The organism is Vulcanococcus sp. Clear-D1, assembly GCF_014654725.1.
Classification (GTDB): domain Bacteria; phylum Cyanobacteriota; class Cyanobacteriia; order PCC-6307; family Cyanobiaceae; genus Vulcanococcus.
In genome coordinates, this window is the sequence record NZ_JACVZV010000018.1 from 57,205 (window position 1) to 279,207 (window position 222,003).

The window sequence follows — 222,003 nt, forward strand, 5'->3', positions numbered from 1 at the left end:
GATGAGGAGCGCCTGATCGCCGCTTTGCAAGCGGCCTGCCGCTCCGGCGTGGGCGCCCAGGGCATCCTCGATCAGTTGTTCGCCCGCCTCGATCGTTTTGTTGGGCCTGATCGCCAGCTCGATGACGACGCTTCGATGGTGGTGCTGAAGGTGCGCGAGGAGGTGATGCTCCCCTCGCTGCCCCACTGAGCTTCGGCGTGCCCTGCCTGCCAAGCTGAACCTCAACTGATCGAGCCGGGCCCCGATGGCCGTTGAGTCGTCTTCCTCCACCTGGAGCCAGCGTTTCGAGGAGGGGTTGCATCCGGCGATTGAGCGCTTCAACGCCTCGATCGGCTTTGACATCACCCTGCTCCAGCAGGACCTGGACGGCTCAATTGCCCACGCCCGCATGCTTGGCAGCACCGGCGTGATCACGGCGGAGGAAGCCGAGCAGTTGGTGGTGGGCCTCGAGCAGGTGCGCAGCGAAGCCGCCGCCGGCCAGTTCAACCCCGGCCTCGACGACGAGGACGTGCACTTCGCCGTGGAGCGCCGCCTGATTGCGATCCTGGGCCCCCTCGGCAAAAAGCTGCACACCGGCCGCTCCCGCAACGACCAGGTGGGCACCGACCTGCGCTTGTGGCTGCGGGGTCAGATCGATGCCATCGATGGTGCGCTGGTGCGCTTCGAGCGGGCGCTGCTCGATCAGGCCGAGGCCCACGCCGAGGTGATGATCCCGGGCTACACGCACCTGCAGCGGGCCCAGCCCATCTGTCTGGCCCACCATCTGCTGGCCTACGTGGAGATGGCTGAGCGCGATCGGGCTCGCCTGCGGGACTTGCGCAAACGCGTGAACATTTGCCCCCTGGGTGCTGCCGCCCTGGCGGGCACACCGGTGCCGATTGATCGCCGCCACACCGCCGCGGCCCTCGGCTTCGACGATGTGTACGCCAACAGCCTCGATGCGGTGAGCGATCGGGATTTTGCTGTGGAATTCAGCGCCGCCGCCAGCCTGGTGATGGTGCACCTGAGCCGCCTCAGCGAAGAGGTGATCCTCTGGGCTAGCGAGGAGTTCGGCTTCGTGAAGCTCACCGACCGCTGCGCCACCGGCAGCAGCCTGATGCCTCAGAAGAAAAACCCCGATGTGCCCGAACTGGTGCGCGGCAAGTGCGGCCGTGTGTTCGGTCACCTGCAGGGGCTGCTGGTGATGATCAAGGGCCTGCCCCTTGCCTACAACAAAGACTTCCAGGAAGACAAGGAAGCGCTGTTCGACGCCGTGGCCACCACCCTGGCTTGCCTGGAGGCGATGGCGATCCTGTTTGAGGAGGGGCTGCAGTTCCGGCCCGAGCGCCTCGAGGCGGCCGTGGCCTCGGATTTCTCCAACGCCACCGATGTGGCCGATTACCTCGTGGCCAAGGGTGTGCCTTTCCGCGAGGCGTATCAGCTGGTGGGTGGTCTGGTGAAGGGCTGTCTGCAGGAGGGGATCTTGCTGCGGGATCTGCCTTTGGAGCGCTGGCAGCAGCTGCATCCTGCGTTTGAGGCGGATATTTATGAGGCGATTCATCCGCGCCAGGTGGTGGCGGCCCGCCGCAGTGAGGGCGGTACGGCGTTTGATCAGGTGCGTGTGCAGCTGGAGCGGACGCGGCTGCGGCTGACAGCCTCGGCGTGAAGGCCTCCGAACTGACAGAGCCGGCTTAGTCTTCGTGAGCTGAAGTTCTGCCTGATCGGCCCCCTCGGCCTGTGAGCATTTTTGTAGGAAACCTCCCCTTCCGCGCGGAACAGGAGGACGTGGCCGAGTTGTTCTCACCCTTCGGTGAGGTCACCAACTGTTTCCTGCCCCTCGAGCGCGATACCGGCCGCAAGCGTGGCTTCGCCTTCGTGGAGCTGGCCGATGAAGACAGTGAGTCCCGCGCCATCGACGCCCTCCAGGGCGCCGAGCTGATGGGCCGTCCGCTGCGTATCAACAAAGCTGAGCCCCGCAGCAATGGCGGCGGTGGTGATCGCGGCGGCTATGGAGGCGGCGGTGATCGGGGCCCTCGGCGCGGTGGCTACGGCGGCGGTGGTGATCGCGGCGGCTATGGCGGTGGCGGCGGTTACGGCGGAGGTGGTGGTTATGGCGGCGGTGGCCGCAGCGACTACGGCGATCGCTCCGGTGGTGGCGGTGAGCGTGGTTCCGGCGCCCGCGGCTGGGAGGACCGCAGCTATGGCGGTGGTGACCGCGGTGGCGATTCCTTCGGTGCTGGCCGCACCCGTCGCCGTCGCAGCAGTGGCGGCGACGACTGAAGCGATCCAGGGCGACGTCAGTTCGCTCGGCTTCGCGGTGCTTCGGGGTCTCCCGGTGCGGTGATCACACCCCAGGTAGTGCAGGGTCTGTACGGAACCTGGGGTTGGTTGCGCGTTGATGACGCAGGCACTGCTCCCGCCGGTCCGTCCCCTGGCGGGCATTCGTTAAAGCCCGCGCTCCTCCAGCTGCGCGGCGGCCCGCTCGAACACCTCCGGTCCCGCATCGCGGGCGCCAGCGGCCACGCCTAGGTCGCGGCGCCAGTGGCGAGCTCCGCTCACCCCTTCCACCACTTGCACTAAGTGCCGTGCGATCGCCCAGAGGCGGCCGCCGCCGCTCACCCAGCGCTCCGCGTAGGGGATCAGCCCTCGTACCACCGTGGAGGCGCTCGCGATCGGCTGGCTGTTGTCGTGGAACAGGTCGAGGTCCACGGTGGCCCAGCGCAGTGGGTGGTCGTAGGCGGCGCGGCCCACCATCACGCCATCCACCTGCTGTAGCTGTTCCTCGCAGCTGCTCAGATCCAACAGGCCGCCATTCAGTTCGATGGTGAGCTGGGGTCGCTCGTGCTTGAGCTGATGCACCAGCTCGTAGCGCAGGGGTGGGATCGTGCGGTTCTGCTTGGGGTCGAGGCCCTCCAGCCAGGCTTTGCGGGCATGCACGCTGAAGCGCTGGGCGCCGGCCGCGGCCACCGTGTCGATGAAGGTCAGCAGCTCCTCATAGGAATCGCGCTCATCGATACCGATGCGGTGTTTCACCGTGACGGGCAGGGGTGAGGCCGCGGCCATGGCGCCGATGCAGCGGGCCACGTGATCCGGTTCAGCCATCAGGCAGGCCCCGAAGCGCCCCTTCTGCACCTTCTCGCTGGGGCACCCCACGTTGAGATTGATCTCGTCGTAGCCGCGATCGGCGGCAATCCGTGCCGCCTCGGCCAACAGATGCGGGTCATCGCCGCCCACCTGCAGGGCGATCGGGTGCTCGATCGGGTCGAAATCGATCAGGCGCTCGCGCCGCTCGCTGTAGTGAAGCGCTTGGGCCACCACCATCTCGGTGTAGAGCAGGCTGCGCCGGGTGATCTGCCGCATCAGCACCCGGAAGTGCCGATCGGTGTAGTCCATCATCGGGGCCACACTGAAGCGGTAGGCCCCGTTCAGCAGCGAATCGGGCATCTCCCCATGCTCGCCTTTCACGCCGATGCCCACCTCCTCTGAGCACTGGTCGCTGGTGGTGGCCGGCGGTGGGCCAGCCGGGTTCATGGCGGCAATCGCCGCCGCGGAGGCTGGGCTGCAGCGGGTGCTGGTGCTCGAGAGCACCCCCGAGCCCCTGGGCAAGGTGCTGATCAGCGGCGGCGGCCGCTGCAACGTGACCCATGCCTGCTGGGATCCCAGGGAGCTGGTGGGCTCTTATCCCCGCGGTGGCAAGGCTCTGCGCGGCCCCTTCAGCCGCTTTGCCGCCGGCGATGCGGTGGCCTGGTTCGATGAGCACGGCCTGGAGCTGGTGGAAGAGCCCGATGGGCGGATGTTTCCCCGCGCCAACCGCTCCACCGCCGTGATCCAGTGCTTGCGCCGGGCGGCATCCGCGGCCGGGGTGGAGTTGCGCACCCACTGCGCGCTGCAGGCCGCACGGGTGCGCACCGATGGGGGCTTTGAGTTGGAGGTGCGACAGGGTTCGGACCCTGGATCTGTAGCCAGCGGAGCGCGAGCCAAGGCCCCAGCTGTGTTACTCACCGCCGATCGCCTGCTCCTCGCCACCGGTAGCCATCCCAGCGGCCGGCGCTTGGCGCAGAGCCTTGGTCACGGCCTGGTGCCGCCCGTGCCCTCGCTGTTCACCCTGGCCTTCAAGCCCAATCCGCTTGTTGCCCTGGCGGGGGTGGTGATGGATCCGGTGGATCTCGAGCTGGAGCTCGATCTCGATCTTGGTGCTGGCCCGCCGCCGCCGGGCATGGCCCATCGCTTTCGCCAGTCGGGCCCGCTGCTCATCACCCACTGGGGCCTGAGCGGCCCCGCCACCCTGCGGCTCACGGCCTTTGCGGCCCGCGCGCTGCACCACTGCGGTTACCGGGGCACGCTGCGGGTCGACTGGAGTGGCGGCCGCAGCCAGCCCCAGCTCGAGCAGCTGTTCGCCGACTGCCGCCGCGATCAGGCCCGGCGCCAGCTCAGCAATGCCCGCCCCTGGCCGGCGCTCAGCCGTCGCCTCTGGCAGCACTTACTGGATCAGCAGGGGGTGGAACCGGAGCGGCGCTGGGCGGATCTGGGCAAGCGCCAGCAGCAGGGGTTGATCGAGAACCTGCGGCGCAGCAGCTACGCCGTGGCGGGCCGCGGTCCCTTCGGCGAGGAGTTCGTCACCGCCGGTGGCGTACCCCTGGGCGAGGTGAACCTGGCCACCATGGAAAGCCGCCTCACTCCAGGGCTGTACCTGGCCGGTGAGCTGCTGGATGTGGATGGCATCACCGGCGGCTTCAACTTCCAGCACTGCTGGAGTTCCGGTTGGCTGGCGGGGCAGGCGATCGCTTTAAACTAGTTTGTGAACTAGGTTTGTAGGGGCGTGGAGAGCTCGATCGGCGCTTTTGAGGCCAAGGCCCAGCTCTCCCGGTTACTGAGGGCTGTGGAGCAGGGCGAGCACTTCACCATCACGGTGCGGGGCAGGCCTGTTGCTGATCTGGTGCCCCATCGCAGCCCATCGCGTGAGGGCGTGGCCGCGGCCATTGAGGCTCTGCAGGCTTTTCCGCGGATCCGTGGTGTTTCGGATGCAGATGTGACCAGCTTCGTGGCGGAGGGGCGCCGTTGACTCTGGTGATCGATGCCTCCATGGCCCTCGCATGGGTGTTCGAGCGCCAACAGGCCGCCGATGCCCAGCGAGCGAGTGAGCTTTTGGCTTGCTGTGGCCAGCAGGCCTGGTGGGTTCCGGGGCTCTGGCACCTTGAAGTGGCCAACGCCTTGTTGGTGGCTGAACGGCGTGGTGTGATCGCTCAAGACGCCAGCGATCTGTTCCTGGCCCGCCTAAGCAGGCTGCCGATCTGCACGGATGGCGATGCCGGGCCTGAGCAGCAACCCAGGCTGATCGCACTGGCGCGCGCCCATGGCCTCTCCAGCTACGACGCCACCTATCTCGATCTGGCCCATCGCTTCGGTGCTGCGCTCGCCAGCTTTGATCGCCAGCTCAATCAGGCCGCCGTTGCGATGGGCGTGCCCCTCTACTTGATCTGATCGAAGATCGAGAACATCGGCAGATACATCGCCAGCAGGATCGAGCCCACGATCCCGCCCACGATCACGATCATGGCTGGCTCGAGCATCGAGGTGAGCGCCTTCACGGCGGCTTCCACTTCGTCTTCGTAGAAGTCGGCCACCTTGGAGAGCATCGTGTCCATCTGTCCGGTTTCCTCGCCGATGGCGAGCATGCTCAGGGCCAGCTCGGGGAACACCTGTTTGCGGCCGAGGGCCACGCTCAGGGGGATGCCCTCCTGCACGTCCTGGCGGGAGGCCACGATCGCCTCGGCGATCACGGCGTTGCCCGCCGTTTCCTGAACAATCTCGAGCGAGAGCAGGATCGGCACCCCGGCCCGGGTGAGGGAGCTGAAGGTGCGGCAGAACTTGGCGGTGGCCGTTTTCTGGATCAGGTCGCCGAACAGGGGCAGTTGCAGCAGCAGGCCATCCACGCGCCGGCGCCCATCAGCCGTGGCGTAGTAGCGGCTGAACAGCCAGCCCCCCACCACCAGGGCCATCACCAGCAGCAGCGAGAACGAGGAGCGCAGCAGCTTGCTCAGGTCCACCATCAGCTGGGTGAACAGGGGCAGTTCGGCGCCGAGATCCTCAAAGATTCCCGCGAAGGTGGGGATCAGGAAGATCGTCATCCCCAGGAACACCAGCACGGCGATCACCAGCACCGCCACCGGGTAGCCCATTGCCCCTTTGATCTGGTTCTGGAGCTTGGCGTTGCCCTCCAGCAATTTCGCCAACCGCCGCAAGCTCTCGTCGAGCACGCCGCCCGCCTCGCCAGCTTCCACCATGGCGATGGTGAGCTTGTCGAACACCTTCGGCCAGCGCCGCAGCGCCGCCCCAAGGCTGCCGCCCTGATTCACATCGGTGCTCACCGCGGTGAGGGCCCGCTTGAACAGGGGCATGCGCTGCTGCCGCGCCATCAGATCGAGGCTGCGCACGATCGGTACCCCGGCATCCACCAGCGCCGCCAGCTTGTTGGCGAACAGCGCCTTCTCGCGGATGCCAGGCCGGGCCTCGAGCAGGCCGGAGAGATCGAGGCCGAACACGGTGGTGGCTGGGGTGCCAGAGCCAGCGGGGCTGCCTGGGGCTGCTGGGTTCCGGTTGGCCGGGCCACTGCGGGGGCGAGAGCTGTTGCTCTCCACCAGCTCAAGGGCGCTGGGCACGATCCCGCGCCGACGCAGGTCGCGGCGGGCGCTGGCGGCATCGGTGGCCTGCAGGCGCAGCTGGCGGGTCTGGCCGGCGCGGGTGGTGTACGTGGCGCTGAAGTTGGGCATAAGCGCGGCTCAGCTCAGCCGCTCTGGCCATCGAGCAGGCGGCCTAATTCCTCGGGTTTGCTGGCCTTGGCCATCGCCTCCTCGCGGCTTACGGCCCCCTGCACCACCAGGTTGGCCAGGGCCCGCTCCAGGGTCTGCATGCCCTGCTGGCCGCCGGTTTGGATCTGGGAATACAGCTGCGCTGTCTTGCCTTCGCGGATCAAGTTGGCGATGGCTGGCGTGTTGATCAGGATTTCCTGGGCCATCACCCGTCCGAACTGGCCCGGCTTGGGGTTGAGCCGTTTGCACAGTGTCTGCGAGAACACCCCCACCAGCGAGCTGCTCAGCTGCACGCGGATCTGGGTCTGCTGCTCGGCGGGGAACACATCCACCATGCGATCCACCGTCTGAGCGGCGGAGCTGGTGTGCAGGGTGCCGAACACCAAGTGACCGGTTTCCGCAGCGGTGATCGCCAGCTGAATCGTTTCCAGATCCCGCATTTCCCCCACCAGGATCACGTCCGGGTCTTCGCGTAGGGCTGCCCGCAGGGCCGCCCCGAAGCTGCGGGTGTCTTCCCCCAGCTGGCGCTGGTGGATCACGCTCTGCTCGTTGCGGTAGGTGAATTCGATCGGGTCCTCGATCGTGAGGATGTGCTCGGCGCGGCTGCGGTTGATGTGATCCAGCAGGGCCGCCAGGGTGGTGGTTTTGCCGGAGCCGGTGGGGCCAGTCACCAGGATCAGCCCCCGCGGCCGGCGGCTGGTTTCCTCCACCACAGGCGGCAGATCCAGGCTGGAGAGGCTGGGGATCGAACTGCCCAGGGCCCGAAGGCAGGCGGCATAGCTGCCCCGCTGCCGGTACACATTCACCCTGAAGCGCGACACGCCCTTGAGGCCATAGGCGCAGTCGAGCTCCCAGGTTTGCTCCAGCTGTTTGCGCTGGGCGTTGTTGATCATCGAGAAGATCAGGCGGTTGCACTGGTCTTCGCTGAGCTTCTCCTCGCGCATCGGCCGCAGCGCGCCGCTGAAGCGGCCGTAGGGGGGCTGGCCGGCTGCCAGGTGCAGATCGCTGCCGCCGCTCTCCACCAGCTCCTCCATCAGCTGCTCGATCTGGAGCTCCATGCCGCTGCTTCGCCCTGCCTGCCGTCAGTGTGGGTGCGGTGGATCGCGGCGGCAATGGCGCGGCTGCGGGATGGGCCCTTGCTTCAACTGAGCCCTCGTGGTGTGAGGCAGTAGGGGCACTCCAGCCACTCATCGCGCATGCCGGCGCCGCAGCCGCCGCAGGTGATCGTGTGCAGCGCCTTGGCCCTGCGCTCTGATTCCAGGCTGGAGTCGGTGAGGATCATGCGCTCGATCTCCTCGAGGGTGGTGTGGCCCTGGCGCACCAGATCGAGGCCGTAGCCGAGCAGGGTTTTCATGCCCGCCTCGATCGCCAGCTTGCGCAATCGATCGGTGCTGGCCTGTTGAGCGATGGCGGTGGCCAGGATTTCGTTGATGCGCAGCACCTCGTAGACCCCTACCCGGCCGCGATAGCCCAGGCCCTGGCAGGTGGGGCAGACCGTCTCGCCATCGCCCTGGTGGCGGCGGGCCTTGAAGAATGTGATCGCTTGTTCATTGCTGGCGAACAGCCCGAAGCGGCCCAGCTCCTGCTCGCTCGGGTGATACGGCTGCCGGCAGTCGGGGCAGACCCGCCGCACCAGCCGTTGCGACACGATCCCCATCAGCGAGGCGCTCACCATGAACGGCTCCACCCCCATCTCCGCCAGGCGGGCGATGGCGCTGGGCGCGTCGTTGCAGTGCAGGGTGGTGAGCACCAGGTGGCCGGTGAGGGCGGCCTCGATCGCGGTTTTGGCGGTTTCCTGGTCGCGGGTCTCACCCACCAGCAGCACGTCCGGGTCCTGGCGCATGAAGGCCCGCAGGGCCAGGGCGAAGTCGTAGCCCTTCTCCCGGTTCACCTGGGTCTGGGAGATGCCTTTGAGCGTGTATTCGATCGGGTCTTCGACCGTGGAGATGTTCACGCCCGGATCGTTGCGCTCCGCCAGCAGCGAATAGAGGGTGGTGCTTTTGCCCGAGCCGGTGGGCCCCGTTACCAGCAGCATCCCGAAGGGTTTGCCGCCCATCTCGCGCACGCTGGCTAGGGCCACCGGATCGGTGATCAGCTTGTCGAGGCCCAGGTGGGTGGCGCCGCTGTCGAGCAGGCGCATGCACACCTTCTCGCCGTAGCGGGTGGGCAGGGTGCTCACGCGTAGGTCGAACAACTTCCCCTGATAGCGGCGCCGGATGCGGCCGTCCTGGGGCAGGCGCCGCTCGGCGATGTCCAGGTCCGCCATGATCTTGAGGCGGGAGGTCACCGCGGGGGTGAGGTTCTTCGGCAGCTTGTCGAGCTGCTCGAGCACGCCGTCCTGGCGCAGGCGGATCAGCAGGCCGTCATCCTGGGGTTCTAGGTGGATGTCGCTAGCGCTGCGCTGCAGGGCCTGCACCAGGATCCGGTCCACCAAGCTCACCACTGGCGAGGCGTTGGAGGCGGAGAGACTCGACTCCACGTCGAGATCATCAAAGTCTTCGGCCGGTGCGGCCTCCAGCGTCTCTTCCAGTTGCAGGTCGTCCACGAGCGAGGCCGCTGCGGCCGGGCGGGCTGGCGCTGAGCTGGGGGTTGGCTTCGGTGTGGGCTCGGGAGCAGGTGGGCTGGCGGCGGCAGCAGCGGTTTCGAGCGCGGCCTCCAGCTCATCCGGCAGGGCCAGGCGCAGGCTGATCGGGATCGAGGCGGCCGCGGCGATCTTCTGCAGATGCTGGCGTTGCTCCGCACCCCAGTGGCTGGGGATCGCCAGGACCACTTCGCCGTTGCTGTGGGCCACCGGTAGGCAGCCCAGCTGGTGGCAGCGCTCCTGAGGTAAGGCTTGGGCCCATCGCCAGCGCTCTTCCCCAGCGGCTTGCAGCTCCTGGCGGGTCAGCACCGCCTCGCCCAGAAGCAGTTCCACCTCCAGCCGTTGCTGATCAGCGCTGGCCGCGGCCGGCACGGGCCTGGTGGGGGTCAGGGTCATCAGCGGCTGTGCACGGGAGGTGCGGGCTTCCGCCGCTTGTGGGGGGGAGCCCCTTCACACCAACATGTCTAGATCAGATCTCCGGTTCGGTCAGCATGAGCGGCGAAGCGACCCCCTTCCCCCAGGAATCCGCCGACACCCTCAACACCTCTGGTGACACCTCTGCTGAGGTGGCGGCGGATCAGGCCCCTGCAGCTGAGGCAGCGGCCGAGGCCCCTGCAGCTAGCGCTGATCCCGAGCAGCGGGTGCGTGACCTGGAGGCGGAGCTGGAAGCTCTGAAGGCCGAGCACGAAACGGTGCGCAGCCAATACATGCGCATCGCCGCCGACTTCGACAACTTCCGCAAGCGCCAGAGCCGCGATCAGGACGATCTGCGCGTGCAGATCGCCTGCAACACCCTGAGCGAAATCCTGCCGGTGGTGGACAACTTCGAGCGGGCCCGCCAACAGCTCGAACCCCAGGCCGAGGAGGCCCAGACCATCCACCGCAGCTACCAGGGCCTCTACAAGCAGCTGGTGGATGTGTTTAAGCAGCTGGGCGTGTCGCCGATGCGCGTGGAGGGCGAACCCTTCGATCCCAACCTGCATGAGGCCGTGCTGCGGGAGCCCAGCGATGAGCACATCGAAGATGTGGTGATCGCCGAGCTGCAGCGTGGCTACCACCTCAACGGCCGTGTGTTGCGTCACGCTCTGGTGAAGGTGTCGATGGGCCCTGGTCCCAGCGGCTCCGAGGCTGCCCCGGCTGAAAGCGCGCCCGCCGAGCACGAGGCCTGATCCATGGCCGACTACTACGACCTGCTGGGAGTCGCCCGCGATTCCGACGCCGATACCCTCAAGCGGGCCTACCGGCGTCTGGCGCGTCAGTACCACCCGGATATCAACAAAGAGCCAGGCGCCGAGGACAAGTTCAAAGAGATCGGCCGGGCCTATGAGGTGCTGAGCGATCCCCAGACCCGCGCCCGCTACGACCAGTTCGGTGAAGCGGGTTTGGGTGGCGGCGCCGGCATGCCCGACATGGGCGACATGGGTGGCTTCGCCGATCTGTTCGAAACCTTCTTCAGTGGTTTCGGCGGTGGTGGCATGGGCGGCCCCGGCGCCGGTGGTGCCCGCCGCCGCGGTCCGCGTCAGGGCGATGACCTGCGCTTCGACCTCACCGTGAGCTTCTGCGAAGCGGTGTTCGGCAAGGAAAAAGAAATCCAGATCCGCCACCTGGAAACCTGCAGCACCTGCAGCGGCTCCGGTGCCAAGAGCGGTAGCGGTCCCACCAGTTGCGGCACCTGCGGCGGTGCTGGCCAGGTGCGCCGTGCCACCCGCACCCCCTTCGGCAGCTTCACCCAGGTGGCCCCTTGCCCCACCTGCGAGGGCAGCGGTCAGGTGATTGCCGATCCCTGCAATGCCTGTGGCGGCCAGGGCGTGCAGCAGGTGCGCAAGAAGCTGCGCATCAACATCCCTGCCGGCGTGGACAGCGGCACCCGCCTGCGGGTGGCCAATGAAGGCAATGCCGGCCAGCGCGGCGGTCCGCCGGGGGATCTGTATGTGTTCCTTACGGTGCAATCGCATCCGCAGCTGCGGCGCGACGGCATCAACATCCACTCCGAGGTGGTGGTGAATTACCTCCAGGCGATTCTCGGCGACACGATCGAGGTGGAAACCGTGGATGGCGCCCAGCAGCTGGAGATTCCGGCTGGCACCCAGCCGGGTGCGGTGCTCACCCTCACCGGCAAGGGGGTGCCCAAGCTGGGCAATCCGGTAGCGCGCGGCAATCACCTGATCGCGATCAAGGTGCAGCTGCCCACCAAGCTCAACCGTGAGGAGAAGGAGTTGCTGGAGCAGTTGGCCGGCCACCACACCGCTAAGGGCCACAAGCACCCCCACAAGAGCGGCCTGTTTGGCGGCTTGTTCGGCTGAGCGGCTGGTGACCCCCGACCCCACAGCTGTTCTGGATCTGCGCGGCACCCCCTGCCCGCTCAACTTCATCCGCAGCAAGCTGGCGCTGGAGAAGCTCGAGCTCGGCGCCTGGCTGCAGGTGGAGCTCGATGCCGGTGAACCCGAGCAGATGGTGGCCTCCGGGTTGCGTGAGGCCGGCCATCGTGTTGAAGGCCAACCCGGGGAGGGCGGTGGCGTGCGCCTGCTGATCCAGCGCCTTGGCTGAGGCGGCGCGGGTGATGGCCCTGGAGGCCAACTTCTGCCGCGTGCAGCTCGATCAACCCGGTCCCGAGGGCATTGAGCACCTGCTCTGCGTGCGCCGCACCCGCCTGGGCAAAACAGGCCAGCAGATCTGCGTGGGCGATCGCGTTCAGATCGAAGGCATCGACTGGCCGGAGCGCCGCGGCGCCGTGGCGGCCCTGGAGCCGCGCAGCAGCCTGCTCGAACGGCCGGCGGTGGCCAACTGCAGCCGGGTGGTGGTGGCGGTGGCCCTGGAGCAGCCCCAGCTCGATCCCCTTCAGCTCACCCGCTTCCTGCTCACCGCTGAGCGCACAGGCGTGGCGGTGGAGCTGGTGCTCACCAAGGCCGATCTGCTCCCCGCCAGCGAGCAACTGGCCTGGCGCCAGCGTTTGCAGGCCTGGGGCTATGAGCCGCTGTTGGTGTCGTCGCAGCAGGGTGAGGGAATCGCTGCGCTGCGGGAGCGTCTCACTCGGCCTGGGATTGCGGTGCTTTGCGGTCCGTCCGGTGTGGGTAAGAGCAGCCTGATCAATGCCCTGGTGCCCGAACTGGCCCTGCGGGTGAGCGCTGTGTCGGGCCGGCTCCAGCGCGGGCGCCACACCACCCGGCATGTGGAGCTGTTCCCGCTTGCCCCAGGAGCGCTGTTGGCCGATACGCCAGGTTTCAACCGCCCGGATCTGCCGGCGGATCCGGTGGAGCTGGGGCCGCTCTTTCCCGAAATCCGTGAGCGGCTCTCGAGAGGCGTTTGCCGATTCAAAAATTGCCTGCACCAAGGGGATCCCGGCTGCGCCGTGGGCGCTGAGTGGGATCGCCATCCGCTCTACATCAGCTGCCTGGAGACTGTGCAGGCTCAGGCCTTGCGGGATCGTTCTCGCAGCGTTGAAGCGGCTGGCCTCAAGCAGCGCGGCAGTCGCCGCGAGCCGCTGCTGGATCAACGCTTGCGCCAGGTGTCGCGGCGCCGCCAGCGCCAGAACGAACCCGACGAGGCGGAGTGAGCCCCGGGCTCAGCCCAGGCCGGGCAAGTTGAGGTTGAGCCCACCGGTGAGCTCTTCCATGCGCTGCTTCATCGTGCCGGTGGAGAGCTCATAGGCCGCCTTGAGGGCATCGAGGGTGGCGGCTTCAGCGGCGGGAGCACCTTCGGCCAGCAGGGCGGGATCGAGGCGCACCTTCAGCGGTTGCTGGTTGCCGGAAAGCCACACGCTGGCGCGGCCGCAGCTGCTGGTGCCTTCGAGCTCCATCGCATCGAGCTCCTCCTGGAGCTTGGCGGCATCCTGTTGGATCTGCTGCGCCTTCTTGAAGGCCTCGGTGAGCTGGCCGAAGTTGGGAAGTCCGAAACCGGCCATCGCGGCGCCTGTGCTGTTGGGCGCAGGTTACGCGGTGCTGCGGGTGCCCTCAGGCCGCCAGGGCGATGCCCTCGAAGGGGCCCAACCGCTTCACTTCCGTGTGGAGGGTGATGCCGTGGGCGGCCTGGATGCGCTGCTGCACAGCGCTGATCAGTTGATCGATCTCTGCGGCGGTGGCGGCGCCCGTGTTCACGATGAAATTGGCGTGGATCGGCGACACCTGGGCCCCGCCGACGCTCAGGCCCTTCAAGCCCAGGGCCTCGATCAGTTGGCCCGCCTTGTTGGGTTCGGGGTTGCGGAACACGCTGCCGCAGCTGGGCTGCTGATACGGCTGGGTGCTGGTGCGGCTGTGCAGGTTGGTGCTGGTGCGCCGGCTGATCTCGGCTGGATCGTGGCCGGCCTGCAGCCGGAAGCGGGCCGAGAGCACCACCAGGGGTTCCTCCTGCAGGCGGCTGTGGCGGTAGGCGAAGTCGAGCTCGCCAGCGCGCAGTTCGAACGGCTGGTTGGGCCTCTCGGGCTCAATCACCGTGACGCTCTCTAGGACCTCCGCGGTGCAGCCCCCCTGGGCACCGGCGTTCATCACGGCGGCGCCGCCCACCGTGCCGGGGATGCCCACCGACCACTCCAGGCCGGAGAGGCCCGCCCGGGCGGCCCGGCGCGCCAGGCTTGGAATCGGTTCGCCGGCCTGGGCTTCGATCAGGCCGGTGCTGGGATCGAGGGCGGCGCCCTGTAGGCGGCGGTTGCAGAGGGTGAGGCCCTCCAGGCCCGCATCGCTCACCAGCAGGTTGGAGCCGGCGCCGATCACCAGCGCCGGCAGAGCTTCGGCCTGAGCCCAGGCGAGCAATGCCTGCAGCTGGAGAGCACTCTCCGGTTCAGCGAACCACTGGGCCGGACCGCCCACCCGCCAGGTGGTGTACTCCGCCAATTCCACGGAGCGGCGCAGGCCGAGTGGGGTGGGGGGAGTCATGCCGCTAACGGAAACGTGGCGAGGGGGTCTTCGCGGTTCTGCAGGCGCCCCCAAAGCCCATTCACATCGCCGGCGCCCATGGCCAGCACCAGATCGCCCGGCAGGCTGCGATGCGCAACCGCATCAGCCAGCTCATCAAGGCTGTCGGCCACCGTTACAGCCAGGTCGGGCCTGAGGCGCTGGATGGCGGCGGCCAGCGCATGGCTGGAGATGCCGGCGATCGGTGCTTCCCCGGCCGCGTACAGCGGGGCCAGCAACACCTCATCGGCCTGGCCCAGGGCCGCGGCGAACGGCTCCAGAAATTCAGCGGTGCGGCTGTAGCGATGGGGTTGGAACACCGCCAGCACCCGTTGGGGCGGCTCCGGCAGCGGGCTGCGGCCACTGCTCACCATCAGCCGGGCGGTGGCCAGGGTGGCGCCCACTTCGCTGGGGTGATGGGCGTAGTCATCCACAACTTGGCGCTCGGCCCAGGTGCCGCGGTAGTCGAAGCGGCGACCGGGGGCTTGCAGCCCCTCCACCGCCTGGCGCAGCTCCACAAACGACACCCCATGCAGCCGGCAGGCGGCCATGGCCGCGGTGGCGTTGCTGAGGTTGTGCAGCCCGGGCAGCGGCAGCGTGAAACGACCCACGCAGGTGCCCTGCTCGTAGAAGTCGGCCAGGGTGCTGTCACCGCTGAGCTCCACGGGAATGGCTGCGAAATCCACGCCGTCTGTGCTGCTGGTGGACCACCAGTGGCTGGCGTTGAACTGCTGGCTGAGGATCGGGCAGTCGCGGTTGGCCAGCAGTTGCTCGCAGCCGCGCCCGAAGCGCTGCAGCGTGGCGATCAGGGCAGCCAGATCGGCGTAGTGATCGGTGTGATCGAGCTCCAGGTTGGTGATGACCCCCAACCACGCCTGGAACTTCACCAGGGTTCCATCGGATTCATCGGCCTCGGCCACCAGCAGGGCGCCTTTGCCGTTGCGGCCGTTGCTGCCGAAGGCAGGCACCACACCGCCGATCACGGCAGTGGGGTCGTGATCGGTGGCGTGCAGCAGACTGGCGATCAGCGTGCTGGTGGTGGTTTTGCCGTGGCTGCCGGCCACGGCCACGGAGCTCTGGCTGGCGATCAGGGCGGCCAGCACATCTGAGCGGTGGGCGACCTCTAGCCCAGCCCGGCGGGCTTCCTGCAGTTCAGGGTTCGTGGCGGGTACCGCGGAGCTCACCACGACCAGCGGCTGGGTGGAGGTGCCGCTGCGGATCGCGGCGATGGTGGTGGCGCTCTGTTCGCGGAACACCCGCACACCGCGGCTGCGCAGGTCCTGCAGCACAGCGTTGTCGCGTGGGTCGGAACCACTCACTTGGTAGCCCCGATCCGCCAGGATTCCGGCGATGGCCGACATGCCGATGCCGCCGACTCCAATGAAATGGAGGGGTTGACGGCGATCGAGCTGTTGGGCCAAGGGCATCTCCAAGCCTTGGGAGACGGTAAGCCGGGAAGTTCCCCTTGTCTGCCCGGATCGGTGTGTTTGAGAGGGATTTGAGAGCCTCGATCCAGGCTCTGAAACCCATGTCCCCAGATGGGGACATCCCAATGATCTCTGTATGATCGGCGGCCAAATCCCCCTTGCTAGCGGGCTTCCCCGCTCGATGCCATGACCATCAAGGTTGCGATCAATGGATTCGGCCGTATCGGTCGCAACTTCATGCGTTGCTGGCTCAGCCGTGGAGCCAATACCGGCATTGAGCTGGTGGGCATCAACGGTTCAGGTGACACGTACACCAACGCTCACCTGCTCAAGTACGACTCGATGCTCGGCCCCCTGCGCAACGCAGAGGTGACCACCACCGACGACACCATCGTCGTCAACGGCAAGACGATCAAAACTTTCTACGACCGCAACCCCGCCAACCTCCCCTGGAAGGAGTGGGGCGTGGATCTGGTGATCGAGTCCACCGGCGTGTTCAACGACGACGTGGGCGCCAGCAAGCACTTCGAGGCCGGTGCCAAGAAGGTGATCCTCACCGCCCCCGGTAAGGGCGCCAAGGTGGGCACCTTCGTGGTGGGCGTGAACGCCGACCAGTACCGCCACGAAGACTGGGACATCCTGTCCAACGCCAGCTGCACCACCAACTGCATGGCGCCGATCGTGAAAACGATCGACCAGGCCTTCGGCATCGTGAAGGGCACGATGACCACCACCCACAGCTACACGGGTGACCAGCGCATCCTCGATGCCGCCCACCGCGACCTGCGCCGCGCCCGCGCCGCTGCCGTGAACATCGTTCCCACCAGCACCGGCGCCGCCAAGGCCGTGGCTCTGGTGTACCCCGAGGTGAAGGGCAAGCTCAGCGGCATCGCCCTGCGCGTCCCCACCCCCAACGTGTCGGTGTGCGACATGGTGTTCGAGACCGGTCGCGACACCACCGCTGAGGAAGTGAATGCCGTGCTGAAGGCCGCTTCTGAGAACGGCATGAAGGGGATCATCAAGTACTGCGATCTGCCCCTGGTCTCCAGCGACCACGCCGGTACCGACGAGAGCACCATCGTTGACGCCGATCTCACCCTGGTGATGGGCGGCAACATGGTGAAGATCGTCTGCTGGTACGACAACGAGTGGGGCTACAGCCAGCGCGTGGTCGACCTGGCCGAGATCGTGGCCAAGAACTGGAAGTGAGTTGGCGTTTGGCCCGGGGCTGAATGCCTTGGGCTGATCTGCTCTAGCCGCTCCTGCAAGGGCGGCTTTTTTTGTGCCTGGCCGGGCCGGCTGGTGCCGCTTCAGCGGAAATGGCTGAAACCGTGCGCCGCCGCTGCCAGCGGTTCGCCACTCTCCTGCCAGCACACCAGGCCTGGCTCCGCTTCCACGAGGCTGCCAATGCATCGGGCGCCAGGCAGTGCCTTGAGCAGCGCCTCGGCCCAGCTGGGCGGAAGCGCCAGCACCAGCTCGAAATCCTCGCCCCCGCCAAGGCACCAGCGCTCGCCGGGCTCCAGCTGAGCCAGTTCGGGGTCGATCGGCAGCTGGCTGCGCTCTAGCAGGGCTCCGCAGCCACTGGTGGCAGCAATCGCCCCCACGGCCGCCGCCAGACCATCGCTGCTATCGGTGCCCCCCACCCGCCAGGGCAACCCGCTGGGGCGGCTGCTGTGCAGGGCTGCCACCGCATCCAGCCGCGGCACGGGCCGGCGGTGGGCGCGGATCGCGCGCTCCTGCAGCGCCGGGCTCACCTGGGCAGCGTCCAGCTCATCCAGCAACAACGCCAGCCCCAAGCGGCTGAGGCCATGGGGACCGCTGCTCACCAGCCAGTCGCCCGGGGCCCCATCTCCCCGCCGGATCGCTGTGCCGTTGGCCACGCGCCCCAGGGCGGTGATCGAGAGCAGCCGCTCGGCGCCGCTGCTGCAGTCGCCCCCCAGGATGACGGCCCCGTGGGGCTCCAGTGCATCGCGTAGCCCCGCATACACCCCCTCGACCCAGTTCCAGGTCGTGTCGCCGGGGGCCACCAGGGCCACGGTGATCCCGGCCACGCCGGTGCAGCCCATCGCCGCCAGATCCGACAGGTTCGCCGCCGCGGCGCGCCAGCCCAGATCCCTAGGTCTGATGGTGGCGTCGCTGAAGTGCACGCCCTCCACCAGCACATCGGTGTTCACCACCATTTGCTGGCCGCTGCGCTCCTCCAACAGGGTGGCGTCGTCATTGAACTGGCCGGCTGGGGCGTAGGCGGCCAGGCGCCGCAGCAACTCCCATTCGCCCAGGTCGCGCAGCCGCACGGGATCAGGCGTGCGGTTGGAGGTTTTCGGCCCCTTCGATCACCGTCGCCTTCACGATCCCGTCTTCGATGCCGAGTTCTTCGAGCACATCAAAACCGTCCACCACATAGCCGAAGGCGCTGTAGCGGCCATCCACCAGGTTGAGACCCGCTGGGGTCAGTTCGGCTTCGTAGAGGAAGAAGAAGAACTGCGACGATCCATCGTTGAGGGCGTGGTCGGAATGGGCCCAGCCCAGGGTGCCGAGGGTGGCGAAGGGCAGCACCGGCTGCGCCGTGAACTGACCCAGATCTTCAAAGGTGGCGTTGTAGAAGGGCGCGGCTTCCCCGGGCACCTTGATCTCAAGCGGCACCGTGCGCTCAACCTTTGTTTTCGGGTCGATGTAGCCGGTTTCCGGACCCTTGGGATCGCCCGTCTGCAGGACGTAGAAGTCTTCGGCGCGGGTGAAGGGCAAGCCGTTATAGAAGCCCTTCTGCACCAGATCCACAAAGGCACCGGCCGTGAGCGGCGCGTTGTAGCCATCCACCACGGCGATGAGCGTGCCCTGGGTGGTTTCGATCTTCACCGTGGCCCGGCCGAGCAGGCGAGGAAGATCGGCGAATTCAGCGGGGATCTCGAAGGGGAAATCGCCCACCAGCAGGGCCTCCAGCTGGCCGATGGTGCTCAGAGCCGTGCGGCGGGCCTCCAGGAAGCTGTCGCGATCGCTCACCTCCGCCGCGGCGGCCACCGCTTGCAGCTGCGTCTCCAGCTGATCCAGCAGGGCGTTGCCCTGGGCTTGGTCGCCACTGGGCAGGCTCTTGAGAATGGCCTCGCGCTTGCTGCTCAGCAGCGTCTGGCTGCGGCGGGCCGTCGTGGTGAGGGCGCTCCAGCGTTTGGCGCGGAGGTCGTCGCTGGTGCTCTCCAGGCGATGCTGCAGCTCCTGCAGATCTGGAGCATTGATCGGCAGGGCGTTGCGCAGGATCGCGGTGGGGTCCTTCACGGCGTTGCCGGGGGGCAAAGCGGCGTGGGCCGGGGCGGCGCTGATGGGGCCCCAGAGGCCCAGAAGCACCACCAAGGCCAGGAGCCAGCGCTTGAGATCCATGCTGCAGCCTCGTTTCTGCCCGGACTCTGGCACAGCCGTACAATCCGGCCTGACCCGTTCTGCCGGAATGATCTCAAGCAACGACTTTCGCACCGGCACAACGATTGAGCTCGATGGCCAGGTCTGGCGCGTCGTTGAATTCCTGCATGTGAAGCCCGGTAAGGGCTCAGCGTTCGTGCGCACCAAGCTCAAGGCGGTGCAGAGCGGCAACGTGGTGGAAAAAACCTTCCGCGCCGGCGAAACCGTGCCCCAGGCGCAGCTGGAGAAGGCTGTGTTGCAGCACACCTACATGGAAGGCGACGACTACGTCTTCATGGATATGGCCTCCTACGAGGAAACCCGCCTGACCGCCAAGCAGATCGGCGATCAGCGCAAGTACCTCAAGGAAGGCATGGAGGTGAACGTTGTGTATTGGAACGGCAAGCCGCTTGAGGTGGAACTGCCCAACTCGGTGGTGTTGGAGATCACCGAAACCGACCCCGGCGTGAAGGGCGACACCGCCACCGGCGGCACCAAGCCCGCGATTGTGGAAACCGGCGCCCAGGTGATGGTGCCGCTGTTCCTGTCGATCGGCGAAAAGATCAAGATCGACACCCGCACCGACAGCTATCTCGGCCGCGAGAACTGAGCGCCATGCAACTCGATCACAACCAACTGCGGGAGCTGATCGCTCTGCTCGGCGAGAGCGATATCCAGGAGCTCAAACTCGAAGGCGACGACTTTCGCCTCGAGCTGCGGCGCAATCTGCCGGCCAGCCAGCCCCAGGTGGTGATGCAGGCCGCGCCTGCTGCCATGCCTGCCCCTGCGGCCGCTCCCGCCATGCCATCGGCGGCTCCGCCCGCCGCTCCCGCTGTCCGCGGCGACCTGGTGGAGATCACCGCGCCGATGGTGGCCACCTTCTATCGCGCTCCCTCCCCTGGTGATCCGGCCTTCGTGGAGCTCGGCGCCCGCATCAACGTTGGCCAGACCGTCTGCATCCTGGAGGCGATGAAGCTGATGAACGAGCTGGAGTCGGAAGTGAGTGGCGAGGTGGTGGAGATCCTTGTGGAAAACGGCACCCCCGTGGAGTTCGGCCAGGTGCTGATGCGCGTGAAGCCGGGCTAACCCAGCGCAAGTGCCGTGTCGAGGGCAGCCCGCATGCTTGCTGCCCTGGCAATGCCCCGCCCGGCGATGTTGAAGCCCGTGCCGTGATCGGGTGAGGTGCGCAGAAACGGCAGGCCGAGGCTTGTGTTCACGGCTTGATCAAAGGCCAGGATCTTCACCGGGATTAGGCCCTGATCGTGATACAAGGCGAGGTAGCCGTCCGCGGCTTGGGCCTCCTCACCTCGCCAGGCCAGGCCGGCCTCGAGCCAGCAGGTATCGGGCGGAAGCGGTCCGATCAGTGCAACCTGCGGATGCCGCTGCCGCCACTGCTCCAGGCTGGGGATGAGCCAGTCCAGCTCCTCGCGGCCCAGCTGCCCCGCTTCACCGGCATGGGGATTCAGGCCAGCCACCACCAGCCGTGGTTGCGGCTGGAAGCGTTGGCAGAAGGCCAGCAGCACATCCAGTTTGCGGCTGATGAGCGGGGCGCTCAGCTGCTGTGGCACAGCCGCCAGCGGGATATGGGTGGTGGCCAGCAGGGTATTGAGGCGCCAGCCGCTCAGGGGTGAGCGAGCGGTGAACAGCATCGAGGCCGCTGCCTCGCCGCACAGCTCCGCCAGGCGTTCGGTTTGCCCTGGATAGTGGTGGCCGGCGGCGTGCCAGGCGTGCTTGGCGATCGGTGCCGTCACCAAGGCGCTGCAGGAGCCCTTCTGCACCTGCTCCACAGCGGCGCTCAGCCAGTGAAAGCTGGCGTCGCCGCTGGCGGCGCCGGCTTGGCCCGGTGCCAGCGGTTGCTCCAAGGGGAGATCAAGCACCTCCAGCTCGGCGGGGTCGGCCAGGGGCGCCGAGCTGCATGCATTCAGCTGCTGGAAGGTGTGCTCCAGCCAGCGGCGGCAGCCCACCAGTAGAGGGGACGGTTGATCGGCAGGCCACTGCGCCAGGGCCTTGAGCGTCACTTCGGCGCCGATCCCAGCCGGATCCCCAAGGGAGACGGCCAGGCGAACCCGCTTAGCGTGCGTGGGGCTGGCTGAGTGGAGCATGCTGCGCTGGTTGTTGTTGCTGCTGATCGCCTTCGGCCTGGTGAAAGGGGTGGAGAGCGGTTGGGTTGAGCTGCACTGGAACCGGCTGCTTCACGATGTGGGCGTGCCGTTTGTGCCTGATCCGGACGCCCAGGCGGAACCCAACCCGCAAACCTGATTCCATCACGCCCGCTTCGCGCTGGGCGCTTGCTCCTCCGCAAGGCTGGCGGCAAATCCTTCCCGGTAGCTGGGGTAGCGCAGGCGGTAGCCGAGTTCGGTGCAGAGCAGCTGGTTGCGAACGCGGCGGTTGTCGGCCCAGAAGCTGAGGGCCATGGGGCTCATCTGCGGGGCGATCGCCTCGAAGCGCTGCACAGCCGGCAGTTTGCAGCCCAGCAGACGCGCGGCGTACCCCAGCGTTTCACTCGATGGGCAGGGGGCGTCATCGCTCACGTTGATCACGGCGGGCCTGCGCTGCTCCGGTTGATCCGTGGCATGCAGCAGGGCCCCCACGATGTCGTCCACATGGATGCGGCAGAACACCTGGCCGGGCTTGTGCACCAGCCGCGCCTGGCCGCTGCGCAGCTGCTCAAACGGACAGCGCCCCGGGCCGTAAATCGCCGGTAAACGGAAACTTTGCACCGGCAGACCGCTGCTCAGCCAGCGCTGCTCGCACTGCAGCCGGGCCTGGCTACGGGGCAGCGTGGGCTGGGTCGGGGAGCGCTCATCCACCCAGGCCCCCTGGCTGTCGCCATACACGCCGGTGGTGGAGAGGTAGCCCAGCCAGTGCAGGGGCTGATGGCGTAGGGGCTTCAGCAGGTGCTGCAGGGCCGCGTCAGAACCCGAGGCATCGGGGGGCAGGGTGATCAAGACATGGCTGAGCTGCTCCGGCAGGGGCGGGATCGCCTGGGCTTCGGCGTCGAAGTGCAGCCAGTGGAGTGCTGCAGCGTCCGGATCGATGGTCTGCTCAGGCTTGCTGCGGCGGTGCGTGAGCCATACCTGGGCGCCGCGGGCGGCGGCGGCGCGAGCGAAGCGCTTGCCGGTGTAGCCCCCGCCCACCACGAGCACCCTGGCCCCCGGGTTGACAGCACGGGAGGTCATGAGTACACCTGTATCACTGCTTGGATTCGGCGATGACCGCTTCCTGTTTCTCTACTCCCTTGCCGGTGGCCCATGCGCTGCCAGTGGCCCATGGGCGCGCCCGGGTGCGTGTCCGTGGCCTGTTGCTGCCCGCTGTGCTGGGCCTGGTGCTGGGTGCCGCCCTGCTGGCACCGGAGCAGCCGCGCGCTCAGGCGGAGATCTGCGAGCGCCACAACGGTGCGGCGGCTTGCCGGATCTGGTGAGCGCTGTGGCCAAGGCGGTTCAGGCCGCCTGCAGTTCCAGGCCTGAAGGGCCTGGGCTGGCCCACTGCAGCAGCCGCATCGCCAGGCGCAGGTCGCCGTCGGTCCAGGCTCGAATCGCCATGGCGCGGCGGGGGTCGTAGAACCGCTGGCGGCGGTACCACTCGAAGGCGTCGGCATCGCTTTTGCGGCCATTGCAGGCGAGGCAAGCCGGCACGCAGTTTTCGGTGGTGCTCAGTCCGCCACGGCTCTGCGGCAGCACGTGGTCGATCGATTCAGATGGATTGCCGCAGTAAATGCAGGTCTTGTGTGTAAAAGAGTGGAGATTTTGCCTCCAGCGTCGAACGCGAAGTTTGGGGCACAGATCTTCAAGGAAAACCGCATCCCTGGCGTGCATCCGCTTGGCTCGGTTGCAGAGAGTTTGCCTGCGGTGGCTGGGATGTCAATGTGTCGAGCGATGCAGTTTTGACGCTTGATCACGGTTCTTGCATCCAGCTGAGCGTTCTTTAGAATCAACATCGCTGCGCGACGATGGAACGATTCCGCGGAGCGAGTTCACGGCCCCGCAACGCCGCGTCGTCCCGTGCCTGCATCGTCACAAGCGCCGCCCCGTTGCCTGATCCGTCTGGGCGCTTCGGGTTGCATTGAGGTGCAGCTGCCTTTCGACGCCGTCACCCAGGCCCAGCTCAGGGCCGTGCGGCCGCGCGGGCAGTGGATGGCGCGGCGCGGCTGCTGGCAGTTTCCGCTGGAGGCCGCGGCGGTGCTGCGCCGCCAATTCGGTGGCCGCTTTGCCGTCGACCCGGCTTTGCAGCAGTGGTTGGCTTGGTTGGAGCAGCCCCTGCCGCCTCTGCCGCCCCATCGCACCCTCGTGCAGCGTGCGGATCTGCAGGCGCCGCTGCCGGATGGGCGTGTGTTGTTTGCCCATCAGCGCGCCGCGGCCCGTTGGTTGCTGGCGCGGCGGGGTGCCGTGCTGGCCGATGCCATGGGCCTGGGGAAAACGCTCACGGCCCTCGCGGCCGCGCGGGCGATGGTGCGTGCGGCCGACTGTCGCATCGTGGTGGTGGCGCCGGCCGGTCTGCATCGCCATTGGCAGCAGGAGGCCTCGGCGCTGCAACTGCAGCTGGAGCTGCTCAGCTGGGCGCGCTTGCCCGATGGATTGCCACCGGCCGGCACGGTGCTGATCGCCGACGAAGCCCACTACGCCCAGAACCTCCAGGCCCGCCGCACTCAGGCCTTTTTGCGCCTCAGTCGCCATCCGCGGGTGCGGGCGGTGTGGTTGCTCAGCGGTACGCCCATGAAGAACGGCCGGCCGGTGCAGCTGTTTCCGCTCCTGGCTGCCATTGGTCATCCCCTGGCTGCCGATCAACGCGCTTTTGAGGAGCGCTACTGCCAGGGCCATTGGCTGGAGCGAGGCGGCAAGCGTCAGTGGCAGGCCATGGGCGCCACCCATCTGGAGGAGCTGCAGCGCCTCACCCGGCCGCTGGTGCTGCATCGCCGCAAGCAGGATTGCCTGGATCTGCCGCCCAAGCAGCGGTTGCTGGTGCCGGTGGAGCTCAACGCGGCGGAAGGGCGCGGTTTTCAGCATCGCCTTCAGCTCAAGATCGACGACTACCGCCGCCGGGCTGAGGCAGGTCTGGTGCGACGCGATGCCGAAGTGTTGGCGGTGTTCACAGCACTGCGGCAGATCAGCGCTGAATACAAATTGCCGGCGGCCACGGCCCTGGTGCAGCGTCTCCTGGACCAAGGCGAAGCAGTGGTGCTGTTTAGCGCGTTTGTGGCCGCGGCCGAGCTGTTGCACAACCGGCTTGGCGGCCTGTTGCTCACGGGACGTCAGCCGCCAGCAGAACGGCAGACGATCGTGGATCGCTTTCAAGCTGGTGAGGCCCGCTTGCTGATCGCCAGCTTCGGGGTGGGCGGCCTGGGATTCACCCTGCACCGCGCCCGCCATGTGGTGTTGCTGGAGCGTCCTTGGACGCCGGGTGATGCGGAGCAGGCGGAAGATCGCTGCCACCGCATTGGCATGCAGGGCAGCCTGCAGTGTCACTGGTTGCAGTTGGGCGTGGCTGATCAGTTGGTGGATGATCTGATCGCCAGCAAAGCGGCTCGGATCGAGCAGCTGCTCAGCCGGCGGAGCCTGCCCGTAATGGTGCGCCAGCTGCTGGAGCGTTGGTGAGGGTGCGGCAGCTTCGAGCCCTGAGCTGAATTTCCTCCACCAGCAAGGGATCGGGTGACGCTGTTTTGGGCACTTGCTTGAGCAGCTTTTCGGCCGCCAGGCTGTCGCGGCAGGCGGCTTGGTTGTCGCCCGCCAGGCTGTGCAGCAGCGCCCGCTCGTTGCGGGGCTGCGGTTGCTGGGGGTGGGCCTCCACCACGCCATCGCAGCGGTTGAGCGCTTTTTTCAGGCGCTTGATCTCCACCTGCCTGAGGCAGTCGCCCAGGCCGGGCAGCGTGCTGCTGGGATCACTCGGGGCGCTCACGCAACCCCCCATCAGCGCCAGTGCCAGGGCTGCGGCGGAACCCAGGGCGGCCCGTTTAATAGGCGTAGCGCTCGCTGCGGGTTGCGCCGCCTTCGGTGCTGCTGTTGCCGCCGCTGGCGGCTTCGCGCTGCTGTTGTTGTTGCTCCTGAGCTGCGCTCGCATAGAGATCACCGAGATATTTGCCGCAGTCGGGGAAGGTGCCCGGGTTCTGAACCACAGCCTCTGTGATCATCACCGCGGCGTGCTCAGGCGAGGTCTTGAACAGGCTGGCGCTCTGGCGCCTGATCAGCGCGTAGGCGGCCAGCCAGCTCACTTCATGGTTGTTGCCCGAGTTGCGCATGAAGCAGTACACCTGCGCTCCCTTGCCGGCGGGGCCTGAAGGGTTCTCAGCGGCCCTGGCCGCCGGCAGAGCGCTCACGATCGCCGTGGTGAGGGCCAGGGCCGGCAGAACCCTGTCGAGCGTTGAGCGCAGCATGAACCGTGACGGGTAGTGGGGCCCAAGGTATCGGGCTCCTGTAAACCGATCCAGGGGCGCTCGCCGCTTCAGCCCGAGGGGGGTGGCGTGATGCCACTGGCCAGCAGCAGCCGCATCGCCACCGGCAGAACCAGCAGCACGGTGATCAGGCGTACGGCATGGAGCACCGCCACCGGCGCACCCACGCCGAACTCATCCCCGGCCAGGCTCATGCCGCTGATGCCGCCTGGGGCTGCCCCCAGCAGCGCCACCAGCGGATCTAGGCCCAATAAGCGGCTGCAGCAGAAGCCCACCAGCAACCCTGCCACCACCAGGGTGAGGGTGATCAAGATGGCCGGCTTCCACAACTGCCTCAGTTCGCTCAGGGCGGTGGCGGTGAGGCTGGTGCCGATCACCGTGCCGATTCCAATTTCAAGGGCGGTGCGGGTGCCAGGGGGCCAGCTGGCGGCCTCCAATCGGCCGCTGAGGCTCAGCAGGCCAGCGCCCAGCAGGGCGCCTGCCAAGGGCGCGGCGGGGATGCCCGTGCGCAGGGCCAGCAGTCCTCCACCCAGGCCGGCCACCAGATAGGCGAGCAGCTGCAGGGGTGAGCTCATGGCAGCCAGCTGCGGGAACAGGCCAAGTCTGCTGGCTGGCAGAAGGCTTGTGTGTTGAGATCGGATCTCCTGGACTGCGCAGCATGGCGGCTGAATCGGTGTCATTCCGGATCACACGATCCACGGAAGATCTGGCGCAAACCGTGTCGGCGCTGTCCCAGCGTCTGGTGAAGCTGGAGCAGCGTCTCGCCGCGCTGGAGCTGCAGCTGGATCGGGTTGCGGCTGAGCCTGAGCCGGATCCCGATGATCTGCTGCGCCTGGATCGGGTGGCCAGCTTGTTGGCCGATTGCCGCAGTTTGCTGGAGGAGGAACCCAGCGCCGCCCAGCACGAGGACGAGCATCCGCAGGCTGCCTGAGCAGTGACTTGGCAGCGGTGCCACAATGGAAAGAAAGCGAACCATGGCCTTCTCCAACAGCCATCGCACCGCTCCAGCTACCGCTTTAACCAGCTCCAACGGCAAGGCCGCTGGCTCACCGGCCTGCCAGAACCGCGGTTATGCCGAAGGTGGTCACCAGCTTGAAAAGCTGGAGTTTGCTCTGGCGGTGGCGATCACCCGCGGTGATCAACAACGGGTCGCCCAGCTGCGCGATCAGATCGATGCCCTCGGCGGCAACCGCGAAGAGCCCGGCACCTGATCGTTCAGGCCATCAAGCCTGCGCTCCATCACTGTTGTGATTCCGTGATCGGCATGGGCGTGTTGCTTGGATTTGCACCACGCCCGTTAACATCGATTCACGCCAAAGTCGACGCATGCAAGCGACACGTCAGGCTCCGGCACCTGCCGCTCGCCGCGAAGACCTTTTGAAAGAGGCGGGTCGGCACGCCGCTGCGGCTGAGCTGGCCGCAGCCTCAGGGGAGATTGAGACGGCAGCACGATTGATTCTTCAGTCACTCGATTGCGAGCGCCGGGCCGGTAGCGTTGGCCCACAGGTGCTGCAGCTGATCAAACCCCGCAACTGATTTCCATCGTTCGATTCGTCCTGCCCGAATCGATGCGGATTAGATCGACTTCGGACGACGATGGGTTGTTGTTGGCAAGCGGGTGACCGGGCTCGAACCGGCGACGTTCAGCTTGGGAAGCTTCTTGGCTAGTTGAGCAAACTGCCCGTGCTGCAGTGAGTCTCGTATTCCTTCAGGCTTGGATGTGAGAAGGTCTGTGAGAAGCTTCTGGCCTTCTCCCCTGCTGTGAGAGGGCGCAGGTTGGAGCCGGCGGAGGCAGGGCAAAGGGGCGCGGGCTGCTCTGCGAAGGACGTTCTCTTTATGCGAACCCAGCATTCCTTTGCCCAAGGCAATCCTTCGCCAAGTCCGCGAGGTAGAAGCAGGATCTGAAAGTTGAATCCAGCGTGGTCGAAAGATCGAAGGCATGGAATAACAAGCGTCGCGGCCCCTGTGGTTTCAGCAGTGCGTCCGGTCGGCGACGGCCGTCCTTCAGCGTGCCACGGCTGCACCGTGGCGTGCATCGGCCAGCCGCCTCCGCCCTCCGCTCCGGGGCCGGTGCGGGGGTGGCGGGCAGGGCCGCTCTCCCGCGGCTGCGGTGGCCGGGCGTTTGCCCGCGTTGATGGGGCTGGAATGAGGTCCTAAGCCCCCTCGCGCGGCTGCGCGGCCAGCTGGGCATTCAGTGCTGAATTTGGCGGACTTGCTTATCAGCCTCCAAGCTCGTCCCAGTATGGTCTCGCTTTGCGTAGATCCACTGCGCCGCAGCCTTTTTGGTCCCCTTGCAGTGCGTTTGTACTGGTAGAATAAAGGCTGCGCCAAAGGCCACGAGCCCATCGCCTGCGGCAATGAAATCTTCGGGCAACTTGCCCTGTTCGTTTGCTCTGTAGCCCATGAGCTTGTTCTCTGCTGCAGTGGCCCAGGCCGCTGCATTGCCGCTTCCCGGTCTCCTGCCGTCGCCGGTGCTGGCGCATCGCTCGGTTGTCATTGTCGCTGCCGGTGGCCGTGATCTCGTCTGGCCTCAAGAGCGCATCGCCTCCGCCCTGCTCCAGCGCAGCGGTGGTCGCGCCGTCCATCTGCTGGTGCATGGCGGTGCCCGTGGTGCCGATCAGGCCATCGGGCGTGCCGCCCATCAGCTCGGTTGGCGGGTCCAGGCCCTTGCCGCCGAGTGGCGCCGCTATGGCCGCTCCGCCGGCCCCATCCGCAATCGGCGTCTGCTGGAGCGGGCGCTGGTGGAGGCCCAGGCCCGCACCTCCCCAGCGTTCAGCGCCTCGGTGCTGGTGATCGCCTTCCCCGGTGGTGCGGGCACGGCCTCGCTGGTGCAGCAGGCCCGGCGCTGCTCAGTCCGTTCGCCGGTGCCGGTGGTGGTGATGGAAGTGCCGCCGCCGTTCTCGCCGGAGCCCTTCGCCGCCTGATCGGCATACGCCCCGCATCTTTCTCGTTCCCACCCTCATCCACGTCCTTATGTCTGTTCTCACCACCACCGCTCCTCTCCCTCCGGCCCTCCCCCAAGCAGCAGGCCCCGCCTGCTCGCTGCAGCGCGCCGGTTCCCTCTGGCAGCTGGGCATCGAGGCCCAGGAGCTCACCACTGCCATCGGCCAGCTGGCCCAGCAGCTGGAAGCCGACGACGAAGACGCCCGGTCCCAGGCGCTCGCCGAGCTGGAGGCCGCCCTGCTGGCCGAGGAGGGCAACAAGCAGGCCCTCGCAGCCAAGGCCGATGCCACTTGCTGGGTGATCGAGCACCTGCGCGGCCAGGCCACTTACCGCCAGCAGCAGGCCAAGCGACTCACCGAGCTGTCGCGTTCCGATGGCAGTCGGGCCGATGCCTTGGAGGAATCGCTGGTGCTGGTGCTCACTCGGCTGCAGCCCTCCGCCACCCGCTTCTCGTTCCCCAATCACGAGCTGCGCAGCACCCGCTCCACCGCCGTCGCCATCGAGAACGAGGCGCTCCTCGACCCCGAATGGCTCACGGTCAAGACCACCTTCCAGGCCGATAAGACCGCCATCAAGGCAGCGCTGAAGGCCGGCGAGCAGATCACCGGTGCCCAGCTCCTCTCCCGTCGCTCCTGGCGCATCTGCTGACGGCCACAGGCCGCCCGCAAGTGGGGTTCCGGTGCTGCAGCCGGGGCCCTCTCCTCCTCACACCATTGCTTCCATCGCCATGACCGTCGCCGCTCCTTCTGCCAACGGGGCCAGCACCACCAGCCGCCCCGCTCCTCCTCGACCAAGCCAGAGGCCGCCATCGGCCCTGGAGCTGATCCGCTCAACTGACCGCGCCGAGGCGCTCCCTCCAGCCGCGCCGGAAGCCACGTCGGCCGCCGTCCCGGTTCATCCCCCTGGCTTCTCCCCCGAGCAGCTCGCCGCCCTCTCCGCCCCGCTCGATCGGGCCAACGTCCGTCAGCGCGAGCAGGGACGCAGCCGCGTGAGCTATCTCGAGGGTTGGCAGGTGATCGCGGAAGCCAACCGCATCTTTGGCTTCGATGGCTGGCAGCGTCAGACCATCGCCGTCCGTTGCGTCGCCCAAGCCGAACGCATGATCGGCCGGGATCAGAAGCCCGGTTGGGGCGTCACCTACACCGCCCGCGTGCGCGTCACCGTTACCGCCGGAAGCCTGACGCCCCTGGTTCGGGAGGGCAGCGGCGCCGGCCACGGCATCGATGTGGACCTGGGCCAGGCCCATGAATCCGCCCTCAAGGAGGCCGAAACCGACGCCATGAAGCGGGCACTGATGACCTTTGGGAACCCGTTTGGCCTCGCCTTGTACGACAAGGCGCAGAGGCAGGTCAGCAGCGCAGCAGGTCAGGGAGAGGGAGCGCAGCGGCCAGGTGGGCAGCAGCCTTACGTGAGCCGGGCGGCGGCTGGCGCTCCCTCCCCCACCACTGCATCCCCGGCCCTGGTCGATCCCGGCCAGCAGGCCCTCGATGCCGACACGATCCAGCGCCTCCACAGCAGCCTGCGGGCCCTGCCCCGCCCTCGGCTGGAGAGCCTCACCCGGGCCTTCCGCAAGCGGTTCCAGGTGCCCGAGGAGGCGGTGACGATCGCCGATCGGATCAATCAGAAGTGCCACCACGACTGGATTGAGGCCTTCCTTGTGTCGCACCGAGATGTGCGCCAAGTCGAGCAGCAGTAGTGACCGGAAGCGCATGGATGGCCCCGTCACAGCTCCACCTGGAGTGGGGCCTCATCGCATCACCTGACCACCGTGAGCTCAGCGAATGCAGATCAAGGACTCGATCGAAAGCTGGGAGAGTTGCTCAGCTACGTGATGCTGGACTTCCTCACTCTGTTGACTCAGCGGCAGCACCTCCAGGCATGGACTCCCACAAGTCAGGTTGATCTCCTGGCCCTTCATCAACGGCAGAACCCTGGGATCCTCAAAGTTGGCGCTGGTGGCAAAGACCAGATGCCTGTCGTGGTCTGCATCAAAGACGTACCCCACGACGTACAACGTCCCGTCAGGACCGGTCGCGCTGGTCACCACCTCGTGGAGAAAAGCTCGGGTTGGTTGCACCGCCATCGCTGGTTGTCCTCTTCAAGCGAGGGGGCTGGTGCTGCACCACAGCCGCACCCTTGGGGATGCCGAGCGGTGCGCCGCGTCTTCACTCGATCGCTGTCCACAGAGCGAGGGGCGGAAGGAAATGGACTGGTCGGGCGGCGTGGAAGGCCCGGAATCACTAGCCATGGGCTGACTGCAGAGTCATGAACAAGGGCCCGCATGGGTAGAAGCAGAGGGCTCCAACTCCCCCCGGCCTTTCTCGTTCCGAAAGGCCGGCCCCGCGGACATCAAGGTCTAACACCGGGTTTTGGAGCCCAACACCACGGGTAGCGTCCAGCGCCTTTACGTCTTGCCACATTTGGTGGTCAGCCCTAGGATCGCCCCCTGGTGATCTGGCTCCGAGAGCTTCGCGGTTGGGCATCCCGAGAACCGCCACAACCTGCAGCCAAACCTGAAATTGAGAGCCCCTGCGCGGCAACGGTTCTCACTCGTTCTCAATAAGGGCTTGTGCCAGTCGAAAAACAGGCTGCCCGCATCGCCTTGCGCCTCGCTCAGGCCTGGGCGGACCCCGGCGTGACTCCGTTGCCCGGCCCCTTGCTAGTACGCTTGTACTTCTATGGAGTCGCTGATGGCGCTTCATCGTCCCCGCCCGATAGGGCCAGCCGATCGGATCGATCTCCCTACTGAGGAGTGGCCGTTCCTCGACCAGGAGGTGCTGGAGCAGGCACGGAGCCACAAGGTCTGCATGACTTGCCACTGGTTCCAGCACCAAGCGGGCGTGAACTGCATCCCGCTGCTCACCTGCCAGCTGCACCAGGGCTTGATCGCCCACGGGGAGCACCTCACCAGCTGCTGCCAAGGTTGGACCGACGACATGGCCCGCCAGGCGGGCAGGGCTCCGGACGTGGCTTGATCTGCCATGGACGACGAGGACACCGAAACCCGGCTGGGCCGGCTGGCCTGCATCGGTCCATCAGACGAGGTGCGTCAGGCAGGCGGCGGTCATGGTGGGCAGGCCACGGGGCTGGCGATCACGCCACCCGGCCTGCCCCGGCTTGCGCACCGCGCAAGGGCTGACGCGAGTCGCTTCGCTTCGCTGCGCGACCCTTGCGCGCCGCTGGCGGCGCCGGGGCTGAACGGCGGTGTCGTTCGCCAGCCCAGCCATGGCCGCCACTCCCCTGGTCCGCGCCTGCCCGATCCGCATCATCTCGGTGCACCTGCTCGATGCCGCCGGCCAGCTGCTGCGGGTGCTGTTCCTCGATCGCGAGGGGCACATCAGCGCCCTGCCGCACTACGTGCCCAGGGCCGAGGCCCTGATCCTGGCCTCCAATCAGCAGCGGGTGCTTGGGCCCCAGGCCAGGGTGCACGTGCTCTGAGGCGCCAGCGCCTCTCCCGGCTGGCACTGCCGGCCGGGATTTACCGAAACCCTGTCGGTTGGTTCCGTCTGGCGATCGGGATGGGTATAAACCGGGGGTCCCTCCCAGCCGATGCTCAACTACACCGCCGACTCCCATTGTGGCAACGGCCCCACCAGCGTCTGGGGCATCAGAGGGGGGTGCGCACGGGAAACCAGAGGTTGGTGAGCATGCCAATCCCTGATTTTAATGAGTATGGATTGCTAGATGATGGAATTTACGCGTGCACGATGAGAGAAGTGGAGGCGGCACTGGTATGGAATGAGCAACGCCGCAGGCTGACAGAGTCGCTGCAGGCTTTTATCAGAGACGAACTCCTGGATCGTTTCACGGCAATTCCGCCACTTGTGCTCGATGGCAGCTATGTCACTTCAGAAGAGAGCCCAGCAAATATCAACCTCGTGATTGAGTTGCAGGGCTTGCCAAGCGATCAGCAGTGGGAGGGGCAAATGCTGTACTTGCGCAATGTCGAACTCTTTGGTGCTTACAAGATTGACATGCGCCCCAGTCTAGAGAAGCTTGATCAGGACTTTGTGAGTTACTTCCGGTCTTGCGATCCAAGAAAAGCACTTGAAAAAGAGCTTGATTGCAAGATCAAGAAAGGGCTGCTGAGGTTGATGTTATGAGCGGCTGGATCGACATCGTCGAGGGCAAGGCCCGTATCATTCACCGCGAGCTCCTGGCAGCTCGGGAGCTGGCAGTGCGGCTTGGCAAGGATCCTGAGCTGATCAGCGCGCCGTATTTCGAGCTGCTCGCCAGGCTCTATCGGGACGAGTTCCCCTACGCATCACTGGCAGATCACGCCGATCTGGTCGCTCGATTTACGGGGCCAGGTGTGATGACCCACGAACCCCCCATTTCCCTTGTCACCGGTGCATTCTCGAAGCTGCGTACGCAGATTCAGAAGATCGCCAAATCGATCGCTGGTCTCAGCGAAGAGAAGCGTGTTCGCTGGCCGGCAGACCTGGATCCGTATCTCTCAGGGCTGGCCTATGGAAGCCTGGTCGTGGGAATGCGGGTCCCGAGGCCAGATGATGTTGGCGCTCAAGGTCAGCTGGTACTTGAGGGCGTGACCGATGGCCTCTATGAAGCCGTCCGTGAAGCAGTGTGCAGCCTTCCTCTGATTCCTCGGCTCATCAAGGATGAAGCCGTCAGTGAGGATGTTTATTCCCTGTTCCCGGACCCAGCTGTTCGTGACACCGTAATGGTGGCGGCCCAGAAGCTTGCACCCACCCCCAGGAGCAAGGCCATCACCGAGCTGTTCCTCAGTTGTCCGGGGGAAAGCAAGGTGGCGCCCGCGGCGCTCACCCGAGAGAGCGGCAAGATCCTGCAGCGATCCTTGGATCAGGCATCAGGACAGCGCTTCCGGGGAACTGATGCCTTCGAGGGGGTGGTGCGGGAGATCGACCTGGACGCCCTGCGCTTCGAGATCCGAGGAGCCCGGTATCAGCGCGGTATCCGCTGCATCTACGACGATCGGCACAAGGGGCAGGCGCGCGAGATCCTCGACTGCTCCGTCCGGGTCAGAGGTAGCTACGAGGCTGCGGCCGATGAACAGCCCAGGCTTGTGGCGGTGGAATCCATTGAGATCCTCAAGAGACCAGCGGAGCAGATGGACCTGTTGGGGCAGTGAGTCCTTCTCAGATGCTTGCCACTCTTTGAAGCTCAACTCAGCCCCACGTACACCGGCTGGAACCACTGCATCCACCGGCTCTGACGATTCTCGCCATACAGCATGGTGTGCCAATGGCCGCGGCGCTAGTGGGGCCTGCGGGAGTGCAGTCCAGCCGGAAGTCTTTGCTGATCAACACCAAACACTTGGTCCACCCATCTCTAACCCGATGGGTCCGGTCATCAACACGTGTCGGCTATTCCAATGAATTCCACCAAGCAATGGGCCGCTTGTCCTATCCAGTCACAGATCCAGGCCACTGTGAGAACCATGGACTTGCCGGATGTTTATGCAGGATTCGCATACTTGTTGCGCAGCGTGTTGCGGTTCACCTGCCTGCAGCGCAGGGGGATGACCAAGCCCTGTTGAAGGGTCAGGATGGGGCTCGACCCCCTCGAGCACCCTGGCTCGCCAGGGCCGTGCCGCCCACCCCATGAGCCCTCCCACCATCTACGAGCTCTGCCGGCCCCGGGCCGACGTGCTGGAAGGGCGCATCCGCGATGAAGACTTCGCTGCCGACCTGAGCCAGGTGCTGAAGGGCACGGCACCGGAGCTCTACAAGAACCCGGCCCTGTTCTTCGCGAACACCCACCCCACCAGGGGCCTGCGCGAGCTGTTCCTGGCAGTGGTGGACCGGCTCACCAGCGCCGGCAGCCAGCTGGGCAGCATCCTGCGGCTCGACACCAGCTACGGCGGCGGCAAGACGCACGCCTTGATCGGCCTGAACCACATCCTGACGGCCGCCGATCAGATCCCCAACCTGGCTGAGTTCATCGACCCAGCCCGGCTGCCAAGTCAGAAGGTCACCGTCGCGGCCTTCGACGGCGAGAACGCCGACCCGATGAACGGCCGGCGCATGGAGGGCAATGTGCTGGCCTTCACTCCCTGGGGGGAGCTGGCGGTGCAGCTGGCTGGCCCAGCGGGCTACGAGCGCATCCGCAATAGCGACCGGCTTGGAGCAGCTCCTCCTGGGGCGGAAACCCTGCGGGAGCTGATTGGCGAGCGGCCGGTGCTGATCCTGATCGATGAGCTCTCGATCTATCTGCGCAAGATCAAGGGCCCCGCTGCCGGTCAGGCGGCTGAGCAGCTCACTCCCTTCCTCACCGATCTGATCAAGGCGGTGAACTCCTCCCCCCAGGCGGTGCTGGTGTTCACCCTGGCCCTGGGCAAGGGCGGGCAGTCGGTGGACGCCTATGGAGAGGAAAACCAGCGAATCGATCGGATTTTTGCCGAACTGCAGTCGGTTACGGGCCGGCAGATCACGGCCCTCACGCCCACCAGCGAAGACGAAACGGTGCAGGTGCTGACCCGGCGTCTGTTCGAGTCGATCGACCGCAGCCGGGTGGAGGAGGTGGTGCAGTCCTACCAGGAGATCTGGAGCCGCACCGCCGAGGCCCTGCCGCCGGTGGGGCAAAGCGATGACCGGGCTGCCAATTTGCGCAAGGGGTATCCGCTCCATCCGGAGCTGATCGACACCCTCATGCAGAAGACCTCCACCCTGGAAAACTTCCAGCGGGTGCGGGGCATGCTGCGGCTGCTGGCGCAGACCGTTGGGCAGCTCTGGCGCGAGCAGCCACGGGGCGTCACGTCCGTCCATCTCCACCATGTGGATCCGGGCAACGAGCGGATTCGGCTGGAGCTTTCCACCAAGCTGGGGCTGCAAGCCTTCATTCCGGCGATCCGGGCGGATGTGTCCACCACACCGGAAGAAGGAGGCAAGGCCCTAGCCCAGAGGCTGGATGCCCAGGAATTCACAGGGATGGAGCCCTATGGCTCCATGGCAGCTCGCACGGTGCTGTTCCACTCCCTGGCCTTCAACGAACCGCTGAAGGGCCTCAGCCGCCTGGAGCTGAACTACAGCCTCTATGCCCCGGCTGTGGATCCGGCCTTTGTGGACAAGGCGGTGCGCCTCTTGCAGGAGGAGTCGGAGTATCTCGACGACAGCGGCACCAGCAAGCTGCGCTTCCTTACCGACGCCAACCTCAACCAGATGGTGAGGAAGCGGGAGGGGCAGTTCGATCTGGAGAGTGTGCGTGAGGAACTTAACCGTCGTATTGGCACGATCTTCGCCAAGCAACGGCTGGAGCCTGTGTTGTTCCCGTCCAGCCCGGCTGACATCCCCGACGACACGGATGGCCCTTACCTGGCGGTGATCCACTGGGAAGGCCACACCGTGGAGCAGGCGAACATCCACCTGCCGGAGCTGGTGGTGCGGCTGTTCAAGGAGAAGGGCGACAACGCCAATGTGCGCCTGAACCGGAACAACCTCGTGTTCGTCTGCGCCGATGCCCTGCAGGTGGACGACATGCTTCGCAAGGCCCGCACCTACCTGGCGCTGCAGCAGATGCAGCAGGGCGATCTATTCGCGAGCTTGCAGTCACACCAGCAGGATCAGGTCAAGGAGCGCTACGGCCAGGCGCAGCAGGGCTTCGCCCTGGCGGTGCAGCAGTGCTACCGGCACGTGTTCTATCCCGAGCGGGGTCAGTGGCCCGAGGTGCCCCTCACCCATGCCGCCATCACGGTCACCAGCGCCAGCAGTGAGCCGGGGGTGGGTCAGAAGCAGGTGGAGCGGGTGCTGCGGGAAGCCCGAGAGCTGGTGTTGGCGGAAGATGCGCCGCCGGCCCCGAACTACATGGCCGACAAGACACCGCTCAAGCGGCTGGGAGTGATGAGCACGCGGGATCTGCGCAACGAGTACTACCGCGATCCGGCCCTGCCGATCCTGCTTGGGGATGAGGTGCTCAAGAAGTGCCTGCGCATGGGACTGGATCAGGGCTTGTTTGTCTACAAGGAGGGCGATCGCCTCGAAGGCCAGGGCCTGCCGCCGGGAACGCTCTCCATCAGTGAGGACGGCAAGATCTACACGATGGAGAAGGCGCTGGAGTTGAGCGTCTGGCCGCCGAAGACCTCAGCTCCATCCGGTGAGGGTGGTGTGGATCAGCCAACCGTGTTTGGTGGTGAAGGTGGAACAACTCCGGTGGCTGGAGGAGGAGAGACGGGCACCGCTGTTCAGGTGGGATTTGGCTCCACCAGCCCCGGCAGTGGTGGCGGAGCGGGCGTTGCACCACCCCCAGGCCCTGGGGTGATCGAGCGGACCGACAACGTGAAGACAGCCCTCACCCAGCTGGCCCAGCAGGTGAGCAGCTCGGGCAAGGCGATCAAAAACCTCACCTGGCGCATGAACAGTGGCGACGGCTTCCTGCCGATGGCCCTGCTCAAGGCCGAGCCTGGCGCCACGGTGCGGGTCGAGATGATGGAGGGGGGCTGGAGCAGCGGCGACGGCAGCGCCGAATGGAGCTTCGACTTCAACGGCACGCCCGAGGAAGCCAGCCATCTGCGGGGCTTCATCGAGGGCCAGTGGCGGAGAGGCGGCGAAAAGTCGCTCGACATCACCTATCAGCTCCGCTACGAGCCACCCTTGCGCTGGGATGACGGCGGCGAGGGCTGGATCTCTCGCCTCACCCGGGCTGGCCTCAGCGCTCAGACCGCCACGATCCGGCTGGAGTTGACCGCTATTGGCGAGGAACAGCCATGACCCAGGCCATTGCTTCTGGCCGGCCGGCCTACGAACTGCGCAGCAAGCAGCGCGGCCCCAGCGATCTGCAGCTGGAGGTGTGGCAGGTGCCCAGCACCGCGACCCCCGAGCTGAAGGAGCCCCGCCGGGTGGCGGGCCTGGGCGGCCACAAGCTGCTTTTGGTGGAGGGTGCAGTACTGCGGCGCCTCAAGGCCGAGCAGGTGAGCCTCGGCAAGCTCAAAAAGGGCGAGGCTCGACGGGATGCCCTCTCGGAGGATCTGGCCCTGGCGATGGGGCTGCTGTTCAAGCTGCTGGCCCCGATGCGCAACGTGGCGGGGATCGAAAACTGCGCCCGTGGCATCGATGCCATGGCCCGTGAGGAGGCGGCCTACTGGCTGGGCATGGCCATGCACCGCAAGAACCCTCGGCGGGTGCTGGCGGCGCTGCGCCTGTTGCTGAGCGCAAGCTGATGACACTGCAAGCAATGAATAGCGCTGCTCCCTTACTAATTGATGCTGCGGCCAACGCAACTGATGCTATTAATCCGCAAGCGACCCCATTAGACCTCAAGGCCTACATCCCTTTGTTCTCATTCTTGGGGGCTGCGGCTGGCGGCATCATTGCAGCCCTCGCACAGACTCGGATCGCCAGGCTTAATGCGGATAACTCCAATACGTCTCGGCTTGCGGTCCGCAAAGAGGAAGTCATTTCGGAGGGAGTATTGGAGCTAATTAGGCTTGACCCATACAAGAAGCAGGATGGCGAGGCAAATCAGCTTGCATTGCGGGCCGCAAACTCAATCAAACTCTTTCTCGACAAAGAAGAAATAGCAGACAGAAAACTTGAGGGGGCGGTTGAACACCTGATCCACATTTATGCATGCGTGGTCAGCCCCAGCATGGACGAAGAACTTGTTGACAGGCTGATGATCCTGAAGAATCCAGACGTTGATGCCGAAAGCATGACAAGTCGACGGCTCGAGGAATTACTGGAGCTATTGCAGCAAGCTCGCTTAGAAGTTCTCTGGGCAGCAAGATCGTTAATCGCACAGGACAGGCTCAAGCTACGAGATCAGCTCTCAAGGAATTAATTCTCATGAAAGATACTGCCAAACGCCTGATCGAAGAGTGGCTGCCGATTGCCGACATCGGCATCGAGAGCGTGCGCGAACGGACCCCGATGACGCCTTTCCCGGCGCCCAACCGGCTGCATGTGTGGTGGGCACGACGGCCGCTGGTGGCCTCGCGGGCAGCTGTACTGGCCTCGCTGCTGCCGGCTGATGCCGATCGAGACATTTTCCGGCATGTGTTGGGGATTCAAGGGGATCCTGTCGCGGCAAAGAGGCGTATCGCCAAGGCGACCCGTGAAGGAGTCCGGCTTGGAGCTGATGCCTACGGCTACAGCCGAGCCTTCAGCTATTCACCAAGTGAAAGAGAACATATCTGGTTACGGGAAGAGATGCAAAAGCTGGGTATTCATCAGCCAACTGTGTTGGATCCAACAGCAGGTGGAGGTGCCATCCCCTTTGAAGCTCTGCGCCTTCGTTGCAGCACCTTCGCCAACGACATCAACCCAGTAGCGGTCTTGGTGGAGAAAGCCACCTTTGAGTGGCCGACGAAGTTTGGGCCTGGCCTGGTTGACGAGGTCAAGCGCCTGGGCAATCAGTTGGCCAGCCGAGTGAGGGAGAGGCTGGCCTGGACTTTCCCCCCAGAATCTGAAGCCGATTGCAGGCCTGACGGTTACCTCTGGGCCCGCACTATTCACTGCCCATACTGTGCGGGCAAGGTGCCTCTGTCGCCGAACTGGAAGCTGGCACCCGATGGCACTGGCGTAAAGGTGGTACCGCACCTAGGCGATGGCTCTGGTGACATCAGCCGTTATTGCAGCTTCGAGATCGTTGGCAGCATCCGCGAGCAGAGCGACGGCACCGTAAAGGGTGGTGATGCTACCTGCCCCTATCCCGACTGTGGCCGGGTGATTGATAGCGACCAGGTGAAGAAGCAAGCTCAGGCGGGCGGCATGGGCGAACAGCTCTTTGCGGTGGTCTACAAGCGCCGGCTACCTACCGAGTACACCAAGACCGGCAAGCCTAAAAAGGACAAGTGGGAGCGCGGCTACCGCCCCCCTAATCCAGTGGACGATAACAGCGCGGCGATCGAAGCCGCCATTGCGGAAAAGCTGCCGGAGTGGGAGGCGCTGGACCTGGTGCCGAATGAGAAGTTCCCTGAGGTCTGCAATGACGACCGCCCCATTCAGTACGGGATGCCGTTGTGGCGCGATCTGTTCTCGCCCCGGCAGCTGCTCTGTCATGGCACCAGCGTGGAGATCTTCCGCGAGTTGGTGAATGAGCAGATGGCAACGCCTGGTGGGTTGAGCGACGGCGGCCGTGCTGCTTTGGCGTATGTCGCATTGGCACTGGATAAGTTGCGCGACTACAACTCACGAATGACAAGGTGGATAAGCAATCGCGAGGTAATGGCAAACACCTTTGATAGGCATGACTTCGCCTTTAAGTGGTCTTACACAGAGATGGCATCAATGCTGGAGGGGCGTGGGTTCGACTGGGCTTTCTCCTTGGTTGTGAAGTGCATAGATGAGCTGATCGACCTGATCGGTGCTGGCAGTGCTCGTTTGGCTGATGCAGGGCCTTTGTTCGCGACCCCAGCTGCGACATCCACATCCGCACCAGTCCCATTACACATTTCCTGCGGCTCCGGCGACACCCTTGCACACATCTCCTCCGCCAGCGTGGATGCTGTTGTGATGGATCCGCCCTACTACGACAACGTGATGTACGCGGAGCTGAGCGATTTCTTCTATGTCTGGCTCAAGCGCACAGCTGGCCTGCTGTACCCAGAACTTTTCATGGCGCCGCTCACTGACAAGGAGAACGAGGCCGTCGCCAACCCTGCGCTGCACAAGGGTAAGAAGGGCGCCAAGGCTCTGGCTGGTCTCGACTATCAGCAGAAGATGGCCGAGATCTTCGCCGAGTGCCGTCGCGTCCTCAAGGACGACGGCGTGATGACGTTGATGTTCACCCACAAGGCCACCGGGGCATGGGATGCACTCACCAAGGGGTTGATCGATGCCGGCTTCGCCATCACGGCGTCCTGGCCCATCAACACCGAGGCGGAAGGATCACTTCACATCAAGGACAAGTCGGCCGCCAACAGCACGATTTTCCTGGTCTGCAGACCGCGCCCTGAGCAAAAGCCGGAAGACGGCGTGCAGTACTGGGAAGACCTCGAACCTCGGGTGAAGGCCGCTGTGCGCCAGCGCATCGAGCAGTTTCAGGCCGGCGGCATTCGCGGGGTTGATCTCTACCTTTCCTGTTTCGGGCCTGCCTTGGAGGAGTTCTCCCTTCACTGGCCGATCAAACGTGGTCAGCCCAAACCGATCGAAGAGAAAACAAGGAAGCGCGGTCGTGCTCAGCTCACCCTGGAGGAGCTTCTGGGAGAGGACGATCCCTACTCGGTCAGCCCTGAAGATGCTCTTGATGCAGCCCGACGCGAGGTGAAGGCATGGCGCATGGAAAAACTCACCTCTGGATCCCGCCGCGCCCAGCTAGATCCCCTCACGGAATGGTTTGTGCTCGCATGGGATGCCTTTGAGGCCCCTCAGTTCCCCTTCGATGAAGCCCTGCGCCTGGCTCGTGTTGTGGGTCTTGACCTCGACAAGGATGTTGTTGGCGTGCTGGCCGAGAAGAAGGCCAGTGATCTGATCCTCTGGGACAGCTCGACTCGCGCCACCAAGGGCAAGCTCGGCTCACCCGATGGAACGCGCTCCTGGATCGATGCCATTCACCACTGCGCCCACCGCGCCCGGAGCATTGACCTCAACTCTGCCAAGCAACTGCTCGACGACAATGGTCTGGCCAACAGCGCCGACTTCCTCACTGCCATGGAAGCCGTACTGGAAGTGCTGCCCCTCTCGGCCCGCTACACCGGCTTCGATCCGGTGAAGGCCGCTGCTCCAGCTGCGTCCGACTTCGAGGCCCTGGAGAACCTGCGTCGTCTGGCGCTCGCTGAGCAGGTGCCGGCACCCAAGCAGCTGGAGTTGGTGCTGGCGGACCTGGCTGAGGCATAAGCAGCCATGGCCGGCCTCGCCGATCACGCCTGGAAGGGGCGCTTCAGCAGCTCGATCGAGAGCCTGTTGGACGGGTTCTACAGGCCGGCCCTGATGGATGCCACCCGCTACTGGCGCATCACCGGCTACTTCACCAGCCGCTCTCTTCTCCAGGTACTCGAAGGCGTGGAGCACCTAGTGGCGGCCTCAGCCGATGGGATCGGGCATGGACAGATGCGCCTGATCACAGGCGTTTTCCTCAGCGAGGCAGACATCACCGCTCTGGCGGCTGGAGCCCCCGGTGAGACCGTTCTCGCCGATCACCTCTCGAAACACTTCCCCTTCAAGGGAGTCGAGCCCGGAGGCCAGGGTGCTGCAGCCCTAGGGGCCGAGCTCCTGGCCTGGCTTGTGGATCGTGGGCACCTGGAGATCCGCGTGGGGCTGCCCCTCATCGACGGGCTGATCGTCAACGACGGCGCGATCTTCCATGCCAAGGAAGGCGTGATCGAAGACAACCACGGGCAACGATTGGGCTTCAGCGGCAGCGTCAACGAAACGCCCAACGGCTGGACCAGCAACTTCGAAACCATCCAGACCTTCTGCTCCTGGAAGCCTGGTGGTGCCGAGGCCATTGATGATCTGGAGGCTGGCTTCCTACGGCTCTGGGAAAACCAAGACTCCGGCGCCCGCACCTTCACCCTGCCCGAGGCAATCCGCCAGCAATTGGCCATCTTCCAACCAACGGAAGGGGTGCCCCGTCGCCTCAAACCTTTCCTGAACGATCTGCCCGCGCCGGAGCCAGAGCCCGTCGTTGAGAGCGTCCCCGACATCGATGAACGGCGCCGCATCGTGTGGAGCTACGTGCTTCAGGCTGCCACCAGCGATCTGCCCGGGGCCGAACGGGTTGGTGAAGGCACCAGTGCCGTCACTCCCTGGCCACATCAACAGCGGGCCTTCCAGCGTCTCTGGCAGCAGTGGCCGCCCAGACTGCTGATCGCCGACGAGGTGGGCCTCGGCAAAACGGTGCAGGCCGGCCTGCTGCTGCGCCAAGCCTGGTTAAGCGGGCGTGCCCGCCGCATGTTGGTGATGGCACCCGCGTCGGTGCTCAAGCAGTGGCAGCGGGAACTGCGTGAGAAGTTCGGCCTCGACTGGCCCATCTACAGCGGCAAGTCGCTCGACTGGCAGCCCACCCGCTTCCGTCCGGCTGGGCTCTCCCAACCAGTGGACCGGAGCAGCTGGACCGCAGAGCCTTATGTGCTGGTCTCCAGCCACCTGATGAGGCGGCGCGATCGCCACAAGGATCTGCTGGAAGCCGAGCCTTACGACCTGGTGGTGCTCGATGAAGCCCACCACGCCCGCACCCGTCGAGAGAACAGCAGCAGCGGCGGTGAGCGCCTCCGCCCCAACACCCTGATGCAGCTCATGCAGCAGCTGCGCCAACGCACCAACGGTCTGCTGCTGCTCACCGCCACGCCCATGCAGGTGAGTGAGCTGGAGGTGTGGGACCTGCTCGCCCTGCTGGGCATGCCCCCCGAGTGGACCGAAGACGCCTTCGAGCGGTTCTTCGAGTGGGTGGAGAAGGAGAACCCGGATGAGGCCACCCTGTCGTACCTGGCCGGACTGTGGCGCAGCAGCGTGTCGGCCTTTGGCGAGGCACCGGGCAATGCCCTGCCGGAAGACCTGCGCAAGTCGCCACTGCGCAAACGCAAGGCCCTGCGGGCCCTCAACGACACCGATCCCCTCTCCCGCCGCAATCTCAGCATCGAGATCCGCCAGGCCTCCCTCGCACTAGCCAAACGTTGGACCCCGGTGCAGGGGCTGATCTCCCGCCACAGCCGCAACCTGCTGCGGGCCTACAAGCAGCAGGGATCGATGGATCTGGCCATCGGCACCCGCCATGTGGATGACCGCTTCCTGGAGAGCACGCCGCAGGAGCGGGCGCTGTACGACGCCGTGGAGGACTTCATCTCCACCCAGTACGCCCAGGCCTCTGGCCAGAAGAAATCGGCGGTGGGCTTCGTGATGACGATCTACCGCCGCCGCCTCGCCAGCAGCGTGGCCGCCCTGGTCTCCACACTGGAGAAACGACTAGCCGGCCAGCAGCAGCAGCTGGAGGAAGACGCTGCAGCCGCAGAAGACGACGACATCAGTGGAGAGCAAACCTTCGATCTGGAGGGCATGCAGATCGCCTTCCAGGAAGCCTCGCTCCAGGGTGAACTCGATGCCATCGGTGTGCTGCTCGATCAGGCCAGGCCTCTGGTAGGCCACGACAGCAAGGGGGCCGAGTTCCTCAAGGCCATCGAGGAGCTGCAGGCCCAGGGCTACAAGCAGGTGATCGTCTTCTCCCAGTACAGCGACACCGTCGATGCCCTCAAGGAGCTGCTGATCGGCGCAGGGCGCACCAGCCTGATGGCTTTCACCGGACGCGGCGGCGAGATCCTGCAGAGGGGTGGGGTCTGGAAGGCCCTGAACCGCGAGGCCACCAAACGGGGCTTCAAGGAAGGCAAGGCCGAGATCCTGCTCTGCACCGATGCGGCAGCCGAAGGCCTGAACTTCCAGTTCTGCGGTGCCCTGATCAACTACGACATGCCCTGGAACCCGATGCGGGTGGAGCAGCGCATTGGCCGCATCGACCGCATCGGCCAGACCCACGAGCAGATGCAGATCATCAACCTGCACCTCGATGGCACGGTGGAGGCTGATGTGTACCGGGCGCTGAAGGGTCGGATCGCGATGTTCGAGCAGGTGGTAGGCAAGCTGCAGCCGATTCTGGCCAAGGCATCAAGCTCCATCTCCCAGGCCACACTCGTCAGCCGTGATCAGCGGGAGAAGGCACGGGCATCTGCTGTGGCGGCTGTCGAACAGGAGCCCGAGATCAAGGGTCTGGACCTTGATGACGTCCTCCAGGACCTCGATGCCATCCGTGATGTGGTGAACACCCTGCAGCCCTCACCACTCACCTTGGCTGATCTGGAAGCCATCCTCAGACAACCGGCGTTGCTGCCACCCGGCTGCAGTGCCCGCTCAATTGGCGCCTACGACTTCGCCTGGACCCAGCCCGGTCTCGACAAGGAAATGCGCGTCACCTGCAACGCCTCCTACTTCGATGACAACAGCGATAGCTGTGAGCTGTGGGTGCCGGGAAGTCCGTTGTTCCCCATGGAACCAATACAGGACTTAGGCACTTCCAATTCCGCATGTATTTCAAGGCAGCAGTTCGATATAGCATTGAAATGACAAGCTATGTCAACACATTTCAAGAATTTTATGCTCGGCCGGCACATGCTTTTTGGCATTATTTTGCGGCCAACCAGATTGCAGTCGCACTGGCGTTCGCCAATACCCCTAACTCGACAAGAACAAAATGACTGGTATTCCTGACGATCACGCTACCACCAACAAGGCCTTTCCATTCACAGACAAGGCTTCAGGAGGCTTCGGAGACTGGAGAGACGAGTTTAATCGTCAGGAATTCTGCAACCAGGTTGGCAGCCTGCTTCTCGAGCATAGAAGCCCTGAAGGCATTGCAATTTCCATCGAAGGAGAATGGGGGTCCGGCAAGTCTTCGGCACTAGCCATGATTAAGGCCTTCTTAACCATACATAAGCAGGATCTATCTTCCAAATCCTCAGGATCTCTGACGAGAATAGCTAAATTTAAGCGGTGGCTTCGGAGACATAGGCGTAAGAGCCCTCTTGCGCATGAAGATTGCACTCCGATTCTCGCTGAATTCAATCCTTGGCTAGTTGGCGCTGCAGATCACATGATTCAAGCTTTCATGGCTCAAATTGCATCTGAGCTTGGTCAGGTCAACCAAAACGCCAAAGCAACTGAAGCCGCTCAGCGTCTTATCGCATACGCACAACTGCTAGAGCCGCTGAAATGGATTCCAGGAGCAGAGCCTTGGACCTCGATTGTAAGAGGAGTCGTTGATAAAACTGGGCAAGGAGTTAAAAAAGTCAGCGAACTTCACAAGCTCAATATTGGCAAGCAGAGAGACGCTCTAAAGAAAACACTGCTCGAGCTGGGTCGTAACATTATCATCTTTATCGATGATATCGACAGGCTGCCACCTGCTGAAGTATTTCAGATTGTGCGTGCTATTCAGGCCGTCTCAGATTTGCCACGTTGTTCCTTCGTCATTGCCCTAGACCCTTTCTATACAGAAAAAGCACTACAGACGGCTGCTAGCTTCGAGAGCCCTGGACAATATCTTGACAAGATTATTCAGCTCCGTCTTTTTCTTCCGCAAGTAAACAAGGCTGACTTGGAGTTATATTTTGAGAAACGGCTATGGCAGGCCATCACTCCTTTGCAGCAAGATCGCTTTCGTGACGAGCAAAAGCGCCTAAGCCAGATCTGGCAGTTGGGAGTGAAGCCACTCATTCAGACGCCAAGGGATGTTATCCGGATCATCAATCGGTTTCTGTATATAGAGCCAAAGTGTGGCACGGAGGTCTGCTGGGGTGATCTGTTGGGATTGCAAACGATTGCAATAGTTCTGCCGAATGTATTCAGGCACATCATGCAAAATCCAGGTGCTTACACAGGGATCGACATGGCCGACTCCTACCAGCGTGGCAGCCATCAAGAGCACGTCGACCAGTTTGCAGATGAGCGTGCAACTGTATTAAAATCCTTGCCAGACAAGACAAGAATTCAGACCCAGCGGCTGTTAGAAGATCTTTTTCCATTGTTGCGCAAATACTCTTATGACAAACTTGGTCAACAGGAATTTTCAAAGAACAGAAGGATTGCTGCCAATGACAGATTAAGAATAGCGCTCACCTATGATCTTCCCTCTGATGAAGTCTCGCAAGCTGACGTTCAGTCCTTTTGTTGTGATCCAGCAAGTAGAGACAATGTAATCAGGAGAGTTATTGCCAAGGATTTACTGGATCGCATTCTTGATCTTGCACTGCAAAAAATTGATTTATCTACGGTTCCCGACAAAAGAGAATTTGTGGTTTTCCTGGGAACAATTGTCGAAGATCAACAAATCAATGGTCGCTCTCAGGGATTCCGATCGCTGTTTTACATGTCCACAATTGATAAGATCATACGGCTTTCCGAAGTTGTGTTGGCGAGCTTGGGTGATGACGGTGATGAGCTGAGTGTTCTTAGCGACTTGGTCTCGAACCCTGCTATTCTTTCGTTGGCCACTCATCTACTGGCAAGGATCCTCGCCAAGCGTGAGGAAGGACTACAGCAGAGCGAGATCGCATCCACAAAGACTTTCATCCCAGCATCGGAGAATCCAGTCCTCAAAGAATGGTTTGATACAGCGGTCAACGTCCTTCGCAGCGAAGCCTTTGCGGAAATTGCCGATAAGTGGATTATAGTACGGATTCTTTTGTCACTACAGGAAGGCCGAGAGCAAATTCCAGACTTGCTTCTGCCTCATATCAATTCTGACCACCGCATCGATGCCATTGCTGATATCTTTATTAGCAACGAGACTGATTCGGCAGAGGGGACTACGGTTGCCTGCAAGAACGAATACTTGAGAGAGCTAGGCGATCCTGGCATCATTCGCGCGAGAGCAGATAGTCGCTTGAGCGATCCATTGGTTCAAGCAAACAAGAGACTTGTTGCGATATACAAGTCAATTGTGCAACAGCAGAAAATCTATGTTCAGAATGCGGAGCAAGAGCAAGAGTGGAGCGAATTGAGTAGCTAGACACTGGGGCGAGAAGTTTCAGCGGCCAAAGTTGCAGGTTGTTCGGCCTGAACTGAGTTACAGGCTTCGCTTTGAGGTCGGTACCGTAGGCCCTTCCATGCTCCGCGCCTCGGCAAGGGTTTCACCAGCCAGCCGGGTTGGACGTTGGGCTTCGCTGCGCTCCGCCATCGAGGCGGGGCTGGCCCTTGCCTTTCGGCGCGGTTGCAGGGCGGGTCCTGCGTCACCCCTCCAGTGGCTGCTGCCGAGTCCCACCGTGCCTCCCTGTCCTTCCCATCGGACAACGGCAAAACCGGCCCGATCGCTGTCTCCGGCACCAGCCGGCTCACTTGCCCTTCCTCTTGCCCATTGGCTGGCGATCAGGGCTGCTACGCCGAGGCTGGCTTCCATACCAGGCTGCACTGGGATCGGCTTAGCCACGGCGAGAGCGGCTCCCCGGCAGCGGCCTTCATCAAGCAGGTGCTGGCGCTGCCGGCCGGCATCCTCTTCCGCCATTGCGTCGCCGGTGATCAGTGGCCTGATCCAGCTGATCCTCTGCGCATCGATCACGGCCTGTTGCTCCAGCTGGCCAGAGCCACACGGCATCTGCGGGCGGCCTGGTCGTTCACCCACTTCCCGATGGGCCCCGCCAATCAGGCCACCATCCGGCTGGCAGCCGCCAAGGGGCTGGTGGTCAATGCCTCCACCGAGTCCCGCTCCACGGCGGCCGCGTTGGTGCGGCAGGGCATCCCGGCGGTCTGCGTGGTGCCGCCCGATGCGCCGGCGGTGAGCCGCCACGAGGGCGTGCGGTTCGTGGCCTGCCCCGCCAGCCGCAGCGGCCGCAAGGTGCAGTGCATCAGCTGCGGCGGCCGCTTTGGTCTTCCCCTCTGCGCCCAGGCCGATCGGCCGTTTGTGATCACCTTTCCCGCTCATGGCCCCCGGGCTGCTGCGGCGGCGGCCCACTGCAGATGAGCTAGCAGTGCCCTCTGGGTCTTGCTCCGGGCCTCTCCAGTCTGAGGCCCTCCTGACGTCGGGCCTCCGCTGGGATCGGGTCCCGTCGCTGCGCCGCACCCGGCGCCGATCGTCATGGCCACGCTCTCTGGCTTCCCGTCCGTTGCGGCCGCCTCGCCGTTCTGCAGCCCCGAGGAGGATCCGTTCCTGCTGCTGGAATCCACCCTGCGCTCGGTGCAGGAGATCCTGATCCGCCGGCGTGGGCTGCCGCTCCGGCGCACTTGGATCGAGCAGCCCTATCGCGAGGAGGAGATCACGCTGCTGGAGGAGAAGGTGCTGCCGGCAATGCAGAGCTGCCTGGAGCGCATCGGGGAGATCGATGCGGAGCTCGAGGCGCAGCAGGATGCCGAGATGGCCCGCATCGAAGCCGAGCGCGCGGCAGCGCTGCAGCTGGTGGTGGCCTGAGCCCAGCTTGGGGGCTCCAGCCCCCTGGCCCTCATGATGGCTCAGTCGGCTGCAAACACCAGGGTGGAGAGCGGCCACCAGCCGCCACCGCCCTCGTCGTAGGACAGCTCTACCATCGGATCAGCATTGAGGGATTCGGGCGCCAGGCTCAGCACACTGGCGCCGCTCTCTGGGCTGATCAGGTCACGCCAGCAGCGCGAGCCAATCGCCGGCAGGAGTGTCGTGGTGTCAGGCATGGGTTATGGGCTCACCATCACCCGGTTGCCAGCGCCGCTGTTGCTCACAGCCGCGAACTGTCTCCGCTGGGGAGACCAACAAAGCGAGCGCCAGCCCAGATCAGCCGGGGAGCTGCGCACCGTCCAGTTGAGACCATCGGCGCTGGTCATGATCCGGTTGCCGGTGCCGCTGCTGCTCACCGCCACCAACAGCTCCCGCTCCGGCGCCCAGCAGAGGGAGGTCCAGGCGTTATCGGCTGCTGAACTGCGGCTGCTCCAGCTGAGGCCATCCGGGGAGGTCATCACCCGGTTGCCCCGGCCGCTGCTACCCACCGCCACCAGCAAACCCAGCTCCGCCGCCCAGCAGAGCGCCGTCCAACTGTTGGCTGCGGCGGCTGTCCCCAGCGTCCAGTTGCGGCCATCGCTTGAGGTCATCACCCGCTGGCTCCCGCCGGTGCTGCTCACCGCCACGAACAGCCCCAGTTGACGCGCCCAGCAGATCGAGCGCCACTCCTGATCCGCGGCAGCCGGGCCGGCTATCCAGGTGAGGCCATCACTGCTGGTCATCACCCGGTTGCCCGTGCCACCGCTGGCTACGGCCACGAGCAGGCCCAGCTCGGGTGCCCAGCAGATCGAGGTCCAGTTGTTGTCGACCGGCGTCGCACGCAACGTCCAGCGGTGGCCATCCGGTGAGGTCATCACCCGCTGGCCCGTGCCGCTGTCGCTGACGGCCACGTACAGCCCCAGCTCGGCGGCCCAGCAGAGCGCCACCCAGTTCTGATCCGCCGCTGATGGTTGGGGGCTCCAGCGGATGCCATTGCTTGAGGTCATCACCCGGTTGCCGCTGCCGCTGTTGGCGACGCAGGCGTAGAGCTGCAACACCGGCGACCAGCAGATCGCCTGCCAGCTGTTGTCCGCCGCCGAGCGCACGGTCGACCAGAGCACACCGCTGATTCCCAGCACTGGCGGCGGGCTCAGGAGGTCTGCCATCGCCGCTGCCGGCAGCTGGTAGGTGCCGGCCTGGGGTCCGACGGGACGGGTGATCGCCAGCAGGTCGCCTGGTTGGAGGGTCATCAGCTGCGGCGCTCAGGGCAGGGCCGGCAGGGTGCTCAGGTCAAGCGGCATGTAGTCCCCCGCCGGCTGGGCGGTGGCCATCGCTGCCTGCAGCTGGGCTGCGTCCACCACCCGCCCCGGGGTGCCGTCCGCCAGCGCCAATGGGTCGGCCAGCTGCACCACGCCGGCAGCGGCGGTGGTTGCGGGCTCGACGCTCAGCAGCGGTTGGGCGGGATCGCTCTCATCAACGGCCAGCGGTGCGGCCACCTGGATGCGGATCACGCCGGCGCCATCGGGGCCCAGGGCAGCGTTGGCACTCCAGTTGCTGCCGTCAAACAGCAGCAGATCCCCCTGGGCGATGTCCGCTCCGGCGATGCCGCTCCAGCTGGCCATGGCGGGGCCGGAGCTGCTGGCGATGTACACATCCCCCGCCTCAGCCGCAGCCGGGGCCTCGGTGGTGGTGGGGTCGATCGCCCCCCTGTAGGTGAGCGCGCCAGGGATGGCGGCATGGAGGGTGCCGTCGGCATCCACCGAGAGGTTGGTGCCGGGCTTGATCGCACCGATCGCCGCCTCCGTGGCGGGGCTGAGCATGAACGCCTTGACCTCATCAGCCGTTGCCCGGTAGGGCGTGCTGCCGCGCTGCACCAGCAGCAGGTCGGTGGGCTGGGGCAGGGAGCGGCTCGTGGTGCGGCTCTCGGTGGTGGTGGCCATGGCGATCAGTTCAGAAGGGGGGAAGTAGGACGAGAGATCAGGCCGGCAGGGGGCTGAGCAGGCGCAGGTCCAGCGCGATCACCACCACCCCATCGCCGGCGGCGGCACTGAGCAGCGGCGCCAGCGCCTGCAGTGCCGTGACGCCGCCGGACGGCGGTGGTTCAGGGGTGCCGCCGTCCTGCAGCTGCGCCTGGCCCAGGAAGATCACCCCCTGCGGCCGGCTGTTGCTGCGGCACTGGGCGGTCAGCTCGGCCAGCACAGCCGGATCGGGAGTGGCCATCGGCGCCAGGGCAGTGCTGCTGAGCTGTTGCCAGCCCCCAGCCAGGAATGCGCTGGCTGGGACAGCGCTGGCTGCTGGGATCAGAGCAGGGCATCCCCCAGCTCCAGCGCGGCGAGATCCGCGGCATCGTTGATGCCCTCGTTGCTGACGCTGGCAGTGCCCGATGCACTGGCCTGGGCCTCCAGCGCCATCGCCTGCTCCACGAGTTCGGCCTTGGTCTGGCTGCCATCGAGCTCAACGCCGTAGACGGTGGAGCAGAACTCCATGATCTGGGCCTTGGTCATGGCCTGGAAGTCGGTGGGCTCAGAAGCCAACAGGGCCTCGCCACCATCGGTGGTGGTCTCCAACGGGTCGTCGGTAGGAGTGGGCTCATCTGGTGCTGGGGCGTGCTCGGTCGCTTGCGGTTGCTCGGGCTCGAGGTCCAGCGCATCCACCAGCTTTGGCTCCGGCGCGTTGTCCCCGGTGTCCACCGGGGCCGGCTCATCGCCACCACTGGTGCTGCTGAGCAACTGCCAGCCCAGGGCCTGCCAGCCGGCCAGGTGCACCGGCCAGATCGAGCGGGTCGCCCCGTCCTTGCCGATCAGCAGCTGGGTGGGCGGCAGCAGCGATGCATCGCCCACACCCGGATCCGGGCTGACGGTGAGCCGCTGCTCCGGGCCCGAGAGGCGAACGGGGGTGGAGGCGGGGTTGCTGCTGTCAAAGGGTTGCAGCAGCTCAAGCGGCAGGGCTTCAGCCCCTGCCGCCACGTTGAGGGTGTCGAGTGGGTTGCCCATGGCGCTCACCTCACAGCCCTTGGTTGGCGGTGAGCGCCACGGTCATCCCCACCGGCGTGGCGGGAGAGACCGTCGCCCGCGCCAGCCGCAGGCAGGGCGGGGTGATCAGCGCACTGTCAGCCGGGTCGATCAGCAGTGCGGCCCCGCTGATGATCGCCTCCACCTTGCCGCCGGCGGCGGGGATAGCGACGGCTGCGGCGGTGATCCAGCTGCCGGCGTTGCCATCGGCCAGTAGCGGCGCCAGCTCCAGGGTCACCGTCACCGCCTCGCTGTGGCCGGCGTGAGAGGCGACCAGCACAAAGGAGCTGGCGGCATCGAGATCGGTGCCGAGGTTGACGACATCACCGCTACTGCGAGTGTGTTCGTAGCAGTCGGTGGCCGAGTGGTTGATCCAGCCGACGAGCACCGTCTGGGCGTCGAGCAGCCGGGTGGCTTGAGAAGTCATCAGGGGTCTCCTGTGCGAAAGGGATGAATGGGTCTGGGTAGTCCTCCGGGGTGAGGCGTTACTCAGGGCAGCACCAGCGGCATGGGGGCGACGTTGTACAGGCGTGCGGCTGCCTTGCGGTTGCAGACGGCAAAGCCCACGTACCAATCGACCCGCGTGCGGAACACCGGTGCGTCATGCACCTCCCCGAAGTCCCGCACTGAGATCCCGTAGCGCCCCTCGAATGGGCCCTGCAGACCGCAGACCGCCGCGTCACCGAGCACGCAGCAGTAGATCGAAGTGGTGTCTCCGGGTTCGTCGTACCCGAGCACGGCGTTGCCCTCGGCGTCCTCCTCCACCAGCAGGATCTCGATCCCCTCGAAATAGTGGCGGCCGTCGATCACCTCATAGAGGTCGCCGCCGGCCTGACGGGAGGCAGTGCTGATCTGGCGGCGGGCCGCCTTGCTGGCGATCAGCACCTTGTCGCCGCCGTAGCCGATCACGCTGTCGCTCAGCGCCTCCAGCGCCAGCAGGTTGAGGGTGCTGCCGCCGTTGTCGATCGTCTGGTCCTCGCCGGGCACCAGGCGCTTGCTCAGCCCGTTGAACGCTCGCGGATCGAAGGTGTCGTCGCCGTTGATGATCGCCGCCTCCAGCGTCAGGCGCATCGAGCGCACTTTCATCTCGGTCTGGGCGGCGCGGGCCTCGGGGCCCTGCATGTCGACGATCGAGCGGTCCACATCCAGGTCGCCGCCGAACAGGTGCACGAACTCCGAATCGGAGTTGATGACGCCGTAGCTCTGGCGGTAGCCCTCGTTCACCGCCCGGAAGCCGACGCGGGGGAGTTTGGTTTCAGCCGGAAAGCTCAGCGAGCCCCCCACGAGGTTGCGGAAGGGCAGCCGGCGCAGCAGTTCCCCTTCTGCAAAGGTCTTGAGCACCGCCAGCTGCTCCGCGCGGCGGGCGTATTTCTGCGCCTCGATCAAGGTCAGGCCCAAGGGCACGCTCCCGGGGCCTCGCCCCAGTGACAACAGCAGCTGTTGCCAGGTGTCCCCACGCCCCAACCACCGAGGAGACAGAACCGTGGTGGCCCAGCTCCTGGTGGAGCGGCTACGCGCAGCCCTCCTCATGGTCCGGGCGGCCTCAAGGGCTGCGCGAGTCAGCCGGACTGGTGCGTTGGCTGCGCTGCGCTCCGCATTGCAGAAGGGGCTGCCCCTTGACCCCGCCCGGCCTGCTTCGGGGTCTTCGCTACGCCTGCCATGGCTTCAGCATCCCGGATCCGCGCCTTCCAGCTCCTGAGCTCCCGCACCCTGGAGTTCCTGTGCGAGGAGGCATCGGCCCACCGCCCGGCTCCTCTTGAGCGGCTGGAGCGCCTCTGCGCCGATCTGCTCTTCGATCGCCAGGTGGCCACGCCAGCTTCGGTGCCCGTCTGGTGCCCCGAGAGCGAGCTGCCCTTCTGAGGGCCCAGGCCCTTGGGCCCCTGGCCCCGGCTGCGGCCGGGGCTCTTCTTTTGCCCGCAGCCGGCGGCCCCAGGCCATCAATGGCAACAGGGCTCAGCAGCACCACGCCCATGGCCAGCCCCATGACCCCCGAGCGGTTCCAGGACCGCTTTGAAGCCTTCCGCGGTGAACCTCAGCAGGTCTCCGGCGTCTGGACCCTCCACGCCGCGATCGCTGCACTGCCCGGCAGCGAGGCCGTCCTCGATGAACAGGCCCCCTGGGCGCTCACCTTCAGCCAGAAACCCGCTGCGACCCCGGCACCAGCAGTCCCCAGCGGCGGCCTCGATCCCCGCGGCTCAGAGGAAGCCGGGATGGCGGGCCCGCAGCTGGCAGCTCCCGTCCAGCCCGGGGATTCCTACCTGCTGGTGAATGACCGAGACCAGGACATGGAGGCCTACGACCACACCGGGGCCTTCCTCTGGAAGATCCCCTGCCTGGCCCGTGGCCAGGGCGCCGACACCGATTGGAGCCACAACAGCACCGACACCCCGCCGGGGCTCTACAGGCTCGGCCAGCTCTACGCCGACTACGAGCAGAACCCCAACCCGCCCTGCTCCGATACCGCGATGGGCTACGGCTGGTATTCCTTCGACATGGAAGAGCTGGAGGGCCAGGAGGCCGCCCACGGCCGGGCCGGGATCATGCTCCACGGCGGCGGCTCGGCCTGTGGCTGGCCCGGCGCCTGGGCACCGCAGCAACCCCTGCACCCCACCCTCGGTTGCGTTCGCCTGCACAACGCCGATCTGCGCGACAAGGTGCTGCCCCTCTACCGGCAGGGCACCGTCTATGTGGGGGTGTTCCAGGAAAAAAAGTGACGACGGGGCTGGTGTTGCCACCGGCTGGGGCCTGATCGCGACGGAGGAGCGGCGATGCAAGCCAACCCAGCACCCCGACCGCCCAAGCCGCCGTTCGACTGCGAACGGTTTGTGTTCAAGATCCTGGCGGTGGTGATCGGCACCCAGCTGCTGATCTATTCCCTCGCCGCTGGGGTCTGCGGCCAGCGGGCGATGGAGGGCAGGCCGATCGGCCAGATCTGCCCCGGCACGTTGGAGCAGCTGCAGGGCGGCTTTGATTCCACCCTCAAACTGCTGCTGGCGCTGCTGGGTGGAGCAGCGCTGACGCGCATGGACCGGTAACGCCTGGGAGCGGGAGGGGGGCTTGCTCCGGGCCTCTCCAGTCTGAGGCCCTCCTGGCGTCGGGCCTCCGCTGGGATCGGTCCCGTCGCTGCGCCGCCCTGGCGCCGATCACCATGGCCACGCTCCCGTCTGGCGTTTCTGCCTTCTGCCGGCCAGAGGAGGATCCGTTCCTGCTGCTGGAGTCCTGCGGCAAGGCCATCGAATCCATCCTGCGGGGGCATGTCGGCCGCCCACTGCGCCGCACCTGGATCGAGCACCCCTACGGAGAAGAGGAGATCACCCTGCTGGAGGAGGAAGTGTTGCCGGCCATTCAGCAGTGTCTGCTGCGGGTGGAGGAGATCGATCAGGCGCTGCAGCTCGAGCAGGATCTGGAGATCCAAGCGGTCCAGCGGGCCATGGCTCCTGATCAGAGCGCGCTGCTGGCTGAGGCCGAAGCGGCTGCCGTGGGCAGCTGAGGTCCAGCAGGGGCTTCCTGTTGGGTTTGGCTACGCAGCCAGGTCCTGAAGGAGCCCCTTCTCCAGATCACGGCGGTGGTCCTCTGAACAGCCACGCAGCCTGTGCCGCTCCGCCTCTCGCGCCTGCTCGGGCTCCGCGGCGCCGGCCGCAGAACAGCAACGGGCCAAACGCCCGAGCTGCTGTGGCAGCAGGGCAGGCCACCAAACGGGCCAGGGCCCATCGCCAGGAACACTGGCCCGGAATGCCGCTGGGAGGGCAGGAGAAGCGCCGCTTGGCGGCAGGCCGCATCAGTCCTGACGGGGAGCGCTGGGCAGTCCTCGATCCAGGCGGGTAATGAGCAGCTCTGTCCTCGGGCGCGGTGAGCGTTCAGCACGGAGTTGCATCCATGCCCGTGGGGCGTGGCTGGCCGGGCGGAGCGAAACCCCTCCGCAGCCTGCCCCTGCGGCTTGCGCTGGCCAGGGCTGACGCGAGTCTCGCTGGGCTCGCCCCTGGCCAGCACTGCGCCTGCGGGGCGTCTGGTCGGTGTTCTCCGCTCCACCCCAGCCATGGCCACTCCCCAAGGCCCCGTCTGCGAAGTCCGCCTGCTTGTGGTTCACCGCTATCAGCCCGGAGTTCAGAAGCTCGGCACCACTCCCTGTGAGGTCGAGTTCTTTGGCCGCCGCGGCAAGCCCGTCAAGAAGATGCGGCTGATCCCTGCCGAGAAGGCGTTCGCCTTTGCCCGCAAGCTGCAGGGCACCCCCGGCTGCACCGTCTCGGTCTGCTGAGCCAGGGGGCTCAGGCCCGGCTGCCGGTTGGTGGCCGGGCCTTACAGCCAATGGCGGTAGGCACTCCGCTGCCGGCGGGCCCTGGCTTTGGAGCGAGCACTGCCGAACTGAGGACTGCTGCCGTCACGGCGACGGCGCACCCAGACGCCACGGCGAATGAGCTGGCTGTCCTGGGGATTGGCCCGACGGGCGGCCACGATCGCCCCATAGCCCCGTTTCTGCTGGCGTTGAGCACGGGACCGGGCCTGGCTGGCGCTGGCGGCCGGCACCACCGTGGCGGTGGATCGGTTGCGCCAGAACACCAGATACCAGGCCATCGCTCTACCGGCAGGGTGATCAGCGCCGCGGTGCAGCCGCCCTGGGCGTGGTGCCCTTGACGGCCTCCAGATAGAGCTCGGCCGTACTCAGGGTCTGCAGGTTCACCGCGCCGCCGTGCTCATGGCTCGTTTCAGGCACAGCAGCCGAATAGAGGCCGCTGCGCTGCTGGAACAGGAAGCTGTACACCGGGTGGCGGCGCAGCTCCTCCATGTAGTCGCCATCGCTCAGGGCCACCCCGTCGGCGGTGAGGGGCTGGCCCTTGCCGTCCACCGGCAGCAGCCGCTCGCGGCCATCCACATCCGCCAGCTGGAAGTGGCCGCCGCACAGCGTCACGAAAGTGTCAAAGAAGGTGCCCCGTTCGTCGCCACCCACGCGGCCCTCGGCCTCGGAGAACAGGCGCTCCATCAAGCGCTCCTTGCGCAGATTCTGCACCTGAGAGCGGGCCTCGTCCCGTTCCTTTTCAACGCTGCGCACGCGGCGCAGGTTGGCCTCGTTGAGCTGGCGCTCGCGCTCGCCCACCTGGCGCTCGAACTCCTCGCGCTTGCGTTCGGCGTCCTGCAGGCGGGCGTATTCGTCCGGGTTGATCTCCGAGAAGCGCGACAGCTGGGCACGGGCCTTGCGCAGTTCTTTCTCGAGCTGGTTGCTGCGGCGCCGTTCAGCCCGCAGGGGATCAGCATTGCTGGAAGCGGCTGCAGGGGGGTCGTCGTTGTCGCCGCTGGCGCTGCTCGAGTCCTGGGGAGGAACAGCATCAAAGCTGTCGTCACCTGTGCCGACGTCGTGGCCGCCGGCCTCGTCGTCGCCCTCATCGAGGGGGTCGAGTTCAGCAGCTAGTGGAGCTAAGGAACCAGCAGGTCCCTGGTTGGGTTGCTGCTGCTGCTGGCGGTAGGTCTGCCACGGAGCAGAAGAGGCCAGGGGAGCTGGAGCAGCGCCGCTGTTGGCGCCATAGGAATCAGAGGAGAAGAAGGAGGAGGACATCACCCATCACGGCTGTGGTGTTGCGGGCGCCCCGTCCGGGCTGCGCTCGCTTTCCCTGTTGCCAGCAGCCGATCCCACTGCTGGCTAGCAACGCCAGGGGGCGTGCCGGTCCGCGTCAAGATGGAAAGCCCTGGTGCCTGGGGCGTGGCAGATATCACCGCCGTTACTGGTGCCGGCCTGGCCGCAGGAGCCGCCGCCGCTGCAAAGGTCCGAAAGGGTCTGGATCGCACCACCAAAGTCCTGGCGGTGGCTGCCGGCACGGTTGCGGCTTCGCTCAGCGAGCTCAACAACTTCGGGGTTGACCCCCAGCTCATCAGCCGCATCACATCTGCGGCCTCCAATCACGGCGTGGCTGCAGCAGATCTGCTGGCCAAGCTGCCCGGGGAACTGGAGCACTACGGCACCGCAGCGGTTGATGGCTTCCTCAAGGGGGGCGATGCCCTCGGCAAGCACTGGTCCCACATCGAAAGCCGTTTCAACTCCCCCCACCTGGCCGCCGATGCGGCCAATGGCATCTGGGAGGACGGCTCGGTCAACATTAGCCGCGGCTCCAGCGACATGAGCTGGCTGGAGCGACTCCGGGCCAGCACGGACAACCACCTCGATGGACTGATCGCCGCAGCTCAGACCCCTGAGTTCTGGCACCGCACCCTCGGCAATGCCGTGGAGGCCAGTGCCTATTCAGCAGCGATCACCGCGGTGGATCAACTGCTGGTGCACCGCGACCTGTTGCTCAACGGCACAGCCGATGAACGCAAAGAGAGGCTCTTGCAGATCCTGCAGACCAGCGGCTTGATGGCTGCCGGAGCGCTGCCTGTCTCGGTGTTTCTGGCAGTGGCACTGATGCTCGTGCCTGGCCTGGCGGTGGTAATGGGTCCGCTGGGGGTGATCGGCAGTGCCGGACTCGGGTTGAGGCTGATCACCTCTGCCGTGCGTCATCCCAGCCAGCAGGAGCGGCAGGCGGTCCAGCAGTTGCAGGGCTTCCTGCAGGAGCTGGCCTATGCCCAGCAGCGCGATAGCGACGGCAATCTGACCATCACCGTGCAGGCCCAGCCGGCGAGCTGATCGGCTGAGACTTCTCGGGATCAGGATTGTGGCTCCCTTCCCCGGCCTTGGTGGCCGGGCTGTCATCGAGCGTCGGGCTGCTGATTGCATTGGCCGTGGCCAGGGCCAGCTGGTGGCACAGCTCCTCGACCGTGACTTCCATGCCTACGTGGAGCATCTGGACTTGGAGGCGGCTTGAGCCGCTGGGCTCTCCATCAGCCCGCCGGATCCGGCAGCTCATCCAGTACAGGCGCCGAGCGCCGGGCCGGCAGGTAGATCCACTCCCCCGTCGGCAGCGGCGTCGAGGGCATGTAGCCAGGCACCAGCAACTGCATCCCCGCCGGGATGGAAGTGGTGGAGCGGTAGACGGGCAGGAGCAGGGTGGTGCCAGCCGGCAGCGGTTCCTCGCTGGGCCAGCTGCTCAGCTCTGGGTTGAACTGGCGCAGCAGAGAGAGGCTGAGGTTCTGCTCGGCCGCCACGCTGCTGAGCGTGTCGCCTTCGGAGGTGATGTAGGTCTCGCTCTGCTGCAGCACCGGGTTGAGGCTGCGCAGCTTGCTTTCCGTGGTGCCATGCCGGCCAGCCAGCACCGCCAGGGAATCCCCCTCGAGGGCGGTGATCGTCTGGGTGCTCTCCAGCTGGGGGTTGATCCGCCGCAGGGTGGCCACGGTGGTGCCGTAGCGCTCGGCGATCAGGGTCAAGGTGTCGCCCTCCCGCAGCACCAGCACGATGTGGGGCCTGAGCACGAGCTGGATCGCTTCCCCCAGCAGCGGCTGCACCAACAGGCCGATGCCGCCTGGGCCGTAGTCCGCCCCGAAGTGCTGCACCAGGCAGCCCGCGAACTGGGCCCGGCCGCCGGATGGCAGACCGCCCTGGGGCGAGAGCTGGGCCAGGTCCCCCAGCCACATCACCCCCTGGCAGGGGGCCTGCACTGTGCCCAGCAGCATTGGATCCCAGGGCAGCGGCGCCTCCTCGCGGAAACCGGGGGTGGCCCAGGCCTGTTCAGCCGCCAGCCAATCAAAGGTGTTGCTGGTGCTCACCGGCAGGATCGCCGCCCGGCAGAGGTAGCCCCGCAGCCGCACATCGCCCGGGTCGGTGAGGGCGGTGTCGTTGTAGCCGCTGACGATGCCGCTCTGCTCGAGGAAGCAGTCGATCACGTGCCGGCGAATGGGCACCGGGCTGCGGCTCTCGGGCCGGTCCACCTCAAACAGGCAGAGGCGAGCGTTGGCGTAGGGCTGCAGGGCCAGCCACAAGGGCAGAGCCCCAGGGGGCGCAGCCGCGGGCTTGGCCTCCCGGCTGTCGGTCGTTGGGGCAGCTGCAGGCAGAGAGACCAACTGACCCCACAGCGGCGCAGCGCGGAGGGGATTGAGGCCCTGGTTCAGCGGCGACAGGGGCTGCTCCATCGCTCAGCCCCGCACCAGTGATCCCCGGAAGGGGTCGGGGTTGCACTGGCGCCAGTTCTGCAGCCGCGGCAGCAGCAACACCAGCTGGCCGATGTGCTGGCTGCGCTGCTTCCCCAGCACCACCGCCGGCGAGGGGCCCGCAGGATTCCACTCGCTCTCGGTTTCCTCCAGCAGCAGCTCTGTGGCGTACTCCACCACCGCCAACTTGCTCAGCGGCAGCGGGTTGGGCACCACGCCGCCGGCCACGCCCTTGCGCCTGCTGCGCACAGGGCTGTTCACCTCCGCCGGGGTCAGCGCCGCCAGCTGCTGATCCAGGCTCACGATTGCTTCCAGGTGGCCCTGGGCGGTGCACACCCCCGTGGGGTAGTGGGTCTGCAGCTGCGCCATCTCCCGGTTCAGGGCCGCCAGGGCAGCACTGGTCGCCGGGATAGCGAGGGCGATGCGCAGGGCCTCGGCGTCACCAGGGCGCCAGGTGCAGGTGGTTGGGGAGGTCTGGGTCATGCCCTCCCTTGCCAGCTCAACCCCCGATCTCCCCATTGGGCTCGCCCAGCCCCAGCCGTTGGCGCAGCTCCACGCCGTCGATCACCCCCCGCTCATGCAGCACCAGCCATTCCTGCACTGAGGGTTGGGGTTTTCGTGGCGGCTGGGGCGGCACCAGTGGGCAGATCTCCACGCTGCAGGCAGGTGCATCCGCCAGCTTTTCGCCGGTGAGGCGGGTCCACTGGCGTAGCAGGGTGCTGAGCATCGAGCTCTTCTGGCCCGCAAGCGACTGCAGCACCGCAAAGCTTTGGCCAGCAGTCAGGGAAATCTCCAGCTCTGTGCGGGCAGGGCCGTGGCCGCCGGCTGGGATCAGGGCGTCGCGGCGCATGGCTTCTTCCAGCTGCTGCAGATAGGCCCGGTGCTCCGCCAGCGAACGCGCCTCGATCTCGACCCACTGGAACTTGGCGCCCTCGGGCAGGTCCATGAAGGAGGAGGTCGAGAGCACCAGGCGCTGGGGCCGCTGGCCCTCTGCGGCGGCGGTGGCTGCACCCGAGCCGAGGGCCCCATCACTGCGGCGGAAGCCGTAGGCATCGACCAGCCCCGTGCGCACACCCACCGGCAGGGCGGTGCGGGAGAGGAGATCCTCGTATTCACTCCGGCAGCGGTAGTGATTGAGGTACTGGTGGGCCAGGCCCAGGTGGGGCAGATCGCCTTCGCCAAAGGCGGTGCCATCCACCGAGTACCAAAGGGCCGGCAGGTCAAAGCGCTGGGGCATCCGCTCCGGCTCCCCCACCGGCACCACGTCGTAGCCATCAACGCCGCCGGGGCTGGGGTTGGCCTGCCAGCTGCGCAGCACCAGGCCGTCATCGCTCACCGAGAGGCGGCGGTACAGCCAGGCCGCCGGATCCGGTACCAGGCCTCCGTGAGCGTCGATCACCACCGTGGGCACCGCTGCATTGCCAGTGGCGAATCGGGGCGGCAGCGCCTGCCGCAGCGGTTCCCGCCAGACGATCTCCACCGGCCCCGATGCCGGAGCGCCTGTGGCGCAATCGGTGGGCAGGCGCCAGTTGAGCAGGTCGCCACGGGGCACCAGCTGCAGACGGGGCAGGGATAGCCGGTCGCCCTTGGCGAGGGCCTCCAGCTGGTCCCCCTCTGAGGGCCAACGGTGCTGGGGCGGCAGTTGCAGGATCAGGCAGCCGCCATCGCGCAGGGTGAGCAGGTCGGCCAGGAACAGGAACACCCCCAGGTCGGTGCCCTGGCCGTCCACATCGGTCGCTACCCGGCTCAGGGAGTCGGGCAGCTCCTGCCAGGCCAGCCGTGACAGCATCCCCGCGTAGGTGCGCAGGGCATCGCGGTAGAAGCCGGTGGGGCGAGCTGCCTCGAGCCGCTTGAGGTAGCAGGTCTCGGGCTCCTCAATCCCGCGGGGCAGATACACCGGCCGGCGGCTGGTGCCGTCAGGAAGCTCCAGCAGGGTCCAGCAGTCGTAAACCAGCTGAAGGCGGTCACGTAGGCCGCTCAGGGTTGGGTGCTCTAGCCAGGGAGGCTTAACGGGAGCCTGAAAACCAATAGCGGGTGGGAGCGCGCAGAAGGAGGCTGGAGCTGGGCTGGGACGGAGGGATGTCGGCATTGCGAACTGGCGGGACTCCAGCTATTGCCGGAGTCAGGATTAGAGCGCCAAAAGCAAGGAACAGCTATACATCACGAAGGCAATACTTTTCTAGTAACCCCCTCTGCCGCTTCATGGCGGAGAAGCAGTTCTATGGGCGCTTCTGAGTTTGCGGATTACATCGAACACTTAAGGGGCTAGATTCAAGCCGTCCATGCGCTTGCATTCATCGGCGTTGCTACGACATGCCCTCCATGAGGGTAGAGCGTTCATGAAGAATTGAGGCATATGCTTCTTGCAATCCATTTGAATAAAAGAATCTCTCTGCTCGGTCTAGACAAGCAATGGCCTCTTGAAAGTCGCCTTGCGCAAGAAGTGAGCGGCACTTGATGATGTGAGGACAGGCACTAGGGCAATTGTTTGCGATAGCAATCTCGGACCATTTGCCAGCGTCTTCCTGGCGATGAGGCAGCAGCCAGTAGAGAATGCAAATCCATTCTAGAAACTTATGCTGAAAAGGTGGGCTTGCATCAGAGGAGTCAGCTATGTGCTCGGCTAGTTCATAGTCTTTGCCCTCGAGTGCGCAAGCCATGCATGTCGCAGCAAATATCTTGTAGTTGTTGGACAGTATACTGCTGTCATAGTCGGAGAGCTTCTTCGATATGAGCTCAAAACTATCTACGTACCAATCATAGGCTTTGCGAGGGCCAATGCTCACGCAAAGAGCACGATAGAATTCGTCAAGCCGATCAAATGTCAGCGAAGAAAGAGCTGAAAACTCTCCGATCGCAAACGAAGGCAAGCCCGCCGAGAGAAGAAGTCTGCAGTTCTTGAAACGGATATCGTTAATGTGTCCATTGTTCAATAATACATAATGCAGGGCGCTTGAGTCTGCTTTCTCTAGATCCTCGTTGTCATTCCTCCTCCCTGTTGGTATGGGCAGCTCACTAATAATTGCATCTTGAGCTTGAAGTAAGACTTGGGCAGCTTGTTCAAGTCGCTCAACATTGCTCAAGCCGTGGGATGCACTTGAGGAATGGTCGTCTTCAATTGCTGCCATGTTAGTTGTCAAGCATTCCAATTATGTGTGAGTAGAAAGTGTCAGCAATCCTCTCAAAATCATCTTCAATATCGGCAGGAGAAGGGCCCTCATCCATGAAGATCGCTAGGTTATCTAATTGTCTGTTCAGAATATCTCGCTTATGAATATCGATTTCATGAGCCGGAGGTTGCCAGAACGGGATGAGGAGTTTGACAAGCCTTAGTCGTTTTTCGGGGGGCATGCTCCACGCATCAATGAGGATCTCATACGCTCTTTTCCTGTCACGCTGTATCACCTTTTCGGGGTCATGGAAAAGCTTAGACTTAGTGCATGCATGCATGAAATGCTGAACAGTCCTAGATCTATATTCCGCTGAATATCGTGCCAGCATATCCCTCATGGCAAGAGATTGCCGGACTAGATATAGTAGTCCATCTGGCTCTGCCGCTGACTTGACTTGGTTTGCCGCAATAGATAGTTCATCTGTCCAGTCATCTGGACTTTCATTGTCTTCCGCGGCCAAGTATTGAGAACGCGGATAATTTTGTGCGTCGGCTGAGGGCGGAGTCTCGGCTGCAGTATCAGCCGTCAGACCCTTGTAATAAGATAATATCCCATGAAGGTTTAGCTCGTGAAGCTCAACGAGTCTTGGTTCATGGTTCCTGGCAGACTGGTATCCGATAATCTCTGACGCAAGTAGGCTTTGGATGTCGGCAAGCGAATACTGTTGAAAGGCATAGTTGTCATCGAGTTCTTGGAGAACACCAACGCCTAGCTTGATCGGTCGACCGATCTGCTCAAAATAAGGTATCCCTTGAAGGTTAAATGCACTAATCCGTCCGCACCACATTTGGAGATGAATATTCTCGTCCACGAGACGACATGAGGCAGTGATGTCTCTGTCTGCATAGTCCAGCGGAAAAAAACTCTTTATTCTTTTCCTAAGATCCATTCCTGGCATGCCGAGCGAAGCAGGAAGACCTGTAATCAACTGATAGTCGCACCACTTATTTCTGGTGATAATGGCTAAGTAGCATTTATGCATGATGCTTAACCCTCAAGGTCTCGGATCGTCACGATGCATTCGGGATTCATCGCCTCAAAGGTATGCATTCCTTTGAGAAACATTTCACAGCAATACTGCTGAGCTCGTAGCTCGTCTGCAATTTGTCCCTGTTGCTTTAGAATCTCTTGTAGGGCGGTCTCGTGTTCTTTGACCTGCTCGGTATGTCGACGTTCAGCTTCACCTCCAATTCCTTCGCCTACCCATTTGAAAAGAGAACCGGCGAAAGGAAGCTGAGAAAGTCCATCAAAGCCTCTTTTCATCCCAACACGAATTCCCCCTTCAAGATCAAGCTCTGGGCGCTTGCCCAGCTTGATCTCTGCCTCTCTGGCTCGTTTTAACTGCTCTTGCTCGGCGTAGATCTGCTGCTCAATATAAAGAGGTATCAACGATGTTAAAGGGAATTCAACATTGAAGGGCTCAGGGAACACTTCTTCTCGCTTATTCATGGTATCAGATTCCTCATCATACCAGGCAAAGTTTTCTCCGACTGAACTGACTGGATAAACACGAATAGACGCTTTGCGATCTCCTTTGATCATTGCCTCCTCAACCAATGGCCGAGCAAACTCACTGACCTCTCGTATTTTTGTAAACAGAAGGCGCTTGCAGTCCTGAAGGCTTAGCCCGGCCGACTGCAGTACATCCCATTTTGATATAACAAACTGCGTGGGCTTTGTTGCATCTTGCAGAAGAGGAGGGATAACTGTTGAGCCAAATCGTACGGCCCATCTCACTCCAGGCTTGCTGCCTTGATGCAGCTGAAGCAGTCTTAAGCCGTCTACCAGCACAAGATAGCCATCGGCGCTCCGAATCGCCTTCTGCACTTCTGCGTCAACGTCTGTGTAGCCCTCAAAATTACCTCCAGCGTAGTCAAGATAGTTGAATGTCAGGGCTTTGACTGTTTTGCCATCATTCTTCCTTACGCGACAATCAAAGCTCCAGGATGAAACGTTTGCAGTTCCGGGAGGCCACTCGGATTCAAAAGCAACCGTTTCGTAGATCTTGTTCAGGGTATTGATTTTGTCTTGTTGATCTGGCAAGGAAAGATAAAAATCAAGATTCCCTCTGGCAGGCACATTTAACTTTTTCCAAAGTGCCGCAAGATATACTGTTTTCCCCGAGCCTGAGGGGCCAATCATTAGAATATTAAAATCTGTCTTGGCTTTCTCGAGATTAGATTTGCCCATGGTCAAAGGGGTCCATACTCTTAGGTCCAAGCTAACATGGTAAACAGAGTTTGAGGTCTGGCCGTGGGTGACCATGAATCCATCCTTAAGGATTTCACTTCGTACGACGCTTATTCCTCGGCCTGCCGAGCGACTGGAATACTTCCGCTGACTTGGTTTGAGTTTTGCAGGGCAAAGGAAAATCGTCTTGCTGCAGCCTATACGTCAACCGCCGGTATAATATTTAATGCCGAGGACATCGAGAGGCATATTCCCGATCCATTGGAATTCGGAAGTCTATCGCCAAGCATTCGCTCTAAGTTCCATCTTGCAGGAACGCATGGTGCTTATAGGAATGGAGAGGAAGCGGCCGAAGTCTTTTATCAGGACACCCCTGAACCGATCATCAGATCTGGATCAGAGGTTCTTTTAGAGTCGTTCCTTGATGGGAAGCACTATTCGCATATCGTTCCGCATTCTGGGGGTGGCAGCTATGACCCTCAAAATATGATTTGGACGCCAGCCAATGAGAATCTGAGGCAGGGAGATACCCCCTTGACTCAATATCAAGCCGCATTGTATGAGATCAGAAATGATCAAGAGGCGATTGCTATGGCTCGGGATATTGACCGAATTGACCTCTTGGGTGACATAGAAACCATTGGTTCTGTTGTTGCCGCTTGTGCGGCTACAGGGAGCTTGAATGCTGTAACGCAAAGACTTGCTTATCTCTACGGTTTGGGCGGAGGCCAGGCAATTTCCGCCTTGCCCCAGATGGCTGAACTGATTGCAGCTGACATTACTTATGCCGCAGTAAACTCTTCAATCCGTGGTGCTTCTTCTGCTGGTGTGGCTGTGCTAACAGGGAATCCCATGCTTGGGGCGGCAATAGGTTTTGTTGTAGTGGATGGCCTCAGCCTTCTTGGAAAAGTTCTAAACCAACAAGTCACTTCTTCTGACGCTGGAGAATTCGCGGCGAAAGCGCTTGGCTCTGGTGCATTGGTGGCAACATGCGTCGCGTTACCGCCGATTGGAATCTCGCTGGCTGTTCTGAATGTTCTTGGGTCCTTCATGCGCGGTAGTGCGGCAGGGGCTGGCTGGATAAAAGCGGAAATCAATCGATAGCAAGTGTTCTGCTTTTGCCGGATCTCTGTCCTTGGCGATTGATCATTGGCATTTAATCAATCTGCAGGCTCACTATTCTTGCTGAGCAAGCCTCAAGTATGGTTTGCCACTGCTGCCTTGTTATTCTCAGGTGTTTCAGCATCGCGGCTAACGAGACGTCTGAACCAAGCATCCGGTGCCCCCGTGCGTGAATTTCCCGCCAGGTCGGCGGCACCTTGAGCAGGAACCCGTTGTCACGCAGGAAGTGTGTGATCTCCCCGTTGGCGTAGGTGCGGCCATAGGGCCGAAATGGGCCCCGTGAGGGGTCGTAGCGCCGGGCCGCTTTAATCAGCCCGATCATGGCGATCTGTAGCAGATCCTCCTTGGGGTGAACGGTGCGCCGAGCGAAGTTACCGGCGATTTTTTCGGCCAGATCCCTGTGCTCCAACGCCAGGGCATCGGCAGCGGCGTGTGGCCGCACCGGCCGTTCTCGCCGTGGCCTGCAGCGAGGAGGCTGCTGACACTGAGTTCTGGGCAGGTGAAGCACTGGAGCGTGGAGGTTGATCTCCAGCTGCTGCGCACGGGCATGGCACGCCGGCCGGCGGTAGCGCCGTTGCCGCAGCATTCGCTCCGCCCCAGCTGCATTGCCCACCAGCACCACCGTGAGCGGCAACACCAGCTGTACAGCAGAAGGAGTCAGCACGGCAGGGCGTGGGCTCTCCACTGCGGAAGGCTTGGGATGTTCCCGCACCGCGGACACCATCGGCCCGCTCACCGGCTCACCAGCAGCGGCGTCACCACCGGCTGGATGCCCTGAGCCTTCCAGTAGCGGCCCTCCAGCCAGAGGGCGCCGTGGCAGAAGGCATCCACCAGGTCCTTGCTTCCCTTCGGGAAGCGGATGGCTTCTTCCACCAGCGGCTGGGCGCGGTGGTGGAAGCGGATCTGACCCGCCTCCACCAGGGGTGCGACAGCATGGGCACGGGTTTCCTTGCTGCCCCGGGCGGTGATCGGCAGCATCCCCGGCACGCGGCGCCTGAGCGTCTGCAGCACGGCCGGGCCGTTGGCCGCGTCCTCGATCAGGACGGCATGGGGGCGCAGGCCCTGCTGCTCGAGGGCCTCCATGCAGCCCAGCAGGAAGCGGATCACCTCCGGCAGGCCAAAGCGGTGCCGGGCCGCCCACAGCACCTCGATCTCCAGCGCCGCCTGGGGCATGGGCCCCTGAGATTCACCCGATCGGGGGATGGCAGAGGGAGCCGGTGGTGCCAGCAGGCCCACCAGGCAGAAGCCGCAGTAGTCGCTCTCCGCCTCCCCCTTGAAGCTCAGGTCACACGAGAGGGCCAGCAGGGCGTAGTGACGCTGGCTGCCGTCCTCGCGGGGGAAGGGCGGCCGGATCCACTGCCGCAGGAAGATGGATCCAGACGCCGGGCTGGGCCGCTGCTGATACAGCGCCGCCCACCAGTAGGCACCGAGGCGAGCTCTGATCTTGAGCAGTTCCGGCAGGGGGAAGCGCTCTGGACACAGCGCTTCGCCCGCCTGTCGCCAATCGGGGATCAGGGTGCAGGTGGGCGGCAGCTTGGGGCGATCGGCCGGCTCTTCGGCGATCGCCGGCAGATCGAGCACGGTCCACTGCTGCGGGGCCTCCCCCAGCTCCTGCTCGTACAACCAGCCGATCACGTCCTGGTGGTCCCAGCGGGTGAGCACGACCACCTGGGCCGAGAGGTTCGGCTGCTCGGTGCCGTCAGGACCCAGCACCGTCGACGGTTCGGCGCGGGTGAGCCACACCGAGCGCAGCCAGTCGATCAGCTTCTGCCGCAGCGCAGGGGATGCTGCATCACCCGGGCCCTTGTAGGGGTCGTCGATGATTCCCAGGCTGTAGCCCTTTCCCGTGAACGGGCCATCCACACCAGCAGCGATGCAGCCACCCCGCTGCCGCGTCAGCCAGTTCCCCACGGCCGCCGAATCTCTGGCGAGCAGATGGCCCGTCACCCGGTAGAAGTGGCGGGCTTCTCTGGAGTGGGCGTAGGCCAGCTCAGCTGAGTACGAGGCGATCGCCGCAAACAGATGCGGGTAGCGCTGCAGGAAGTAGGCCGGAAACAGCTTGGAGACCAGGAGCGATTTCCCCAGGCGCGGCGGACAGGTGACGATCAACCGGCTCAGCTGGCCATCGGCCACCTGCTGGAGCAGGTCAATCAGCACCTCAGCCCAGCGGTGGAAGCCATAGCGGGGATAGGCCTCAGCGATGAAGCTCCGCAGGCTCAGCGGTTCCGCCTGGATTGGAGTGATGCTGGCCGGCAGGTGAAGCAGGCCGCCGTCGCCCCAGGGGTCCAGCTCAGGCAACAGCAGGCCGCCCCCCTCGTATGAGGAGGCTTCGGGTTGGAGAACCGTTGGCACTGCCGCTGTGGTCGTCACCGTTCTCATGCCCGGGGCTCCGGCGGCTTGATGGGGGCCCGCAGCAGCCCGCCGATCTCGGCGATCACCCGGAAGGCGCCGACGGCGGCATTGAACTGGCCCGCGTCCATCGCCCGCCGGGCGCAGTCGTTGAGGGCAAAGATCTGCTCGGCCTGGTGGCGGCGCCGGTCGGTGATCAGCTCCTCCACCATTCGCTCGCGGGCGAGGTTGAGGTAGCGGTTGACCGTCTGGGTGTTGTGGATTCCCCAGTTCTCACGAGCATTTTCAATGATCTGCACCAGAGGTAGGCGCTGAGCCACCCAGAGCTGTGCCTGAGCAATGCGCCGTTCCACCTCCAGCCGCGAGGGCCTGGGAGTGAGTTGAACCGCCACACCCTTGGGGCGACGCGGTGGATTGGCATGGCCGATTGGCCTGGCCGGATCAGTGGGCTGGTACAGCGGCTGGCCGTTGTCGTCCTCCGCGCTGGCCGCAGCGCGCAGCTCCTCCACTGGATCAGCGGGAGGCAGGGCGTGGGCACGCTGCGGCATCGGCTCAGAACGGCTGGTCCTGCGCCTTCGGGGGGCGGATGGTCCAGAAGGGCTTGCCGCGCTTCTCGGTGGCGCTGCCCTGCTGGATGGCGCTTTCCTTGGCGGACTTGAGCTGCTGCTCGATCTGCTGGACGGCCGCCGGGAACTCGTAGCTCAGACGGCCAAGGCTGTGGGAGAAGGCCCAGTCGTTGTGGGAGAAGGAGGGGTCCAGCTGGCCGGACGCCATCGCCGCGCTGAGGGCCTCCAGCAGCGGCTCAAGCTGCTGCTCCAGTTCCTTCTGCTGGGCCTTGATCGCGGTCAGCGCATCCAGCAGGCCATCGATGCCATCGACCGCTGGAGCAGTCGGTTCAACAGGAGCAGAAGCGGCAGCCATCACCAGGAACAGAGCATCGAGCAGGCCAGCAGGGCATAGCCCAGTGCTCAGCCCACTGTATGGGCTCTGTACTAAGAGCCGCAATCGCAAGGGCTGTTAGTTCCTAATGGCTCCGTCTGCTGATCAGAAGGGCCTGCGGGCCAGGCAGTAGCGGCTCCAGGCGGCGGCCCAGGCCGCCAGGCACTGCTCACGGCTGTAGAAGGTGCTGGTGAAGGCTTCTCCGGGTTTGCTCCAGATCGTCTGGCCCCGCTCGTAGTGGTTTCCCTGGGTGGCCTCCAGCACCATGTAGCCCCCGAGTTGGGCGGCGGTGGAATAGGGCCGGCCGTGGGCCGAGAGGGTTTTGAGGTCGTAGAGCACCCGCACCGGCTCACCATGGCGCTCGCTCAGCGCCGGTGAGACATAGGCGCCATCGAAGGCCCCGGCCACGTTGCGGGCCAGACAGCAGGTGAGCCGCTCGCTGGCGATCACCTCCACCTCCTCCCAGAGCGGCAGCTGCAAAAGCGGCAGGATCCAGTTCCGGTATGGGTGATGGCCCGGCAGTGTCTCGGCTTCCAGCAGGGCATCGCTGGCGCTTTTGCCCACCAGGAAGCGGGCCTGGCTGTAGTGCTCCAGGGCCGCATGCACCGTGGTCCCGCGCGGCTCCCAGATCGGTCGCTTGGCCTCGATCGCGCGCTTGGCGGTTTCGCTCAAGCCATGGGCCAGCACGCCGGTGATCGACACCGGAAACAGGTGATCGCCCAGCCAGTAGCGGTGGGCCGCCTCATCCCGCCAGAGGCCGGGGATGGGGTCCAGCCAGGTCGTCGTCAGCATGGCCGTTTCCCCTGCAACGGGCTGTGACGGCAGGCGTCACAGCCGAAATCCTGCGCCAGAGCAGGGGTTGAGCCGACCCTGTGACGCTGTAACCCTCTTTCTCTAAATAGAAGCATTAGCAAGCAGCAGTGTGTCCTGACGCAGGTGTGCATAGGTGTTGATGTGTGTGTGTGAGGGTGTCTATCCCCGCCGAAAAGCGTCACAGCGTTACAGCCGCTGTGATCGATTGCGCTGCAGTCGATCTGGGCATAACGGTGGGGTGTTGCGGGGTGTCATGGCTGTGACGCTGCGCCTCAGAGAACCGCCAGCGGGATCGCCACCGCCCGCGTGACCATGCCGGCGCCGCAGAAGCGCACCGGCCCGCGCCGCTGAGCACCGGCCAGGCGCAGCAACACCACCGCCCAGCCATGGGCCCAGGCCGACTCCCGCAGGATGTGGGCGATCGGTTCGGCCGTGTTGCTCACCAGCAGATGGGGCGGCTCCAGCCGCAATCCCTGGCGGGCCAGGGCTTGAGCAGCCAACTCCGCGCTGATCTCCAGGTCGTGAGCCTGGTGGGCAGCGAGCTCCACCAGCTCGCCGATGGTGCGGGTGACGCTGCGATCGGCGCACTCCACCCGCAGCGGGTGCTGGAGGATCGTCTGGATGCAGCGCTGCTCATCGCTGAGCTCGGTGCTCTGGCTGTAGCTCTCCCAGTCGTGGCAGGCGATGCACTGCTCGGCCTCCTCCTGGGTGGGGACCACATCGCTGAGCAGCGACCAGGCCCCGGCCATCAAGGTGCCGTACTGATCCCCCAGCCGCTGGGAGTCGAAGTGCCGGGCCGCTACCCGGGTGAACACCCCCTCGGCCTGGCGGATCATCGGGATCAAGCCCACGGTGCGGGCGATCAGCCGCCGGCCCAGCTCGCTGGAAATGTGGCGATCGAGGTCCCGATCCAGGGATACCCAGTGCATCTCCCGCTCACCCTTGGGCAGCTCGGCGGGGTTGCGCAGGGTGAGCTGGGCAAAGCGGCTGCGGTCCGCCCCCTGCTTGAGGGCGGTGGCAATCGAGCTGAGCAGGAACATCGAGCGCACCCGGTAGCGGCTCACCTCCCCGCTCGGGGAGCCCTTGAGCAGGGAGGCCCCGCTTTCGCTGCTGGCCACCCGCGCCAGCGACAGGATTCCCTGCATCCGCTGTTGATCCGGCCGCTCATTGCTCTCGGCCTCGTCGAACACCACCGGCACGGCGTCGGAGCAGATCGACTGGCGCAGCGCCGCTTCTGTTGTCGAGCCGCTCACCAGCAGCGCGAAGTCACCCAGCAGGGGGGTGATGTAGCGATCGAGGATCGCGCTCTTCCCCGAGCCCGCACCGCCGGTGAGCCACACATGGGGCCGCCAGCGCAGCGAACCGCAGATCGGGCCGAGCACCACCCAGCCCACCAGCAGGGTGCCCGAGGCGGGCACATCCCAGTGGAAGCGGTTGGCGATGCTCACGATCACCGCCGCCTCCTGTACCGACAGCGGTTCCACATCGCCCGGCCCATCGAGGCGCGGCATGCGCTGGTAGACGTAGCGCGAGCGAAAAGGCGTGGTGATCAGGTGCTCCCCCTCGGGGGTGACGAGCCGATCGCCCAGGTGCAGCAGGGGCCGGCTGTCATCCCACCAGGCCCCGCGGCCGCGGATGCGATCGGGGGTGAATAGCCCTGCGGCGATCGAGCGCTCGTAGAGGTCGCTGGCCGCCGCCGACCAGTTCACGCCGGTGCGGCTGGGGTAGAGGGTCTCCCAGTGGGCCAGGGGCGCCAGGGCCACCAGATGGGTGGCGGTGTGGGCTGAGCGGCTCAACCGCAGCACCTGCCCGGTGCGGCCGGAGCGGTAGTAGCTGGCTTCGCCGTCGTAGCCGAGGCACTGGAACGGCGCCCCGCCACCGCCACCTGCCGGTGACTCAGCGGAGGTGGGCTCCTGCCGATCAGCTTCTGCGTCCTGGTTCGAGGCCCCTTGTGCTGCCGGTAGGGGCTGCAGCCACTGCTGCAGCTGCTCGGCCGCTTCCGCTGGGCTCCAGTCGGCATCGGCCAGATCCCAGCCCTGCGGCAGATCGGGCGGTGGCTCCACCAGCTGCACACTGCAGCCCTGCTCGCGCAACAGAGAGGCCAGCCGTGGCATCGCCTTGCGGCCCGGTGCGTCGGCATCGGGCCAGAGCGTCACCGTCCGCCCCGCCAGCCCCAGTGGGGCCAGCGGTTGCCAGTCGGCCTTGCCGATCGCATTGGTGCCGTTGGCCCAGCTGATCACCACGTGATCGGGAAACAGCAGCGCAGCTGCATCGGCCGTGCCCTCCCCCTCCACCACCAACACCGGTGCGTCTGGGCGTTGGGCCAACCCCGGCAGGCCGTAGAGGGGTCGGGGGGCTGGCCACTCGCAGGAGAAGGGATCGCGGCGGCTGGGTCGGTGCCAGCCACCATCGAGCCAGACCCGATGCAGAAAGCCCTTGCGGCCGCTGCGGCCAGGGCAGAGCCGCTGGATCCAGAACAGCGGGTTCCCCGCCGCATCGCGGTAGCACCACTGGGCGATCGCACCCCGCTCCAGCTCTGGCGGCGCGGCGTCAGCAGGCGGCACCTCGGGTTGGCGCCAGGGCCGACTGGCGTGGCCGGGGAGTCCTGTGGCCGCAGGGGTGGCCGGTGGGGCAGGGAGCTTGCCGCCGGAACCGTTGCCGGTGCTCACCGGCTGGGGCCGATGCCGCTCGGTCCCGGCTGGATCCAGGCCCAGGTAGCGCTCCACTTCTTCGCAGGCCTGGCGGAAGCTCCAGCGGCGCACCCGCATCAGCAGGTCAATCCCGGTCCCCCCACCCCCCAGGTGGTCTTTGCCACCGCACTGGTTGCAGAACCAGGAGCCGTTCCCGTCCCGGTCGTCAAAGCGGTAGCGGTCCCGCCCGCCGCAGGCAGGGCAGGGCTGGTGGCGGTTGCTGAGCTGCTCGACAGGCAGTCCAGCAAGCGCCTTGAGGATTTCCTTCCAGCGGCCATTGGCCGCGGTCATCACGTCGGTTGCCATGGGTGTCGCTACGGATCAACGACGCTCAGCGGCTGCCGCCAACACAGGCCCAGGCAGGGCAAGGCCGGCCTGTTCTGCCGCGATCGCCGCGTCGATCACCTGGCGCAGCACCGCCGAGCGACTGAGGGTGCCATGCAAGCGGCGCTGGTCAAGCCAAGCCAGCTGCGCCTCGGTGATGGAGACGCTCAGAGGCGGCGCAAAGGAAGCCATGTATGCCTGGAGTTCTGAGCACAGCCTAAGCACACCCGGCAGGGCTTGATAAGTTGAACATTGCTGAGGCGTCTGACTCAGTGCAAAGCCTGTCGTCACGCCCATGGCCCCGATCGCTCTGCGCGACTACCAGCAGCGGCTGCTGGATGATCTCCGCGCTGCCCTCAAGGTTCACCAGCGGGTTTGCGCCGTCATGCCCACCGGTGCGGGCAAGGGTCAGACCATCGGCGCGATCGTTCAGGGCGCCGCCAGCAAGGGCCGGCGGGTGCTGGTGCTCGCCCACCGGGCCGAGCTGATCGAGCAGCTCACCGGCACCGTGCGGGCCTGGGGGCTGGAGCCCGATGTGATCGCTCCTGGCCACATGCTGCAGGGCCAGCAGGTCGCCGTGGGCTCGGTGCAGACCGTGGCCCGGCGGCTGGGGCAGCTGCCCCAGCCGGATCTGATCATTCAGGACGAGGCCCACCACCTGGTCGCCGGCAACGTCTGGGGCCGGATCATCGAGGCCTGGCCTTATGCCCACCTGATCGGCAAGACCGCTACCCCCGAACGCCTTGATGGCAAGGGGTTGGGCGTGGAGGCCGGCGGCTATTTCGAGGCCCTGGTGCTGGGGCCCTCAGCGGTCTGGCTGGTCGAACAGGGCTGGCTGGCCAGGCCCAAGGTGTTCTCCTGGCCAGGGGCCAGGAACAGCAAACTGCGACGTCGCATGGGCGAGTTCGACCTGGAGGAGGCGGCACGCGCCTTCGGGGAACGGGCCGCCATTGGTGATGCGGTGTCGCACTACCGACGCCGACTGCACCCGGGCACCGCCATCTGCTTTTGCTGCACGATCGAACACGCCGAGCAGATGGCCGGAGCCTTCCGCGCTGCGGGAATCCGGGCCGCGGCGGTGAGTGGCGGCACGCCGGCCGAGGAGCGCAAACGCCTGATCGCAGGACTGGGCACTGGGGAGGTGGAGGTGCTAACCAGCTGCATGATCATTTCTGAGGGCACCGACATCCCCTCGGTGGGCGGCGCGATCCTGATGCGCCCCACCGCTTCCCTGAGCCTCTATCTGCAGATGGTCGGCCGGGCCCTGCGTCCCGCACTTGGGAAGCAGGAAGCGGTGATCCTCGATCACGTCGGCAACGCCCATCGCCACGGCCTGCCCACCGATGAGCGCGAGTGGAAACTGGCCGGTCGGCGCCGGCGTGAGGGTGTCTCGATCCCGATCAAGGACTGCCCCGTCTGCTTCTGCAGCTGCTCCAGCGCGACACAGGTCTGCCCGGACTGCGGCCATCTGTTTCTGGCCGAGGAACGCGATGAGCAGCGCCGTCGGCTCCAGCAGGTTGAGGGTGAACTGGTGGAAGTCACGGGCGCAGCCCGCCACCGGCCTAAGCCCAACCAGCAGCAACGGTCGCGGCGCACGCACCCGGCCGCAGGCTGTCGCACCTTCGAGCAGCTGCTGCAACGCGAGCAGGATCGGGGCTACAAGCCAGGCTGGGCCAGGCACGTCTGGGCAGCCAGGCAAAAAGGTGGAGGAGCGAACCTCTAAGTGCAGCCGATTTCACCCCAGATGTAGAACGATCTACCTTGCGAGGGGTAAACGCAGCGGTCTTGCACCAGATTGGAGTCGCCGCCTACTGACCAACCCACTCCCCATTCCCACATGTAGAAGACCACACTCCCTACATCGGGGCAGGCGGAGAGGACTTGCTCTGTGTATTTCTTGGTGAGCTGTGGGCTGCTCGTGAGTGCCTGGTTTGCGTTGTGCGCCTGCTGAGTAGCCTGCAGCCCTCGCGACCACTGCGTGTTGAGGTTGAAGACGATCCGCTGCTGCTTCTCTGGTATGGGCGAGGCTGCAGCGGGACTTTCTGACGCTGGTGAATAGATCTGCACATCTTGCAGATCCCCGCCCAGCCTGTTTTCAATGTCGCTGTGTACTTGATGAATGGCATTGAGGCAGCGAGGGTCCTTGATGCTTTCGTAGGCGGAAGCTCTGCCGTTCGCAAAAGCTGATCTGCCGGCCAGGGACGCCATGGTCAAAGCAAGCGTGACAAAAGAGATGAGCGCTTTCATGGTGAGAAGTAGTACCCCCATTCGTATTGCATGACATTCGTGCCGTCCTCTCCAGGGACTAGGCGTGTATGCGGGCCATCTCCGAGGTCTACCCATCGAAAGGTGCGAGCCGTGCCATCAGGGAAAAAGCCAACTGGGACCCCGCCCTCATGCCAGTGATTGAAGCTCACCAGGCCAATGTCTGGACATGCTTCCAAGATCCGTGCGCCAAGAGCGGATAGGTAAACTGGAGAGGAGAGAAGGCCCTGGTAAAGCTTGCCGGAGTCCCCAGATAAATTGATGTCCAGCTGCTGCGGTCTTCCTGGAGGCGCACCGTAGTAATACTTGCGGATGGAGGTGCTATCCAGTGTGATTGTTGGATACACCATCCGCGCGATGCGAGTGCCGGCATTGGCTCGATAGGGAGAGAAGAAGCCTCTCGATCTGAGCTCGGATTGGACTGATGATTGTGCTTCTGTACAAGTCGCCGTTGTGCTCTTCAATCTGGTGAAGTGAAGTGACTGTGCGAGGGCGCTGCTACTCAAGCCCTGCAAGGTCTGCCAGGTCAGGATCAGGGCCGTCAGTGGACGGAAAAAGGTATGGCCAATCAATGGCGGGTGCATTTCCTTGGTGGCTGACGATGTCCTGCTTGGCATACGTAGGTATAGGCCGGAAGTCAATTTCAGTCAGGCCTGGCTGCCGCGACTGAAGGGCGGTGTGGCCTGGTAAGGCGCTCGCCAGGGTGGTCGCTGGCCCGAGTCTGGCAACAGGAGGCATGGCCTTCTCCCCCAGCGAACACGAGATCCAGCAGCGCATTCGCCTGGCCTGCGGCCGCGGGGCCGTGCGGCTCTGGCGCAACAACACCGGTGCCCTGGTCGACCAGCAGGGACGCTTCGTGCGCTTTGGGCTCTGCAAGGGCAGCAGCGACCTGATCGGCCTGCGCGCGCTGGAGATCACGCCCGAGCTGGTCGGCCAGCGGCTCGCCCAGTTCGTCGCCCTGGAGGTCAAGACAGCCCAGGGCGTGCTCAGCCCGGAGCAGCGGGCCTTCCTGCGCCTCGTGCAGGAGCTCGGAGGCGCGGCAGCGGTCTGCCGCTCCGTGGATGAAGCCGAGCAGCTGCTTGGCACCCCGAGGCAAGTACGGCTGGGACACTGATGGATCCGGCAGAACTGAAGCAGCAGCTGAGGCGTCTCACGCAGGCCCACCCGGACGAGCACCCCTACACCCTTGCTCTGAGATTGCAGGCAGAGACAGGGAAGGTGATCACTGGCCAACTTGCCAAGCAGATCCTGCAGAGGCTTGGACAGGCTCGGACCTGATATGCCAGGACGTGTCAGGACGTGACTAGGAGTGCCAAGTCTGCCGTATGGTTCGGGAAATCCCATTCAGGATCCTGAACGTGGCCATCACCTACGCGGAGCTGCTTGAGCGCCAGGAGGAGAACCGCGCAGCGTTCGGTCGGATGCTGCTGAACTGGCGAAGAACCAACGGCTGGACCCAATACACCGCCTGCAGCTGGGCGGAAGAGGCCGGCTTCGATGCGATCTCCTACGGCAACCTCTCGGTGATCGAGCAGGGCAAGGCCGGCGAGCTGCGCCAGAAGGCCTTCTGGCAGCTGGGCGAGCTGAACCGCCGCATCGCCGACAAGGACTGGGGCCCGGTCAAGAGCCAGGCGATCAAGGAGAAGCTCGAGAACGCCATTCCCCTGGGTGACAACGACTGCCCAACCTGGACGCCCCTGGAGCTCTGGGCCTGCTACTGCGGTCTAAGAGATGTGCCGGAAGCATTCCGCACCACCCCCGCGCCGACCGTTGGCCAGCGCAAGGCCACGGAGCTCTCGAGCAAGTGGCGCAACCAGATGCGCCGGGTTGTCGACGAATGCGGCCTCGAGCCCAGCGACGCCCTCAACTCCCTGGCGGTCGAGGCCAGCGAAGAGCATCGCAAGCGCTTCTATGCCGTGCTCACGGGCTTCGGCGACTACAAGCCGGAGGAGCTGGTCCCGTTGTGGATCGAGGGCGACCTCTACCTGCCCAAGCGCTGGCTGGACCAGTGGGAGGCGGCCAACAGGAAGGGCGCCAAGCCCAGCGGCCGCAAAGCCAAGAAGCCAGTCAAGGCCTGATGGCTAGGAATTAACAGTCGCTATGAGTGCGGCTTCCAGCAAAGAGCTCTAAGATCCGGACCAGCGGGCAACCGCCCGATTCGATCCGTCATGGCTTCACCCCCCAGGCCTCCAGGGGCCGGCATTGAGGCGCCGCCGGCCGTCCTGGCCCACGCCACCCCCGAGCAACAGCTCACCCATGCCCTGGCCAGCTTTCAGGCTGAGGTGTCCCCCATTGCCGCCGCCGATCTGGCGGAGGTGATGCACTCAGCCCGCCCTGCCTTCCGCGGCGGGATCGGCTGGTCCGCCCGCCTGCGCGAGCAGCAAGGCCGCTCCAGGCTTCAAGTCACGGTGATGCACGTCGCCGGGGCCGAGCTCTACAGCGAGTCCTGGGCCGATGAGGCCAGTGATCTGGCCGAAACCACCGGTCTGATGTTGGCCATGCTGCTGGGCATTCCTGTGTCCACTCAGGCTCGGGCTGTAGAGCCCTGTGTAGATGCAGAGGAGCAGGCGACTGGAAAGTCTGACGTGAATCCTCTGCCACAGATTTGTCCCGATCAGCGAGCCGAGGATCCGTCTCCTGAGGGGCCAGTCCCCCTGGCTGATTCCAGGGATGACGGCGCTCCTGCAGACGCTGATCCAGCTCTGGCTCCCCTCACCCCTGAGGAGGTCAGTGAGGTTCACCGCCGTGTGCTCGATCTGCCCCAGGCCACGCGCCGGGAGCTGACCACTGCGTTCCGCGAGCACTTCCAGGTGCCGCGCAATGCCCGCTCCATCGGTGATCGCATCACCCAACGGCAGCACAGCGACTTCATCGCGCTCTTCCTCGAAGAAGCGCAGGTCCAGGTGCAGGCAGAAGCTCCTGCGGAGCCAGGACCATGAGCGAGAGCCATCGCCCACGGCCGCCACGCCGCTACGGCGAGCAGCCCCGCTCTCAGGCTGGTCGCCATTTCATCCAGACCCAGGTGCGCACCGATGTGTACCTGCGGATCCGCGAGGTGATGGAGCGCCACAACATCTCCGCCAGCGGAGCGGTGCATCACCTGCTGCGCGAGCGCTTTGGCCTGCCGCCCCTTCCTCCATTCGATCAACACCAGATTTCCACCTATTCATCCCATGGCTAAAGACATCTTCCGTACGCCCCTCGCCGAAGTGCGTTGGGCTCACCTGATCACCCCGAGGCAACAGCTCGACAAGAGCAAACCCAAGGCCTGGACTGCCGATCTCCTGCTCGCCAACAGCGACGAGAAGGCCCAGTCCTTCCTGCTGGCGATGGAGGACCAGTTCATCGCCCTGCACGGCAGCCGCAAGCGCCGCGCCGAAAAGGGCTTCCCCTGGAAGCCCGACAAGGAGAAGCCCAGCGAGATCACGGTGGTGCGCTTCAAGGTGCCGCAGTTTCAGCGGCGCGACGGCTCTCTGTCTGAGGGCCCCCGCATCGTCGATGCCAAAAAGCAGCCCTGGGATGGGGCCGCCATCGGCAACGGCTCCAAGGTGGTCGTCGCCTTCGACATCTACGACTGGGACGGGGAGAATGGCTGCGGCATGACCTTCCAGCCTCGGGCCGTTCAGGTCGTGGAGTTCGTGCCCTACGAGCAGGTCGATCCCACCGACGGGTTTGAGGAGGTCGAGGGCTACACCACAACCGGCGCTGCTGCCGGTGATTGGAGCGCCGGCGCTGCCGACGACGAGGAGCTGTTCTGATGCCACTCGATCGTCAGGACCACAACGCCGGGGCCTGGAGGGGCAGGCACCTTCAGCGGCCCGGTCCCCAGCTGCCTGCGTTCTGCCGCACCCGCCGGCCCACCGTCATGGTCACGGCCTCCAGCCTGGCCGGCCTTCGCCTGCTGGTGTTCCTGGTGCTCCTCTTTCAGCTGAGCACCCTGCTGCTGGTGCTCGCCGGGCCCGTTCCGCCGCGGCCGGTGGCCAGCACAAGCACCGTCTTCCGCCCCGTTGCCGGCATTGACGCCGGTGAGGTTCCCCCCGTCACACCGCTTTCAGACCGATGAACAACGCGACGACGTCATCCCATCCAGCTGCACCTGTTGCCTCGATGAATCACCCCGCTCTGGTCTCCCGCTCCTGGAACGGCACGCCGATCTCTCGGCGCACCAGCGATGGCTACGTGAATGCCACGGCCATGTGCAAGGCCAACGGCAAGCGGTGGAAGGACTACCGAGAGTCCGACCGGTGCCAGCTCTATCTAGACGCGCTGGAAAGCGTGGCCGGAATTTCCGTCCACGCCCTTGTTGAGTCCCGCTCAGGCGGTGCCGGTGGCGGTGGCACCTGGGTCCATCCCCAGGTCGCGGTCGATCTGGCCCGCTGGATCAGCGCGCCGTTCGCGGTGTGGATGGACAGCTGGTTCCTGGAGAGCGTCCAGCAGGCTCAACTGGCTCCTGTGGAAACACCACCACCCCGGCTCAGGGAGGCCGAGGTGATCGCCCTGGTGGAACGCAGCATCAGCCTGTTCGAGCGGCTCGGCGGCCTGGATCAACGCGACGAGCTCCTGTTCAAGGACATCGTGCGCAGCAACGTCCTGACCGCAAGCTCGGGGCTGCTGCCCGGTGCCCCGACTGACGAGGAGCTCACCCTGGGAGACGCCTGGCTGGAGGTGTTCCAGCAAGCGCTTCCGCGCAACCAGTTCTGCGCAGCCGGCCGGCTCGTGGCCAGGGCGTACCGCGAAGAGTTCGGCGAAGAGCCCCCCTGCCGCCAACAGTTTGTTGATGGGGCCCCGCGCCAGGTCAAGAGCTACCGCCGCTCCTGGTTGATCAACACCCTCAAGCGCTGCCGCGCCCAACTGGCCGGGGGCTGATGGACACGCCGACAACGTCATCCCACCAGCGGGTCTGGGTCACGACGGCAGAAGCCTGCGCTGCCCTGGGGATGAGCCGCGAAACCCTCCGCCAGCTGCGGCTGCGAGGGGTGCTCACCCCGGGCAAGCACTACCGCCGCTGGGGCTGCACCCAGGGACGGGGGCCACTGCAGTGGCACCTGGAGAACGTGGAGGCCACCATCACCGGCTGGAGCCGGCGCCACCTGTAGCTATCGAGGTCCGATCAGGGAACCAGTGGCTGGCTGATCTCCTTGATCAGAGCGGCATTGAGCTTGTTCTCGCAGCCCAGCCAGACGATGGGATGGATCGAGCCCCCCTCCGCCTTCGCTGCGGCTCGCTCGCAGACCTGCCGGCGGCTGGTGCGCCATTGCTCCAGAAGGGCTGAGCTGCCCAGCAGTCGCTGCAGCGTGACGTCGTTCTGATTCCGCTGGCGCCATAGGCAGGCCACGATTTCCTGGGTGTTGCCGTCGCAGTCGGGCTGAAAGGGAAATCGCCGCAGCTGCTGCACGGATTGGTTCAGGCTGTCGTCCGCAGCCTGGGCGGACCCTGGAATCAGCACTGCTGAGATCACCAACGGAGCGAGCAGCAGGAGGGGCACGGAGCCGGACACCATCGAACCAGGCATGGACCTGAGCAGGCATAGGACGCACCAGCCCGACGCTCTTGCGGAAGCTGCGGTTGCTGCGATTATTTCGATTACGATTCGCGTGGCCTTCCCCTCCTCCTGTCCATGGCCGTCGCTCTCCCCGGCTCCATTGAGCCCGTGATCCCAACGGCTGAGGCGGCTGAGGCCGCAGGGGCGAGCTTGCGCGATCTCGCTGGCTTCCGTGCCAGCCATGGCCTACGTCAAGCCAGCCTCTCCCTCGATCTGGAGGGTGGCCAGCGCGCATCCGTTCCCATCCCGGCCGCGGTGCTGGAGTTGCTGCAGGGAATCCTGGTGCAGATGGCCCAGGGCAATGCCGTCACGCTGGTGCCGGTGCACGCCGAGCTGACCACCCAGCAGGCCGCTGATCTGCTGAACGTCTCGCGGCCCTTCCTGATCGAGCGCCTGACGCAAGGGGAGATCCCTTTCCGCAAGGTCGGCACCCATCGGCGCATCCGCCTAGCCGACTTGATGGCCTACAAGCACGCCATCGATCAGCAGCGTGCCGCGGCCCTCGATGAGTTGGCTGCCCAGGCCCAGGAGCTGGGGATGGGCTACTGAGGTGAATCGCTTCACCGTCGTCTACGACGCTTGCGTTCTCTATCCGGCTCCACTCCGCGATCTGCTGATGCGCCTGGCGCTCACGGATCTCTACCGGGCCCGCTGGAGCAACCAGATTCACGACGAGTGGATCAACGCTGTGCTGCGTAACCGGCCCGATCTCTCCAGAGCGCAGCTGGAGCGCACCCGCTCGCTGATGAATGCCCACGTGCGTGATGCGCTGGTGGATGGCCATCAGCCCCTGATTCCAGCCCTGGAATTACCAGATCCGGATGACCGCCATGTTCTGGCTGCCGCCATCAAGTGCGGAGCCGATCTGATCATCACCTTCAACCTGAATGACTTCCCGGATCACGCCCTGGCGAGCTATGGCCTTGGCGCCTGCCATCCCGATTCGTTTCTGGTGGATCAACTGAACCTGGATGCCGAACGGGTCTGCACGGCGATGCGGCAGCACCGGGCCAGTCTGAAGAACCCACCCAAGACAGTCGAGGAGTACCTGGTAACCCTGGAGGAACAAGGGTTGAGCAGGTTCTCGGAGGCCGTGCGGCACTACGCCGCTGAGCTCTGAACGCGAAGCCCCTGGCCCAGCCGTTGTTCCGCCTTGGCGAAGGCGTCATCCACCACGTCATCCCCGCACCAGCGGCTGTAGGCCGCCAGGTGGGTCTGGACGCTGTGCCCCATTGCCGCGGCCACCACCTTGGGTGGCAGGTCGCAGATCACGTGGGCCCGGTGCGCGTAGCCGTGCCGGCAGGAGTAGGGCACGAGCTTCTCGCCCTTGGCTTCGTACTCCTGCCGGAGTTTGTTCCAGAGGGTGCGTCGGTGCAGGTACTGCCTGATGTCGTTGCCGCAAAAGCCAGCACGCATCGGGGGGAGATCGTCAGGGCAGAACTGCTCGGCTAGCTTCCAGTCGACTGCCCAGTCATCGCAAGGCAGCAGCCGCAGGGCGCGAGGTTTGGTCTTACCGCGGGAGGCAACCTTTTCATAGGTGCACCACAGGCGCCCATCGCGTAACTGCAGGTGCTGGAGCTCCTCGGGGCGCAATCCATAGGCGGCCATCAGTTGGAAGGCCAGTCGCCAACGCGGGTCGGGCAAAGCCCGCACCAACGCCAGGATGTGGTCCACTTCCAGGGGGGTGGTGACCGCTTTCGCAGAGCGTGACCGCCCCACAAAGGGGCTCAGGTCGGTTGGTGGCTCCCAGCTGGCTGCCGGGAGCTGGCCCTGGGCCACCGCCCAGCGGAGCAGGGCCGAGGTGGCCTGCATCTGAATCTGCCGGGTCCGCCCACCGGGCTTGTCCGCCCAGTGCAGGGTGAGCCGATCCAGCAGCTGAGTGGCGCTTCGGGGTGGCTGACGGGTGGCGAAGGCTTCCAGAACCAGCTTCATGTGGTGCCGATGCACCCTGGTCCAGGTGGAGTCCTTGATTTCGCCGCTGCGGATTTTGTACTCGCGATAACGTTGAATCAGGGCATTCCAGTCTGTCTGCTGTTCAAGATTGGACCTTTGGGTGGCAGTGGATCCGTCATCTGATTCTTCTGTTGAAGTGAACGTGATCTTCTTTGCTGCCAGTTCGGGCTCTATTCCGCTGCTGAAATCGTCGTAGATCCTGCAAACGGCATCGCCAATCTTCTTGGCGTGGTCGAAGTGCCAGGGGATCGGAAGTTGTATCTGACGCCGCTTGCCGCCGCCCGCTTTGGCTGTGATGTTCAGCCGGGTGAGCCCTCGGTGCTCCGCCAGCGACCATCCCCTTGGACATCCCTTGCGGGACAAGGCGTGAGCCGCCTCCACGCGGATGGCGATCTCCCAGGGGGCTGCCTCAGACATGTGAGAAGGTCTGTGAGAAGGTCGCCCCTACAGCCTGGCACGGCCTGTCAGGTGTGGTCAGCCGCTGGCGGCCCTAAAGCCAGTGCCAGACTGGCTTTAGGAGGGATTTCTCAGGCCTGGACTAGAAGCGGGTGACCGGGCTCGAACCGGCGACGTTCAGCTTGGGAAGCTTCTTGGCTAGTTGAGCAAACTGCCCGTGCTGCAGTGAGTCTCGTATTCCTTCAGGCTTGGATGTGAGAAGGTCTGTGAGAAGCTTCTGGCCTTCTCCCCTGCTGTGAGAGGGCGCAGGTTGGAGCCGGCGGAGGCAGGGCAAAGGGGCGCGGGCTGCTCTGCGAAGGACGTTCTCTTTATGCGAACCCAGCATTCCTTTGCCCAAGGCAATCCTTCGCCAAGTCCGCGAGGTAGAAGCAGGATCTGAAAGTTGAATCCAGCGTGGTCGAAAGATCGAAGGCATGGAATAACAAGCGTCGCGGCCCCTGTGGTTTCAGCAGTGCGTCCGGTCGGCGACGGCCGTCCTTCAGCGTGCCACGGCTGCACCGTGGCGTGCATCGGCCAGCCGCCTCCGCCCTCCGCTCCGGGGCCGGTGCGGGGGTGGCGGGCAGGGCCGCTCTCCCGCGGCTGCGGTGGCCGGGCGTTTGCCCGCGTTGATGGGGCTGGAATGAGGTCCTAAGCCCCCTCGCGCGGCTGCGCGGCCAGCTGGGCATTCAGTGCTGAATTTGGCGGACTTGCTTATCAGCCTCCAAGCTCGTCCCAGTATGGTCTCGCTTTGCGTAGATCCACTGCGCCGCAGCCTTTTTGGTCCCCTTGCAGTGCGTTTGTACTGGTAGAATAAAGGCTGCGCCAAAGGCCACGAGCCCATCGCCTGCGGCAATGAAATCTTCGGGCAACTTGCCCTGTTCGTTTGCTCTGTAGCCCATGAGCTTGTTCTCTGCTGCAGTGGCCCAGGCCGCTGCATTGCCGCTTCCCGGTCTCCTGCCGTCGCCGGTGCTGGCGCATCGCTCGGTTGTCATTGTCGCTGCCGGTGGCCGTGATCTCGTCTGGCCTCAAGAGCGCATCGCCTCCGCCCTGCTCCAGCGCAGCGGTGGTCGCGCCGTCCATCTGCTGGTGCATGGCGGTGCCCGTGGTGCCGATCAGGCCATCGGGCGTGCCGCCCATCAGCTCGGTTGGCGGGTCCAGGCCCTTGCCGCCGAGTGGCGCCGCTATGGCCGCTCCGCCGGCCCCATCCGCAATCGGCGTCTGCTGGAGCGGGCGCTGGTGGAGGCCCAGGCCCGCACCTCCCCAGCGTTCAGCGCCTCGGTGCTGGTGATCGCCTTCCCCGGTGGTGCGGGCACGGCCTCGCTGGTGCAGCAGGCCCGGCGCTGCTCAGTCCGTTCGCCGGTGCCGGTGGTGGTGATGGAAGTGCCGCCGCCGTTCTCGCCGGAGCCCTTCGCCGCCTGATCGGCATACGCCCCGCATCTTTCTCGTTCCCACCCTCATCCACGTCCTTATGTCTGTTCTCACCACCACCGCTCCTCTCCCTCCGGCCCTCCCCCAAGCAGCAGGCCCCGCCTGCTCGCTGCAGCGCGCCGGTTCCCTCTGGCAGCTGGGCATCGAGGCCCAGGAGCTCACCACTGCCATCGGCCAGCTGGCCCAGCAGCTGGAAGCCGACGACGAAGACGCCCGGTCCCAGGCGCTCGCCGAGCTGGAGGCCGCCCTGCTGGCCGAGGAGGGCAACAAGCAGGCCCTCGCAGCCAAGGCCGATGCCACTTGCTGGGTGATCGAGCACCTGCGCGGCCAGGCCACTTACCGCCAGCAGCAGGCCAAGCGACTCACCGAGCTGTCGCGTTCCGATGGCAGTCGGGCCGATGCCTTGGAGGAATCGCTGGTGCTGGTGCTCACTCGGCTGCAGCCCTCCGCCACCCGCTTCTCGTTCCCCAATCACGAGCTGCGCAGCACCCGCTCCACCGCCGTCGCCATCGAGAACGAGGCGCTCCTCGACCCCGAATGGCTCACGGTCAAGACCACCTTCCAGGCCGATAAGACCGCCATCAAGGCAGCGCTGAAGGCCGGCGAGCAGATCACCGGTGCCCAGCTCCTCTCCCGTCGCTCCTGGCGCATCTGCTGACGGCCACAGGCCGCCCGCAAGTGGGGTTCCGGTGCTGCAGCCGGGGCCCTCTCCTCCTCACACCATTGCTTCCATCGCCATGACCGTCGCCGCTCCTTCTGCCAACGGGGCCAGCACCACCAGCCGCCCCGCTCCTCCTCGACCAAGCCAGAGGCCGCCATCGGCCCTGGAGCTGATCCGCTCAACTGACCGCGCCGAGGCGCTCCCTCCAGCCGCGCCGGAAGCCACGTCGGCCGCCGTCCCGGTTCATCCCCCTGGCTTCTCCCCCGAGCAGCTCGCCGCCCTCTCCGCCCCGCTCGATCGGGCCAACGTCCGTCAGCGCGAGCAGGGACGCAGCCGCGTGAGCTATCTCGAGGGTTGGCAGGTGATCGCGGAAGCCAACCGCATCTTTGGCTTCGATGGCTGGCAGCGTCAGACCATCGCCGTCCGTTGCGTCGCCCAAGCCGAACGCATGATCGGCCGGGATCAGAAGCCCGGTTGGGGCGTCACCTACACCGCCCGCGTGCGCGTCACCGTTACCGCCGGAAGCCTGACGCCCCTGGTTCGGGAGGGCAGCGGCGCCGGCCACGGCATCGATGTGGACCTGGGCCAGGCCCATGAATCCGCCCTCAAGGAGGCCGAAACCGACGCCATGAAGCGGGCACTGATGACCTTTGGGAACCCGTTTGGCCTCGCCTTGTACGACAAGGCGCAGAGGCAGGTCAGCAGCGCAGCAGGTCAGGGAGAGGGAGCGCAGCGGCCAGGTGGGCAGCAGCCTTACGTGAGCCGGGCGGCGGCTGGCGCTCCCTCCCCCACCACTGCATCCCCGGCCCTGGTCGATCCCGGCCAGCAGGCCCTCGATGCCGACACGATCCAGCGCCTCCACAGCAGCCTGCGGGCCCTGCCCCGCCCTCGGCTGGAGAGCCTCACCCGGGCCTTCCGCAAGCGGTTCCAGGTGCCCGAGGAGGCGGTGACGATCGCCGATCGGATCAATCAGAAGTGCCACCACGACTGGATTGAGGCCTTCCTTGTGTCGCACCGAGATGTGCGCCAAGTCGAGCAGCAGTAGTGACCGGAAGCGCATGGATGGCCCCGTCACAGCTCCACCTGGAGTGGGGCCTCATCGCATCACCTGACCACCGTGAGCTCAGCGAATGCAGATCAAGGACTCGATCGAAAGCTGGGAGAGTTGCTCAGCTACGTGATGCTGGACTTCCTCACTCTGTTGACTCAGCGGCAGCACCTCCAGGCATGGACTCCCACAAGTCAGGTTGATCTCCTGGCCCTTCATCAACGGCAGAACCCTGGGATCCTCAAAGTTGGCGCTGGTGGCAAAGACCAGATGCCTGTCGTGGTCTGCATCAAAGACGTACCCCACGACGTACAACGTCCCGTCAGGACCGGTCGCGCTGGTCACCACCTCGTGGAGAAAAGCTCGGGTTGGTTGCACCGCCATCGCTGGTTGTCCTCTTCAAGCGAGGGGGCTGGTGCTGCACCACAGCCGCACCCTTGGGGATGCCGAGCGGTGCGCCGCGTCTTCACTCGATCGCTGTCCACAGAGCGAGGGGCGGAAGGAAATGGACTGGTCGGGCGGCGTGGAAGGCCCGGAATCACTAGCCATGGGCTGACTGCAGAGTCATGAACAAGGGCCCGCATGGGTAGAAGCAGAGGGCTCCAACTCCCCCCGGCCTTTCTCGTTCCGAAAGGCCGGCCCCGCGGACATCAAGGTCTAACACCGGGTTTTGGAGCCCAACACCACGGGTAGCGTCCAGCGCCTTTACGTCTTGCCACATTTGGTGGTCAGCCCTAGGATCGCCCCCTGGTGATCTGGCTCCGAGAGCTTCGCGGTTGGGCATCCCGAGAACCGCCACAACCTGCAGCCAAACCTGAAATTGAGAGCCCCTGCGCGGCAACGGTTCTCACTCGTTCTCAATAAGGGCTTGTGCCAGTCGAAAAACAGGCTGCCCGCATCGCCTTGCGCCTCGCTCAGGCCTGGGCGGACCCCGGCGTGACTCCGTTGCCCGGCCCCTTGCTAGTACGCTTGTACTTCTATGGAGTCGCTGATGGCGCTTCATCGTCCCCGCCCGATAGGGCCAGCCGATCGGATCGATCTCCCTACTGAGGAGTGGCCGTTCCTCGACCAGGAGGTGCTGGAGCAGGCACGGAGCCACAAGGTCTGCATGACTTGCCACTGGTTCCAGCACCAAGCGGGCGTGAACTGCATCCCGCTGCTCACCTGCCAGCTGCACCAGGGCTTGATCGCCCACGGGGAGCACCTCACCAGCTGCTGCCAAGGTTGGACCGACGACATGGCCCGCCAGGCGGGCAGGGCTCCGGACGTGGCTTGATCTGCCATGGACGACGAGGACACCGAAACCCGGCTGGGCCGGCTGGCCTGCATCGGTCCATCAGACGAGGTGCGTCAGGCAGGCGGCGGTCATGGTGGGCAGGCCACGGGGCTGGCGATCACGCCACCCGGCCTGCCCCGGCTTGCGCACCGCGCAAGGGCTGACGCGAGTCGCTTCGCTTCGCTGCGCGACCCTTGCGCGCCGCTGGCGGCGCCGGGGCTGAACGGCGGTGTCGTTCGCCAGCCCAGCCATGGCCGCCACTCCCCTGGTCCGCGCCTGCCCGATCCGCATCATCTCGGTGCACCTGCTCGATGCCGCCGGCCAGCTGCTGCGGGTGCTGTTCCTCGATCGCGAGGGGCACATCAGCGCCCTGCCGCACTACGTGCCCAGGGCCGAGGCCCTGATCCTGGCCTCCAATCAGCAGCGGGTGCTTGGGCCCCAGGCCAGGGTGCACGTGCTCTGAGGCGCCAGCGCCTCTCCCGGCTGGCACTGCCGGCCGGGATTTACCGAAACCCTGTCGGTTGGTTCCGTCTGGCGATCGGGATGGGTATAAACCGGGGGTCCCTCCCAGCCGATGCTCAACTACACCGCCGACTCCCATTGTGGCAACGGCCCCACCAGCGTCTGGGGCATCAGAGGGGGGTGCGCACGGGAAACCAGAGGTTGGTGAGCATGCCAATCCCTGATTTTAATGAGTATGGATTGCTAGATGATGGAATTTACGCGTGCACGATGAGAGAAGTGGAGGCGGCACTGGTATGGAATGAGCAACGCCGCAGGCTGACAGAGTCGCTGCAGGCTTTTATCAGAGACGAACTCCTGGATCGTTTCACGGCAATTCCGCCACTTGTGCTCGATGGCAGCTATGTCACTTCAGAAGAGAGCCCAGCAAATATCAACCTCGTGATTGAGTTGCAGGGCTTGCCAAGCGATCAGCAGTGGGAGGGGCAAATGCTGTACTTGCGCAATGTCGAACTCTTTGGTGCTTACAAGATTGACATGCGCCCCAGTCTAGAGAAGCTTGATCAGGACTTTGTGAGTTACTTCCGGTCTTGCGATCCAAGAAAAGCACTTGAAAAAGAGCTTGATTGCAAGATCAAGAAAGGGCTGCTGAGGTTGATGTTATGAGCGGCTGGATCGACATCGTCGAGGGCAAGGCCCGTATCATTCACCGCGAGCTCCTGGCAGCTCGGGAGCTGGCAGTGCGGCTTGGCAAGGATCCTGAGCTGATCAGCGCGCCGTATTTCGAGCTGCTCGCCAGGCTCTATCGGGACGAGTTCCCCTACGCATCACTGGCAGATCACGCCGATCTGGTCGCTCGATTTACGGGGCCAGGTGTGATGACCCACGAACCCCCCATTTCCCTTGTCACCGGTGCATTCTCGAAGCTGCGTACGCAGATTCAGAAGATCGCCAAATCGATCGCTGGTCTCAGCGAAGAGAAGCGTGTTCGCTGGCCGGCAGACCTGGATCCGTATCTCTCAGGGCTGGCCTATGGAAGCCTGGTCGTGGGAATGCGGGTCCCGAGGCCAGATGATGTTGGCGCTCAAGGTCAGCTGGTACTTGAGGGCGTGACCGATGGCCTCTATGAAGCCGTCCGTGAAGCAGTGTGCAGCCTTCCTCTGATTCCTCGGCTCATCAAGGATGAAGCCGTCAGTGAGGATGTTTATTCCCTGTTCCCGGACCCAGCTGTTCGTGACACCGTAATGGTGGCGGCCCAGAAGCTTGCACCCACCCCCAGGAGCAAGGCCATCACCGAGCTGTTCCTCAGTTGTCCGGGGGAAAGCAAGGTGGCGCCCGCGGCGCTCACCCGAGAGAGCGGCAAGATCCTGCAGCGATCCTTGGATCAGGCATCAGGACAGCGCTTCCGGGGAACTGATGCCTTCGAGGGGGTGGTGCGGGAGATCGACCTGGACGCCCTGCGCTTCGAGATCCGAGGAGCCCGGTATCAGCGCGGTATCCGCTGCATCTACGACGATCGGCACAAGGGGCAGGCGCGCGAGATCCTCGACTGCTCCGTCCGGGTCAGAGGTAGCTACGAGGCTGCGGCCGATGAACAGCCCAGGCTTGTGGCGGTGGAATCCATTGAGATCCTCAAGAGACCAGCGGAGCAGATGGACCTGTTGGGGCAGTGAGTCCTTCTCAGATGCTTGCCACTCTTTGAAGCTCAACTCAGCCCCACGTACACCGGCTGGAACCACTGCATCCACCGGCTCTGACGATTCTCGCCATACAGCATGGTGTGCCAATGGCCGCGGCGCTAGTGGGGCCTGCGGGAGTGCAGTCCAGCCGGAAGTCTTTGCTGATCAACACCAAACACTTGGTCCACCCATCTCTAACCCGATGGGTCCGGTCATCAACACGTGTCGGCTATTCCAATGAATTCCACCAAGCAATGGGCCGCTTGTCCTATCCAGTCACAGATCCAGGCCACTGTGAGAACCATGGACTTGCCGGATGTTTATGCAGGATTCGCATACTTGTTGCGCAGCGTGTTGCGGTTCACCTGCCTGCAGCGCAGGGGGATGACCAAGCCCTGTTGAAGGGTCAGGATGGGGCTCGACCCCCTCGAGCACCCTGGCTCGCCAGGGCCGTGCCGCCCACCCCATGAGCCCTCCCACCATCTACGAGCTCTGCCGGCCCCGGGCCGACGTGCTGGAAGGGCGCATCCGCGATGAAGACTTCGCTGCCGACCTGAGCCAGGTGCTGAAGGGCACGGCACCGGAGCTCTACAAGAACCCGGCCCTGTTCTTCGCGAACACCCACCCCACCAGGGGCCTGCGCGAGCTGTTCCTGGCAGTGGTGGACCGGCTCACCAGCGCCGGCAGCCAGCTGGGCAGCATCCTGCGGCTCGACACCAGCTACGGCGGCGGCAAGACGCACGCCTTGATCGGCCTGAACCACATCCTGACGGCCGCCGATCAGATCCCCAACCTGGCTGAGTTCATCGACCCAGCCCGGCTGCCAAGTCAGAAGGTCACCGTCGCGGCCTTCGACGGCGAGAACGCCGACCCGATGAACGGCCGGCGCATGGAGGGCAATGTGCTGGCCTTCACTCCCTGGGGGGAGCTGGCGGTGCAGCTGGCTGGCCCAGCGGGCTACGAGCGCATCCGCAATAGCGACCGGCTTGGAGCAGCTCCTCCTGGGGCGGAAACCCTGCGGGAGCTGATTGGCGAGCGGCCGGTGCTGATCCTGATCGATGAGCTCTCGATCTATCTGCGCAAGATCAAGGGCCCCGCTGCCGGTCAGGCGGCTGAGCAGCTCACTCCCTTCCTCACCGATCTGATCAAGGCGGTGAACTCCTCCCCCCAGGCGGTGCTGGTGTTCACCCTGGCCCTGGGCAAGGGCGGGCAGTCGGTGGACGCCTATGGAGAGGAAAACCAGCGAATCGATCGGATTTTTGCCGAACTGCAGTCGGTTACGGGCCGGCAGATCACGGCCCTCACGCCCACCAGCGAAGACGAAACGGTGCAGGTGCTGACCCGGCGTCTGTTCGAGTCGATCGACCGCAGCCGGGTGGAGGAGGTGGTGCAGTCCTACCAGGAGATCTGGAGCCGCACCGCCGAGGCCCTGCCGCCGGTGGGGCAAAGCGATGACCGGGCTGCCAATTTGCGCAAGGGGTATCCGCTCCATCCGGAGCTGATCGACACCCTCATGCAGAAGACCTCCACCCTGGAAAACTTCCAGCGGGTGCGGGGCATGCTGCGGCTGCTGGCGCAGACCGTTGGGCAGCTCTGGCGCGAGCAGCCACGGGGCGTCACGTCCGTCCATCTCCACCATGTGGATCCGGGCAACGAGCGGATTCGGCTGGAGCTTTCCACCAAGCTGGGGCTGCAAGCCTTCATTCCGGCGATCCGGGCGGATGTGTCCACCACACCGGAAGAAGGAGGCAAGGCCCTAGCCCAGAGGCTGGATGCCCAGGAATTCACAGGGATGGAGCCCTATGGCTCCATGGCAGCTCGCACGGTGCTGTTCCACTCCCTGGCCTTCAACGAACCGCTGAAGGGCCTCAGCCGCCTGGAGCTGAACTACAGCCTCTATGCCCCGGCTGTGGATCCGGCCTTTGTGGACAAGGCGGTGCGCCTCTTGCAGGAGGAGTCGGAGTATCTCGACGACAGCGGCACCAGCAAGCTGCGCTTCCTTACCGACGCCAACCTCAACCAGATGGTGAGGAAGCGGGAGGGGCAGTTCGATCTGGAGAGTGTGCGTGAGGAACTTAACCGTCGTATTGGCACGATCTTCGCCAAGCAACGGCTGGAGCCTGTGTTGTTCCCGTCCAGCCCGGCTGACATCCCCGACGACACGGATGGCCCTTACCTGGCGGTGATCCACTGGGAAGGCCACACCGTGGAGCAGGCGAACATCCACCTGCCGGAGCTGGTGGTGCGGCTGTTCAAGGAGAAGGGCGACAACGCCAATGTGCGCCTGAACCGGAACAACCTCGTGTTCGTCTGCGCCGATGCCCTGCAGGTGGACGACATGCTTCGCAAGGCCCGCACCTACCTGGCGCTGCAGCAGATGCAGCAGGGCGATCTATTCGCGAGCTTGCAGTCACACCAGCAGGATCAGGTCAAGGAGCGCTACGGCCAGGCGCAGCAGGGCTTCGCCCTGGCGGTGCAGCAGTGCTACCGGCACGTGTTCTATCCCGAGCGGGGTCAGTGGCCCGAGGTGCCCCTCACCCATGCCGCCATCACGGTCACCAGCGCCAGCAGTGAGCCGGGGGTGGGTCAGAAGCAGGTGGAGCGGGTGCTGCGGGAAGCCCGAGAGCTGGTGTTGGCGGAAGATGCGCCGCCGGCCCCGAACTACATGGCCGACAAGACACCGCTCAAGCGGCTGGGAGTGATGAGCACGCGGGATCTGCGCAACGAGTACTACCGCGATCCGGCCCTGCCGATCCTGCTTGGGGATGAGGTGCTCAAGAAGTGCCTGCGCATGGGACTGGATCAGGGCTTGTTTGTCTACAAGGAGGGCGATCGCCTCGAAGGCCAGGGCCTGCCGCCGGGAACGCTCTCCATCAGTGAGGACGGCAAGATCTACACGATGGAGAAGGCGCTGGAGTTGAGCGTCTGGCCGCCGAAGACCTCAGCTCCATCCGGTGAGGGTGGTGTGGATCAGCCAACCGTGTTTGGTGGTGAAGGTGGAACAACTCCGGTGGCTGGAGGAGGAGAGACGGGCACCGCTGTTCAGGTGGGATTTGGCTCCACCAGCCCCGGCAGTGGTGGCGGAGCGGGCGTTGCACCACCCCCAGGCCCTGGGGTGATCGAGCGGACCGACAACGTGAAGACAGCCCTCACCCAGCTGGCCCAGCAGGTGAGCAGCTCGGGCAAGGCGATCAAAAACCTCACCTGGCGCATGAACAGTGGCGACGGCTTCCTGCCGATGGCCCTGCTCAAGGCCGAGCCTGGCGCCACGGTGCGGGTCGAGATGATGGAGGGGGGCTGGAGCAGCGGCGACGGCAGCGCCGAATGGAGCTTCGACTTCAACGGCACGCCCGAGGAAGCCAGCCATCTGCGGGGCTTCATCGAGGGCCAGTGGCGGAGAGGCGGCGAAAAGTCGCTCGACATCACCTATCAGCTCCGCTACGAGCCACCCTTGCGCTGGGATGACGGCGGCGAGGGCTGGATCTCTCGCCTCACCCGGGCTGGCCTCAGCGCTCAGACCGCCACGATCCGGCTGGAGTTGACCGCTATTGGCGAGGAACAGCCATGACCCAGGCCATTGCTTCTGGCCGGCCGGCCTACGAACTGCGCAGCAAGCAGCGCGGCCCCAGCGATCTGCAGCTGGAGGTGTGGCAGGTGCCCAGCACCGCGACCCCCGAGCTGAAGGAGCCCCGCCGGGTGGCGGGCCTGGGCGGCCACAAGCTGCTTTTGGTGGAGGGTGCAGTACTGCGGCGCCTCAAGGCCGAGCAGGTGAGCCTCGGCAAGCTCAAAAAGGGCGAGGCTCGACGGGATGCCCTCTCGGAGGATCTGGCCCTGGCGATGGGGCTGCTGTTCAAGCTGCTGGCCCCGATGCGCAACGTGGCGGGGATCGAAAACTGCGCCCGTGGCATCGATGCCATGGCCCGTGAGGAGGCGGCCTACTGGCTGGGCATGGCCATGCACCGCAAGAACCCTCGGCGGGTGCTGGCGGCGCTGCGCCTGTTGCTGAGCGCAAGCTGATGACACTGCAAGCAATGAATAGCGCTGCTCCCTTACTAATTGATGCTGCGGCCAACGCAACTGATGCTATTAATCCGCAAGCGACCCCATTAGACCTCAAGGCCTACATCCCTTTGTTCTCATTCTTGGGGGCTGCGGCTGGCGGCATCATTGCAGCCCTCGCACAGACTCGGATCGCCAGGCTTAATGCGGATAACTCCAATACGTCTCGGCTTGCGGTCCGCAAAGAGGAAGTCATTTCGGAGGGAGTATTGGAGCTAATTAGGCTTGACCCATACAAGAAGCAGGATGGCGAGGCAAATCAGCTTGCATTGCGGGCCGCAAACTCAATCAAACTCTTTCTCGACAAAGAAGAAATAGCAGACAGAAAACTTGAGGGGGCGGTTGAACACCTGATCCACATTTATGCATGCGTGGTCAGCCCCAGCATGGACGAAGAACTTGTTGACAGGCTGATGATCCTGAAGAATCCAGACGTTGATGCCGAAAGCATGACAAGTCGACGGCTCGAGGAATTACTGGAGCTATTGCAGCAAGCTCGCTTAGAAGTTCTCTGGGCAGCAAGATCGTTAATCGCACAGGACAGGCTCAAGCTACGAGATCAGCTCTCAAGGAATTAATTCTCATGAAAGATACTGCCAAACGCCTGATCGAAGAGTGGCTGCCGATTGCCGACATCGGCATCGAGAGCGTGCGCGAACGGACCCCGATGACGCCTTTCCCGGCGCCCAACCGGCTGCATGTGTGGTGGGCACGACGGCCGCTGGTGGCCTCGCGGGCAGCTGTACTGGCCTCGCTGCTGCCGGCTGATGCCGATCGAGACATTTTCCGGCATGTGTTGGGGATTCAAGGGGATCCTGTCGCGGCAAAGAGGCGTATCGCCAAGGCGACCCGTGAAGGAGTCCGGCTTGGAGCTGATGCCTACGGCTACAGCCGAGCCTTCAGCTATTCACCAAGTGAAAGAGAACATATCTGGTTACGGGAAGAGATGCAAAAGCTGGGTATTCATCAGCCAACTGTGTTGGATCCAACAGCAGGTGGAGGTGCCATCCCCTTTGAAGCTCTGCGCCTTCGTTGCAGCACCTTCGCCAACGACATCAACCCAGTAGCGGTCTTGGTGGAGAAAGCCACCTTTGAGTGGCCGACGAAGTTTGGGCCTGGCCTGGTTGACGAGGTCAAGCGCCTGGGCAATCAGTTGGCCAGCCGAGTGAGGGAGAGGCTGGCCTGGACTTTCCCCCCAGAATCTGAAGCCGATTGCAGGCCTGACGGTTACCTCTGGGCCCGCACTATTCACTGCCCATACTGTGCGGGCAAGGTGCCTCTGTCGCCGAACTGGAAGCTGGCACCCGATGGCACTGGCGTAAAGGTGGTACCGCACCTAGGCGATGGCTCTGGTGACATCAGCCGTTATTGCAGCTTCGAGATCGTTGGCAGCATCCGCGAGCAGAGCGACGGCACCGTAAAGGGTGGTGATGCTACCTGCCCCTATCCCGACTGTGGCCGGGTGATTGATAGCGACCAGGTGAAGAAGCAAGCTCAGGCGGGCGGCATGGGCGAACAGCTCTTTGCGGTGGTCTACAAGCGCCGGCTACCTACCGAGTACACCAAGACCGGCAAGCCTAAAAAGGACAAGTGGGAGCGCGGCTACCGCCCCCCTAATCCAGTGGACGATAACAGCGCGGCGATCGAAGCCGCCATTGCGGAAAAGCTGCCGGAGTGGGAGGCGCTGGACCTGGTGCCGAATGAGAAGTTCCCTGAGGTCTGCAATGACGACCGCCCCATTCAGTACGGGATGCCGTTGTGGCGCGATCTGTTCTCGCCCCGGCAGCTGCTCTGTCATGGCACCAGCGTGGAGATCTTCCGCGAGTTGGTGAATGAGCAGATGGCAACGCCTGGTGGGTTGAGCGACGGCGGCCGTGCTGCTTTGGCGTATGTCGCATTGGCACTGGATAAGTTGCGCGACTACAACTCACGAATGACAAGGTGGATAAGCAATCGCGAGGTAATGGCAAACACCTTTGATAGGCATGACTTCGCCTTTAAGTGGTCTTACACAGAGATGGCATCAATGCTGGAGGGGCGTGGGTTCGACTGGGCTTTCTCCTTGGTTGTGAAGTGCATAGATGAGCTGATCGACCTGATCGGTGCTGGCAGTGCTCGTTTGGCTGATGCAGGGCCTTTGTTCGCGACCCCAGCTGCGACATCCACATCCGCACCAGTCCCATTACACATTTCCTGCGGCTCCGGCGACACCCTTGCACACATCTCCTCCGCCAGCGTGGATGCTGTTGTGATGGATCCGCCCTACTACGACAACGTGATGTACGCGGAGCTGAGCGATTTCTTCTATGTCTGGCTCAAGCGCACAGCTGGCCTGCTGTACCCAGAACTTTTCATGGCGCCGCTCACTGACAAGGAGAACGAGGCCGTCGCCAACCCTGCGCTGCACAAGGGTAAGAAGGGCGCCAAGGCTCTGGCTGGTCTCGACTATCAGCAGAAGATGGCCGAGATCTTCGCCGAGTGCCGTCGCGTCCTCAAGGACGACGGCGTGATGACGTTGATGTTCACCCACAAGGCCACCGGGGCATGGGATGCACTCACCAAGGGGTTGATCGATGCCGGCTTCGCCATCACGGCGTCCTGGCCCATCAACACCGAGGCGGAAGGATCACTTCACATCAAGGACAAGTCGGCCGCCAACAGCACGATTTTCCTGGTCTGCAGACCGCGCCCTGAGCAAAAGCCGGAAGACGGCGTGCAGTACTGGGAAGACCTCGAACCTCGGGTGAAGGCCGCTGTGCGCCAGCGCATCGAGCAGTTTCAGGCCGGCGGCATTCGCGGGGTTGATCTCTACCTTTCCTGTTTCGGGCCTGCCTTGGAGGAGTTCTCCCTTCACTGGCCGATCAAACGTGGTCAGCCCAAACCGATCGAAGAGAAAACAAGGAAGCGCGGTCGTGCTCAGCTCACCCTGGAGGAGCTTCTGGGAGAGGACGATCCCTACTCGGTCAGCCCTGAAGATGCTCTTGATGCAGCCCGACGCGAGGTGAAGGCATGGCGCATGGAAAAACTCACCTCTGGATCCCGCCGCGCCCAGCTAGATCCCCTCACGGAATGGTTTGTGCTCGCATGGGATGCCTTTGAGGCCCCTCAGTTCCCCTTCGATGAAGCCCTGCGCCTGGCTCGTGTTGTGGGTCTTGACCTCGACAAGGATGTTGTTGGCGTGCTGGCCGAGAAGAAGGCCAGTGATCTGATCCTCTGGGACAGCTCGACTCGCGCCACCAAGGGCAAGCTCGGCTCACCCGATGGAACGCGCTCCTGGATCGATGCCATTCACCACTGCGCCCACCGCGCCCGGAGCATTGACCTCAACTCTGCCAAGCAACTGCTCGACGACAATGGTCTGGCCAACAGCGCCGACTTCCTCACTGCCATGGAAGCCGTACTGGAAGTGCTGCCCCTCTCGGCCCGCTACACCGGCTTCGATCCGGTGAAGGCCGCTGCTCCAGCTGCGTCCGACTTCGAGGCCCTGGAGAACCTGCGTCGTCTGGCGCTCGCTGAGCAGGTGCCGGCACCCAAGCAGCTGGAGTTGGTGCTGGCGGACCTGGCTGAGGCATAAGCAGCCATGGCCGGCCTCGCCGATCACGCCTGGAAGGGGCGCTTCAGCAGCTCGATCGAGAGCCTGTTGGACGGGTTCTACAGGCCGGCCCTGATGGATGCCACCCGCTACTGGCGCATCACCGGCTACTTCACCAGCCGCTCTCTTCTCCAGGTACTCGAAGGCGTGGAGCACCTAGTGGCGGCCTCAGCCGATGGGATCGGGCATGGACAGATGCGCCTGATCACAGGCGTTTTCCTCAGCGAGGCAGACATCACCGCTCTGGCGGCTGGAGCCCCCGGTGAGACCGTTCTCGCCGATCACCTCTCGAAACACTTCCCCTTCAAGGGAGTCGAGCCCGGAGGCCAGGGTGCTGCAGCCCTAGGGGCCGAGCTCCTGGCCTGGCTTGTGGATCGTGGGCACCTGGAGATCCGCGTGGGGCTGCCCCTCATCGACGGGCTGATCGTCAACGACGGCGCGATCTTCCATGCCAAGGAAGGCGTGATCGAAGACAACCACGGGCAACGATTGGGCTTCAGCGGCAGCGTCAACGAAACGCCCAACGGCTGGACCAGCAACTTCGAAACCATCCAGACCTTCTGCTCCTGGAAGCCTGGTGGTGCCGAGGCCATTGATGATCTGGAGGCTGGCTTCCTACGGCTCTGGGAAAACCAAGACTCCGGCGCCCGCACCTTCACCCTGCCCGAGGCAATCCGCCAGCAATTGGCCATCTTCCAACCAACGGAAGGGGTGCCCCGTCGCCTCAAACCTTTCCTGAACGATCTGCCCGCGCCGGAGCCAGAGCCCGTCGTTGAGAGCGTCCCCGACATCGATGAACGGCGCCGCATCGTGTGGAGCTACGTGCTTCAGGCTGCCACCAGCGATCTGCCCGGGGCCGAACGGGTTGGTGAAGGCACCAGTGCCGTCACTCCCTGGCCACATCAACAGCGGGCCTTCCAGCGTCTCTGGCAGCAGTGGCCGCCCAGACTGCTGATCGCCGACGAGGTGGGCCTCGGCAAAACGGTGCAGGCCGGCCTGCTGCTGCGCCAAGCCTGGTTAAGCGGGCGTGCCCGCCGCATGTTGGTGATGGCACCCGCGTCGGTGCTCAAGCAGTGGCAGCGGGAACTGCGTGAGAAGTTCGGCCTCGACTGGCCCATCTACAGCGGCAAGTCGCTCGACTGGCAGCCCACCCGCTTCCGTCCGGCTGGGCTCTCCCAACCAGTGGACCGGAGCAGCTGGACCGCAGAGCCTTATGTGCTGGTCTCCAGCCACCTGATGAGGCGGCGCGATCGCCACAAGGATCTGCTGGAAGCCGAGCCTTACGACCTGGTGGTGCTCGATGAAGCCCACCACGCCCGCACCCGTCGAGAGAACAGCAGCAGCGGCGGTGAGCGCCTCCGCCCCAACACCCTGATGCAGCTCATGCAGCAGCTGCGCCAACGCACCAACGGTCTGCTGCTGCTCACCGCCACGCCCATGCAGGTGAGTGAGCTGGAGGTGTGGGACCTGCTCGCCCTGCTGGGCATGCCCCCCGAGTGGACCGAAGACGCCTTCGAGCGGTTCTTCGAGTGGGTGGAGAAGGAGAACCCGGATGAGGCCACCCTGTCGTACCTGGCCGGACTGTGGCGCAGCAGCGTGTCGGCCTTTGGCGAGGCACCGGGCAATGCCCTGCCGGAAGACCTGCGCAAGTCGCCACTGCGCAAACGCAAGGCCCTGCGGGCCCTCAACGACACCGATCCCCTCTCCCGCCGCAATCTCAGCATCGAGATCCGCCAGGCCTCCCTCGCACTAGCCAAACGTTGGACCCCGGTGCAGGGGCTGATCTCCCGCCACAGCCGCAACCTGCTGCGGGCCTACAAGCAGCAGGGATCGATGGATCTGGCCATCGGCACCCGCCATGTGGATGACCGCTTCCTGGAGAGCACGCCGCAGGAGCGGGCGCTGTACGACGCCGTGGAGGACTTCATCTCCACCCAGTACGCCCAGGCCTCTGGCCAGAAGAAATCGGCGGTGGGCTTCGTGATGACGATCTACCGCCGCCGCCTCGCCAGCAGCGTGGCCGCCCTGGTCTCCACACTGGAGAAACGACTAGCCGGCCAGCAGCAGCAGCTGGAGGAAGACGCTGCAGCCGCAGAAGACGACGACATCAGTGGAGAGCAAACCTTCGATCTGGAGGGCATGCAGATCGCCTTCCAGGAAGCCTCGCTCCAGGGTGAACTCGATGCCATCGGTGTGCTGCTCGATCAGGCCAGGCCTCTGGTAGGCCACGACAGCAAGGGGGCCGAGTTCCTCAAGGCCATCGAGGAGCTGCAGGCCCAGGGCTACAAGCAGGTGATCGTCTTCTCCCAGTACAGCGACACCGTCGATGCCCTCAAGGAGCTGCTGATCGGCGCAGGGCGCACCAGCCTGATGGCTTTCACCGGACGCGGCGGCGAGATCCTGCAGAGGGGTGGGGTCTGGAAGGCCCTGAACCGCGAGGCCACCAAACGGGGCTTCAAGGAAGGCAAGGCCGAGATCCTGCTCTGCACCGATGCGGCAGCCGAAGGCCTGAACTTCCAGTTCTGCGGTGCCCTGATCAACTACGACATGCCCTGGAACCCGATGCGGGTGGAGCAGCGCATTGGCCGCATCGACCGCATCGGCCAGACCCACGAGCAGATGCAGATCATCAACCTGCACCTCGATGGCACGGTGGAGGCTGATGTGTACCGGGCGCTGAAGGGTCGGATCGCGATGTTCGAGCAGGTGGTAGGCAAGCTGCAGCCGATTCTGGCCAAGGCATCAAGCTCCATCTCCCAGGCCACACTCGTCAGCCGTGATCAGCGGGAGAAGGCACGGGCATCTGCTGTGGCGGCTGTCGAACAGGAGCCCGAGATCAAGGGTCTGGACCTTGATGACGTCCTCCAGGACCTCGATGCCATCCGTGATGTGGTGAACACCCTGCAGCCCTCACCACTCACCTTGGCTGATCTGGAAGCCATCCTCAGACAACCGGCGTTGCTGCCACCCGGCTGCAGTGCCCGCTCAATTGGCGCCTACGACTTCGCCTGGACCCAGCCCGGTCTCGACAAGGAAATGCGCGTCACCTGCAACGCCTCCTACTTCGATGACAACAGCGATAGCTGTGAGCTGTGGGTGCCGGGAAGTCCGTTGTTCCCCATGGAACCAATACAGGACTTAGGCACTTCCAATTCCGCATGTATTTCAAGGCAGCAGTTCGATATAGCATTGAAATGACAAGCTATGTCAACACATTTCAAGAATTTTATGCTCGGCCGGCACATGCTTTTTGGCATTATTTTGCGGCCAACCAGATTGCAGTCGCACTGGCGTTCGCCAATACCCCTAACTCGACAAGAACAAAATGACTGGTATTCCTGACGATCACGCTACCACCAACAAGGCCTTTCCATTCACAGACAAGGCTTCAGGAGGCTTCGGAGACTGGAGAGACGAGTTTAATCGTCAGGAATTCTGCAACCAGGTTGGCAGCCTGCTTCTCGAGCATAGAAGCCCTGAAGGCATTGCAATTTCCATCGAAGGAGAATGGGGGTCCGGCAAGTCTTCGGCACTAGCCATGATTAAGGCCTTCTTAACCATACATAAGCAGGATCTATCTTCCAAATCCTCAGGATCTCTGACGAGAATAGCTAAATTTAAGCGGTGGCTTCGGAGACATAGGCGTAAGAGCCCTCTTGCGCATGAAGATTGCACTCCGATTCTCGCTGAATTCAATCCTTGGCTAGTTGGCGCTGCAGATCACATGATTCAAGCTTTCATGGCTCAAATTGCATCTGAGCTTGGTCAGGTCAACCAAAACGCCAAAGCAACTGAAGCCGCTCAGCGTCTTATCGCATACGCACAACTGCTAGAGCCGCTGAAATGGATTCCAGGAGCAGAGCCTTGGACCTCGATTGTAAGAGGAGTCGTTGATAAAACTGGGCAAGGAGTTAAAAAAGTCAGCGAACTTCACAAGCTCAATATTGGCAAGCAGAGAGACGCTCTAAAGAAAACACTGCTCGAGCTGGGTCGTAACATTATCATCTTTATCGATGATATCGACAGGCTGCCACCTGCTGAAGTATTTCAGATTGTGCGTGCTATTCAGGCCGTCTCAGATTTGCCACGTTGTTCCTTCGTCATTGCCCTAGACCCTTTCTATACAGAAAAAGCACTACAGACGGCTGCTAGCTTCGAGAGCCCTGGACAATATCTTGACAAGATTATTCAGCTCCGTCTTTTTCTTCCGCAAGTAAACAAGGCTGACTTGGAGTTATATTTTGAGAAACGGCTATGGCAGGCCATCACTCCTTTGCAGCAAGATCGCTTTCGTGACGAGCAAAAGCGCCTAAGCCAGATCTGGCAGTTGGGAGTGAAGCCACTCATTCAGACGCCAAGGGATGTTATCCGGATCATCAATCGGTTTCTGTATATAGAGCCAAAGTGTGGCACGGAGGTCTGCTGGGGTGATCTGTTGGGATTGCAAACGATTGCAATAGTTCTGCCGAATGTATTCAGGCACATCATGCAAAATCCAGGTGCTTACACAGGGATCGACATGGCCGACTCCTACCAGCGTGGCAGCCATCAAGAGCACGTCGACCAGTTTGCAGATGAGCGTGCAACTGTATTAAAATCCTTGCCAGACAAGACAAGAATTCAGACCCAGCGGCTGTTAGAAGATCTTTTTCCATTGTTGCGCAAATACTCTTATGACAAACTTGGTCAACAGGAATTTTCAAAGAACAGAAGGATTGCTGCCAATGACAGATTAAGAATAGCGCTCACCTATGATCTTCCCTCTGATGAAGTCTCGCAAGCTGACGTTCAGTCCTTTTGTTGTGATCCAGCAAGTAGAGACAATGTAATCAGGAGAGTTATTGCCAAGGATTTACTGGATCGCATTCTTGATCTTGCACTGCAAAAAATTGATTTATCTACGGTTCCCGACAAAAGAGAATTTGTGGTTTTCCTGGGAACAATTGTCGAAGATCAACAAATCAATGGTCGCTCTCAGGGATTCCGATCGCTGTTTTACATGTCCACAATTGATAAGATCATACGGCTTTCCGAAGTTGTGTTGGCGAGCTTGGGTGATGACGGTGATGAGCTGAGTGTTCTTAGCGACTTGGTCTCGAACCCTGCTATTCTTTCGTTGGCCACTCATCTACTGGCAAGGATCCTCGCCAAGCGTGAGGAAGGACTACAGCAGAGCGAGATCGCATCCACAAAGACTTTCATCCCAGCATCGGAGAATCCAGTCCTCAAAGAATGGTTTGATACAGCGGTCAACGTCCTTCGCAGCGAAGCCTTTGCGGAAATTGCCGATAAGTGGATTATAGTACGGATTCTTTTGTCACTACAGGAAGGCCGAGAGCAAATTCCAGACTTGCTTCTGCCTCATATCAATTCTGACCACCGCATCGATGCCATTGCTGATATCTTTATTAGCAACGAGACTGATTCGGCAGAGGGGACTACGGTTGCCTGCAAGAACGAATACTTGAGAGAGCTAGGCGATCCTGGCATCATTCGCGCGAGAGCAGATAGTCGCTTGAGCGATCCATTGGTTCAAGCAAACAAGAGACTTGTTGCGATATACAAGTCAATTGTGCAACAGCAGAAAATCTATGTTCAGAATGCGGAGCAAGAGCAAGAGTGGAGCGAATTGAGTAGCTAGACACTGGGGCGAGAAGTTTCAGCGGCCAAAGTTGCAGGTTGTTCGGCCTGAACTGAGTTACAGGCTTCGCTTTGAGGTCGGTACCGTAGGCCCTTCCATGCTCCGCGCCTCGGCAAGGGTTTCACCAGCCAGCCGGGTTGGACGTTGGGCTTCGCTGCGCTCCGCCATCGAGGCGGGGCTGGCCCTTGCCTTTCGGCGCGGTTGCAGGGCGGGTCCTGCGTCACCCCTCCAGTGGCTGCTGCCGAGTCCCACCGTGCCTCCCTGTCCTTCCCATCGGACAACGGCAAAACCGGCCCGATCGCTGTCTCCGGCACCAGCCGGCTCACTTGCCCTTCCTCTTGCCCATTGGCTGGCGATCAGGGCTGCTACGCCGAGGCTGGCTTCCATACCAGGCTGCACTGGGATCGGCTTAGCCACGGCGAGAGCGGCTCCCCGGCAGCGGCCTTCATCAAGCAGGTGCTGGCGCTGCCGGCCGGCATCCTCTTCCGCCATTGCGTCGCCGGTGATCAGTGGCCTGATCCAGCTGATCCTCTGCGCATCGATCACGGCCTGTTGCTCCAGCTGGCCAGAGCCACACGGCATCTGCGGGCGGCCTGGTCGTTCACCCACTTCCCGATGGGCCCCGCCAATCAGGCCACCATCCGGCTGGCAGCCGCCAAGGGGCTGGTGGTCAATGCCTCCACCGAGTCCCGCTCCACGGCGGCCGCGTTGGTGCGGCAGGGCATCCCGGCGGTCTGCGTGGTGCCGCCCGATGCGCCGGCGGTGAGCCGCCACGAGGGCGTGCGGTTCGTGGCCTGCCCCGCCAGCCGCAGCGGCCGCAAGGTGCAGTGCATCAGCTGCGGCGGCCGCTTTGGTCTTCCCCTCTGCGCCCAGGCCGATCGGCCGTTTGTGATCACCTTTCCCGCTCATGGCCCCCGGGCTGCTGCGGCGGCGGCCCACTGCAGATGAGCTAGCAGTGCCCTCTGGGTCTTGCTCCGGGCCTCTCCAGTCTGAGGCCCTCCTGACGTCGGGCCTCCGCTGGGATCGGGTCCCGTCGCTGCGCCGCACCCGGCGCCGATCGTCATGGCCACGCTCTCTGGCTTCCCGTCCGTTGCGGCCGCCTCGCCGTTCTGCAGCCCCGAGGAGGATCCGTTCCTGCTGCTGGAATCCACCCTGCGCTCGGTGCAGGAGATCCTGATCCGCCGGCGTGGGCTGCCGCTCCGGCGCACTTGGATCGAGCAGCCCTATCGCGAGGAGGAGATCACGCTGCTGGAGGAGAAGGTGCTGCCGGCAATGCAGAGCTGCCTGGAGCGCATCGGGGAGATCGATGCGGAGCTCGAGGCGCAGCAGGATGCCGAGATGGCCCGCATCGAAGCCGAGCGCGCGGCAGCGCTGCAGCTGGTGGTGGCCTGAGCCCAGCTTGGGGGCTCCAGCCCCCTGGCCCTCATGATGGCTCAGTCGGCTGCAAACACCAGGGTGGAGAGCGGCCACCAGCCGCCACCGCCCTCGTCGTAGGACAGCTCTACCATCGGATCAGCATTGAGGGATTCGGGCGCCAGGCTCAGCACACTGGCGCCGCTCTCTGGGCTGATCAGGTCACGCCAGCAGCGCGAGCCAATCGCCGGCAGGAGTGTCGTGGTGTCAGGCATGGGTTATGGGCTCACCATCACCCGGTTGCCAGCGCCGCTGTTGCTCACAGCCGCGAACTGTCTCCGCTGGGGAGACCAACAAAGCGAGCGCCAGCCCAGATCAGCCGGGGAGCTGCGCACCGTCCAGTTGAGACCATCGGCGCTGGTCATGATCCGGTTGCCGGTGCCGCTGCTGCTCACCGCCACCAACAGCTCCCGCTCCGGCGCCCAGCAGAGGGAGGTCCAGGCGTTATCGGCTGCTGAACTGCGGCTGCTCCAGCTGAGGCCATCCGGGGAGGTCATCACCCGGTTGCCCCGGCCGCTGCTACCCACCGCCACCAGCAAACCCAGCTCCGCCGCCCAGCAGAGCGCCGTCCAACTGTTGGCTGCGGCGGCTGTCCCCAGCGTCCAGTTGCGGCCATCGCTTGAGGTCATCACCCGCTGGCTCCCGCCGGTGCTGCTCACCGCCACGAACAGCCCCAGTTGACGCGCCCAGCAGATCGAGCGCCACTCCTGATCCGCGGCAGCCGGGCCGGCTATCCAGGTGAGGCCATCACTGCTGGTCATCACCCGGTTGCCCGTGCCACCGCTGGCTACGGCCACGAGCAGGCCCAGCTCGGGTGCCCAGCAGATCGAGGTCCAGTTGTTGTCGACCGGCGTCGCACGCAACGTCCAGCGGTGGCCATCCGGTGAGGTCATCACCCGCTGGCCCGTGCCGCTGTCGCTGACGGCCACGTACAGCCCCAGCTCGGCGGCCCAGCAGAGCGCCACCCAGTTCTGATCCGCCGCTGATGGTTGGGGGCTCCAGCGGATGCCATTGCTTGAGGTCATCACCCGGTTGCCGCTGCCGCTGTTGGCGACGCAGGCGTAGAGCTGCAACACCGGCGACCAGCAGATCGCCTGCCAGCTGTTGTCCGCCGCCGAGCGCACGGTCGACCAGAGCACACCGCTGATTCCCAGCACTGGCGGCGGGCTCAGGAGGTCTGCCATCGCCGCTGCCGGCAGCTGGTAGGTGCCGGCCTGGGGTCCGACGGGACGGGTGATCGCCAGCAGGTCGCCTGGTTGGAGGGTCATCAGCTGCGGCGCTCAGGGCAGGGCCGGCAGGGTGCTCAGGTCAAGCGGCATGTAGTCCCCCGCCGGCTGGGCGGTGGCCATCGCTGCCTGCAGCTGGGCTGCGTCCACCACCCGCCCCGGGGTGCCGTCCGCCAGCGCCAATGGGTCGGCCAGCTGCACCACGCCGGCAGCGGCGGTGGTTGCGGGCTCGACGCTCAGCAGCGGTTGGGCGGGATCGCTCTCATCAACGGCCAGCGGTGCGGCCACCTGGATGCGGATCACGCCGGCGCCATCGGGGCCCAGGGCAGCGTTGGCACTCCAGTTGCTGCCGTCAAACAGCAGCAGATCCCCCTGGGCGATGTCCGCTCCGGCGATGCCGCTCCAGCTGGCCATGGCGGGGCCGGAGCTGCTGGCGATGTACACATCCCCCGCCTCAGCCGCAGCCGGGGCCTCGGTGGTGGTGGGGTCGATCGCCCCCCTGTAGGTGAGCGCGCCAGGGATGGCGGCATGGAGGGTGCCGTCGGCATCCACCGAGAGGTTGGTGCCGGGCTTGATCGCACCGATCGCCGCCTCCGTGGCGGGGCTGAGCATGAACGCCTTGACCTCATCAGCCGTTGCCCGGTAGGGCGTGCTGCCGCGCTGCACCAGCAGCAGGTCGGTGGGCTGGGGCAGGGAGCGGCTCGTGGTGCGGCTCTCGGTGGTGGTGGCCATGGCGATCAGTTCAGAAGGGGGGAAGTAGGACGAGAGATCAGGCCGGCAGGGGGCTGAGCAGGCGCAGGTCCAGCGCGATCACCACCACCCCATCGCCGGCGGCGGCACTGAGCAGCGGCGCCAGCGCCTGCAGTGCCGTGACGCCGCCGGACGGCGGTGGTTCAGGGGTGCCGCCGTCCTGCAGCTGCGCCTGGCCCAGGAAGATCACCCCCTGCGGCCGGCTGTTGCTGCGGCACTGGGCGGTCAGCTCGGCCAGCACAGCCGGATCGGGAGTGGCCATCGGCGCCAGGGCAGTGCTGCTGAGCTGTTGCCAGCCCCCAGCCAGGAATGCGCTGGCTGGGACAGCGCTGGCTGCTGGGATCAGAGCAGGGCATCCCCCAGCTCCAGCGCGGCGAGATCCGCGGCATCGTTGATGCCCTCGTTGCTGACGCTGGCAGTGCCCGATGCACTGGCCTGGGCCTCCAGCGCCATCGCCTGCTCCACGAGTTCGGCCTTGGTCTGGCTGCCATCGAGCTCAACGCCGTAGACGGTGGAGCAGAACTCCATGATCTGGGCCTTGGTCATGGCCTGGAAGTCGGTGGGCTCAGAAGCCAACAGGGCCTCGCCACCATCGGTGGTGGTCTCCAACGGGTCGTCGGTAGGAGTGGGCTCATCTGGTGCTGGGGCGTGCTCGGTCGCTTGCGGTTGCTCGGGCTCGAGGTCCAGCGCATCCACCAGCTTTGGCTCCGGCGCGTTGTCCCCGGTGTCCACCGGGGCCGGCTCATCGCCACCACTGGTGCTGCTGAGCAACTGCCAGCCCAGGGCCTGCCAGCCGGCCAGGTGCACCGGCCAGATCGAGCGGGTCGCCCCGTCCTTGCCGATCAGCAGCTGGGTGGGCGGCAGCAGCGATGCATCGCCCACACCCGGATCCGGGCTGACGGTGAGCCGCTGCTCCGGGCCCGAGAGGCGAACGGGGGTGGAGGCGGGGTTGCTGCTGTCAAAGGGTTGCAGCAGCTCAAGCGGCAGGGCTTCAGCCCCTGCCGCCACGTTGAGGGTGTCGAGTGGGTTGCCCATGGCGCTCACCTCACAGCCCTTGGTTGGCGGTGAGCGCCACGGTCATCCCCACCGGCGTGGCGGGAGAGACCGTCGCCCGCGCCAGCCGCAGGCAGGGCGGGGTGATCAGCGCACTGTCAGCCGGGTCGATCAGCAGTGCGGCCCCGCTGATGATCGCCTCCACCTTGCCGCCGGCGGCGGGGATAGCGACGGCTGCGGCGGTGATCCAGCTGCCGGCGTTGCCATCGGCCAGTAGCGGCGCCAGCTCCAGGGTCACCGTCACCGCCTCGCTGTGGCCGGCGTGAGAGGCGACCAGCACAAAGGAGCTGGCGGCATCGAGATCGGTGCCGAGGTTGACGACATCACCGCTACTGCGAGTGTGTTCGTAGCAGTCGGTGGCCGAGTGGTTGATCCAGCCGACGAGCACCGTCTGGGCGTCGAGCAGCCGGGTGGCTTGAGAAGTCATCAGGGGTCTCCTGTGCGAAAGGGATGAATGGGTCTGGGTAGTCCTCCGGGGTGAGGCGTTACTCAGGGCAGCACCAGCGGCATGGGGGCGACGTTGTACAGGCGTGCGGCTGCCTTGCGGTTGCAGACGGCAAAGCCCACGTACCAATCGACCCGCGTGCGGAACACCGGTGCGTCATGCACCTCCCCGAAGTCCCGCACTGAGATCCCGTAGCGCCCCTCGAATGGGCCCTGCAGACCGCAGACCGCCGCGTCACCGAGCACGCAGCAGTAGATCGAAGTGGTGTCTCCGGGTTCGTCGTACCCGAGCACGGCGTTGCCCTCGGCGTCCTCCTCCACCAGCAGGATCTCGATCCCCTCGAAATAGTGGCGGCCGTCGATCACCTCATAGAGGTCGCCGCCGGCCTGACGGGAGGCAGTGCTGATCTGGCGGCGGGCCGCCTTGCTGGCGATCAGCACCTTGTCGCCGCCGTAGCCGATCACGCTGTCGCTCAGCGCCTCCAGCGCCAGCAGGTTGAGGGTGCTGCCGCCGTTGTCGATCGTCTGGTCCTCGCCGGGCACCAGGCGCTTGCTCAGCCCGTTGAACGCTCGCGGATCGAAGGTGTCGTCGCCGTTGATGATCGCCGCCTCCAGCGTCAGGCGCATCGAGCGCACTTTCATCTCGGTCTGGGCGGCGCGGGCCTCGGGGCCCTGCATGTCGACGATCGAGCGGTCCACATCCAGGTCGCCGCCGAACAGGTGCACGAACTCCGAATCGGAGTTGATGACGCCGTAGCTCTGGCGGTAGCCCTCGTTCACCGCCCGGAAGCCGACGCGGGGGAGTTTGGTTTCAGCCGGAAAGCTCAGCGAGCCCCCCACGAGGTTGCGGAAGGGCAGCCGGCGCAGCAGTTCCCCTTCTGCAAAGGTCTTGAGCACCGCCAGCTGCTCCGCGCGGCGGGCGTATTTCTGCGCCTCGATCAAGGTCAGGCCCAAGGGCACGCTCCCGGGGCCTCGCCCCAGTGACAACAGCAGCTGTTGCCAGGTGTCCCCACGCCCCAACCACCGAGGAGACAGAACCGTGGTGGCCCAGCTCCTGGTGGAGCGGCTACGCGCAGCCCTCCTCATGGTCCGGGCGGCCTCAAGGGCTGCGCGAGTCAGCCGGACTGGTGCGTTGGCTGCGCTGCGCTCCGCATTGCAGAAGGGGCTGCCCCTTGACCCCGCCCGGCCTGCTTCGGGGTCTTCGCTACGCCTGCCATGGCTTCAGCATCCCGGATCCGCGCCTTCCAGCTCCTGAGCTCCCGCACCCTGGAGTTCCTGTGCGAGGAGGCATCGGCCCACCGCCCGGCTCCTCTTGAGCGGCTGGAGCGCCTCTGCGCCGATCTGCTCTTCGATCGCCAGGTGGCCACGCCAGCTTCGGTGCCCGTCTGGTGCCCCGAGAGCGAGCTGCCCTTCTGAGGGCCCAGGCCCTTGGGCCCCTGGCCCCGGCTGCGGCCGGGGCTCTTCTTTTGCCCGCAGCCGGCGGCCCCAGGCCATCAATGGCAACAGGGCTCAGCAGCACCACGCCCATGGCCAGCCCCATGACCCCCGAGCGGTTCCAGGACCGCTTTGAAGCCTTCCGCGGTGAACCTCAGCAGGTCTCCGGCGTCTGGACCCTCCACGCCGCGATCGCTGCACTGCCCGGCAGCGAGGCCGTCCTCGATGAACAGGCCCCCTGGGCGCTCACCTTCAGCCAGAAACCCGCTGCGACCCCGGCACCAGCAGTCCCCAGCGGCGGCCTCGATCCCCGCGGCTCAGAGGAAGCCGGGATGGCGGGCCCGCAGCTGGCAGCTCCCGTCCAGCCCGGGGATTCCTACCTGCTGGTGAATGACCGAGACCAGGACATGGAGGCCTACGACCACACCGGGGCCTTCCTCTGGAAGATCCCCTGCCTGGCCCGTGGCCAGGGCGCCGACACCGATTGGAGCCACAACAGCACCGACACCCCGCCGGGGCTCTACAGGCTCGGCCAGCTCTACGCCGACTACGAGCAGAACCCCAACCCGCCCTGCTCCGATACCGCGATGGGCTACGGCTGGTATTCCTTCGACATGGAAGAGCTGGAGGGCCAGGAGGCCGCCCACGGCCGGGCCGGGATCATGCTCCACGGCGGCGGCTCGGCCTGTGGCTGGCCCGGCGCCTGGGCACCGCAGCAACCCCTGCACCCCACCCTCGGTTGCGTTCGCCTGCACAACGCCGATCTGCGCGACAAGGTGCTGCCCCTCTACCGGCAGGGCACCGTCTATGTGGGGGTGTTCCAGGAAAAAAAGTGACGACGGGGCTGGTGTTGCCACCGGCTGGGGCCTGATCGCGACGGAGGAGCGGCGATGCAAGCCAACCCAGCACCCCGACCGCCCAAGCCGCCGTTCGACTGCGAACGGTTTGTGTTCAAGATCCTGGCGGTGGTGATCGGCACCCAGCTGCTGATCTATTCCCTCGCCGCTGGGGTCTGCGGCCAGCGGGCGATGGAGGGCAGGCCGATCGGCCAGATCTGCCCCGGCACGTTGGAGCAGCTGCAGGGCGGCTTTGATTCCACCCTCAAACTGCTGCTGGCGCTGCTGGGTGGAGCAGCGCTGACGCGCATGGACCGGTAACGCCTGGGAGCGGGAGGGGGGCTTGCTCCGGGCCTCTCCAGTCTGAGGCCCTCCTGGCGTCGGGCCTCCGCTGGGATCGGTCCCGTCGCTGCGCCGCCCTGGCGCCGATCACCATGGCCACGCTCCCGTCTGGCGTTTCTGCCTTCTGCCGGCCAGAGGAGGATCCGTTCCTGCTGCTGGAGTCCTGCGGCAAGGCCATCGAATCCATCCTGCGGGGGCATGTCGGCCGCCCACTGCGCCGCACCTGGATCGAGCACCCCTACGGAGAAGAGGAGATCACCCTGCTGGAGGAGGAAGTGTTGCCGGCCATTCAGCAGTGTCTGCTGCGGGTGGAGGAGATCGATCAGGCGCTGCAGCTCGAGCAGGATCTGGAGATCCAAGCGGTCCAGCGGGCCATGGCTCCTGATCAGAGCGCGCTGCTGGCTGAGGCCGAAGCGGCTGCCGTGGGCAGCTGAGGTCCAGCAGGGGCTTCCTGTTGGGTTTGGCTACGCAGCCAGGTCCTGAAGGAGCCCCTTCTCCAGATCACGGCGGTGGTCCTCTGAACAGCCACGCAGCCTGTGCCGCTCCGCCTCTCGCGCCTGCTCGGGCTCCGCGGCGCCGGCCGCAGAACAGCAACGGGCCAAACGCCCGAGCTGCTGTGGCAGCAGGGCAGGCCACCAAACGGGCCAGGGCCCATCGCCAGGAACACTGGCCCGGAATGCCGCTGGGAGGGCAGGAGAAGCGCCGCTTGGCGGCAGGCCGCATCAGTCCTGACGGGGAGCGCTGGGCAGTCCTCGATCCAGGCGGGTAATGAGCAGCTCTGTCCTCGGGCGCGGTGAGCGTTCAGCACGGAGTTGCATCCATGCCCGTGGGGCGTGGCTGGCCGGGCGGAGCGAAACCCCTCCGCAGCCTGCCCCTGCGGCTTGCGCTGGCCAGGGCTGACGCGAGTCTCGCTGGGCTCGCCCCTGGCCAGCACTGCGCCTGCGGGGCGTCTGGTCGGTGTTCTCCGCTCCACCCCAGCCATGGCCACTCCCCAAGGCCCCGTCTGCGAAGTCCGCCTGCTTGTGGTTCACCGCTATCAGCCCGGAGTTCAGAAGCTCGGCACCACTCCCTGTGAGGTCGAGTTCTTTGGCCGCCGCGGCAAGCCCGTCAAGAAGATGCGGCTGATCCCTGCCGAGAAGGCGTTCGCCTTTGCCCGCAAGCTGCAGGGCACCCCCGGCTGCACCGTCTCGGTCTGCTGAGCCAGGGGGCTCAGGCCCGGCTGCCGGTTGGTGGCCGGGCCTTACAGCCAATGGCGGTAGGCACTCCGCTGCCGGCGGGCCCTGGCTTTGGAGCGAGCACTGCCGAACTGAGGACTGCTGCCGTCACGGCGACGGCGCACCCAGACGCCACGGCGAATGAGCTGGCTGTCCTGGGGATTGGCCCGACGGGCGGCCACGATCGCCCCATAGCCCCGTTTCTGCTGGCGTTGAGCACGGGACCGGGCCTGGCTGGCGCTGGCGGCCGGCACCACCGTGGCGGTGGATCGGTTGCGCCAGAACACCAGATACCAGGCCATCGCTCTACCGGCAGGGTGATCAGCGCCGCGGTGCAGCCGCCCTGGGCGTGGTGCCCTTGACGGCCTCCAGATAGAGCTCGGCCGTACTCAGGGTCTGCAGGTTCACCGCGCCGCCGTGCTCATGGCTCGTTTCAGGCACAGCAGCCGAATAGAGGCCGCTGCGCTGCTGGAACAGGAAGCTGTACACCGGGTGGCGGCGCAGCTCCTCCATGTAGTCGCCATCGCTCAGGGCCACCCCGTCGGCGGTGAGGGGCTGGCCCTTGCCGTCCACCGGCAGCAGCCGCTCGCGGCCATCCACATCCGCCAGCTGGAAGTGGCCGCCGCACAGCGTCACGAAAGTGTCAAAGAAGGTGCCCCGTTCGTCGCCACCCACGCGGCCCTCGGCCTCGGAGAACAGGCGCTCCATCAAGCGCTCCTTGCGCAGATTCTGCACCTGAGAGCGGGCCTCGTCCCGTTCCTTTTCAACGCTGCGCACGCGGCGCAGGTTGGCCTCGTTGAGCTGGCGCTCGCGCTCGCCCACCTGGCGCTCGAACTCCTCGCGCTTGCGTTCGGCGTCCTGCAGGCGGGCGTATTCGTCCGGGTTGATCTCCGAGAAGCGCGACAGCTGGGCACGGGCCTTGCGCAGTTCTTTCTCGAGCTGGTTGCTGCGGCGCCGTTCAGCCCGCAGGGGATCAGCATTGCTGGAAGCGGCTGCAGGGGGGTCGTCGTTGTCGCCGCTGGCGCTGCTCGAGTCCTGGGGAGGAACAGCATCAAAGCTGTCGTCACCTGTGCCGACGTCGTGGCCGCCGGCCTCGTCGTCGCCCTCATCGAGGGGGTCGAGTTCAGCAGCTAGTGGAGCTAAGGAACCAGCAGGTCCCTGGTTGGGTTGCTGCTGCTGCTGGCGGTAGGTCTGCCACGGAGCAGAAGAGGCCAGGGGAGCTGGAGCAGCGCCGCTGTTGGCGCCATAGGAATCAGAGGAGAAGAAGGAGGAGGACATCACCCATCACGGCTGTGGTGTTGCGGGCGCCCCGTCCGGGCTGCGCTCGCTTTCCCTGTTGCCAGCAGCCGATCCCACTGCTGGCTAGCAACGCCAGGGGGCGTGCCGGTCCGCGTCAAGATGGAAAGCCCTGGTGCCTGGGGCGTGGCAGATATCACCGCCGTTACTGGTGCCGGCCTGGCCGCAGGAGCCGCCGCCGCTGCAAAGGTCCGAAAGGGTCTGGATCGCACCACCAAAGTCCTGGCGGTGGCTGCCGGCACGGTTGCGGCTTCGCTCAGCGAGCTCAACAACTTCGGGGTTGACCCCCAGCTCATCAGCCGCATCACATCTGCGGCCTCCAATCACGGCGTGGCTGCAGCAGATCTGCTGGCCAAGCTGCCCGGGGAACTGGAGCACTACGGCACCGCAGCGGTTGATGGCTTCCTCAAGGGGGGCGATGCCCTCGGCAAGCACTGGTCCCACATCGAAAGCCGTTTCAACTCCCCCCACCTGGCCGCCGATGCGGCCAATGGCATCTGGGAGGACGGCTCGGTCAACATTAGCCGCGGCTCCAGCGACATGAGCTGGCTGGAGCGACTCCGGGCCAGCACGGACAACCACCTCGATGGACTGATCGCCGCAGCTCAGACCCCTGAGTTCTGGCACCGCACCCTCGGCAATGCCGTGGAGGCCAGTGCCTATTCAGCAGCGATCACCGCGGTGGATCAACTGCTGGTGCACCGCGACCTGTTGCTCAACGGCACAGCCGATGAACGCAAAGAGAGGCTCTTGCAGATCCTGCAGACCAGCGGCTTGATGGCTGCCGGAGCGCTGCCTGTCTCGGTGTTTCTGGCAGTGGCACTGATGCTCGTGCCTGGCCTGGCGGTGGTAATGGGTCCGCTGGGGGTGATCGGCAGTGCCGGACTCGGGTTGAGGCTGATCACCTCTGCCGTGCGTCATCCCAGCCAGCAGGAGCGGCAGGCGGTCCAGCAGTTGCAGGGCTTCCTGCAGGAGCTGGCCTATGCCCAGCAGCGCGATAGCGACGGCAATCTGACCATCACCGTGCAGGCCCAGCCGGCGAGCTGATCGGCTGAGACTTCTCGGGATCAGGATTGTGGCTCCCTTCCCCGGCCTTGGTGGCCGGGCTGTCATCGAGCGTCGGGCTGCTGATTGCATTGGCCGTGGCCAGGGCCAGCTGGTGGCACAGCTCCTCGACCGTGACTTCCATGCCTACGTGGAGCATCTGGACTTGGAGGCGGCTTGAGCCGCTGGGCTCTCCATCAGCCCGCCGGATCCGGCAGCTCATCCAGTACAGGCGCCGAGCGCCGGGCCGGCAGGTAGATCCACTCCCCCGTCGGCAGCGGCGTCGAGGGCATGTAGCCAGGCACCAGCAACTGCATCCCCGCCGGGATGGAAGTGGTGGAGCGGTAGACGGGCAGGAGCAGGGTGGTGCCAGCCGGCAGCGGTTCCTCGCTGGGCCAGCTGCTCAGCTCTGGGTTGAACTGGCGCAGCAGAGAGAGGCTGAGGTTCTGCTCGGCCGCCACGCTGCTGAGCGTGTCGCCTTCGGAGGTGATGTAGGTCTCGCTCTGCTGCAGCACCGGGTTGAGGCTGCGCAGCTTGCTTTCCGTGGTGCCATGCCGGCCAGCCAGCACCGCCAGGGAATCCCCCTCGAGGGCGGTGATCGTCTGGGTGCTCTCCAGCTGGGGGTTGATCCGCCGCAGGGTGGCCACGGTGGTGCCGTAGCGCTCGGCGATCAGGGTCAAGGTGTCGCCCTCCCGCAGCACCAGCACGATGTGGGGCCTGAGCACGAGCTGGATCGCTTCCCCCAGCAGCGGCTGCACCAACAGGCCGATGCCGCCTGGGCCGTAGTCCGCCCCGAAGTGCTGCACCAGGCAGCCCGCGAACTGGGCCCGGCCGCCGGATGGCAGACCGCCCTGGGGCGAGAGCTGGGCCAGGTCCCCCAGCCACATCACCCCCTGGCAGGGGGCCTGCACTGTGCCCAGCAGCATTGGATCCCAGGGCAGCGGCGCCTCCTCGCGGAAACCGGGGGTGGCCCAGGCCTGTTCAGCCGCCAGCCAATCAAAGGTGTTGCTGGTGCTCACCGGCAGGATCGCCGCCCGGCAGAGGTAGCCCCGCAGCCGCACATCGCCCGGGTCGGTGAGGGCGGTGTCGTTGTAGCCGCTGACGATGCCGCTCTGCTCGAGGAAGCAGTCGATCACGTGCCGGCGAATGGGCACCGGGCTGCGGCTCTCGGGCCGGTCCACCTCAAACAGGCAGAGGCGAGCGTTGGCGTAGGGCTGCAGGGCCAGCCACAAGGGCAGAGCCCCAGGGGGCGCAGCCGCGGGCTTGGCCTCCCGGCTGTCGGTCGTTGGGGCAGCTGCAGGCAGAGAGACCAACTGACCCCACAGCGGCGCAGCGCGGAGGGGATTGAGGCCCTGGTTCAGCGGCGACAGGGGCTGCTCCATCGCTCAGCCCCGCACCAGTGATCCCCGGAAGGGGTCGGGGTTGCACTGGCGCCAGTTCTGCAGCCGCGGCAGCAGCAACACCAGCTGGCCGATGTGCTGGCTGCGCTGCTTCCCCAGCACCACCGCCGGCGAGGGGCCCGCAGGATTCCACTCGCTCTCGGTTTCCTCCAGCAGCAGCTCTGTGGCGTACTCCACCACCGCCAACTTGCTCAGCGGCAGCGGGTTGGGCACCACGCCGCCGGCCACGCCCTTGCGCCTGCTGCGCACAGGGCTGTTCACCTCCGCCGGGGTCAGCGCCGCCAGCTGCTGATCCAGGCTCACGATTGCTTCCAGGTGGCCCTGGGCGGTGCACACCCCCGTGGGGTAGTGGGTCTGCAGCTGCGCCATCTCCCGGTTCAGGGCCGCCAGGGCAGCACTGGTCGCCGGGATAGCGAGGGCGATGCGCAGGGCCTCGGCGTCACCAGGGCGCCAGGTGCAGGTGGTTGGGGAGGTCTGGGTCATGCCCTCCCTTGCCAGCTCAACCCCCGATCTCCCCATTGGGCTCGCCCAGCCCCAGCCGTTGGCGCAGCTCCACGCCGTCGATCACCCCCCGCTCATGCAGCACCAGCCATTCCTGCACTGAGGGTTGGGGTTTTCGTGGCGGCTGGGGCGGCACCAGTGGGCAGATCTCCACGCTGCAGGCAGGTGCATCCGCCAGCTTTTCGCCGGTGAGGCGGGTCCACTGGCGTAGCAGGGTGCTGAGCATCGAGCTCTTCTGGCCCGCAAGCGACTGCAGCACCGCAAAGCTTTGGCCAGCAGTCAGGGAAATCTCCAGCTCTGTGCGGGCAGGGCCGTGGCCGCCGGCTGGGATCAGGGCGTCGCGGCGCATGGCTTCTTCCAGCTGCTGCAGATAGGCCCGGTGCTCCGCCAGCGAACGCGCCTCGATCTCGACCCACTGGAACTTGGCGCCCTCGGGCAGGTCCATGAAGGAGGAGGTCGAGAGCACCAGGCGCTGGGGCCGCTGGCCCTCTGCGGCGGCGGTGGCTGCACCCGAGCCGAGGGCCCCATCACTGCGGCGGAAGCCGTAGGCATCGACCAGCCCCGTGCGCACACCCACCGGCAGGGCGGTGCGGGAGAGGAGATCCTCGTATTCACTCCGGCAGCGGTAGTGATTGAGGTACTGGTGGGCCAGGCCCAGGTGGGGCAGATCGCCTTCGCCAAAGGCGGTGCCATCCACCGAGTACCAAAGGGCCGGCAGGTCAAAGCGCTGGGGCATCCGCTCCGGCTCCCCCACCGGCACCACGTCGTAGCCATCAACGCCGCCGGGGCTGGGGTTGGCCTGCCAGCTGCGCAGCACCAGGCCGTCATCGCTCACCGAGAGGCGGCGGTACAGCCAGGCCGCCGGATCCGGTACCAGGCCTCCGTGAGCGTCGATCACCACCGTGGGCACCGCTGCATTGCCAGTGGCGAATCGGGGCGGCAGCGCCTGCCGCAGCGGTTCCCGCCAGACGATCTCCACCGGCCCCGATGCCGGAGCGCCTGTGGCGCAATCGGTGGGCAGGCGCCAGTTGAGCAGGTCGCCACGGGGCACCAGCTGCAGACGGGGCAGGGATAGCCGGTCGCCCTTGGCGAGGGCCTCCAGCTGGTCCCCCTCTGAGGGCCAACGGTGCTGGGGCGGCAGTTGCAGGATCAGGCAGCCGCCATCGCGCAGGGTGAGCAGGTCGGCCAGGAACAGGAACACCCCCAGGTCGGTGCCCTGGCCGTCCACATCGGTCGCTACCCGGCTCAGGGAGTCGGGCAGCTCCTGCCAGGCCAGCCGTGACAGCATCCCCGCGTAGGTGCGCAGGGCATCGCGGTAGAAGCCGGTGGGGCGAGCTGCCTCGAGCCGCTTGAGGTAGCAGGTCTCGGGCTCCTCAATCCCGCGGGGCAGATACACCGGCCGGCGGCTGGTGCCGTCAGGAAGCTCCAGCAGGGTCCAGCAGTCGTAAACCAGCTGAAGGCGGTCACGTAGGCCGCTCAGGGTTGGGTGCTCTAGCCAGGGAGGCTTAACGGGAGCCTGAAAACCAATAGCGGGTGGGAGCGCGCAGAAGGAGGCTGGAGCTGGGCTGGGACGGAGGGATGTCGGCATTGCGAACTGGCGGGACTCCAGCTATTGCCGGAGTCAGGATTAGAGCGCCAAAAGCAAGGAACAGCTATACATCACGAAGGCAATACTTTTCTAGTAACCCCCTCTGCCGCTTCATGGCGGAGAAGCAGTTCTATGGGCGCTTCTGAGTTTGCGGATTACATCGAACACTTAAGGGGCTAGATTCAAGCCGTCCATGCGCTTGCATTCATCGGCGTTGCTACGACATGCCCTCCATGAGGGTAGAGCGTTCATGAAGAATTGAGGCATATGCTTCTTGCAATCCATTTGAATAAAAGAATCTCTCTGCTCGGTCTAGACAAGCAATGGCCTCTTGAAAGTCGCCTTGCGCAAGAAGTGAGCGGCACTTGATGATGTGAGGACAGGCACTAGGGCAATTGTTTGCGATAGCAATCTCGGACCATTTGCCAGCGTCTTCCTGGCGATGAGGCAGCAGCCAGTAGAGAATGCAAATCCATTCTAGAAACTTATGCTGAAAAGGTGGGCTTGCATCAGAGGAGTCAGCTATGTGCTCGGCTAGTTCATAGTCTTTGCCCTCGAGTGCGCAAGCCATGCATGTCGCAGCAAATATCTTGTAGTTGTTGGACAGTATACTGCTGTCATAGTCGGAGAGCTTCTTCGATATGAGCTCAAAACTATCTACGTACCAATCATAGGCTTTGCGAGGGCCAATGCTCACGCAAAGAGCACGATAGAATTCGTCAAGCCGATCAAATGTCAGCGAAGAAAGAGCTGAAAACTCTCCGATCGCAAACGAAGGCAAGCCCGCCGAGAGAAGAAGTCTGCAGTTCTTGAAACGGATATCGTTAATGTGTCCATTGTTCAATAATACATAATGCAGGGCGCTTGAGTCTGCTTTCTCTAGATCCTCGTTGTCATTCCTCCTCCCTGTTGGTATGGGCAGCTCACTAATAATTGCATCTTGAGCTTGAAGTAAGACTTGGGCAGCTTGTTCAAGTCGCTCAACATTGCTCAAGCCGTGGGATGCACTTGAGGAATGGTCGTCTTCAATTGCTGCCATGTTAGTTGTCAAGCATTCCAATTATGTGTGAGTAGAAAGTGTCAGCAATCCTCTCAAAATCATCTTCAATATCGGCAGGAGAAGGGCCCTCATCCATGAAGATCGCTAGGTTATCTAATTGTCTGTTCAGAATATCTCGCTTATGAATATCGATTTCATGAGCCGGAGGTTGCCAGAACGGGATGAGGAGTTTGACAAGCCTTAGTCGTTTTTCGGGGGGCATGCTCCACGCATCAATGAGGATCTCATACGCTCTTTTCCTGTCACGCTGTATCACCTTTTCGGGGTCATGGAAAAGCTTAGACTTAGTGCATGCATGCATGAAATGCTGAACAGTCCTAGATCTATATTCCGCTGAATATCGTGCCAGCATATCCCTCATGGCAAGAGATTGCCGGACTAGATATAGTAGTCCATCTGGCTCTGCCGCTGACTTGACTTGGTTTGCCGCAATAGATAGTTCATCTGTCCAGTCATCTGGACTTTCATTGTCTTCCGCGGCCAAGTATTGAGAACGCGGATAATTTTGTGCGTCGGCTGAGGGCGGAGTCTCGGCTGCAGTATCAGCCGTCAGACCCTTGTAATAAGATAATATCCCATGAAGGTTTAGCTCGTGAAGCTCAACGAGTCTTGGTTCATGGTTCCTGGCAGACTGGTATCCGATAATCTCTGACGCAAGTAGGCTTTGGATGTCGGCAAGCGAATACTGTTGAAAGGCATAGTTGTCATCGAGTTCTTGGAGAACACCAACGCCTAGCTTGATCGGTCGACCGATCTGCTCAAAATAAGGTATCCCTTGAAGGTTAAATGCACTAATCCGTCCGCACCACATTTGGAGATGAATATTCTCGTCCACGAGACGACATGAGGCAGTGATGTCTCTGTCTGCATAGTCCAGCGGAAAAAAACTCTTTATTCTTTTCCTAAGATCCATTCCTGGCATGCCGAGCGAAGCAGGAAGACCTGTAATCAACTGATAGTCGCACCACTTATTTCTGGTGATAATGGCTAAGTAGCATTTATGCATGATGCTTAACCCTCAAGGTCTCGGATCGTCACGATGCATTCGGGATTCATCGCCTCAAAGGTATGCATTCCTTTGAGAAACATTTCACAGCAATACTGCTGAGCTCGTAGCTCGTCTGCAATTTGTCCCTGTTGCTTTAGAATCTCTTGTAGGGCGGTCTCGTGTTCTTTGACCTGCTCGGTATGTCGACGTTCAGCTTCACCTCCAATTCCTTCGCCTACCCATTTGAAAAGAGAACCGGCGAAAGGAAGCTGAGAAAGTCCATCAAAGCCTCTTTTCATCCCAACACGAATTCCCCCTTCAAGATCAAGCTCTGGGCGCTTGCCCAGCTTGATCTCTGCCTCTCTGGCTCGTTTTAACTGCTCTTGCTCGGCGTAGATCTGCTGCTCAATATAAAGAGGTATCAACGATGTTAAAGGGAATTCAACATTGAAGGGCTCAGGGAACACTTCTTCTCGCTTATTCATGGTATCAGATTCCTCATCATACCAGGCAAAGTTTTCTCCGACTGAACTGACTGGATAAACACGAATAGACGCTTTGCGATCTCCTTTGATCATTGCCTCCTCAACCAATGGCCGAGCAAACTCACTGACCTCTCGTATTTTTGTAAACAGAAGGCGCTTGCAGTCCTGAAGGCTTAGCCCGGCCGACTGCAGTACATCCCATTTTGATATAACAAACTGCGTGGGCTTTGTTGCATCTTGCAGAAGAGGAGGGATAACTGTTGAGCCAAATCGTACGGCCCATCTCACTCCAGGCTTGCTGCCTTGATGCAGCTGAAGCAGTCTTAAGCCGTCTACCAGCACAAGATAGCCATCGGCGCTCCGAATCGCCTTCTGCACTTCTGCGTCAACGTCTGTGTAGCCCTCAAAATTACCTCCAGCGTAGTCAAGATAGTTGAATGTCAGGGCTTTGACTGTTTTGCCATCATTCTTCCTTACGCGACAATCAAAGCTCCAGGATGAAACGTTTGCAGTTCCGGGAGGCCACTCGGATTCAAAAGCAACCGTTTCGTAGATCTTGTTCAGGGTATTGATTTTGTCTTGTTGATCTGGCAAGGAAAGATAAAAATCAAGATTCCCTCTGGCAGGCACATTTAACTTTTTCCAAAGTGCCGCAAGATATACTGTTTTCCCCGAGCCTGAGGGGCCAATCATTAGAATATTAAAATCTGTCTTGGCTTTCTCGAGATTAGATTTGCCCATGGTCAAAGGGGTCCATACTCTTAGGTCCAAGCTAACATGGTAAACAGAGTTTGAGGTCTGGCCGTGGGTGACCATGAATCCATCCTTAAGGATTTCACTTCGTACGACGCTTATTCCTCGGCCTGCCGAGCGACTGGAATACTTCCGCTGACTTGGTTTGAGTTTTGCAGGGCAAAGGAAAATCGTCTTGCTGCAGCCTATACGTCAACCGCCGGTATAATATTTAATGCCGAGGACATCGAGAGGCATATTCCCGATCCATTGGAATTCGGAAGTCTATCGCCAAGCATTCGCTCTAAGTTCCATCTTGCAGGAACGCATGGTGCTTATAGGAATGGAGAGGAAGCGGCCGAAGTCTTTTATCAGGACACCCCTGAACCGATCATCAGATCTGGATCAGAGGTTCTTTTAGAGTCGTTCCTTGATGGGAAGCACTATTCGCATATCGTTCCGCATTCTGGGGGTGGCAGCTATGACCCTCAAAATATGATTTGGACGCCAGCCAATGAGAATCTGAGGCAGGGAGATACCCCCTTGACTCAATATCAAGCCGCATTGTATGAGATCAGAAATGATCAAGAGGCGATTGCTATGGCTCGGGATATTGACCGAATTGACCTCTTGGGTGACATAGAAACCATTGGTTCTGTTGTTGCCGCTTGTGCGGCTACAGGGAGCTTGAATGCTGTAACGCAAAGACTTGCTTATCTCTACGGTTTGGGCGGAGGCCAGGCAATTTCCGCCTTGCCCCAGATGGCTGAACTGATTGCAGCTGACATTACTTATGCCGCAGTAAACTCTTCAATCCGTGGTGCTTCTTCTGCTGGTGTGGCTGTGCTAACAGGGAATCCCATGCTTGGGGCGGCAATAGGTTTTGTTGTAGTGGATGGCCTCAGCCTTCTTGGAAAAGTTCTAAACCAACAAGTCACTTCTTCTGACGCTGGAGAATTCGCGGCGAAAGCGCTTGGCTCTGGTGCATTGGTGGCAACATGCGTCGCGTTACCGCCGATTGGAATCTCGCTGGCTGTTCTGAATGTTCTTGGGTCCTTCATGCGCGGTAGTGCGGCAGGGGCTGGCTGGATAAAAGCGGAAATCAATCGATAGCAAGTGTTCTGCTTTTGCCGGATCTCTGTCCTTGGCGATTGATCATTGGCATTTAATCAATCTGCAGGCTCACTATTCTTGCTGAGCAAGCCTCAAGTATGGTTTGCCACTGCTGCCTTGTTATTCTCAGGTGTTTCAGCATCGCGGCTAACGAGACGTCTGAACCAAGCATCCGGTGCCCCCGTGCGTGAATTTCCCGCCAGGTCGGCGGCACCTTGAGCAGGAACCCGTTGTCACGCAGGAAGTGTGTGATCTCCCCGTTGGCGTAGGTGCGGCCATAGGGCCGAAATGGGCCCCGTGAGGGGTCGTAGCGCCGGGCCGCTTTAATCAGCCCGATCATGGCGATCTGTAGCAGATCCTCCTTGGGGTGAACGGTGCGCCGAGCGAAGTTACCGGCGATTTTTTCGGCCAGATCCCTGTGCTCCAACGCCAGGGCATCGGCAGCGGCGTGTGGCCGCACCGGCCGTTCTCGCCGTGGCCTGCAGCGAGGAGGCTGCTGACACTGAGTTCTGGGCAGGTGAAGCACTGGAGCGTGGAGGTTGATCTCCAGCTGCTGCGCACGGGCATGGCACGCCGGCCGGCGGTAGCGCCGTTGCCGCAGCATTCGCTCCGCCCCAGCTGCATTGCCCACCAGCACCACCGTGAGCGGCAACACCAGCTGTACAGCAGAAGGAGTCAGCACGGCAGGGCGTGGGCTCTCCACTGCGGAAGGCTTGGGATGTTCCCGCACCGCGGACACCATCGGCCCGCTCACCGGCTCACCAGCAGCGGCGTCACCACCGGCTGGATGCCCTGAGCCTTCCAGTAGCGGCCCTCCAGCCAGAGGGCGCCGTGGCAGAAGGCATCCACCAGGTCCTTGCTTCCCTTCGGGAAGCGGATGGCTTCTTCCACCAGCGGCTGGGCGCGGTGGTGGAAGCGGATCTGACCCGCCTCCACCAGGGGTGCGACAGCATGGGCACGGGTTTCCTTGCTGCCCCGGGCGGTGATCGGCAGCATCCCCGGCACGCGGCGCCTGAGCGTCTGCAGCACGGCCGGGCCGTTGGCCGCGTCCTCGATCAGGACGGCATGGGGGCGCAGGCCCTGCTGCTCGAGGGCCTCCATGCAGCCCAGCAGGAAGCGGATCACCTCCGGCAGGCCAAAGCGGTGCCGGGCCGCCCACAGCACCTCGATCTCCAGCGCCGCCTGGGGCATGGGCCCCTGAGATTCACCCGATCGGGGGATGGCAGAGGGAGCCGGTGGTGCCAGCAGGCCCACCAGGCAGAAGCCGCAGTAGTCGCTCTCCGCCTCCCCCTTGAAGCTCAGGTCACACGAGAGGGCCAGCAGGGCGTAGTGACGCTGGCTGCCGTCCTCGCGGGGGAAGGGCGGCCGGATCCACTGCCGCAGGAAGATGGATCCAGACGCCGGGCTGGGCCGCTGCTGATACAGCGCCGCCCACCAGTAGGCACCGAGGCGAGCTCTGATCTTGAGCAGTTCCGGCAGGGGGAAGCGCTCTGGACACAGCGCTTCGCCCGCCTGTCGCCAATCGGGGATCAGGGTGCAGGTGGGCGGCAGCTTGGGGCGATCGGCCGGCTCTTCGGCGATCGCCGGCAGATCGAGCACGGTCCACTGCTGCGGGGCCTCCCCCAGCTCCTGCTCGTACAACCAGCCGATCACGTCCTGGTGGTCCCAGCGGGTGAGCACGACCACCTGGGCCGAGAGGTTCGGCTGCTCGGTGCCGTCAGGACCCAGCACCGTCGACGGTTCGGCGCGGGTGAGCCACACCGAGCGCAGCCAGTCGATCAGCTTCTGCCGCAGCGCAGGGGATGCTGCATCACCCGGGCCCTTGTAGGGGTCGTCGATGATTCCCAGGCTGTAGCCCTTTCCCGTGAACGGGCCATCCACACCAGCAGCGATGCAGCCACCCCGCTGCCGCGTCAGCCAGTTCCCCACGGCCGCCGAATCTCTGGCGAGCAGATGGCCCGTCACCCGGTAGAAGTGGCGGGCTTCTCTGGAGTGGGCGTAGGCCAGCTCAGCTGAGTACGAGGCGATCGCCGCAAACAGATGCGGGTAGCGCTGCAGGAAGTAGGCCGGAAACAGCTTGGAGACCAGGAGCGATTTCCCCAGGCGCGGCGGACAGGTGACGATCAACCGGCTCAGCTGGCCATCGGCCACCTGCTGGAGCAGGTCAATCAGCACCTCAGCCCAGCGGTGGAAGCCATAGCGGGGATAGGCCTCAGCGATGAAGCTCCGCAGGCTCAGCGGTTCCGCCTGGATTGGAGTGATGCTGGCCGGCAGGTGAAGCAGGCCGCCGTCGCCCCAGGGGTCCAGCTCAGGCAACAGCAGGCCGCCCCCCTCGTATGAGGAGGCTTCGGGTTGGAGAACCGTTGGCACTGCCGCTGTGGTCGTCACCGTTCTCATGCCCGGGGCTCCGGCGGCTTGATGGGGGCCCGCAGCAGCCCGCCGATCTCGGCGATCACCCGGAAGGCGCCGACGGCGGCATTGAACTGGCCCGCGTCCATCGCCCGCCGGGCGCAGTCGTTGAGGGCAAAGATCTGCTCGGCCTGGTGGCGGCGCCGGTCGGTGATCAGCTCCTCCACCATTCGCTCGCGGGCGAGGTTGAGGTAGCGGTTGACCGTCTGGGTGTTGTGGATTCCCCAGTTCTCACGAGCATTTTCAATGATCTGCACCAGAGGTAGGCGCTGAGCCACCCAGAGCTGTGCCTGAGCAATGCGCCGTTCCACCTCCAGCCGCGAGGGCCTGGGAGTGAGTTGAACCGCCACACCCTTGGGGCGACGCGGTGGATTGGCATGGCCGATTGGCCTGGCCGGATCAGTGGGCTGGTACAGCGGCTGGCCGTTGTCGTCCTCCGCGCTGGCCGCAGCGCGCAGCTCCTCCACTGGATCAGCGGGAGGCAGGGCGTGGGCACGCTGCGGCATCGGCTCAGAACGGCTGGTCCTGCGCCTTCGGGGGGCGGATGGTCCAGAAGGGCTTGCCGCGCTTCTCGGTGGCGCTGCCCTGCTGGATGGCGCTTTCCTTGGCGGACTTGAGCTGCTGCTCGATCTGCTGGACGGCCGCCGGGAACTCGTAGCTCAGACGGCCAAGGCTGTGGGAGAAGGCCCAGTCGTTGTGGGAGAAGGAGGGGTCCAGCTGGCCGGACGCCATCGCCGCGCTGAGGGCCTCCAGCAGCGGCTCAAGCTGCTGCTCCAGTTCCTTCTGCTGGGCCTTGATCGCGGTCAGCGCATCCAGCAGGCCATCGATGCCATCGACCGCTGGAGCAGTCGGTTCAACAGGAGCAGAAGCGGCAGCCATCACCAGGAACAGAGCATCGAGCAGGCCAGCAGGGCATAGCCCAGTGCTCAGCCCACTGTATGGGCTCTGTACTAAGAGCCGCAATCGCAAGGGCTGTTAGTTCCTAATGGCTCCGTCTGCTGATCAGAAGGGCCTGCGGGCCAGGCAGTAGCGGCTCCAGGCGGCGGCCCAGGCCGCCAGGCACTGCTCACGGCTGTAGAAGGTGCTGGTGAAGGCTTCTCCGGGTTTGCTCCAGATCGTCTGGCCCCGCTCGTAGTGGTTTCCCTGGGTGGCCTCCAGCACCATGTAGCCCCCGAGTTGGGCGGCGGTGGAATAGGGCCGGCCGTGGGCCGAGAGGGTTTTGAGGTCGTAGAGCACCCGCACCGGCTCACCATGGCGCTCGCTCAGCGCCGGTGAGACATAGGCGCCATCGAAGGCCCCGGCCACGTTGCGGGCCAGACAGCAGGTGAGCCGCTCGCTGGCGATCACCTCCACCTCCTCCCAGAGCGGCAGCTGCAAAAGCGGCAGGATCCAGTTCCGGTATGGGTGATGGCCCGGCAGTGTCTCGGCTTCCAGCAGGGCATCGCTGGCGCTTTTGCCCACCAGGAAGCGGGCCTGGCTGTAGTGCTCCAGGGCCGCATGCACCGTGGTCCCGCGCGGCTCCCAGATCGGTCGCTTGGCCTCGATCGCGCGCTTGGCGGTTTCGCTCAAGCCATGGGCCAGCACGCCGGTGATCGACACCGGAAACAGGTGATCGCCCAGCCAGTAGCGGTGGGCCGCCTCATCCCGCCAGAGGCCGGGGATGGGGTCCAGCCAGGTCGTCGTCAGCATGGCCGTTTCCCCTGCAACGGGCTGTGACGGCAGGCGTCACAGCCGAAATCCTGCGCCAGAGCAGGGGTTGAGCCGACCCTGTGACGCTGTAACCCTCTTTCTCTAAATAGAAGCATTAGCAAGCAGCAGTGTGTCCTGACGCAGGTGTGCATAGGTGTTGATGTGTGTGTGTGAGGGTGTCTATCCCCGCCGAAAAGCGTCACAGCGTTACAGCCGCTGTGATCGATTGCGCTGCAGTCGATCTGGGCATAACGGTGGGGTGTTGCGGGGTGTCATGGCTGTGACGCTGCGCCTCAGAGAACCGCCAGCGGGATCGCCACCGCCCGCGTGACCATGCCGGCGCCGCAGAAGCGCACCGGCCCGCGCCGCTGAGCACCGGCCAGGCGCAGCAACACCACCGCCCAGCCATGGGCCCAGGCCGACTCCCGCAGGATGTGGGCGATCGGTTCGGCCGTGTTGCTCACCAGCAGATGGGGCGGCTCCAGCCGCAATCCCTGGCGGGCCAGGGCTTGAGCAGCCAACTCCGCGCTGATCTCCAGGTCGTGAGCCTGGTGGGCAGCGAGCTCCACCAGCTCGCCGATGGTGCGGGTGACGCTGCGATCGGCGCACTCCACCCGCAGCGGGTGCTGGAGGATCGTCTGGATGCAGCGCTGCTCATCGCTGAGCTCGGTGCTCTGGCTGTAGCTCTCCCAGTCGTGGCAGGCGATGCACTGCTCGGCCTCCTCCTGGGTGGGGACCACATCGCTGAGCAGCGACCAGGCCCCGGCCATCAAGGTGCCGTACTGATCCCCCAGCCGCTGGGAGTCGAAGTGCCGGGCCGCTACCCGGGTGAACACCCCCTCGGCCTGGCGGATCATCGGGATCAAGCCCACGGTGCGGGCGATCAGCCGCCGGCCCAGCTCGCTGGAAATGTGGCGATCGAGGTCCCGATCCAGGGATACCCAGTGCATCTCCCGCTCACCCTTGGGCAGCTCGGCGGGGTTGCGCAGGGTGAGCTGGGCAAAGCGGCTGCGGTCCGCCCCCTGCTTGAGGGCGGTGGCAATCGAGCTGAGCAGGAACATCGAGCGCACCCGGTAGCGGCTCACCTCCCCGCTCGGGGAGCCCTTGAGCAGGGAGGCCCCGCTTTCGCTGCTGGCCACCCGCGCCAGCGACAGGATTCCCTGCATCCGCTGTTGATCCGGCCGCTCATTGCTCTCGGCCTCGTCGAACACCACCGGCACGGCGTCGGAGCAGATCGACTGGCGCAGCGCCGCTTCTGTTGTCGAGCCGCTCACCAGCAGCGCGAAGTCACCCAGCAGGGGGGTGATGTAGCGATCGAGGATCGCGCTCTTCCCCGAGCCCGCACCGCCGGTGAGCCACACATGGGGCCGCCAGCGCAGCGAACCGCAGATCGGGCCGAGCACCACCCAGCCCACCAGCAGGGTGCCCGAGGCGGGCACATCCCAGTGGAAGCGGTTGGCGATGCTCACGATCACCGCCGCCTCCTGTACCGACAGCGGTTCCACATCGCCCGGCCCATCGAGGCGCGGCATGCGCTGGTAGACGTAGCGCGAGCGAAAAGGCGTGGTGATCAGGTGCTCCCCCTCGGGGGTGACGAGCCGATCGCCCAGGTGCAGCAGGGGCCGGCTGTCATCCCACCAGGCCCCGCGGCCGCGGATGCGATCGGGGGTGAATAGCCCTGCGGCGATCGAGCGCTCGTAGAGGTCGCTGGCCGCCGCCGACCAGTTCACGCCGGTGCGGCTGGGGTAGAGGGTCTCCCAGTGGGCCAGGGGCGCCAGGGCCACCAGATGGGTGGCGGTGTGGGCTGAGCGGCTCAACCGCAGCACCTGCCCGGTGCGGCCGGAGCGGTAGTAGCTGGCTTCGCCGTCGTAGCCGAGGCACTGGAACGGCGCCCCGCCACCGCCACCTGCCGGTGACTCAGCGGAGGTGGGCTCCTGCCGATCAGCTTCTGCGTCCTGGTTCGAGGCCCCTTGTGCTGCCGGTAGGGGCTGCAGCCACTGCTGCAGCTGCTCGGCCGCTTCCGCTGGGCTCCAGTCGGCATCGGCCAGATCCCAGCCCTGCGGCAGATCGGGCGGTGGCTCCACCAGCTGCACACTGCAGCCCTGCTCGCGCAACAGAGAGGCCAGCCGTGGCATCGCCTTGCGGCCCGGTGCGTCGGCATCGGGCCAGAGCGTCACCGTCCGCCCCGCCAGCCCCAGTGGGGCCAGCGGTTGCCAGTCGGCCTTGCCGATCGCATTGGTGCCGTTGGCCCAGCTGATCACCACGTGATCGGGAAACAGCAGCGCAGCTGCATCGGCCGTGCCCTCCCCCTCCACCACCAACACCGGTGCGTCTGGGCGTTGGGCCAACCCCGGCAGGCCGTAGAGGGGTCGGGGGGCTGGCCACTCGCAGGAGAAGGGATCGCGGCGGCTGGGTCGGTGCCAGCCACCATCGAGCCAGACCCGATGCAGAAAGCCCTTGCGGCCGCTGCGGCCAGGGCAGAGCCGCTGGATCCAGAACAGCGGGTTCCCCGCCGCATCGCGGTAGCACCACTGGGCGATCGCACCCCGCTCCAGCTCTGGCGGCGCGGCGTCAGCAGGCGGCACCTCGGGTTGGCGCCAGGGCCGACTGGCGTGGCCGGGGAGTCCTGTGGCCGCAGGGGTGGCCGGTGGGGCAGGGAGCTTGCCGCCGGAACCGTTGCCGGTGCTCACCGGCTGGGGCCGATGCCGCTCGGTCCCGGCTGGATCCAGGCCCAGGTAGCGCTCCACTTCTTCGCAGGCCTGGCGGAAGCTCCAGCGGCGCACCCGCATCAGCAGGTCAATCCCGGTCCCCCCACCCCCCAGGTGGTCTTTGCCACCGCACTGGTTGCAGAACCAGGAGCCGTTCCCGTCCCGGTCGTCAAAGCGGTAGCGGTCCCGCCCGCCGCAGGCAGGGCAGGGCTGGTGGCGGTTGCTGAGCTGCTCGACAGGCAGTCCAGCAAGCGCCTTGAGGATTTCCTTCCAGCGGCCATTGGCCGCGGTCATCACGTCGGTTGCCATGGGTGTCGCTACGGATCAACGACGCTCAGCGGCTGCCGCCAACACAGGCCCAGGCAGGGCAAGGCCGGCCTGTTCTGCCGCGATCGCCGCGTCGATCACCTGGCGCAGCACCGCCGAGCGACTGAGGGTGCCATGCAAGCGGCGCTGGTCAAGCCAAGCCAGCTGCGCCTCGGTGATGGAGACGCTCAGAGGCGGCGCAAAGGAAGCCATGTATGCCTGGAGTTCTGAGCACAGCCTAAGCACACCCGGCAGGGCTTGATAAGTTGAACATTGCTGAGGCGTCTGACTCAGTGCAAAGCCTGTCGTCACGCCCATGGCCCCGATCGCTCTGCGCGACTACCAGCAGCGGCTGCTGGATGATCTCCGCGCTGCCCTCAAGGTTCACCAGCGGGTTTGCGCCGTCATGCCCACCGGTGCGGGCAAGGGTCAGACCATCGGCGCGATCGTTCAGGGCGCCGCCAGCAAGGGCCGGCGGGTGCTGGTGCTCGCCCACCGGGCCGAGCTGATCGAGCAGCTCACCGGCACCGTGCGGGCCTGGGGGCTGGAGCCCGATGTGATCGCTCCTGGCCACATGCTGCAGGGCCAGCAGGTCGCCGTGGGCTCGGTGCAGACCGTGGCCCGGCGGCTGGGGCAGCTGCCCCAGCCGGATCTGATCATTCAGGACGAGGCCCACCACCTGGTCGCCGGCAACGTCTGGGGCCGGATCATCGAGGCCTGGCCTTATGCCCACCTGATCGGCAAGACCGCTACCCCCGAACGCCTTGATGGCAAGGGGTTGGGCGTGGAGGCCGGCGGCTATTTCGAGGCCCTGGTGCTGGGGCCCTCAGCGGTCTGGCTGGTCGAACAGGGCTGGCTGGCCAGGCCCAAGGTGTTCTCCTGGCCAGGGGCCAGGAACAGCAAACTGCGACGTCGCATGGGCGAGTTCGACCTGGAGGAGGCGGCACGCGCCTTCGGGGAACGGGCCGCCATTGGTGATGCGGTGTCGCACTACCGACGCCGACTGCACCCGGGCACCGCCATCTGCTTTTGCTGCACGATCGAACACGCCGAGCAGATGGCCGGAGCCTTCCGCGCTGCGGGAATCCGGGCCGCGGCGGTGAGTGGCGGCACGCCGGCCGAGGAGCGCAAACGCCTGATCGCAGGACTGGGCACTGGGGAGGTGGAGGTGCTAACCAGCTGCATGATCATTTCTGAGGGCACCGACATCCCCTCGGTGGGCGGCGCGATCCTGATGCGCCCCACCGCTTCCCTGAGCCTCTATCTGCAGATGGTCGGCCGGGCCCTGCGTCCCGCACTTGGGAAGCAGGAAGCGGTGATCCTCGATCACGTCGGCAACGCCCATCGCCACGGCCTGCCCACCGATGAGCGCGAGTGGAAACTGGCCGGTCGGCGCCGGCGTGAGGGTGTCTCGATCCCGATCAAGGACTGCCCCGTCTGCTTCTGCAGCTGCTCCAGCGCGACACAGGTCTGCCCGGACTGCGGCCATCTGTTTCTGGCCGAGGAACGCGATGAGCAGCGCCGTCGGCTCCAGCAGGTTGAGGGTGAACTGGTGGAAGTCACGGGCGCAGCCCGCCACCGGCCTAAGCCCAACCAGCAGCAACGGTCGCGGCGCACGCACCCGGCCGCAGGCTGTCGCACCTTCGAGCAGCTGCTGCAACGCGAGCAGGATCGGGGCTACAAGCCAGGCTGGGCCAGGCACGTCTGGGCAGCCAGGCAAAAAGGTGGAGGAGCGAACCTCTAAGTGCAGCCGATTTCACCCCAGATGTAGAACGATCTACCTTGCGAGGGGTAAACGCAGCGGTCTTGCACCAGATTGGAGTCGCCGCCTACTGACCAACCCACTCCCCATTCCCACATGTAGAAGACCACACTCCCTACATCGGGGCAGGCGGAGAGGACTTGCTCTGTGTATTTCTTGGTGAGCTGTGGGCTGCTCGTGAGTGCCTGGTTTGCGTTGTGCGCCTGCTGAGTAGCCTGCAGCCCTCGCGACCACTGCGTGTTGAGGTTGAAGACGATCCGCTGCTGCTTCTCTGGTATGGGCGAGGCTGCAGCGGGACTTTCTGACGCTGGTGAATAGATCTGCACATCTTGCAGATCCCCGCCCAGCCTGTTTTCAATGTCGCTGTGTACTTGATGAATGGCATTGAGGCAGCGAGGGTCCTTGATGCTTTCGTAGGCGGAAGCTCTGCCGTTCGCAAAAGCTGATCTGCCGGCCAGGGACGCCATGGTCAAAGCAAGCGTGACAAAAGAGATGAGCGCTTTCATGGTGAGAAGTAGTACCCCCATTCGTATTGCATGACATTCGTGCCGTCCTCTCCAGGGACTAGGCGTGTATGCGGGCCATCTCCGAGGTCTACCCATCGAAAGGTGCGAGCCGTGCCATCAGGGAAAAAGCCAACTGGGACCCCGCCCTCATGCCAGTGATTGAAGCTCACCAGGCCAATGTCTGGACATGCTTCCAAGATCCGTGCGCCAAGAGCGGATAGGTAAACTGGAGAGGAGAGAAGGCCCTGGTAAAGCTTGCCGGAGTCCCCAGATAAATTGATGTCCAGCTGCTGCGGTCTTCCTGGAGGCGCACCGTAGTAATACTTGCGGATGGAGGTGCTATCCAGTGTGATTGTTGGATACACCATCCGCGCGATGCGAGTGCCGGCATTGGCTCGATAGGGAGAGAAGAAGCCTCTCGATCTGAGCTCGGATTGGACTGATGATTGTGCTTCTGTACAAGTCGCCGTTGTGCTCTTCAATCTGGTGAAGTGAAGTGACTGTGCGAGGGCGCTGCTACTCAAGCCCTGCAAGGTCTGCCAGGTCAGGATCAGGGCCGTCAGTGGACGGAAAAAGGTATGGCCAATCAATGGCGGGTGCATTTCCTTGGTGGCTGACGATGTCCTGCTTGGCATACGTAGGTATAGGCCGGAAGTCAATTTCAGTCAGGCCTGGCTGCCGCGACTGAAGGGCGGTGTGGCCTGGTAAGGCGCTCGCCAGGGTGGTCGCTGGCCCGAGTCTGGCAACAGGAGGCATGGCCTTCTCCCCCAGCGAACACGAGATCCAGCAGCGCATTCGCCTGGCCTGCGGCCGCGGGGCCGTGCGGCTCTGGCGCAACAACACCGGTGCCCTGGTCGACCAGCAGGGACGCTTCGTGCGCTTTGGGCTCTGCAAGGGCAGCAGCGACCTGATCGGCCTGCGCGCGCTGGAGATCACGCCCGAGCTGGTCGGCCAGCGGCTCGCCCAGTTCGTCGCCCTGGAGGTCAAGACAGCCCAGGGCGTGCTCAGCCCGGAGCAGCGGGCCTTCCTGCGCCTCGTGCAGGAGCTCGGAGGCGCGGCAGCGGTCTGCCGCTCCGTGGATGAAGCCGAGCAGCTGCTTGGCACCCCGAGGCAAGTACGGCTGGGACACTGATGGATCCGGCAGAACTGAAGCAGCAGCTGAGGCGTCTCACGCAGGCCCACCCGGACGAGCACCCCTACACCCTTGCTCTGAGATTGCAGGCAGAGACAGGGAAGGTGATCACTGGCCAACTTGCCAAGCAGATCCTGCAGAGGCTTGGACAGGCTCGGACCTGATATGCCAGGACGTGTCAGGACGTGACTAGGAGTGCCAAGTCTGCCGTATGGTTCGGGAAATCCCATTCAGGATCCTGAACGTGGCCATCACCTACGCGGAGCTGCTTGAGCGCCAGGAGGAGAACCGCGCAGCGTTCGGTCGGATGCTGCTGAACTGGCGAAGAACCAACGGCTGGACCCAATACACCGCCTGCAGCTGGGCGGAAGAGGCCGGCTTCGATGCGATCTCCTACGGCAACCTCTCGGTGATCGAGCAGGGCAAGGCCGGCGAGCTGCGCCAGAAGGCCTTCTGGCAGCTGGGCGAGCTGAACCGCCGCATCGCCGACAAGGACTGGGGCCCGGTCAAGAGCCAGGCGATCAAGGAGAAGCTCGAGAACGCCATTCCCCTGGGTGACAACGACTGCCCAACCTGGACGCCCCTGGAGCTCTGGGCCTGCTACTGCGGTCTAAGAGATGTGCCGGAAGCATTCCGCACCACCCCCGCGCCGACCGTTGGCCAGCGCAAGGCCACGGAGCTCTCGAGCAAGTGGCGCAACCAGATGCGCCGGGTTGTCGACGAATGCGGCCTCGAGCCCAGCGACGCCCTCAACTCCCTGGCGGTCGAGGCCAGCGAAGAGCATCGCAAGCGCTTCTATGCCGTGCTCACGGGCTTCGGCGACTACAAGCCGGAGGAGCTGGTCCCGTTGTGGATCGAGGGCGACCTCTACCTGCCCAAGCGCTGGCTGGACCAGTGGGAGGCGGCCAACAGGAAGGGCGCCAAGCCCAGCGGCCGCAAAGCCAAGAAGCCAGTCAAGGCCTGATGGCTAGGAATTAACAGTCGCTATGAGTGCGGCTTCCAGCAAAGAGCTCTAAGATCCGGACCAGCGGGCAACCGCCCGATTCGATCCGTCATGGCTTCACCCCCCAGGCCTCCAGGGGCCGGCATTGAGGCGCCGCCGGCCGTCCTGGCCCACGCCACCCCCGAGCAACAGCTCACCCATGCCCTGGCCAGCTTTCAGGCTGAGGTGTCCCCCATTGCCGCCGCCGATCTGGCGGAGGTGATGCACTCAGCCCGCCCTGCCTTCCGCGGCGGGATCGGCTGGTCCGCCCGCCTGCGCGAGCAGCAAGGCCGCTCCAGGCTTCAAGTCACGGTGATGCACGTCGCCGGGGCCGAGCTCTACAGCGAGTCCTGGGCCGATGAGGCCAGTGATCTGGCCGAAACCACCGGTCTGATGTTGGCCATGCTGCTGGGCATTCCTGTGTCCACTCAGGCTCGGGCTGTAGAGCCCTGTGTAGATGCAGAGGAGCAGGCGACTGGAAAGTCTGACGTGAATCCTCTGCCACAGATTTGTCCCGATCAGCGAGCCGAGGATCCGTCTCCTGAGGGGCCAGTCCCCCTGGCTGATTCCAGGGATGACGGCGCTCCTGCAGACGCTGATCCAGCTCTGGCTCCCCTCACCCCTGAGGAGGTCAGTGAGGTTCACCGCCGTGTGCTCGATCTGCCCCAGGCCACGCGCCGGGAGCTGACCACTGCGTTCCGCGAGCACTTCCAGGTGCCGCGCAATGCCCGCTCCATCGGTGATCGCATCACCCAACGGCAGCACAGCGACTTCATCGCGCTCTTCCTCGAAGAAGCGCAGGTCCAGGTGCAGGCAGAAGCTCCTGCGGAGCCAGGACCATGAGCGAGAGCCATCGCCCACGGCCGCCACGCCGCTACGGCGAGCAGCCCCGCTCTCAGGCTGGTCGCCATTTCATCCAGACCCAGGTGCGCACCGATGTGTACCTGCGGATCCGCGAGGTGATGGAGCGCCACAACATCTCCGCCAGCGGAGCGGTGCATCACCTGCTGCGCGAGCGCTTTGGCCTGCCGCCCCTTCCTCCATTCGATCAACACCAGATTTCCACCTATTCATCCCATGGCTAAAGACATCTTCCGTACGCCCCTCGCCGAAGTGCGTTGGGCTCACCTGATCACCCCGAGGCAACAGCTCGACAAGAGCAAACCCAAGGCCTGGACTGCCGATCTCCTGCTCGCCAACAGCGACGAGAAGGCCCAGTCCTTCCTGCTGGCGATGGAGGACCAGTTCATCGCCCTGCACGGCAGCCGCAAGCGCCGCGCCGAAAAGGGCTTCCCCTGGAAGCCCGACAAGGAGAAGCCCAGCGAGATCACGGTGGTGCGCTTCAAGGTGCCGCAGTTTCAGCGGCGCGACGGCTCTCTGTCTGAGGGCCCCCGCATCGTCGATGCCAAAAAGCAGCCCTGGGATGGGGCCGCCATCGGCAACGGCTCCAAGGTGGTCGTCGCCTTCGACATCTACGACTGGGACGGGGAGAATGGCTGCGGCATGACCTTCCAGCCTCGGGCCGTTCAGGTCGTGGAGTTCGTGCCCTACGAGCAGGTCGATCCCACCGACGGGTTTGAGGAGGTCGAGGGCTACACCACAACCGGCGCTGCTGCCGGTGATTGGAGCGCCGGCGCTGCCGACGACGAGGAGCTGTTCTGATGCCACTCGATCGTCAGGACCACAACGCCGGGGCCTGGAGGGGCAGGCACCTTCAGCGGCCCGGTCCCCAGCTGCCTGCGTTCTGCCGCACCCGCCGGCCCACCGTCATGGTCACGGCCTCCAGCCTGGCCGGCCTTCGCCTGCTGGTGTTCCTGGTGCTCCTCTTTCAGCTGAGCACCCTGCTGCTGGTGCTCGCCGGGCCCGTTCCGCCGCGGCCGGTGGCCAGCACAAGCACCGTCTTCCGCCCCGTTGCCGGCATTGACGCCGGTGAGGTTCCCCCCGTCACACCGCTTTCAGACCGATGAACAACGCGACGACGTCATCCCATCCAGCTGCACCTGTTGCCTCGATGAATCACCCCGCTCTGGTCTCCCGCTCCTGGAACGGCACGCCGATCTCTCGGCGCACCAGCGATGGCTACGTGAATGCCACGGCCATGTGCAAGGCCAACGGCAAGCGGTGGAAGGACTACCGAGAGTCCGACCGGTGCCAGCTCTATCTAGACGCGCTGGAAAGCGTGGCCGGAATTTCCGTCCACGCCCTTGTTGAGTCCCGCTCAGGCGGTGCCGGTGGCGGTGGCACCTGGGTCCATCCCCAGGTCGCGGTCGATCTGGCCCGCTGGATCAGCGCGCCGTTCGCGGTGTGGATGGACAGCTGGTTCCTGGAGAGCGTCCAGCAGGCTCAACTGGCTCCTGTGGAAACACCACCACCCCGGCTCAGGGAGGCCGAGGTGATCGCCCTGGTGGAACGCAGCATCAGCCTGTTCGAGCGGCTCGGCGGCCTGGATCAACGCGACGAGCTCCTGTTCAAGGACATCGTGCGCAGCAACGTCCTGACCGCAAGCTCGGGGCTGCTGCCCGGTGCCCCGACTGACGAGGAGCTCACCCTGGGAGACGCCTGGCTGGAGGTGTTCCAGCAAGCGCTTCCGCGCAACCAGTTCTGCGCAGCCGGCCGGCTCGTGGCCAGGGCGTACCGCGAAGAGTTCGGCGAAGAGCCCCCCTGCCGCCAACAGTTTGTTGATGGGGCCCCGCGCCAGGTCAAGAGCTACCGCCGCTCCTGGTTGATCAACACCCTCAAGCGCTGCCGCGCCCAACTGGCCGGGGGCTGATGGACACGCCGACAACGTCATCCCACCAGCGGGTCTGGGTCACGACGGCAGAAGCCTGCGCTGCCCTGGGGATGAGCCGCGAAACCCTCCGCCAGCTGCGGCTGCGAGGGGTGCTCACCCCGGGCAAGCACTACCGCCGCTGGGGCTGCACCCAGGGACGGGGGCCACTGCAGTGGCACCTGGAGAACGTGGAGGCCACCATCACCGGCTGGAGCCGGCGCCACCTGTAGCTATCGAGGTCCGATCAGGGAACCAGTGGCTGGCTGATCTCCTTGATCAGAGCGGCATTGAGCTTGTTCTCGCAGCCCAGCCAGACGATGGGATGGATCGAGCCCCCCTCCGCCTTCGCTGCGGCTCGCTCGCAGACCTGCCGGCGGCTGGTGCGCCATTGCTCCAGAAGGGCTGAGCTGCCCAGCAGTCGCTGCAGCGTGACGTCGTTCTGATTCCGCTGGCGCCATAGGCAGGCCACGATTTCCTGGGTGTTGCCGTCGCAGTCGGGCTGAAAGGGAAATCGCCGCAGCTGCTGCACGGATTGGTTCAGGCTGTCGTCCGCAGCCTGGGCGGACCCTGGAATCAGCACTGCTGAGATCACCAACGGAGCGAGCAGCAGGAGGGGCACGGAGCCGGACACCATCGAACCAGGCATGGACCTGAGCAGGCATAGGACGCACCAGCCCGACGCTCTTGCGGAAGCTGCGGTTGCTGCGATTATTTCGATTACGATTCGCGTGGCCTTCCCCTCCTCCTGTCCATGGCCGTCGCTCTCCCCGGCTCCATTGAGCCCGTGATCCCAACGGCTGAGGCGGCTGAGGCCGCAGGGGCGAGCTTGCGCGATCTCGCTGGCTTCCGTGCCAGCCATGGCCTACGTCAAGCCAGCCTCTCCCTCGATCTGGAGGGTGGCCAGCGCGCATCCGTTCCCATCCCGGCCGCGGTGCTGGAGTTGCTGCAGGGAATCCTGGTGCAGATGGCCCAGGGCAATGCCGTCACGCTGGTGCCGGTGCACGCCGAGCTGACCACCCAGCAGGCCGCTGATCTGCTGAACGTCTCGCGGCCCTTCCTGATCGAGCGCCTGACGCAAGGGGAGATCCCTTTCCGCAAGGTCGGCACCCATCGGCGCATCCGCCTAGCCGACTTGATGGCCTACAAGCACGCCATCGATCAGCAGCGTGCCGCGGCCCTCGATGAGTTGGCTGCCCAGGCCCAGGAGCTGGGGATGGGCTACTGAGGTGAATCGCTTCACCGTCGTCTACGACGCTTGCGTTCTCTATCCGGCTCCACTCCGCGATCTGCTGATGCGCCTGGCGCTCACGGATCTCTACCGGGCCCGCTGGAGCAACCAGATTCACGACGAGTGGATCAACGCTGTGCTGCGTAACCGGCCCGATCTCTCCAGAGCGCAGCTGGAGCGCACCCGCTCGCTGATGAATGCCCACGTGCGTGATGCGCTGGTGGATGGCCATCAGCCCCTGATTCCAGCCCTGGAATTACCAGATCCGGATGACCGCCATGTTCTGGCTGCCGCCATCAAGTGCGGAGCCGATCTGATCATCACCTTCAACCTGAATGACTTCCCGGATCACGCCCTGGCGAGCTATGGCCTTGGCGCCTGCCATCCCGATTCGTTTCTGGTGGATCAACTGAACCTGGATGCCGAACGGGTCTGCACGGCGATGCGGCAGCACCGGGCCAGTCTGAAGAACCCACCCAAGACAGTCGAGGAGTACCTGGTAACCCTGGAGGAACAAGGGTTGAGCAGGTTCTCGGAGGCCGTGCGGCACTACGCCGCTGAGCTCTGAACGCGAAGCCCCTGGCCCAGCCGTTGTTCCGCCTTGGCGAAGGCGTCATCCACCACGTCATCCCCGCACCAGCGGCTGTAGGCCGCCAGGTGGGTCTGGACGCTGTGCCCCATTGCCGCGGCCACCACCTTGGGTGGCAGGTCGCAGATCACGTGGGCCCGGTGCGCGTAGCCGTGCCGGCAGGAGTAGGGCACGAGCTTCTCGCCCTTGGCTTCGTACTCCTGCCGGAGTTTGTTCCAGAGGGTGCGTCGGTGCAGGTACTGCCTGATGTCGTTGCCGCAAAAGCCAGCACGCATCGGGGGGAGATCGTCAGGGCAGAACTGCTCGGCTAGCTTCCAGTCGACTGCCCAGTCATCGCAAGGCAGCAGCCGCAGGGCGCGAGGTTTGGTCTTACCGCGGGAGGCAACCTTTTCATAGGTGCACCACAGGCGCCCATCGCGTAACTGCAGGTGCTGGAGCTCCTCGGGGCGCAATCCATAGGCGGCCATCAGTTGGAAGGCCAGTCGCCAACGCGGGTCGGGCAAAGCCCGCACCAACGCCAGGATGTGGTCCACTTCCAGGGGGGTGGTGACCGCTTTCGCAGAGCGTGACCGCCCCACAAAGGGGCTCAGGTCGGTTGGTGGCTCCCAGCTGGCTGCCGGGAGCTGGCCCTGGGCCACCGCCCAGCGGAGCAGGGCCGAGGTGGCCTGCATCTGAATCTGCCGGGTCCGCCCACCGGGCTTGTCCGCCCAGTGCAGGGTGAGCCGATCCAGCAGCTGAGTGGCGCTTCGGGGTGGCTGACGGGTGGCGAAGGCTTCCAGAACCAGCTTCATGTGGTGCCGATGCACCCTGGTCCAGGTGGAGTCCTTGATTTCGCCGCTGCGGATTTTGTACTCGCGATAACGTTGAATCAGGGCATTCCAGTCTGTCTGCTGTTCAAGATTGGACCTTTGGGTGGCAGTGGATCCGTCATCTGATTCTTCTGTTGAAGTGAACGTGATCTTCTTTGCTGCCAGTTCGGGCTCTATTCCGCTGCTGAAATCGTCGTAGATCCTGCAAACGGCATCGCCAATCTTCTTGGCGTGGTCGAAGTGCCAGGGGATCGGAAGTTGTATCTGACGCCGCTTGCCGCCGCCCGCTTTGGCTGTGATGTTCAGCCGGGTGAGCCCTCGGTGCTCCGCCAGCGACCATCCCCTTGGACATCCCTTGCGGGACAAGGCGTGAGCCGCCTCCACGCGGATGGCGATCTCCCAGGGGGCTGCCTCAGACATGTGAGAAGGTCTGTGAGAAGGTCGCCCCTACAGCCTGGCACGGCCTGTCAGGTGTGGTCAGCCGCTGGCGGCCCTAAAGCCAGTGCCAGACTGGCTTTAGGAGGGATTTCTCAGGCCTGGACTAGAAGCGGGTGACCGGGCTCGAACCGGCGACGTTCAGCTTGGGAAGCTGACATTCTACCACTGAATTACACCCGCAAATCTGAGGCGCAGTCCTCAGATTGGTTGGCCAGCATGATGCGATTGCTCGCAACTTTTGGCTGGCCAACCATAGCAACCTACTGGCGGATCAGTTGGCGGCTGCTGGTGCCTTGTTGGTGCACTGAACGGCGGCTTGCAGTTCCTTGTGGGCGGCAATCACGCTGTCGGCCTGGGGTTTGAGGGTTTTGGCGGCTTCCTCGAGGGTGAGCTGCTTCTCCTTCGACACCTTCTTCAGCTCTTTGTTGAACGCTTGGGCCTGCTTCTGGAAGGCTTCAACGCGAGCTGCCTCGAGGGTGACCTCGGCTTGCTTCAGACCTTTCAGGGCGGTGCGCAGCTGTTTGCCAGCTGCTTCAGCGTCGCCCACGGTGGAGGTGGGGGTTAGGGCGGCGCTGGCCTCAAGGGCTGTGCCCACTTTGACCAACTGATCGCACACATTCACGGTGGCCTGCTGTTCAGTGACCACCTTGTTTTTCTTTTTCTTTTCCACAGGGGAGCACGCCACCAGAGCCAGGCTCAGGCAGGCGGCTGCGACGGCGAGAGAGCGGCGCATTGGGAGGCAAAGCATGCCTTCTGACCCTAGGCAGGCCGGCATGCTTTGCCCGCAGGCATGAGCCCCTGTTTCAGCTGACCAGTCAGGCGGCCAGAGCGGCAGCACAGGCGGCCACACCGGCACCTGCAGTGCCCTTGTGCAGGCCGAGCTCCTGCAGGGTCGCTTCGATGGCGGCCACGGCGGTGAGCACGTCGCGATCGCAGACGAAGCCCAGGTGGCCGATGCGGAACACGTGGCCCTTGAGGTGGTCCTGGCCGCCAGCCAGCAGGATGTCGAAGCGCTCCTTCACCTTCTTGCGCAGGCTCTCGGCATCAATGCCATCGGGAGCCACGGCGGTGATCGCCGGGCTGCCGCAGCCTTCAGCGGCGTAGAGGGGCAGGCCGATCGCCTTCATGCCGGCCTGGGCCGCGGCGCGGTGGCGGGCATGGCGGGCAAAGATCGCCTCGAGGCCCTCGGCCTGCATCATCTCCAGTGCCGCTTCCAGGGCGAAGTAGAGGTTGATGGCGGGCGTGAAGGGGTTGCTGTCGGCGTGGGCCGATTTGCGGTATTTCGCCAGATCCAGATAGAACTTCGGCAGATCGGAGCGCTCGGCGGCGGCCCAGGCGCGATCGCTCATGGCCACGAAGGCCAGGCCCGGGGGCATCATGTAGCCCTTTTGGGAGCCGGAGCCGATCACGTCGATCCCCCAGGCATCCATCGGCACGCTGCAGGCGCCGAGGCTGGTGACGCAGTCAGCGATGGTGAGGGCGGTGCCGTGCGCTTTCACGTGCTTGGCGATCGTTTCGAGATCGTTGATCACCCCGGTGGAGGTTTCCGAGTGGGTGAGGATCACGGCCTTGATCGCCTTGGCGCTGTCGGCCTCGAGAGCGCTGCGGAAGGCTTCGGGATCGAGGGGCTGGCCCCACTCCGCCTTCACCACCTGCACATCCAGGCCATAGGCCTTGGCCACCTTCACCCAGCGCTCACCAAACTTGCCGTTGTCGCCGCAGAGCACCTTGTCGCCCTTGCTCAGCACGTTGATGATTCCGGCCTCCATGGCGGCGGTGCCGCTGCCGGTGATCACCAGGACGTCGTTCTTGGTCTGATGCAGCCACTGCAGCTGCTCGGTGGTGCGGCGCACGATCTTCTGGAAGTCGGCGCTGCGGTGACCGATGGGGTGGCGACCCATGGCCTGCAGGACGGTTTCCGGCACCGGGGTGGGGCCGGGGATCATCAGGGTGAGCTTGTCCTGCATAGATACAGCGGGTGGGGCGAATCTGGAGGCGGCTGCGCTGCCCGATGCGGCGCAATCCACCACCTTAAAAAACAGCCTTCCGGCCTCCTGCGATGACCAGTTCCGGCTACACCCTGCCGGTGTGGGTGGCCGCCGCCGCTGTGGCGGCGGTGCAGCGTCTATGCGGCGAGGCGCCCTTGAGCTCCGCGTCTCCGAACGTGCTGCTGCAGTTGCAGCCCGATGCCGTTGCGCCTGAGCTGCCGCCGCTGGTGGCGGTGGCTGTTGAAGGTGCGGCGCTGCTGGGGCCGGATCGGGCTCTGGGGATCAGCCGCTGCGAGCCCGGTGATGGCCTGGATCTCACCCGGGGCCTGGCGGTGTGGGTGGAAGCGCGTTGGACGGAGCCGCTGCCCGGTGAGTCGTGGTTGCAGTTGGAGGCGGGTGAGGGTGTTGGGGTGTTGGCCGGCAGCACCGAGCTGTGCGTTTCGGCATTTGCGCGTGCACTGCTCGCCTGCAACCTGCAGCCCCTGTTGCCGGATCGGTGCGGTCTGAAGCTGCGCATCACCCTGCCGGGGGGACGGCAGCTGGCCCAGCGCACCAGCAATGAGGCCTTTGGGGTGGTGGATGGTTTGGCGTTGATCGGCACGCAGGCAGCGGTGCAGCGCAGCGCCGATCCCGATCAGTTGGCCCGCGCCCGCGCTGAGCTGGTGCGGCGTGCCGCTGATCCCGCTCTCGCCAGGGATCTGGTGCTGGTGATCGGTGAGAACGGGCTGGATCTGGCCCCAAGCCTCGGCTTGCCAGCCCCGTTGCTGCTCAAGGCCGGCAACTGGATCGGCCCGCTGATGGTGGCGGCGGCGGAGCGAGGGGTGGAGCGCTTGCTGCTGTTCGGCTATCAGGGCAAGTTGATCAAGCTCGCTGGCGGCATCTTCCACACCCACCACCATCTGGCCGATGGACGTCTGGAGGTGCTCACCACTCAGGCGGCGCTGCTGGGGTTGCCCCTGGAGCAGCTGCAGCGCCTGGCGCGGGCCGCCAGCGTGGATGAGGCGCTGCGCGAGCTGGCGGCAGAGGATGGCGCGGCGGCTCAGGCCCTGCAGCAGCAGCTGGCGGGTGCCATCGAGGAGCGCAGCGCCGCTTATGTGGCGCGGCACGGCCAGCGAGGCTTGCGGATCGGAGCGGTGCTGTTCGATCGCGGGCGAAGCCTCTGCGCCCAGGGGCCTGGTGGAGCTGAGTTGCTGCAGGCCTTCAGGGCCCGAGATCTAGGGTGAAGGGATTGCCCGGGCCGCAGCAGCTGGCCGCCCTATGTCGAACGTGACCCCCACCGCCATCGGCGAAACCGATCGTCATCCGGCGATTGTGATTCTGGATTTCGGTTCTCAGTATTCCGAGCTGATTGCCCGGCGTGTGCGCGAAACCGAGGTGTATTCCCTGGTGATGGGATACAGCACCACCGCGGAGGAGCTGAAGGCGATCAATCCCAAGGGGATCATTCTCAGCGGTGGCCCCAGTTCGGTATATGCCGAGCACGCACCTTTGTGTGATCCCGAGATCTGGAATCTGGGGATTCCTGTGCTCGGTGTGTGTTACGGCATGCAGCTGATGGTGCAGCAGCTGGGGGGTTCGGTGGTGGCAGCTGGCCGCGCCGAATACGGCAAGGCGCCGTTGTTCGTTGACGACCCCACCGATCTGCTCACCAACGTGGATGAAGGCTCCACGATGTGGATGAGCCACGGTGATTCCGTGGAGCGGCTGCCGGATGGCTTCGTGCGTCTGGCCCACACCGACAACACGCCAGAGGCGGCGGTGGCCGACCACACTCGCCGGCTGTATGGCGTGCAGTTCCACCCCGAAGTGGTGCATTCCACCTGCGGCATGGCTTTGCTGCGCAACTTCGTCTATCACATTTGTGGTTGCCTGCCGGATTGGACCACCGCCGCCTTCATTGATGAGGCGGTGGCTGATGTGCGCCGTCAGGTGGGTGATAAGCGGGTGCTGCTTGCGCTTTCGGGGGGTGTGGATTCGTCCACGCTCGCCTTCCTGCTGCACAAGGCGATCGGCGATCAACTCACCTGCATGTTCATCGACCAGGGCTTCATGCGCAAAGGCGAGCCCGAGTTTCTGGTGGAGTTCTTTGATAAGCGCTTCCACATCAACGTGGAATACATCAATGCCCGCGAGCGCTTCATTAACAAGCTCGAAGGGGTCACCGATCCCGAAGAAAAGCGCAAGCTGATCGGCACGGAATTCATCCGGGTGTTCGAAGAGGAGAGCAAGCGCCTCGGGCCCTTTGATTACCTCGCCCAGGGCACCCTCTATCCGGATGTGATCGAGAGCGCCGGCACCAACGTGGATCCCAAGACGGGTGAGCGGGTGGCGGTGAAGATCAAGAGCCACCACAACGTGGGCGGCCTCCCCAAAGACCTCCAGTTCAAGCTGGTGGAGCCACTGCGCAAGCTCTTTAAAGATGAGGTGCGCAAGGTGGGTCGCACCCTCGGCCTGCCCGAGGAGATCGTGGGCCGTCACCCGTTCCCGGGCCCAGGCCTGGCGATTCGCATTCTTGGCGAAGTGACCAGCGACAAGCTCGACATCCTGCGCGATGCCGATCTGATCGTGCGCGAAGAGATCAAGACCGCCGGCCTCTATCACGAGATCTGGCAGGCCTTTGCGGTTCTCCTGCCCGTGCGCAGCGTGGGGGTGATGGGAGATAAGCGCACCTATGCCTTCCCGGTGGTGCTGCGCTGCGTGTCGAGTGAAGACGGCATGACCGCCGACTGGTCGCGCCTGCCCTACGACCTGTTGGAGACCATCTCCAACCGGATCGTGAATGAGGTGAAGGGCGTGAACCGGGTGGTGCTCGACATCACCAGCAAGCCCCCCGGCACGATCGAGTGGGAGTGAGCGGCCTGCGCTGGCCGCAGCCGGACGGCTCCGTTACTCTCGGGGCCCCGGCTCAGGAGCCTTGACCGCCGCCCCCCAGCAGGAACTCCAGCTGCAGCGCCGCCTCCAGCAGGACAGCATCCAGCTGGCCGGCAAGGTGATCTACCTCAATCCCTTCCTGTATTGGCGCCGTTTCGACGCCAATACCGATCGCTGGCTGCGTGAACCCGGGCAGCTGGCGGAGGATCAGGTGAGTGCCAACCGTGTGCGCTTCTACCCCGAGCTCGACTGGGACCTGCTCAGCGATGAGGAGCGGGTGATCAAGGACGGCGCTGTTGAGATGTTCCTCAAGAGCCTCGAGCTGATCAGCACCTTCAACCCTGAGCTCACCCCCGGCCAGCTGCTGGAGGTGGAGCGCAAGATGGCTGTCACCAAGAAGCGCGCCTTCGAGCGTTGGGTGTCGAAGGCTCTCAAGCGCCGCCTGCAGCAGGAGGTGAATGAGCGGCGCCGCTTCGATCGCGAACGCCTGCTGCGCGACTGGAGTGAGTGGCTGCTGCTGCCGGTGACCCGCCAAGCCTTGCTGCCCTTCTCCGCTTTGCTGGTGTTGGCGGTGGGCGGTGGCTGGTGGTGGGGCTCGCAGCAGTTCTGCCGTCAGCAGATTGTGCAGCCGCCGGTTGAGGCGGGGCCGCGCTGAGCACGCCAGACTGGGCGTTCGACCTGCGCCGCCGTTTCGGCTCCGATGGCTTCTGATCCCCTCGATGCCTTGCGCCTCACCTTGATGCAGGAGGTGTTGCCGGTGGGGTTGGCGGTGGTGGAGCGTGCCCGACGTGGCGGTCCGCGCGATGTGATCGAGGCCTTCAGCGCTCAGGCCGATCCGCTTGAGCAGCTGCGCCAGGAGGGTGAGCCGGCGGCTCGCCAGGTGCGCGAGAGCCTCGATCGTTTGCAGCCTGGCCTGGGCAACCCCGTGATGAAGGTGGAGGTTCGCGATGTGCCCGCGGACGATCAGCCCGACCTGGCTGCACCGGCTTTGGAAGCGCGTGAGCGCGAGGAGTTGCAGCAGGCGCTGGCCCGCATCGGCTCCCACCTCACGCAGCTGGAGCAGCGGCTGCAGCCGGAGGCCTAAGCGATATGGCGCTGGCCTCCGGCGGGCAACGCCACACCGGCATGCAGCAGCAGCCCGCCATCTTGCTTGGGCTGGTGGTGCTGTTCGCCTCGGCGATGGTGCTGCGGCTGGGTTGGCTGCAGTTGCTGCACGGTGAGGAGAACCGGGCCCGTGCCGACGAGAACCGCATCCGGCTGCTGGCGCGCAATCCGGTGCGGGGCCGCATCCTCGATCGCAATGGTCAGGTGCTGGTGTCGAGCCGGCTCACCTACAGCCTTTACCTTCAGCCCAAGCTGGTGAGCGATCAAGCCTGGCCTGCGCTGCGGGCGCGGCTCAGCCAGCTGATGGGGATGCCGGAAGCCCAGCTGGATCAGAAGCGCCGGGACGGGCCTGGCGCACAGCGCTATCGGATCGAGCTAGCCAGCGAGCTCACGCCCCAACAGGTGCTGCGGTTCCGTGAGCAGAGCACGGGCCTCAAGGGAGCGGAGGTGGATCTCGATGTGCTGCGTAGCTACCCGCACGGCTCTCTGGCCGCCCATGCCCTCGGATACACCCAGCCGATCACCGAGCAGGAATACAAGAGTCTGGCCAAGAAGGGCTATCAGATCCGCGATCGCATTGGTCGCATCGGTCTGGAGGCGGCCTTTGAGTCGCATCTGCGCGGCGCCTGGGGCGGCCAGATGGTGGAGGTGAACGCCATGGGTGAGATCCAGCGGATCCTGGGCGATCGGCCATCCAAGGCCGGCAAGGATCTGCAGACCACCCTCGATCTGGATCTGCAGCGGGCGGCGGAGCAAGTGCTCAAGGACAAGCCCGGCGGTGCGATCGTGGCGCTCAACCCCGCCAATGGGGCGATCCTGGCCTTGGCCAGCCGGCCCACCTTCGATCCCAATTTCTTTTCCAAGAGCGTCACCACCCAGAAGGAGTACGACGCGCTGTTCAATTCACCGGTGAAGCCGCTGCTCAGCCGGGCGATGAGCGCTTACGACCCCGGCAGCACCTGGAAGGCGGTGACAGCCATGGCGGGGATGGAGAGCGGAAAGTTTCCGCCCAACACCAAGCTGGTGACGCGGGGCTGCATCACCTACGGCGGCCACTGCTTCCCCGATCACAACGGGGCTGGCTTCGGCACGATCGGCTACGAGGACGCGCTGCGCTTCTCGAGCAATACCTTCTTCTATCAAATCGGTGTGGGTGTGGGCTCGATCCCGCTCTACAACGCGGCCTTGAGCCTCGGGTTCACCAAACCCACCGGGATTGAGATCGGCTACGAGGAAAGCCCGGGTCTGGTGGGCAATGAGCGCTGGGCGGCCCAGGGCCGGGGCTGGTCCAAACCCGGCAGCACGCCCTGGATCCCCGAAGACATGGCCAGCATGTCGATCGGACAGTCGGTGGTGCAGATCACGCCCCTGCAGCTGGCCCGTGCCTATGCCGTGTTCGCCAATGGCGGCTATCTGATCACGCCCCATCTGGTGGATCAGGGCCTCGATTGGACCGATCCTCCCCGCCGCACCAAGGTGGCCATCAAGCCCAGCACCCTGGCCACCATCGCCCGGGGGCTGCGCAAGGTGGTGCAGGAGGGCACCGGCCATGGCATGAATGTGCCCAACCTGCCGCCTGTGGCGGGCAAGACCGGCACCGCCGAGGACAGCACCGGTGGCCCCGATCACGCCTGGTTTGCCTGCTTTGCCCCCTATCCCAATGGCCAGATTGTGGTGGTGGCCTTTGCCCAGAACACGCCCGGTGGCGGATCGGTGCATGCCCTGCCGATGGCCCGCAAGGTGCTTGAGGTGTGGACTCAGCTGCGCAAGAGCTGATCAGCCCACCAGGGCGGGTTTTTTGTTGCTGCTGAGCACCTGGCGGTAATACTCGCGGAGTTGCTCGGTGGCTCCGGCCCAGCCCCAGCGCTCTGCTTCCTGGCGGGCGTTGCGGCGCAGTTGCTCGCGCTGGCTGGGATCACCCAGGAGGCGCAGGGCTGCAGCGGTGAGGCTGCCGGCGCCGCCGTCCACGCCGTCGGGTTCATAGAGGCAGCCGTTCACGCCATCGGTCACGATGTCGGGGATGCCGCCGCGGTTTGCGCCCACCACCGGGCAGCCGGCGGCCATCGCTTCGAGTAACACCAGGCCCAGGGTTTCGGTGCTGCTGGGGAAGAGGAAGGCATCGGCACTGGCGTAGGCGCTGGCCAGTTCTTCTCCGGCCAGATAGCCCACAAAGGTGGCGGCGCTGCCGGCAAACAGGGTTTCCAATTGCTGCCGGTAAGGGCCATCGCCCACCAGGGCCAGCCGGGCCTCAGGCAGGGCATCGAGCACGGGCCGGATGCGCTCGATCTGCTTCTCGGCCGACAAGCGTCCGATGTAGAGCAGCAGCTTGCCGGTTTCGCTGCGGCCCCCCAGTAGGCGCTGGCGCATGGCGTCGCTGCGCAGCTCGGGGCGGAACAAGTCGGTGTCCACGCCGCGCTGCCAGAGGGCGGTGTGTTGGATGCCCTTCTCGCTCAGCTCGGCCACCATCGCGGTGGAGGTGCAGAGGTTGAGCTGGGCCTGGTTGTGGGCCGCTTTGAGCAGCTCCCACAGCACGGGCTCGAGCATGCCAAGGCCGTAGTGCTCGAGATATTTGGGCAGATGGGTGTGGTAGCTGGCCACCAGGGGGTAGCCCTTGGTTTTGGCGATCCAGATGCCCCCCAGACCGAGCACCGCCGGGTTCACCACATGCACCAGATCCGGGTTGAACGCTTCCAGCGCATCCGACACCATCGGTCGCGGCAGGGCCAGCTTCAGCTCGGGGTAGAGGGGCAGCGGCATCGCCGGAACCCCCAGCACCTGGGCGCCCATGTAGGTGTCCGGCGCACCCTCCGGGCAGACGATCAGCACCTCATCGCCAGCCGCCACCAAGTGCTGCACCGTCTTGGTGAGCCGGGTGACGATCCCATCCACCTTGGGCAGGAAGGTTTCGGTGAAGAGGGCGATCTTCAAGGCAGAGGGGCCGGGTGGGATCAGGCCGCCTGAATGGCAGCTTCCTGGGTCTTGGTCCAGGCCGAGATGCAGGGGATGCGGCTGCGGTCGCAGCGATCGGCATAGCGACCGGCGATTTCCACCACTTCCTTCAGCAGGCCGTCATCGAGGGTGGTGGGGTTGAGCCCCAGCTCGATGAAGCAGCGGTTATCCACGATCAGATCATTCTCCACCGCCTCGTTGCGGGGGTTGGGCAGGTGGTTGATCTCGGCGCCGGTGAGGGCGGCCACCTTCTTGGCCAGCTCACCAACCTGATGGCTCTCGGTCATCTGGTTGAAGATCTTCACCCGTTCGCCTTTGGTGGGTGGGTTCTCGAGGGCGAGCTGCACGCACTTCACCGAGTCACGGATGTGGATGAAGGCGCGGGTCTGCCCGCCGGTGCCGTGCACGGTGAGTGGGTAACCGATCGCGGCTTGCATCAGGAAGCGGTTGAGCACCGTGCCGTAGTCGCCGTCGTAATCGAAGCGGTTGGTGAGGCGCGGGTCGCGGTCGGTGGCTTCGGTGTTGGTGCCCCAGACGATGCCCTGGTGCAGATCCGTGATCCGCACCTTGTCGTTCTTGTTGTAGTAAAGGAAGAGCAGCTGATCCAGCGTCTTCGTCATGTGATAGACGCTGCCCGGGCTGGCGGGGTGCAGGATCTCTTCCTCGAAGCGGCTGCCGTCGGGCTGAGGCACCTCCACCTTCAGGTAGCCCTCGGGGATGGTGGCGCCGCGGTGGGAGCCGTAGCCGTAGACGCCCATGGTGCCCAGGTGCACCACATGGATGTCGAGGCCGCTCTCCACGATGGCGGCCAGCAGGTTGTGGGTGCCATTGACGTTGTTATCAACGGTGTAGCGCTTGGTGGCGCTGCTCTTCATCGAATAGGGAGCGGCGCGCTGTTCGGCGAAATGCACCACCGAATCCGGGCGCTCCTCCAACAGCAGATCCAGCAGCCGCTGATATTCATGCGCGATGTCCATGTGCACGAAGCGCATGGGCTTGCCGCCGGTCTGCTCCCAGGCGGTGAGGCGATCGGGCATCGTGGCGATCGGCGTGAGCGATTCCACGGCCAGATCAATGTCGATCTTGCGGCGGCTCAGGTTGTCCACGATCAGCACATCGTGGCCCTGGTCGGCCAGGTTCACGGCGCAGGGCCAGCCGCAGAAGCCGTCACCGCCGAGAACGAAAACCTTCACCGCTGGACTCCTGGTTGGCGAGCGGCTGATCGAGCCACCGCTCCGTCAAGGCAAGCTACTACAGGGATTCAGCTGATCCCTGCGGCCACACCCACCAGCAGCAGCACGAGCACGGCACCGCCGATCAGCAGCAGCTTGCTGTTGGCGCTGCTGCTTTCGCCCACCTCCATCACCTCCATCCGGGGTTCCTTGGCGAAGGCGTTGAGCCTGCCGCCGTCCTCTTCGGTGACCTGCATCGCAGTGGCGCGTCGTTCAGACGACAGTACGGAGGGTTTCCGGAATTGCCACTGTCCCGTTCAGAACCTTCACGTGCCCACCCGGCCGGCGGTGGGAGAGCTGGGGCAGGCATCGGCCCGAACCGGCAGGCGCCCGGCGTGGAACGCCGTGCGCCCGGCTTCGCAGGCCAGCGCCATCGCCCGGGCCATGGCGGCGGGATCGCCCGCCAGGGCAATGGCACTGTTGATCAGCAGGGCGTCGGCCCCCATCTCCATCGCCTGAGCCGCTTCGCTGGGAACCCCCAAGCCGGCATCCACCACCACTGGGACGCGGGCGTTTTCGATGATCAGCGCGATGTTGGCGGCATTGCGGATGCCCTGGCCGGAGCCGATCGGTGAGCCCAGGGGCATCACGGTGGCGCAGCCGGCCTCTTCCAGCCGTTTGGCTAACAGCGGATCGGCGTTGATGTACGGGAGCACCGTGAAGCCCTCCTTCACCAGTTGTTCGGCGGCTTCCAGGGTGCCGATCGGATCCGGCAGCAGGTGCCGCGTGTCGGGAATCACCTCCAGCTTCACGAAGGTGTTGTCTTCCTGGCCGGCCAGCTTGGCCAGTTCCCGCCCCAGCCTGGCCACCCGGATCGCCTCCTCGGCTGTGGCGCAGCCGGCGGTATTGGGCAGCATCCAGATCCGCTGCCAGTCGATGGCCTCCATGAGCCCTTCATGGCCGGCGGCCTGGCTCTGCACGCGCCGCACTGCCACGGTCACGATGTCGCAGGCGCTGCTGGCCAGGCTGGCCTGCATTGCCTGCAAGCTTGGATACTTGCCAGTTCCGGTCATGAGGCGGCTGCTGAAGCGGCGGCCGCCGATCACCAGGGGGTCGTTCTGCTGGCTGTTGGTGGCGGTCACGGCAGCGGTTGGGGCCATGCAGCGAACGTACCGCGCGGTCCTGACCGATCGGCCGGGATCCCCTTAGCCTTGGCCCACTTCTCACGAGTGCTGTGATTCCGTTGCTGCTGGCTGCCACGCCCCTGCCTGTGGGTAGTGCGGTGCCCTTCCAGGAGCCCGCGGCGGTGTCCACCCCGCTCTCTGAGAATTTCGGTCAGCAGGCTCCCGTGCGCACCTTTGATCCGGTGGCCCGAGCTGCTGATCTGGCCAGCACCATGCCACGCCAATGGAGCGGTACGTATCAACCGTTCGCCGGTGGTAGCCCGGTGAGCGTCCAGCTGGATGTGTCGGCCGTACAGGCCATGGGACAGATGGTCGATCTGCGCGGCCAGATCACCGTGGGCTCCACCACCCTGCCGGTGCAGGGCAATCTCAACGCCAGCTCCGATCAGCTCGATCTGCTGCTGCTCGGCGATGTGAGCGCAGCTGGACTTGAGGATGGCGGCCGTTTTCTCGGCCTGCAGGGTTTCACCCTCTCCGGATGGAATGCCCCGCGTCTGACCAATCCCGGTGGTCAGCTGGTGCTCAACCCGGTGGGAACCGGGGGAGCTCCTGCGGTCCGCGGCCTCTGGTGAGAAGCCTGAGCGTCTCAGGCGGCTGTGCGTTCCAGTCGCTTGAGCCGCTTTTTAGCGGTGCCGTTGCTGCTGTCGAGCTCAAGCACCTTCAGATAATTCTCTTTGGCTTCCTCGGGCTTTTGCTGCTTCTCGAGGGCGAAAGCCAGGTTGTTGAGAGCCACTGGGTAGTCGGCCTTGGCCTTCAGGGCTGCGCGGTAGTGCTTGATGGCGGCGCCGTAGTTGCTTTGTGCAGCCAGCGCGAAGCCCAGCGCGTTTTCGATTAACGCCTGGGCCTCGGGGGGTTCAGCTGCGGAGCACTTGCTCGCCAGCTTCAGATTGTCGACGGCTTGGTTGTAGAGCCGCTTGCGCAGCTGCACGGAGGCCAGTTCGTAGAGATCAGCGGCAGATTGCTCGCCGGTTTTGCTGGCTTGCTCCAGGCGGATCAGCGCGACCTCGTCGCGCCGGACCCGCAGGATCTGGCGTGCCACCAAAACAGCGGCACCGCCAAGAATCACCAACAGCCCGATCAGGTAGGCCTGAGGAAGCGAAAAATCCATCAACCAACCTGATCAGGCAGCGCAGAGATTAGCGGTCAGCTCTTGGCTGCACCCACCACAGCGGTGAAGCTGCCGGGATCCACAACAGCCAGCTGGGCCAGCATCTTGCGGTTCAGCTGCACATCGGCCTTCTTGAGGCCACCGATCAGACGGCTGTAGCTCAGGCCGTTCAGGCGAGCAGCAGCGTTGATACGGGCGATCCACAGGCGACGGAAGTCGCGCTTGCGGCGACGACGGTCGCGATAGGCGTTGCAGAGGGCCTTCATCACCCGCTGGTTGGCGGTGCGGAAGAGCGAGCCGTTACCGCCGCGGAAGCCGCGGGCTAGGCGAAGAATCTTGTTGCGGCGCTTGCGGGCAACATTGCCCCTCTTAACGCGTGCCATCGATGGTTCTCAGAAAACGGTGATACAGCGGGTCAGCCGGGCGATTCAGCTGTAGGGGAGCATGGCGCGCACGTTGTCCGCGTCGCGCTCGTCAACCACGGCCATGGTGCCGAGGAAACGCTTGCGCTTCGGGCTCTTGTGGTCGAGCAGGTGATTGCGGAAAGCGTGGCGGCGCATGAACTTTCCGCTGCCGGTGGCTTTGAACCGCTTGGCGGCTGCTTTGCGGGTCTTGAGCTTCGGCATTGTCTACGCGCTCGGGCACAAACGATGAGGGTACGACCTGGGAGTCCCTTCCGCCAACTCCCCCTAGGGTCGAGCGGCGCCTGGATCGATGCGATGGCTGCTGCTCGAGCACTCACAGCCCTGCTGTCGCTGGCGGTGCTGGCGGCGGGCTGCCAGGGGGCGGGCGCCGAATCGTTCACCCGCCTGCCGGTGCCCAAGCCGCCTGCGGTGCAGGGCTCCAAGCCCGTGCTCTGGGTCTCGTTGGCGGCTCATCTCGGCGGTCAGCCGTTGGCATTGGAGGGGGCCTCAGCGCCCCTGCAGCTGGTTGATGCCCGCGGCGAACAGTTCAGTGCCCGGCGTGTGCAGCTGCGGTGGGTGGCGCAGGCCCTGGCCGAGCCGATCGAGATCCGCCGCAGCGTGTTGGGCCCCTTCGCCAGCTTTGAAGCGGCGGAACAGGCGGCGCTGGCCTGGCGGGCCCTCGGCGTGCCAGCCGAGGTGGCCCATCCGCGCGACTGGGAGGTGTGGGCGCCCGCTGATGCGCCGGCCCCGCAGGGCACGGCCCCGCGCCAGCTCCAGCAGCGGCTCACCCAGCAGCGGGTGCTGCAGCTCAACGCGGCTTCGGGATGGCGGAGCCTGCAGGGCCCCGTGCAGATCCAAGCCCCAGGCGGGCTGCGCTTCAACGGCGGTGTGTTTGCTGGACCGTTCCGCTTGCAAGCCGATGCGTATGGCAGTTGGACGCTGGTGGAGCAGGTGCCCCTGGAGCGTTATCTCCAGGGCGTGGTACCCCATGAAATCGGCGCGGGTTCACCAGCGGCGGCCCTGGCGGCTCAGGCCGTACTGGCCCGCACCTGGGCCTTGCGCAACCGGCACCGCTTCGAGGTGGATGGCTACCACCTGTGTTCCGACACCCAGTGTCAGGTGTATAGCGATCCCCGCCAGGCCGGATCGGCGGTGCGCCAGGCGGTGAGCCGCACCGCTGGGCAGGTGCTGGCTCAAAACGGTGAGCCGATCCATGCCGTGTATCACGCCAGCAACGGTGGCGTGAGCGCGGATGAAGACGAGGCCTGGCCGCTGCCGGAGCTGGGCTATCTCGAACCCTTCCTGGATCTGGATGGGGCCTCGGTGCAGGGGTTGACCCTGCCGCTCGATGCCCAGGAGGTGGCCGCTTTGCTCGCCCGCCGATCCGGTGTGGTGGGCGCCACGCATCCGTTGTTCCGTTGGCGGCGGCAGCTGGATCAGGTCAGCCTGCGCAAGGGTCTTGGGGCAAGGGCAGCCAGCCTCGGCTCGCCGCTGAAGCCGGTGGTGATGGAGCGGGGTCCCAGCGGGCGGGTGCTGCGCCTGGCGATTGAGGGGCCCGGCGGGCGAGTTGTGCTGGAGCGCGATGCCATCCGCCGCACCTACCGCCAGTTGCCCAGCACGCTGTTTGTGCTTGCCGCTAGTGGTGCCGGGAGCTGGAGCGTGGTGGGTGGGGGTTTCGGCCATGGGTCCGGCCTGTCGCAGGCTGGAGCGATTGAGCTGGCTGCGCGGGGCTGGAGCGTGGAGCAGATCCTCAACCGCTATTACCCCGGTGCACGCCTGGTGCCCATTCAGACGTTGCCTGAAGAGGTCCACCGCGGAGCCCTCTAAAGTTCGTCAGACCTGGAACATGTCATGGCCGCCGGGGGCACAGCCACAGGAGCCCGCCGACTGCAGGCCTCGTTGTTTCTGATCGGTTGTTGTCTTGCGGGGGCTGCCCCCCACGCGCTTCCGCCCACTCGCAGCCTTTGGCCTTCCCTGGCGCTCACGCTGCTGCTGGGCACCTACGCCGTCCGCAGCGTGTTCCTGCCCCTGATGCGAGGTGCGGGGGCGGCTGTGGATAGCCCGCCGCCAGCCACCTGGCCAGCCGTGGATCTGGTGGTGGCCGCTCGGGATGAAGAAGCGGTGATCGGTCGTTTGGTGGAGCGCTTGGCTGAGCTCGACTATCCCGCCGAGCAGCTGCGTTTGTGGGTGATTGACGACGGCAGCGAAGACCGCACCCCGGAGGTGCTTGAGGCTTACCAGCGCCGCTACACGCAGTTGCAGGTGCTCCGCCGCAGCCGAGATGCCGGTGGCGGCAAGTCGGGGGCGCTCAATGCGCTGTTGCCCCAATTGCAAGGCCGCTGGCTGTTGGTGCTCGATGCCGATGCACAGCTGCAGCCCGACGGCCTGAAGCGGTTGGTGGCCTTCGCTGAAGCTGGTGGCTGGTCGGCGGTGCAGCTGCGCAAAGCTGTGGTGAATGCCGATCACAACCTGCTCACGCGCGCCCAGGCCATGGAAATGGCCCTTGATGCCGTGATTCAGCAGGGCCGTCTGCACAGTGGCGGTGTGGTGGAGCTGCGTGGCAATGGCCAACTGCTGCAGCGCCAGGCCGTGCTCGCCTGCGATGGCTTCAACGAAGCCACTGTCACCGACGATCTCGATCTCAGCTTCCGCCTGCTGGTGCAGGGGCAGCCGGTGGGTCTCCTCTGGAATCCGCCGATCCAGGAGGAGGCGGTGACAAGTGTGATGGGCCTGTGGCGCCAGCGGCAACGCTGGGCTGAAGGCGGCCTGCAGCGTTTCTTCGATTACTGGGGTGAGCTCACCGGCCCGGCCACCAGCGCTGCCCGCAAGCTCGATCTCAGCGGCTTTTTCCTGTTGCAGTACGCCCTGCCGGTGATGGCCGTGGCAGATCTGTTCACCAGCCTGCTCAGCCGCACCACCCCGCTGATGTGGCCGCTGTCGTTCGTGGCCTTTGGCCTCTCGGGCGGCGCCATCCTGGTGGGTTGCCTGCGCAGCAGCGAAGGGCCGGCCCTGCCCCGCATGAATCCGCTCAATCTGGCTTTAGGGATCGCCTATCTCGGCCACTGGTTCGTGGTGATTCCCTACACCACCCTGCGGATGGCGCTCCTACCCAAGCGGTTGGTGTGGGCCAAGACCCTGCATGTGGGATCCGGCCAGAGTGAGGCCGCCGAGGAGCCGGATCTCACCACCCAGGTGCTCTGACGCCTCGCAGCCGGATCAGGCGGCCTGGCTGTCTGCGCTGGTGCCCTCCAGTTCTGGCAGGGGGCCATCGAGCTGCACCACTTCGCCGTTGAAGAACTCCGCCAGGCGCTTGGCTTGATCATCGATCAAGGCTGGCTGCGGTTGGGGTTTGGCAGCTGCCGCTGGTGCTGTCGCCTCTGGGGGTGGTTCGGCCGGAGGCGAGACGGGTTGGGGAGGCTCTGAACGAGGTTCTGGTGCTGCGGCACGCGGGGGCTCTGGTGTTGGGGCGGCCACCACGGCTACAGGCTTCGGCGGAGCCGCGGGGATCGTTGCCTGCGCGGCTGGTGCGGGGGCCTGCGGCGGTGGCGCGCCCCCGGCTTCGAGCATCACCTGGCGCGGGCTGCCCAGGGCTGAGGCCACTGCCTTCTCCAGCAGGGGCAAGCGGCTTTGCACCATCGCCATCCAGTTGCCGGCCACCTGCACCACGGCACGCTGTTGATCCAGGCGGGCCAACACGGCTTGCTGCGAGAGCAACATGCGCGTGGAGGGGAGCTCCAGGCCGGCGAGGATCTGTTGCCATAGCTCCACCAGGTCGGCGCTGGCCGGGGCCGTTGTTGGTGCGGGAGCGGCGGGTTCGGGCGGTGCTTCGGGGGTGGTGGCGGGAGCCGCCGCCGCGGCAGGAACAGCCACAGCGACCGGCGCCGAGGCTGGTTGTGCCGCAACAGGGGCCGGAGCTGGGGCTGCTCCGGTGGCGGCGGTGCGGACCGCTTGGGGTTCGGCGAGCAGGCCGAGCAGCAGTACTTCCAGCCACAGCCGCGGCTGCACGCTCTGGCGCAGCTGCTGCTCGCTGCCTTTGAGCTGGGCCTGCCAGAGCAGCAGTGGGGCCTTGCCGATGCGCCGCGCCAAATCCGGCAGGCCGCTGCGGAACTGGGGCGAAAAACTGGTGAGCTCGAGCCGGTCGGGGGCGACGCCGGCCAGCACCAGATCCCGCAGCAAACCGGCCAGCCCCTGCAGAACGGCGGAGGGTTCACGGCCTCGCTCCAGCAGGGTGCGGATCGCTTCGATCAGGCCAAGCGGTTCGCTAGCGGCCAACGATTCGGCCAGCTGCAGCAGTTCCTGTTCGGGCACCGCGCCCAGCAGCTCCCACACCGCCTGGGGTTCCACCGGCGCCGGCAGCAGGCTGAGCTGATCGAGCAGGCTCTCGGCATCGCGCAGGCCACCCTGGGCCCGCTGGGCCACCACATGCAGGGCCTCAGCGGTGATGCCGATCTCCTCCTGCTCCGCGATCCAGCTCAGGTGCCGCTCCAGGGCGTCGAGGGGGATACGGCGGAAATCGAAGCGCTGGCAGCGGCTGAGGATGGTGGGCAGCACCCGCTGGGGGTCCGTGGTGGCGAGCACGAACACCACCCGCGGCGGCGGCTCCTCCAGCGTTTTGAGCAGGGCGTTGAAGGCCGCGGTGGAGAGCATGTGGCACTCGTCCACCACATACACCTTCCAGCGAGCCTGCACCGGCGCAAAGCGGGAGCGCTCGATCAGCTCTCGGATGTTGTCCACGCCGGTGTTAGAGGCGGCGTCGATCTCGATCACATCGAGGGCGTTGCCGTTGGCGATCGAGGTGCACAGCTCACAGGTGCCGCAGGGCTCCGGCGTGGGGCCATCAGAGCCGATGCAGTTGAGCGAGCGCGCCAAGATGCGGGCGCTGGAGGTTTTGCCCGTGCCCCGCGGGCCGCTGAACAGGTAAGCCGGCGCGATCCGCCCCGATCGCAGCGCATTGCCGAGGGTGGCCGCAATCGCCTCCTGCCCCACCAGCTGATCGAAGCGCTGCGGGCGGTACTTGTGGTGGAGGGGTTGGTAGGCAGCCGGCATGGCTGGAGGCTACTGGCCGTTCTCGAGCATCCGCTCCAGCCGTCCTTCCAGTTCTTCCACCTCACTGAGCTGATCCGCCAGCTTCTGCGCGGCCAGCCGCAGGGTTTCAAAGCCTGGGCTCTGCGACTCGCCCGGACTCCAGCGTTGCTCCGCCTTGGCGAGTTCGAGCTCCAGCCGGTGTTGCAGCTTCAGCCTCAGCCCATCGAGCTGTTCGATGCTGCGCCGGGCCAGGGCCTTGCCCTGCTCGAGCTGCGCATCGTTGAGTCGAAGACCCTGCCGCAGCAGCATCCGGGCGCCGCTCAGCACGGCGGCCGGCACGAACTGGCCTAGGCCCAGGGCCCTGAGGCTGCCGGTGTGCAGCCAGTTCTCCACTTGCTCGCTGCGGTGCCGGCCGGTTTTGCACCAGTGGGCGAAATGCTCGCAGTTGTTGAACAGCAGGTTGTAGTTCTGCTCCCCCAGGCGCCCCATGGCCCGGCGCAGGGTCACCCCCGGCGCTGAGCAGCTGCCATCGGGGTAACTCACCACACTCAGGGGCTGGCCGCGGCTGAACTCCTGCACGGGGCTGCGCAGGATCTCCCGGCCCTCGAGGTAGTGGGCCACGGTGCCGTCGCCCAGATCGATGCCGTGGTGGTTGAACAGGCCGTGCTGGCGCGGTACCTGCAGGTGATCAGCAGCGGCCATGGCCCACCGCGATCAGGCCGACTCCTGCTGCACCTGCTCGCTGCCTGGCAGGGGCAGCACCTTGGCCTTGGTGCGCTCCTCCACCAACTCGCGGGTCACGGTGAAGGCCTTGGTGCTCTTGTCGGATGGCAGGTCGTACATCAGATCGAGCATCAGCTCCTCCACGATGCCCCGCAGAGCGCGGGCGCCGGTCTTGCGGCGGTGGGCTTCGGCGGCGATGGCTTCCACGGCGCCCGGTTCGAACTCCAGCCGCACTTCATCCATGCTCAGCAGCGTCTGGAACTGCTTCACCAGCGCATCGCGCGGCTCGGTGAGGATCGCTTCGAGGGCGCGGCTGTCGAGAGGTTCGAGCACGGCGTTCACAGGCAAGCGGCCGATGAATTCCGGGATCAGGCCGTACTTCACCAGGTCGTCGGGCTCCAGGTGGCGCAGCACGTGGGCGGCCTGCTGATCCTTGCCCTGGCGGTGGCGGCTGCGGCCTCCTTCGGGGATGAAGCCGATCGCGTTGCGGCCCATGCGGCGCTGCACCACATCCTCGAGGCCCACGAAGGCGCCACCACAGATGAACAGGATCTGGCTGGTGTCGATCTGGATGCAGTCCTGATAGGGGTGCTTGCGGCCCCCCTGGGGGGGCACGTTGGCCACGGTGCCCTCCAGCAGCTTGAGCAGCGCCTGCTGCACACCCTCACCCGACACATCACGGGTGATCGAGGGGTTCTCGCTCTTGCGGGCGATCTTGTCGATCTCGTCGATGTAGATGATGCCGCGCTGGGCCTGGTCCACATCCAGATCGGCCTTCTGCAGCAGCCGCAGCAGGATGTTCTCCACGTCCTCACCCACGTAGCCCGCTTCGGTGAGGGTGGTGGCATCGGCCACGGCGAAGGGCACATCGAGCAGCTCGGCCAGGGTTTGGGCCAGCAGCGTTTTGCCGCAACCGGTGGGGCCGATCAGCAGGATGTTGCTCTTGTGCAGGCGGGTGGCGGTTTCGTTGCTCTCGCCCTTGCCGTCGCCCTGCCAGGCCAGGCGCTTGTAGTGGTTGTAAACAGCCACCGACAGCACCTTCTTGGCCTCCTCCTGCCCCACCACCTGGGCATCGAGGTGGGCCTTGATCTCCCGGGGTTTGGGGATCTCGGCAAGGGTGGGAGCGGGCTTGGCGCTCTTTTTGGCTGGTGATTTGCCCTTGGCTTCCGCGGGCTGGCGTGCCCCGCTGCCATGGCCCTCCACGAGCTCCTCATCGAGGATCTCGTTGCAGAGGTCGATGCACTCATCGCAGATGTACACGCCCGGCCCTGCGATCAGCTTGCGCACCTGGTCCTGCGACTTGCCGCAGAACGAGCACTTCAGGTGGGCATCGAACTTGGGCATCGAGCAGAAGCGGCGGTGCGGCGGGAGCGTCCTGGCTGGGGCGGGTCAGGGGCCCGAAACCAGGATCAACGGGATCCCACGTTTCGTCAGCTGTCCTTAAGGATCAAACCGGGGCGTCGTCGGTGACAACGCGGTCGATCAGTCCGTATTGAACCGCCTCTGCCGGGGAAAGGAAGTAGTCGCGGTCCGTGTCTTCGGCGATCTTCTCGAGCGGCTGGCCAGTGTGCTCGGCCATCAGCCCGTTGAGGGTGTCTTTGAGATAGAGGATTTCCTTGGCCTGGATCTCGATATCCACCGCCTGGCCCTGGGCGCCGCCGAGGGGCTGGTGAATCATGATCCGCGCGTTCGGCAGGGCCAGGCGCTTGCCCTTGGTGCCGCCGGAGAGCAGGAAGGCGCCCATCGAGGCCGCCAGGCCGTAGCAGATGGTCACCACATCAGGAGACACCTGCTGCATGGTGTCGTAGATCGCCAGGCCGGCGGTCACCGAGCCACCCGGCGAGTTGATGTAGATCTGAATGTCCTTCTCGGGATCTTCGGCTTCGAGGAACAGGAGCTGGGCCACCAGGGCATCAGCCACCTGGTCGTCGATACCGGTGCCCAGAAAGATGATCCGCTCGCGCAGCAGGCGCGAATAGATATCGAAAGCCCGTTCGCCCCGGCCGGACTGTTCCACCACGGTGGGCAGCACGCCCGGGGCCGCCATCGGGGCTGTTGCGCTCCGCAAAGCGATGGTGGCTTCCGGGCGGGTCCCCAGCCAGCGGTTCTGGATCGGGTGAGGGGTGCTGGCGTTGATCACGCGGCCGGACTTGTCGTCAGTCCGGCCAATCTATGGGGATCAGGCTTCGGCAGCGGGCTCGGCGTCGGTCTCTGCCTTGGCCTTTTGGGCGGTGCTCTTCTTGGCCGCCGCCTTTTTGGGCTTGTCGCCCTCGGCTTCAGGAGCCTTCTCGGTGATGGTGGAGTTGCTCTCCAGCCAGCCCATCAGCTTCTCGCGCATCAGGTCTTCCTGCACGGCCTGGCGCAGGCGGGCGGGATCGATGCGGGAGTTGTCGCTGAAGCCGCGGCTCAGCTCCTTCACCTTCGCCTCGATTTCATCAGCGGCCACCTCGATCTTCTCGGCGCTGGCCAGGGCCTTGAGGGCCAGGCTGCGCTTGAGGCGCTCCTCCGCTTCGGGGCGCGAGGTTTCGCGCAGGCTCTGGATCAGCTGGGGGGTGAACAGCTTCTTCACGTCCATGCCCTGTTGGGCGAGCTGGCCGGCGGTTTGCTCCAGCAGCGAGATGATTTCTTCCTGCACCAGGGTTTCGGGCAGTTCCACCTCGAGCTGCTCCACCAGAGCGGCCAGCAGGGCGTCGTGGCGGTTCGACTCGTTGCGGCGCTCGGCGTCTTCCTTGAGGCGCTCCTCTAGGTCGGCGCGCAGCTCAGCCAGAGTCTGTTTGTCGCTGGCCTGCTGGGCGAAGGCGTCGTCGAGGGCGGGCAGTTCGCGGGCCTTCAGCTCCGTGAGGGTGATCTCAAAGCTGGCCTTGCGGCCGGCGGCGTCTTCCTGGGGGTATTCCTCGGGGAACTGGCAGGCCACGGTCTTGCTGTCGCCGGGCTTCATGCCGATGATCCCTTCCACGAAGCCGGGGATCATGCGGCCGTCTTCGAGCTCCACCTCCATCGCGTCGGCGCTGCCACCGCTGATGGCTTCGCCGTTGTCGGTGAAGGTGCCGGAGAAGTTGATCACGGCCACGTCGCCGGATTCAGCGGCACGCTTCTCCACCGGCACCAGGGTTGCCAGCTGGCGGCGGGACTGCTCGATCAGCTCATCCACGCGGGCGGCATCGAAGCTCACGCTCTCGGCTTCAGCCTTGAGCCCCTTGGTGCTCTTGAGGCTGGGGGTGGGCTCCACATCCATTTCAAGGGTGAGGCTCAGCTCCTTGCCGGGCTCGAAACGCTCGAGCAGGGCTTCAAAGCCGCCATCCACGCTGGGCTGGCCAATGGCCGGGATCTCTGCCTGCTTGAGGGCATTGCGGAACACGTTGTCCACCAGCTCCTCGAGGGCGGTGGCGCGGATGCGCACGGCGCCGATCTGCTGCACGAGCACGGCGCGGGGCACTTTGCCTTTGCGGAAGCCGGGCAGCTTGAGCGTGCGGCTGAGCTTCTCCACCGCCTGCTCATGGCTGCTCTGAGTCAGGCCTGCGGGAACACCGATCTCCACCGCCATCCGGCTGCCGGGGCGAGGGCTGGTGCTCACCTTGAGCTCGGATTGGCTGGCAGTGGAGGCGGCAGGACTCATGGATCGGCGTCTAGGCAGCCCACGATCCTATGAACTGACGTGTGACAGGCCGATGCCCAGCGTCGCCGGCACTGCGTTCGCCGCGTATTGTTGGAAGCAAGAACAGCGACCTGAAGATCTCTTAGCGAAAGCCCGCTGGGCTTCCGCACACTGTTTGGCAGATCGCATCAGCCCTGGCGCGTCCCGCTGCCACAGCCACAGCCTCTGCAACTGCGGCTGCCCTGTTTCCGGATCACGTTCTCCGTTGCTCAGCGACATCACTGCACCTGAACCACGCACCTGAATCACCGTTGACCAGCTCCATTCGCCCTCTGCCTCAGCGCCCTCTGCACGTGGCCGTTCTTGGTGCCAGCGGTGCCGTGGGTCAGGAGCTCCTGCTCCTGCTGGCCGAACGTCAATTCCCCGTTGGCCGCCTCACCTTGCTGGCCTCACCCCGTTCAGCCGGTCAGACCGTGACGTGGAACGGCCAGACCCTCACGATCGAGCCCGTGAGCGCTGAAGCCTTCAACGGCGTGGATGTGGTGCTGGCTTCAGCCGGCGGTTCGGTGTCTAAGCAGTGGGCGCCCGTGGCCGCCGCTGCCGGTGCCGTGGTGATCGATAACTCCAGCGCCTTCCGCATGGATGCGGAGGTGCCTCTGGTGGTGCCCGAGGTGAATCCTCACGCCGCTTTTGGCCACAACGGCGTGATCGCCAATCCCAACTGCACCACGATCCTGATGACGCTGGTCCTCGCGCCGCTGGCGGCCAAGCGGCCTCTGCGCCGGGTGGTGGTGAGCACGTATCAGTCCGCCAGTGGCGCCGGTGCCCGTGCCATGGAGGAGTTGGCCAACCTCAGCCGCACCGTGCTGGACGGTGGTACGCCGGAGAGCAGCGTGCTCCCCTATTCCCTCGCTTTCAACCTCTTTCTGCATAACTCGCCGCTGCAGCAGAACGGCTACTGCGAGGAGGAGCTGAAGATGCTCAACGAAACCCGCAAGATCATGGGGCTGCCCGATCTGCGTGTGTCGGCCACCTGTGTGCGGGTGCCGGTGCTGCGGGCTCATTCCGAGGCCATCAACATCGAGTTTGAAGAGCCGTTCCCGGTGGATGAAGCCCGTGCGCTCCTCGCCGCGGCACCCGGTGTGGAGCTGATTGAAGACTTCAGCTCCAACCGCTTCCCGATGCCCACCGACGTGACGGGGCGCGACGCCGTGGCTGTGGGCCGGATCCGTCAAGATCTCAGTGAGCCCAATGCGCTGGAGATCTGGCTCTGCGGTGATCAGATCCGCAAAGGTGCGGCGCTCAACGCGATTCAGATTGCCGAGCTGTTGCTGGATCCGGCTGCCGCCGCCGCCGCCGGAGCGGCCACTGCAGGTGCTGTCGCTTGAGCACGATGGCCGCACCACTGCAGCCCGGCGCTGCTTCCCCCGCTCCCTTTGGCCGGGTGATCACCGCGATGGTGACCCCGTTCGCCGCTGATGGCTCCGTGGATCTGGAGCTGGCCGCACGCCTCGCCAGCCATCTGGTGGATCACGGCTCCGATGGTTTGGTGCTCTGCGGCACCACCGGCGAGTCCCCCACCCTCAGCTGGGACGAACAGCATCAGCTGTTCTCGGCGGTGAAGGTTGCCGTGGGTGGGCGCGCCAGCCTGCTGGCGGGCACCGGCAGCAACTGCACCGCTGAAGCCGTGGAAGCCATCGCTGAAGCCGCGGCTCTCGGCGCCGATGGTGCGCTGGTGGTGGTTCCCTACTACAACAAGCCGCCCCAGGCGGGCCTGGAAGCGCATTTCCGCGCTGTGGCCGCCGCTGCTCCCACGCTGCCGCTGATGCTGTACAACATCCCGGGCCGCACCGGCTGCAGCATCAGCCCCGAGACCACCGCTCGGCTGATGGATTTGCCCAATCTGGTGAGCTTCAAGGCCGCCAGCGGCACCACCGAAGAGGTGAGTGCCCTGCGCGCCCTCTGCGGCGAGCGGCTGGCGATTTACAGCGGCGACGACGCCCTGCTGCTGCCGATGCTGGCTGTGGGTGCCGTGGGCGTGGTGAGCGTGGCCAGCCATGTGGCCGGCGATCAAATCCAACAGATGGTGCAGGCCTTCCTCGCCGGTGATCACCGCACGGCTCTGGCGCTGCATGAACAGTTGCTGCCGCTGTGCAAGGCGATGTTCTGCACCACCAATCCCATCCCCGTGAAAGCCGCGCTGGAGCTCAGCGGCTGGCCCGTGGGTGCCCCAAGGCTTCCTCTCGTATCCGCTTCTAACGACGTGCGCGATCAACTCACTTCCGTTCTGGCAGCCCTGCGTCCCACCTGACGCCAAGGCCCACCGGAGCACGCCACGGCGTTCGCTCCCCCGATGTTTCCGTTCTGCTTCCGGCTGCGCCGGACCCCCATTCCTGAATGACGAACCAAGCCAAGAAACCCTGTCTGCGGGTCATCCCCCTCGGTGGCCTTCACGAGATCGGCAAGAACACCTGCGTTTTTGAATACGGCGACGACATCATGCTCGTGGATGCCGGCCTGGCATTCCCCAGCGATGGCATGCACGGCGTCAACGTGGTGATGCCGGACACCAGCTATCTGAAGGAAAACCAGAAGCGCATCCGCGGCATGATCGTGACCCATGGTCACGAAGATCACATCGGTGGCATTGCCCACCACCTCAAGAACTTCAACATCCCCGTGATTCATGGCCCGCGTCTGGCGCTGGCGATGCTCACCGGAAAGATGGAAGAAGCCGGTGTGATGGATCGCACCATTCTTCAAACCGTCGCTCCCCGCGATGTGGTGAAGGTGGGTCAGCACTTCTCGGTGGAGTTCATCCGCAACACCCACTCGATGGCCGACAGCTTCTCGCTGGCCATCACCACTCCTGTGGGCACCGTGATCTTCACCGGTGACTTCAAGTTCGATCACACTCCTGTCGATGGTGAGACCTTCGACATGGCTCGCCTGGCCCACTACGGCGAACAGGGTGTGCTCTGCCTGTTCAGCGACTCCACCAACTCTGAGGTGCCGGGCTTCTGCCCGCCGGAGCGCTCGGTGTTCCCTTGCCTGGATCGCCACATCTCCCAGGCCGAAGGCCGGGTGATCATCACCACCTTCGCCAGCTCGATTCACCGCGTGGCGATGATTCTGGAGCTGGCCCTCAAGAACGGCCGCAAGGTGGGCCTGTTGGGCCGCTCCATGCTCAACGTGATCGCCAAGGCCCGCGAGCTGGGCTACATGCGCGCTCCTGATGATCTGTTTGTGCCGATCAAGCAGATCCGTGATCTGCCCGATCGTGAAACCCTGCTGCTGATGACCGGCAGCCAGGGCGAACCGCTAGCTGCCCTGAGTCGCATCTCCCGCGGTGAACACCCGCAGGTGCAGGTGAAAAACAGCGACACGATCATTTTCTCGGCCAGCCCCATTCCCGGCAACACCATTTCGGTGGTGAACACCATCGATCGGTTGATGATGTTGGGCGCCAAGGTTGTCTATGGCAAGGGTGAAGGCATTCACGTGTCGGGCCATGGCTTCCAGGAAGACCAGAAGCTGATGCTGGCGCTCACCAAGCCGAAGTATTTCGTGCCCGTTCACGGCGAGCACCGCATGCTCGTGTGCCACAGCAAGACCGCTCAATCCATGGGCGTGCCTGCTGAAAACATCCTGATCATCGATAACGGTGATGTCGTGGAACTCACCCCCGATTCGATCGCCAAGGGTGATCCCGTGAAGGCCGGCATCGAGCTGCTCGATGCCTCCCGCAACGGCATCGTTGATGCCCGCGTGCTCAAGGAGCGTCAGCAACTCGCCGACGACGGTGTGATCACGATGCTGGCTGTGATCAGCACCGATGGCGTGATGGCCGCTCCGCCCAGGGTGAACCTGCGTGGTGTGGTCACCGCTGCGGATCCCCGCAAGCTCAGCCTCTGGGCCGAGCGCGAGATCACCTGGGTGCTCGAGAACCGCTGGCAGCAGCTCTCGCGCAACAGCGGCGGCAAGGCCCCCGATGTGGATTGGATGGGCGTGCAGCGCGAGATCGAGATCGGCCTGCAGCGCCGCCTGCGCCGTGAGCTGCAGGTGGAGCCCCTGATCATTTGTCTGGTGCAGCCCGCCCCCGGCGGAACCCCCGCCTACAAGGGCCGCGCTGATGCCGAGCCCGATACTCGTCCCGCCCCCCGCGGTGGCCGCGGCGGTGGCCGTGATGGCGGTCGTGATATTCAGCGCGGTGAGCGCCCGGAGCGTGTGGAGCGCTCCCAGCAGCCTCGCCGTGAACTGGCGGCTGTGGGCGCTGCCCCGGCTCCAGCCCCCGCCGCTGCCGCCGCAGTTGCAGCTCCGGCGGCCACACCTGCCCGGGTGGAGGAGCCTGAGATCAGCGGTCGTACCCGTCGCCGCCGTTCGGCTGCAGCGAGCTGAAGCGGATCCAGCTGGGCTCGGCCTGGGATTTAGATCCGGGTCGAGCCCAGGCCGCTGTGGGCCAGATACTGCTGCACCAGGATTCCGCCTAACGGAATGGTGATCAGCAGGGGCAGGCCACAAAGCAGCACCGATCCGAGCATCAGTAGCCCTGCCACCAGTTCCCACTTGAGCAGTCCGGCTCCAGCGGGGCTGTTGCCCACCTCTTTCACCGAAGTGATCACAGCCGGCAGGGCGGCCTGCTGATCACAGACCACGCGCCGGATGATCACCGGTGTGGCAATCGCCACTAGTACCCCGGGCACGATCAGCAGCAATAGGCCGATCCCGGTGGCCAGGCCCACCACCGCGCCAGCCCGTACAAACCGCCAGAAATCTCGGCGCAGCAGCTGCAGCATCGCTGTGGCGCTGGGGTGGCTGCCTTGCTCAAAGGCCAGGGCCGGCAGCATCTGCAGGCTCACCCCCAGCAGGTTGCTCCACAGGTTCAAAGCCACAGCGCCCACAGCCAGGGCCAGCCCGGGCAACAACGCCAGCAGCGGATTGAGCTCGGCCAGGCCTTGCAACCCAGCACCAAAGAGTTGGAGCAGGGCCACCCCCAGGGCGGTCAGTACCGCCAGGCCTTCGAGGATCAGGTAGCTGCGCCAGTGACGCTTGAACAACGTCCACGCAGCGCCCAGGCTTGGGGCGGTGACGTGGATCGTGCCTGTTTCAGGGCTGGGTTGCAGCACGGGCTCTGGCGCCGGTGGCTCGGTGGTTTCCACCGAGTGGTCTGCGCGGCTCGTGAGCCGCACAAGCAGCAGGCCGCGGTCCAGTTCGTTGCGCTCGGCGTCGCTGGGCGGTGCTGGGGTGTCCGCCACGGCTGCGGGAGGTTCCGCCGATGCTGGGGTGGGCTCCGGTGGGGGTGCGGCCTCGCTCTGGGTTTCCGTGGATGCGGTGGTGCTTGCTCCCGTCCAGGGAGTGGCGGCGGTTCCTGCATCCGAGCTCGGGGTGGCCGCGGGTTGGGCAGCTGGAGTGGCTGTGGCCCAGGCCTGTTGGATGGATGCCAGGGCCTGTTGCGGGTCGTCGAGTTGGGCTAGCCAGGGGGTTGCCGGTAGGTCGCTGGTGGGTTGGCTGCTGGGTTCGCTGGCCAAGGCGCTGACCGGGCTGCTCCCGGGATTGGTCTGGGCGGGCTCCGTTTGCTGAGCGCAGAGTCGCAGGCTCTGCTCGGCCAGTTGCCGGTACGTGGGTTCCGGGCAGCTGCTTAGAACTGCCTGGTAGGCGTCTTCCGCCTGGCGCGTTTGGCCCAGGCCATAGAGATGGATGTGGCCGATCAGCAGCTGCAGGCGTTGATCCAGCAGGTCGCTGCGGTTGGGCTGGAGCTGTGGCTGAAGAGCCTCGGCCTGCTGCAGCGCACCCGCGAAATCACCCTGGCCATAGGCCCGCTCCACGGCGCTGTAGGCCTGCTCCTCCGGGCTGGGCATGGGCACTGGGGGCATGCGGGGGCTGCTTGTTCCCTTGTTTAGGGCGAGTCGGGTGGCTCTGCCCTGTGCGGTGGGCCAGCGCTGGGCTGCTGCAACCAGAGGTGCTGCCGGTCCCACTGCAACCGGAGTCCCTTGCGCAGGTCAGTGCTGCCCGGCTCGCGGCCATGGGTCAGGCGGCTGAGGAGCAGGTCGAGCTGCGGGGCTGGGAGGTTGCTCACCCCCTGGCGGGCCAGCCAGTGCTGCAGCAGTTGCCGTTGGTTCGCAGGTTGCAGGGCCACCAGATCGCGTCGCCGCAGGGCGATGGGCGGCGCGGGCGGGCCGGCCAGCAGTCCTGTCAGGGCAAGCTCCACCAGCTCCTGTTGGCTGTCCTGCTCCTGGCCCAGCCGTTCGGCCACGCCGCTGATGCGTCGACTGGCGCCTGGGTGCAGTTGCTCGAGCACCGGCAGCACCTCCTGGCGCAGGCGGTTGCGGCTGTAGCGGGGGTCCTCGTTGCTGGCATCCGGCCAGAGGGGTAGGCCCAGCTGCGTGTGGATCTCGCCGGTTTCTCCGCGGGTGAACAGCAACAGTGGCCGCACCAGGGTGAGCTCCGCTGTGAGCGGCCGCTGCGGGCGCAGGCTGGCCAGGCCGCGGCGGTGGCTGCCGCGGGCCAGCTGCAACAGCAGGGTTTCAGCGCGGTCACTGGCGGTATGGCCGGTGACCACATGGCTGGCGCCGCAGCTGCTGGCGGCGGCTGCCAGGGCGGCGTAGCGCCAGGCGCGGGCGGCCGCCTCAGTGGGCTCAGGCTCCCGCCACACCTCCATGTGGAGGGGGATCCCCTGTTGGGCCGCCCAGCGCGCCAGTTCACTGGCCTGCTCGCCCGCGTTGGCCCGCAGCTGATGGTTGCCGTGCCATAGCTGCAGCTTCCAGTGATGCAGGCGCTGCAAATCGTGGAGCAGGCCCACCAGGACCATTGAATCCTGGCCGCCCGACACCGCCAGCAGCAGGCTGGCTCCATCGGGCAGCAGCGCCGGCCGCTGCAGCAGCCAGCGGTGCAGGCGCAGGTGGTGGCGGCTCCAGCGTTGCGCCAAATGCTGCGTGGGAGAATCGTTCCACTCTGTCTGCACTGGTATGTCGCGTCTCGCCCAGCTGCCCGCTTCGCTTCGTCTGGCTCTGGAGGAGCGCCGCGCCCTGAAGGTGATCGCCGGTCTCACGAACTTCGATGCCGCCAGTGTGGAGCGCATCAGCCGCGCGGCCGGTCTGGGCGGTGCTGATCTGATCGATGTGGCCTGCGATCCGGCTCTGGTGCAGCTGGCTGCCGAGGTGAGCGGCCTGCCGATCTGTGTGAGCGCCGTGGATCCCGAGCTGTTCCCCGCTGCCGTGGCCGCCGGTGCCGCCATGGTGGAGATCGGCAACTACGACGCCTTCTATCCCCTGGGCCGCATCTTCGATGCTGAGGAAGTGCTGGCGATCACCCGTCGCACCCGCGAACTGCTGCCCGAGGTGGTGCTGAGCGTCACCGTGCCGCACGTGCTGCCCCTCGATCAGCAGGAGCAGCTGGCCGTTGATCTGGTGGTCGCCGGTGCAGACCTCATCCAGACCGAGGGCGGCATGAGCGCCAAGCCCTTCAGCGCCGGCAGCCTCGGCCTCATCGAGAAGGCTGCTCCCACCCTGGCTGCTGCCCACAGCATCAGCCGCGCCGTGAGCGTGCCTGTTCTCTGCGCTTCTGGTCTGTCGTCGGTCACCGTGCCGATGGCGATCGCCGCTGGTGCCGCCGGCGTGGGTGTGGGTTCGGCGGTGAACAAGCTGAATGACCAGCTGGCCATGGTGGCTGTGGTGCGCGGTCTGCGCGAAGCTCTCGGCAGCGCTGTGAACGCCGCCGTTTGATCGCGAGAGCAGATCACAACGCTCTACATCCAGCCTGAACTGCAGGAGCGCTCAGGCGTGAAACCCATGACGACGTTGCGGCGAGCGCCGCCCGTTGTTGTGGGTTTTTCATTGCTCTGGTTGGTGCAGTGGCCGGCAACCCCCGCTTCGTTGCTGATGAGCACCACGCCCCTGGGCTGACTACCCGAGAATGGCCTGATGGCCACTCCGTTTCAGCTTCACGCTCCCTACAGCCCCAAGGGTGATCAGCCCGAGGCGATCAAAGGCCTGGTGGCTGGCGTGGAGGGCGGCGAGCGCTATCAGACGCTGCTGGGAGCCACGGGGACGGGCAAAACCTTCACCATCGCCAATGTGATCGCCCAGACGGGGCGGCCGGCGCTGGTGCTGGCGCACAACAAGACATTGGCGGCGCAGCTGTGCAATGAGTTGCGGGAGTTTTTCCCCAACAACGCCGTTGAATATTTCATCTCCTACTACGACTACTACCAGCCGGAGGCGTATGTGCCCGTCTCCGACACCTACATCGCCAAAACGGCGTCGATCAACGAAGAGATCGACATGCTGCGCCACTCGGCAACCCGCTCGTTGTTTGAGCGGCGCGATGTGATTGTGGTGGCCTCGATCAGCTGCATCTACGGCCTGGGTATTCCCAGTGAATACCTCAAGGCGGCGGTGAAGTTCGAGGTGGGTGAAACGCTCAATCTGCGCGGTTCGTTGCGGGAGCTGGTGAACAACCAGTACTCCCGCAACGATCTGGAGATCTCCCGCGGCCGCTTCCGGGTTCGGGGTGATGTGCTCGAGATCGGCCCGGCTTATGAAGATCGGTTGGTGCGGATTGAGTTGTTTGGCGATGAGGTGGAGGCGATCCGCTACGTGGATCCCACCACTGGCGAGATCCTGCAGAGCCTGGAGAGCATCAACATCTACCCGGCCAAGCACTTCGTGACCCCGAAGGAGCGGCTGGCTGATGCGATCAAGGCGATTCGCAGCGAGCTGCGTGAGCGATTGGATGTGCTCAATGAACAGGGCCGCCTGCTGGAGGCCCAGCGGCTGGAGCAGCGCACCACCTACGACCTGGAGATGCTGGAGCAGGTGGGCTACTGCAATGGCGTGGAGAACTACGCCCGCCATCTGGCTGGTCGCCAGGCCGGTACGCCGCCGGAATGCCTGATCGATTATTTCCCTGACGACTGGCTGCTGGTGGTGGATGAGAGCCACGTCACCTGCAGTCAGCTGCAGGCGATGTACAACGGCGATCAATCGCGCAAGCAGGTGCTGATTGAGCACGGCTTCCGCTTGCCCTCCGCTGCTGATAACCGCCCCCTGAAAGGCTCGGAGTTTTGGGAGAAGGCGCGGCAGACGATTTTCGTGAGCGCTACCCCGGGCGACTGGGAGATGCGCCAGAGCGATGGCCAGGTGGTGGAGCAGGTGATTCGCCCCACAGGCGTCCTTGATCCGATCGTGGAGGTGCGGCCCACCGAAGGCCAGGTCGACGACCTACTGGGGGAGATTCGCCTGCGCGCCGACAAGCGGGAGCGGGTGCTGGTGACCACCCTCACCAAGCGCATGGCCGAAGACCTCACCGACTACCTGGCTGAGAACGGCGTGCGGGTGCGTTACCTCCACTCCGAGATCCACTCGATCGAGCGGATCGAAATCATCCAAGACCTCCGCAACGGCGAATACGACGTGCTGGTGGGGGTGAATCTGCTGCGGGAGGGCCTCGACCTGCCCGAGGTGTCGCTGGTGGCGATCCTCGATGCCGACAAGGAAGGGTTCCTGCGGGCGGAGCGTTCCTTGATCCAGACCATCGGCCGCGCCGCACGCCACGTGGAGGGGGTGGCGCTGCTCTATGCCGACAACCTCACCGACAGCATGGACAAGGCGATCACGGAAACGGAGCGCCGCCGTGCCATCCAGCACGCCTACAACGAGAAGCATGGGATCACGCCCTCGCCTGCAGGCAAGCGGGCCGGCAACTCGATCCTGGCGTTTCTGGAGGTGTCGCGCCGGCTCAACGATGAGCAGCTCGAGCAGGCCACCGAGCAGGCGGAGCACAACGAGGTTCCCCTGGATGCCCTGCCTGAATTGATTCAGCAGTTGGAAGAGAAGATGAAGAATGCCGCCAAGAATCTGGAGTTCGAGGAAGCCGCCAACTTGCGTGATCGCATCAAAGGTTTGCGCCAGAAACTGGTGGGTAAGCACTGAAATTCTTTAAGACTTTTACGTCAGCATTTGTGCATCATTTTGGGATGTTTCCCGAAATGATTCCTGTTTGCGCGTGGAATTTCGGCTAAAGCTGAGCTAATCGGCGGAGAACAGGGTGGGTTTTTATCTGCTTCATTTGCATTTGCACGGGCTGTTTCGAGGGCGTGACCTCGAATTGGGGCGCGATGCGGATACCGGCGGTCAGACCACCTACGTGCTCGAGCTGATGCGGGCCCTGGCGGCTCGCCCCGAGGTGGATCGGGTGGAGGTGCTCACCCGGCTGATTCACGACAAGCGCGTTTCTCCGGATTACGCCGAGCCGCTGGAAGATCTGGGCGGTGGAGCCTGCATCGTGCGCCTGCCCTGTGGGCCGCGCCGCTATCTACGCAAGGAACTGCTCTGGCCCCATCTCGATGAGCTGGCCGATGCCGTGGTGGCCCACATTGCTGCGCAGGATCGCCGGCCGGATTGGATTCATGCCCACTACGCCGATGCGGGTTATGTGGGAGCGCTGGTGTCGCAGCGGCTCGGGATCCCTCTCGTGTTCACGGGCCATTCCCTGGGTCGCGAAAAGCAGCGTCGCCTGCTGGCCGGTGGGATGACTCACGATCAGATCGAGCACGCCTATGCCATCGGTCGCCGCATTGATGCCGAGGAGCGCACCCTGGCTCAGGCCGCCCTGGTGATCACCAGCACCCAGCAGGAGGCGCAGCAGCAATACAGCCGCTACGACCGCTTCATCGCCAGCCGTGCGGTGGTGGTGCCGCCCGGTGTGGATGCCCGCCGTTTCCACCCCCAACAGTTGCCCGGGGAGGAGCAGACCGTGGCGGAGCTGATGCGGCCGTTCCTGCGCGATCCGGCCAAGCCGCCGCTGCTCTGCATCTGCCGCGCCGTGCGCCGCAAGAACGTTCCAGCCCTGGTGGAGGCCTTTGGCCGCTCGGCCCTGCTGCAGGAACGTCACAACCTGGTGCTGGTGCTGGGCTGCCGTGAGGACCCCCGCTCCATGGAGAAACAGCAACGCGATCAGTTCCAGCAGATCTTTGAGCTGGTGGATCGCTTTGATCTCTACGGGCGGGTGGCCTATCCCAAGCAGCACCGTGGCGACGACATTCCGGCGATTTATCGCTGGGCAGCGCGCCATGGCGGTGTGTTCGTGAATCCTGCGCTCACCGAGCCCTTCGGCCTCACCCTGCTGGAGGCCGCAGCCTGCGGGTTGCCCCTGGTGGCCACCGATGACGGCGGGCCGCGCGACATCCTGCAGCGCTGCGCTAACGGCCAGCTCGTGGATGTGACCGACCTCGACGATCTCCAGCAGGCCCTGGAATCCGCCGCTGCTGATTCAGGCCGCTGGCGCCGCTGGCGCGATAACGGCATTGAAGCCGTGAGCCGCAATTTCAGCTGGGATGCCCATGTGTGCGCCTATCTCGGCCAAGCCCAGCGCCGCTGCCAGGAGTTGATGGAACAGCGCCCGCAACCCGTCCTGCCGGCCTCGGCGGCGGCGCCGGTGCAGCGGCTGTTGCTGCTGGATCTCGATGTGTGCCTGGATGCCCCGGATCCTGCCGGGCTGCAGGAGTTGCGGCGCCGTCTGGCGGCTGATGCCAGCTGTGGCATCGGCATGCTGAGTGGCCGCAGCTTCGCCTCAGCCAGCCTGCGCTACCACGAGTTGCATCTACCCCCGCCGCAGGTGTGGATCCTGGAGGCCGGCGCCGAGATTCTGTATGGCCCTGAGGGCGTGCCGGATCTGGCCTGGCGAGACCACATCGCCCAGGGCTGGCAGCGGCAGGCTGTGGAGCAGGCCTTGGCTGATCTGGCCCCGCGCCTGGTGCTGCAACCCCAGGTGCAGCAGGGCCCTTTCAAGCTGAGCTACACCCTTAAGTCGCCCACGGCTGGTGTGCTCGAGATGGTGCGTCAGCGCCTGCGCCAGGGACGGTTTGAGGCCCGCGCCCATCTCTTCCACCATTGGTTCTTGGATGTGTTGCCGCTGCGGGCCTCCAAGGCGGAGGCGATCCGCCATCTGAGCCTGTGTTGGGGCCTGCCGCTGGAGCAGGTGCTGGTGGTGGCGTCGCAGCAGGGTGATGGCGACCTGCTCAACGGTCGCGCCCTAGGGGTGGTGGTGGGTGATCACGACCGTTCCCTTGATGATCTCCGCCGCCGCTCCAAGGTGTTCTTCGCCTCGCGCCGGCAGGCGTGGGGTGTGCTGGAGGGCCTGGATCACTACCGCTTTCTGCGGCGCTGACCTCGGCCTGGCCCTCAGAGAGGCGGTTGCTCCTGGCTGCGGTAGAGGTCGCGGTGGGGGTTGGCATCCGGCAGCCAGTAGCTGATGTCTTCATGCCAGTAGGGGGTGCCTTCCAACCGGCTGGAGCTGAGCTTGGTGGTGGCCATCGCCGTCACCAGAGCGCCCATGTCCACCGGGGAGAGGTCGGTGAGCACGTCTTTGCCGGCAATGTTCATCAGTTCCGGCAGGCGGGTGGCCATGGCGGGATTGGCCAGCTTTTTGAACACCTCCTTGAGCACCAGCTTCTGCCGCTCCATCCGGCCGATGTCACCGAGCTCATCGTGGCGGAAGCGCAGGAATCCCTCCAGGGCTTCTCCCTTGAGCAGTTGCCGGCCCGGATAAAGGTCGATGTACAGGCCTTGGCTGTTGTCCACGTAATACATGCGTTTCGGCACGTCCACCTCCACGCCACCGATGGCGTCCGCCAGCCGCTGCACGGCTTGGAGGTTGAGCACGAGGTAGCGATCAACCCGGGCCGAGAGCAGCTTGCTCAGCTCCTGCTTCACCATGTCGGGCCCGCCGCTGCTGTAGAGGGCGTTGGCCTTCATCACGCCGTAGCGATCGGATTCGATGAAGGTGTCGCGCGGCACCTGGGTGAGCTCGGTGCGGCCATCGCGTAGCTGCACCGTGAACATCACATCGGTGTTGGTGCTCACATGGTCGGTGCCCATCACCACGATGCGCCGGTCGCCCATGCCGGCCGGTGCCACCAGGGAGCCGATCACGTTGCTGGGGTGGTGCAGTCCGGCGAGCAGGCCGGTGGCGAGATGGGGAATCGGGCCATTGAGGCCGTAGCCCAGGCCAATGCCTGCCATGAACAGGGGCAGGCGCGGCAGACCCCGTTTCCCGGTTTGGGGGCGCCGCCGTGGATCCATCGGTGTCACCGTGGCCTGGCGGGCTGGCGCTGTGCCGCGACGGCCCTGCCGCTCCTGCTTTTCCACAGGTTTCAGCCGGCCGCGGGATGGGCGGCGGCGCGGCGCGGGATTGGGCTGGGCCTGCGACATGGACGGTGTGCGTGGGCGCACCGTATCGCGCGTCTTCCCTTGTGGCCAGGGGCATCTGGGCCTCTCGCCCAGCTGGATCAGCCGCCCGGCAACACCGAGATCGCGGCCGCCGCCTGATCGGCGCGCTGACGGGCTTCCTCGAGATTGGCGCCGCTGGCCAGGGCAACGCCCATGCGCCGGTGCGGTCGGGCATCGGGCTTGCCGAACAACAGCACCTGCACATCCACCTCCGCCAGGGCCTGCTCGAGGCCGCTGAAGCGCGCGGCGTCGCTGGCCTGCTCCGCCAGGATCACGCGGCTAGCGGCCGGGCCGGTGGAGCGGATCTCGGGGATCGGTAGGCCCAGCACCGCGCGCAGATGCAGTTCGAATTCGCTCAGGTTCTGGCCCGCCAGGGTCACCAGGCCAGTGTCGTGTGGGCGAGGGGAGAGCTCGGAGAACACCACTTCACTGCTGCCGTCTGCCCCCCGGCACACGAAGAACTCCACCCCGAAGATGCCGGCCCCACCAAGGTTGTCGGTGACCTGGCGCGCCATGGTTTGGGCGGCGGCCAGTTGATCCCAGTCGAGGTGGGCTGGCTGCCAGCTGCATTGGTAATCGCCCCGCTCCTGGATGTGGCCGATCGGCGGGCAGAACAGGGTGGGCCCGTTCCACTGCTTCACGGTGAGCAGGGTGATCTCCTGCTCAAAGCGCAGAAACTCCTCCACGATCACCCGCGCGCCGCTGCCGCGGGCGCCGGCCATCGCCGCCTCCCAGGCCGCGGCGATCCCTTCGGGCCCATCCACCACGCTCTGGCCCTTGCCGGAGGAGCTCATCACTGGCTTTACCACCACGGGCCAGCCCAGGGGTGCGGCGGCGGCAGCCAGCTCCTCAGCGCTTTCGGCGTAGGCGAAGCGAGCCGTGCGCAGCCCCAGCTCGCTGGCGGCCAGATCACGGATCCGATCGCGATTCATCGTGACCGCCGTGGCCCGGGCGGTGGGAATCACGGTGATGCCACCGGCCTCGAGCTCCGCCAGGGCATCCACCGCCAGCGCCTCGATCTCCGGAATCACCACATCAGCTTGATGGCGCCGCACCACGGCCTTGAGGGCTTCGGGGTCGGTCATCGCCACCACTTCGGCCTGATCGGCCACCTGCATCGCTGGTGCGCCGGGGTAGCGGTCCACGGCAATCACCCGGCAGCCGAGGCGTTGGGCGGCGATCGCCACCTCCTTGCCCAGCTCTCCGCTGCCCAGCAGCATCAGCGTGCGCGGAAAGGTGGGGCTGGCCATGGCCGCGGCTGAGGCGAGAGACTGCCCCGATCCTGCCCCGGCGCCCCCCTGTGCTGCAGTTCTTCCCGTTGGCCTGGCTGTTGTTGGGCTATGCCACCGCCGGCGATGCGGCTGATGGCCTGCTCAATGGTCTGAGCATCGAGAGCCTGCAGCGCTGGACCCTGGTGTATCTGGGGATCTCCGCTCTGGCCTTCATCGTGGTCTGGCTGGTGGGTTACCTGCGCCGGCCTGGTTGAGCCGCCGCCTCAGGCCAGATCGATCAAGCCGGATCAATCAGATCCAGCTGCCGCACCGGCGACTGCTCATCGATGAAGCCATAGGCGGCAAATACCGAGGCATCGCTGTGGGTGATGTGCTGCCCATCGCTGTGGCGCTCCAGCACAAAGCCCTCGTTGGCCATCCGGCGCATCAGGGCGGCCGCTTCTTCAAACCGTGCCGCCATCGCCTCAAGGCTTGCGCAATCGGCGGTGAGGCCCGCTTCCTTCCAGGTGAAGTACGCCATCAGGGGAGCAGCACCAGTCCCAGCATTACAAGGATCAGGCTGATCAGCCAGAAGCCCACCACCACCTGCTGCTCGCTGGCACCGCCCAGCTCGAAGTGGTGATGCAGCGGCGCCATGCGGAACACGCGTTTGCCCTGGCCGGTGGCGGGGTTCTTGGTGGCTTTGAACACCCACACCTGCACGATCACCGACAGCGATTCCGCCAGGAACACCCCGCCCATCAGCAGCAAAGGCCAGAGGCTGTTGCTCAGCAGCGCCACCGCCGCCAGGGCCGAACCCATGGCCAGCGATCCGGTGTCGCCCATGAACACCCGTGCCGGGTGGCGGTTGAACAGCAGAAAACCCAGCCAGCAGCCGGCCATCGCGGCGCAGAAGCCCGCCATTGCCGGATCGCCCTCGTGGCCCCGCAGCATCAGCTGGATGCCCAGGCCGCTGAACACGATCGCGCCGCATCCCCCCGCCAGACCATCGAGGCCATCGGTGAGGTTGGTGGCGTTGCTCTCGGCCAGGAATACAAACAGGCCCAGGGGCAGGATCAGGAGTCCCAGGGGCAGCACCCAGCCCAGCGGTAGGGCAATGAACGGAGCGAGCTGTTGATCCCAATGGGCCCAGGCCAGAAAGGCGATCGCGCTCAGCCCCTGCAGCAGCAACTTGGCGCGGGGGCTCAGGCCGGTGTTGTGGCGCTTGGTGAGGCTGCGCCAGTCGTCCACCGCTCCGATGGCCATGGTGGCCAGCGTGATCGCGGCCACCGCCAGCAGGCGGTGATCGGCCGGTGCCACCAGGCCGCCAGCAATCACGCCCACCGGCACCACCAACAGGCCGCCCATGGTGGGGGTGCCCGCCTTGCTCTGGTGGGCCTGGGGTCCTTCTTCGCGGATCACCTGGCCCAGCTTCAGCCGCCGCAGCTGCGGCACCCCCCAGGCGCAGATCACGGCGCTCACCACCGCGCTGATCAGCAGCGGTGGCGCCAGCTGTGGTGCCTGGCTGAACCAGTCGCACAGGGCGCTGAGCCCTAACAGCAACAAACCCAGCAACAGCGCCAGAGAGCGGCTGTTGCTGGGCATGGAGGCGATCAGCCTGGTGGGGGAGATCAAGGGGCTGAGGACGTCAGTCCTCCCAATCTTCCTCGCTCTGCTCGTCGGCGGCGTTGTAATCCTCTTTCTCGCCCATCAGTGCGGAGAGCTCTTCCTCTTCCACAGTGCTCACATCGGTGCTGGCGGTTTCCTCATCCGCCACCAGGCGGCCGCTGCTTTCCAGCCAGCTCAGCAGATCGGGCTCTTCCCGCAGAGGCAGCACCGGAGCTGGCTCATTGCGGCCATAGCGGGTGAGCGACGGGTTGATCCCATCCAGCTGGCTGAGGCTTGTGCTGAGATTGCTGCTCATTGCTGACGGCTAGGGCTGCTATGGCGCGGACGGCTGGCGGCTGGGCTTGCACCCCAGCGTGGGCCAATCCGCCATCCTATCGGAGTCCCTCTCCGTGGCTGCCCTGGCTCACCCCGCCTTGCCCGTCTGGCGCTCCCTATTGGGGCCCTGGCTGTTGGCGCTCGGCCTGAGCGCTCTGCTGGTGGCGGCCGGCTGGCGCTGGCCAACGCCTCTGTTGCAGCAGGCCTGGGCCCAGGCTGATCCCGGGCGGCCGGCCCTGTTGGCGCTGCTGCTGGTGCTGCTGCCGCCGGCCCTGATGGCGGCCCTGCTGCTCGCTCGGATGCGGCGCCACCACGACAGGGGAGAATCGATCGATTGCGCGCACGGAGAGCATTGATGGGCAGGGCCAAGAAGGCGGTGCTGGCCTATTCCGGCGGTGTGGACACCAGCGTCTGCATCCCTTACCTGAAGAACGAATGGGGCGTGGAGGAGGTGATCACCTTCGCCGCCGACCTGGGCCAGGGTGATGAGCTCGAGCCGATCCGCCAGAAAGCGCTCGATTCCGGGGCCAGCCAATCGATCGTGGGCGACCTCATCGAACCCTTCATCCGCGAGTTCGCCTTCCCGGCGATCCGCGCTAACGCCCTCTATGAAGGCCGCTATCCCCTCTCCACCGCCCTGGCCCGGCCGCTGATCGCCCGCCGCCTGGTGGAGATCGCCCGCGAGGTGGGCGCCGATGCCGTGGCCCACGGCTGCACTGGCAAGGGCAACGACCAGGTGCGCTTCGATGTGGCCATCGGGGCCCTCGCCCCCGATTTGAAGGTGCTTACCCCCGCGCGCGAATGGGGCATGAGCCGCGAGGAAACCATCGCCTACGGCGAGCGTTGCGGTATCCCCTCGCCTGTGAGCAAGAAGTCGCCCTATTCAATCGATCTCAACCTGCTGGGCCGCTCGATTGAGGCCGGCCCGCTCGAGGATCCCAATGTGGAGCCGCCCGAGGAGATCTACGCCCTTACCGTGAGTGTGGATGCCGCTCCCGATCAGCCCCAGGTGGTGGAGATCGGATTTGAGCAGGGCAATCCCGTGAGCATCGATGGCGTGCGCCTTGATCCGGTGAGCCTGATTCGCCGCGCCAATGAACTGGCCGGCAGCCACGGTTTCGGCCGCCTCGACATGATAGAGAACCGGGTGGTGGGCATCAAAAGTCGCGAGATCTACGAAACCCCAGGTCTGCTGTTGCTGATCAAGGCCCACCAGGAACTGGAGAGCCTCACCCTCGCGGCCGATGTGCTGCGCAGCAAGCGCCAGCTGGAGCAGCAGTGGGCGGATCAGGTGTATCAGGGCCTCTGGTATGGCCCGCTCAAGGATGCCCTCGACGGCTTCATTGAGCGCACCCAGCGCACCGTGAACGGCACCGTGAAGGTGAAGCTGCACAAGGGCAACGCCACCGTGGTGGGCCGCAGCAGCGCTAATAGCCTTTACGTGCCCGACATGGCCACCTACGACGCCGGCGATCAGTTCGATCACCGCGCCGCTGAGGGCTTCATCTATGTGTGGGGTTTGCCCACTCGCCTCTGGGCTGCCAGCCAGCGCTGATCTGATCAAGCGGCGCGTGGGCCTCGGCGATCTGCCCGGCCCAGGCGCCGCATCGCCGGGCGGCTGGGGAGCTGCGGCAGGGCTGGGGCGCCGCTCGCCTCAGCCGTGGCGGGGTTGAAGCGCAAGCGCACCTCGCCGGGCACGGGCGCCAGCATCTGAATCTGCTGCCGCAGATCGGCGTTGTCGTCGAGCAGGCGTTCCTGCCGTTCGAGCACCGGTTGAAGGCGCTGCTCGAACTTCCGCTCAAAGATGTCTGGAAGCTCCTCCAGCAGGGCTTCCAATTCGGCAATCTGAAGTCGCGCTTCGGCCAGCTTGCGTTCAGCACTGGCCAGAGCCAGCTGCAGCTGGTGTTCGCTCAACTGGAAGCCAGAATCCTGAGCCTGTTCGGCTTCAGGTTGCACGTGCGGCTGATCGGTGCTGGCGTCGTCCACCGTTGTCAGCCCAGCCATAAAAAACCGACCAAACCTTAACCAAGGCCTGGTCGGGATTCAAGCTAAGGGAAGCGATCAGGCTTCGGTGGTCTGCAGGGCAGCGGCATCGCTGGTGGCCTGGGCCACGGGGCCGCTGCGGGGAGCCGGCAGGGGGCCGTCTTGCTTGACGGTCAGATAACGAATCACGTCTTCGGAGATGCGCATGGCCTTCTCCAGGGTGGCCACCTGCTGGCCGTCGCCGTTGTGGGCGAGCTGCACGTAGATGCCTTCCTTGTGCTTGGCGATGGGGTAGGCCAGACGGCGCTTGCCGCGCATCTGGCAATCCAGCACCTCAGCACCGGCTTCCGTCACCAGATCGCGGTACTTGGTGACGTGGGTCTCCACCTCTTCCTCCGGGATGTCCGGACGAAGGATGTACATCGTTTCGTAATAGGGCTGCGACATGGCTTGCGCGATCCGACGTGGACGCCGAAGGGAACGGTGGCTGGTGGGCCGGAGCTAGGCCCCTGCTCTCCAGCGGCGGATCGTCCACCCTACAGCTGCATGCGCACCGCTTCGGAGAGGCTCGGCACGTCGGCCTCTTTGCCGCGCACGCACTGCACCACGGCAAACACCAGCAGCACCAGCATCCCCAGAAAAACCGTGTTGGCCAGCGTGCGGCCAGCGAAGCCGAGGCTGCCGAGGCGCAGCAGCTGGAAGGCCAGTGAGAGCACCACCAGCACGATGTCGAGCAGGATCGCCTGCAGCACGTTGAAGCGCAGGAAGTAGGGGATGCGCGGGTTGCGCACCACCGCCAGGAAGAGCACCAGGAAGAGCAGGAAGCCGCCGAAGGGCACGTTGCGCTCCAGGAGCACCACGGGAATCGCCGGCAGCATCAGCCACTGCAGGGCTGGAAACAGGTTGTCGAGTGATTCACCGAAGGGCAGGGCGTCGCTCCAGGGCAGCAGGTAGGCCAGCACTGCCAGGAATCGCTGCCACCAGGGGATGTCGCCCATCGCGCTCACGCCATTGCGCAGAGGTTATGGCAGCTGCTCGAGCAGTGCCTGGCGCATGACCGCCACCGGTACATCGCTGCGGCCGCTCCAGAGCCGCAGGGCAGCGGCACCTTGCTCCACCAGCATCTCCAGGCCATCGAGGCTGTGGCAGCCCCGGGCGGCAGCGCGTTGCAGCAGTTGGGTGGGCCGCGGGGTGTAGATGATGTCGTAGACGCAGCAGCTGGGCTGCAGGGCAGACAGCTCTGGCTTGCTCAGCGGGCAGGCCTCGGCGGCGGCGGGATTGCTGGCCGAGGCCATGCCCACCGGGGTGGTGTTCACCACCAGATCTGCTGCCGCCAGCACGTCTGCCAGAGCAGGGCTGTCGCTGGCCCAGGGCAACGCCTGGAGCTGCGGTGCCCAGGCCCGGCAGTCCGCAAGGAAAGCCTCCAGAGCCTCAGGTCGCCGCCCTGCCAGATGGATCTCGGCGAAGCCCAGCTCCACCAGCCCCGCAACCACGGCCCGGGCGCTGCCGCCGCAGCCCAGCACCACCGCGCGCTTGCCGCTCCAGCTGGTCCCGCCGCGCCGCAGCGGCGCGCAGAAACCCTCTACATCGGTGTTGGTGCCATGCCAGCCGCCGCCGGCCATGGGCACCAACACGTTCACCGCCCCGAGCCGCTGCGCGAGGGGACTGAGCTCACGGGTGAGGGCCGCCACGCTGTGCTTATGGGGGATGGTCACGTTGAGGCCGCGGCAGTCCATGGCCTCCAGCCCCCGCACCACTGTGGCCAGCTCCGTGGAAGGAGCTGGCAGCGCCAGGAACACCCAGTCCAGTCCCATCGCCTGCAGCGCCGCGTTCTGCATCACCGGTGAAAGCGAGTGGTGCACCGGGTTGCCGAGCACCCCCACAAGCGCCGTGGTACCGCGAATGCTGGGGAGGCCGCTCACGCTGGGTCGGGTGCTGTTCGGCAACCACACCTAGCCCTGACTGGGGCCTGCTGTTGAGGATGCCTCCAGTTCAGAGGACAGTCATGGGCAAGGTTGTCGGTATCGACCTTGGCACCACGAACAGCTGCGTGGCAGTCATGGAGGGCGGCAAGCCCACCGTGATCGCCAATGCCGAGGGCTTCCGCACCACGCCCTCTGTGGTCGCCTACACGAAAAACCAGGATCAGCTGGTGGGTCAGATCGCCAAACGTCAGGCGGTGATGAACCCGGAGAACACCTTTTATTCGGTGAAGCGCTTCATCGGCCGCCGCGTCGATGAGGTGAACGAAGAGTCGAAGGAAGTGAGCTACGGCGTGGAGAAGGCCGGCTCCAACGTGAAGGTGAAGTGCCCGGTGCTGGGCAAGCAGTTCGCCCCTGAAGAGGTGAGCGCCCAGGTGCTGCGCAAGCTGGCGGAAGACGCTGGCAAGTATCTCGGTGAAACCGTCACCCAGGCGGTGATCACCGTTCCGGCTTACTTCAACGACTCCCAGCGCCAGGCCACCAAAGACGCCGGCAAGATCGCTGGCCTCGAGGTGCTGCGCATCATCAACGAGCCCACCGCGGCTGCGCTGGCCTACGGCCTCGACAAGAAGAGCAACGAGCGCATCCTGGTGTTCGACCTGGGCGGCGGCACCTTCGACGTGTCCGTGCTCGAGGTGGGCGATGGGGTGTTCGAGGTGCTCTCCACCTCCGGCGACACCCACCTGGGCGGCGACGACTTCGACAAGGTGATCGTGGATCACCTGGCCGACACCTTCAAGGCCAACGAAGGGATTGATCTGCGCCAGGACAAGCAGGCCCTGCAGCGCCTCACCGAGGCCGCTGAGAAGGCCAAGATCGAGCTCTCCAGCGCCACCCAAAGCGAGATCAACCTGCCGTTCATCACGGCCACCCCTGAGGGTCCCAAGCACCTCGATCTCACCCTCACCCGCGCCAAGTTCGAGGAGCTGGCTTCCAAGCTGATCGACCGCTGCCGCGTGCCGGTGGAGCAGGCGCTCAAGGACGCCAAGCTCTCCTCCTCCGAGCTCGATGAAGTGGTGATGGTGGGTGGTTCCACCCGCATCCCCGCGGTGCTGGAGCTGGTGAAGCGCATCACCGGCAAGGACCCCAACCAGACCGTGAACCCCGACGAGGTGGTGGCCGTGGGTGCCGCCATCCAGGGCGGTGTGCTCGCCGGTGAGGTGAAGGACATCCTGCTGCTGGACGTCAGCCCCCTCTCCCTGGGTGTGGAGACCCTGGGCGGTGTGATGACGAAGATGATTCCCCGCAACACCACGATCCCCACCAAGAAGTCGGAGGTGTACTCCACGGCTGTCGATGGGCAGACCAACGTGGAAATCCACGTGCTGCAGGGCGAGCGCGAGATGGCCAGCGACAACAAGTCGCTTGGAACCTTCCGCCTCGATGGCATCCCCCCCGCTCCCCGTGGCGTGCCTCAGATCGAAGTGACCTTCGACATCGATGCCAACGGCATCCTGAGCGTGACCGCCAAGGACAAGGGCAGCGGCAAGGAGCAGAGCATCTCGATCACCGGTGCTTCCACCCTCAGTGACAACGAGGTGGAAAAGATGGTGAAGGACGCCGAAGCCAACGCCAGCGCCGACAAGGAAAAGCGCGAGCGCATCGACCTGAAGAACCAGGCCGAAACCCTGGTGTATCAGGCCGAGAAGCAGCTGGGCGAACTGGGCGACAAGGTGAGCGCCGAGGACAAGAGCAAGGTGGAGGCTTCTTCCGCCAAGCTCAAGGAGGCGATCGAGAAGGAGGACTACGACACCATGAAGTCCGAACTCGAGATCCTGCAGCAGGCCCTCTACGCCGCTGGCGCTGCTGTGTATCAGCAAGCTGCTGGCGCTGAAGGCGCCGCCGCCCCCGGCGGCAACGGCAGCGGTGGCGCTGAATCCGCCAGCGACGATGTGATCGACGCGGAGTTCACCGAGAGCAAGTAACGCCTAACGGGCGCTGTGCTCTAACCGAGAACCCCGGCTGCGGCCGGGGTTTTTTATTGGCCGCGCGCCAGCCAAAAAAAGAGACGGGTGTGAGCCCGTCTCTGAGGTTCTCCCTTGCCCGACCCGATGGAGGTCGTGAGCGGACGATGCCGCGGACTCAGGGGCGCTGATGTCTTCGTTGGTACCAGTTGAACAAGCGTTCGGTTGCGCTGGCCTCAGTTGCCGATTTTGGCGACAGCCGCCTTTGCCTTCTCGATCACCGGGGCGGGCATGGTCACGTAGCCGAGCTGGGGCGCCTGGGCCTGGGCCTGCTCAGACAGCATGAAGTTGAAGGCCTTGCGCAGCAGATCGGCCTTGGTGCCATTGCCGTTCTGATAGGCCAGGATCCAGGTGAAGGTCACGATCGGGTAGCCCTTGATCGGGTTGGGGTTGCCGCCGATCAGGTCGGGACCCAGATCGATCGAACCGAGCGCTTCGCTTTCGCTCTCGCTGCTGGGCTTCACCACTTGCCCTGAAGCATTGGTGAGAGCAGCGGCCTGCAGCTTGCCTTTCACGTAGGCCGATTCCACGTAGCCCAGGCCGCCCTCCACCTGGTTGAGCTGGGCTGCGACCCCTTCATTGCCTTTGGCGCCTACACCGGTAGGCCAAGCCACGGTCTTGGAGGTGCCGGGGCCGTTCTTCCAGGCGTCGGAGATGGCGGCCAGGTGCTTGGTGAAGTTGTAGGTGGTGCCGGAGCCGTCGGAGCGGTGCACCACGGTGATCTTTTGATCGGCGCAACCCAGCTGGCTGTAGTTGGTGATCTTGCCGAGGAAGATGTCAGCCAGCTGCTGCTGGCTCAGCTTGAGGTCGCAGCCGGCGTTGTTGTAGGCCACGGCGATCGCGCCGGCCGTCATCGGGATCTGGAGCACACCGCGGCTCACCTTGGCGATCTCGTCCGCCTTCATCGGTGCATCGGAGGCCGCGAAATCCACCGTGCCGGCGGTGAACTGACGCACGCCGGCGCCCGAGCCCACCGATTGATAGTTCACGCGCACCCCTTGGCCGGCCAGCTCCTGGAACCAGCGCTGGTAGATGGCTGCCGGGAAGGAGGCGCCTGCCCCGGCCAGATTGCCGGCGGGGCCGCTGCCGCCACCCACGGAACAGGAGGCCAGGCTCAGGCCAGCCGCCACTCCGGCCAGGCCGATGAGCACACGTGCGGTGGTGGTGCGTCGCATAGTCAGAGAAGGTGGCTAAGCCGTTCCAGCTCAGTTTGACCCAGCGGTTGCAGGCCGTTCAGGCACTCGGCTGCTCCAGCTGCTGTAGCACCCAGGCGGCCGTGGCAGGGGCCAGCAACACGCCATTGCGGTAGTGGCCGCTGGCGAGCAACAGGCCCGGTTCGAGCTGCTCCAGCAGTGGGGCCGGCCGGTCGTCGGGCCGGGCGCGCAGGCCCTGCCAGTGGCGCAACGGCTCGGCTTCGCGCAGCCAGTCGGGCCCATGGCCCCCGAGATGGCGCAGCTCGGCCAGGGCTTCGGGGCTGCCATCGCTCAGCCCCGGCTCCACCGTGGCGCCCAGCCAGAGCCGCCCTCCGGGGCGGGGCACCAGGTTGATGCCATCCCAGCTCACGCTTCCCGGCCAGCGCTCGGCATCACAGCCTGCCGGCAACTGCAGCTCCAGGGCCTGGCCCAGCACGGGGCTTTGGGGCCGGCTGTGGCCGAGCGGCTGCAGCAGCTGTGGACTGCCCAGCCCGGCAGCCACCACCAGCCAATCGCTGCAGTAGAGGCCGGCATCGGTGTGGATGCGCCAGCGCTCCTCGCAGCCACTGCTTGCCCGTTCCAACTGTTCAACGCAGGCTGCCTCGGTGAGCAGCCCGTGCCGGCGCCCGTCTTGAAGCAGGGCCTGCATGGCTGGGAGAGGATCGATCTGCCCGTCTTCCGGTGAAAGCAGCGCTCCGCTGGCTGCAGCCGGAAGGGCGGGTGTGAGCTCCTGCAGTTCAGCCCGGTTGAGCAGCCGCAGGGGCAACCCCTGTTTCTGGCGCTCTTCGCCTAGCCGGGCCTGGGCGAGCCACTCCTGCTCGTTGCTGGCTAGCTGCAGCAGGCCAGGGCGCCAGGGGATGGGATGGCCCCTGTGCTCCAGGAGCTGCCGCCATTGCTGCCAGAGCGCCAGGGATTGCTGCCGCAGCCGCCAACCCCGGCCGCTGCTGCGCCGGAAGATCTGCGCCATCAGCAGACCCAGGGCAGCGCTGCTGCCGGCCTGGCTCGATTGGCCCTGGGCGAGGGCTGGATCGATCAGCTGCACCTGATGGCCGTGCTGGCAGAGCAGCCAGGCCACAGAAAGGCCCACCACGCCGGCGCCGATCACGGTGATCGACGTGGGCCGGCGGGTGGGCTCTGGTGCCGTGATCGGGATGGGAGAAGCGATCAGGCCTGCTTCAGATCAGCTTGCACTTGAGCCGGCAGCACCTGGGCGTAGAGGCCGAAGCCGCTGGCCACCTTGATGTAGGCCTTGCTCAGCTTGTTGGCGTCCTGCAGGCGGGCGGCTTCATCGAGTTCAGCCAGGGCTTCCTTGAGGGCGTCAGCACGCTTGGTGGCTTCAGGGCGCTCAGCCGGCAGCAGGCGCTGGTTGATGTAGAGCATTTCGCGGCCCACTTCCTGCATCGGGCCGTGGATCAGGTTGCGGGTGAAGGTCCAGTCGCGCTCGTTCACGAGGGTGGCGAGCTCGGGCAGGCGATCGCGGGCGGCCAGGAAGCCTTCAGCCTGGCGCTCGATCACGGCGATGTCGTCAGCGCTGAGGGTGGGAGCCTTGGCTTTCCCGCCGCTGCAGGCGGTGAGGCCGAAGCTCAGCACCAGCGCCAGGGCCACAAGGGCCAGGCTGCGCAGGGCGGATGAGAACCGGGTTGTTAGCGCGGACATCGTCTGAGCAGCCATGGAATTGGAGCTTGATTCGGGGACTTTACCCAGGGGTTTTGGCTCTGAAGCGCTTGTGAGGTGAGCTGCAACTGGCTGTGTGCAACAGGCCGGCAGAATTCAGCCTTTCCAGGGCTGCGCCCCGCCTCGCCATGACGGCTGCCACGGCCATCCTTCAGATGATCTGCCCGGATCAGCCCGGCCTGGTGCGGGAGCTTTCCGGCTGGGTTGCCGCCAATGGCGGCAACATCGTGCATGCCGACCACCACAGTGACCAGGGAGCTGGTCTGTTCCTGAGCCGTCTTGAGTGGCAGCTGGAGGGTTTCGGTTTGCCCCGCGAGGCCATCTGCCCTACTGCCAAGGCCTTGGCTGATCGGCTGGGGGGCAGTTACAAGGTGAATTTCTCCGACTACCGCACGCCAACGGCGATCTTTGTCAGCAAGCAAGATCACTGCTTGCTGGATTTGCTCTGGCGCACCCGCACCGGCGAGCTGCCGATGCAGGTGCCACTCGTGATCGGTAATCACCCGGATCTCGGTTCGATCGCTGAAGAGTTCGGCGCACGCTTTGAACATGTGCCGATCAGCAATGCCAACCGCGAGGAGGCCGAAGCCCGGCACCTGGAGCTGTTGGCGGAGCACGGCATCGAGCTGGTGATCCTGGCCAAATACATGCAGGTGCTCACGCCGCGTTTCCTGGCGGCCTTTGACCCCCCAGATGCCTTCCACCGGGTGATCAACATTCACCATTCCTTCCTGCCGGCCTTCATGGGCGCGCAGCCTTATCACCGCGCCTGGGAGCGGGGCGTGAAATTGATCGGCGCCACCGGCCACTACGTGACCGAAGAGTTGGATGCCGGCCCGATCATTGCCCAGTCGACGGTGAATGTGAGCCACCGCGATGAGGTGGACGATTTGATTCGCAAGGGCCGCGATACCGAGCGCCTCGCCCTGGCTCGGGCGGTGCGTCTGCATCTCAAACGTCAGGTGATGGTGTACCGCGGTCGCACGGCGGTGTTCGAGTGAGCGCCCCCCGTTTGCTTGCGCGCCTGGATGCCGGTCGGCCCCCCCAGGCTGATGCCCTTGGCTGGCGTTGTTTTCAGCTGGCTGTGTTTGTGCTGCCCGCCAGTGCCCTGTTCGCGGGCCTGCTGTTGCTGGTGCCGCTGATCCAGGGCAGTCGTCGCCGTGCCCCCTGGTGGCATGACCGCGTCAATGTGTTGTGGATGCTGACTGCGGCCCTGATGGTGGTCGGAGCGGTTGCGCTGACCTTCCGCTCCCAGGAGGTGCCGGACTATCCGGTGTCGCTCGCCTGGTTTGGACTGTTCAACTGGCTGCCCTTTTTCTGGGCCTTCTGGGCTTTTCAGCCCTATCTGGCCGATGGTGCAGCACGGCGCCGGGTGGCTCTGGCTCTGGTGGCTGGCACGGTGCCGGTGCTGGCGACGGGTTTGGGACAGCTGTTGCTGGGCTGGCATGGCCCCTGGCAGATCTTGGGTGGTGCCGTGATCTGGCACCTCAAGGAGGGCGGCAATCCCACTGGCCGGCTGTCTGGTCTGTTCGATTACGCCAACATCACGGCTGCCTGGCTGGCGTTGAGCTGGCCTCTGCTGCTGGCGGCGCTGATCAGTTGCTGGCGCCGTTGGCGTGACCGCCTGGCCGGTAGTGGCTGGCGTCTGTTGGTGGTGTTGCTGCTGGTGGTGGCGCAGGTGGCTTCGATGGTTCTCACCGATTCCCGCAACGCCTGGGGTGTGATGGTCACAGCGGTGCCACTGGTGGCGGGGCCGGCCAGCTGGATCTGGATGCTGCCGTTGCTGGCGCTCGCTCTGCTGCCTGTTGCGCTGGCCACCCTGCCTGGTGTGCCGGCGCTGCTGCAGGATCCCGCCCGCGCGGTTGTGCCCCAGTCGATCTGGGGGCGCCTCAATGATTTCAACCACCACGGTCACCGCAAGCTTGCGTCGCTGCGCATTACCCAGTGGTCCGTGGCAGCCAGCCTGATTGCCGAGCGTCCGTGGCTGGGCTGGGGGGCGGCGGCCTTCAGCGTGATTTATCCCTTGCGCACCGGTCGCTGGCATGGCCACACCCACAACATCTCCATCGACCTGGCCTTCAGCTACGGCCTGCCGGTGGGCGTGTTGGTGGTGGGCCTGGTGCTCTGGCTACACATCCGCGGCGTGCGTCAGGGGATGCTCCAAGGACCGGTGTTCGATCGGGCCTGGTGGACCGCCGCCTTCATGCTCGCAGTGCTTCACGCCACGGATATCCCCACGTACGACAGCCGCGTCAACATCGCGGGCTGGATCCTGCTGGCAGGCCTGCGCTGCTGGAGCCGTTAGGCCAGGGCATCCTGCTGGTGCTTCACCAGGGTGCTTTTGGGGAGTGGGCCTTCCAGGTGCTCCCAGGGCAGCACCCGTTCGGTGCTCCAGCAGGTGTGAATCACGTCCTCCCAGGCGGGAGGCAATGGCTCAGAGCCTGAAGCCTCGCCCTCGCGCACAGCGCGGTAGGCCTGCTTCCAGCCTCCAAGGCTTTCGTGGCGGCCACGGGCCGCGGCGATCACCGGTGCCAGGCGCCGGTCACTGCGCGACAGCAGCGCCTGGATCACGCTCCAGCCGTAGCTCTCCGGCCGCAGGTCGATGCCTTTGGGTTTGAGCCGTTTGCCCAGCAGCTTCAGGCGCTTCTCGGCTTCGGGCCGCACGCCCTGCCACTGGAACGGGGTGTGGGCCTTGGGCACAAACGTGCTTACCCCGAGCGACAGCCGAAGCCCGGGAGTGGCTTTCTTCAGGGCCAGCAGCAGCTCCGCGGTGGCCTCCACATCGGCTTCCTCTTCGCTGGGGAGACCCACCATTCCGTAGAGCTTCAGCCCGCTCAGGCCACCTTCCTTGGCGTAGCGGGCGGCTGCATAGATCTCCTCGGTGGCGAGCTTTTTGTTCACCACCTCGCGCATGCGCTCGCTGCCGCTCTCGATCGCGATCGTGAGCGATTTGCTGCCCCGTTTGGCCAGGATCCGCCCCAGCTCGGGCGTCACCGTGGCGGCCCGCACCGAGCTCACGCTCACCCGCGTGGCCTCGAAACGGTCTTGATCGAGCCACTGCAGCAGATCGGCAAACTGCGGGTGCTGGGTCACCGAGGCTCCCAGCAATCCGAGGCGTTGGGTGGCGGTGAGGCCCTTTTCCACCGCGGGGATCAGGCCGTCGTCGAGGCTCGGTGTGCGGAAGGGCAGGGTGAGGTAGCTCGCCAGGCAAAAGCGGCAGAGCTCCGGGCAGCTGCGCACCACCTCCACCATGTGGATGGAAGGCCAGGCCGCCTCCGGTGTGATCACCGTGGAGTGGCTGAGGGTGTTGCCCCGCCAGGTTTGTTTGGCCACCGTGGCGGGGATGCCAGCTTCGATCGGCTCCATGGCCAGCAGCTCACCCTCACTGCCATAGCGGGGGACATACAGCGCCGGTACATAGACACCCGGCACCTGAGCCAGCTGCCGCAGCCGCTCGGGCCGCGATGCACTGCGGCATTCCTGCAGCGCATCGATGAAGGCGGGAAGCAGCAGCTCGCCATCGCCCAGCAGCACCGCATCGAAGAAGGGCGCCAGGGGTTCGGGGTTGGCGGTGAGCACCGGACCGCCCCCAAACACGATCGGATCCTCATTGCCTCGCTCAGCGGCCCAGAGGGGGATGCGCTGCTGCTCCAGCAGATCGAGCAGCACCGGACCATCCAGCTCCCAGCTCAGCGACAGCCCGAAGAGGTCGCAGTGGCGGTGCGGAGCGTCGCCCTGGTCGGTGAACAAGCGCCGCACATCCACATCGGTGCGCTGCGCCAGGGTGGCCCACACCACCTGATACCCCAGGCTTGTGATCCCCACCGTGTAGGTGCTGGGGAAGGCCAACACTGCCCGCAGCGCCCCGGCGGCCGGGGCGGCGGGTTCAAACAGCAGGGTTTCCTGGTTCAGAGTTTTGGCTTAGACCTCGGCCAACACTCTCGCTTCCTGCTCCGCGCTCACCACGCGGCCGCTGTCTTCAAAGCCTTCGATTTGATCGAAGTTGAGGTACCGGTAGAGCTCGGCGCCGCGGGGGTCGATCTTGGCGGCGGCAATCGCCAGGTATTGCTCCTTGGTGGGGATTCGGCCCAGCTGGGCGCACACCGCCGCCAGTTCAGCGCTGCCGAGATACACCTGGGCGCCGTTACCGAGGCGGTTGTTGAAGTTGCGGGTGCTGGTGGAGAACACGGTGGTGTTGTCCTCCACGCGGGCCTGGTTGCCCATGCAGAGCGAGCAGCCGGGCATCTCCATGCGGGAGCCGGCCTTCTCGAAGATGGCGTAGTAGCCCTCCTGCTTGAGCATCTCCTCATCCATGCGGGTGGGCGGGCACACCCAGAGGCGGGCGCTGTTCTCGCCCTGGCCTTCCAGCACCGTGGCGGCGGCGCGGTAGTGGCCGATGTTGGTCATGCAGGAGCCGATGAACACCTCATCGATGCGATCGCCCGCCACCTCGCTCAGCGTCTTCACGTTGTCGGGGTCGTTGGGGCAGGCCAGGATCGGCTCGGTGATCTCGTCGAGGTTGATCTCGATCACGGCGGCGTATTCGGCGTCGGCGTCGGCCTCCATCAGCACCGGGTTCTCGAGCCAGGCTTCCATCGCCTTGATGCGGCGGGCCAGGGTGCGCTCATCGCTGTAGCCGCGGGCAATCATGTTCTTGAGCAGCGCCACGTTGCTGCGCAGGTATTCGCTCACCGTTTCCACGGAGAGCTTGATGGTGCTGCCGGCGCAGGAGCGCTCGGCGGTGGCATCGGTGAGCTCAAAGGCTTGCTCGAGCTTGAGATCGGGCAGCCCTTCGATCTCCATGATCCGGCCGCTGAAGATGTTCTTCTTGCCGGCTTTCTCCACGGTGAGCAGCCCCTGCTGGATCGCCACGTAGGGAATCGCGTTCACCACATCGCGCAGGGTCACACCCGGCTGCAGCGAGCCGGAGAACTTCACCAGTACCGATTCGGGCATGTCCAGCGGCATGGCGCCGATGGCGGCCGCGAAAGCCACCAGGCCCGAGCCGGCGGGGAAGGAGATGCCCAGGGGGAAGCGGGTGTGGCTGTCGCCGCCGGTGCCCACGGTGTCGGGCAGGAGCATGCGGTTGAGCCAGCTGTGGATGATGCCGTCGCCGGGGCGCAGGGCCACGCCGCCGCGGGAGCTGATGAAGTCGGGCAGTTCAGCGTGGGTTTTGAGGTCCACGGGCTTGGGATAGGCCGCGGTGTGGCAGAAGCTCTGCATCACCAGATCGGCGGAGAAGCCCAGGCAGGCCAGCTCCTTCATCTCATCGCGGGTCATCGGCCCGGTGGTGTCCTGGGAGCCCACGGTGGTCATCAGCGGCTCGCAGCTGGTCCCCGGGCGCACACCCGCCAGGCCGCAGGCCTTGCCCACCATCTTCTGGGCCAGGGTGAAGCCCTTGCCGCTGTCGGCCGGGGCCGTGGGGCGGATGAACAGATCGCTGGCGGGGAGGCCCAGCTGGGCGCGCACCTTGTCTGTCAGCGAGCGGCCGATCAGCAGGGGGATGCGGCCGCCGGCGCGCACCTCATCGGTGATCGTGCTGGGCTTGAGCTCGAAGCGGGCCACGATCTCGCCGGCGGCCGGCTCCCCGGCGGCGCGCTCGATCGTGCCGGCGTAGGGGCGGATCGTGATCACATCGCCCGAGTTGAGGGCGGTCACGTCGCATTCGATCGGCAGGGCGCCGGAGTCTTCGGCGGTGTTGAAGAAGATGGGCGCGATCTTGCCGCCGAGCACCACGCCGCCGCTGCGCTTGTTGGGCACATGGGGGATGTCGGTGCCGGTGTGCCAGAGCACCGAGTTGATGGCGGATTTGCGGGAGCTGCCGGTGCCCACCACATCACCCACGTAGGCCACGGGGTGGCCCTTCTGCTTCAGCTCGGCGATCAGATCCAGGCCGCCGGGCATGCGGGTTTCCAGCATCGCCGTGGCGTGCAGGGGGATGTCGGGGCGGGTGGTGGCGTGGGTGGCCGGCGACAGATCGTCGGTGTTGGTTTCGCCCTCCACCTTGAACACCGTCACGGTGATCTCCGCGGGCAGCTCCGGCTTGGCGGTGAACCACTCGGCATTGGCCCAGCTGTCGATCACCCGCTTGGCGTACGGGTTGCTGGAGGCCAGCTCCAGCACATCGTTGTAAGCGTCGTAAACGAGCAGGGTGCGGCTGAGGCCCGTGGCGGCGGCCTCGGCGATGGCGGTATCACTGCTCGAGAGCAGCTCGATCAGTGCGCCCACGTTGTAGCCGCCGATCATGGTGGCGAGCAGGTTCACCGCCTCTACAGGGCTCACCAGCGGGCTGGTGGTCTTGCCCTGGGCCACGGCGCTCAGCCAGTCCGCCTTCACGTAGGCGGCTTCATCCACACCGGGTGGGATGCGCTCGGAGAGCAGGTGCAGCAGGAAGGCCTCTTCGCCGGTGGGCGGTGCCTGCAGCAGCTCCGTGAGGTCCTGGCACTGGGCGGCCGTGAGCGGCAGGGCCGGGATTCCCAGGGCTTCACGTTCCGCAGCGGCGGCGCGGTACTCGGCAAGGAAGCTGCTGGCAACCATCGGCGTAAGGGGCCCCTGCGGACCTGACGAACTGTGACGTGACACCCATTGTTCTTTGCCGCCTTGCCTTGCTCTGGTGGCAACGGCTGCAATCGGGCTTTTAGGCTTCCCTATCCCCCTGCCCCTGCGCGGCTGCCGGCATGATCTCCACCTCTGATCTCCACGTGGTGGAAACCAGGCCCCTGGTGGCGCCGGCGCTGCTGCACCGCGAGCTGCCCCTGGGTGATGGAGCGGCGGCCACGGTGCGTGAGGCGCGCGAGCGGATCAAGGCGATCCTCCGGGGCGACGACCAGCGCTTGCTGGTGATCGTGGGCCCCTGCTCGGTGCACGACGTGGACGCCGCCAAGGAGTACGCGGCCGCCATTGCCCAAGAGCACGAGCGCCACCGCGATCAGCTGGAGGTGGTGATGCGTGTGTATTTCGAGAAGCCCCGCACCACCGTGGGTTGGAAGGGGCTGATCAATGACCCCCACCTCGATGGCAGCTACGACATCAACACCGGCCTGAAGTTGGCCCGCGGCCTGCTGCTGCATCTGGCGGAGATGGGCCTGCCGGCCGCCACGGAGTTGCTGGATCCGGTGGTGCCCCAATACATCGCTGATCTGATCAGTTGGACTGCGATTGGTGCACGCACCACCGAGAGCCAGACCCACCGCGAAATGGCCTCGGGGCTCTCGATGCCGATTGGCTTCAAAAACGGCACCGATGGCAGCGCCAGCACCGCCATCAATGCGATGGAGGCTGCTGCACGCCCCCACCATTTCCTGGGCATAAACAAAGAAGGCAGCGCCGCGATTGTGACCACCACCGGCAACCCCGATGGCCACCTGGTGCTGCGGGGCGGTAAGCAGGGCACCAACTTCCACACGGAAGCGATCGAAGCGGCGGCGGCGGCCCTGGAGAAAGACGGCCTACCCGCCCGGGTGATGGTGGATTGCAGCCACGGCAACTCCAACAAGGACTACCGCCGTCAGGGCGAGGTGGCCGCGGCGGTGGCGGAGCAGCTGCGCGCTGGCTCACCCCATGTGATGGGCGTGATGATCGAGAGCCATCTGGTGGCTGGTAACCAGAAGATCCCGGCGGATCTCTCGCAGCTCACGTACGGCCAGAGCATCACCGATGCCTGCATCGATCTGGGCTCCACCCGTGAGGTGCTGGCGGAGCTGGCTGGGGCGGTTGCGCAGGCGAAAAGCAAGTTTGCAGCACTGGTTTGAGCATGTGCCGAGGTGAATTAGCACTCGCTTGTTGGGAGTGCTAATTCACAGCGAAGTTTCAAACTGTTTGGCGTGAACAGCGCCCTGATCGGCGCTGCGTAGCTTTGATTCAGTCGCAATCAGGAGGTCTGCTGATGACCTATCTCCTGCAGTTCTGTGGCGTGTCTGATCCCTTGCAGCTCTTCTATCTCGAGCAGAGCAGTGCGAGCGATGGGCAGGGGCCTGCCTTTGCGGGCTTTCGCCCCTTCCAGCTCGATGCGTTGCTCGGCTGGGCGCTGGATACGGCCCGGGGGCGTGGTTGGGAGCTTGATCTGATCCACACCACCGTGGTGGATGTGTGGTTGGAGCGCGCTGAAGCGATCCGTCAGTGGCAGTTGCGCCTGTTGGCGGAGCCCGATGACCGCCGCTTGGTGGCTGGTCTGGGCACCCAGCACGACTGGGAGCGGCGCTGCGAGGCGATGCTTTTGGCCTGAGTCCGGCGTCAGTGCGCCCAGTGCTGCCAGAGCAAGCCGGCGCTGAGGGGGACACTGAGGTTGTCGATGCCGAAACTGCTGCCTTGCTCGAGGGCCGTGGCCAGCAGTGCGATCGCGATGAGCTGGGGCCAGGCCGGCGCGGCGATGCCCTGGCTATGGGCCATCAGCTGCAACAGGATCAGCACCGCCAGTGCTCCCCCACCCATGGCCAGGGTGCCGGCCAGGGATTTGCCTTGACCCAGCACGCGCCAGCGGGGTGAGCGCAGCTGAGGCCCAACCAGCCCGGCCAGGCCATCGCCAATCGCCATCACCAGCACGCCGGCGGCGACGGCCAGGGGCTGATGCGGCCAGAACAGCGCGAGCAGGATCGCGATCGAAGCGCCGTAGGCAACCGTGCCGTAGCTGTGCCGATCGACATCCTCCACCGCGGCCAGCAGCCTGAAACGGTGATTCAGAGCCGTGGCCAGGGTGACCGCGATGGCGGCGGGCAGTGCCACCCAGCGAGCGATTCCAAGCCCCCAGGCCAGCAACACCACTGGGCCTGTGCCGATGTGCACCACCTTGCGGCTCCATTCCCGTTGCTCGGGAAAGCGATGGCGCACAGCAAGAGCAGTAGCCACCACAACGGCGAGCCACAGAAGCACCCCGACGATGCCAGTGAGCTGTTGAATCAGAACCGGGGTCAAGGGCGCAGGCTCAGGCAGCCTGCTGATAATTGGTCATCATGCGCAGCTTGAGAATGGCCTTGGCTTCCAGCTGCCGCACCCGCTCGCGCGACACGTTGATCTGACGGCCGATTTCAGCGAGGGTGAGCGGCTCATGGCCCTCGAGGCCGAAGCGCAGCTCGATGATGCGCCGCTCCCGCTCATTGAGCTGCGACAGCCAGGTGCCGAGGTGCTCCTTCTGCAGGTTGCGGTCCATGGAATCCATGGACTCGTTGCTGTTGGGATCGGCGATCAGCTCGCCCAGAGTGCTGCGGTCGTCGTCGCCGCGGGCATGGGCGTCGAGGGAGGCGCAGGGCGCGCTCTGGGAGATCAGATCTTCGAGTTCTTCGGGAGCCATGCCCATGGCATGGGCGAGCTCGAGCCGATTGGGTTGCCGGCCGAAACGGTGCGAGAGCTCCCGGGTGATCCTCCGCATCTTGGAGAGCTTTTCGCTCACATGGATCGGTAGACGAATGGTGCGGGCGCTGTTGTCGATGGCGCGCGTCATCCCCTGCCGGATCCACCAGTAGGCGTAGGTGGAAAATTTGTAGCCCATGGCGGGGTCGAATTTGTCGACCGCGCGCTCCAGGCCGATGGCACCTTCCTGCACCAGATCAAGCAGTTCGAGGCCCTGGTTCTGATACTTCTTCGCCACGCTCACCACCAAGCGCAGGTTGGCGGCCATCATCCGATCGCGAGCTCGGCAGCCCATGCGGATCTGGTGCTTCTGGCGCGGTGTGAGTTGATCGCTGGGCAGCTCCTGCAGCTGCTTCATCGCTTGCACGTGATGGGCTAGTTCGATCTCTTCGGCGGGGGTGAGCAGCGGCACGCGGCCGATGTTGCTCAGATACCAGCCGATCGAATCAGCACTGAGCCGACCTCCCTGGCGTGAGGCGCCGTTTCGGGTGGTTGTTCTGTTGCTCGTCGGCCCGGAAGCTGTGGCGTTGTTGGCATCCATGGCGTCGAAACCAGCGGCGTTGGGCTGGGCAGTGGAGGGAGGTTGAGGTCTGTTGGAGTGGCGAGACATGCTCTTTGCTCCGACCTCGAATTGATTTGGCCGGAATGTAGCAGGTTTGCTAACTCGAGTCTGCCGCGAATCGGAAGACTTACTGCAGCATTTTCGTTGGAATTTCTTCTTGTTTGTATCGGTGTTTACAGCTAGGTGTCGCTGCCGGATGCGTTGCGGTGCCAGCCATCGATCAAGCCTGCCTGAACGGCCACGTTCTCCTCGTCGGGGATGCGGCGCACGAAGCTGCCGTCGGGCTGCATGTCCCAGGCGGTGCAGTTGTCCGCCAGATAGGCGTCGATCAGGTTGAGGAGCTTCTGGTGGAGGGTGGCCTCTTCAATCGGCACCACAGCTTCTACCCGGCGATCGAGGTTGCGCCCCATCCAGTCGGCACTGCCGATGTAGGCCTCGTCGTTGCCGCCATTGGCGAACCAGAAGAGGCGTGAGTGTTCGAGAAAGCGACCGATCACGCTCGACACGCGGATGTTGTCGCTGACGCCTTCCACGCCAGGGCGCAGGCTGCACATGCCGCGCACCACCAGATCGATCTGCACCCCGGCTTGGGAGGCCTCATACAGCAGGCCGATGATGCGCGGATCCACCAAGGCGTTCATCTTGGCCTTGATCCCGGCGGGTCTGCCGGCACGGGCGTGTTCGGTTTCGCGTTGGATCAGCTCCTGCATGCGCCGCCGCAACGTGACCGGTGCCACCAGCAGCCGGCGGAATTCCTGCTGCTTGGAGAAGCCGGTGAGGTAGTTGAACAGCTCGGCGAGGTCTTGGCCCAGTTCAGGCCGCGCCGAAAGCAGCCCGAGATCGGTGTAAAGGGTTGAGGTGCGGGAGTTGTAGTTGCCGGTGGCGATGTGGCAGTAGCTGCGCAACTTCTCCTTTTCTTTGCGCACCACCAGGGTGATTTTGGTGTGGGTCTTCAGCCCGATCACGCCATACACCACGTGCACGCCGGAGCGCTCCAGCTGCCGGGCCCACTGAATGTTGTTGTCTTCATCGAAGCGAGCTTTGAGCTCCACCAGGGCCATCACCTGTTTGCCGTTTTCGGCGGCGCGGATCAGGGCCGCGATGATCGGCGAATCCTTCGACACCCGGTAGAGCGTCATCTTGATGGCGAGCACCGAGGGGTCGTCGGCGGCCTGGTTGATGAACTCCTCCACAGAGGTGGAGAACAGATCAAAGGGGTGATGCAGCAGCACATCGCCGCGGCGCAGCACCGAGAAGATGCTCTCGAATTCTTCAGCCTTGATGGAGCCGTCTTCCAAGAGGCCCTTCTGGGCGCGGGCCAGAACGGCTGGGGTGCGGCCGCGATGGGGCTTGTCCTTGAGCTTGGGCAGCGGCACGCTCATCAGGCTCATCAGGTCGTCGAGGCCGAGCGGGCCATTCACCCGATAGAGGTCGGCCGGCTCCACACCTGTGCCCTCCAGCAGCAGATCCACCACGTCCTGCGGCATCTCATCGGCCACTTCCAGGCGCACCACCTCACCGCCCATGCGCCGCTTGCGCAGGCCCTGTTGCAGGGCCTCCATCAGATCGTCGGCTTCGAGGTCGCGCAGTTCCAGGTCGGCGTCGCGGGTGACACGGAAGAAGTAGTGGCCTTCCACGGTCATGCCGGGGAAGAGCAGCTGCAGGTTGAACGCCACCACCTGCTCCAGCGGCACCGCGGTGTACACCGGTGTGGGGGCGTGGTCGCTCAGCTCCACCGGCAGTTGGACGAAGCGCGGCAGGTTTTTCTGCGGCACCTTCACCCGTGCGAACTGCTGTTGGCCTGATTCGGGATCACGAATCAGCGCCGCAATGTTGAGGCTGAGGTTGCTGATGAAGGGGAAGGGATGGGCCGGGTCGACCGCCAGTGGGGTGAGCACCGGGAAGATGGCGTTCTGGAAGTAGGTGTTGATCCACGCCTGCTGCTTCTTGTTGAGCTTCGCGTAGTCGATCAGGTGCACCCCAGCTTCAGCCAGTTGGTGCTTGAGGTAATGGCGGTAATGGGCTTGCTGCTGGCTGAGCAGCGGTGCCAGGGCCTCGCGCACCTTCACCAGCTGTTGGCTGGGTGTGAGGCCGTCGTCGCTGAGGGTTTGAACGCCGGCTTCGATCTGTGACTTCAATGAAGCCACACGCACCATGAAGAATTCGTCGAGGTTGTTGCTGAAAATGGCGCTGAATTTCGCCTGCTCCAGCAGTGGCGTGTGTTCGCTCAGCGCCTGGGCCAGCACCCGTTGGTTGAAGGCCACCCAGCTGAGCTCCCGGTTGATGTAAAGCTCGGGAGCCACTGCGGGTTCAGCCATTCAGCACCGATCAACCTGATTGAGCAAATTAGCAATCAGGTTGGGCTGTTTTGCGTGCCCTCGCCACTTGACGGCAGGCCTCCTGCCACCAGCGATGCCACGCCCATCAGCAAGGCGATGCCGAGCCAGAAGGGGCTGCGCTGGCCGAGCAGGTCGTAGCTGAAGCCGGCCAGCGGTGGGCCGATGAAGCTGCCCAGGCTTTGCAGACCCTGCAGGCTGCCCAGGGCTGCGCCCTGGCCGCTGTCTCCCAGCCGGCGGGACACCAGCGCCCGCAGGCTCGGCGTGACCAGACCGGTGCCCAGGGCCAGGATCGCCACGGCGCTGAACACCACGGCAGCGGCGTTGTCGGCGCGGGCCAGGGGGATCAGCAGGCAGCCCACGATCACAAAGCCCAGCCCCGCCAGGGTGAGCCTGTATTCACCGAACCGCTTGACCAGTGGGCCGATCAGGCCGCCCTGCACCACCGTGGCCACCACGCCCACCACCAGGAACGCGGTGGTGGCCAGCCCAGGCCCCCAGTTGAACACCTGTTTGAAATAGAGCACCAACACGGCGGTGAAGCCGTTGAACGCCAGGAAGAAGAGGAAAAAGGCAGCGCAGAGGCGGCGGACCTGCGGGTTCGTGAACACCCGCTTGAGGGCAACCAAGGGATTGAGATCCCGTTTGCGCGGCATCGCCTGACGGGCCTCCGGCGGATGGGTTTCCGGCAGCACGGTGAGCACCAGCACCAGGTTCATCAGCGCAAAACCGGTGGCCACCCACACCGGCAGGGTGACGCTGAAGCCCGCGAGCAACCCGCCGAAGGCTGGCCCGAGGATGAAACCCAGCCCGAAGGCCACGCCGATCAGGCCAAAGGCCTTGGCCCTGTTCTCTGGGGTGGAGATGTCGGCCAGCACGGCGCCGGCGGTGGCGGCGGTGCCGCCGCTCACCCCGTCGATTAGACGGCCCCCAAACAACAGGGCCAGGGGGATCAGGCTGCCGGCGGCCCAGGGGATGGCCTGCCAATCGATGCTGAGGGTGATGGCGAACAGCCCGAGCCCAAGCACGGATCCAGCCACGCAGGCGGCGATCACCGGTTTGCGGCCGTAGCGGTCGCTCAGGGCGCCGATCAGGGGAGTGAAGGCGAACTGCGCCAGGGCGTAGCTGCCCGCCAGCAGGCCCAGGGTCCGGCCGTTGCTGGTGAAGCTCGCCAGCAGAAACGGCAGCAGCGGAAACACGATGCTCTCCCCCAGCCGATCGTTCAGCAGCGTGACGAACGCGCAGAGGCTGGTGGAGGGGCGGCTCCAGCGCATGGGGATGGGCCCGGGTGTGGGCTCACCATCCCATGCGGAATGCGGCGACTATCGGAAGCGCTTGAGCAGCTGGTTCCACAGCAGCGCAAAGCCGGTGGTCTGCTGAGGGCGCTGACTGTGATGTTGCGGGGCGCTCATCACAAACCCACCCACCATCGAAAAGGAGCCGCTCCCGCTTTTTACAAGCATCTGACAACCCTCAAGGTGCTGGGAAAGGTAGAGCGGTTGCGGGGTTGCTTCCACCCGATACGGAAAGTCTTTGGTTTTCTCAGCAACGTGCTGCAAGCCGATCAGGATGGTGGGCGATTGCTTGCAGCCTCAGCTATGCCGCCGGAGTTGCCGTCAACGTCCCTCAGCCATCTCAACGCCGCCGGCGAGGTGCACATGGTGGAGGTGGGAGAGCGGCCGGCCACCCGCCGCGAAGCGCGGGCTCAAGGGCTGATCGTGATGCGCCCGGAGGTGTTGGCTCTGGTGCTGGAGGGCCGTGCTCCCAAGGGGGATGTGTTGGCGGTGGCTCGGGTGGCGGCGATCCAGGCCGCCAAGCGCACCTGGGAGTTGATCCCCCTGTGCCACCCGATCGCCTTGAGCGGCGTGGAGGTGGCGATTGAGCCCAGCGCCGATGGCAGCGGCCTGCGCTTGGAGGCCAGCGCTCGCACCACCGGCAGCACTGGGGTGGAGATGGAGGCTCTGACGGCCGTCCAAGTGGGCTTGCTCACCCTCTACGACATGCTCAAATCCGCCGACCCGGCGATGACGATCAGCGGCGTGCGCTTGCTGAGCAAGAGCGGCGGCCGCCATGGCGACTGGCAGTGCGATGACTGAGCCCTACGGCCGTGAAGGCCTGCCGCTGGAGCAGGCCCGCGCTCAGATCTTGGAAGCGTTGCAGCCCCTGGGGCTCGAGGAAACGCTGCCGCTCACGCAGGCCCTCGGCCGCACCACAGCGGCTCCCCTGGTGGCTGCCGCTGCGGTGCCCGGTTTTCGGGCCTCCATCATGGATGGGTATGCCATTGCCGGCGGGGCCCAGCCCGAGCCAGGCCAGCAGTGGCGGTTGGTGGGGGCCTCAGCCGCCGGCGCGCCCTATGGCAGGGCGCTGGCTGCCGGTGAAGCGGTGCGCATCCTCACCGGAGCGGTGGTGCCGGAGGGCAGTGAACGGGTGCTGCCCCAGGAGTTGGTGGCGCTGGAGGGTGAGCACCTCGCACTAGTGAAATCCTGCGGACCCAACGCCTGGATTCGTCAACCCAGCGAGGAGGCTGCCCCAGGCCAGGAGCTGGTGCCGGCGGGTCAGCGGCTGGGGGTGGCTGATCTAGGGCGCCTCGCCAGTTGCGGCGTGCAGCAGCTGCAGGCGACGCGCCGGCCACGATTGGGCCTGTTGATCAGCGGGGATGAATTGCTGCCGCCCGGTACGGAGCGTGGCCCGGGCCAGATCTGGGAGAGCAATTCGGCCTTGCTCACGGCGTTGCTGCAGCGGCTGGGATACACCGTTGCCGATCGGCGCGTGGTGGTGGATCAGCCGGAACCGTTGCGTGCTGCTTTGCGGGAGCTGGCGCAGGAGTGTGACGTGGTGGTGAGCACGGGTGGCGTGTCGGCCGGCGATAGCGATTGGATCCGGCCGCTGGTGGAGGAGTTGGGAGCGGTGCGCTTCTGGAAGCTGTTCCTGAAACCCGGACGGCCCTTTGCCTGGGGACAGGTGGCGGGGGTGCCCTTTTTGGGGCTGCCGGGCAACCCGGTGGCGGCAGCGATCACGGCGTTGCAACTGCTCTGGCCGGCGCTGCAACGGCTTGAGGGTGCTGAGCTGCAGCTGTTGCCGCGGCTGAAGGTGCGGCTGGAGGCCCCGCTGCGCCGTGGTGCCGGGAGGCCTGAGCTGGCCCGGGCTCAGTTGGCGGTGGCGGCCGATGGCGGGCTCTGGGCGCGCATTGAAGGCTCGCAGGCCTCCTCCCGCATCGGTTCGCTGCAGGGCGCTGATCTGCTGTTGGAGATCCCGGCGGAGCTGGGGGCCCTGGAGGCGGGCACGGAGCTGTGGGCGCAGCTGTTGCGTTTGCCTGTGTTTTGAGTTCAGAGCGGTGTGTTGCCGCTGAGCCATTCGCTGCTGCCGTCGGCGCGCCACTCGCGCTTCCAGAAGGGTGCGTGGTGTTTGAGGGCCTCCAGGAGTTCCTGGCAGCAGCGCTGGGCCGGGCCGCGGCGGTCGGCGCCGATGGCCACCAGCACGATCGCTTCGCCTGGGAGCACCCGGCCAATGCGGTGCTGCACCAGGCAGCTGATCACCCCATGGCGGTTGCAGCAATCGAGGGCGAGCCGCTCCAACTGCAGCTCGGTCATGCCGGGGTAGTGCTCGAGCTCGAGGGCTTCCAGCTCACGGCCATCCGCGGCTACGCCACGCACCCGGCCGATAAAGAAAGCCTCAGCGGCACTTTGAACGTTGCTTCTGTGCTGTTGCTCGTCCTGCCAACGCGTCAGCACAACGAGCGGCTCGAAGCCGGTGCTGTGGAGATCGATCCTGAGCTGCATGGCTTCAGCCTCAGCCTCCGCTGATGGGTGGCAGAAAGGCGAGCTCATCGCCGGGCTGCAGGGGGGTGTCGGCGTCGGCGAATTGCCGGTTGATCGACACTCGGACCGCTTGATCGAGATCGCCGGGCAGCTGCAACTTCAACCACAGCTGACGGGGTGTGAGCCTGGCATCGTCGTTTGGGTTTGCCGGCCACTGTTGTTCAGCCCAGCCGGCCTGTTCGCAAAGCCCAGCGAACAGCAGGATCCGGATCTCTCCCGCACATGGTTCAGCCATGAACACAACGCTAACCATCGCTGCATCCGATCCCTTGCGAGCATGGCTTCTTCTCCTTCGCTGATGACTTGAGCCTCACCATCGCTCTGCTCACGGTGTCCGACACCCGCACCCGGGCGGACGATCGCTCCGGTGATGCCCTGCAGCAGCGGCTCGAGGCGGGCGGCCACCGCCTTGTGGAGCGCTGCATCGTGCCCGATAACCGTTATCAGATCCGCGCTGAGCTGAGCCGCTGGATCGCCGACCCCGCTGTGCAGGTGGTGATCAGCAGCGGCGGCACTGGCCTCACCGGCCGCGACGGCACCCCTGAAGCCGTGGCACCCCTGCTCGATAAGACGATTGAGGGTTTTGGCGAGCTCTTTCGCGTTCTCTCCTTTGAAACAATCGGCACCAGCACCCTGCAGAGCCGCTGCTTGGCTGGCGTGGCCAATGGCACGGTGATTTTTGTGCTCCCGGGATCGCTGGATGCGGTGGAAACCGCCTGGGATCGCCTGATTTCAGCTCAGCTCAACGAAGCCACCCGCCCCTGCAACCTGGTGCAGCTGCTGCCCAGGCTCACGGAGCCGGCCGGGTGAGCCGTTGGCGTCGTCTGCATGTGGCAGCCCGGCGCGAACGCCGCCGCGGCCGGCGTTATCAGCCCCGTTTTCGGCTGAATCAGATCGGGGTCACCTCGCTGGCGGCGCTCTGTGCTGTGTTGTTGCTGGGCCTGCTCTCCCTGTGGAGCGGCCAGCTGTTGATCGTGGCGCCCTTGGGTGCGTCGTGCGTGCTCTTGTTTGGCTACCCCGCCAGCCCTCTGGCTCAACCGCGCAACATCGTGCTCGGCAATGGGATCGGTGGCTTGGTGGGTGTGGCCCTGGTCACGGCCGTTGGCCAGGGGCCGCTGGTGCTGGCCTTAGCCGTGGGCCTCACGATCCTGTTGGGTCAGCAGCTGCGCTGCCTGCATCCCCCCGCCGGTGGCATGGCCTTCCTGGCCGTGTATTTGAAGGTGGCCTGGGGCTTTCTGCTCTTTCCCGTGTTGAGCGGTTCGCTGCTGCTGGTGCTGTTGGCCTGGGCCTTCAGCCGTTGGGTGCCCGGTGCCTTTCCCTATCCCCAGCACTGGTTGTGATCGGCGCTCCGAATGGCTGCTGGTGCTGATTCCTGTGGGGCTTGCCGGGGCGATTGGTTCGCGCTTGGGCAGCCGCCATTGGCCCGTGGCCTGGATCCGCCGTTGCCTGGCGGTGGTGTTGCTGCTGGCCTCGTTGAAGCTGCTGGGGCTGGCTGCCTTGCTCTAGCCGCCCAGATACGCCATCTCGGCATGGTGGTGGCCGCCAGGGCTGGCTTGGCGCTCTTCGCTATAGCGGTCGCGCCGGCTGTGCCACAGCTGGGTTAAGGCCTGCTCCAAGCCAGTGGGATCAGCGCTGGGCTGCAGCCAGGGCTGGAGGTCCAGGCCACTGCTCGGGGCTGCAAACAGGCAGGTGTAGGCCACCCCATCGGCGGTGACGCGCAGACGGTTGCAGTCGCCGCAGAAGGGCTCGCTCACGGACGCCACCACGGCGATCCCACCAGTGCCATCGCGGTAGCGCCAGCGGCGGGAGGTGCTGTGCAGATCCCGTTCAAACGCTTCCAGCGGCCAGCGGGAGCCGATGCGTTCGGTCATCTCGCTGGCGCTCACCACGTCGGCCGGGCTCCAGCCGTTGCGGCTGCCCACATCCATGTATTCGATCAACCGCAGTTCCAGCCCTTGCCCGCGGCAGAGCTCGGCCAGGGGCAGGAGTTGATCGTCGTTGCGGCCGCGCTGGATCACGGCATTGAGCTTGAGGGCTCCCGCCGCCGGATCGAAGCCCGCATCCCGCGCATGCCCGATCGCGGCCTGCACCGCCGCCAGGGTGCGCTCGCCGGCTGTGGCATCGCTGAGGCCGGCCATCCGGGCCACGCTGGTGCCATCAGCGCCGTCGAGGCTGAGGGTGATGCGATCGAGGCCCGCCGCCCGCAGAGCCCGGGCGCGCTTGGCGCTGAGCAGGGTGCCGTTGCTGGTGAGTGCAATGTCCCGCAGGCCCCGAGTCCGCAGCGGTTGCACCGCCTCAATCAGGCGCTCGAGCTGGGAATGTAGCAGGGGTTCTCCGCCAGTGAGCCGCAGGCTGTGGGCACCCAGAGCCACTGCCGCCTGCACCACGGCGTGCCGTTGCTCGAGGCTGAGCAGGCCTGGGGGCTCCTGCTCATCCGGCAGGCAATAGGGGCAGGCCAGATTGCAGCGGGCCGTGAGCGAGAGCCGCAGCACGCCGAGCGGGCGGCCGAGCCCGTCGAGCGGTGGATCGCTGGATGTTGGGTTGGCCGCTGGGGTGGCCATGCGGGTCACAGCTCGGCAGGGCTGTTCACATTCCGGATCGTGGCAGCGGGGAGGTGCACGTGGTTGCAGGGTTGGCCGTCCAACCATCGCAGCAGCCGGCGCTCTCCGCTGCTGACGGCTTCGGCCAGGGCCCTGTGGATGGGCGCCTGGCTCGGGTAGACCCCCAGCAGGGGTTGGCTGCGGGCGCCGTCGTGGGCCAGATGGATGCGTTGCGGAGCCATGGCAGCGGCCGCGAGCAGGGTGTGCAGTGCGGCGGCGTTGAGATGCGGCATGTCCACCGGTGCCAGCAGGAGCCGGGCATCTGGATGCCGCTCCATCAGGCGATGCAACGCCAGCAAGGGCCCCTCCCAAGGTGGCAGCTCTGTCACGGCCTCCAGTTGCGGCAGTGCCAGTGCCTCCGCCTGCGCCAGGTGTTGCGGCCAGCGGCTCAGCAGCGTGATCGGTGCATCCAGCTCCGCCAGCAACTGCAAGGTGTGCTCCAGCCAATTGCCACCTGCGGGATGGGGCAGCAGCGCTTTGTCCTGCCCCATGCGCTGGCTGGCACCACCGCTGAGCAGGCAGCAGCGCAGAGCTGGGATGGGCTCGGGTTCCAGGGTTGGCATCCCTGGTTTGGTAGCGGTCGTCACAGGGTTGTGCCAGGCGCCTTGATCCAATGGCAGCCGCGATTCCCGCCCCGCTGAACGCTCCTCACGTCGCCACGGCTGCTGTTGCCGCTGATCCTGGCTCCCAGACGGCCCGGGCGCAGTGCCCCTACTGCGGTGTGGGTTGCGGCCTGGAACTGAAGCCCCCCAAGGATCCCGGCGATCCGCAGTGGACAGCCCGCGGCGATCGCCACCATCCCTCTTCCCTCGGGCAGGTGTGCGTGAAGGGCGCCACGGTGGGTGAAACCCTCCACCACAACCGCCTCACCACACCGCTGTGGCGAGAGCGGCTTGATCAACCCTTCGCGCCGATCAGCTGGGAGAAGGCCTTTGGCCTGCTGGTGGAGCGCATCCGCGCCACGCTCGAGCAGCAGGGGCCCCAGGGTCTGGCGATCTATGGCTCCGGCCAGTTCCTCACCGAGGACTACTACGTGGCCAACAAGCTGCTCAAGGGTGCTTTGGGCAGCAACAACTTCGATGCCAACTCCCGCCTGTGCATGAGCTCGGCGGTAGCCGGCTATGCCCGCAGCCTGGGTTCCGATGGCCCGCCCTGCTGCTACGACGATCTCGATACCGCCGATCTGGTGTTCCTGATCGGCACCAACACCGCCGAATGCCATCCGGTGTTGTTTCAACGGCTGCTGAAGCGCAAGCGCAAGCAGAAAGACGCGTTGCGGCTGGTGGTGGTAGACCCCCGCGCCACGGCCACCTCCGATCCGGCTGATCTGCATCTGGCGATCCGTCCGGGCAGCGATCTGGTGCTGCTCCAGGGCATCGGGCATCTGCTGCTGGAGCTGCAGGCGCTCGATGCGCGCTTCATCGCCGATCACACCGAGGGCTTCGCCGAGCTCAGGGAGCTGTGGCAGCAGTGGACGCCCCAGCGGGTGTGCGATCTCTGCGGCATCGCCGAAGCCGACCTGCGCCAACTGGCTCAGTGGTGGGCCGAAGCCGCCGGGGTGCTCAGCCTCTGGTCGATGGGGGTGAACCAGAGCAGCGAGGGCACGGCCACCGTGGCCGGGATCATCAATTTGCATTTGGCTACCGGCCAGATTGGCCGCGCCGGCGCCGGCCCCTTTTCGCTCACCGGTCAGCCCAATGCGATGGGCGGCCGCGAGGCCGGAGGGCTGGCGCAGCTGCTGCCGGGCTATCGCTTTGTCGCCAATGCCGAGCACCGCGCCGAGGTAGAGCGCCACTGGGGGTTTGCGGCCGGCTCGATCGCCCCGGCTCCGGGCCTGGCGGTGTGGGATCAGATCGAAGCGATGGAGCGCGGTGAGCTGGGGTTGTGGTGGGTCGCCGCCACCAACCCGCTGGTGAGCATGCCGGCCCTGGATCGGGTGCGCGCTGCGGCCACCAATTGCCCAATGGTGGTGCTGAGCGAGGCCTATGCCGGCACCGAAACCGCCGCGGTGGCCCATCTGCTGCTGCCGGCGGCCCAGTGGAGCGAGAAGAGCGGCGTGATGACCAACTCGGAGCGGCGCGTCACCCACTGCCCGGCCTTCCGAGAGCCCCCCGGTGAGGCGCGGCCGGATTGGGCGATCTTTGCGGAGCTGGGCCGGCGGCTGGGTTTTGAGCAGCAGTTCAGCTACGGCTCTGCTGAACAGGTGTATGCCGAGTTCACGGCGCTCACCGCCGGCCGGGTGTGTGACCTCAGCGGCCTCAGCCATGGCTTACTGGCTGAGCATGGACCGCAGCAGTGGCCCTTCCCCGCCGGTACAGCACCCGGCGGTGGTCAGCCGCGCCTCTACGGCGACCATCAGTTCCCCACGCCAACCGGCAAAGCGCGCTTTTTAGCGGAGCAGCCCTTCGGTCTCGCCGAACCGCCCTGCGAGCAGTTTCCGCTCGTGCTCACCGTGGGCCGCTATCTGGGCCACTGGCACACCATGACCCGCACGGCCCATGTGGCGCGGGTGAACCAGCAGCACCCTGAAGCTCTACTGGAGGTGCATCCCGCCGATGCAGCCGGGAACGGCCTGATGGATGGCGCTACGGCAGAGGTGTGTTCCCGCCGCGGCAGCATCCACGCCAAGGTGGCGATCACCGATCGCATCCGCCAGGGCACGGTGTTCCTGCCGATGCACTGGGGGGCCAGTCAGGAGAACGCCTGCGAGGCCAATCGCCTGATGCATGAGCAGGCTTGCCAGCACTCCAAACAGCCGGAACTCAAGGCCGCGGCTGTTCAGGTGCGGCCTGTGCCGTGAGGGCAGCTCTGAAGCGGTTGGTGGTGCTGCAGCACGTGGAGCGCGAAGGCCCAGGTTTGTTTGCGTTGGAGGCCTTGGCCCGGGGCTGGACGGTGCTCATCTCTCGCTTGGATCTGGGTGACCCGCTGCCGTAGCTGGGGAATGCGGATTGCTTGCTTGTGTTGGGCGGGCCCATGGGTGTGGCCGATCTGGGCGATGCCGCCTACTCCTGGCTGCCGGTGGTACTGCCGTGCCGTTGCAGGTGGGTGATCCCCCCAGGCTCCTGCGGGAGGTGGGTTTGGGGCGGTCAGTTGGTGGCCCAAGCCGCAGCACAAGCCCTTGCTCCAGGGATTGGATCCCCATCAACTGGTTCTCCACTGGCACGGAGATCGCTGCCTGCTTCCTGCAAGCGCCCAGATCCTGGCCTTAAGCCTGCATTGCCCTGAACAGGCGTTTTGCTAGTCGCCATCAGCCTAGGCCTGCAGTTTCACATCGAGATCGACTCCTCCACCCTGGAGCGCTGGTTGGACGAGGACGCAGCGTTTGTGATTGGAGCTCTTGGGGAGAACGGGCCGGCGCGTATTCGTGAAGAAGCCCAGCAAAGGCTTCCGCTGTTGCGACAGCAAGGACGCCAACTGATTGCCAACTTGTACGACCAACTCAATGGCTTGTAGGGCTGACACTTGTCCTCGCTACCGTTGAGAGTTCAGGCTGTTACAAAGAATCGACCCGTGCTTTGCCAGGGTATAGCGACTGGGAGGCAGACATGTTTGCTGACTACAGGCAAGTCGATGGGTTTGATGAGTATTTCTGCCCAGATGGCGAGGCCAGGCCGGGACTGGCCCCTTTGCTGGAGATGTTGGGTGCGATTCCGGAAAGCACACTGCGCCAACACCATGGGCGAGCGGCCGAGTTGTTGCTGCGACAAGGTGCGACGTTTCGGTTGAATAGTTCTTCGGCGGAGGTTGGTGAGCGCATCCTGCCCTTTGATCCGTTGCCGCGTTTGATTCTGGCTCCGGAATGGCAGCGATTAGAGCAGGGTTTGATTCAGCGTATTGAAGCGATCGATCGCTTTCTCGCTGATGTCTATGGTCGGCAGCGCATTCTTTCTGATGGGGTGATTCCCCGCGAGGATGTGGAGAGCTCGCAGGGTTGGCGGCCTCAGATGCTGGATCTCGCGCCGCCTCGTGGTCGCTGGTGTCATATCTCTGGCCTGGATCTGGTGCGCGATGGTGAAGGCACCTGGCGGGTCTTGGAAGACAATCTGCGTTGTCCATCCGGCGTGTCGTATCACCTGGAAAATCGCAAGGTGATGAAGCGCACATTGCCGGGTCTCTTTGCCAGCCTGCGCGTGCGCTCCACCGAGGGCTATGCCTCACGGCTGCTTGAGGCTTTGCGTTCGCTCGCACCTTGGACGCAGCAGCCCAAGGTGGTGCTGCTCACTCCTGGTGTTTACAACAGTGCGTATTTCGAGCACAGCTATCTCGCTACCCAGATGGGAATTGAGCTGGTGGAGGGCCGTGATCTCCGTTGCCACGATGGGCGGGTATGGATGCGTACCACCCAGGGGCTTGAGCCTGTGGATGTGATCTACCGGCGCATCGATGATGACTTCCTCGATCCCACCGTTTTCCGCGCTGATTCGATGCTGGGCGTGCGTGGGCTGATGGAGGTGTACGCCAAGGGCCGAGTGGCCATCGCCAATGCTCCTGGCACGGGCGTGGCTGATGACAAGTTGATTTACACCTATGTGCCGGAAATGATTCGCTACTACCTCGGCGAGGAGGCGATTATCGAGAACGTGCCCACATTCCGTTGTGGCATTCCTCTAGAGCGCGAGCATGTGCTGGCCCATCTTGATCAATTGGTGGTGAAGGCGGTATCAGAGGCTGGTGGCTACGGCATGTTGATTGGGCCGAGCAGCACAGAAGCGCAGCGCCAGGAATTTGCGGAGAAGATCCACGCCAATCCCCGCAACTACATCGCTCAACCCACGCTGGCGCTCTCGACAGTGCCGTCATTGCTCGAGGACGGCATCGCCGCCTGCCATGTTGATCTACGGCCTTACATCGTGCGCGGTCAAGACACCTGGATCACCCCGGGTGGCTTGACCCGGGTAGCGCTGCGGCGCGGCTCGCTGGTGGTGAATTCGTCTCAAGGTGGTGGCAGCAAAGACACCTGGATCATTGAGACCCCAACTGGCGGCCGGGCAGATCTCGCAGGTTCGAGAGTGAGTGCTGGTGCGGATCGGGAGGTGAGCGCATGCTGAGCCGGGTTGCTGATTCCCTGTATTGGATCAACCGCTATGTGGAACGGGCAGACAATTTTGCTCGTTTTCTCGAAATCAGCATTGCGCTAGCCCTCGATAGTGGTGATGAGGTGCGCAATCTCTGGCAGCCGCTGCTTGAAACTAGCGGTGTCGCCGAGTTGTTTCGTGAGTGCTACCTGATCTGTAACGCTTCCAACTGTTGTGAGTTTCTGGCCCATCGCGTTGATAATCCCAGCAGCATTACGAGCTGTTTGGCGGCTGCCCGTGAAAACGCTCGCCAGATTCGTGATCGCATCACCACAGAGGTGTGGGAGCAGCTCAACGAATTGCATTGGACGGTGCAGGACGCCAGTTTCTGGGAGCAGCCTCTGCAGGAAGCCTTGCGTGACATTCGCCGCGGCTGCGAATTGTTCTATGGCGTGATGGATGCCACCCAGAGTCGCGATCATGCCTGGGATTTTGGTCAGCTGGGTCGCTGGATGGAGCGGGCCGACAAGACCAGCCGTCTGCTGGATGCGAACTGGTTGCTCACCGAGATGCCGCATGCAGGATTGAGTTCGCCACTGCCGGAGCCTGTGATGGAAGAACTGCACTGGACCGGTGTGCTGCGCTGTCTGGGTGGGTATCAGATGTACCGGCAACAAGTCAGCGAGCCGATTGCTGCTGCGAGTGTCAGCGCTTATTTGCTCCTGGATGAGCGCTTCCCCCGATCGGTCGCCCACTGCATCGAGGCGATCAACCGCGCCTTGCGAGGGCTTGTGGAGGATGCGCAGTGCTCCACGCAGTTGCAGCATCTTGACCAGTTGCTGGATCGCCTCAGCGATTCGGCCAATACACGCCAGCGTCTTTATCGCTTAGGTGCTGATCTGCCGCAACGGGCCCAAGAGCTATCGGCGCAGAGCCGTGTTGGGGAACTGGAGTGGCTGGCTGGCTTGTTGCAGGCCCGCTGGATGCATCTCTCGATGGCGGAAATGCTGAGCGATGGCATTCATGACTGCATCGATGAGTTGCAGGCTGATCTCAATCAGCTCGATGCACTGTTGCATCAGCGCTATTTGATGGCTGAGGACAACCTCGAACTGGCGGGTGTGTGAGGAGGGTTGCTGGGTTCAGCCCTCTAGCAGCTCCGGCGCAATGCGCAGGGTCCGCTGGGGGCCCACGTCCTGTTCGATCAAGCCCAGATTGCGCAATTTGGAGAGCTGTTTGGTCACCGTGACCCGGGTATGGCCGCTGAGATCGGCCAGTTCGGCGTGGGTGAGGCGCAGCGGCAATTCGTACCAGGCGCCATTGCGCCGCCCGAGTCGCTCCACCAACAACTGCAGCAGGGCGCCGATCCGCTGCTCCGCGTCGTTGAGGTTCCGCAACAGCAGCAGCGATAGCGTCCACTCGTGCAGGTTGTTGCTGCCGACGGCCGGTTCCGCTGGGCAGCCCTCAATCAGCTGAGCGGTCTGGAGGGCCTCCAGATGCAAGCGGGTGGTGCGCAGCAGATCGAGGGGCAGCTGATCACCGGCCTGAAGAAAACCAAGGGTGACCGGCTCAGCTGTGAGGGCTTCCTGCTCCGGCCTGGAGGCAGACACCCTCACCAAGCCGGAGTGCACCGTGAGGCACTGGTTGCGCTCGAGGAGGCGTGCATCGAGCAACAACGTGTTGCCCGCACGAATCGAGAGCGTCGCATCGGCTTCAGTCGTCGTCATGGGCATAACGGCGATAGAGGAAGTCGAGGGCGTGGTTGCGCAGCTGCCCGTAGCGCGGATCGTCTTGGATGGTTTCGAAACGGCGCGGGCGTTCAAACGGAACATCCATGATTTCGCCGATGGTGGCGGAGGGGCCGTTGGTCATCATCACGATCCGATCGGAGAGGAAGAGGGCCTCATCGATGTCGTGGGTGATCATCAATACGGTGGGTTTGTGCTCGCGCCAGATGGCGAGCAGTTCCTCCTGAAGCTCTTCCTTGGTGATCGCATCAAGGGCGCCGAAGGGTTCATCGAGCACCAGCACTTCAGGCCGAACGGCCAGGGCTCGGGCAATGGCCACCCGCTGACGCATGCCGCCGGAAATCTGTGCAGGCCGCTTCTGGCGAGCCTCCATCAGGCCCACCATCTCCAGGTGGTGCTCCACGGTTTTGGCGCGGGCGGCAGCATCCAGCTCAGGGCGAGCGGCTTTCACCGCCAGATCAACGTTCTGCTCCACTGTTTTCCAGGGCAGCAGCGAGTAGTTCTGAAACACCACCATCCGATCGGGGCCGGGCCGATCAATCGGTACGTCGTTCAGGGTCACGCTGCCGCTGCTCGGCTGCAGGAAGCCGGACACCATGTTGAGCAGCGTGGATTTACCGCAGCCGGAGTGGCCGATCACGCAGATGAATTCACCCTGGGCGACCTCCAGGTTGATCTCCTTGAGTGCCTCAAAGGGGCCTCGCTGGGTGTTGAACACTTGCCCCACATTGTTGAATGTGAGGTAGGCCTGCTTACGCGCCTCGGTGGTTGTGCTGAGGGGTGCACGGGTCATGGCACTGGTCATCTCAGTGGGCAGCGATCGAACGGGAGCTGGCGCCGGAGGGCAATGGAATGGATTCCAGGGCCGTGGCTCGGCTGAAGGGCAGCTGATTCAGGTAATCGAGAGGGTTGTCCTGGTCGAAGGCCACGCCATCCGCCAAGGCGAAGGGCTGACGCTCCGGCCGCAGGTCGGCAAAACCGGCGCGTTCCAGAGCACGGCTGCACAGGTCGCTCCGATACACCTGGCTGAGCAGCTCGAGGCGGTTGGAGGGGAAAGCGCTCCAGCCCCAACGGCTGAACTGGGTGAGGATCCAGCTGCCTTCGGCGGCGTTGGCCAGATGGGCGCGATCGCTGTGGAAGCGATTCAGGGGAAGCCGAACGCCGCTCGGTTCATCCGTCCCCAGATCGAACTGGCGCTGAAGCGCCAGAGCGGAGCCATTGCCCAACCACTGGGGAGCTCCCAGCAGTGACACCAACCCATCGTGCTCAGCCGGATCTTCGCAGAGCTGACCGCCGCGCATCAGGCCAGCGCAGAGATTGAGCAGGGCTTCCTGGTGGTTGAGCGCCCAGTCTTCATGGCAGGTGAGCACCTTTTCCGGATGGCCGCCCCAGATGTCGAGGTCGGTGGCGAGCACGGAGGTGAGGCCGGCTTCCACCGCCTTGGCCACCCGGTAGCGACCGGCGATGAAACCATCGATCTCGCCCGCCCGGAGCGTGGCTTCCATCGCCATCGGCGACAGCGCCAGCAATTCCACCTCGCGATCGGGATCGATGCCGCCGCTGGCCAGCCAGTGGCGCAGGAGCAGCTCCTGCATGTTGCCCTTCTGGGCGACCGCAAGGCGTAGCGGCCACTCCCGGCCCTTGAGGCGCTCAGCCAGGCTACTGAGGTTGTGGATGCCCAGATCGCTGAAGCGCCGTGCCAGGCAGAGGGCATTGCCACTGCGGGTCACCGTCATCGGCGTGATCGCCGGCCAGGCGGGCTGGCCATCGATGCCCAGGGTGAGGGCCAGCGGGGTGGTGGCGGAGGTGATCGCCACATCCAGCTCGCCTTTGCGCAGCTCCTCTTCGAGGCTCTGCCAGCGATCGAAGGCCACGGGCTTGAGCTCGATCCCGTGATCGCTGAGGAAACCGCGCTCCATCGCCACCGCCAGGGGGGCAATATCGAGACCCGGGAGATAGCCAAGCCGCACGGTTTCCAACTCGGGCGTCGCCACCGGCACCACCGGGGTGATGCGCTGCTTGCGCTGTTTGAGGCGGCGCTGCTGTTGCAGGAACCCGATCAGTTCGCTGCGCAGGTGGTAGTAGTCCGGGTGATTCATCACCTCCAACCGCTCACGGGGCCGGGGCAACGGCACCTGCAGGATCTGGCCGATGCCGGCCTCCGGTCCGTTGGTGAGGCACACCACCCGATCAGAGAGCAGCAGCGCTTCATCCACGTCGTGGGTCACCATCACGGTGGTGACGCCGGCCTGCTGACAGATCTGCATCAGCTGCTGCTGCAGATTGCCGCGGGTGAGGGCATCGAGGGCCCCGAAGGGTTCATCGAGCAGCAGCAGCTTCGGGCGGATGGCCAGGGCGCGGGCGATGGCCACCCGTTGCTTCATGCCGCCGGAGAGTTCACCGGGGAACTTATCGGCTGCATGGCCGAGGCCCACCAGCTGAATGCTCTGCTCAATCCGCTCGCGTTGTTCGGCGGTGCTGGCACCGCTCATCACGTTGTTCACCGCCAGGGCGATGTTCTGGCGCACGGTCTGCCAGGGCAGCAGCGAATAGTTCTGGAACACCACCATCCGGTCGGGGCCGGGGTCGGTCACCTGGCGTCCGTCCATCAAGATGCCGCCGCTGCTGGCCTGGGTGAGGCCAGCCATCAGGTTGAGCAGGGTGGATTTGCCGCAACCTGAGTGGCCGATCAGTGAGACGAATTCACCTTCGCTGATGCTGAGGTCGATGTCCTTCAGGGCTACATAACGGCCGCCGTCATCGAGGGGAAAAACCTGAGTGACGTCGTCAACCGTGAGAAAGGCAATGGACATCGTCAGTTGCCTCCCTTGGCGACGCGGCTGCCTACATAGGCCACAAGCCGGTCAAGTGCCAGGCCCACAACGCCCACATAGACGATGGCCAGAATGATCTGGCTGGAGCTGGAATCGCCGCCGGCGTTGTAGGCGTCCCAGATGAAGTAGCCGATGCCGCCGTCAGCTTTGAGCATTTCTGCCGCCACGATCGCCAGCCAGGCCAGACCCACCGAGATCCGCAGACCGGTGAACACATAAGGCACCGTGGCCGGGATCACGATGTTGCGGATATAGGCACCTTTGCGCAGACGCAGCACCCGCGCCACGTTGGTGTAGTCCTGCGGGATTTCGCGGATACCCACTGCGGTGTTGATGATGATCGGCCAGATGGCGGTGATGAAGATCACGAAGATCGCCGACGTGTTGGCGTCCTGAAAAACCATCAGGGAGATCGGGAACCAAGCCAGCGGAGGCACGGTGCGCAGCACCTGAATCACAGGATCCAGGCCTTTGCCGATGAAGCGATGCAGGCCCAGAACGCCGCCGATGGCGATGCCCACAATCGCGGCAAGGCCATAACCCATGGCCACGCGCTGCAGCGAGATCAGGATCTGCCAGCCAAGCCCTTTGCTGGTGCCGCCATCATCGAAGAATGGCTGGCTGATGTAGGGATCCCACGTTTCCACGATCACATTGATCGGACCCGGCAGCCGTGCAACCCCCAGCACCATGGAGAGGATCTGCCAGGCGATCAGAAATCCGCCGATGCAGATCAGATAGGGCATCATGCTGCGCAGAGCCGGTTGCAGGCGGCGCGACTTGGCGGGCCGTCTGGAACGGGACGCAGGGGTGAGGGCGGTCATCGTGAACGTGAGAAAAGACAGGGCATCTGCAGCGGCCGCTACATGAACGGTCGTTGAGGTGGTGATGTGCGGCAACTGATGGGCTGAGGCGGGGAGCCCGAAGGCTCCCCAGCGAGCCTCAGCTCATCGCTTTGATCTTGAGGCTGTCGAGATAGGCCTTCGGGTTCTCGGGGTCGAACACCACGCCGTCGAAGAAGGTTTCCTTGCCACGGGAGTCGCTGCCGGGGATGGCGGCTTGCTGGCCGATGGCGGTGGCGGCTTCCTTCCAGAGGTCGGCCCGGTTCACCTTATTCACCAGGGCGTCAATGTCGGTGTTGGCCGGTAGGTAGCCCCAGCGCATGTCCTCGGTCACGAACCACTTGTCGTGGCTCTTGTAGGGGAAGGAGGCGTTCTCGCTCCAGAAGCGCATCTTCAGGGGGCTGTTCTTCACCACCCGACCATCTCCGTAGTCGATATCGCCGGCCAGGCGGGGCTTGATGTCAGCCACGCTTGCCTTGAAATACTTGTCCTTCGAGGTGATCTCGCAAAGCTCGTTCAGGTTGGCAGGGTCTTCGCACCACATCTGGGCTTCCTGCACGGCCATCAGCAGCGCCTTGGCGGCCTTGGGGTTCTTATCCACCCAGTCGGCGCGCATGGAGAAGGCTTTCTCTGGGTGGAACTTCCAGAGCTCGCCGGTCACAGCCGCTGTGTAGCCCAGTTTCTTGTTCACCAGGCGCTGGTTCCAGGGTTCACCCACGCAGAAGGTGTCCATGGTTCCGGTCTGCATGTTGGCCACCATCTGCGGCGGGGGAACCACCACGAGGTCTGCATCTTTGTTCGGGTTGATGCCGTTGGCGGCCAGCCAGTAGCGCATCCACAGGTCGTGTGTGCCGCCGGGGAAGGTCACGGCCGCCTTGAACTTCTTGCCCTTGCCGCTGGCTTGCTGAGCAGCCTTGTTGAGGCCTGCTTTGTTGTCGATGGTGAGCTTGTCGCTCAGGAACTCTTTCGACACCGACAGGCCTTGGCCCTGCAGATTGAGCCGCGCCAGGGTGTACATCGGCAGCGGCTGCTTGCTCTTGGTGATCGTGCCTGCGGTGAGCAGCAGCGGCATGGGCGAGAGGATGTGAGCGCCGTCAATCCCGCCCTTGGCGCTGCCGAGCTCGAGGTTGTCGCGGGTCACGGCCCAGGAGGTCTGCTTCACCACGTTCACGTCGGGCATGCCGTGCTTGGCGAAGAAGCCTTTCTCCTTCGCGATGATCAGCGGGGCAGCGTCGGTGAGGGCAATGAAGCCCAGGGTGGCGCCAGGAACTTCCGGGGCGTCAGCGCCCGTGGCCGTGCTGGCGGTTGGAGCTTTCTTGTTGCTGCCACAGGCGGCCAGCCACATGGCACCGGCCGCAGAGCCGGCGGCGGTGATCAGAAATTTGCGGCGCGACAGGTTGGACATGGGCGCTAGGTAAGCGAGCGGAATAACGGACGCCAAAAGCCTGCGGCGGCGTGGCAGCCGTGACCCAGAAGACGCTCACAACAACGGCAGTCGTCCGGAAGCAATAACGAGGTTGGCGCCAATGCTGACCAACGGATCTAAGAGATCACGCGCGGTCGACGTGCGCCGGTGCCCGTTGCTACGAAATGTCGGGTTGCGTTGCGTTCTGGTGCCCTGGCGAACCATTGGAAGGTGCGCGTTGCGGCAGCAGCTCCGCAAAAGCGGCCCCGAGATTGTGATGGTCGTGCCCTGGGCGCGCCAGTTTGCAGAGGGCGAAGCGCTCTAGTTCATCCAGCGCAGCCCACTGATCGCTGCCCAGGCTCACCTCCCGTTGCCTTGCAGCCCGCTGCACCTCATCCGGCACTGGCTCTAGCCGTTGCCACGGTTCAGCTACGGCCAGCGGAAGGGGCTTGGCTTCGCCGTCGGCCAGGGTTCGCGTCCATGCCAGCAGTTGTTCGCGCAGTTCCTGCAGCGTATTGGTCTGATCCGGCCAGTCCACCAGCTCTTGCCGCTGAGCCTGGCTCAGCTCCAGCCAGTGGCTGAGCTTGAGCTTGAGCCCGATCAGATCGAGCTTGCGGCGTACGCACAGAGGAATGCAACGCCAGGAGCCAACGAAATCCTGCTCAAAGGCAAAGCAGTGGCTGGCTTGATCCCGTTGCGACTGCATCACCACTCAACTCAGTAGCTGTCGCATCTGCTCGAGTTGCCGCAGGGCAGCGCCGCTTTGCAGCAAGGCTTCGGCCTGCTCCACGCCGGCTTGCAGGTTCGAGGACATACCGGCCTGCCAGAGGTAAGTGCCGGCGTTCCAGCGCAGCGAATCCGCCAGCAGGCCCTGCCCGCCCAGGGCTGCCAGGGCCTGCTGGCTCCAATGCTCGAGGGTCTGCCATGCGGGATCGGCGCCGTAGCAACCGTGATCGCGGGGATGCAGCACCAGTCGCTCAGGCTCCCGATCCGGCTGCACGCGGCCGGTCACACAGGCGCGGCTGATGGGCAGGTCGGTGCTGCCTTCCAGGCCCTTCACCGTGAACAGGTTGGTTTCACCGGCGAGGTGCAGGGCTTTCCAGGCCCGGGTTTCGGTGGGCGGATGCACGAATCCACTCACCAGCAGATGCGCGCCGTGGTGGGCCGTCCACATCAACTCCAGGCTGGCCAGGGGCGGCCGTTTGCCGATCTCGTCGCGATACGGGATCAGCTGTTCCGCGGCTGGGAAATGGTCTGGCTGGTGCACCAGCGCCAGGTTGTAGCGATCCAGGCTCGATTGCACCCAATCCAGGCTGTGGCCGGTGAGCGACAGGCCAAGGCTGGCAAACAGTTCGGCGCTGGTCACGCCGTATTTCACCGGCATCCGGCCGGAGCCATGCAGCAGCACCGGGATGTTGGCCGCGGCCAACACCAGAGCGGTGAGCGGGTAGATCGGTGCGGTGCGGCTGCGCCCGTCGAAGGGCATGCCGAAGCAAAGGGCGGGTGTGCGGCTGGTGAGCACCGGCCCACGCTGCCGGTACACATCCAGCATCCCCGTGAGCTCCTGGGGTTCAGGCCTGCGGATCCGATGGGCGATCAGAAACGCGCCGATCTGGGCCGGTGTGGCGATGCCATCGAGCATCAGCTCCATCGCTTCGGCGGCTTCCTCTCGGCTCAGACCGCTGCTGGTGTGCTCGCCGCTGCCCACCTTGCCCAGATAGGTGCGAAAGCGGGCGCGGAGCTCGCTGGCTGACTCGGCGGACCCTGGCTTTGCGGAGAGCGTCGCCACCATGTAGCCCGCTGTGTACAACGAGTCTCAATTCTGAATCACGGCTTGTGGGGCCCTCCCCGCGTAGCCGAGGCACTCTCGGTCTGTAGCAAGCGTTGCTCCTGGCGCTGCTGCGTCCGCGGAGGGTGGCGCAGTTGCTCCTCAGCCTCCGCCATGACCCAGGCCTCCTCCCTCACCGCCATCTTGATGGCGGCCAAGCGCGCCAAAGGCCTGAGCTTTGCGGATCTTGAGGCGGCCATGGGCCGCGATGAGGTGTGGATCGCGTCGCTGTTCTATGGACAGTCCACGGCCTCAGCGCAGGAGGCCCAGCAGCTCGCCACGCTCTTAGGCCTTGATGGCTCGATCGCCGAGGCGCTGCAGGCCTATCCCACGAAGGGCTGTCTGGATCCGGTGATCCCCACTGATCCCTTGATCTACCGCTTCTACGAAATCATTCAGGTGTATGGGATGGCCCTGAAAGATGTGATCCAGGAGAAGTTCGGCGACGGCATCATGAGTGCCATCGACTTCAGTTTGGATGTCGACAAAGTGGTTGACCCCGCGGGCGATCGCGTGAAGGTGACCATGTGCGGCAAGTTTCTGGCTTACAAAAAGTGGTGAACACGCGGCCCTGACGCCCAGGAACACTGGTTTGGTAGCGACGGCGACACAGACAGTCCCTGTCTGTTGAGCACCCTGTGGCCTCCCACACCAGGACGCCGCCATGGCCGCCACCCTGAGCAAGATCGAGCAGGCCAAGGCTGAGCTTTGCGGCCTTGAGCTGGCGCCTCGCTTGGGCGATCTGGCGGCCCAGGGGTGGGACAAGCTCGATGAGGCCACCCTCACCATCCGCCTCAAGTGGCTGGGGATCTTCTTCCGGCCGGTGACGCCAGGGCGCTTCATGGTGCGGCTGCGGCTGCCGAACGGCGTCATCACTGCCAATCAGCTCGAGGTGCTGGCCGACGCGGTGGATCGCTGCGGTGAGCACGGCTCCGCCGACATCACCACCCGCCAGAACCTGCAGCTGCGCGGCTTGCTCCTGGAAGATATGGCGCCCCTGATGGAGGCGATGCAGGCTGTGGGGCTCACCAGCCAGCAGTCTGGCCACGACAACCCCCGCAACATCACCGGGAACCCCCTGGCAGGCATCGATCCAGAGGAGATCGTGGATACACGCCCCCTGGTGGAGGCGATTCAGCAGCGCCTGCTGGCTGCCGATGCGCCCCGCAACTTGCCCCGCAAGTTCAACATCGCCGTGGGTGGTGCTCCCGACAGCTTTCTGCTGCACAACGACCTGGCCTTCCTGCCGGCCGATCACAACGGTGAGCTCGGCTTCACCGTGATGGTGGGGGGGTTCTTCTCCGCCCAGCGCAATGAGCTGGCCATCCCCCTGGGGCTGTGGCTGCGTGCCGATCAGCTGGCCAACTACAGCCTGGCCACCCTGCGCCACTTTGAGCGCTGCGGCAATCGCCAGGCCCGCAACAAGAGCCGCCTGATGTATCTGGTGGATGAGCTGGGCCTGGAGGGGTACCGCGAGGCGGTGCTCGAAGAGCTGGTGGCGCTGGGGGGAGAGGCTGTTCCCCACAGCGGCCAGCACCATGTGAACCGTTCCCCGCGCTCTGGCCTGGGGGTGCAACCTCAGAAGCAGGAGGGGCTGAACTGGGTGGGCCTGGGCGTGCCGGTGGGTCGCCTTGATGCGGCCTCCATGGCGGAGCTGGCGGCGGTGGCTCGCCGCCATGGCAGCGGTGAATTGCGCTTCACCGAAGCCCAGAACGTGTTGATCGTGAATGTGCCCGCTGAGGGGGTTGAGGCCCTGCTGGCTGAGCCTCTACTGCAGCGCTTCCAGCCCGAGCCCGGCGCCCTGATGGCCGAGGCCGTGAGCTGCACGGGCAATCGCTATTGCAGCTTTGCCCTGATCCCCACCAAAACCACGGCGCAGGCGGTGGTGGAGGAGTTGGAGCGCCGCCTGGAGCTGCCCCATGCGGTGCGCAGCCACTGGACCGGTTGCCCCAATGCCTGCGGTCAGCCCTACATGGGGGAGATCGGCTTGATGGGCGCAAAGGCCCGCCACGAGGGCCAGATGGTGGAGGCGGTGAAGATCTTCCTGGGGGGCGACATGGGTGCTGATCCCAAGTTGGCCGAACTGCACGACAAGGGCGTGCCCCTGGTCCTGCTGCCCGATGTGCTCGAGGAGCTGCTGGTGGAGCACTTCGGGGCGCGGCGCCGCGCAGCGGCCTGAGGCCTTGCCGAACCAAGACCTGCCAGGGTGGAGACCACAGTGATCTCTGCGCTTTTGGAGCTGAGCGACTCCACAGATCGCTGGCAGCACCTGCAGCTGTTGCGGCGTGGCCGTCTGCCGGCGCAGCCCTGGCTCGAGCAGATCGAACAGGGAGAGATCTGCGCCACCGCTGATGTGCTGGCAGCGTTGCTGGGCCAGCTCAACCGGGCCGGTGTGGAGCGGTTGTTGCGGGGCCCGGTGGGCCGCGATCCCGCTGCGCTGCTGGAGGCGGCCCGGCGGGAGTTGCCGTCGATGGCCAGTGCGCTTGAGGTGCAACAGGCCTGGGTGGAGCCCCTGCTCGCTCAGCCGCCCACGGCGCCCTGGCTGGAATTGATCGGTTTGTTCCGCGATCCACGGGGTGCTGCTCGTCTGCGGATGGCGCTTGAGGCTGCAGATCCCGCCGATCCAGCCCAGGCCAATGCCCAGCGGTTGCTTCCCCTATTGGGTCGGCAGCGCCAACCCCAGGATGCGGCGCTGCTGCTGGAGCTGGCGTTAGCGCCGGTGCCCCTGGCTTGGCGGCGTGCCGCCTTGGAAGGACTGGCTGTCGGTCTGTCGGCCTGGCCGCTCCAGCCCTTGGCGGATGGGCTGCAGCAGCTGAGCCTGGATCTCGATCCCGGCCTCGCGGCCCAGGCGGTGGATCTCTTGGCCCGGCTTCCTGATGGCCAGCGCCAGCTGCGCCAGCTGCAGGGCAAGACCCTGGCGCCGAGCGTGGTGGACCGTTGGCGCCGCCGGCTGCAGCGCGCTCCGTTAGTGCTGGTGGTGCATGGCCGTCAGGCCGGTGTGATTCCGGAGGTGTTGCAGCAGCTGGCGGCTGACTTGGAACAGAGCCGTTCGGCGCCGGTTTTGGTGCAAGCCCTCACGGCCACCTCCCCTGAGGCGGATGAACGCTTCTGGTGGGCGGCGCGCCGGGCCGGGGCGATCAGCCTGGTGCCGTTACTGCTGTTGCCCGGCGACCATGCCCGCAGCGATGTGCCCGCCATCGCCCGCCATTGGCGGCAGCGCGC

Annotated in this window: 232 protein-coding genes and 1 tRNA gene (2 of these 233 cut by a window edge); 120 read left to right on the forward strand and 113 right to left on the reverse strand. The window is 64.9% G+C overall.

The window, feature by feature from the left end; all coding sequences use genetic code 11:
• The 3 genes from H9532_RS07110 to H9532_RS07120 all read left to right on the forward strand — a co-directional run.
• Positions 1-189, forward strand: the final stretch of a protein-coding gene (locus tag H9532_RS07110) for a GAF domain-containing SpoIIE family protein phosphatase (RefSeq protein ID WP_296367443.1). Its footprint begins 1,131 nt before the window's first position; 189 of the gene's 1,320 nt are visible here — the last part of the coding sequence; its start codon lies off the left edge, out of view; the stop codon is at positions 187-189.
• A gap of 55 nt (positions 190-244) precedes the next feature.
• Complete coding sequence (argH, locus tag H9532_RS07115) at positions 245-1,645, forward strand: argininosuccinate lyase (RefSeq protein ID WP_296366943.1); 1,401 nt, start codon at positions 245-247, stop codon at positions 1,643-1,645.
• Between the two features lie 71 nt (positions 1,646-1,716).
• Entirely contained in the window at positions 1,717-2,259 is a 543-nt protein-coding gene (locus H9532_RS07120; protein ID WP_296366945.1) for an RNA-binding protein, read from the forward strand.
• Positions 2,260-2,424: 165 nt separating this feature from the next.
• Here H9532_RS07120 and dusA read toward each other — a convergent pair whose 3' ends face one another.
• The gene (dusA, locus tag H9532_RS07125; protein ID WP_296367445.1) at positions 2,425-3,423 is read right to left on the reverse strand and encodes a tRNA dihydrouridine(20/20a) synthase DusA; all 999 of its coding nucleotides are present in this window, start codon (positions 3,421-3,423) and stop codon (positions 2,425-2,427) included.
• Between the two features lie 25 nt (positions 3,424-3,448).
• Here dusA and H9532_RS07130 point away from each other — a divergent pair, with 25 nt between their 5' ends.
• From H9532_RS07130 to H9532_RS07140, 3 genes are read left to right on the forward strand one after another with little or no spacing between them, the layout of a single operon-like run.
• Positions 3,449-4,774 carry an NAD(P)/FAD-dependent oxidoreductase gene (locus H9532_RS07130; protein WP_296366947.1) on the forward strand — a complete coding sequence of 442 codons (1,326 nt, stop codon included), beginning with the start codon at positions 3,449-3,451 and terminating at the stop codon, positions 4,772-4,774.
• A gap of 24 nt (positions 4,775-4,798) precedes the next feature.
• Complete coding sequence (locus tag H9532_RS07135) at positions 4,799-5,041, forward strand: type II toxin-antitoxin system prevent-host-death family antitoxin (protein WP_296366949.1); 243 nt, start codon at positions 4,799-4,801, stop codon at positions 5,039-5,041.
• Positions 5,042-5,046: 5 nt separating this feature from the next.
• Positions 5,047-5,460, forward strand: a complete 414-nt coding sequence (locus H9532_RS07140; protein ID WP_296367447.1) for a type II toxin-antitoxin system VapC family toxin — start codon at positions 5,047-5,049, stop codon at positions 5,458-5,460.
• On the opposite strand, the gene H9532_RS07145 is transcribed toward H9532_RS07140, so the two are convergent.
• The 3 genes from H9532_RS07145 to H9532_RS07155 form a co-directional block, all read right to left on the reverse strand.
• On the reverse strand, positions 5,448-6,749 hold the full coding sequence (locus tag H9532_RS07145; protein ID WP_296366951.1) for a type II secretion system F family protein: 1,302 nt from the start codon (positions 6,747-6,749) through the stop codon (positions 5,448-5,450). The genes H9532_RS07140 and H9532_RS07145 overlap by 13 nt on opposite strands.
• A 14-nt stretch (positions 6,750-6,763) precedes the next feature.
• The gene (locus H9532_RS07150) at positions 6,764-7,846 is read right to left on the reverse strand and encodes a type IV pilus twitching motility protein PilT (RefSeq protein ID WP_296366952.1); all 1,083 of its coding nucleotides are present in this window, start codon (positions 7,844-7,846) and stop codon (positions 6,764-6,766) included.
• A gap of 83 nt (positions 7,847-7,929) precedes the next feature.
• Positions 7,930-9,765 (reverse strand): GspE/PulE family protein, encoded by a 1,836-nt coding sequence (locus tag H9532_RS07155; protein ID WP_296366954.1) that lies wholly within the window; start codon positions 9,763-9,765, stop codon positions 7,930-7,932.
• Between the two features lie 95 nt (positions 9,766-9,860).
• Here H9532_RS07155 and grpE point away from each other — a divergent pair, with 95 nt between their 5' ends.
• From grpE to rsgA, 4 genes are read left to right on the forward strand one after another with little or no spacing between them, the layout of a single operon-like run.
• Positions 9,861-10,538, forward strand: a complete 678-nt coding sequence (gene grpE / locus H9532_RS07160; protein ID WP_296366956.1) for a nucleotide exchange factor GrpE — start codon at positions 9,861-9,863, stop codon at positions 10,536-10,538.
• 3 nt (positions 10,539-10,541) lie between these two features.
• Positions 10,542-11,672, forward strand: a complete 1,131-nt coding sequence (gene dnaJ / locus H9532_RS07165; RefSeq protein ID WP_296366959.1) for a molecular chaperone DnaJ — start codon at positions 10,542-10,544, stop codon at positions 11,670-11,672.
• Positions 11,673-11,679: 7 nt separating this feature from the next.
• A complete protein-coding gene (locus H9532_RS07170; protein ID WP_296366960.1) occupies positions 11,680-11,916 on the forward strand; it encodes a sulfurtransferase TusA family protein in 237 nt (78 codons plus the stop codon).
• Positions 11,909-12,922, forward strand: a complete 1,014-nt coding sequence (gene rsgA / locus H9532_RS07175) for a ribosome small subunit-dependent GTPase A (protein ID WP_296366962.1) — start codon at positions 11,909-11,911, stop codon at positions 12,920-12,922. The genes H9532_RS07170 and rsgA overlap by 8 nt, the downstream gene beginning before the upstream one ends.
• Before the next feature lie 9 nt (positions 12,923-12,931).
• Here rsgA and H9532_RS07180 read toward each other — a convergent pair whose 3' ends face one another.
• From H9532_RS07180 to murC, 3 genes are read right to left on the reverse strand one after another with little or no spacing between them, the layout of a single operon-like run.
• The gene (locus H9532_RS07180) at positions 12,932-13,270 is read right to left on the reverse strand and encodes a YbaB/EbfC family nucleoid-associated protein (protein ID WP_010312646.1); all 339 of its coding nucleotides are present in this window, start codon (positions 13,268-13,270) and stop codon (positions 12,932-12,934) included.
• Positions 13,271-13,319: 49 nt separating this feature from the next.
• Positions 13,320-14,237 (reverse strand): UDP-N-acetylmuramate dehydrogenase, encoded by a 918-nt coding sequence (murB, locus tag H9532_RS07185; protein ID WP_296366964.1) that lies wholly within the window; start codon positions 14,235-14,237, stop codon positions 13,320-13,322.
• Positions 14,234-15,676 (reverse strand): UDP-N-acetylmuramate--L-alanine ligase, encoded by a 1,443-nt coding sequence (murC, locus tag H9532_RS07190; protein WP_296367449.1) that lies wholly within the window; start codon positions 15,674-15,676, stop codon positions 14,234-14,236. Before murC ends, murB begins: the two co-directional genes overlap by 4 nt.
• 192 nt (positions 15,677-15,868) lie before the next feature.
• On the opposite strand from murC, the gene gap reads away from it, so the two are divergent.
• Positions 15,869-16,891: a type I glyceraldehyde-3-phosphate dehydrogenase gene (gene gap / locus H9532_RS07195; RefSeq protein WP_296366965.1), complete on the forward strand. Its 1,023-nt coding sequence runs from the start codon at positions 15,869-15,871 to the stop codon at positions 16,889-16,891.
• 101 nt (positions 16,892-16,992) lie between these two features.
• On the opposite strand, the gene thiL is transcribed toward gap, so the two are convergent.
• Both thiL and H9532_RS07205 read right to left on the reverse strand, forming a co-directional pair.
• Positions 16,993-17,976, reverse strand: coding sequence for a thiamine-phosphate kinase (thiL, locus tag H9532_RS07200; RefSeq protein ID WP_296366966.1), 984 nt, complete (start codon positions 17,974-17,976; stop codon positions 16,993-16,995).
• A 4-nt stretch (positions 17,977-17,980) separates the two neighbouring features.
• The gene (locus H9532_RS07205) at positions 17,981-19,054 is read right to left on the reverse strand and encodes a peptidylprolyl isomerase (RefSeq protein ID WP_296366969.1); all 1,074 of its coding nucleotides are present in this window, start codon (positions 19,052-19,054) and stop codon (positions 17,981-17,983) included.
• Positions 19,055-19,121: 67 nt separating this feature from the next.
• Between H9532_RS07205 and efp the strand changes: the two genes are divergently transcribed.
• A complete protein-coding gene (gene efp, locus H9532_RS07210; protein ID WP_296366971.1) occupies positions 19,122-19,682 on the forward strand; it encodes an elongation factor P in 561 nt (186 codons plus the stop codon).
• 5 nt (positions 19,683-19,687) lie between these two features.
• The gene (gene accB, locus H9532_RS07215; protein WP_296366972.1) at positions 19,688-20,158 is read left to right on the forward strand and encodes an acetyl-CoA carboxylase biotin carboxyl carrier protein; all 471 of its coding nucleotides are present in this window, start codon (positions 19,688-19,690) and stop codon (positions 20,156-20,158) included.
• Here accB and pdxA read toward each other — a convergent pair.
• Positions 20,155-21,174 (reverse strand): 4-hydroxythreonine-4-phosphate dehydrogenase PdxA, encoded by a 1,020-nt coding sequence (pdxA, locus tag H9532_RS07220; protein WP_296366974.1) that lies wholly within the window; start codon positions 21,172-21,174, stop codon positions 20,155-20,157. The genes accB and pdxA overlap by 4 nt on opposite strands.
• On the opposite strand from pdxA, the gene H9532_RS07225 reads away from it, so the two are divergent.
• Positions 21,173-21,331 carry a hypothetical protein gene (locus H9532_RS07225; RefSeq protein WP_296366977.1) on the forward strand — a complete coding sequence of 53 codons (159 nt, stop codon included), beginning with the start codon at positions 21,173-21,175 and terminating at the stop codon, positions 21,329-21,331. The two genes, pdxA and H9532_RS07225, sit on opposite strands and share 2 nt — an antisense overlap.
• Before the next feature lie 5 nt (positions 21,332-21,336).
• Here the strand turns inward: H9532_RS07225 and H9532_RS07230 are convergent, their stop codons facing one another.
• Complete coding sequence (locus H9532_RS07230; RefSeq protein WP_296366979.1) at positions 21,337-22,251, reverse strand: NAD-dependent epimerase/dehydratase family protein; 915 nt, start codon at positions 22,249-22,251, stop codon at positions 21,337-21,339.
• 32 nt (positions 22,252-22,283) lie between these two features.
• Here H9532_RS07230 and H9532_RS07235 point away from each other — a divergent pair, with 32 nt between their 5' ends.
• A complete protein-coding gene (locus tag H9532_RS07235; RefSeq protein ID WP_296366981.1) occupies positions 22,284-22,493 on the forward strand; it encodes a hypothetical protein in 210 nt (69 codons plus the stop codon).
• A gap of 19 nt (positions 22,494-22,512) precedes the next feature.
• Here H9532_RS07235 and H9532_RS07240 read toward each other — a convergent pair whose 3' ends face one another.
• On the reverse strand, positions 22,513-22,887 hold the full coding sequence (locus tag H9532_RS07240; RefSeq protein ID WP_296366983.1) for an HNH endonuclease: 375 nt from the start codon (positions 22,885-22,887) through the stop codon (positions 22,513-22,515).
• 222 nt (positions 22,888-23,109) lie between these two features.
• Here H9532_RS07240 and H9532_RS07245 point away from each other — a divergent pair, with 222 nt between their 5' ends.
• Positions 23,110-24,663, forward strand: a complete 1,554-nt coding sequence (locus tag H9532_RS07245; RefSeq protein WP_296367452.1) for a DEAD/DEAH box helicase — start codon at positions 23,110-23,112, stop codon at positions 24,661-24,663.
• On the opposite strand, the gene H9532_RS07250 is transcribed toward H9532_RS07245, so the two are convergent.
• The 3 genes from H9532_RS07250 to H9532_RS07260 form a co-directional block, all read right to left on the reverse strand.
• Positions 24,611-24,964, reverse strand: coding sequence for a hypothetical protein (locus H9532_RS07250; protein WP_296366985.1), 354 nt, complete (start codon positions 24,962-24,964; stop codon positions 24,611-24,613). The two genes, H9532_RS07245 and H9532_RS07250, sit on opposite strands and share 53 nt — an antisense overlap.
• A gap of 55 nt (positions 24,965-25,019) precedes the next feature.
• Complete coding sequence (locus tag H9532_RS07255; RefSeq protein WP_296366987.1) at positions 25,020-25,439, reverse strand: DUF6554 family protein; 420 nt, start codon at positions 25,437-25,439, stop codon at positions 25,020-25,022.
• A gap of 68 nt (positions 25,440-25,507) precedes the next feature.
• A complete protein-coding gene (locus H9532_RS07260) occupies positions 25,508-26,032 on the reverse strand; it encodes an AbrB family transcriptional regulator (protein ID WP_296366989.1) in 525 nt (174 codons plus the stop codon).
• Positions 26,033-26,175: 143 nt separating this feature from the next.
• Here H9532_RS07260 and H9532_RS07265 point away from each other — a divergent pair, with 143 nt between their 5' ends.
• The 5 genes from H9532_RS07265 to H9532_RS07285 all read left to right on the forward strand — a co-directional run bounded on the left by H9532_RS07265 (position 26,176) and on the right by H9532_RS07285 (position 30,096).
• A complete protein-coding gene (locus tag H9532_RS07265) occupies positions 26,176-26,388 on the forward strand; it encodes a hypothetical protein (protein ID WP_366664542.1) in 213 nt (70 codons plus the stop codon).
• 43 nt (positions 26,389-26,431) lie between these two features.
• Complete coding sequence (locus H9532_RS07270) at positions 26,432-26,668, forward strand: hypothetical protein (RefSeq protein ID WP_296366993.1); 237 nt, start codon at positions 26,432-26,434, stop codon at positions 26,666-26,668.
• A gap of 1,191 nt (positions 26,669-27,859) precedes the next feature.
• The gene (locus tag H9532_RS07275; RefSeq protein WP_296366994.1) at positions 27,860-28,381 is read left to right on the forward strand and encodes an SLOG family protein; all 522 of its coding nucleotides are present in this window, start codon (positions 27,860-27,862) and stop codon (positions 28,379-28,381) included.
• A gap of 49 nt (positions 28,382-28,430) precedes the next feature.
• Positions 28,431-29,048: a siphovirus Gp157 family protein gene (locus H9532_RS07280; protein WP_296366996.1), complete on the forward strand. Its 618-nt coding sequence runs from the start codon at positions 28,431-28,433 to the stop codon at positions 29,046-29,048.
• Between the two features lie 79 nt (positions 29,049-29,127).
• Positions 29,128-30,096, forward strand: a complete 969-nt coding sequence (locus H9532_RS07285) for an RAD52 family DNA repair protein (protein ID WP_296366998.1) — start codon at positions 29,128-29,130, stop codon at positions 30,094-30,096.
• 78 nt (positions 30,097-30,174) lie between these two features.
• Here the strand turns inward: H9532_RS07285 and H9532_RS07290 are convergent, their stop codons facing one another.
• Positions 30,175-30,483 carry a hypothetical protein gene (locus H9532_RS07290; RefSeq protein WP_296367000.1) on the reverse strand — a complete coding sequence of 103 codons (309 nt, stop codon included), beginning with the start codon at positions 30,481-30,483 and terminating at the stop codon, positions 30,175-30,177.
• A 607-nt stretch (positions 30,484-31,090) separates the two neighbouring features.
• On the opposite strand from H9532_RS07290, the gene H9532_RS07295 reads away from it, so the two are divergent.
• The 12 genes from H9532_RS07295 (at position 31,091) to H9532_RS07350 (ending at position 48,200) form a co-directional block, all read left to right on the forward strand.
• On the forward strand, positions 31,091-31,375 hold the full coding sequence (locus H9532_RS07295) for a galactose oxidase (protein ID WP_296367002.1): 285 nt from the start codon (positions 31,091-31,093) through the stop codon (positions 31,373-31,375).
• A gap of 229 nt (positions 31,376-31,604) precedes the next feature.
• Positions 31,605-31,838, forward strand: coding sequence for a hypothetical protein (locus H9532_RS07300; RefSeq protein ID WP_296367005.1), 234 nt, complete (start codon positions 31,605-31,607; stop codon positions 31,836-31,838).
• Positions 31,839-32,047: 209 nt separating this feature from the next.
• Positions 32,048-32,503, forward strand: coding sequence for a hypothetical protein (locus H9532_RS07305; protein WP_296367006.1), 456 nt, complete (start codon positions 32,048-32,050; stop codon positions 32,501-32,503).
• Positions 32,500-33,510, forward strand: a complete 1,011-nt coding sequence (locus tag H9532_RS07310) for a hypothetical protein (protein ID WP_296367007.1) — start codon at positions 32,500-32,502, stop codon at positions 33,508-33,510. Before H9532_RS07305 ends, H9532_RS07310 begins: the two co-directional genes overlap by 4 nt.
• Positions 33,511-33,982: 472 nt before the next feature.
• Positions 33,983-37,084 (forward strand): DUF499 domain-containing protein, encoded by a 3,102-nt coding sequence (locus H9532_RS07315; protein WP_296367009.1) that lies wholly within the window; start codon positions 33,983-33,985, stop codon positions 37,082-37,084.
• Positions 37,081-37,533 (forward strand): hypothetical protein, encoded by a 453-nt coding sequence (locus tag H9532_RS07320; RefSeq protein ID WP_296367011.1) that lies wholly within the window; start codon positions 37,081-37,083, stop codon positions 37,531-37,533. The genes H9532_RS07315 and H9532_RS07320 overlap by 4 nt, the downstream gene beginning before the upstream one ends.
• On the forward strand, positions 37,533-38,153 hold the full coding sequence (locus tag H9532_RS07325) for a hypothetical protein (protein WP_296367013.1): 621 nt from the start codon (positions 37,533-37,535) through the stop codon (positions 38,151-38,153). Before H9532_RS07320 ends, H9532_RS07325 begins: the two co-directional genes overlap by 1 nt.
• A 5-nt stretch (positions 38,154-38,158) precedes the next feature.
• Positions 38,159-41,149, forward strand: a complete 2,991-nt coding sequence (locus H9532_RS07330; protein ID WP_296367015.1) for a DUF1156 domain-containing protein — start codon at positions 38,159-38,161, stop codon at positions 41,147-41,149.
• 6 nt (positions 41,150-41,155) lie between these two features.
• Positions 41,156-44,365: a helicase-related protein gene (locus H9532_RS07335; protein ID WP_296367016.1), complete on the forward strand. Its 3,210-nt coding sequence runs from the start codon at positions 41,156-41,158 to the stop codon at positions 44,363-44,365.
• Between the two features lie 127 nt (positions 44,366-44,492).
• Positions 44,493-46,808, forward strand: coding sequence for a P-loop NTPase fold protein (locus H9532_RS07340; protein ID WP_296367017.1), 2,316 nt, complete (start codon positions 44,493-44,495; stop codon positions 46,806-46,808).
• Between the two features lie 231 nt (positions 46,809-47,039).
• Complete coding sequence (locus H9532_RS07345; protein WP_296367018.1) at positions 47,040-47,756, forward strand: hypothetical protein; 717 nt, start codon at positions 47,040-47,042, stop codon at positions 47,754-47,756.
• A 114-nt stretch (positions 47,757-47,870) separates the two neighbouring features.
• Positions 47,871-48,200, forward strand: a complete 330-nt coding sequence (locus H9532_RS07350) for a hypothetical protein (RefSeq protein WP_296367020.1) — start codon at positions 47,871-47,873, stop codon at positions 48,198-48,200.
• Positions 48,201-48,241: 41 nt separating this feature from the next.
• On the opposite strand, the gene H9532_RS07355 is transcribed toward H9532_RS07350, so the two are convergent.
• The 7 genes from H9532_RS07355 to H9532_RS07385 form a co-directional block, all read right to left on the reverse strand.
• The gene (locus H9532_RS07355; protein ID WP_296367021.1) at positions 48,242-48,436 is read right to left on the reverse strand and encodes a hypothetical protein; all 195 of its coding nucleotides are present in this window, start codon (positions 48,434-48,436) and stop codon (positions 48,242-48,244) included.
• A 3-nt stretch (positions 48,437-48,439) separates the two neighbouring features.
• Positions 48,440-49,489: a hypothetical protein gene (locus tag H9532_RS07360; protein ID WP_296367023.1), complete on the reverse strand. Its 1,050-nt coding sequence runs from the start codon at positions 49,487-49,489 to the stop codon at positions 48,440-48,442.
• A 12-nt stretch (positions 49,490-49,501) separates the two neighbouring features.
• Positions 49,502-50,179 (reverse strand): hypothetical protein, encoded by a 678-nt coding sequence (locus H9532_RS07365; RefSeq protein WP_296367025.1) that lies wholly within the window; start codon positions 50,177-50,179, stop codon positions 49,502-49,504.
• A 37-nt stretch (positions 50,180-50,216) separates the two neighbouring features.
• A complete protein-coding gene (locus H9532_RS07370) occupies positions 50,217-50,459 on the reverse strand; it encodes a hypothetical protein (RefSeq protein WP_296367027.1) in 243 nt (80 codons plus the stop codon).
• Positions 50,460-50,539: 80 nt separating this feature from the next.
• Positions 50,540-51,232 (reverse strand): hypothetical protein, encoded by a 693-nt coding sequence (locus H9532_RS07375; RefSeq protein ID WP_296367030.1) that lies wholly within the window; start codon positions 51,230-51,232, stop codon positions 50,540-50,542.
• Between the two features lie 10 nt (positions 51,233-51,242).
• A complete protein-coding gene (locus H9532_RS07380; protein WP_296367031.1) occupies positions 51,243-51,677 on the reverse strand; it encodes a hypothetical protein in 435 nt (144 codons plus the stop codon).
• A 62-nt stretch (positions 51,678-51,739) separates the two neighbouring features.
• A complete protein-coding gene (locus H9532_RS07385; RefSeq protein WP_366664544.1) occupies positions 51,740-52,648 on the reverse strand; it encodes a major capsid protein in 909 nt (302 codons plus the stop codon).
• 261 nt (positions 52,649-52,909) lie between these two features.
• Between H9532_RS07385 and H9532_RS07390 the strand changes: the two genes are divergently transcribed.
• The 5 genes from H9532_RS07390 to H9532_RS07410 all read left to right on the forward strand — a co-directional run bounded on the left by H9532_RS07390 (position 52,910) and on the right by H9532_RS07410 (position 55,505).
• The gene (locus H9532_RS07390) at positions 52,910-53,110 is read left to right on the forward strand and encodes a hypothetical protein (RefSeq protein WP_296367035.1); all 201 of its coding nucleotides are present in this window, start codon (positions 52,910-52,912) and stop codon (positions 53,108-53,110) included.
• 110 nt (positions 53,111-53,220) lie between these two features.
• On the forward strand, positions 53,221-53,964 hold the full coding sequence (locus tag H9532_RS07395) for a L,D-transpeptidase (protein ID WP_296367037.1): 744 nt from the start codon (positions 53,221-53,223) through the stop codon (positions 53,962-53,964).
• 54 nt (positions 53,965-54,018) lie between these two features.
• Positions 54,019-54,285: a hypothetical protein gene (locus tag H9532_RS07400; protein ID WP_296367040.1), complete on the forward strand. Its 267-nt coding sequence runs from the start codon at positions 54,019-54,021 to the stop codon at positions 54,283-54,285.
• Between the two features lie 113 nt (positions 54,286-54,398).
• Complete coding sequence (locus H9532_RS07405; RefSeq protein ID WP_296367041.1) at positions 54,399-54,740, forward strand: hypothetical protein; 342 nt, start codon at positions 54,399-54,401, stop codon at positions 54,738-54,740.
• Positions 54,741-55,286: 546 nt separating this feature from the next.
• The gene (locus H9532_RS07410; protein WP_186696677.1) at positions 55,287-55,505 is read left to right on the forward strand and encodes a hypothetical protein; all 219 of its coding nucleotides are present in this window, start codon (positions 55,287-55,289) and stop codon (positions 55,503-55,505) included.
• A 41-nt stretch (positions 55,506-55,546) separates the two neighbouring features.
• Here H9532_RS07410 and H9532_RS07415 read toward each other — a convergent pair whose 3' ends face one another.
• Both H9532_RS07415 and H9532_RS07420 read right to left on the reverse strand, forming a co-directional pair.
• On the reverse strand, positions 55,547-55,822 hold the full coding sequence (locus H9532_RS07415; RefSeq protein ID WP_197166717.1) for a hypothetical protein: 276 nt from the start codon (positions 55,820-55,822) through the stop codon (positions 55,547-55,549).
• A 19-nt stretch (positions 55,823-55,841) separates the two neighbouring features.
• Positions 55,842-56,798: a hypothetical protein gene (locus tag H9532_RS07420; protein WP_296367049.1), complete on the reverse strand. Its 957-nt coding sequence runs from the start codon at positions 56,796-56,798 to the stop codon at positions 55,842-55,844.
• 144 nt (positions 56,799-56,942) lie between these two features.
• On the opposite strand from H9532_RS07420, the gene H9532_RS07425 reads away from it, so the two are divergent.
• Entirely contained in the window at positions 56,943-57,863 is a 921-nt protein-coding gene (locus H9532_RS07425; protein ID WP_296367050.1) for a hypothetical protein, read from the forward strand.
• Between the two features lie 28 nt (positions 57,864-57,891).
• On the forward strand, positions 57,892-58,041 hold the full coding sequence (locus H9532_RS07430) for a hypothetical protein (protein ID WP_296367052.1): 150 nt from the start codon (positions 57,892-57,894) through the stop codon (positions 58,039-58,041).
• A 16-nt stretch (positions 58,042-58,057) separates the two neighbouring features.
• Here H9532_RS07430 and H9532_RS07435 read toward each other — a convergent pair whose 3' ends face one another.
• From H9532_RS07435 to H9532_RS07460, 6 genes are all read right to left on the reverse strand, one after another.
• Entirely contained in the window at positions 58,058-59,242 is a 1,185-nt protein-coding gene (locus H9532_RS07435) for a LysM peptidoglycan-binding domain-containing protein (protein WP_296367054.1), read from the reverse strand.
• A 3-nt stretch (positions 59,243-59,245) separates the two neighbouring features.
• On the reverse strand, positions 59,246-59,743 hold the full coding sequence (locus tag H9532_RS07440; RefSeq protein ID WP_296367056.1) for a hypothetical protein: 498 nt from the start codon (positions 59,741-59,743) through the stop codon (positions 59,246-59,248).
• A 16-nt stretch (positions 59,744-59,759) separates the two neighbouring features.
• Complete coding sequence (locus tag H9532_RS07445; protein ID WP_296367058.1) at positions 59,760-61,349, reverse strand: DUF4055 domain-containing protein; 1,590 nt, start codon at positions 61,347-61,349, stop codon at positions 59,760-59,762.
• A gap of 217 nt (positions 61,350-61,566) precedes the next feature.
• A complete protein-coding gene (locus H9532_RS07450) occupies positions 61,567-62,388 on the reverse strand; it encodes a hypothetical protein (RefSeq protein WP_296367059.1) in 822 nt (273 codons plus the stop codon).
• 1 nt (position 62,389) lies between these two features.
• Complete coding sequence (locus H9532_RS07455; protein WP_296367061.1) at positions 62,390-63,415, reverse strand: hypothetical protein; 1,026 nt, start codon at positions 63,413-63,415, stop codon at positions 62,390-62,392.
• Positions 63,416-63,420: 5 nt separating this feature from the next.
• On the reverse strand, positions 63,421-64,623 hold the full coding sequence (locus H9532_RS07460) for a hypothetical protein (protein ID WP_296367063.1): 1,203 nt from the start codon (positions 64,621-64,623) through the stop codon (positions 63,421-63,423).
• Positions 64,624-64,686: 63 nt separating this feature from the next.
• On the opposite strand from H9532_RS07460, the gene H9532_RS07465 reads away from it, so the two are divergent.
• A complete protein-coding gene (locus H9532_RS07465; protein WP_296367065.1) occupies positions 64,687-65,727 on the forward strand; it encodes a hypothetical protein in 1,041 nt (346 codons plus the stop codon).
• Positions 65,728-65,779: 52 nt separating this feature from the next.
• On the opposite strand, the gene H9532_RS07470 is transcribed toward H9532_RS07465, so the two are convergent.
• The 7 genes from H9532_RS07470 to H9532_RS07500 all read right to left on the reverse strand — a co-directional run bounded on the left by H9532_RS07470 (position 65,780) and on the right by H9532_RS07500 (position 73,052).
• The gene (locus H9532_RS07470; protein ID WP_296367066.1) at positions 65,780-66,469 is read right to left on the reverse strand and encodes a sigma factor; all 690 of its coding nucleotides are present in this window, start codon (positions 66,467-66,469) and stop codon (positions 65,780-65,782) included.
• Between the two features lie 8 nt (positions 66,470-66,477).
• Entirely contained in the window at positions 66,478-68,124 is a 1,647-nt protein-coding gene (locus tag H9532_RS07475) for a terminase (protein WP_296367069.1), read from the reverse strand.
• The gene (locus tag H9532_RS07480; RefSeq protein ID WP_296367071.1) at positions 68,121-68,642 is read right to left on the reverse strand and encodes a hypothetical protein; all 522 of its coding nucleotides are present in this window, start codon (positions 68,640-68,642) and stop codon (positions 68,121-68,123) included. The genes H9532_RS07475 and H9532_RS07480 overlap by 4 nt, the downstream gene beginning before the upstream one ends.
• A 4-nt stretch (positions 68,643-68,646) precedes the next feature.
• Positions 68,647-69,015, reverse strand: coding sequence for a hypothetical protein (locus tag H9532_RS07485; protein ID WP_296367072.1), 369 nt, complete (start codon positions 69,013-69,015; stop codon positions 68,647-68,649).
• A 123-nt stretch (positions 69,016-69,138) separates the two neighbouring features.
• On the reverse strand, positions 69,139-69,825 hold the full coding sequence (locus H9532_RS07490; RefSeq protein ID WP_296367074.1) for a hypothetical protein: 687 nt from the start codon (positions 69,823-69,825) through the stop codon (positions 69,139-69,141).
• Between the two features lie 293 nt (positions 69,826-70,118).
• Positions 70,119-72,842 (reverse strand): primase-helicase zinc-binding domain-containing protein, encoded by a 2,724-nt coding sequence (locus H9532_RS07495; protein ID WP_296367076.1) that lies wholly within the window; start codon positions 72,840-72,842, stop codon positions 70,119-70,121.
• A 15-nt stretch (positions 72,843-72,857) separates the two neighbouring features.
• On the reverse strand, positions 72,858-73,052 hold the full coding sequence (locus H9532_RS07500; RefSeq protein WP_296367078.1) for a hypothetical protein: 195 nt from the start codon (positions 73,050-73,052) through the stop codon (positions 72,858-72,860).
• Positions 73,053-73,155: 103 nt separating this feature from the next.
• On the opposite strand from H9532_RS07500, the gene H9532_RS07505 reads away from it, so the two are divergent.
• Positions 73,156-74,583 carry a DEAD/DEAH box helicase gene (locus H9532_RS07505; protein WP_296367080.1) on the forward strand — a complete coding sequence of 476 codons (1,428 nt, stop codon included), beginning with the start codon at positions 73,156-73,158 and terminating at the stop codon, positions 74,581-74,583.
• Here the strand turns inward: H9532_RS07505 and H9532_RS07510 are convergent.
• The gene (locus tag H9532_RS07510) at positions 74,580-75,107 is read right to left on the reverse strand and encodes a hypothetical protein (RefSeq protein ID WP_296367082.1); all 528 of its coding nucleotides are present in this window, start codon (positions 75,105-75,107) and stop codon (positions 74,580-74,582) included. The two genes, H9532_RS07505 and H9532_RS07510, sit on opposite strands and share 4 nt — an antisense overlap.
• Before the next feature lie 754 nt (positions 75,108-75,861).
• Here H9532_RS07510 and H9532_RS07515 point away from each other — a divergent pair.
• The 8 genes from H9532_RS07515 (at position 75,862) to H9532_RS07550 (ending at position 80,221) form a co-directional block, all read left to right on the forward strand.
• Entirely contained in the window at positions 75,862-76,239 is a 378-nt protein-coding gene (locus H9532_RS07515) for a VRR-NUC domain-containing protein (protein WP_296367085.1), read from the forward strand.
• A 244-nt stretch (positions 76,240-76,483) separates the two neighbouring features.
• A complete protein-coding gene (locus H9532_RS07520) occupies positions 76,484-77,203 on the forward strand; it encodes an XRE family transcriptional regulator (RefSeq protein WP_296367088.1) in 720 nt (239 codons plus the stop codon).
• Positions 77,204-77,293: 90 nt separating this feature from the next.
• A complete protein-coding gene (locus H9532_RS07525; protein WP_296367090.1) occupies positions 77,294-78,064 on the forward strand; it encodes a hypothetical protein in 771 nt (256 codons plus the stop codon).
• Positions 78,061-78,306 (forward strand): hypothetical protein, encoded by a 246-nt coding sequence (locus H9532_RS07530; protein WP_296367092.1) that lies wholly within the window; start codon positions 78,061-78,063, stop codon positions 78,304-78,306. The genes H9532_RS07525 and H9532_RS07530 overlap by 4 nt, the downstream gene beginning before the upstream one ends.
• On the forward strand, positions 78,299-78,883 hold the full coding sequence (locus H9532_RS07535; RefSeq protein WP_296367094.1) for a hypothetical protein: 585 nt from the start codon (positions 78,299-78,301) through the stop codon (positions 78,881-78,883). Before H9532_RS07530 ends, H9532_RS07535 begins: the two co-directional genes overlap by 8 nt.
• On the forward strand, positions 78,883-79,188 hold the full coding sequence (locus H9532_RS07540; protein ID WP_296367096.1) for a hypothetical protein: 306 nt from the start codon (positions 78,883-78,885) through the stop codon (positions 79,186-79,188). Before H9532_RS07535 ends, H9532_RS07540 begins: the two co-directional genes overlap by 1 nt.
• Entirely contained in the window at positions 79,185-79,991 is an 807-nt protein-coding gene (locus H9532_RS07545) for a KilA-N domain-containing protein (RefSeq protein ID WP_296367098.1), read from the forward strand. Before H9532_RS07540 ends, H9532_RS07545 begins: the two co-directional genes overlap by 4 nt.
• Entirely contained in the window at positions 79,991-80,221 is a 231-nt protein-coding gene (locus H9532_RS07550; protein ID WP_296367100.1) for a helix-turn-helix domain-containing protein, read from the forward strand. The genes H9532_RS07545 and H9532_RS07550 overlap by 1 nt, the downstream gene beginning before the upstream one ends.
• 14 nt (positions 80,222-80,235) lie before the next feature.
• On the opposite strand, the gene H9532_RS07555 is transcribed toward H9532_RS07550, so the two are convergent.
• Entirely contained in the window at positions 80,236-80,625 is a 390-nt protein-coding gene (locus tag H9532_RS07555) for a lysozyme inhibitor LprI family protein (RefSeq protein WP_296367102.1), read from the reverse strand.
• A 117-nt stretch (positions 80,626-80,742) separates the two neighbouring features.
• On the opposite strand from H9532_RS07555, the gene H9532_RS07560 reads away from it, so the two are divergent.
• Together H9532_RS07560 and H9532_RS07565 are read left to right on the forward strand one after the other, a co-directional pair.
• On the forward strand, positions 80,743-81,216 hold the full coding sequence (locus H9532_RS07560) for a helix-turn-helix domain-containing protein (protein WP_296367104.1): 474 nt from the start codon (positions 80,743-80,745) through the stop codon (positions 81,214-81,216).
• A 1-nt stretch (position 81,217) separates the two neighbouring features.
• Positions 81,218-81,787 carry a PIN domain-containing protein gene (locus H9532_RS07565; protein WP_296367107.1) on the forward strand — a complete coding sequence of 190 codons (570 nt, stop codon included), beginning with the start codon at positions 81,218-81,220 and terminating at the stop codon, positions 81,785-81,787.
• Here the strand turns inward: H9532_RS07565 and H9532_RS07570 are convergent.
• The gene (locus H9532_RS07570) at positions 81,769-83,037 is read right to left on the reverse strand and encodes a hypothetical protein (protein ID WP_296367108.1); all 1,269 of its coding nucleotides are present in this window, start codon (positions 83,035-83,037) and stop codon (positions 81,769-81,771) included. The two genes, H9532_RS07565 and H9532_RS07570, sit on opposite strands and share 19 nt — an antisense overlap.
• Before the next feature lie 915 nt (positions 83,038-83,952).
• On the opposite strand from H9532_RS07570, the gene H9532_RS07575 reads away from it, so the two are divergent.
• The 3 genes from H9532_RS07575 to H9532_RS07585 all read left to right on the forward strand — a co-directional run bounded on the left by H9532_RS07575 (position 83,953) and on the right by H9532_RS07585 (position 86,189).
• On the forward strand, positions 83,953-84,474 hold the full coding sequence (locus H9532_RS07575) for an SLOG family protein (protein ID WP_296366994.1): 522 nt from the start codon (positions 83,953-83,955) through the stop codon (positions 84,472-84,474).
• A gap of 49 nt (positions 84,475-84,523) precedes the next feature.
• A complete protein-coding gene (locus H9532_RS07580) occupies positions 84,524-85,141 on the forward strand; it encodes a siphovirus Gp157 family protein (RefSeq protein WP_296366996.1) in 618 nt (205 codons plus the stop codon).
• 79 nt (positions 85,142-85,220) lie between these two features.
• On the forward strand, positions 85,221-86,189 hold the full coding sequence (locus H9532_RS07585) for an RAD52 family DNA repair protein (protein WP_296366998.1): 969 nt from the start codon (positions 85,221-85,223) through the stop codon (positions 86,187-86,189).
• 78 nt (positions 86,190-86,267) lie between these two features.
• On the opposite strand, the gene H9532_RS07590 is transcribed toward H9532_RS07585, so the two are convergent.
• Positions 86,268-86,576 (reverse strand): hypothetical protein, encoded by a 309-nt coding sequence (locus tag H9532_RS07590; protein WP_296367000.1) that lies wholly within the window; start codon positions 86,574-86,576, stop codon positions 86,268-86,270.
• A 607-nt stretch (positions 86,577-87,183) separates the two neighbouring features.
• On the opposite strand from H9532_RS07590, the gene H9532_RS07595 reads away from it, so the two are divergent.
• From H9532_RS07595 to H9532_RS07650, 12 genes are all read left to right on the forward strand, one after another.
• Entirely contained in the window at positions 87,184-87,468 is a 285-nt protein-coding gene (locus tag H9532_RS07595; protein ID WP_296367002.1) for a galactose oxidase, read from the forward strand.
• Between the two features lie 229 nt (positions 87,469-87,697).
• On the forward strand, positions 87,698-87,931 hold the full coding sequence (locus tag H9532_RS07600) for a hypothetical protein (RefSeq protein WP_296367005.1): 234 nt from the start codon (positions 87,698-87,700) through the stop codon (positions 87,929-87,931).
• Between the two features lie 209 nt (positions 87,932-88,140).
• Positions 88,141-88,596, forward strand: a complete 456-nt coding sequence (locus H9532_RS07605) for a hypothetical protein (protein ID WP_296367006.1) — start codon at positions 88,141-88,143, stop codon at positions 88,594-88,596.
• Entirely contained in the window at positions 88,593-89,603 is a 1,011-nt protein-coding gene (locus tag H9532_RS07610) for a hypothetical protein (protein ID WP_296367007.1), read from the forward strand. Before H9532_RS07605 ends, H9532_RS07610 begins: the two co-directional genes overlap by 4 nt.
• A gap of 472 nt (positions 89,604-90,075) precedes the next feature.
• Complete coding sequence (locus H9532_RS07615; protein ID WP_296367009.1) at positions 90,076-93,177, forward strand: DUF499 domain-containing protein; 3,102 nt, start codon at positions 90,076-90,078, stop codon at positions 93,175-93,177.
• Positions 93,174-93,626 (forward strand): hypothetical protein, encoded by a 453-nt coding sequence (locus H9532_RS07620; protein WP_296367011.1) that lies wholly within the window; start codon positions 93,174-93,176, stop codon positions 93,624-93,626. The genes H9532_RS07615 and H9532_RS07620 overlap by 4 nt, the downstream gene beginning before the upstream one ends.
• Positions 93,626-94,246, forward strand: coding sequence for a hypothetical protein (locus H9532_RS07625; protein ID WP_296367013.1), 621 nt, complete (start codon positions 93,626-93,628; stop codon positions 94,244-94,246). Before H9532_RS07620 ends, H9532_RS07625 begins: the two co-directional genes overlap by 1 nt.
• 5 nt (positions 94,247-94,251) lie before the next feature.
• On the forward strand, positions 94,252-97,242 hold the full coding sequence (locus H9532_RS07630; RefSeq protein WP_296367015.1) for a DUF1156 domain-containing protein: 2,991 nt from the start codon (positions 94,252-94,254) through the stop codon (positions 97,240-97,242).
• A 6-nt stretch (positions 97,243-97,248) separates the two neighbouring features.
• Positions 97,249-100,458 carry a helicase-related protein gene (locus tag H9532_RS07635; protein ID WP_296367016.1) on the forward strand — a complete coding sequence of 1,070 codons (3,210 nt, stop codon included), beginning with the start codon at positions 97,249-97,251 and terminating at the stop codon, positions 100,456-100,458.
• A gap of 127 nt (positions 100,459-100,585) precedes the next feature.
• Positions 100,586-102,901 (forward strand): P-loop NTPase fold protein, encoded by a 2,316-nt coding sequence (locus H9532_RS07640; RefSeq protein ID WP_296367017.1) that lies wholly within the window; start codon positions 100,586-100,588, stop codon positions 102,899-102,901.
• Between the two features lie 231 nt (positions 102,902-103,132).
• Positions 103,133-103,849, forward strand: a complete 717-nt coding sequence (locus tag H9532_RS07645; protein WP_296367018.1) for a hypothetical protein — start codon at positions 103,133-103,135, stop codon at positions 103,847-103,849.
• Positions 103,850-103,963: 114 nt separating this feature from the next.
• On the forward strand, positions 103,964-104,293 hold the full coding sequence (locus H9532_RS07650; RefSeq protein ID WP_296367020.1) for a hypothetical protein: 330 nt from the start codon (positions 103,964-103,966) through the stop codon (positions 104,291-104,293).
• Between the two features lie 41 nt (positions 104,294-104,334).
• On the opposite strand, the gene H9532_RS07655 is transcribed toward H9532_RS07650, so the two are convergent.
• The 7 genes from H9532_RS07655 to H9532_RS07685 form a co-directional block, all read right to left on the reverse strand.
• Positions 104,335-104,529: a hypothetical protein gene (locus H9532_RS07655; RefSeq protein ID WP_296367021.1), complete on the reverse strand. Its 195-nt coding sequence runs from the start codon at positions 104,527-104,529 to the stop codon at positions 104,335-104,337.
• Positions 104,530-104,532: 3 nt separating this feature from the next.
• Positions 104,533-105,582 carry a hypothetical protein gene (locus H9532_RS07660; protein ID WP_296367023.1) on the reverse strand — a complete coding sequence of 350 codons (1,050 nt, stop codon included), beginning with the start codon at positions 105,580-105,582 and terminating at the stop codon, positions 104,533-104,535.
• A 12-nt stretch (positions 105,583-105,594) separates the two neighbouring features.
• Positions 105,595-106,272 (reverse strand): hypothetical protein, encoded by a 678-nt coding sequence (locus H9532_RS07665; RefSeq protein ID WP_296367025.1) that lies wholly within the window; start codon positions 106,270-106,272, stop codon positions 105,595-105,597.
• Between the two features lie 37 nt (positions 106,273-106,309).
• Positions 106,310-106,552 carry a hypothetical protein gene (locus tag H9532_RS07670; RefSeq protein ID WP_296367027.1) on the reverse strand — a complete coding sequence of 81 codons (243 nt, stop codon included), beginning with the start codon at positions 106,550-106,552 and terminating at the stop codon, positions 106,310-106,312.
• Between the two features lie 80 nt (positions 106,553-106,632).
• Positions 106,633-107,325, reverse strand: a complete 693-nt coding sequence (locus H9532_RS07675; RefSeq protein ID WP_296367030.1) for a hypothetical protein — start codon at positions 107,323-107,325, stop codon at positions 106,633-106,635.
• A gap of 10 nt (positions 107,326-107,335) precedes the next feature.
• Positions 107,336-107,770, reverse strand: coding sequence for a hypothetical protein (locus tag H9532_RS07680; RefSeq protein ID WP_296367031.1), 435 nt, complete (start codon positions 107,768-107,770; stop codon positions 107,336-107,338).
• Positions 107,771-107,832: 62 nt separating this feature from the next.
• Positions 107,833-108,741, reverse strand: a complete 909-nt coding sequence (locus H9532_RS07685) for a major capsid protein (protein WP_366664544.1) — start codon at positions 108,739-108,741, stop codon at positions 107,833-107,835.
• A gap of 261 nt (positions 108,742-109,002) precedes the next feature.
• Here H9532_RS07685 and H9532_RS07690 point away from each other — a divergent pair, with 261 nt between their 5' ends.
• From H9532_RS07690 to H9532_RS07710, 5 genes are all read left to right on the forward strand, one after another.
• Positions 109,003-109,203 carry a hypothetical protein gene (locus tag H9532_RS07690; protein ID WP_296367035.1) on the forward strand — a complete coding sequence of 67 codons (201 nt, stop codon included), beginning with the start codon at positions 109,003-109,005 and terminating at the stop codon, positions 109,201-109,203.
• 110 nt (positions 109,204-109,313) lie between these two features.
• A complete protein-coding gene (locus H9532_RS07695) occupies positions 109,314-110,057 on the forward strand; it encodes a L,D-transpeptidase (RefSeq protein ID WP_296367037.1) in 744 nt (247 codons plus the stop codon).
• 54 nt (positions 110,058-110,111) lie between these two features.
• On the forward strand, positions 110,112-110,378 hold the full coding sequence (locus H9532_RS07700; RefSeq protein WP_296367040.1) for a hypothetical protein: 267 nt from the start codon (positions 110,112-110,114) through the stop codon (positions 110,376-110,378).
• Between the two features lie 113 nt (positions 110,379-110,491).
• Positions 110,492-110,833, forward strand: coding sequence for a hypothetical protein (locus H9532_RS07705; RefSeq protein WP_296367041.1), 342 nt, complete (start codon positions 110,492-110,494; stop codon positions 110,831-110,833).
• 546 nt (positions 110,834-111,379) lie between these two features.
• A complete protein-coding gene (locus H9532_RS07710; protein ID WP_186696677.1) occupies positions 111,380-111,598 on the forward strand; it encodes a hypothetical protein in 219 nt (72 codons plus the stop codon).
• A gap of 41 nt (positions 111,599-111,639) precedes the next feature.
• Here the strand turns inward: H9532_RS07710 and H9532_RS07715 are convergent, their stop codons facing one another.
• Together H9532_RS07715 and H9532_RS07720 are read right to left on the reverse strand one after the other, a co-directional pair.
• Complete coding sequence (locus H9532_RS07715; RefSeq protein WP_197166717.1) at positions 111,640-111,915, reverse strand: hypothetical protein; 276 nt, start codon at positions 111,913-111,915, stop codon at positions 111,640-111,642.
• Between the two features lie 19 nt (positions 111,916-111,934).
• Positions 111,935-112,891, reverse strand: a complete 957-nt coding sequence (locus H9532_RS07720) for a hypothetical protein (RefSeq protein ID WP_296367049.1) — start codon at positions 112,889-112,891, stop codon at positions 111,935-111,937.
• Between the two features lie 144 nt (positions 112,892-113,035).
• On the opposite strand from H9532_RS07720, the gene H9532_RS07725 reads away from it, so the two are divergent.
• Positions 113,036-113,956: a hypothetical protein gene (locus H9532_RS07725; RefSeq protein WP_296367050.1), complete on the forward strand. Its 921-nt coding sequence runs from the start codon at positions 113,036-113,038 to the stop codon at positions 113,954-113,956.
• A 28-nt stretch (positions 113,957-113,984) separates the two neighbouring features.
• Positions 113,985-114,134, forward strand: coding sequence for a hypothetical protein (locus tag H9532_RS07730; RefSeq protein ID WP_296367052.1), 150 nt, complete (start codon positions 113,985-113,987; stop codon positions 114,132-114,134).
• A gap of 16 nt (positions 114,135-114,150) precedes the next feature.
• Here the strand turns inward: H9532_RS07730 and H9532_RS07735 are convergent, their stop codons facing one another.
• The 6 genes from H9532_RS07735 to H9532_RS07760 all read right to left on the reverse strand — a co-directional run bounded on the left by H9532_RS07735 (position 114,151) and on the right by H9532_RS07760 (position 120,716).
• A complete protein-coding gene (locus tag H9532_RS07735) occupies positions 114,151-115,335 on the reverse strand; it encodes a LysM peptidoglycan-binding domain-containing protein (protein ID WP_296367054.1) in 1,185 nt (394 codons plus the stop codon).
• A 3-nt stretch (positions 115,336-115,338) separates the two neighbouring features.
• Positions 115,339-115,836 (reverse strand): hypothetical protein, encoded by a 498-nt coding sequence (locus H9532_RS07740; RefSeq protein WP_296367056.1) that lies wholly within the window; start codon positions 115,834-115,836, stop codon positions 115,339-115,341.
• A 16-nt stretch (positions 115,837-115,852) separates the two neighbouring features.
• Positions 115,853-117,442: a DUF4055 domain-containing protein gene (locus H9532_RS07745; RefSeq protein WP_296367058.1), complete on the reverse strand. Its 1,590-nt coding sequence runs from the start codon at positions 117,440-117,442 to the stop codon at positions 115,853-115,855.
• 217 nt (positions 117,443-117,659) lie between these two features.
• Positions 117,660-118,481 carry a hypothetical protein gene (locus H9532_RS07750; RefSeq protein WP_296367059.1) on the reverse strand — a complete coding sequence of 274 codons (822 nt, stop codon included), beginning with the start codon at positions 118,479-118,481 and terminating at the stop codon, positions 117,660-117,662.
• A gap of 1 nt (position 118,482) precedes the next feature.
• The gene (locus H9532_RS07755) at positions 118,483-119,508 is read right to left on the reverse strand and encodes a hypothetical protein (protein WP_296367061.1); all 1,026 of its coding nucleotides are present in this window, start codon (positions 119,506-119,508) and stop codon (positions 118,483-118,485) included.
• 5 nt (positions 119,509-119,513) lie between these two features.
• Positions 119,514-120,716, reverse strand: a complete 1,203-nt coding sequence (locus H9532_RS07760; RefSeq protein WP_296367063.1) for a hypothetical protein — start codon at positions 120,714-120,716, stop codon at positions 119,514-119,516.
• Between the two features lie 63 nt (positions 120,717-120,779).
• Between H9532_RS07760 and H9532_RS07765 the strand changes: the two genes are divergently transcribed.
• Positions 120,780-121,820 (forward strand): hypothetical protein, encoded by a 1,041-nt coding sequence (locus H9532_RS07765; RefSeq protein ID WP_296367065.1) that lies wholly within the window; start codon positions 120,780-120,782, stop codon positions 121,818-121,820.
• Positions 121,821-121,872: 52 nt separating this feature from the next.
• Here the strand turns inward: H9532_RS07765 and H9532_RS07770 are convergent, their stop codons facing one another.
• The 7 genes from H9532_RS07770 to H9532_RS07800 all read right to left on the reverse strand — a co-directional run bounded on the left by H9532_RS07770 (position 121,873) and on the right by H9532_RS07800 (position 129,145).
• Complete coding sequence (locus tag H9532_RS07770; protein WP_296367066.1) at positions 121,873-122,562, reverse strand: sigma factor; 690 nt, start codon at positions 122,560-122,562, stop codon at positions 121,873-121,875.
• Positions 122,563-122,570: 8 nt separating this feature from the next.
• Positions 122,571-124,217, reverse strand: coding sequence for a terminase (locus H9532_RS07775; RefSeq protein ID WP_296367069.1), 1,647 nt, complete (start codon positions 124,215-124,217; stop codon positions 122,571-122,573).
• The gene (locus H9532_RS07780) at positions 124,214-124,735 is read right to left on the reverse strand and encodes a hypothetical protein (RefSeq protein ID WP_296367071.1); all 522 of its coding nucleotides are present in this window, start codon (positions 124,733-124,735) and stop codon (positions 124,214-124,216) included. The genes H9532_RS07775 and H9532_RS07780 overlap by 4 nt, the downstream gene beginning before the upstream one ends.
• A gap of 4 nt (positions 124,736-124,739) precedes the next feature.
• Entirely contained in the window at positions 124,740-125,108 is a 369-nt protein-coding gene (locus tag H9532_RS07785; protein ID WP_296367072.1) for a hypothetical protein, read from the reverse strand.
• Positions 125,109-125,231: 123 nt separating this feature from the next.
• Positions 125,232-125,918 (reverse strand): hypothetical protein, encoded by a 687-nt coding sequence (locus H9532_RS07790; RefSeq protein ID WP_296367074.1) that lies wholly within the window; start codon positions 125,916-125,918, stop codon positions 125,232-125,234.
• A 293-nt stretch (positions 125,919-126,211) separates the two neighbouring features.
• Complete coding sequence (locus H9532_RS07795; RefSeq protein ID WP_296367076.1) at positions 126,212-128,935, reverse strand: primase-helicase zinc-binding domain-containing protein; 2,724 nt, start codon at positions 128,933-128,935, stop codon at positions 126,212-126,214.
• 15 nt (positions 128,936-128,950) lie between these two features.
• Complete coding sequence (locus tag H9532_RS07800) at positions 128,951-129,145, reverse strand: hypothetical protein (RefSeq protein WP_296367078.1); 195 nt, start codon at positions 129,143-129,145, stop codon at positions 128,951-128,953.
• Between the two features lie 103 nt (positions 129,146-129,248).
• Here H9532_RS07800 and H9532_RS07805 point away from each other — a divergent pair, with 103 nt between their 5' ends.
• Complete coding sequence (locus H9532_RS07805; protein ID WP_296367080.1) at positions 129,249-130,676, forward strand: DEAD/DEAH box helicase; 1,428 nt, start codon at positions 129,249-129,251, stop codon at positions 130,674-130,676.
• Here the strand turns inward: H9532_RS07805 and H9532_RS07810 are convergent.
• The gene (locus H9532_RS07810; RefSeq protein WP_296367082.1) at positions 130,673-131,200 is read right to left on the reverse strand and encodes a hypothetical protein; all 528 of its coding nucleotides are present in this window, start codon (positions 131,198-131,200) and stop codon (positions 130,673-130,675) included. The two genes, H9532_RS07805 and H9532_RS07810, sit on opposite strands and share 4 nt — an antisense overlap.
• 754 nt (positions 131,201-131,954) lie before the next feature.
• Between H9532_RS07810 and H9532_RS07815 the strand changes: the two genes are divergently transcribed.
• The 8 genes from H9532_RS07815 to H9532_RS07850 all read left to right on the forward strand — a co-directional run bounded on the left by H9532_RS07815 (position 131,955) and on the right by H9532_RS07850 (position 136,314).
• Complete coding sequence (locus H9532_RS07815; RefSeq protein ID WP_296367085.1) at positions 131,955-132,332, forward strand: VRR-NUC domain-containing protein; 378 nt, start codon at positions 131,955-131,957, stop codon at positions 132,330-132,332.
• Positions 132,333-132,576: 244 nt separating this feature from the next.
• Complete coding sequence (locus H9532_RS07820) at positions 132,577-133,296, forward strand: XRE family transcriptional regulator (RefSeq protein ID WP_296367088.1); 720 nt, start codon at positions 132,577-132,579, stop codon at positions 133,294-133,296.
• Positions 133,297-133,386: 90 nt separating this feature from the next.
• Entirely contained in the window at positions 133,387-134,157 is a 771-nt protein-coding gene (locus H9532_RS07825) for a hypothetical protein (RefSeq protein WP_296367090.1), read from the forward strand.
• On the forward strand, positions 134,154-134,399 hold the full coding sequence (locus H9532_RS07830) for a hypothetical protein (protein WP_296367092.1): 246 nt from the start codon (positions 134,154-134,156) through the stop codon (positions 134,397-134,399). The genes H9532_RS07825 and H9532_RS07830 overlap by 4 nt, the downstream gene beginning before the upstream one ends.
• On the forward strand, positions 134,392-134,976 hold the full coding sequence (locus H9532_RS07835) for a hypothetical protein (protein WP_296367094.1): 585 nt from the start codon (positions 134,392-134,394) through the stop codon (positions 134,974-134,976). The genes H9532_RS07830 and H9532_RS07835 overlap by 8 nt, the downstream gene beginning before the upstream one ends.
• Positions 134,976-135,281 carry a hypothetical protein gene (locus H9532_RS07840; RefSeq protein ID WP_296367096.1) on the forward strand — a complete coding sequence of 102 codons (306 nt, stop codon included), beginning with the start codon at positions 134,976-134,978 and terminating at the stop codon, positions 135,279-135,281. The genes H9532_RS07835 and H9532_RS07840 overlap by 1 nt, the downstream gene beginning before the upstream one ends.
• Complete coding sequence (locus H9532_RS07845; protein ID WP_296367098.1) at positions 135,278-136,084, forward strand: KilA-N domain-containing protein; 807 nt, start codon at positions 135,278-135,280, stop codon at positions 136,082-136,084. The genes H9532_RS07840 and H9532_RS07845 overlap by 4 nt, the downstream gene beginning before the upstream one ends.
• Positions 136,084-136,314 carry a helix-turn-helix domain-containing protein gene (locus tag H9532_RS07850; protein WP_296367100.1) on the forward strand — a complete coding sequence of 77 codons (231 nt, stop codon included), beginning with the start codon at positions 136,084-136,086 and terminating at the stop codon, positions 136,312-136,314. Before H9532_RS07845 ends, H9532_RS07850 begins: the two co-directional genes overlap by 1 nt.
• Before the next feature lie 14 nt (positions 136,315-136,328).
• Here H9532_RS07850 and H9532_RS07855 read toward each other — a convergent pair whose 3' ends face one another.
• The gene (locus H9532_RS07855) at positions 136,329-136,718 is read right to left on the reverse strand and encodes a lysozyme inhibitor LprI family protein (protein WP_296367102.1); all 390 of its coding nucleotides are present in this window, start codon (positions 136,716-136,718) and stop codon (positions 136,329-136,331) included.
• A 117-nt stretch (positions 136,719-136,835) separates the two neighbouring features.
• On the opposite strand from H9532_RS07855, the gene H9532_RS07860 reads away from it, so the two are divergent.
• Both H9532_RS07860 and H9532_RS07865 read left to right on the forward strand, forming a co-directional pair.
• Positions 136,836-137,309 carry a helix-turn-helix domain-containing protein gene (locus tag H9532_RS07860; RefSeq protein WP_296367104.1) on the forward strand — a complete coding sequence of 158 codons (474 nt, stop codon included), beginning with the start codon at positions 136,836-136,838 and terminating at the stop codon, positions 137,307-137,309.
• 1 nt (position 137,310) lies between these two features.
• Positions 137,311-137,880 (forward strand): PIN domain-containing protein, encoded by a 570-nt coding sequence (locus H9532_RS07865; RefSeq protein ID WP_296367107.1) that lies wholly within the window; start codon positions 137,311-137,313, stop codon positions 137,878-137,880.
• Here H9532_RS07865 and H9532_RS07870 read toward each other — a convergent pair.
• The 4 genes from H9532_RS07870 to H9532_RS07885 all read right to left on the reverse strand — a co-directional run bounded on the left by H9532_RS07870 (position 137,862) and on the right by H9532_RS07885 (position 141,115).
• On the reverse strand, positions 137,862-139,130 hold the full coding sequence (locus H9532_RS07870) for a hypothetical protein (protein WP_296367108.1): 1,269 nt from the start codon (positions 139,128-139,130) through the stop codon (positions 137,862-137,864). The two genes, H9532_RS07865 and H9532_RS07870, sit on opposite strands and share 19 nt — an antisense overlap.
• Positions 139,131-139,256: 126 nt before the next feature.
• Positions 139,257-139,328: transfer RNA gene (locus tag H9532_RS07875), tRNA-Gly, on the reverse strand.
• 91 nt (positions 139,329-139,419) lie between these two features.
• Entirely contained in the window at positions 139,420-139,896 is a 477-nt protein-coding gene (locus H9532_RS07880) for a hypothetical protein (protein WP_296367111.1), read from the reverse strand.
• A gap of 67 nt (positions 139,897-139,963) precedes the next feature.
• Positions 139,964-141,115, reverse strand: coding sequence for an alanine--glyoxylate aminotransferase family protein (locus H9532_RS07885; protein ID WP_296367113.1), 1,152 nt, complete (start codon positions 141,113-141,115; stop codon positions 139,964-139,966).
• A gap of 92 nt (positions 141,116-141,207) precedes the next feature.
• Here H9532_RS07885 and cbiD point away from each other — a divergent pair, with 92 nt between their 5' ends.
• From cbiD to mrdA, 5 genes are all read left to right on the forward strand, one after another.
• A complete protein-coding gene (gene cbiD, locus H9532_RS07890; RefSeq protein WP_296367115.1) occupies positions 141,208-142,359 on the forward strand; it encodes a cobalt-precorrin-5B (C(1))-methyltransferase CbiD in 1,152 nt (383 codons plus the stop codon).
• Positions 142,360-142,393: 34 nt separating this feature from the next.
• Positions 142,394-143,989, forward strand: coding sequence for a glutamine-hydrolyzing GMP synthase (guaA, locus tag H9532_RS07895; protein ID WP_010312693.1), 1,596 nt, complete (start codon positions 142,394-142,396; stop codon positions 143,987-143,989).
• 61 nt (positions 143,990-144,050) lie between these two features.
• Complete coding sequence (locus tag H9532_RS07900; protein ID WP_296367118.1) at positions 144,051-144,662, forward strand: hypothetical protein; 612 nt, start codon at positions 144,051-144,053, stop codon at positions 144,660-144,662.
• A 45-nt stretch (positions 144,663-144,707) separates the two neighbouring features.
• A complete protein-coding gene (locus tag H9532_RS07905; RefSeq protein ID WP_296367120.1) occupies positions 144,708-145,091 on the forward strand; it encodes a hypothetical protein in 384 nt (127 codons plus the stop codon).
• Between the two features lie 5 nt (positions 145,092-145,096).
• The gene (gene mrdA / locus H9532_RS07910) at positions 145,097-146,887 is read left to right on the forward strand and encodes a penicillin-binding protein 2 (protein ID WP_296367122.1); all 1,791 of its coding nucleotides are present in this window, start codon (positions 145,097-145,099) and stop codon (positions 146,885-146,887) included.
• Here the strand turns inward: mrdA and H9532_RS07915 are convergent, their stop codons facing one another.
• The 4 genes from H9532_RS07915 to H9532_RS07930 form a co-directional block, all read right to left on the reverse strand.
• Positions 146,888-148,039, reverse strand: coding sequence for a glycosyltransferase family 1 protein (locus tag H9532_RS07915; RefSeq protein ID WP_296367126.1), 1,152 nt, complete (start codon positions 148,037-148,039; stop codon positions 146,888-146,890).
• A gap of 20 nt (positions 148,040-148,059) precedes the next feature.
• Entirely contained in the window at positions 148,060-149,253 is a 1,194-nt protein-coding gene (locus H9532_RS07920; RefSeq protein WP_296367128.1) for an NAD-dependent epimerase/dehydratase family protein, read from the reverse strand.
• Between the two features lie 68 nt (positions 149,254-149,321).
• Positions 149,322-149,489, reverse strand: a complete 168-nt coding sequence (locus H9532_RS07925; protein ID WP_296367130.1) for a ssl1498 family light-harvesting-like protein — start codon at positions 149,487-149,489, stop codon at positions 149,322-149,324.
• A 69-nt stretch (positions 149,490-149,558) separates the two neighbouring features.
• Positions 149,559-150,374, reverse strand: a complete 816-nt coding sequence (locus H9532_RS07930; protein ID WP_296367133.1) for a thiazole synthase — start codon at positions 150,372-150,374, stop codon at positions 149,559-149,561.
• Between the two features lie 95 nt (positions 150,375-150,469).
• Between H9532_RS07930 and H9532_RS07935 the strand changes: the two genes are divergently transcribed.
• A complete protein-coding gene (locus H9532_RS07935; protein ID WP_296367453.1) occupies positions 150,470-150,988 on the forward strand; it encodes a hypothetical protein in 519 nt (172 codons plus the stop codon).
• Positions 150,989-151,002: 14 nt separating this feature from the next.
• Here H9532_RS07935 and H9532_RS07940 read toward each other — a convergent pair whose 3' ends face one another.
• From H9532_RS07940 to rpmI, 3 genes are read right to left on the reverse strand one after another with little or no spacing between them, the layout of a single operon-like run.
• A complete protein-coding gene (locus H9532_RS07940; protein ID WP_296367135.1) occupies positions 151,003-151,524 on the reverse strand; it encodes a tetratricopeptide repeat protein in 522 nt (173 codons plus the stop codon).
• 35 nt (positions 151,525-151,559) lie between these two features.
• Complete coding sequence (rplT, locus tag H9532_RS07945) at positions 151,560-151,907, reverse strand: 50S ribosomal protein L20 (protein WP_010312714.1); 348 nt, start codon at positions 151,905-151,907, stop codon at positions 151,560-151,562.
• Positions 151,908-151,952: 45 nt separating this feature from the next.
• Positions 151,953-152,150 carry a 50S ribosomal protein L35 gene (gene rpmI, locus H9532_RS07950; RefSeq protein WP_010312717.1) on the reverse strand — a complete coding sequence of 66 codons (198 nt, stop codon included), beginning with the start codon at positions 152,148-152,150 and terminating at the stop codon, positions 151,953-151,955.
• Positions 152,151-152,243: 93 nt separating this feature from the next.
• Here rpmI and H9532_RS07955 point away from each other — a divergent pair, with 93 nt between their 5' ends.
• Both H9532_RS07955 and H9532_RS07960 read left to right on the forward strand, forming a co-directional pair.
• Complete coding sequence (locus H9532_RS07955) at positions 152,244-153,755, forward strand: SpoIID/LytB domain-containing protein (protein ID WP_296367139.1); 1,512 nt, start codon at positions 152,244-152,246, stop codon at positions 153,753-153,755.
• Positions 153,756-153,779: 24 nt separating this feature from the next.
• The gene (locus H9532_RS07960) at positions 153,780-155,129 is read left to right on the forward strand and encodes a glycosyltransferase (RefSeq protein ID WP_296367142.1); all 1,350 of its coding nucleotides are present in this window, start codon (positions 153,780-153,782) and stop codon (positions 155,127-155,129) included.
• Between the two features lie 15 nt (positions 155,130-155,144).
• Here H9532_RS07960 and H9532_RS07965 read toward each other — a convergent pair whose 3' ends face one another.
• The 5 genes from H9532_RS07965 to tig all read right to left on the reverse strand — a co-directional run bounded on the left by H9532_RS07965 (position 155,145) and on the right by tig (position 161,292).
• A complete protein-coding gene (locus tag H9532_RS07965; protein WP_296367144.1) occupies positions 155,145-156,974 on the reverse strand; it encodes a DNA polymerase III subunit gamma/tau in 1,830 nt (609 codons plus the stop codon).
• Between the two features lie 9 nt (positions 156,975-156,983).
• Positions 156,984-157,655, reverse strand: coding sequence for a lecithin retinol acyltransferase family protein (locus H9532_RS07970; protein WP_296367146.1), 672 nt, complete (start codon positions 157,653-157,655; stop codon positions 156,984-156,986).
• 12 nt (positions 157,656-157,667) lie between these two features.
• On the reverse strand, positions 157,668-159,020 hold the full coding sequence (clpX, locus tag H9532_RS07975) for an ATP-dependent protease ATP-binding subunit ClpX (protein WP_296367147.1): 1,353 nt from the start codon (positions 159,018-159,020) through the stop codon (positions 157,668-157,670).
• Between the two features lie 103 nt (positions 159,021-159,123).
• On the reverse strand, positions 159,124-159,816 hold the full coding sequence (gene clpP / locus H9532_RS07980) for an ATP-dependent Clp endopeptidase proteolytic subunit ClpP (RefSeq protein WP_296367150.1): 693 nt from the start codon (positions 159,814-159,816) through the stop codon (positions 159,124-159,126).
• A 39-nt stretch (positions 159,817-159,855) separates the two neighbouring features.
• The gene (tig, locus tag H9532_RS07985) at positions 159,856-161,292 is read right to left on the reverse strand and encodes a trigger factor (RefSeq protein ID WP_296367152.1); all 1,437 of its coding nucleotides are present in this window, start codon (positions 161,290-161,292) and stop codon (positions 159,856-159,858) included.
• A 290-nt stretch (positions 161,293-161,582) separates the two neighbouring features.
• Between tig and H9532_RS07990 the strand changes: the two genes are divergently transcribed.
• The 3 genes from H9532_RS07990 (at position 161,583) to H9532_RS08000 (ending at position 165,669) form a co-directional block, all read left to right on the forward strand.
• On the forward strand, positions 161,583-162,659 hold the full coding sequence (locus H9532_RS07990; RefSeq protein WP_296367154.1) for an aspartate-semialdehyde dehydrogenase: 1,077 nt from the start codon (positions 161,583-161,585) through the stop codon (positions 162,657-162,659).
• 5 nt (positions 162,660-162,664) lie between these two features.
• Positions 162,665-163,582 carry a 4-hydroxy-tetrahydrodipicolinate synthase gene (gene dapA / locus H9532_RS07995; protein ID WP_296367156.1) on the forward strand — a complete coding sequence of 306 codons (918 nt, stop codon included), beginning with the start codon at positions 162,665-162,667 and terminating at the stop codon, positions 163,580-163,582.
• A gap of 86 nt (positions 163,583-163,668) precedes the next feature.
• Entirely contained in the window at positions 163,669-165,669 is a 2,001-nt protein-coding gene (locus tag H9532_RS08000) for a ribonuclease J (protein ID WP_296367158.1), read from the forward strand.
• 29 nt (positions 165,670-165,698) lie between these two features.
• Here the strand turns inward: H9532_RS08000 and H9532_RS08005 are convergent, their stop codons facing one another.
• Both H9532_RS08005 and tilS read right to left on the reverse strand, forming a co-directional pair.
• On the reverse strand, positions 165,699-167,144 hold the full coding sequence (locus tag H9532_RS08005; protein ID WP_296367160.1) for a hypothetical protein: 1,446 nt from the start codon (positions 167,142-167,144) through the stop codon (positions 165,699-165,701).
• A 23-nt stretch (positions 167,145-167,167) separates the two neighbouring features.
• Positions 167,168-168,196, reverse strand: a complete 1,029-nt coding sequence (tilS, locus tag H9532_RS08010) for a tRNA lysidine(34) synthetase TilS (RefSeq protein ID WP_296367162.1) — start codon at positions 168,194-168,196, stop codon at positions 167,168-167,170.
• A 40-nt stretch (positions 168,197-168,236) separates the two neighbouring features.
• On the opposite strand from tilS, the gene H9532_RS08015 reads away from it, so the two are divergent.
• From H9532_RS08015 to H9532_RS08025, 3 genes are all read left to right on the forward strand, one after another.
• Complete coding sequence (locus H9532_RS08015) at positions 168,237-168,992, forward strand: DUF561 domain-containing protein (protein ID WP_296367164.1); 756 nt, start codon at positions 168,237-168,239, stop codon at positions 168,990-168,992.
• Positions 168,993-169,190: 198 nt separating this feature from the next.
• Entirely contained in the window at positions 169,191-171,200 is a 2,010-nt protein-coding gene (gene uvrB, locus H9532_RS08020; RefSeq protein WP_296367166.1) for an excinuclease ABC subunit UvrB, read from the forward strand.
• A gap of 115 nt (positions 171,201-171,315) precedes the next feature.
• On the forward strand, positions 171,316-173,436 hold the full coding sequence (locus H9532_RS08025) for an HAD family hydrolase (RefSeq protein WP_296367168.1): 2,121 nt from the start codon (positions 171,316-171,318) through the stop codon (positions 173,434-173,436).
• 14 nt (positions 173,437-173,450) lie between these two features.
• Here the strand turns inward: H9532_RS08025 and H9532_RS08030 are convergent, their stop codons facing one another.
• A complete protein-coding gene (locus H9532_RS08030; RefSeq protein WP_296367170.1) occupies positions 173,451-174,479 on the reverse strand; it encodes an LCP family protein in 1,029 nt (342 codons plus the stop codon).
• 77 nt (positions 174,480-174,556) lie between these two features.
• Positions 174,557-175,747 (reverse strand): formate-dependent phosphoribosylglycinamide formyltransferase, encoded by a 1,191-nt coding sequence (purT, locus tag H9532_RS08035; protein WP_296367173.1) that lies wholly within the window; start codon positions 175,745-175,747, stop codon positions 174,557-174,559.
• 50 nt (positions 175,748-175,797) lie between these two features.
• On the opposite strand from purT, the gene H9532_RS08040 reads away from it, so the two are divergent.
• Positions 175,798-175,983 carry a cytochrome B6 gene (locus H9532_RS08040; RefSeq protein WP_296367176.1) on the forward strand — a complete coding sequence of 62 codons (186 nt, stop codon included), beginning with the start codon at positions 175,798-175,800 and terminating at the stop codon, positions 175,981-175,983.
• A 23-nt stretch (positions 175,984-176,006) separates the two neighbouring features.
• On the opposite strand, the gene H9532_RS08045 is transcribed toward H9532_RS08040, so the two are convergent.
• The 3 genes from H9532_RS08045 to H9532_RS08055 are packed head-to-tail and all read right to left on the reverse strand — an operon-like array spanning position 176,007 to position 177,632.
• Entirely contained in the window at positions 176,007-176,249 is a 243-nt protein-coding gene (locus tag H9532_RS08045; RefSeq protein ID WP_296367179.1) for a hypothetical protein, read from the reverse strand.
• Complete coding sequence (mraY, locus tag H9532_RS08050; protein ID WP_296367455.1) at positions 176,249-177,313, reverse strand: phospho-N-acetylmuramoyl-pentapeptide-transferase; 1,065 nt, start codon at positions 177,311-177,313, stop codon at positions 176,249-176,251. The genes H9532_RS08045 and mraY overlap by 1 nt, the downstream gene beginning before the upstream one ends.
• Positions 177,314-177,356: 43 nt before the next feature.
• Positions 177,357-177,632: a DUF3134 domain-containing protein gene (locus H9532_RS08055; RefSeq protein WP_296367181.1), complete on the reverse strand. Its 276-nt coding sequence runs from the start codon at positions 177,630-177,632 to the stop codon at positions 177,357-177,359.
• Positions 177,633-177,726: 94 nt separating this feature from the next.
• On the opposite strand from H9532_RS08055, the gene H9532_RS08060 reads away from it, so the two are divergent.
• Together H9532_RS08060 and H9532_RS08065 are read left to right on the forward strand one after the other, a co-directional pair.
• Positions 177,727-178,008 (forward strand): hypothetical protein, encoded by a 282-nt coding sequence (locus H9532_RS08060; RefSeq protein WP_296367183.1) that lies wholly within the window; start codon positions 177,727-177,729, stop codon positions 178,006-178,008.
• A complete protein-coding gene (locus H9532_RS08065) occupies positions 178,008-179,207 on the forward strand; it encodes an argininosuccinate synthase (RefSeq protein ID WP_296367185.1) in 1,200 nt (399 codons plus the stop codon). The genes H9532_RS08060 and H9532_RS08065 overlap by 1 nt, the downstream gene beginning before the upstream one ends.
• 5 nt (positions 179,208-179,212) lie before the next feature.
• Here the strand turns inward: H9532_RS08065 and H9532_RS08070 are convergent, their stop codons facing one another.
• The 4 genes from H9532_RS08070 to H9532_RS08085 all read right to left on the reverse strand — a co-directional run bounded on the left by H9532_RS08070 (position 179,213) and on the right by H9532_RS08085 (position 181,557).
• On the reverse strand, positions 179,213-179,656 hold the full coding sequence (locus H9532_RS08070) for a hypothetical protein (protein WP_296367187.1): 444 nt from the start codon (positions 179,654-179,656) through the stop codon (positions 179,213-179,215).
• A 57-nt stretch (positions 179,657-179,713) separates the two neighbouring features.
• The gene (rpsF, locus tag H9532_RS08075; RefSeq protein WP_010312774.1) at positions 179,714-180,082 is read right to left on the reverse strand and encodes a 30S ribosomal protein S6; all 369 of its coding nucleotides are present in this window, start codon (positions 180,080-180,082) and stop codon (positions 179,714-179,716) included.
• Positions 180,083-180,171: 89 nt separating this feature from the next.
• Positions 180,172-180,633: a Tic20 family protein gene (locus H9532_RS08080; RefSeq protein ID WP_296367191.1), complete on the reverse strand. Its 462-nt coding sequence runs from the start codon at positions 180,631-180,633 to the stop codon at positions 180,172-180,174.
• Positions 180,634-180,657: 24 nt separating this feature from the next.
• Positions 180,658-181,557, reverse strand: coding sequence for a shikimate dehydrogenase (locus H9532_RS08085; RefSeq protein ID WP_296367193.1), 900 nt, complete (start codon positions 181,555-181,557; stop codon positions 180,658-180,660).
• Positions 181,558-181,640: 83 nt separating this feature from the next.
• Here H9532_RS08085 and dnaK point away from each other — a divergent pair, with 83 nt between their 5' ends.
• Positions 181,641-183,542: a molecular chaperone DnaK gene (gene dnaK, locus H9532_RS08090; RefSeq protein WP_296367194.1), complete on the forward strand. Its 1,902-nt coding sequence runs from the start codon at positions 181,641-181,643 to the stop codon at positions 183,540-183,542.
• Between the two features lie 215 nt (positions 183,543-183,757).
• Here the strand turns inward: dnaK and pstS are convergent, their stop codons facing one another.
• The 3 genes from pstS to psbQ are packed head-to-tail and all read right to left on the reverse strand — an operon-like array spanning position 183,758 to position 186,430.
• Complete coding sequence (pstS, locus tag H9532_RS08095) at positions 183,758-184,756, reverse strand: phosphate ABC transporter substrate-binding protein PstS (protein ID WP_296367195.1); 999 nt, start codon at positions 184,754-184,756, stop codon at positions 183,758-183,760.
• 58 nt (positions 184,757-184,814) lie between these two features.
• A complete protein-coding gene (locus H9532_RS08100; protein WP_296367197.1) occupies positions 184,815-185,879 on the reverse strand; it encodes an FAD-dependent oxidoreductase in 1,065 nt (354 codons plus the stop codon).
• Between the two features lie 59 nt (positions 185,880-185,938).
• Complete coding sequence (gene psbQ, locus H9532_RS08105) at positions 185,939-186,430, reverse strand: photosystem II protein PsbQ (RefSeq protein ID WP_296367199.1); 492 nt, start codon at positions 186,428-186,430, stop codon at positions 185,939-185,941.
• Positions 186,431-186,576: 146 nt separating this feature from the next.
• Between psbQ and purU the strand changes: the two genes are divergently transcribed.
• Together purU and H9532_RS08115 are read left to right on the forward strand one after the other, a co-directional pair.
• Entirely contained in the window at positions 186,577-187,449 is an 873-nt protein-coding gene (gene purU, locus H9532_RS08110) for a formyltetrahydrofolate deformylase (RefSeq protein WP_296367200.1), read from the forward strand.
• Positions 187,450-187,460: 11 nt separating this feature from the next.
• A complete protein-coding gene (locus H9532_RS08115) occupies positions 187,461-188,753 on the forward strand; it encodes an O-antigen ligase family protein (RefSeq protein WP_296367457.1) in 1,293 nt (430 codons plus the stop codon).
• On the opposite strand, the gene H9532_RS08120 is transcribed toward H9532_RS08115, so the two are convergent.
• Positions 188,750-190,300 carry a radical SAM protein gene (locus H9532_RS08120; protein ID WP_296367202.1) on the reverse strand — a complete coding sequence of 517 codons (1,551 nt, stop codon included), beginning with the start codon at positions 190,298-190,300 and terminating at the stop codon, positions 188,750-188,752. The two genes, H9532_RS08115 and H9532_RS08120, sit on opposite strands and share 4 nt — an antisense overlap.
• A gap of 69 nt (positions 190,301-190,369) precedes the next feature.
• A complete protein-coding gene (gene acnB / locus H9532_RS08125; protein ID WP_296367206.1) occupies positions 190,370-192,985 on the reverse strand; it encodes a bifunctional aconitate hydratase 2/2-methylisocitrate dehydratase in 2,616 nt (871 codons plus the stop codon).
• A 140-nt stretch (positions 192,986-193,125) separates the two neighbouring features.
• Here acnB and H9532_RS08130 point away from each other — a divergent pair, with 140 nt between their 5' ends.
• Positions 193,126-194,199: a 3-deoxy-7-phosphoheptulonate synthase gene (locus H9532_RS08130; protein WP_296367208.1), complete on the forward strand. Its 1,074-nt coding sequence runs from the start codon at positions 193,126-193,128 to the stop codon at positions 194,197-194,199.
• Between the two features lie 134 nt (positions 194,200-194,333).
• A complete protein-coding gene (locus tag H9532_RS08135) occupies positions 194,334-194,672 on the forward strand; it encodes a hypothetical protein (RefSeq protein ID WP_296367210.1) in 339 nt (112 codons plus the stop codon).
• Positions 194,673-194,680: 8 nt separating this feature from the next.
• On the opposite strand, the gene H9532_RS08140 is transcribed toward H9532_RS08135, so the two are convergent.
• The 4 genes from H9532_RS08140 to H9532_RS08155 form a co-directional block, all read right to left on the reverse strand.
• The gene (locus H9532_RS08140; protein ID WP_296367212.1) at positions 194,681-195,358 is read right to left on the reverse strand and encodes a dolichol kinase; all 678 of its coding nucleotides are present in this window, start codon (positions 195,356-195,358) and stop codon (positions 194,681-194,683) included.
• Between the two features lie 10 nt (positions 195,359-195,368).
• The gene (locus H9532_RS08145) at positions 195,369-196,334 is read right to left on the reverse strand and encodes an RpoD/SigA family RNA polymerase sigma factor (protein WP_296367459.1); all 966 of its coding nucleotides are present in this window, start codon (positions 196,332-196,334) and stop codon (positions 195,369-195,371) included.
• 200 nt (positions 196,335-196,534) lie between these two features.
• Positions 196,535-198,673 carry a polyphosphate kinase 1 gene (ppk1, locus tag H9532_RS08150; RefSeq protein ID WP_296367214.1) on the reverse strand — a complete coding sequence of 713 codons (2,139 nt, stop codon included), beginning with the start codon at positions 198,671-198,673 and terminating at the stop codon, positions 196,535-196,537.
• 35 nt (positions 198,674-198,708) lie between these two features.
• Positions 198,709-199,965 (reverse strand): MFS transporter, encoded by a 1,257-nt coding sequence (locus tag H9532_RS08155; protein WP_296367215.1) that lies wholly within the window; start codon positions 199,963-199,965, stop codon positions 198,709-198,711.
• 324 nt (positions 199,966-200,289) lie between these two features.
• Here H9532_RS08155 and moaC point away from each other — a divergent pair, with 324 nt between their 5' ends.
• Positions 200,290-200,787, forward strand: coding sequence for a cyclic pyranopterin monophosphate synthase MoaC (moaC, locus tag H9532_RS08160; protein ID WP_296367217.1), 498 nt, complete (start codon positions 200,290-200,292; stop codon positions 200,785-200,787).
• Positions 200,780-202,015 carry a molybdopterin molybdotransferase MoeA gene (locus tag H9532_RS08165; protein WP_296367220.1) on the forward strand — a complete coding sequence of 412 codons (1,236 nt, stop codon included), beginning with the start codon at positions 200,780-200,782 and terminating at the stop codon, positions 202,013-202,015. The genes moaC and H9532_RS08165 overlap by 8 nt, the downstream gene beginning before the upstream one ends.
• A gap of 2 nt (positions 202,016-202,017) precedes the next feature.
• On the opposite strand, the gene H9532_RS08170 is transcribed toward H9532_RS08165, so the two are convergent.
• Together H9532_RS08170 and H9532_RS08175 are read right to left on the reverse strand one after the other, a co-directional pair.
• Positions 202,018-202,470 carry a molybdenum cofactor biosynthesis protein MoaE gene (locus H9532_RS08170; RefSeq protein WP_296367222.1) on the reverse strand — a complete coding sequence of 151 codons (453 nt, stop codon included), beginning with the start codon at positions 202,468-202,470 and terminating at the stop codon, positions 202,018-202,020.
• Between the two features lie 10 nt (positions 202,471-202,480).
• Positions 202,481-202,744, reverse strand: coding sequence for a MoaD/ThiS family protein (locus tag H9532_RS08175; protein WP_296367224.1), 264 nt, complete (start codon positions 202,742-202,744; stop codon positions 202,481-202,483).
• 68 nt (positions 202,745-202,812) lie between these two features.
• Here H9532_RS08175 and moaB point away from each other — a divergent pair, with 68 nt between their 5' ends.
• The 3 genes from moaB to H9532_RS08190 are packed head-to-tail and all read left to right on the forward strand — an operon-like array spanning position 202,813 to position 204,015.
• Positions 202,813-203,319 (forward strand): molybdenum cofactor biosynthesis protein B, encoded by a 507-nt coding sequence (moaB, locus tag H9532_RS08180; RefSeq protein WP_296367225.1) that lies wholly within the window; start codon positions 202,813-202,815, stop codon positions 203,317-203,319.
• Complete coding sequence (locus tag H9532_RS08185) at positions 203,316-203,849, forward strand: HPP family protein (protein WP_296367227.1); 534 nt, start codon at positions 203,316-203,318, stop codon at positions 203,847-203,849. The genes moaB and H9532_RS08185 overlap by 4 nt, the downstream gene beginning before the upstream one ends.
• Complete coding sequence (locus H9532_RS08190; protein WP_296367230.1) at positions 203,818-204,015, forward strand: hypothetical protein; 198 nt, start codon at positions 203,818-203,820, stop codon at positions 204,013-204,015. Before H9532_RS08185 ends, H9532_RS08190 begins: the two co-directional genes overlap by 32 nt.
• On the opposite strand, the gene H9532_RS08195 is transcribed toward H9532_RS08190, so the two are convergent.
• Both H9532_RS08195 and H9532_RS08200 read right to left on the reverse strand, forming a co-directional pair.
• The gene (locus H9532_RS08195) at positions 204,012-205,070 is read right to left on the reverse strand and encodes a radical SAM protein (protein ID WP_296367232.1); all 1,059 of its coding nucleotides are present in this window, start codon (positions 205,068-205,070) and stop codon (positions 204,012-204,014) included. The genes H9532_RS08190 and H9532_RS08195 overlap by 4 nt on opposite strands.
• A 5-nt stretch (positions 205,071-205,075) precedes the next feature.
• On the reverse strand, positions 205,076-205,672 hold the full coding sequence (locus tag H9532_RS08200) for a molybdenum cofactor guanylyltransferase (protein WP_296367234.1): 597 nt from the start codon (positions 205,670-205,672) through the stop codon (positions 205,076-205,078).
• Between the two features lie 50 nt (positions 205,673-205,722).
• On the opposite strand from H9532_RS08200, the gene H9532_RS08205 reads away from it, so the two are divergent.
• From H9532_RS08205 to H9532_RS08220, 4 genes are all read left to right on the forward strand, one after another.
• On the forward strand, positions 205,723-207,909 hold the full coding sequence (locus H9532_RS08205; protein ID WP_296367236.1) for a molybdopterin oxidoreductase family protein: 2,187 nt from the start codon (positions 205,723-205,725) through the stop codon (positions 207,907-207,909).
• Positions 207,906-208,043 carry a hypothetical protein gene (locus H9532_RS08210; RefSeq protein ID WP_296367238.1) on the forward strand — a complete coding sequence of 46 codons (138 nt, stop codon included), beginning with the start codon at positions 207,906-207,908 and terminating at the stop codon, positions 208,041-208,043. The genes H9532_RS08205 and H9532_RS08210 overlap by 4 nt, the downstream gene beginning before the upstream one ends.
• A 611-nt stretch (positions 208,044-208,654) precedes the next feature.
• A complete protein-coding gene (locus tag H9532_RS08215; protein WP_296367240.1) occupies positions 208,655-210,157 on the forward strand; it encodes a circularly permuted type 2 ATP-grasp protein in 1,503 nt (500 codons plus the stop codon).
• Positions 210,151-211,251: an alpha-E domain-containing protein gene (locus tag H9532_RS08220; RefSeq protein WP_296367242.1), complete on the forward strand. Its 1,101-nt coding sequence runs from the start codon at positions 210,151-210,153 to the stop codon at positions 211,249-211,251. Before H9532_RS08215 ends, H9532_RS08220 begins: the two co-directional genes overlap by 7 nt.
• Positions 211,252-211,266: 15 nt before the next feature.
• On the opposite strand, the gene H9532_RS08225 is transcribed toward H9532_RS08220, so the two are convergent.
• The 7 genes from H9532_RS08225 to H9532_RS08255 all read right to left on the reverse strand — a co-directional run bounded on the left by H9532_RS08225 (position 211,267) and on the right by H9532_RS08255 (position 218,745).
• Entirely contained in the window at positions 211,267-211,851 is a 585-nt protein-coding gene (locus tag H9532_RS08225; protein WP_296367243.1) for a helix-turn-helix domain-containing protein, read from the reverse strand.
• Positions 211,838-212,665, reverse strand: a complete 828-nt coding sequence (locus tag H9532_RS08230) for a nitrate ABC transporter ATP-binding protein (RefSeq protein WP_296367246.1) — start codon at positions 212,663-212,665, stop codon at positions 211,838-211,840. Before H9532_RS08230 ends, H9532_RS08225 begins: the two co-directional genes overlap by 14 nt.
• A gap of 13 nt (positions 212,666-212,678) precedes the next feature.
• Complete coding sequence (locus H9532_RS08235; RefSeq protein WP_296367249.1) at positions 212,679-214,685, reverse strand: nitrate ABC transporter ATP-binding protein; 2,007 nt, start codon at positions 214,683-214,685, stop codon at positions 212,679-212,681.
• A 2-nt stretch (positions 214,686-214,687) separates the two neighbouring features.
• Positions 214,688-215,530: a nitrate ABC transporter permease gene (ntrB, locus tag H9532_RS08240; protein WP_296367251.1), complete on the reverse strand. Its 843-nt coding sequence runs from the start codon at positions 215,528-215,530 to the stop codon at positions 214,688-214,690.
• A gap of 118 nt (positions 215,531-215,648) precedes the next feature.
• Entirely contained in the window at positions 215,649-216,953 is a 1,305-nt protein-coding gene (locus tag H9532_RS08245; protein ID WP_296367252.1) for a CmpA/NrtA family ABC transporter substrate-binding protein, read from the reverse strand.
• Between the two features lie 178 nt (positions 216,954-217,131).
• Positions 217,132-217,659, reverse strand: a complete 528-nt coding sequence (locus tag H9532_RS08250) for a nitrate reductase associated protein (protein ID WP_296367254.1) — start codon at positions 217,657-217,659, stop codon at positions 217,132-217,134.
• A 6-nt stretch (positions 217,660-217,665) separates the two neighbouring features.
• Positions 217,666-218,745 carry an anthranilate phosphoribosyltransferase family protein gene (locus H9532_RS08255; RefSeq protein ID WP_296367256.1) on the reverse strand — a complete coding sequence of 360 codons (1,080 nt, stop codon included), beginning with the start codon at positions 218,743-218,745 and terminating at the stop codon, positions 217,666-217,668.
• 150 nt (positions 218,746-218,895) lie between these two features.
• Between H9532_RS08255 and cynS the strand changes: the two genes are divergently transcribed.
• The 3 genes from cynS to H9532_RS08270 form a co-directional block, all read left to right on the forward strand.
• Positions 218,896-219,342: a cyanase gene (gene cynS / locus H9532_RS08260; protein ID WP_296367258.1), complete on the forward strand. Its 447-nt coding sequence runs from the start codon at positions 218,896-218,898 to the stop codon at positions 219,340-219,342.
• 103 nt (positions 219,343-219,445) lie between these two features.
• Positions 219,446-220,960, forward strand: a complete 1,515-nt coding sequence (locus H9532_RS08265) for a ferredoxin--nitrite reductase (protein WP_296367260.1) — start codon at positions 219,446-219,448, stop codon at positions 220,958-220,960.
• A 54-nt stretch (positions 220,961-221,014) separates the two neighbouring features.
• On the forward strand, positions 221,015-222,003 hold the 5' portion of the coding sequence (locus tag H9532_RS08270) for a CbiX/SirB N-terminal domain-containing protein (protein WP_296367262.1). Its footprint extends 409 nt past the window's final position; only the first 989 of its 1,398 coding nucleotides appear in the window; it begins with the start codon at positions 221,015-221,017; the stop codon falls past the right edge of the window.

Coding starts and splice junctions, on each gene's coding strand:
- purU (WP_296367200.1), top strand. CDS start 186,577: ATGACGGCTGCCACGGCCATCCTTCAGATGATCTGCCCGGATCAGCCC.
- H9532_RS07310 (WP_296367007.1), top strand. CDS start 32,500: ATGAGCGGCTGGATCGACATCGTCGAGGGCAAGGCCCGTATCATTCAC.
- H9532_RS07960 (WP_296367142.1), top strand. CDS start 153,780: ATGGCCGCCGGGGGCACAGCCACAGGAGCCCGCCGACTGCAGGCCTCG.
- argH (WP_296366943.1), top strand. CDS start 245: ATGGCCGTTGAGTCGTCTTCCTCCACCTGGAGCCAGCGTTTCGAGGAG.
- H9532_RS07815 (WP_296367085.1), top strand. CDS start 131,955: ATGGCCTTCTCCCCCAGCGAACACGAGATCCAGCAGCGCATTCGCCTG.
- H9532_RS07940 (WP_296367135.1), bottom strand. CDS start 151,524: ATGGATTTTTCGCTTCCTCAGGCCTACCTGATCGGGCTGTTGGTGATT.
- dapA (WP_296367156.1), top strand. CDS start 162,665: ATGGCCGCACCACTGCAGCCCGGCGCTGCTTCCCCCGCTCCCTTTGGC.
- H9532_RS07145 (WP_296366951.1), bottom strand. CDS start 6,749: ATGCCCAACTTCAGCGCCACGTACACCACCCGCGCCGGCCAGACCCGC.
- H9532_RS07670 (WP_296367027.1), bottom strand. CDS start 106,552: ATGGCCACTCCCGATCCGGCTGTGCTGGCCGAGCTGACCGCCCAGTGC.
- H9532_RS08130 (WP_296367208.1), top strand. CDS start 193,126: ATGATCTCCACCTCTGATCTCCACGTGGTGGAAACCAGGCCCCTGGTG.
- H9532_RS07380 (WP_296367031.1), bottom strand. CDS start 51,677: ATGACTTCTCAAGCCACCCGGCTGCTCGACGCCCAGACGGTGCTCGTC.
- H9532_RS07450 (WP_296367059.1), bottom strand. CDS start 62,388: ATGGCAGCAATTGAAGACGACCATTCCTCAAGTGCATCCCACGGCTTG.
- H9532_RS07360 (WP_296367023.1), bottom strand. CDS start 49,489: ATGACCCTCCAACCAGGCGACCTGCTGGCGATCACCCGTCCCGTCGGA.
- acnB (WP_296367206.1), bottom strand. CDS start 192,985: ATGGTTGCCAGCAGCTTCCTTGCCGAGTACCGCGCCGCCGCTGCGGAA.
- H9532_RS07275 (WP_296366994.1), top strand. CDS start 27,860: ATGAGCTTGTTCTCTGCTGCAGTGGCCCAGGCCGCTGCATTGCCGCTT.
- H9532_RS07350 (WP_296367020.1), top strand. CDS start 47,871: ATGGCCACGCTCTCTGGCTTCCCGTCCGTTGCGGCCGCCTCGCCGTTC.
- rpsF (WP_010312774.1), bottom strand. CDS start 180,082: ATGTCGCAGCCCTATTACGAAACGATGTACATCCTTCGTCCGGACATC.
- H9532_RS07760 (WP_296367063.1), bottom strand. CDS start 120,716: ATGGGCAAATCTAATCTCGAGAAAGCCAAGACAGATTTTAATATTCTA.
- H9532_RS07395 (WP_296367037.1), top strand. CDS start 53,221: ATGGCCAGCCCCATGACCCCCGAGCGGTTCCAGGACCGCTTTGAAGCC.
- dusA (WP_296367445.1), bottom strand. CDS start 3,423: ATGCCCGATTCGCTGCTGAACGGGGCCTACCGCTTCAGTGTGGCCCCG.
- H9532_RS08145 (WP_296367459.1), bottom strand. CDS start 196,334: ATGGATGCCAACAACGCCACAGCTTCCGGGCCGACGAGCAACAGAACA.
- cbiD (WP_296367115.1), top strand. CDS start 141,208: ATGACCAGTTCCGGCTACACCCTGCCGGTGTGGGTGGCCGCCGCCGCT.
- H9532_RS07485 (WP_296367072.1), bottom strand. CDS start 69,015: ATGGCTGCCGCTTCTGCTCCTGTTGAACCGACTGCTCCAGCGGTCGAT.
- H9532_RS08205 (WP_296367236.1), top strand. CDS start 205,723: ATGGCAGCCGCGATTCCCGCCCCGCTGAACGCTCCTCACGTCGCCACG.
- efp (WP_296366971.1), top strand. CDS start 19,122: ATGATCTCAAGCAACGACTTTCGCACCGGCACAACGATTGAGCTCGAT.
- H9532_RS07800 (WP_296367078.1), bottom strand. CDS start 129,145: ATGGCTTCCTTTGCGCCGCCTCTGAGCGTCTCCATCACCGAGGCGCAG.
- H9532_RS07410 (WP_186696677.1), top strand. CDS start 55,287: ATGGCCACTCCCCAAGGCCCCGTCTGCGAAGTCCGCCTGCTTGTGGTT.
- H9532_RS07630 (WP_296367015.1), top strand. CDS start 94,252: ATGAAAGATACTGCCAAACGCCTGATCGAAGAGTGGCTGCCGATTGCC.
- H9532_RS07435 (WP_296367054.1), bottom strand. CDS start 59,242: ATGGAGCAGCCCCTGTCGCCGCTGAACCAGGGCCTCAATCCCCTCCGC.
- H9532_RS07740 (WP_296367056.1), bottom strand. CDS start 115,836: ATGACCCAGACCTCCCCAACCACCTGCACCTGGCGCCCTGGTGACGCC.
- moaC (WP_296367217.1), top strand. CDS start 200,290: ATGCCGCCGGAGTTGCCGTCAACGTCCCTCAGCCATCTCAACGCCGCC.
- H9532_RS08175 (WP_296367224.1), bottom strand. CDS start 202,744: ATGGCTGAACCATGTGCGGGAGAGATCCGGATCCTGCTGTTCGCTGGG.
- H9532_RS08070 (WP_296367187.1), bottom strand. CDS start 179,656: ATGGCTGGGCTGACAACGGTGGACGACGCCAGCACCGATCAGCCGCAC.
- H9532_RS07205 (WP_296366969.1), bottom strand. CDS start 19,054: ATGGATCTCAAGCGCTGGCTCCTGGCCTTGGTGGTGCTTCTGGGCCTC.
- H9532_RS08215 (WP_296367240.1), top strand. CDS start 208,655: ATGTTTGCTGACTACAGGCAAGTCGATGGGTTTGATGAGTATTTCTGC.
- H9532_RS07720 (WP_296367049.1), bottom strand. CDS start 112,891: ATGTCCTCCTCCTTCTTCTCCTCTGATTCCTATGGCGCCAACAGCGGC.
- gap (WP_296366965.1), top strand. CDS start 15,869: ATGACCATCAAGGTTGCGATCAATGGATTCGGCCGTATCGGTCGCAAC.
- H9532_RS07490 (WP_296367074.1), bottom strand. CDS start 69,825: ATGCTGACGACGACCTGGCTGGACCCCATCCCCGGCCTCTGGCGGGAT.
- H9532_RS07180 (WP_010312646.1), bottom strand. CDS start 13,270: ATGGCCGGTTTCGGACTTCCCAACTTCGGCCAGCTCACCGAGGCCTTC.
- H9532_RS07330 (WP_296367015.1), top strand. CDS start 38,159: ATGAAAGATACTGCCAAACGCCTGATCGAAGAGTGGCTGCCGATTGCC.
- H9532_RS07255 (WP_296366987.1), bottom strand. CDS start 25,439: ATGCTGCGCTCAACGCTCGACAGGGTTCTGCCGGCCCTGGCCCTCACC.
- H9532_RS07705 (WP_296367041.1), top strand. CDS start 110,492: ATGGCCACGCTCCCGTCTGGCGTTTCTGCCTTCTGCCGGCCAGAGGAG.
- grpE (WP_296366956.1), top strand. CDS start 9,861: ATGAGCGGCGAAGCGACCCCCTTCCCCCAGGAATCCGCCGACACCCTC.
- H9532_RS07640 (WP_296367017.1), top strand. CDS start 100,586: ATGACTGGTATTCCTGACGATCACGCTACCACCAACAAGGCCTTTCCA.
- H9532_RS07315 (WP_296367009.1), top strand. CDS start 33,983: ATGAGCCCTCCCACCATCTACGAGCTCTGCCGGCCCCGGGCCGACGTG.
- H9532_RS07775 (WP_296367069.1), bottom strand. CDS start 124,217: ATGAGAACGGTGACGACCACAGCGGCAGTGCCAACGGTTCTCCAACCC.
- uvrB (WP_296367166.1), top strand. CDS start 169,191: ATGGCCACTCCGTTTCAGCTTCACGCTCCCTACAGCCCCAAGGGTGAT.
- H9532_RS07690 (WP_296367035.1), top strand. CDS start 109,003: ATGGCTTCAGCATCCCGGATCCGCGCCTTCCAGCTCCTGAGCTCCCGC.
- H9532_RS07420 (WP_296367049.1), bottom strand. CDS start 56,798: ATGTCCTCCTCCTTCTTCTCCTCTGATTCCTATGGCGCCAACAGCGGC.
- H9532_RS08030 (WP_296367170.1), bottom strand. CDS start 174,479: ATGTCGCAGGCCCAGCCCAATCCCGCGCCGCGCCGCCGCCCATCCCGC.
- H9532_RS07780 (WP_296367071.1), bottom strand. CDS start 124,735: ATGCCGCAGCGTGCCCACGCCCTGCCTCCCGCTGATCCAGTGGAGGAG.
- H9532_RS08005 (WP_296367160.1), bottom strand. CDS start 167,144: ATGCCCCCAGTGCCCATGCCCAGCCCGGAGGAGCAGGCCTACAGCGCC.
- H9532_RS07715 (WP_197166717.1), bottom strand. CDS start 111,915: ATGGCCTGGTATCTGGTGTTCTGGCGCAACCGATCCACCGCCACGGTG.
- H9532_RS07570 (WP_296367108.1), bottom strand. CDS start 83,037: ATGTCTGAGGCAGCCCCCTGGGAGATCGCCATCCGCGTGGAGGCGGCT.
- H9532_RS07290 (WP_296367000.1), bottom strand. CDS start 30,483: ATGGCGGTGCAACCAACCCGAGCTTTTCTCCACGAGGTGGTGACCAGC.
- psbQ (WP_296367199.1), bottom strand. CDS start 186,430: ATGTCCGCGCTAACAACCCGGTTCTCATCCGCCCTGCGCAGCCTGGCC.
- H9532_RS07635 (WP_296367016.1), top strand. CDS start 97,249: ATGGCCGGCCTCGCCGATCACGCCTGGAAGGGGCGCTTCAGCAGCTCG.
- ntrB (WP_296367251.1), bottom strand. CDS start 215,530: ATGACCGCCCTCACCCCTGCGTCCCGTTCCAGACGGCCCGCCAAGTCG.
- H9532_RS07545 (WP_296367098.1), top strand. CDS start 79,185: ATGAACAACGCGACGACGTCATCCCATCCAGCTGCACCTGTTGCCTCG.
- H9532_RS07150 (WP_296366952.1), bottom strand. CDS start 7,846: ATGGAGCTCCAGATCGAGCAGCTGATGGAGGAGCTGGTGGAGAGCGGC.
- H9532_RS07260 (WP_296366989.1), bottom strand. CDS start 26,032: ATGAGCTCACCCCTGCAGCTGCTCGCCTATCTGGTGGCCGGCCTGGGT.
- H9532_RS07240 (WP_296366983.1), bottom strand. CDS start 22,887: ATGCACGCCAGGGATGCGGTTTTCCTTGAAGATCTGTGCCCCAAACTT.
- H9532_RS07295 (WP_296367002.1), top strand. CDS start 31,091: ATGGCGCTTCATCGTCCCCGCCCGATAGGGCCAGCCGATCGGATCGAT.
- H9532_RS07805 (WP_296367080.1), top strand. CDS start 129,249: ATGGCCCCGATCGCTCTGCGCGACTACCAGCAGCGGCTGCTGGATGAT.
- H9532_RS08135 (WP_296367210.1), top strand. CDS start 194,334: ATGACCTATCTCCTGCAGTTCTGTGGCGTGTCTGATCCCTTGCAGCTC.
- H9532_RS07860 (WP_296367104.1), top strand. CDS start 136,836: ATGGCCGTCGCTCTCCCCGGCTCCATTGAGCCCGTGATCCCAACGGCT.
- H9532_RS08165 (WP_296367220.1), top strand. CDS start 200,780: ATGACTGAGCCCTACGGCCGTGAAGGCCTGCCGCTGGAGCAGGCCCGC.
- H9532_RS07680 (WP_296367031.1), bottom strand. CDS start 107,770: ATGACTTCTCAAGCCACCCGGCTGCTCGACGCCCAGACGGTGCTCGTC.
- H9532_RS07285 (WP_296366998.1), top strand. CDS start 29,128: ATGACCGTCGCCGCTCCTTCTGCCAACGGGGCCAGCACCACCAGCCGC.
- H9532_RS08170 (WP_296367222.1), bottom strand. CDS start 202,470: ATGCAGCTCAGGATCGATCTCCACAGCACCGGCTTCGAGCCGCTCGTT.
- H9532_RS07650 (WP_296367020.1), top strand. CDS start 103,964: ATGGCCACGCTCTCTGGCTTCCCGTCCGTTGCGGCCGCCTCGCCGTTC.
- H9532_RS07270 (WP_296366993.1), top strand. CDS start 26,432: ATGGCCTTCTCCAACAGCCATCGCACCGCTCCAGCTACCGCTTTAACC.
- pdxA (WP_296366974.1), bottom strand. CDS start 21,174: ATGCTCCACTCAGCCAGCCCCACGCACGCTAAGCGGGTTCGCCTGGCC.
- H9532_RS08055 (WP_296367181.1), bottom strand. CDS start 177,632: ATGAGCAGCAATCTCAGCACAAGCCTCAGCCAGCTGGATGGGATCAAC.
- H9532_RS07320 (WP_296367011.1), top strand. CDS start 37,081: ATGACCCAGGCCATTGCTTCTGGCCGGCCGGCCTACGAACTGCGCAGC.
- dnaJ (WP_296366959.1), top strand. CDS start 10,542: ATGGCCGACTACTACGACCTGCTGGGAGTCGCCCGCGATTCCGACGCC.
- H9532_RS07405 (WP_296367041.1), top strand. CDS start 54,399: ATGGCCACGCTCCCGTCTGGCGTTTCTGCCTTCTGCCGGCCAGAGGAG.
- H9532_RS07130 (WP_296366947.1), top strand. CDS start 3,449: ATGCCCACCTCCTCTGAGCACTGGTCGCTGGTGGTGGCCGGCGGTGGG.
- H9532_RS07925 (WP_296367130.1), bottom strand. CDS start 149,489: ATGCAGGTCACCGAAGAGGACGGCGGCAGGCTCAACGCCTTCGCCAAG.
- H9532_RS07710 (WP_186696677.1), top strand. CDS start 111,380: ATGGCCACTCCCCAAGGCCCCGTCTGCGAAGTCCGCCTGCTTGTGGTT.
- H9532_RS08080 (WP_296367191.1), bottom strand. CDS start 180,633: ATGGGCGACATCCCCTGGTGGCAGCGATTCCTGGCAGTGCTGGCCTAC.
- rpmI (WP_010312717.1), bottom strand. CDS start 152,150: ATGCCGAAGCTCAAGACCCGCAAAGCAGCCGCCAAGCGGTTCAAAGCC.
- H9532_RS08220 (WP_296367242.1), top strand. CDS start 210,151: ATGCTGAGCCGGGTTGCTGATTCCCTGTATTGGATCAACCGCTATGTG.
- H9532_RS07555 (WP_296367102.1), bottom strand. CDS start 80,625: ATGGTGTCCGGCTCCGTGCCCCTCCTGCTGCTCGCTCCGTTGGTGATC.
- H9532_RS07665 (WP_296367025.1), bottom strand. CDS start 106,272: ATGGCCACCACCACCGAGAGCCGCACCACGAGCCGCTCCCTGCCCCAG.
- H9532_RS07625 (WP_296367013.1), top strand. CDS start 93,626: ATGACACTGCAAGCAATGAATAGCGCTGCTCCCTTACTAATTGATGCT.
- H9532_RS07355 (WP_296367021.1), bottom strand. CDS start 48,436: ATGCCTGACACCACGACACTCCTGCCGGCGATTGGCTCGCGCTGCTGG.
- H9532_RS07885 (WP_296367113.1), bottom strand. CDS start 141,115: ATGCAGGACAAGCTCACCCTGATGATCCCCGGCCCCACCCCGGTGCCG.
- H9532_RS07880 (WP_296367111.1), bottom strand. CDS start 139,896: ATGCTTTGCCTCCCAATGCGCCGCTCTCTCGCCGTCGCAGCCGCCTGC.
- H9532_RS07475 (WP_296367069.1), bottom strand. CDS start 68,124: ATGAGAACGGTGACGACCACAGCGGCAGTGCCAACGGTTCTCCAACCC.
- H9532_RS07785 (WP_296367072.1), bottom strand. CDS start 125,108: ATGGCTGCCGCTTCTGCTCCTGTTGAACCGACTGCTCCAGCGGTCGAT.
- H9532_RS07415 (WP_197166717.1), bottom strand. CDS start 55,822: ATGGCCTGGTATCTGGTGTTCTGGCGCAACCGATCCACCGCCACGGTG.
- H9532_RS07590 (WP_296367000.1), bottom strand. CDS start 86,576: ATGGCGGTGCAACCAACCCGAGCTTTTCTCCACGAGGTGGTGACCAGC.
- murB (WP_296366964.1), bottom strand. CDS start 14,237: ATGACTCCCCCCACCCCACTCGGCCTGCGCCGCTCCGTGGAATTGGCG.
- H9532_RS08065 (WP_296367185.1), top strand. CDS start 178,008: ATGGGCAGGGCCAAGAAGGCGGTGCTGGCCTATTCCGGCGGTGTGGAC.
- H9532_RS07850 (WP_296367100.1), top strand. CDS start 136,084: ATGGACACGCCGACAACGTCATCCCACCAGCGGGTCTGGGTCACGACG.
- cynS (WP_296367258.1), top strand. CDS start 218,896: ATGACCCAGGCCTCCTCCCTCACCGCCATCTTGATGGCGGCCAAGCGC.
- H9532_RS08200 (WP_296367234.1), bottom strand. CDS start 205,672: ATGCCAACCCTGGAACCCGAGCCCATCCCAGCTCTGCGCTGCTGCCTG.
- mraY (WP_296367455.1), bottom strand. CDS start 177,313: ATGCCCAGCAACAGCCGCTCTCTGGCGCTGTTGCTGGGTTTGTTGCTG.
- H9532_RS07455 (WP_296367061.1), bottom strand. CDS start 63,415: ATGCATAAATGCTACTTAGCCATTATCACCAGAAATAAGTGGTGCGAC.
- H9532_RS07620 (WP_296367011.1), top strand. CDS start 93,174: ATGACCCAGGCCATTGCTTCTGGCCGGCCGGCCTACGAACTGCGCAGC.
- H9532_RS07870 (WP_296367108.1), bottom strand. CDS start 139,130: ATGTCTGAGGCAGCCCCCTGGGAGATCGCCATCCGCGTGGAGGCGGCT.
- H9532_RS07340 (WP_296367017.1), top strand. CDS start 44,493: ATGACTGGTATTCCTGACGATCACGCTACCACCAACAAGGCCTTTCCA.
- H9532_RS07755 (WP_296367061.1), bottom strand. CDS start 119,508: ATGCATAAATGCTACTTAGCCATTATCACCAGAAATAAGTGGTGCGAC.
- H9532_RS07605 (WP_296367006.1), top strand. CDS start 88,141: ATGCCAATCCCTGATTTTAATGAGTATGGATTGCTAGATGATGGAATT.
- mrdA (WP_296367122.1), top strand. CDS start 145,097: ATGGCGCTGGCCTCCGGCGGGCAACGCCACACCGGCATGCAGCAGCAG.
- H9532_RS07840 (WP_296367096.1), top strand. CDS start 134,976: ATGCCACTCGATCGTCAGGACCACAACGCCGGGGCCTGGAGGGGCAGG.
- guaA (WP_010312693.1), top strand. CDS start 142,394: ATGTCGAACGTGACCCCCACCGCCATCGGCGAAACCGATCGTCATCCG.
- rplT (WP_010312714.1), bottom strand. CDS start 151,907: ATGGCACGCGTTAAGAGGGGCAATGTTGCCCGCAAGCGCCGCAACAAG.
- H9532_RS07695 (WP_296367037.1), top strand. CDS start 109,314: ATGGCCAGCCCCATGACCCCCGAGCGGTTCCAGGACCGCTTTGAAGCC.
- H9532_RS07445 (WP_296367058.1), bottom strand. CDS start 61,349: ATGCCGACATCCCTCCGTCCCAGCCCAGCTCCAGCCTCCTTCTGCGCG.
- accB (WP_296366972.1), top strand. CDS start 19,688: ATGCAACTCGATCACAACCAACTGCGGGAGCTGATCGCTCTGCTCGGC.
- H9532_RS07505 (WP_296367080.1), top strand. CDS start 73,156: ATGGCCCCGATCGCTCTGCGCGACTACCAGCAGCGGCTGCTGGATGAT.
- H9532_RS07325 (WP_296367013.1), top strand. CDS start 37,533: ATGACACTGCAAGCAATGAATAGCGCTGCTCCCTTACTAATTGATGCT.
- H9532_RS07700 (WP_296367040.1), top strand. CDS start 110,112: ATGCAAGCCAACCCAGCACCCCGACCGCCCAAGCCGCCGTTCGACTGC.
- H9532_RS07845 (WP_296367098.1), top strand. CDS start 135,278: ATGAACAACGCGACGACGTCATCCCATCCAGCTGCACCTGTTGCCTCG.
- H9532_RS08000 (WP_296367158.1), top strand. CDS start 163,669: ATGACGAACCAAGCCAAGAAACCCTGTCTGCGGGTCATCCCCCTCGGT.
- H9532_RS07530 (WP_296367092.1), top strand. CDS start 78,061: ATGAGCGAGAGCCATCGCCCACGGCCGCCACGCCGCTACGGCGAGCAG.
- H9532_RS07550 (WP_296367100.1), top strand. CDS start 79,991: ATGGACACGCCGACAACGTCATCCCACCAGCGGGTCTGGGTCACGACG.
- H9532_RS07770 (WP_296367066.1), bottom strand. CDS start 122,562: ATGGTGTCCGCGGTGCGGGAACATCCCAAGCCTTCCGCAGTGGAGAGC.
- ppk1 (WP_296367214.1), bottom strand. CDS start 198,673: ATGGCTGAACCCGCAGTGGCTCCCGAGCTTTACATCAACCGGGAGCTC.
- H9532_RS07370 (WP_296367027.1), bottom strand. CDS start 50,459: ATGGCCACTCCCGATCCGGCTGTGCTGGCCGAGCTGACCGCCCAGTGC.
- purT (WP_296367173.1), bottom strand. CDS start 175,747: ATGGCCAGCCCCACCTTTCCGCGCACGCTGATGCTGCTGGGCAGCGGA.
- H9532_RS07580 (WP_296366996.1), top strand. CDS start 84,524: ATGTCTGTTCTCACCACCACCGCTCCTCTCCCTCCGGCCCTCCCCCAA.
- H9532_RS08015 (WP_296367164.1), top strand. CDS start 168,237: ATGTCGCGTCTCGCCCAGCTGCCCGCTTCGCTTCGTCTGGCTCTGGAG.
- H9532_RS07795 (WP_296367076.1), bottom strand. CDS start 128,935: ATGGCAACCGACGTGATGACCGCGGCCAATGGCCGCTGGAAGGAAATC.
- clpX (WP_296367147.1), bottom strand. CDS start 159,020: ATGCCCAAGTTCGATGCCCACCTGAAGTGCTCGTTCTGCGGCAAGTCG.
- H9532_RS07610 (WP_296367007.1), top strand. CDS start 88,593: ATGAGCGGCTGGATCGACATCGTCGAGGGCAAGGCCCGTATCATTCAC.
- tig (WP_296367152.1), bottom strand. CDS start 161,292: ATGAGTCCTGCCGCCTCCACTGCCAGCCAATCCGAGCTCAAGGTGAGC.
- H9532_RS07675 (WP_296367030.1), bottom strand. CDS start 107,325: ATGGGCAACCCACTCGACACCCTCAACGTGGCGGCAGGGGCTGAAGCC.
- H9532_RS07905 (WP_296367120.1), top strand. CDS start 144,708: ATGGCTTCTGATCCCCTCGATGCCTTGCGCCTCACCTTGATGCAGGAG.
- H9532_RS07225 (WP_296366977.1), top strand. CDS start 21,173: ATGCTGCGCTGGTTGTTGTTGCTGCTGATCGCCTTCGGCCTGGTGAAA.
- H9532_RS08245 (WP_296367252.1), bottom strand. CDS start 216,953: ATGTCCAACCTGTCGCGCCGCAAATTTCTGATCACCGCCGCCGGCTCT.
- H9532_RS07575 (WP_296366994.1), top strand. CDS start 83,953: ATGAGCTTGTTCTCTGCTGCAGTGGCCCAGGCCGCTGCATTGCCGCTT.
- H9532_RS07470 (WP_296367066.1), bottom strand. CDS start 66,469: ATGGTGTCCGCGGTGCGGGAACATCCCAAGCCTTCCGCAGTGGAGAGC.
- H9532_RS07335 (WP_296367016.1), top strand. CDS start 41,156: ATGGCCGGCCTCGCCGATCACGCCTGGAAGGGGCGCTTCAGCAGCTCG.
- H9532_RS07965 (WP_296367144.1), bottom strand. CDS start 156,974: ATGCCGGCTGCCTACCAACCCCTCCACCACAAGTACCGCCCGCAGCGC.
- pstS (WP_296367195.1), bottom strand. CDS start 184,756: ATGCGACGCACCACCACCGCACGTGTGCTCATCGGCCTGGCCGGAGTG.
- H9532_RS07830 (WP_296367092.1), top strand. CDS start 134,154: ATGAGCGAGAGCCATCGCCCACGGCCGCCACGCCGCTACGGCGAGCAG.
- H9532_RS07480 (WP_296367071.1), bottom strand. CDS start 68,642: ATGCCGCAGCGTGCCCACGCCCTGCCTCCCGCTGATCCAGTGGAGGAG.
- H9532_RS08155 (WP_296367215.1), bottom strand. CDS start 199,965: ATGCGCTGGAGCCGCCCCTCCACCAGCCTCTGCGCGTTCGTCACGCTG.
- H9532_RS08225 (WP_296367243.1), bottom strand. CDS start 211,851: ATGACGACGACTGAAGCCGATGCGACGCTCTCGATTCGTGCGGGCAAC.
- H9532_RS07655 (WP_296367021.1), bottom strand. CDS start 104,529: ATGCCTGACACCACGACACTCCTGCCGGCGATTGGCTCGCGCTGCTGG.
- H9532_RS07790 (WP_296367074.1), bottom strand. CDS start 125,918: ATGCTGACGACGACCTGGCTGGACCCCATCCCCGGCCTCTGGCGGGAT.
- H9532_RS08230 (WP_296367246.1), bottom strand. CDS start 212,665: ATGACCCGTGCACCCCTCAGCACAACCACCGAGGCGCGTAAGCAGGCC.
- H9532_RS07390 (WP_296367035.1), top strand. CDS start 52,910: ATGGCTTCAGCATCCCGGATCCGCGCCTTCCAGCTCCTGAGCTCCCGC.
- H9532_RS07235 (WP_296366981.1), top strand. CDS start 22,284: ATGACCGCTTCCTGTTTCTCTACTCCCTTGCCGGTGGCCCATGCGCTG.
- H9532_RS07155 (WP_296366954.1), bottom strand. CDS start 9,765: ATGACCCTGACCCCCACCAGGCCCGTGCCGGCCGCGGCCAGCGCTGAT.
- H9532_RS07615 (WP_296367009.1), top strand. CDS start 90,076: ATGAGCCCTCCCACCATCTACGAGCTCTGCCGGCCCCGGGCCGACGTG.
- H9532_RS07510 (WP_296367082.1), bottom strand. CDS start 75,107: ATGAAAGCGCTCATCTCTTTTGTCACGCTTGCTTTGACCATGGCGTCC.
- H9532_RS07750 (WP_296367059.1), bottom strand. CDS start 118,481: ATGGCAGCAATTGAAGACGACCATTCCTCAAGTGCATCCCACGGCTTG.
- H9532_RS07280 (WP_296366996.1), top strand. CDS start 28,431: ATGTCTGTTCTCACCACCACCGCTCCTCTCCCTCCGGCCCTCCCCCAA.
- H9532_RS08195 (WP_296367232.1), bottom strand. CDS start 205,070: ATGGCCACCCCAGCGGCCAACCCAACATCCAGCGATCCACCGCTCGAC.
- H9532_RS07745 (WP_296367058.1), bottom strand. CDS start 117,442: ATGCCGACATCCCTCCGTCCCAGCCCAGCTCCAGCCTCCTTCTGCGCG.
- H9532_RS07525 (WP_296367090.1), top strand. CDS start 77,294: ATGGCTTCACCCCCCAGGCCTCCAGGGGCCGGCATTGAGGCGCCGCCG.
- H9532_RS07230 (WP_296366979.1), bottom strand. CDS start 22,251: ATGACCTCCCGTGCTGTCAACCCGGGGGCCAGGGTGCTCGTGGTGGGC.
- H9532_RS07515 (WP_296367085.1), top strand. CDS start 75,862: ATGGCCTTCTCCCCCAGCGAACACGAGATCCAGCAGCGCATTCGCCTG.
- H9532_RS07365 (WP_296367025.1), bottom strand. CDS start 50,179: ATGGCCACCACCACCGAGAGCCGCACCACGAGCCGCTCCCTGCCCCAG.
- H9532_RS07585 (WP_296366998.1), top strand. CDS start 85,221: ATGACCGTCGCCGCTCCTTCTGCCAACGGGGCCAGCACCACCAGCCGC.
- H9532_RS08265 (WP_296367260.1), top strand. CDS start 219,446: ATGGCCGCCACCCTGAGCAAGATCGAGCAGGCCAAGGCTGAGCTTTGC.
- H9532_RS08255 (WP_296367256.1), bottom strand. CDS start 218,745: ATGGTGGCGACGCTCTCCGCAAAGCCAGGGTCCGCCGAGTCAGCCAGC.
- H9532_RS07825 (WP_296367090.1), top strand. CDS start 133,387: ATGGCTTCACCCCCCAGGCCTCCAGGGGCCGGCATTGAGGCGCCGCCG.
- H9532_RS07970 (WP_296367146.1), bottom strand. CDS start 157,655: ATGGCCGCTGCTGATCACCTGCAGGTACCGCGCCAGCACGGCCTGTTC.
- H9532_RS07535 (WP_296367094.1), top strand. CDS start 78,299: ATGGCTAAAGACATCTTCCGTACGCCCCTCGCCGAAGTGCGTTGGGCT.
- H9532_RS07660 (WP_296367023.1), bottom strand. CDS start 105,582: ATGACCCTCCAACCAGGCGACCTGCTGGCGATCACCCGTCCCGTCGGA.
- H9532_RS07595 (WP_296367002.1), top strand. CDS start 87,184: ATGGCGCTTCATCGTCCCCGCCCGATAGGGCCAGCCGATCGGATCGAT.
- H9532_RS07560 (WP_296367104.1), top strand. CDS start 80,743: ATGGCCGTCGCTCTCCCCGGCTCCATTGAGCCCGTGATCCCAACGGCT.
- H9532_RS07735 (WP_296367054.1), bottom strand. CDS start 115,335: ATGGAGCAGCCCCTGTCGCCGCTGAACCAGGGCCTCAATCCCCTCCGC.
- dnaK (WP_296367194.1), top strand. CDS start 181,641: ATGGGCAAGGTTGTCGGTATCGACCTTGGCACCACGAACAGCTGCGTG.
- H9532_RS07810 (WP_296367082.1), bottom strand. CDS start 131,200: ATGAAAGCGCTCATCTCTTTTGTCACGCTTGCTTTGACCATGGCGTCC.
- H9532_RS07955 (WP_296367139.1), top strand. CDS start 152,244: ATGGCTGCTGCTCGAGCACTCACAGCCCTGCTGTCGCTGGCGGTGCTG.
- H9532_RS07460 (WP_296367063.1), bottom strand. CDS start 64,623: ATGGGCAAATCTAATCTCGAGAAAGCCAAGACAGATTTTAATATTCTA.
- H9532_RS07495 (WP_296367076.1), bottom strand. CDS start 72,842: ATGGCAACCGACGTGATGACCGCGGCCAATGGCCGCTGGAAGGAAATC.
- H9532_RS08235 (WP_296367249.1), bottom strand. CDS start 214,685: ATGTCCATTGCCTTTCTCACGGTTGACGACGTCACTCAGGTTTTTCCC.
- H9532_RS07375 (WP_296367030.1), bottom strand. CDS start 51,232: ATGGGCAACCCACTCGACACCCTCAACGTGGCGGCAGGGGCTGAAGCC.
- H9532_RS07835 (WP_296367094.1), top strand. CDS start 134,392: ATGGCTAAAGACATCTTCCGTACGCCCCTCGCCGAAGTGCGTTGGGCT.
- H9532_RS07540 (WP_296367096.1), top strand. CDS start 78,883: ATGCCACTCGATCGTCAGGACCACAACGCCGGGGCCTGGAGGGGCAGG.
- H9532_RS08250 (WP_296367254.1), bottom strand. CDS start 217,659: ATGCAGTCGCAACGGGATCAAGCCAGCCACTGCTTTGCCTTTGAGCAG.
- H9532_RS07855 (WP_296367102.1), bottom strand. CDS start 136,718: ATGGTGTCCGGCTCCGTGCCCCTCCTGCTGCTCGCTCCGTTGGTGATC.
- H9532_RS08045 (WP_296367179.1), bottom strand. CDS start 176,249: ATGGCGTACTTCACCTGGAAGGAAGCGGGCCTCACCGCCGATTGCGCA.
- H9532_RS07500 (WP_296367078.1), bottom strand. CDS start 73,052: ATGGCTTCCTTTGCGCCGCCTCTGAGCGTCTCCATCACCGAGGCGCAG.
- H9532_RS07440 (WP_296367056.1), bottom strand. CDS start 59,743: ATGACCCAGACCTCCCCAACCACCTGCACCTGGCGCCCTGGTGACGCC.
- H9532_RS07305 (WP_296367006.1), top strand. CDS start 32,048: ATGCCAATCCCTGATTTTAATGAGTATGGATTGCTAGATGATGGAATT.
- H9532_RS07400 (WP_296367040.1), top strand. CDS start 54,019: ATGCAAGCCAACCCAGCACCCCGACCGCCCAAGCCGCCGTTCGACTGC.